The sequence below is a fragment of the Streptomyces sp. LZ34 genome (genome assembly GCF_053890475.1).
The window spans coordinates 922,747-1,153,432 of sequence record NZ_CM132680.1; the positions used below are offsets into that span (position 1 = coordinate 922,747).

The window sequence follows — 230,686 nt, forward strand, 5'->3', positions numbered from 1 at the left end:
CGAGCGCGGTCCGCAGCCGCGCGATGTCCGCCCGCGTGTGCACCGTCATCAGCGTCTCGGCGTCGACGCCGACGACCTCCTGCGGGAGCGACTTGTACGCCAGGCTGTGAGCGTCCGCCACCTCCTGGTTGACGGGTGCCACCGGACGCGGCCGGTCCCGGCCGGCGCGCGGCGCGTCCGCCGCGAACGCCGTGCCCGGGGTGCCGAACGCGGCCAGCGAGCCGACCGACCCCAGGACACTTCCCAGGGCTTTCCTCCGGCGCATGGGAGACATGCCGGTCCCTCACCTTCCTTCTCGTCGATCGCTCGTGCCACGCGGGTCCCAGCCGTCGAGCAGCGCCCCGGGATCCCGCCACCGTTCGGCCTCCGCCGCGGTGAGCTGACCGGAGCAGGCCAGTCGCCCGTTGGTGTCAACCGGCCGGCCCGCCAGGTCCTCGCTGCCGTACTCCTGGAACCGAAGCTTCTGGCCCGACGAACAGTCGAACCCGGTCAGCCCCCAGCCCACGGGCGCCACATGGGAGTCCATCCGGGTGTCGATGAAGACCGCCTGGCTGGCGGGGAAGCGACTGTCGATGCGGCTCAGCAGCACACTCCCGTCGGGCACCCCGGCGGCCCGCGTCAGCCGGGTATTGACGAACACGTTGCCGGGACCGTCCTCGCCGTTGCGGACCTGGCTGAGGTAGCCGCCGTCGAGCGCCTTGAGCTCGGAGTCCTGGATGAAGACCCCGCCGGTCCCCCAGACGAAGTCGACATCGCCCTCGACATAGCTGTCGGTCACGAAGGCCCGCCCCTGCAGGCGCAGACTGTCCTGGTAGCTGAGGACACGGACGCGGTCGAGCACGATCCGGTCGCCGTTGCCCCGGAACGCCTCGGCCTGGGAGCCGCCCTCCGGGGTGAGGTTGTGGACGGTGGTGTCCTGGAGCCGGAAGTCGTCCGCGTCCACTCCGAAGGCCGCGCGCCAGCAGTTGTGGCGGTCGGGATACGGAAGCACCCGGCGCGGACAGTAGCTCTGCTCGGGCGGCACGTCGGCCATCGCCGCGTCGCCGTTGAGGACGCTGTTGTTCGGGTAGCCGATGACGGTGCGGCGCGCCCCCGCGCCGCGCACGGTCAGGTGTGGCCTGGACTGGGCGACGTACACGATTTCCCGGTAGAACCCCGGGGCCACGTCGATCCGCACCGGACGGGTGTTGCCCTCCGGTACGAAGTCGACCGCGCCCTGCACCGTGCAGAAGTCCCCGCCGCCCCGGCCGTTCACGGTCAGCCGGGAGGAGCCGGGCGCCGGGTCGCGCCGGGTACGGAAGCGCCAGGTGCCGGGAGAGTCGATGCCCTGGTAGCCCTCGAAGAAGCCGGGCTCCACCGTCACGTAGTACTCCTGGCCGGGGGCCAGCCGCCGGTGCAGGTGGACGGAGGCGGTACGGCCGTCCACCACCACCGGTTCGTAGGTCCAGCGGTGCACCTCGCCGTAGTCGGACCGCGCGCCACCGATGGAGCGCTGGTACGTCGCCGGATCGGCGAGATCGACGACACCGGCGAGGACGCCGTCCGCCTGGTAAACACTCAGCCGCCCTTCGGCGCCCAGCCGCACGGCGGTCTCGAAGGTGAACCGCAGCGAGGTGTCCGCGCACACGGCTCGGCCCAGCCCCCGCGGTTCCAGCGCGACCGCGGGGCGCCCCTCCGCCGGGGCGCGGGCACCGGCGGACGGGGCGGCGGCGGACGGGGCGGCGGCCACCAGTGACAGCAGCAGGGCCACGAGCACCGACAGGCGTTTCCGGCGGCGGAGCGACGGGATACGGACCCGGGCTGCGAACGGACGGAACGCTCTCATGGAACCTGCTCCTCGTCTCCGGCATGCCTGTGGCATACCAGGCATGGAAGCACAACGGCCCCGCGCTGAACACCCCGGGAACCAAGGCAAGTTATCCGCCGCGGGAAGTCGTGCGCCGGGTGGGCGCGCTAGACCGACCGCGGCGGCCGGTCAGCTGACGCGGCCGCGCCCGGCGTTCGGCCCGGCCTCGACACCCAGCCGCAGGTCCGCGATGTCCACCGCGCGCCGCTCCGCGAGCGAGACATTGCCGGCGATGCCCACCGCGACGGACCGCAGCCCGTCGAGGTACCCCGCCTGATGACGGAGCGGATCCTCACCGTCCGGGCCGACGAAGATCTCCCGGAGCATCCGGACATCGCCGCCGCCATGGGCCCCCTCGCCCCGTGGGATCGTCACCTCCCGGGCGTCCTCCCAATGGCGCTGCACCACCAGCCGCTCACCGGGCGGGCGCGCCGCCGCGGTGCGCCCGCCCCGCTCGTCCACCGCGCTGGGGTCCACCGCGCCCGATACGGGACGCACCGCGGCCCGCTCGACGACAGACAGCTCGGCCCGGCCCTCCGTGCCGTTGACGCAGACGCGGTAGCCCTCCCACGGCGCATGGGCGTTGAGGGAGTAGGAGAGGGTGGGGCCGCCGGCGTAGTCGACGACGGCACACAGGTTGTCCTCGATGGAGATGCCCTCGTCGAAGACGTCACGGTCACGCAGGTAGCCGTCGCGGTGCTCCTGGTCGAGGTACAGCGACTTGAGCGCCGGGTCGCCGCGCAGGTCCAGGCACCAGGGGTCGCCCGCGGCCGCCTCCGCGCTGCCGCGCGGTGGGCGGGGCCCAAGGCCCCGGTCGCGGGCGTTGCCCGCGCCGTAGAAGAACAGCCCACCGCTGGCGTACACCCGCACCGGGGTATCGCCGAACCACCAGTTGACGAGGTCGAAGTGGTGGGAGGCCTTGTGCACCAGCAGCCCCCCGGAGCGGTCCTTCTCGCGGTGCCAGCGCCGGAAGTAGTCGGCGCCGTGCCGGGTGTCGAGCACCCACTCGAAGTGCGCCGACGTGGGTGTGCCGATGGCGCCCGAGTGTACGAGCCGCTTGAGCGCGCTGTTGCGGGGCGAGTACCGGTAGTTGTGGGTCACGGTCACGCGGCGGCCCGTGCGCTCGGCGGCGCGCGCGATGGCCCGGCATCCATCCGCGTCGATGGCCAGTGGTTTTTCGACGACGACGTCGGCGCCCGCCTCGAGAGCACCGACCACGATGTCGGCGTGGGTGTGATCGGGCGAGGTGACCACGAGGCGCTCCACCCCCTCCTCGCCGACCAGCCGGGCCAGGTTGTCGGGGTGGTACCGGGCCGGGTCACCGGCGCCGGCGGCGGCGACGCGGTCCCCGTAATGCCCCATCCGCCCTTCATTGGTGTCGCAGAGCGCGACCAGCTCGGCGACATCCCGGTGCGGGCCGGTGATGGCGTCGAGGTAGAGGCGGGCCCGCATCCCGGTGCCGACCAGGCCGTATCGTCGCTTCTTCATCCTGCCTCCCTTGTCTGCGTTGTCTGCGTTGTCTGCGTTGTCTGCGTTGTCTGCGTTGTCTGCGTCGAGTACGGGCGGCCCCCGATCAGTACGTTGCGCACGGTGACACCGGTCGCGTTCTCGATCAGCGGATCCTTCGCGGGCCGTGGGAAGGTGAGGTTGTCCAGGCTCACCGTCTCCACCGGGGCCGCGGCGACGGCGCGGATCCGGAAGGGAATTTCACAGGGGCCGCCGACGGACCAGTTCCGTGCCGACAGCCGTGACACCTCCGGGTAACGATCGCCGCCGGATCCCCCCATGTACTGAAAGGTGACCTCGAAGGGCACATAGGTCCACGCCGGGCAGGCCACATCGGTGACGTGCACGTCTTTGATGTACCCGCCGCGCGTCGAGGTCGATTTGACGGAGAGGATCCAGGCGACGCTGGGCTCGTCGAGCGCGGCGTCGTACGGGATCCGCAACCGGCGGGCGACCACGTTCTCCACTCCCCCGCTCATCTCGCTGCCGACGGCCACCGCACCGCCGCCGCCGAGGTAGCGGCAGTCCTCGATCAGAACGTTCCTGGACGGGACGCCGACGCGCCAGCCGTCCTGGTCCCGGCCGGATTTGATGGCGACGCAGTCGTCGTGCGTGGCGAAGGTGACCCGCCTGATGACCACGTTCTCGCAGGAGTCGGGGTCGCAGCCGTCGCCGTTGGGCCCCATGCTCTCCACGACGACGTCCTGCACGGTCACCTCGCGGCACAGCACGGGGTGGATGTTCCACATCGGCGAGTGGCGCAGCGTGACGCCTTCGATGAGGACGTTCCGGCAGGAGCGGGGCTGGATGAAGCTGGGACGGAGGTAGTGGCCGGCGCCGAAGATCCGCTCCTCGACCGGCACTCCTTCCACGCCCATGCGTTCCAGCGCCGCCCAGTCCGCCCGCTGGTTGGGCATCCCCGGCTGCCATCCGTACTGGCCCGAGCCCACCCAGAACCACCAGTGCTGGTTGTCGCCCTGGGCGTCGAGGACGCCCCGGCCCGTCACCGCGATGCCGTGTTGGCCGTCGGCGTGGATCAGCGGCGAGTAGTTGAACAGCTCGACGCCCTGCCATCGGGTGCGGACCACGGGCAGATAGGCGGCCGGATCGGTGCTGAAGAGCAGGGTCGCGCCGCGGGCGACATGCAGGTCGACGCCGCTGAGCAGATGGATGGCCCCGGTGGCCCACCGTCCCTCGGGCACCAGGACGTGGCCGCCGCCGGCCGCGTGGCAGTCCTTGATCGCCCGGTCGATGGCCCCGGTGCAGTCGGTCACCCCGTCGCCGACGGCCCCGTGTTCGGTGATCGGAAACCATGCGTTGGGGAAGCTCGGCGGGGTGACGCTCTCGCTGATCCTCCTGGCCCGCTCGTCCGGCTCCCGCCCGCTCGAAGCGCGGTGCCGGCCATGCGTGCGCTGTCCTTCTTCCGTCCGGTCGGCGGCCCGGCTGCTCGATGCGCTGCCCAGCAGTGGTATCCCGCTGGTCAGCAGTGCTCCGAGGCCGAGCAGCCGCCGTCTGGCCAGGTCTTCCACGGTGACCTCCCAGGGTTCGGGGCGTTCAGGTGGTGGCGGGCCGGATCGTGTAGGTGGCGCCGCGACGGGTGGCGAAGACGATGACGCCCTGCTCGGGGTGGTCGACGCGCACCGCCTTCCCGCCCGAGGCGACGGTCACCGGCGACGGCGTGCGCAGCCGGAGTTCTTGGCCGCCGGTGGACCGGATCTCGGCCCGGTGCAGGGCGTGATCGCGCCACGCGAGGTCGACCGTGAACCCGCCGCGGGCCAGCAGCCCCCGCACCTCGCCGTCGGGCCAGGCAACGGGCAGGGCTGGCAGCAGCGCGACCTCTCCCGAGTGGCTCTGCAGCAGCATCTCGGTGATCCCCGAGGTCCCGCCGAAGTTGCCGTCGATCTGGAACGGCGGGTGCAGGTCAAACATGTTGGGCGCGGTGCGGGCCGGAACCAGCAGGTTGGACAGCCGCTTGTACGCCTCGGCGGCGTCGAGCAGCCGCGCCCAGAAGTTGATCTTCCAGGCGAGCGACCATCCCGCACCGGCCTCACCGCGCAGCTCGAGCGTGCGCCGTGCCGCCGCGGCAAGTTGGGGACGAGTCCGCGGATTGATCTCCTCGCCGGGGAACAGACCCCACAGATGCGAGATGTGCCGGCTGCGCGAGAGGGCGGCGTCCCCCTCGTAGTCCTCCAGCCACTCCTGGATCTGGCCGAGGTAGCCGATCCTGGTCGGGGCGAGCCGTCCGCGGGTGGCGACGGCGGCACGGCGCATGTCCGGGTCCTCGCCCAGTGCCTCGGACGCGCCCTCGAACGCGGTGAAGAGCTGCCGCAGGATCTGCATGTCCATGGTCGGTCCGGCACACATGCTGACGTTCTCGCCGTCGACCTCGTGGTGGCCCACCTCGGGAGAGTGCGAGGGATTGGTCACCAGACAGCCGGTCTTGGGGTCTTCCTGCAGCGTGTCGAGGAAGAACTCGACAGCGCCCCTCATCAGCGGGTAGTGCCGTCGCAGCGTGTGTCTGTCGCCGGTGTAGAGGTAGCGCTCCCAGATGATGCCCGCCAGCCAGGCGCCACCCGTGGGCCACACGCCGTAGAAGGCGAAGTCGACCGGTGCGGTGCCGCGCCAGCCGTCGGTGTTGTGGTGCGCCACCCAGCCTCCGGCGCCGTACATCTCGCGCGCCGTGCGCGTCCCGGTCTCGGACAGGTCGTGGATCAGGTCGAAGAGCGGATCCCAGCACTCCACGAGGTTGGTCGGTCCGGCGGGCCAGTAGTTCATCTCGCAGTTGATGTTGAGCGTGTACTTCGACTCCCAGGCCGGGGTGAGGCTGTCGTTCCAGATGCCCTGGAGATTCGCGGCGTGCCCCGGAGCTCGCGAGCTGGAGATCAGTAGATAGCGGCCGTACTGGAAGTACAGGGCGGCCAGCTGCGGATCGGTGTCCAGCTGTTGGCGGGCGATGCGTTCGTCGGTCGGCAGGGATGCCGCCTCGGACGTGCCGAGGTCGAGGTCGACCCGGCGGAAGAGCGCCCCGTAGTCCTTGGTGTGCGCCTCGCGCAGTACGCGGTACGGCCGGGCCGAGGCGTGCTGGAGATGGCGTCCGGCGGCGCCGCCGGGATCGCCGGCCACGTCGTCGTAGCCGCGGTAACTCGTGCCCATGGAGATCAGGAGGGTCACGGCGTCGGCGTTGTCGACGATCAGCCGGCCCCCGTCGGTACGCACCGTTCCGCCGTCGGCCTCGGCCCGGGCCAGGGCCTGGAAGCGCACCTCGCCCGGACGTCCCTGCCAGGCGGCGCTGATGCCGTCGAGCCGGATCGTGGCGGCGCCCGCGGATCCCGTGGTGTTCTCCTGTGGGCTGGAGAACTCCGCCTCGAACGAGACCGAGGCCCGCCGGTCGGCGCTCAGCCGCACCACGATGACCTGGTCGGGCAGGCTGGCGAACACCTCACGGGTGTGCCGCACCCCGTCGCTGACGTAGGTCACCGACGTGATCGCCGTGGTGAGGTCCAGCTCCCGGCGGTAGTCCGTGTACTCCCCCGCACCCGGAAACTCCAGCCGCAGGTCGCCCACCGGCTGGTAGGGCGACTGCTCGCTCGGGACGCCCATGAACGCCGAGTCGGCCAGCCGCTGTGCCGCGCCCCACTCGTCGGCGAACACCAGCCGTCTGATCTCCGGCAGCGCCTCCAGCGCGCCCGACGGGTCGTAGTCGTGCGGGCCACCGCCCCACACGCTGTCCTCGTTCAACTGGAGGTGTTCGACGGTGACACCGCCGAACACCATGGCACCCAGCCGGCCGCAGCCCACCGGGAGCGCCTGTAGCCACTCCTGGGCCGGGCCGCGGTACCACAGCCGCCATGGCTCCGGCCGTGTCCCGTCCCGCCGGGTGGCGGCGGCCGCGTCGGCCGGAGCCACCGCACCGGCGGCCACCGCGCCGACGGCGACACCGGCGCCGGTCCGCAGAACACCGCGGCGGGTGTAGTCGTTCGTCTGTCGTGCGTTCGTCTGTCGTGCGAAGGACATGAGTTGCACTCCCTGGGGGTGGAAGGACACCGGGGGTACAGCACCCGGGAGCGGCGCAGCCCTCCACCGTTCACCCGGGCACCTGACGCTTCAGACGGTCCATCACGATCCATCAGACGATCGCACGGATGGCTCGCTCTGGACAGACACCGATGCCACACCGTGTGCCGCCACGCCGGGATAGGCTGCGCGGACTGGCGGACTGGTCGGGACACTCCGGATGAGAACGGGCGCGTCGTCCTGTCCGGTGCCTGAGAGGAGCGGGGAATGAGCAGACGGGCGGGATGGATAGGCATCGCCGCCGCGACCGCGGCGGTGGTCGCGGTCGCCGGGTGCGGCGGAGGGGGCGGCGGAGGGGGCGGCGGCGCATCGCGGGCCGCGGAATCGGACCGGCCGTCGGAGCCGGAGCGTAAGTCGTCGGCACCGTCGTCATCGGCACCCTCGCCTTCGGCACCGGCCGACACCCGGCTTACCCCCGCGGAGCTACAGGGACGATGGTGGACGTGGGCGGCGTCGGAAGAGACGTCAACGAATCCGGTCGCCGACGAGGACGGACGGTCGTGCCGCCGCAACCAGCCGGACGACGTGTGGTTTCTGGCCGGGACCTTCGGCGGGCAGGTCGCACGGAGCTGCACCGTGCCAACCGGCCGCCCTGTCGCCTTTCCTCTCGTCAACCTCGTGAGCGGCGCCGAGGACTGTGCCGATTTCATGGAAACGGCCACGGGTACGGCGAGCCTGGACGGCCGGGACATCCGTCCGGACCGTTATCGAGGGAATTCGATCACGGTGACGGCCGCGCCCGGGAACCCTGTGACCGATTCGAGCGGCCGCTTCATCGGGACGGGCTGCGGGCTGTGGGTTCAGTTGCCCCCGCTGAAGGCCGGAGAGCACACGCTGAAAATCCGGGGCAGGTCGGGAGAGTTCACGGTCGCGGTGGACTACGCGCTGACCGTGGCGGCGCCCGGCGCCACCTGAGTCACCCGGGTGGCGCGCCGGGCCATCGGGGCCACCGCCCGGCGCCGGAACACGCCCTGGTCAGTGCGGTTGACGTAGTCCCGCGATGAGGAGTTCGACCAGTCGACGTGCGTCGTAGTGGGGATCGTGCTCGGCGCCGATGCAGAGGTTCCCGACGCCGCGCATGAGCTCGTAGGCCGCCAGGTCGGATCGGATCTCGCCGGAGTCGGCCGCGGCGTCGAGCAGCTGGGTGCACACGGGCACGAGGCGGTCGAGGAAATAGGCGTGCAGCGTGTCGAAGCCGGCGTTGTCGGACTGCAGCACGGCGGCGAGTCCGTGCTTGGTGACCAGGAAATCAACGAAGAGGTTGATCCATTGCCCCAGCGCGGTGTGCGGAGTCGCGCTGCTCGCCAGCAGGGCCGGCCCGGCCTCGGCGCAGGCCTCGACCTGGTGCCGGTAGACGGCGATGATGAGATCCGCTCGAGTCGGGAAGTGACGGTAGATCGTGCCCACCCCGACGCCGGCCTTGGCCGCGATGTCGCGCACCGGGGCTTCCACGCCTGACGCGACGAAGACCGCGGCGGCCGCGTCGAGCAGGGTCTCCTGGTTACGCCGGGCGTCCGCCCGCTTGGACCGGGCCGCGCGCCCCGCGCCCTCGTCGCCGTCGTTCACCGCACCGCTCCTTCCACTGCCGAGCTTGCCACCACCGGGCTTGCCACTGCCGAGCTTGCCAAGCGGAACAACGTTCCGTATCGTTACCGGAACAAGGTTCCGTTTGCCCATGATGCCAGATCAGGGGCCCGGCAACCAAACCACGCATTGTCACCACGCAATGCCGCCACGCCTCACCCGCAGTGGAGGAACACGGTCATGCAGTACCGCACCTTGGGCCGCACCGGTGTACAGGTCAGCTCGCTCGCGCTCGGCGCGATGAACTTCGGCAAGATCGGGCGCACCACCCAGGAGGAGGCCACCGCCATCGTCGATGCCGCTCTCGAGGGCGGGATCAACCTCATCGACACCGCCGACATGTACAGCGGCGGCGAGTCGGAGGAGATGGTCGGCAAAGCCATCGCCGGCCGCCGCGACGACATCGTGCTGGCCACGAAGGCAGGCATGCCCATGGGCGACGAGCGCAACCATCAGGGCAGTTCGCGCCGCTGGTTGGTCACCGAGTTGGACAACAGCCTGCGCCGTCTCGGTGTCGACCACGTTGATCTCTACCAGATCCACCGGTGGGACCCGGCCACCAGTGACGAGGAGACGCTGTCGGCGTTGACCGACCTACAGCGCGCGGGAAAGATCCGTTACTTCGGCTCCTCGACTTTCCCCGCCTACCGCGTCGTGCAGGCCCAGTGGGCCGCCCGCGAGTATCGCCTGAGCCGTTACGTCACCGAACAGCCCTGCTACTCGATCCTGCAGCGCGGGATCGAGACCCACGTGCTGCCCGTGACCGAGCAGTACGGGCTTGGTGTGCTGGTGTGGAGCCCGTTGGCTTCGGGCTGGCTGTCGGGCACGATCCGCGAGGGCCGGGAAATCACCACCAGCCGCGCCACGTTCATGCCGCAACGCTTCGACACCACCATCCCCGCCAACCGGGCCAAGCTCGACGCCGTCGAGCAGCTGGCCGAAGTCGCCGACGAGGCCGGCCTGACCATGATCCAGCTCGCGCTCGGATTCGTGACCGCGCATCCCGCCGTGACCAGCGCGCTCATCGGCCCCCGCACGCTGGACCACCTGCACTCGCAACTCGCCGCCGCCGACACCGTGCTCTCGGCCGACGTACTCGACGCGATCGACGCGATTGTCGCCCCCGGTGTCGACCTGGCCGCACACGAGAAGTACGACACTCCGCCCGCGCTGCTCGACCCGTCACTGCGGCGCCGCTGACCGTTATCGAAAGGACCAACGGCTCCATGCCGCACACACCCCGGCCTCGTTTCGGAATCATGACCGCCCCCCAACAGGTCGACTACCACGACGTCCTGCGGGTCTGGCGCGAGGCGGACACCATCCCGGAGATCGAGCACGCGTGGCTGTTCGATCACCTCATGCCGATCGCCGGCGACCCGAGCGGACCGGCCTACGAAGGCTGGACGCTGCTCTCGGCCCTTGCCGCCCACACCCGACGGCTGCGGCTCGGCGTGCTGGTGACCAGTAACCGGTTCCGACCGCCCGCGATGCTGGCCAAGATCGCCACGACCGTCGACATCGTCTCGGGCGGACGGCTCGACTTCGGCATCGGCGTCGGCTCACGCCCCAGCCCTCCCCTGGCCCGGCGTGAGTACGCGGCACACGGCCTGCCCTTCCACGACACCGCCCACGCCGTGGGGAGCCTCGCCGAAGCGTGCACGGTGATCCGGCGGCTGTGGACCGAGGAGGAACCGTTCGACTTCCACGGCACCCACCACCACCTCACCGGAGCATTCGGCAACCCCAAACCCGTCCAGCGACCCCACCCGCCGATCCTCATCGGCGGACGCTCGTCCGCCACGCTGCGCGTGGTCGCCGAACACGCCGACCTGTGGAACATCCCGGGCGGCGACATCGACGACGTCGTCCGCCGCAGCGCACTGCTGGACCGCTACTGCGCCGAGATCGGTCGCGACCCCGCCTCGGTCACCCGCTCGATCCACCTGCCCGTGTCCTACGACCGGCCCGGCGTCACCCGGGACGCGATCGCCGAGGCGATCGACGCCGGCTTCCGGCACATCGTCCTCGGACTGCCGGCGCCCTACCCCGCCGACGTCGCACGGTGGGTCACCGACGAGCTCATCAGCGCGTCGGCGTAGGGCAGGCCCTTGCAGTCGCGGGTGTCGAAGCCGATCGGTCGCCCGGCGCGGGCTCCGCGCACGCGGCGCTAGGCCCTGTCTCCCCGATCTCTGCGGGCCCGCGACGCCTGGCACGCTCCCCCAGCTATCGCTGGGCGGTGCCCCCTGACGCCGCGGGCCCCCGCGGCGTCAGCCGCTGATGTCACCGTCACAGAGATCGGGGAGACAGGACCTAGCCCGTACCCGCCAGGACCTCCGCCGCGGCCACCCCGGACGCGGCAGTCGCTCCGTGCGTGGAGATGTGCACCGCGCCGGGGGCGGTGGCGCCCGGCAGGCCCATCTCCACCACGATCGCGTCCGGACGCGCCGTGACCAGGTCCGCCAGGGCGCCGCCCATCCACGTGTGCCGGGAGGCGTCCCTGACGACGACGACCAGCGGGCGTCCGGAGGCGGGCGTCAGCGCGGACGCCTCCAGGGTGGCGACCCGCGTCTGCAACTGCTGCGGGTGTATCCGGACGGAGGTCGTGCCGGGGAGCCGCTCGCTCAGCGGGGCCGCGACGCCCCAGGGGGTCTCCTTGCCGATGGCCAGGTTGGTGGCGGGCACCAGTTCCACCACGTGCGGCGGCGCGGCCAGAGGCAGCGACTCCCGCACGGAGCCGGTCATGCGGATGGCCCGGCGAGCGGCGACAAACCCGATGTCGCCGTCGACCGTACCGGCGGAGGCGCCCTGGCCCAGCTCCGTCGACCACTCGGCGAACGCCCGGACGCGGTCCGCCGCCTCCGCGAGCCGCTCCTCGGCGAGGTCCCCGGCGGCCACGGCGTCGACGAGGGCCTGGGCGAGCAGTTGGGCGGTGGCCTCCTCCGCGCTCTCCCCGCCGACGCAGATGGCGTCGGCCCCGGCGGCGAGGGCGCGCACCGCGGCCCCGTCGATCCCGTAACGGTCGGCGACGGCCCCCATCTCGATGGCGTCGGTGACGATCAGTCCGTCGAACCCGAGCTCCTGGCGCAGCAGGCCGTCGAGGATACGGCGGCTGAGGGTGGCGGGCAGCTGTGGGTCGTAGGCGGGCACCAGGAGGTGGCCGCTCATGACCGCGCGGACCCCCGCGTCCAGTGCGGCGCGGAACGGCGGCAGGGCCTGTGCGGCGATCTGGCCGAGGTCGGCGTCGTAACTGGGCAGCCCGTGGTGGGAGTCGACGGCGACGTCCCCATGGCCGGGGAAGTGTTTGGCACAGGCGGCGACCCCGGCCGACTGGAGTCCCTTGATCCACGCGGCGGCGTGCCGGGACACCGCTTTGGCGTCCGCCCCGAAGGACCTGACCCCGATGATGGGGTTGTCCGGGTTGGAGTTGACGTCCACGGTGGGCGCGTAGTTGAGGCTGACGCCCGCGGCGCGCAGCTGGCGTCCCAGGTCGGCGGCGACGGACTCGGTCAGCTCGGTGTCGTCCACCGTGCCGAGGGCGAAGTTGCCGGGACGGGTGGAGCCGGTCGCGGACTCGATCCGGGTGACGTCACCGGCCTCCTCGTCAATCGCTACGATCAACGACGGATTCCCGGCGCGGAGTTGTGCGGTCAGCCGGGCGAGCTGGTCCGGGGATTCGATGTTGCGCGCGAAGAGCACGACGGAGGCCAGGCCGTTACCGATGTCACGCAGGATCCACTCCGGCGCCTCCGTGCCCACGAACCCCGGCTGGAGGACGGAGAGCGCGAGTCGTCGCAGGTCCCTGCTGGGCTTGCTGAAGGACATCGACCACGCCTTTCGGATAGCGGCAACACATCAATGACACCGATGACACCGATGGCATCGATGATCTTTGGTCCAGACCAACGGATACTTGCCCAGTCGAATTGCCGGTGTCAAGGAGGGGGCCACGGGAGCCCGCCACACACCGCCCGCACGCCGCCCACCAGCCACCCGGCGTCGACTCGCGCCCCGGTCGGAGCCTCGGTCAACAAATCTAGGGAATTCACTTGTTGACAACGTATTTGGTCTAGTCCATTTTTGTGAAGGCGTCAGTACACCGCGGAGCGGAGGGACACTACGCTCCGGCACCTGACGCCGTCCCGTCTTCGTCATCAGCAGGCTCAGCGGACCCGTGCTGTTCGCTACCTGCGACGGAGAGTTTTCAGTTTTGGAGCACTGCATGCCAAAGCCCGACCATTACCTGCATCGGTCCCCTTCGGACGTCCCGTACTTCAGCTCGGACGGTGAGACGTACCTGGCCCGGACCCAGCTGCGGGACCTCACCAAGACACGGCGGCTGAGGGTGTTGTCCGAAGATGACTTCGCCTTCTGGCAGACCTACGGCTACGTCGTGGTGAAGCAGGCCATCCCCGCCCCGGCGGCGCGCCGGTTGCTGGACTTCACCTGGGACTTCCAGGGGCTCGACCCCGGCCGCCCGGACACCTGGTACGAGGACCGCGAATACCGGTCCGACCTGGACCGGGAGCTGCACATCTACGGGTTCGTCGAGGCGTACCACCACCAGCTCATCTGGGACAGCCGCCAGACACAGCGGGTCTACGACGCGTTCGTGGACGTGTGGGACTGCGAGGAACTCTGGGTCACCCTGGACCGGCTCAACCTCAACCCGCCCAACGTCAAGAACCGCGACCGGGCCCTGATCGCCCCCACGGAGCAGGGGTTCGACATCGAGCTCCACTGGGATGTCGACACGACACTCAGTGTGCTGCCGCAGCGGGTCCAGGGCATCATCGCCCTTCATGACACCGAGCCGGAGCTCGGCGGCTTCCAGTGCTGCCCCGAGCTGTTCCACCGGTTCGACCGGTGGCGGGTGCTCCAGCCGGCCGACCGCGATCCGATCCGGCCCAGGATCGACCGGGCCGAACTGCCCGTCGTACGGCCAGAACTCGAGGCCGGAGACCTGCTCATCTGGAACGGTCTGCTGGCCCACGGAGTGGCGCCCAACACCTCGCAGAACGGCGTGCGGGCGGTCCAGTACCTCTCGATGATGCCCGCCCTCGAATCGCATCCGGAGCTGCGGCGTTCACGGGTCGACTCATGGCGCCACCTCACCACGCCGACCTGGAACGCCACCCTTCTCGGCGACGCCGACAAGCCCGAATCCCTCAGGTACGGCACCGCCACGCTAAACGACCTGGGCGCCAAGCTGCTCGGCGGCACCTCGTGGGACGGCACGGACTTCGACCGGAGCGGCAGGGAAGTGGCGTGCGAAGCATCTGCCTGACACTTCCCACCAACCGGGCGTGCCCCGCGATGGTCACCGCCATCGGTGAGGAGGCCGCCTACGCCGCCGAACACTTCGGCGTCGAGGTGCACCTGCTCATCCTGGACTCCTCCGACGCGTTCGCGGAGCACGCGCAGGCTCTGCGCGACGCGCGCGGGGTGCCGCGCGTCGTCGTGCACCACCTCGGCGAGGCGGAGCAGCGCGACTTCCTGCGCCGAGTGATCCACCGGACCGAGCACACCAAGCCCGAGCTGCTGCTCGACCTCATGCTTCCGGCCGGGCTCTCCTACGGTGCCTGCACCAACCGCGCGTTCCTGATCGCCGTGGCGCTCGGATGCGAGTCCGTCCACCGCAGGGACTCCGACAGCCGCTACCAGGTGCTGCGCGGCGAGACCGTATTCCCCGTCCACCATGAGCTCATGTCGCTCGGCAAGCGCGCGGCCGACGCGGCGCACGGTGTCGGTGAGGCGGAGCTCGCTCCCAAGCACACCCACAAGCGGGTGGCGATGGTGGGCGGCTCCTTCGTGGGTGAGCTGTCCGTGGACATCGACGAGATCCGTCGGCTCGACCCGGACGTCTACTACGACGTGGTCAGCCTGTGGGCGCCCGGCCACTGGTCGGACGAGCAGAAGCGGGAACTCGTCGACGAGTCCTTCCAAGGGCCCGGGACCGGCCCGTTCACCGGCGACCGGACGACCTTGACCGTCGTCGACCCCATGCGGGTGGACATGTGCAACATCAGCTTCCACCAGGTGCACGAACGGGTGCCGCTGCCGCCCGCGACCGACACCATCGGCAGCGACTACTTCCTCATCCACCTGGTCCACGCCGCCGCGCTGCCCGGCGTGCTGCACAACCGCCACATCGTGAACTTCTACACCGGGGAACGCCGCACCGACCCGGGGTTCATGGCCTACCAGACGCGGTTCGCCAAGTTCTTCCTGTCGATGCTCTACTTCAACTTCCTCTACGAGGAGATGGCCGAGGCCGGCGAGTCGCTCCTCGACGACCAGGGTCGGGTACAGGCGTCCGTGATCGCCGAGCTGGCCAGGAAGAGCACCCTGCTCGACCGGTCGGAGAACGTCCAGCGCCTCGACACCATCGAGGCCGCCTACCGGAAGCTCGGCGGCAGATACGCGACGTTCGCCGCCCTCCTGGCATCGCGCCGCGAGCGTCTCCTCGACGAGGCGCAGAGCGACATCGCCGACTTCGCCCTGCTGGTCGAGGCGTGGGATCCGCTGGTGCGGGCAGCCCGCGACACCGCCCTCGCGCAGGCGCCGGGACGTCCGGGTCGAAGGCCACGATGACACACGAGAACATAGAGAACGTAGCGAACATAGAGGACATACCCTTGTCCGCCGCGCTCGCGGCCACCTCCGACGACCGGATCATCTTCGACCTCGACGGGATCGAGGAGCGCTACGCGTCCCTGCTCCGGGAGTTGCCCGGAGTCGCCGTCCGCTTCGCCATGAAGGCATGCCCGGTCGACGAGGTGCTGGCCCGTCTGGCCGCGGCGGGCGCCGGGGTCGACGCGGCGAGCGTCCCGGAGATGGAACAGGCGGTGCGGGCGGGTGTGCCGATCGGCAGAGTGCACTACGGCAACGCCGTGAAGTCCGACCGGAACATCGCCGACGCCTACCGGCTCGGCATCAGGGACTTCGCGACCGACAGCCTGGAGGACGTGGCCGCGATCGCCGTACACGCCCCCGGCGCCCGGGTGTTCTGCCGGCTCGCCACCGACACGCGGGGCGCGCTCTGGGGGCTGAGCGGCAAGTACGGGTGCTCGACCGCCGACGCGGTGACCATCCTTGGAACGGCGCGCGAGCTGGGCCTGGTGCCCTCGGGCCTCTCCGTGCACGTCGGCTCGCAACAGATGACGGCCGAAGCCTGGCACAGCGCCTTCGAACGCCTCGCGGACGTCCTGGCCGCCCTCGACCGCCGCGGGATCGCCCTGGACCACGTCAACCTCGGCGGCGGCCTCCCTGTCCTGGGGTATCTCGACAGACACGGCAGACCGCTCGATCCCCCGATCGACAAGTTGTTCGCCGTGATCCGGGAGGGAATGGAGCACCTCGGCGACATCGGCGGACGCCAACTCGGCTTCATCGTGGAGCCGGGCCGCTACCTCGTCGCCGGGCAAGGAGCCATCCGGGCCCATGTGTCCCGGCTGTCCGCGCGGCGGGGCCCTGACGGCCGGCGCCAGTACTGGCTGTACCTCAGCTGCGGGAAGTTCAACGGCCTGTACGAGATGGACGAGGTCCAGTACCCGCTCGTCTTCCCCACCCACGGCGGCGCCGGCGTCCGCCATGTGCCCGCCGTCGTGGCCGGACCCACCTGCGACAGCGACGACGCCTACTCCCACGAGCGCGGCCTGGTCCAGGTGCCCGAGGCGCTGGCGTCGGGCGATCCGGTCTGGGTGCTGTCCTGTGGCGCGTACGCGACCAGCTACATGACCCAGGGCTTCAACGGTTTCGGCCCGCTCCCGTACACCTGCGTCGAGGGCGCCGCCGCGGGCGGTTCCGGGGAGGCGTGTGGCGGATGAGCGACGAGGTGCGCATACGCCATATCGCCGAGGGCGACTGGGACGGCATCGCGGCTCTGGAGTCCCGCGCCTACACCGGCCTCGGCCTGTCCGAGGGACGAGTGGCGCTCGAGTCGCGGGCGCGCATATCGCCGGGCACCTGCCGCGCGCTGGAGGTGGGCCCCCGGCTCGTGGGCTATGTGCTGGCGCTGCCCTATCCGATGTACCGGTACCCCGACCTGGAACGGCCTGAGGAGACCGCGCTCACGTCCACCAATCTGCATCTGCACGACCTGGTCATAGCGGAGCACTTCCGGCGCAGAGGGCTGGCACGGCGCCTCCTGCGCCACCTCACCGCATCGGCCAGGGCGCACGGGTACGAGCAGATCTCGCTGGTCGCCGTCGGGGGCAGCGCGACGTACTGGTCGGCGCGTGGCTTCACCACGCACCAGGAGGTCGTCCCCCCGGACGGCTATGGCCCAGACGTCGTCTACATGTCGAGGGCGGTGCCGTCCCGCGTGTCCGCGCGTGGCTCGTCATCGCAGGAGGAATTGGGTTGAAGCACATGTTGCGGGTCCGAGATCCCTTCCACCGGAGCCAACTGGCGATCGCCGCGCTGTTCTGCTCCCTCGGCTTCCAGTACGCCACCTGGGCGTCGCGCATCCCCGCCATCAAGGCCGATCTCGGCCTGACGGCGGCGGAGGTGGGTTTCCTCCTGATGGCCGCGGGGGTCGGCGCGAGCGTGTCGTTCCCTCTCGTATCGGTGTTGATGAGGCGTCTGGGCTCACAGCGCCTCGCGCTGCTGTCGGCCCTGGGACTGACGCTGCTGCTCATCGCCCTGGCCGTGGCACCGAACTATCCCGTCGCCCTGGCGGTCGTGTGCTGCGACGGAGTGCTCGTGGGGTGTCTGAACGTCGCCATGAACGCGCAGGGAGCCGCACTCGAACTCCGGCACAGGCGCAACGCCATGGCCAAACTGCACGCGACGTTCAGCGGCGGCTCGCTGCTCGCCGCCCTCCTGGCCTCCTGCGTGAACGCGGTGACCTCGGCGGTGGCCGTGCACTTCGGCGTGGCCGCGGTCGTCCTGCTGCTCCTGTTCGCCTACGCCCGGACCGGGCTTCTGGCGGAGGACGAGGCCGCCGAGGAGAAGCGGGACGAGACGAAGAGCCGTGGCGGATGGTCCCTGCCGACCCGCATGACGCTGTGGATGTGCTGCGCCATGGTCTTCGGCACGGTCACCGAGGGCGCCATCAACGACTGGTCGGCCCTCTACATGACGGACGTCGTCAACGCCTCGGCGGAACTCGCCCCCCTGGGGATCGCCGTCGTCTCGGGCATGATGGTGCTGGCCCGGCTCTTCGCCGACGGCTGGCGCGCCCGCTGGGGCGACGGGCGCGTCGTGATCCTCGGAGGCGCCGTGGCCGGGGCGGGGCTGGCCCTCGCCCTGCTGAGCGGCGGTGTGGTCCCTGCCCTGATCGGCTTCTCCTGCGTCGGCCTCGGCATCGCGGCCGTGACCCCCTGTGTCTATGTCGCCGCGGCGAAGCAGGGTCCGGACGCCCTGGCTCTGGTCGCCGCCATGGGAACGACCGGCCTGCTGGCCGGTCCCCCGGTCATCGGCTTCGTGGCGAACTCCAGCAGTCTGGTGTGGGGCCTGGGCGTCGTGGCCGCTTCGGCGGTCGTGGTGTCCCTGTGCGGCACCCGGATCCGGTGGACGCCCGCCAACGCCTGATCACGGCACCGCCTGGCCGTTGACGAAGACCCGTCGGAAGGTGAGCTCGTCGGTGTAGGCGATGCTGTCGGGCTTGAGGATGCCGGTGAACGTGGAGCGGGAGAGGCGGACGTCCCGCAGATGGTCGGTCTCCAGGCCGACCAGTTGCAGCACGGCGGGGGCGCCGTCGATGTCCATCCGGTCCACACGGATGTTCCGCACGGACACCGGCAGTGTCCCGCCCTCGCCACCGTTGTAGTTCATGTTCACGAACACGATGTCGCGCTCCACGTCCTGCCCGGTGAAATCCCGGATGTGCACGCCGTCGATGTAGCTGCCGCGCTTCTTGCTCGCCTTGACGTACAGCGCGTGCTTGACGGGGTAGCGGCCGGGGAAGTCCGGCGGGTTGATCTCGCAGTTCTCGGCGAAGATGTCGTGCACCCCGCCGGACATCTCACTGCCGACCGTCATCCCGCCCCAGCGGCCGGAGAACTGGCAGTCGCGCACGATGATGTTCCTGCTCGGCACGCCGACGCGGTGGCCGTCCTCGTCGCGGCCGGACTTGACTGCGACGCAGTCGTCGTTGGTGTTGAAGCGACAGCCGGTGACGAGCACGTCGGAGCAGCACTCCGGGTCGCACCCGTCGGTGTTGTAGAGCGTGCTGTCCACGGTGACGTCGCGCACGGTGACGTTGGTCGACAGCACGGGGTGCACGGTCCACATCGGCGGGTCGACGATGGTCAGGCCGCTGACCAGGACGTTGCGGCAGCGGTAGAACTGCACCATCTTCGGCCGCAGGTAGTGGCCGTCGCCGAAGACCCGCTCGGCCACCGGCACACCCGTGGAGCCCATCCGGCGCAGCAGGCTCTGGTCGGGCCCCTGGAGTCCGCTGGTGCGGTACCAGCTCTCCCACGGTCCGAGCCGGGCCTGCCCGTCGAGCGTGCCGGGACCGGTGACCGCCACGTCCTGCTCGCCGTACGCGTAGATGAAGGGCGAGTAGTTGTAGCACTCGGTGCCCTCCCAGCGGGTGAACACCACCGGCAGGAAGTCGCGCGGATCGGGGCTGAAGGCGATGGTGGCGCCCGCGGTGACGTGCAGGTCCACATGGCTGCGCAGGTGGATCGCACCGGTGAGGTAGCGGCCTTCGGGGACGAGGACGTGGCCGCCACCGGCGCGGTGGCAGGCGGCGATGGCTGCCCGGAATGCCTCGGTGTTCATGGTCCGCCCGTCGCCGACCGCACCGTAGTCGGTGATCCTGAAGGTCCGGCGGGGGAAGGCGGGTGGCCTGATCCGGGCCAGGATCTTCGGTACCGGGCGCCACGCCCCGGTGTACGGGGCAGCCGCGTATGCGCGCCCCGCGGGCAGCTGGGGAAGCAGCGCGCCTGCCGCCAGCAGACCGCCGGTGCGCAGCGCGGAGCGGCGGGAAGGTCTCGGGTGCATGGCCTGACTCCTCGGCATCGTCGGTGTTCCAGGACTGTTCCGCGACCTTGGTCAGCACACGGGCTAGCCGAGGGAGATCCGGTCGAGGTCCGGGGCGGACTCGGTGTCGTTGGAGATCTTGATCGTGTTGGTGCCGGGTTTCAGGGTGACGGGGATGGAGGTCGTGCGCGGGGTGGTGTTCCCGATGTCGGTCACCGTCACCTCGGTCGGCGGGCCGCCATTGACGCTCACGTCGAACGAGCGGGTGCCGTTGACCGTGTAGTCGAGGTGGAGCGTGCGCTCCCCGCCGTCGGGGACGACGACGTCGGGGAAGAGCACGGCCGCCTGCTCGCTGCCGCCGATGTTGCGCACCTTCTCGGCCCCGGAGCAGGGTCCGCAGCCGGTGATGCCCGTGCTGCCGAGCTGGTTGGCCGAGTCCTCCGCCTCGCGCGCCCAGATCCGGCCGGCGGGCAGCGGCCGCACCCGGACGGGGTCCGAGACGGACTTCTGCCGGCCGAGCAGCGTGAAGTCCGCCGTGACGGGGATGTCCGCCGAGCCGGTGTCCTGGCCGGGTGGGGAGGTGAGGGTCCAGCTGCCCTTCAGTGTCTGGCCGAGCCGCAGCGACCGGGCCGTGACCGGGCCGCCGTCCGCGGTCCAGCCGGCCGGCAGCCGCGGGGCGAGGCCGACGTCGTCGAGTTGCTCGTCGTCGTCGAGCCGGAGCGTCGCCGTGACGGTGATCGACCGCTGGCCGGGGCCGACCCACTGCAGGCCGTGGGGCCGGACGGTGAGCGTGGTCTTGGGCGTGTACGACGCCGGGGGCAGGGGGGCGACCGCGATCCGGTCGAGGCCGGGGCCGCGGGCGGCCGTGCTGAAGACCCGTACGGTGTTGACGCCGGCCTTGAGCGGCACGGAGACCGCCGTGCTCTCCGGCGCCCCTCCTGCCCTGTCGGGGTTGTTCGCGACGACGGGGACCTCGACCGGTGCCGCGCCGTTGACGCTCACGGACAGGGAGGAGGGGGCCGCCGCGGTGTGGTCGAGCTGGAGCCGGTAGTCGCCGTCCTCGGGGGCGTGGACGTCGCGGTACGTCACGGAGTTGCGTGGCCCTGCGCCGAGGCCGTCGACGAGCCGGCCGCCGGAGCAGGCGCCGCACTCGGCGGAGCGGGCCGCGCCCGACAGCCGGTTCTCCCGTGCTTCGGCCTCCAGCGGCAGCGGAGTACGGGTGGGCTTCGGGCGGCCGTACGCCACCTGGATATCGTCGATGCGCAGCTGCTTGAAGAACTCCGGCGCCTGCGGGCCGCCCCACAGGCTGCGCACCTCCAGCTTCAGATAGCGGGCGTCGCGGTCGCCGATGTCGATGGTCTGCACCCCGCGGGCGCTGCGCAGCGCCCCCGCGCGCACCTGTGTCCAACGCTTGCCGTCGCCACTGGCGTAGACGCGGTAGTCCTTGATGCGCGCGGAGTCTTCGGGGCGGCCGAAGGACGACCGCGCGTGCGTCGGGGACCACTCGCGCTGGTTCACCGCCAGCGCCGTGGCGTGCCTGCGCGCGCCGAGGTCCAGCGTGACGGAGACGGGCAGCTCGCCGTCGCTGTCCCAGTAGGTCTCGTGGTTCCCGTCGGCGAGGTCGGCCGCCGGGTGACCGGCCCGCGCGGCCGAGGCGGTGGCGTCGACGCCGGACTGCTTGTAGTAGGGCCGGCGGCCGTCGGTCTCGACCTTGAACACGGTGTCGTACGGATCCCAGTCGCGGATGCCGAGGATCGACAGGTGGCCGCCGGACTGGCTGAAGCGCATCGTCTTGCCGGTGCGCAGGTCGGTGACGCGGCGCACGCTGTAGCCGTTGTCGCGCAGCCGCACCATGTCGGTCCGCGGCCGCGTGACCACGTGCACGTACTGGGTGCGGTCGCCGTCCTCGCCCCGGCCCACGGTGACCACGCCGTGGGCGCCGTCGTTCCAGAAGCCGGGCTGCATGCCGCCGTACATGTAGCCGCCGCCCTCGACGCCGTACACCGACTCCCGGACGGGCTCGACCCACCTGCCCATGAAGTCGTTGAACTCCTCCTGCTGCGGCGGCAGTTCGCCGTTCACCATCGGCGTCTCGGCCATGAGCGATTTGATGGAGGAGCCGGCGTTGGTGATGTAGCGGCCGGTGCTGAGCCGGGCGTCGACCTGGTGGTCGCCGCCGTCGTACCACCAGTCGCCGGTGGTCGGCAGCTTGTAGTCGGCCTCGGTCAGCCGCGGCATGGGAACGGTCACGGCGGCGGGGTAGTCGTACCCGGGGGTCATGCCGGTCTTCTGCTCATTGCTGACCGTGTCCATGACCGGCGTGTCCTCGTTGTTGTTGCTCAGCAGCCAGGACGGCCGGCGCTCGCGGATCTGCTCGTAGAGACCGCGCTCCTCCCAGTACTCGTTGTCGTTGTCGATCCAGAAGCCCGACAGGTCCGGGTAGTTCTCCATGACCTCGAAGAACAGGTCGTAGCTGAACATGCCGAACCCGCGGCGTGTGGTCAGGTCGACCTTCTGGCCCTTGTACGCGGAGTAGGCGGCCGAATCCAGCGTCTCGGTGCCCTGCTCGTTGTGCCACTGCGGGTCGTCGGTCATGTAGAGGATGATGCGCACGCCCTTGGCCTTGCCGGCGGCGACGAGTTCGCCGAGCAGGTCACGCTGGGGGGCGCAGCTGCCGGGGATCTTCGAAGGCCAGGGGCGGGCGTAGCCCAGCCTGCTGTGGAAGGTCGCCAGCACGATGTACGAAGCGCCGAGCTTGCGCGCCTCGTCCACCCAGTAGTCGGCGCTCCAGCCGCCCTCGGTGACATCGCGCTCCCATTCTGCGCAGTCGAGGTGGCGGGGGTGGGTGAACATACCCCAGTGCAGGAAGAGACCGGCGGTGGACTCGCGCAGCCACTCCTGCCGCGGGTGCTGGACCTCGGCGTCGGCCGCGGGGGCGGCGAGGAGGCCGACGGCCAGGGCGAGTACGAGTGCCGCGCACAGGGTGCGCCACCGGGAGCGCGCGGCGCGGGCGGCGCGGGCGGCAGGGTTATGGACGGGGCGGAGCGGGATCCTCAGCGTGGGCATGTCCTGTCCTCCGTGAACGTTCCCGTGAGCGTTCATGGAGCACTGTCCGGCCCACCTGGCCGCTGTGTCAATATGCGTGTGACGGCGGGATGTTACGGGCATGCCTTCCGTTGACGCCCGTCGCCGCCGGGTGATTATCAAGGCGGGAGCGTTCACGTGAGCGTTCTCGCTTGCCACGTCCGCGCCGTGGGAGAGGGGTGGGGCCGTGCCCGCGAACACCAGGACGCGCCGCATCACCATTGACGACGTGGCGCGCTCGGCCGGCGTGTCCCGGCAGACCGTCTCCCGCGCGGTCAACGACAAACCGGAGATCGACCCCGCCACGCGGCAGCGTGTGCTACAGGTCGCCCAGGCCATGGGCTACCGTCCCAGCCGGTTCGCCCGCGGCATGGTCGGCCCGGGGCTCACCACGCTGGGCCTTGTCATCGCGGACGTGCTCAACCCCTTCTTCCCCGAGGTGGTCTCCGGCGTGCTGGCGGCGGCCGACGAGCGCGGCTGGCAGGTCGCCGTCTACAGCACCGGGTCCGCCCTGGAACGCGAGACCGCCGTGGCCGAGACCGTGGTGGACCACGTGGACGCCTGTGTCGCCTTCCTGCTCGACCCCGGCGCCATCGAGCTCATCCGTCGCTCCGGCATGCCCTTCGTGCTGCTCGACAACGAGCAGCGGCCGCCGGCGGTGAGCGGGGGACGCATCGACTTCGCCACCGGCATGCGCCAGGCGGTGGGCCACCTCGTCGAGCGCGGCCACCGTCGGATCGCGATGCTCGACGACCGCGGGCGCCCGGACGCCGGCGACCGCGGCACCCGGCACTCGCTGTTCCTCCAGGCCGCCACGGAACTCGGGCTGCCCGCCGATGAGGGTTGGGTGTTCCCGGCGGTCAACTCCCTCGACGGTGGGGCGGCGGCCATGGACGACGTGCTGGACACCGCCTTCGGGGCGACGGCCGTCCTCGCGTACAACGACCTGATCGCCATCGGCGCCATGCGCCGCGCCCGCGACCGCGGCGTGAGCGTGCCGGAGGACTGCGCGTTCGTCGGCTGCGACGGGCTGACCCTCAGTCGGCTGGTGGACCCACCGCTGACCACCCTGCTGGTCGACAAGGAACTTCTCGGCCGGGCCGCGGTGCAGCAGGTCGCCGCGCAGATGACCGGCGTCGGGACGCGGGAGACGGTGATCGTGCCGCGCCTTGTGGTGCGCGCGTCTTCCTGACCTCCGCGCGCCCGTACCGCTCCACGGCCCCGGACAGTCGATCGGCATCTTGGCTAAATTTAAATCAGTCGATTGACTGATCAGGGTGCACTGGGTTGACTGCACCTCGACGGCCTCGGGGCACCTGCTTGCCCTCCCCACCGCTTCAAGAAGAAGGACGGGAACCTTGATGTCCACTCCCCCCACACCATCCGGCTTCGCCCCCGCCGATCCGGAGGAACTGGGCTTCGACCCCGAGGAGTTGCGAACCCGCTACCGCGCCGAGCGTGACCGCCGGATCCGCCCCGACGGCAAGGCCCAGTACCAGGGCGTCACCGGCGCGTTCGGCTACTTCGACGACGATCCCCACGCCGATGCGGAGTTCACCCGCGCACCCTTGCGCGACCGGGTCGAGGCGCTGGTCATCGGCGGCGGCTTCGGCGGCCTGCTCGCCGCGGCGCGGCTGCGTCAGGCCGGCGTGGAGTCGATCCGGGTGATCGAGAAGGGCGGCGACTTCGGCGGCACGTGGTACTGGAACCGCTACCCGGGCATCCACTGCGACATCGAGTCGTACATCTACCTGCCGCTGTTGGAGGAGGTCGGATACGTCCCGAAGTGGAAGTACGCACCGGGAGAGGAGATCCGGCAGCACGCCCGGGCGATCGCGCGGCGCTTCCACCTCTACGACGACGTCTGTTTCCAGACTCAGGCCACCGAACTGCGCTGGGACGATGCCGAGTCGGAGTGGATCGTCTCCACCGACCGTGGTGACGAGATGCGGGCGCGCTTTGTGACGGTCGCCAGCGGAACGCTCAGCCAGGCCAAACTTCCCGGCATACCCGGGATCGAAAGCTTTAAGGGGCACACGTTCCACACCAGCCGTTGGGACTACGCCTATACCGGAGGAAGCGCGAGCGGCGGCCTGGACAAGCTCGCCGACAAGCGCGTGGCCCTCATCGGTACCGGTGCGACCGCCATCCAGGTGGTGCCGCACCTCGGGGCCGACGCGCACCACCTCTACGTGTTCCAGCGCACGCCGTCCTCGGTGGATGTGCGCGACAACCGGCCCACCGACCCGGAGTGGGCCACGTCGCTTCAGCCGGGCTGGCAGCGGCGGCGCATGGAGAACTTCCTCAAGGTCGTCACGGGCGTGCGGGCCGACGAGGACCTGGTGAACGACGCCTGGACCAGCAGTGCCCGGCTCTACGAGAAGATGATCCCGACCAACAGCTATGCGCACATCCCGCCCGAGGAACGGGAACGCGCCTACGAGATCGCCGACTTCCAGAAGATGAACGAGTTGCGCGCCCGGGTGGACGTTCTCGTGGAAGACCCGGAAACGGCGGAGAAGCTCAAACCCTGGTACCGCTACATGTGCAAGCGGCCCACGTTCAGTGACACGTATCTCCAGACCTTCAACCGACCCAATGTCACCCTGGTCGACACGGTCGACACCCATGGCGTGGAACGGATCACCGAGAGCGCGGTCGTGGTCTGCGGGGTGGAGTACGACGTCGACTGCATCGTCTTCGCGACCGGTTTCGACGTCGGTGTCTCGGGGGTCATGTCCGGGAAGCTCCCGGTGTACGGCAGGCGCGGGGTGTCCCTCCTGGACTCCTGGAAGGAGGGGCCGAGGACGCTCCACGGGTTCTACAGCCACGGCTTCCCCAACCTCTTCCAGCTCGGACCGCTTCAGAACGCCAGCGCCGTCAACTTCGTCCACGTCCTCGACGAGCAGGCGCTCCATGTCGCCGAGGTCGTCGCCGAGGCGCGCAAGCGTCGGGCCCGGTACGTCGAGCCGACCGTCACGGCGCAGGACCAATGGGTGGCGACGATCCGCCAGAAGGCGGCGGACCTCCAGAAATTCCATGCCGAATGCACTCCTGGCTACTACAACAACGAGGGCGAACCCCGTAAGCGGAGCGAGTCCTACGGCGACGGCCCGATCGCGTTCCACGAACTGCTGCGGCGCTGGCGTACGGACAGCCGGATGAACGACGTCCTCAACGAGGCCGAGTGAAGACCGGGAGCTCCGAGAAAGTGCGTCAAGACGCGATGGTGTCACCCAGCCGGTTCGACGAGACCGGCCGCGCCCGTGCCACAAGCAGCCGTTGGGAGGTGAAGCGGCTCAACCAGCCCAACCGGCTGTGGGGTTCCAACGGTGTCGCCTTCGGCCCCGACGGGCGGCTGTACGTCGCCCAGTTCCTCGCCGGGCAGATCAGCGCCGTCGACCCGGCCACCGGGGACGTCGAGGTGATCGTGCCGATGGACAGCCCGGTCCAGTCACCGGACGACCTCGCTTTCGGGGCGGACGGTTCGATGTACATCACCGACCTGATCCCCGGCCGGGTGTGGCGCCGCAGCCCCGAGGGGGAGTACACCCTCGTCTCCGACGAGGTCACCAACCCCAACGGCATCACCTGCATCGGCGACCGGCTCTTCGTCAACGAGATGAAGCCCAACGGCCGCCTGATGGAACTCTTTCCGGGCGGCGGTGGCCCGGTGGTGCTCACCGAGGGGCTGGCCATGGGCAACGCGATGCAGCTCGGCCCGGACGGCCATCTGTACTATCCGCACATGCTCAGCGGCCAGGTCTGGCGGATTCCCCCGGACGGCGGTACGCCCGAGGTGGTCGCGGAGGAGGTGCACCAGCCGGTCGCGGTCCGCTTCGACCAGGGCGGTGTCCTGCATGTCCTGTCGCGGGGGGTGGAAGGAATCGTGACCCGGATCGACGTGCACGGTGCCGGGTCTCGGGCGCTCGTCCACAGCGGTGTGGTGGGCCTGGACAACGCGGCGTTCGACACGGAGAACAGGATGTTCGTCTCCAGCTACGCCAGCGGCGGCATCATGGAACTGCACTCCGACGGCAGGACCCGCGAGATCGTGCCGCGCGGGCTCGATGGCCCCTACGGGGTGACGGTCGATCCGGGCGGCACGGTCTACGCGGCCGACCACTACCGGCTGGCGAGCCCCGCTGCCTCCCGCGAGATCTCCCGCGAAGGCGATCCGCGCGGCTGCTCGGACGGTGCCGAGCCGGGCGGCGTGACCACATTTGCCTTCCTGTGCTTTTCCCACGGGATCACTGCCGACGGCGAGTTGCTGCACCTCACCTCGCAGTACGGCGACGTCCACACCTACGACCCGGCGCACAGGACCACGCGGACCCGGGCGACCGGGCTGAAGCAGCCCCTGGGTATCGCCGTGGGGCCGGACGGCTCGCTCGTCGTCGCCGAGGCGGGCGCCGGCCGGGTCGTGGCCATCGACGACAGCGGCACCCTCACCCCGCTCGCCGAGGGGCTCGACCACCCCGTAGACGTGGCCTTCGACGGGGAGGGACGCTGCTATGTGAGTGACGACCGGCTCGGGGTGGTGTGCCGCATCGACGACGGGGAGACGGTGACCGTCGCGGACGGGCTCGGTGCGCCGCAGGGGCTGGCGGTCCTGGGTGACGAACTGTTCACGGTGGAGACCGGCCACCGCAGGCTCCGGGCGATCTCCCTCACCACGGGGGAATGCAGGACAGACGCGGAGGACCTGCCGGTCGGACCGCCCCCAGGCGTCGTCCCCCGCACCCAACCCGCGCTGTTCGCCGGCGGTCTGCCGGGGATGGCCACGCGGTTCGCCAGCCTCGCCGTCGCCCCGGAAGGCTCCCTGCTCCTGTCGGCCAACGGCGAGGGCACCGTGCTCCGGCTGGCCCCGTCCCGAACCGGCGCCTGACAGCCGGCGCCGGCAGAAGGACGAGGCTCGCGTCGTCGTCCGGGCCTCGCAGGTCCAGACGACGACGGGCACGCCTGGCGCCGTCGTGCCGGGCGTATGTGTGAGGACGGTTCGCCCGCCCCGACGGATTGCCTCGATCAGAATCCGAAGCGCGTGCGGAAGAACTCGTCCAGGTCCGGGCGGGTGGCGGCCGGGCCGGGCAGCCGCTCCGCACTCGGGGTGCGCAGGCCGTCGAGGAGGACGGACAGCTGGCGGCCGGTCAGGTCGGCGGAGAGGCCGCCGCCGGCGCCGTCCTCGGGGATCCGCGGGGGCAGGGAGACCATCATCAGGACCAGGTCGTACGCGTTCACGTCCGCCCGAAGAGACCCCTCCCGTTGGGCCCGTGCCACCAGGCCGTCCAGGTCGGCCAGCAGCGCGTCGCGCGCGGCGACGAGGGCCGGGCCGGACTCCGTCGTGCGCCTGCGGGAGACGGGGAACATCTGGCTGCTGCGGACCTCGGCCATGTAGCGCATCACGCGAGTGAAGGCGGACCAGGTGTCCGGTTCCTCGGTCAGGGCGCGGGCGACGACCTCCGAGGTTTCCCGCATATGACCGATCGCGACCTCCTCGACGAGGGCACGTTTGTTGGGGAAGTGCCGGTAGATCGTGCCCATGCCGAGACCGGAGCGGCGGGCGACCTCCTCGATGGACACCTCGTAGCCGCGGTCGGCGAAGACGGCGCGGGCCGCCCGCAGGATCTGCCGGACGTTCTCGCGCGCGTCGGCCCGCTGCGGGCGGGCGCCGGAGGGGACGACTTCGTTCATGGCCTGGGATGTTACGCTCCCGGACCAGTACCGGAAAATCAATTTCCGGTTAGCCGCCGGAGCTGCCCGCGGACGCGGACTGCCCGACTTCAGGGAGACACGCATGAGCCCGACCGGCTCGACCCCCACATCCCCCGCATTCCCCACCCACGACGACTTCCCGGCCGACTTCCGCGGCGCCGTCCTGCGCCCCGGCGAGGACGGCTACGACCAGGCCAGGGTCGTCTTCAACGGCCGGGCCGCCGACACCGGCCCCGCACTGATCGCCCGCTGCGCCGACGAGGAGGACGTCGCCACCGCCCTGCGTTACGCATCAGCGCGCGACCTGCCCATAGCGGTGCGCGGCGGCGGCCACGGCTCCGACGGCCACGCCATGCCGGGCGGCGCCCTCGTCCTCGACCTGTCCGGCATGCGCGAGATCACCGTCGACCCGGACACCCGCACCGTGCGGGCCCAGGCCGGCGTCCTGCTCGGCGAACTGGACGCGGCCGCGCAGGAACACGGCCTGGTGGTGCCGTCCGGCACCGTCACCACCACCGGCGTCGCCGGACTGACCCTCGGCGGCGGCATCGGCCACCTCATGCGCCGCTTCGGCGCCACTGTCGACAACCTGCTCGCCTGCGAGATGATCACCGTCGACGGCCGGAAGGTCCGCGCGGACGAGAAGGAGAACCCGGACCTGTTCTGGGCGCTGCGCGGGGGCGGCGGCAACTTCGGCGTCGTCACCGCCTTCGAGTACCGCGCCCACCCCCTGGGCCCGGACGTCGTCTCCGGGCAGATCATCTTCCCCGGCGACCAGGCCGCGGCCGTCCTGGCCCAACTGCCCGCCTTCATGGCCGAGGCCCCTCGCGAACTCGGACTGGCGACCGCGCTCACCTTCGCGCCACCGCTCCCCGCACTGCCCGAGGAAGCACACGGCAAGCTGATCCTGATCCTCATTCCGGTCCACACCGGCGACTTCGCGGACGCGGAGGAGACCATCGGAAGGCTCGCCGCACTGGGCACCCCCGTCGCCGACACGGTGCGGCGCACCACCTGGCTCAAGACGAACAGCATGCTGGACGCGACCGCCCCCTACGGACGGCGCGCCGGTGCGCGCGGCGGCTATCTCGCTTCGCTCACAAAGTCCGCGATCGAGACGCTGGTCGAGCGCGTGGCCGCCGCACCGGACCTCCCGGGGACGATCACCGCGCTCAACGTCTGGTCGCTGGGCGGCGCGATCTCCGAGGACGTCGACGAGGACGCCACCGCCTTCTCCCGTGCCGGCGCGTCCTGGCTCTGGGAGACCGCCACCGTGTGGACGGAGCCGGAGCACGACGCGCCCTTCGACGCATGGGCCGACGCGACCGCGCTCGCCATGCGGCCGCACACCCTCCCCAACGCCTACATCAACCTCACGGAGGACCAGGGCGAGGCCTGGCGCCGCAGCGTGTACGGAAGTGAGGCCAAGTACCGGCGGCTCGCCGAGATCAAGGCGGTGTGGGATCCGCGGAATCTGCTCCGCCACAACAAGAACATCGCTCCCGCCCTCAGCGAGCCCCTCAGCAAGCCCCTCAGCGAGCAGGAGCCCCCACGCGCAAGCCGTCCATGACGAGGCCCAGGAGCCGGGTGGCCTGGGGCCGCCATCCTGTTGGAGGGCATCACGGTACGGTCCGACACCACCGCGGCCGTCGTCGCCCCGGTGCCGACCTCGCCGGCTACCACATCGCCGCGCACGCCGACGTACCGCACATCGAGGCGTACTGGGTGGCCGACCCGGACCCCGATGACCCGGTCGGCATCCGCGATGGACTCGACCGTCCCCTGAGGCACTGTCAAGTCGGATGCCACCGCCGCTCTGCCGCTTTGCTCTACAAAGCCATCAGCTCTGCCGCAGAGCCACCATCGGACCGAGTTTCCGGCCCGGTGCGTCCGCTTGTCTTCAGTTCTGACTGCTGCCTCTTCCGATTTGGAGACGGTTCGGTTGCCCAAAGCTCAGAATGAGTGCGCAGTGGCCGGTCATCCGTGGATCCTCTCCGGGCACACCGGAACCGCGCTGCGAGCCCAGGCGCGCCGGCTCCACGACCACGTCGCCGACCACCCTCGGCTCCGTCCGGAAGACATCGGCCACACGCTGGCGAGCAGCGGCCCGGCGCTCACACATCGCGCGGTGGTGATCGCGGCGGACCGGGAAGGGTATCTCCAGGGGCTCGACGCGGTGGCCCGGGGCGAGGACGCCCCTGGTGTCGTACGGGGCACGGCCGCCGCGGCGGGCGACGGGATCGTGTTCGTCTTCCCCGGCCAGGGCACCCAGTGGCCCGGCATGGCCGTGGACCTGCTGACGGCGTCCCCCGTGTTCCGTCGGGCCATCGACGCCTGCGCCGAGGCGTTCGAGCCGTACGTCGCCTGGTCACCGGAGGCGGTGCTGCGGGGCGCGGCGGGCGCGCCGCTCCTGGAGCGGACCGATGTGGTGCAGCCGACGCTGTTCGCCGTCATGGTGGGGCTGGCCGAACTGTGGCGAGCTCACGGGGTGAGCCCGACGACGGTCGTGGGGCACTGCATCGGGGAGATCGCGGCGGCCTGTGTCTCCGGCGCCCTGTCGCTGTCCGACGCGGCACGCGTGGTGATCGAGAGCGGCCGGGCCCAGGCGACGCTCTCCGGGTCGGGTGCGCTGATCGCGGTCGCGCGGTCCGAGGCGCAGCTGCTTCCGTTGCTGCGGCGACGGTGGCCGGGCAGGCTGACGATCGCCGCGGTCAACGGCCCCATGGCGACGGTCGTCTCCGGCGATCGGCAAGCCGCCGAGGAGCTGTTGGCGGAGCTCACTCGTGCCGGTGTCCGGGCCCGTGAGGTGGCCATCGATGTCGCCACGCACTCGCCGTCCATGGCCGCCCTCAGGGACGACCTGCTCGACTCGCTGTCATCGGTCACCGCGGGTGCGTCGCGGGTGCCGTTCCACTCCTCGGCCGACGGAGGCCCGCTGGAGACCCAGGGGCTCGACGCGGCTTACTGGCACCGGACCCTCGCCGACACGGTCCGCTTCGAAAGCGTCGTCACGGGGCTGCTGCGGCAGGGCACGCGCTGCTTCGTGGAGCTGAGCCCGCACCCGATGCTGACCATGTGTGTGCAGGCCACCGCCGAGGAGGTGGTCAGCGGCGAGCCTGTCGTCATCGTGCCGACGCTGCATCGCCGGCACGCCGCCATCGCGTCCTTTCGAACCGCGCTGGCCGAGCTGTACGTACGGGGCGCACTGGGTGATCACCACACGGCGTTCTCCGTGCCGGGCGGCCGCCGGATCAAACTGCCCATCGGGCCGCCCGCGGACACGTCCGTGGAGCTCGCCGACGCCCCGGACCTGGCGGAAGCCCGCCGGTCCCCCTTGGCGGAGCGGCTTGCCCGGCTCTCCCCCGCGGAACGGAAGCGGCGGCTGCGCGAGCTGGTGAGCATCGAGGCGGCCAAGGTCCTCGGGGATGTCGCCGAGGCAGACGCACCCGGCCACGGCATCCCGGAGCAGGAGCGCTTCGTCGCCTCGGGCTTCGACTCCGCGGCCGCGGTCGCGCTGCGCAATCGCCTGAACGACGCCGCAGGACTGCTGCTGCCCTTCACCGTGGCCTTCGACCATCCGACGCCCGCCGCCGTCGCCGACCATCTGCACTCCCTTCTCTTCGGTCACCAGGGCGGCGAGGGGCCGGGCGCCGAGGGCCACCCCGGCCCCGCGGCGGCGACCCGTCCAGCCACGGCCGGCGACGAGCCGATCGCCGTCATCGGCATGGCGGGCCGCTTCCCCGGCGGCGCGCGTACCCCGGAGGAGCTGTGGGAACTGGTCGCCACCGGCGCCGACGCCCTCTCCCCCTTCCCGGAAGGCCGAGGCTGGGATCCGCGGCAGCTCTACGACCCGGACCCCGCCCGGCCCGGCACGTACTACCAGCGCGAAGCGGGTTTCCTCCACGATGCCGACACGTTCGATGCCGAGTTCTTCGGCATCGCGCCACGCGAGGCCATGGCCATGGATCCCCAGCAGCGGCTGCTCCTCGAGACCTCGTGGGAGGCGCTCGAACGGGCGCAGATCGACCCGACCACGCTGCGCGGCAGCCGCACCGGGGTGTTCGTCGGGGTGGCCCCGCTCGACTACAGCCCCCGTATGCACCAGGCGCCGCCGGAGCTGGAGGGCCACCTGCTGACCGGCAACATCGGCGCCGCCGCCTCGGGGCGGATCTCCTACGTCCTCGGTCTGGAAGGGCCGGCGGTGTCCGTGGACACGGCGTGCTCCTCGTCCCTGGTCGCCCTGCATCTGGCGAGCCAGGCGCTGCGAGCCGGGGAGTGCTCGCTGGCCCTGGCCGGCGGGGCGACGGTCCTCTCGACTCCCGGCATGTTCATCGAGTTCTCCCGGCAGCGCGGCCTGGCTCCGGACGGCCGCTGCAAGGCGTACGCGGCCGCCGCGGACGGCACCGGCTGGTCCGAGGGCGTGGGCATGCTGCTCGTCGAGCGCCTGTCCGACGCGCGACGGCTCGGGCATCGGGTGCTGGCGGTGGTACGGGGCTCCGCCGTCAACCAGGACGGGGCGAGCAACGGCTTCACGGCGCCCAGCGGTCCGTCACAGCAACAGGTCATCCGGGCGGCCCTGGCCAACGCCGGGCTGTCGGCTCCGGAGGTCGACGCGGTGGAGGGGCACGGGACCGGCACCCGGTTGGGCGATCCGATCGAGGCGCAGGCGCTGCTGGCCGCCTACGGGCAGGGGCGGCGGGCCGACCGGCCACTGTGGCTGGGGTCGGTCAAGTCGAACATCGGACACACCCAGTGGGCCGCGGGCGTCATCGGGGTCATCAAAATGGTGCTCGCGCTCCAGCGCGGTGTGCTGCCGCGCACTCTGCATGTGGACAAGCCCTCGAATTACGTGGATTGGTCGGCGGGGGCGGTGCGGCTGTTGACGGAGCCGGTGCCCTGGCCGGAGAACGGCCACCCGCGCCGAGCGGGCGTGTCGTCCTTCGGTGTGAGTGGGACGAACGCTCATGTCATCCTCGAGCAGGCGCCCCCGGCAACGCCGCCGACCACGCAGGCCCCCGAGAGGGATCCCATCGCGGCGGAGCCCGTCCTGCCCTGGGTGCTCTCGGCAAAGACACCACAAGCACTACGCGACCAAGCCCGCCGCCTGCACACACACCTCACCACCCGACCACAACTCGACCCCGCCGACATCGGCCACACCCTCGCCACCGGCCGCGCCACCTTCAACCACCGCGCCGTCATCATCGGCTCCCACCGCGAACAACTCCTCCACAGCCTCGACGCCCTCGCCACCGGCCAACCCCACCCCACACTCCACCAAACAACCAACCCCACCACCACCCCCGGCCGCACCGTCTTCGTCTTCCCCGGACAAGGCGGCCAATGGGCCGGCATGGGACTACGACTACTCCACACCTCACCCATCTTCACCCAGCAGATGGCTGCCTGCGAACAGGCCCTCGCCCCCTATGTCGACTGGTCACTGACGGAAGTGCTGCGCCGCGGCGAGAACGACGCGATGTGGCAACGCGCCGACATCATCCAGCCCGCCCTCTTCTCGATCATGGTGTCCCTGGCCGCACTATGGCGCTCCTACGGCATCGAACCGGACGCCGTACTCGGCCACTCCCAAGGCGAAATCGCCGCCGCCCACATCTGCGGCGCCCTCACACTCCAAGACGCAGCCAAAATCATCGCCCTGCGCAGCCAAGCCCTCCACACCGTCCAAGACGCCGGAGCCATGGCCTCCGTCCCCCAACCCCCAGACCACGTCGCCGAACTCCTCCACACCCACTGGCCCAACCGACTATGGGTAGCCGCCACCAACGCCCCCACAACAACCGTCATCTCAGGCAACACCGACGCACTCCAAGAAGCACTCGACCACTACCACACCCACAACGTACGAGCCAAACGCATCCCCGTCGACTACGCCTCCCACTGCCCCCACATGGACGCCGTGGCCGAGCGGCTGGCGGACCTGCTGCACGGCATCGTCCCGCGCTCCGCCACCATCCCCTTCTACTCCACCGTCGACAACCGATGGGCCGACCCCACCGAACTCGACGCCGACTACTGGTACCGCAACCTCCGCAGCCCAGTACAGTTCGCCAACGCCATCCACACCCTCACCGAAACCGGCCACCACACCTACATCGAAGTCAGCCCACACCCCACACTCACCCCCGCCATCACAACCACCACCGAAACCCCCGAAACCACCAAAGCCACCGACCACACCACCACCGTCATCCCCTCACTCCACCGCGACCACGACGACACCCACCACATCCTCACCAACCTCGCCCACGCACACACCCACGGCCACACCATCAACTGGCAACACCACTACCAAACAACCCTCCACCCCACCCCACACCACATCGACCTCCCCACCTACCCCTTCCAACACCACCACTACTGGCTCCACGACTCGGCCCCTGCCGGTGACCTCGCCGCGGCCGGGCTCACGCGGGCCGATCACCCTCTGCTCACCGCAGCCTTGGAGCTGGCCGACGAGGACGGCTACCGGCTCACCGGTCGGCTCTCCCTGGCCACTCACCCCTGGCTCGCCGACCACACCGTCGGCGGCGGCGTCCTGCTGCCCGGTACCGCCTTTCTCGAACTCGCCCTCCACGCCGGCCGCCACACCGGGCACCCGCACGTCGAGGAGCTCACGCTCCACACCCCTCTCGTCCTCCCCTCTGGCGGTGGCACGACCACGCTGCAGATCGCCGTCGGCGCGCCGGACGAAACCGGACGCAGGGCCATCGCCGTCTACTCCCGCACGGACGCCACCTGGACCCGGCACGCCACGGGCAGCCTCACCCGTACCCAGATCACGGAGCAACCGCCCGCGACCCGCTGGCCCCCGCCCGGCGCCGAGCCCATCGACCTCAACGACCTCTACCCACGGCTGGCGGACGTCGGCTTCGACTACGGGCCGCTCTTCCGGGGACTTGGCGCCGCCTGGCGGCACGGTGACACCATCCTCGGTGAACTGCACCTGCCACCCGACAGCGCGCACGACGCCGGGAGGTACGGCCTCCATCCCGCCCTGCTCGACGCCGCGCTCCACGCCACCGCGCTCACCTCGACCGGCGGCGTGCTCCAGTCGGCCCTTCCCTTCGCGTTCTCCGGCGTCACGCTCCACACCACCGGGGTCACGGCCGCCCGCGTACGGCTGTCCCCGGCGCGGGCGGCCCAGGATCCCGATGCCGTATCGCTGGACATCACTGACCGTTCCGGCCGGCCTGTGGCCCACCTCGCATCGCTCACGCTGCGCCCGGTGTCCATGGACGAGCTGCGGGCCGCCGGTGGGGCGGGCCCGGAGGACTCGCTGTTCGGGATCGAGTGGGAGACGCTTCGGCAGCCCACGGCGCCGGTGGGCCCGTTGGGTTGCGCGGTGCTGGGCACGGCCCCCTTTGAGCCGGCTGCGGCAACCGAGGCCACCGCGGCGTACCGGGACTTCGACGCGCTGGCGGCGGCCTTGGACGCGGGCGAGCGGCTGCCCGATGTGGTGCTGCTGGCCGCGGGTGCCGCGCGGAACGCTGCGGGAGGTGGCGCGGAAGGCGCCGTCCCGGACGACAGCACGCCGCCGGACGGCACGGCCCTGCCGGAGGCGGTGCGCGTGTCCACCGGCCGAGTGCTGGGCGTGCTCCAGCGCTGGCTCGCGGATGAGCGATGCACGGCCGCCAGGCTGGTCGTCGTGACGCGCGGGGCCGCCGCCGCGGCCGCGGAGGAGGACATCCCGGATCTGGCGGGTGCGGCGGTGTGGGGACTGGTGCGGTCCGCCCAGTCCGAACACCCCGGCCGCCTCGGCCTCGTGGACTACGACGGTCACGAGGACTCGCGCGCCGTGTTCACCGCCGCCCTGGGCACGGGCGAGCCGCAGCTCGCGCTGCGGGCGGGTGAGATGCGGGCGGCACGGCTGGTGCACGCCGATGCCGGCGGTGGGGAGCGGCCCGGGAGGGACGGGCCCGGCACGGTCTCGCCGACGGCTGCGACGGCGCCCCTGGGCGAGGGACGAGTCCGTGTCGGCGTACGTGCCGCGGGTCTCGGCTTGCGTGACGTACCTCCCGCACTCGACCCGGCACAGCCAGGGCGGCGTTCGCCCGAGCCGGGCCGCGAGGGCGCGGGTGTGGTCCTGGAGGTCGGCCCCGGGGTGGCGGACCTGGCCGTCGGTGACCGGGTGCTGGGCGTGTTCCCCGAAGCCTTCGCGCCGATCGCCGTCGCCGAGCGGGACTGCCTGGCCCGCATCCCCGATGGCTGGACCTTCGCCGAGGCGGCGTCGATCCCCGTCGCCTTCACCACCGCCTACTACGGTCTCGTGGACCTGGCCGGCCTGCGCGCGGGCGAGTCGGTACTGGTGCGTGCCGACGCCGATGGAGTGGGCATGGCCGCGGTGCAGTTGGCCCGTCGCCTGGGAGCAGAGGTCTGTGCCACCGCCGAGGAGCACGGCATCGATGTCGTCGTCGACTGCCTCGCCCGGGAGCGCGCCGACGCCGCGGAGTCGGCCGAGGCGTCCTTACGCCTGTGCGCCCCGCTCGGCCGGTTCCTGAAAGTGGGCGATGCCCGCGGCATCCGGCCGGTCACGGAGGAAGACTCCGGAGTCCGCTACCAGATCTGCGACCTTGCCGAGGCCGAAGGCCGCCGCGTCAAGGAGATCCTCCATACCGTCCTGGATCTCTTCGAGCAAGGTGTCCTGGCGCCGCTGCCGGTGGCCGCGTGGGACATCCGCCGGCACCCGGACGCCGTCCACCAGCTCCAGGACGGCGCGCACATCGGTAAGAACGTCCTCGTCCTCCCCACACCGCCCCACCCCGACGGCACCACTCTGATCACCGGCGGCACCGGCACGCTCGCCTCCGCCCTCGCCCACCACCTGGTCACCCACCACGGCGTACGGCACCTGCTCCTCGTCAGTCGGCGCGGACCCGATGCCTCCGGCGCCGACCGGCTGCACGCCTCGCTCACCGAGCTGGGCGCCCAGGTCACCATCGCCGCCTGCGATGTCAGCGACCGCACCGCCCTGGCCGGCCTCCTTCGCTCCATCCCCGACTCCCGCCCCCTCACCGCCGTCATCCATACCGCCGGCGTCCTCGACGACGCGACCATCACCTCCCTCACGCCCCACCAGCTCGACACCGTCCTCACCCCCAAAGTCGACGCCGCCCTCCATCTGCACGAACTCACCCGCCATGAGGACCTGTCGGCATTCGTCCTGTTCTCCTCCGTCGCCGCCGCCGTCGGCGCCCCGGGCCAGGCCAACTACGCCGCCGCCAACGCCTTCCTCGACGCCCTGGCACACCACCGCCGCGCCCAGGGTCTGCCCGCGCTCTCCCTCGGCTGGGGGCTATGGGCGGAGACCAGCGGTATCACCGGTCACCTCACCACCGGGGATCGCCACCGCTTCCACCGGACCGGCCTCACTCCCCTCACCACGGCCACGGCGCTGGCCCTCTACGACGCCGTCCACACCACCCATCACCCCGCCCTCATCCCCACCCGTCTCAACCGCGCCGCCCTGCCCCCGTCGCCTCTCTTCGAGCGGCTCGCCCGCGCCGGCGGCCATGCACCCGCCGTCGGCGTCGCGTTCCGCGACAGCCTCACCCAGCAGGCCCCCGAGCAACGGCGCCAGGCCCTGCTCACCCTCGTCCAAAGCCACATCGCCGGCGTCCTGGGCCATGCCGACCCGGACACGATCCACCCCGAGCGCTCCTTCCGCGACCTCGGCTTCGACTCCCTCACCGGCGTCGAACTCCGCAACCACCTGAACGAAGCGACCGGCCTGCGCCTCCCCTCCACCCTGGTCTTCAACCACCCCACCCCGGCCGCCCTGGCCGACCACCTTCAAGCCCGACTCCAGAAAGACAGCGAGGAATCCACCGCCGCGCCAACCGCTCGCACCGCAGCCACCACAGCCACCACAGCCACCACCGGCGACGAGCCCATCGCCATCATCGGCATGGCCTGTCGCTATCCCGGAGAGGTCCGGACCCCGCAGGACCTCTGGCAACTCGTCGCCAGCCGAGCCGATGTCATCGGCGATTTCCCGACGGACCGCGGGTGGGATCTCGAAACGCTGTACAGCCCCGATCACGAGCAGCCCGGCAGCAGCTACACCCGGAACGGTGGCTTCCTCTACGACGCGGGGCAGTTCGACGCCTCGTTCTTCGACATCAGCCCGCGCGAAGCACTCGCGATGGACCCCCAGCAACGCCTGCTTCTGGAAATCGCCTGGGAGTCCTTCGAAAGGGCGGGCATCGACCCCGCACTGCTACGGGGCAGCCAAACCGGAGTTTTCGCGGGAGTCATGTACCACGACTACGGCCCGCACACCCGCGTGGCCCCGGAGGAGGTGGAGGGATATCTGCTGACCGGCACCTCGGGCAGCGTCGTCTCGGGCAGGGTGGCCTACACCTTCGGCTTCGAAGGCCCCGCCGTGACAGTCGACACGGCGTGCTCCTCGTCCCTGGTCGCCCTGCATCTGGCGAGCCAGGCGCTGCGGGCCGGGGAGTGCTCGCTGGCCCTGGCCGGCGGGGTGACCGTGATGTCCACGCCGGGAACCTTCGTGGAGTTCTCCCGGCAGCGGGGGCTGGCGGTGGACGGGCGCTGCAAGTCGTACGGGGCCGGGGCGGACGGCACCGGCTGGGCCGAGGGCGCGGGGATCCTGCTGCTGGAGCGGCTGTCGGACGCGCGACGGCTCGGGCACCCCGTCCTAGCCGTGGTAGGGGGCTCCGCGGTCAACCAGGACGGAGCCAGCAACGGGCTCACCGCGCCCAACGGCCCCTCACAGGAACGCGTCATCCGCCAGGCACTCGCCAACGCCGGCCTCTCCCCCTCCGACGTCGACGCCGTCGAGGGGCACGGGACCGGTACACCACTCGGCGACCCCATCGAGGTAGAGGCGCTCCTGGCGACCTACGGCCAGGAGCGCGCGGACGACCGGCCGCTGTGGCTCGGCTCGCTCAAGTCCAATATCGGACACGCCCAGGCAGCGGCCGGCGTGGGCGGGGTCATCAAGATGGTCACGGCCCTTCAGTACGAGACTCTCCCCGCCACGCTCCACGCGCACCCGCCGTCTTCGCAAGTCGACTGGTCGGGCGGTACGATCCGGCTGCTCACCGAGCCCGTGCCCTGGCCACCTGAGGGGCGCCCACGGCGGGCGGGCGTCTCCTCCTTCGGCATCAGCGGGACGAACGCTCATGTCATCCTCGAGCAGGCGCCACCGGCAACGCCATCGTCCACGCAGGCCCCCGAGAGGGATCCCGCCGCGGCGGGGTCCGTCCTGCCCTGGGCGCTCTCGGCAAAGACACCACAAGCACTACGCGACCAAGCCCGCCGCCTGCACACACACCTCACCACCCGACCACAACTCGACCCCGCCGACATCGGCCACACCCTCGCCACCGGCCGCGCCACCTTCAACCACCGCGCCGTCATCATCGGCTCCCACCGCGAACAACTCCTCCACAGCCTCGACGCCCTCGCCACCGGCCAACCCCACCCCACACTCCACCAAACAACCAACCCCACCACCACCCCCGGCCGCACCGTCTTCGTCTTCCCCGGACAAGGCGGCCAATGGGCCGGCATGGGACTACGACTACTCCACACCTCACCCGCCTTCACCCAACAGATAACCGCCTGCGAACAAGCCCTCGCCCCCTACGTCGACTGGTCACTCACCGACATCCTCCACCGACCCGCCGACGACCCCGTATGGCAACACGCCGACGTCATCCAGCCCGTTCTGTTCTCCATCATGGTGTCCCTGGCCGCACTATGGCGCTCCTACGGCATCGAACCGGACGCCGTCCTCGGCCACTCCCAAGGCGAAATCGCCGCCGCCCACATCTGCGGCGCCCTCACACTCCAAGACGCAGCCAAAATCATCGCCCTGCGCAGCCAAGCCCTCCACACCGTCCAAGGCGCCGGAGCCATGGCCTCCGTCCCCCAACCCCCAGACCACGTCGCCGAACTCCTCCACACCCACTGGCCCAACCGACTATGGGTAGCCGCCACCAACGCCCCCACAACAACCGTCATCTCAGGCGACACCGACGCACTCCAAGAAGCACTCGACCACTACCACACCCACAACGTACGAGCCAAACGCATCCCCGTCGACTACGCCTCCCACTGCCCCCACATCGACACGGTCAAAGACTCCCTCCTGACCCTCCTCGACGACATCCACCCCCAACCCGCCACCATCCCCTTCTACTCCACCGTCGACAACCGATGGGCCGACCCCACCGAACTCGACGCCGACTACTGGTACCGCAACCTCCGCAGCCCAGTACAGTTCGCCAACGCCATCCACACCCTCACCGAAACCGGCCACCACACCTACATCGAAGTCAGCCCACACCCCACACTCACCCCCGCCATCACAACCACCACCGAAACCCCCGAAACCACCAAAGCCACCGACCACACCACCACCGTCATCCCCTCACTCCACCGCGACCACGACGACACCCACCACATCCTCACCAACCTCGCCCACGCACACACCCACGGCCACACCATCAACTGGCAACACCACTACCAAACAACCCACCACCCCACCCCACACCACATCGACCTCCCCACCTACCCCTTCCAACACCACCACTACTGGCTCCACAACCCCACCGAGGACATGGAGCCACAGTCCGCCGGGGGCAAGGAGGCGGGTTCGGATCTCGCCGCGGCCCGCTTCTGGGAGGCCGTCGAAGGCGAGGACGCGAACGCCGTCGCCGCGCTCCTCGACGTCGAGCCGGGTGCCTCGCTGGACGCGCTGCTGCCGGCTCTGTCCGCCTGGCACGGTCGGCGCCGGGACCAGGCCATCACCGACACCTGGTGCTACCGCGACATCTGGAAGCCGGTCAGTCTGGCCGGCGCACGGCCCCGGCCGTCCGGCCGATGGCTTGTCGCGATCTCCTCCGGGCGGGCCGACCACCCCCACGTCAGTGCCGTCCTGAACGCTCTGGAACGTCAGGGTCTGCCCACCACCACGCTCATCCTCGACACCACCCATACCGATCTCCCACTGCTGGAGCGGCACCTCGCACAGGCGATCGCGAGCGATGCCCCAGCCGTCAGCGGCGTGCTCTCGCTGCTCGCCCTCGACGAGAAACCGCATCCGGTTCACCCGGAGGTGCCCGTCGGCACCGCCCTCACCCTCAGGCTGATCCAGGCGCTCATCGCACGCGAGGACATCGCGCCACGTCTGTGGTGTGCCACCCACGAGGCCGTCGCCACCTCGCCCGCGGACATGCTCGATCACCCCCTCCAGGCGATGGTCTGGGGGCTGGGACGCACCGCCGCCCTCGAACACCCCGATCTCTGGGGCGGGCTCGTCGACCTTCCCACGGCCCTGACCGAGCAGGTCCTCGGCAGCCTCATCACGGCGCTGACCACCTGTCACGACGAAGACGAACTCGCGCTGCGCGCCACCGGCCCACGCACCCGGCGCCTGGCCCGGACGCCCTCCACGGCCACCGCCGCACCGGAGGACGCCCGGCTGTGGACGCCCCGCGGCACCGTCCTCATCACCGGCGGCACCGGAGCCCTCGGCTCCCGCGTCGCGCACCGGATCGCCGAACATCACCCCGACTGCCATCTGCTGCTGGTGAGTCGGCAAGGACCCGACGCCCCCGGCGCCACCGCGCTCCGTGACCGGCTCACCGAACTCGGCGCCACCGCGACCCTCGCCGCGTGTGACGTGGCCGACCCCGGTGCGCTCGCAGATCTCCTCACCGGTATCCCCTCGGACCGCCCCCTCTCCGCGGTCATCCACACCGCGGCCGTGCTGGACGACAGCACCCTCACCGCACAGACCCCGGACCACCTCGCCACCGCCCTGGGGCCCAAGTCCCACGCCGCACACCACCTGCACGCCCTCGCCCAGCACCACCCCCTCGACGCGTTCGTCCTCTTCTCCTCCGCCGCGGCGCCCTTCGGCGCCGCCGGCCAGGCCAACTACGCGGCCGCCAACGCCTACCTGGACGCCCTCGCCCAGCACCGCCGGGCCCGGGGGCTCACCGCCACCTCCATCGCCTGGGGCAACTGGGACGGCGACGGGCTCGCGAACACACAGCCCGCGCAGACATACCTTCGCAACCGCGGCTTTCCTCCCATGCCGCCACACCTGGCACTGGCCGCCCTGGAGCGGGCCGTCGTCTCGCCCTACGCCCAGCTCGTCGTCGCCGATGTCGACTGGAAGAAGCTCAAGCCGGCGCCGCACACCCGCGACATCCCGGGGAGCCGCCGCCCGGCACCGGCCGCCGCCGACGGCGGAGACGAGACGGCCGACGCCTCCGCGAGCCTTCGCGCCCGCCTGGCGGGCCAGACCCCGGCCGAGCGGCACCAAACGCTCCTCGACCTCATCAGCTCCCACACGGCCGCCGTCCTCGGGCACTCCACGGCCCAGGCGATCGAGACGGACCGGGCCTTCCGCGACCTGGGATTCACATCGGTTACGGCCATCGAGTTCCGCAACCGCCTCACGGTGGCCACCGGGCTGCGCCTGCCGACCACCCTCGCCTTCGACCATCCGAGGCCGGACAGGCTCGCGGCGGACCTGCTGACGCGGTTGGCGCCGACGGGCCCGGACGGTGCCGGGGGGACGGCCGGCGCAACGGGCGCCACGGCCGTGAGCGGCCGCTCGTCCGGTGCGGCACACGGTGCGCCGGACCCCGCCGAACCCATCGCCATCGTCGGCTGGGCCTGCCGCTATCCCGGCGGGATCGGCTCCCCCGAGGACCTGTGGGAGTTCGTCACCGCGCACCGGGACGCCGTCGGAGACTTCCCGACCGACCGGGGCTGGGACCTGACGAGACTCTTCGACCCCGATCCGGACCGGCCGGGCACCTCGTACAGCCGACAGGGCGCCTTCCTGAATGACGCGGGCGACTTCGACCCGGAGTTCTTCGGGATCAGCCCGCGGGAGGCGGCTGCGACGGATCCCCAGCAGCGGCTGCTCCTGGAGACGTCCTGGGAGGCCATCGAACGAGCCGGGATCAACCCCCGCGATCTCCAAGGCAGCCCGACGGGCGTCTTCACCGGCAGCAACGCCCAGGACTTCACCGCGCATCTGCGGCAGGCGCCCGCGGAGCTGTCAGAGCTGTGGGAGGGCTACGCGCTGACGGGCAGCACCAACAGCGTGGCCTCGGGGCGCGTCTCGTACGCGCTCGGCCTGGAAGGCCCGGCGGTCAGCATCGACACCGCCTGCTCGTCCTCCCTCGTGGCGCTCCATCTGGCCTGCCAGTCGCTCCGGGCCGGCGAATGCTCGCTGGCCCTGGCGGGCGGCGTCACGGTCATGATGACCCCGTTCAACTTCGTGGAGTTCTCCCGTCAGCGGGGCCTGGCGGCGGACGGCAGGTGCAAGGCGTTCTCCGCCACGGCCGATGGCACCGGCTGGGGCGAGGGCGTGGGCGTGGTCGTGGTGGAGCGGCTGTCGGACGCGCGGCGCAACGGCCATCGTGTGCTGGCCCTCGTGCGCGGCAGCGCCATCAACCAGGACGGTGCCAGCAATGGACTGACGGCCCCGAACGGCCCCTCGCAGCAGCGGGTCATCCGGGCCGCCCTGGCCGCCGCGGGGGTCGCCGCGGCCGAGGTGGACGCGGTCGAGGCGCACGGCACGGGTACGACGCTCGGCGATCCGATCGAGGCCCAGGCCCTGCTCGCCACATACGGGCAGGGGCGGCCGGCCGACCGGGCGCTGTGGCTCGGTACGGTCAAGTCCAACATCGGGCACACCCAGTCGGCCGCCGGCATCGCCGGGGTCATCAAGATGGTGCTGGCGCTGCGGCACGGGGTGTTGCCGCGTACCTTGCATGTGTCCGGGTCCTCGCCGCATGTGGACTGGTCCTCGGGTGCGGTACGGCTGCTGACCGAGGACCAGCCGTGGCCGGACACCGGGCGCCCCCGGCGGGCGGGGGTGTCGTCCTTCGGCGTGAGCGGCACCAATGCCCATGTGATCCTGGAACAGGCGCCGCGGTCGGAGACCCCCGCGGAAGCCACCGCGGCGCCGGAGCCGGACGCGTCCCCGATCCCCTGGCCCATCTCCGCCAGGTCCGAGGACGCCCTGCGGGCCCAGGCCCGGAAGTTGCGGGCGTATGTGGCCGAGCACCCGGATGCCGACCCCGCCGACGTGGGGTACTCCCTCGCCGCCGGACGGGCGGTGTTCGAACACCGGGCCGTGCTCCTCGGCACCGGCCACGACGACTTCCGGCGCGCCCTGGACGGCCTGGCGGCGGGCGCGCCCGATGGCGCGGTCATCCAGGGCGCGGCGGTGGGGCGGCAGGGCAAGGTCGCCTTCGTGTGCTCGGGACAGGGCACCCAGCGCCCCCGCATGGGCCACGTGCTCTACCGCTCATCCGCGGCATTCGCCAGGGCGCTCGACGAGGTGTGCGCCCATCTGGACCCACATCTGGAGCGCCCCCTGATGGAGGTGATGTTCGCCGACGAGAAGAGCGAGGCGTCGGCGCTGCTGCACCGGACCGGCTACGCCCAGCCGGCCCTCTTCGCCCTCCAGACCGCGCTGCACCACATGGTCACCGAGGAGTTCGGGCTCACCCCCGACTACCTGGCCGGCCACTCCCTGGGCGAGCTGACCGCCGCCCATCTGGCGGGCATCCTCAGCCTGCCCGACGCCGCGGCGCTGGTGGCGGCTCGCGCCCGCGCCATGCGGGACCTTCCGGCCGCCGGAGCCATGGTCGCCGTCGAGGCCACCAAAGCGGAGCTGCGGCCCCGGCTCGCCGAGCTGGCCGACCGGGTCGGCATCGCCGCGGTCAACGCCCCCGCCTCCCTGGTCATCACCGGCGACCACGACGCCGTGCACCAGGTCGCCGACGGCTTCCGCACGCAGGGCAGGAAGGTCACTCCCCTCCAGGTCAGCGGCGCCTTCCACTCCCCCCACATGGAACCGCTGCTCGGCGCGATCCGGCGCACCGCCGAGACCCTCACCTACCACCGGCCGCACACTCCCCTCGTCACCGCGTCGGCGGACAGCGGCGACGACACGCCCGCGCCGCGGGCCGACGTCGACTCGCGCACGGCGCCCGCGCCGGACGAGGACCCGTGCACCGCCGCGTTCTGGCCGCTCCAGGCCCGGCGCACCGTCCACTACGGGCGGGCCGTGGAGCGGCTTCACGCCCGTGGCGTGACCACGTTCCTCGAACTCGGCCCCGACGCCACTCTCACCGCCCTCGTCCACCACAACCTCGCCGCGCACGATCCTGTGGCCGTCTCCCTGCTCCATCCGGAGCGGTGCGAGACGCGCAGCGTCCTCACCGCGCTCGCCGCGGTCCACGCCCACAGCCGCCCGGTCGCCTGGCAGCGCCACTACGCCGCACGGCCGCAGCCGACACCACGCCAGATCGACGTGCCCACCTATGCCTTCCGGCACCGGCGCTACTGGCTGCCGGCCCCGGCGGCGGTCGGCGATGTGACGGCCGCGGGGCTCGACGCGGCGGAGCACCCGCTGATCGGCGCCGCCGTGGCGCTCGCGGAGGGCGACGGCTGTCTGTTGACCGGCAGGCTGTCGCCGCGTACGCACCCCTGGCTGGCCGGCCATGTCATCGCCGGCACCGTTCTGCTGCCGGGCACCGCCTTCGTGGAACTGGCGCTGCGGGCCGGGGCACACGTGGGCTGCGATCGTGTGGCGGAGCTGACCCTGCACACACCGCTCCCCCTGCCCGCCGACGGTGAGGTGGTGCTACAGGTGGCGGTGGGGGCCGCCGACGAGTCCGGCCGCCGTGCGCTGAGCATCCACGCCCGGCCGGCGGACGGCGCCCGGAGCGAGCGGAGCGACGGGAGCTCCGCCGTGCGCGGTGCGTGGACACGGCACGCCGAAGGCACGCTGGCGGCGGTCCGCGATGTCGGGCCAGAAGAAGGCGCCGGTCGCGGTGGCCACGCCTTGGGGGGCGACGAGCCGTTCGGGTCGTGGGCCGCGGCCTGGCCGCCGGCGGGCGCGGAGCCCTTGGACATGACCGGGGTCTACGACCGGTTCGCCGAGGCGGACTTCGGGTACGGGGCAGCCTTCCAGGGGCTGGAGGCGGCATGGCGACACGGTGAGGAGACGCTGGCGGAGGTCCGCCTGCCCGACCAACTGGTCGGCGACGCCCCCCGCTTCGGACTGCACCCCGCACTGCTCGACGCGGCGCTACAGGCCATGTGGCTGGTGGAGCCCGACGGCACGCGGCCGCCGGACGGCCTGGGGGGCCCGGATCGGGGCCTGCCGTTCGCCTGGCGGGGGGTCTCCCTGCGTACGACGGGCCCGTCGGCCCTGCGGGTGCGCCTGCGACGGCTGGGACCGGACACCGTGACCGTCGCCCTGTCCGACGCGACCGGTCGGCCGGTCGCATCGGTGGACTCGCTGACGCTGCGTCCGGTGCCGCGGGACACCTTGCGCAGGGCCGAGGCGGCCGTGCGCACCGCGTTGTTCGGCCTGGACTGGACGGATGTGCCGCTGCCGGCACCGCTCCCGGCCCCACCCCGGTGTGCGCTGATCGGACCGGACGCCCTCGGCCTGGCACCCGCGTTCGAGGCCGCGGCGACCGGGTGCGAGCGCGCGGCGGACGGCGTGGGCCGCTACGCGGACCTGGAGGACCTGGTGCGCTCCGTGGCGGCGGGCGCTCCCGTCCCGGACATCGTCATCGCCGCCTGTCAGGAAACCCCTGGAGCCGGCGGCGCGAGCGAACAGCCGGAGCCCGAGACGGTGCGCACAAGGGCCCGGCAGGTGCTGGAGCTGCTCCAGCGGTGGCTCGGCGAGGAGCGGCCGGCCGACGCACACCTGGTGCTGATCACCTCCGGCGCGGTCGCCACCTGGCCGGGCGAGACGGTGCGGGACCTGGCGGGGGCGGCGGTCTGGGGACTGGTGCGCTCCGGCCAGTCGGAGCATCCGGAGTGCTTCACCGTGGTGGACGTGGACGGCTCCCAGGAGTCCCGGGCAGCGCTGCTCGGCGCGATCGGCCTCGGGGAGCCGCAACTGGCGGTCCGCGGCGGCCGGGCGCTGGTCCCGCGCCTGGTACGCCAGGGTGACGGCGCCGACGACAGCGGTCTGGCCCTGCCGCAGGGGCCGGGAGGCTGGCGGTTGGAGTGCCCCGGCTCGGGCAGCCTGGACGGGTTGACCGCCATGGCGTCCCCGGCCGCGGCAGTGCCGCTCGGCCCATGCGAGGTACGCGTCGCGGTGCGGGCCGCGGGGCTGAACTTCCGCGATGTGCTGATCGCGCTGGGCGTGGTTCCCGGACGGACGGCGCTGGGCAGTGAGGGGGCGGGGATCGTCCTCGAGGTCGGGGCAGAGGTCCGCGACCTCGCGCCCGGGGACCGGGTGATGGGGACGTTCCCCGCGGCGTTCGGCCCGGTGGCCGTGGCCGAGCGGGCGACCCTGGCGCGGATCCCCGACGGCTGGTCGTTCGCCCAGGCCGCGTCGGTCCCCGTCGCCTTCGCCACCGCCTACCACGGCCTGGTCGATCTGGCGCGCCTGCGGCCGGGGGAATCGGTGCTGATCCATGCCGCGGCCGGCGGTGTGGGCATGGCCGCCGTACAACTGGCGCGCCACCTGGGGGCCGAGGTGTACGCCACCGCAAGTCCCGGCAAGTGGCACATCCTGCGCGCGCAGGGCATCGATGAAGACCATCTGGCGTCATCGCGCACGCTGGAGTTCGAGCAGCGCTTCGCGGCGACCCGTGGCGGGCAGGGGATCGACGTCGTCCTGGACTGCCTGGCCCACGAGTTCGTCGACGCCTCGCTGCGCCTGGTGGCCCGTGACGGCGGCCGGTTCCTGGAGATGGGCAAGAGCGACATCCGTGACCCACGGCGGGTGTCGCTGGACCATCCGGGCGTGCTCTACCGGGCGTACGACCTGATGGAGGCCGGGCCGGAGCGGGTCGGGCAGATCCTGCACACCGTGCTGGAACTGTTCGAGCGGGGTGTCCTGGCGCCCCTGCCGACGACCTGTTGGGACATCCGGCAGGCGGAGCACGCCTTCCGCCACCTCCAGCAGGGCCACCACATCGGAAAGAACGTGCTCACCCTCCCGGCCGGCTGGAACCCCGAGGGCACTGTGCTGATCACCGGCGGTACGGGCACCCTGGGAGCCGCCCTCGCCCGCCACCTGGCGGGCACCGGGCGCGCCCGCCATCTGCTGCTGGCCGGCCGGCGCGGCCCCGACGCCCCGGGCGCCGGGGAGCTGCGACGGGAACTGACCGAGCTGGGCGCGCGGGTGACCATCGCCGCCTGCGATCTCGGCGACCGCGCGGCGGCCGCCCGGCTCCTGGAGGCGATCCCCGCCGAGCGCCCGCTGACCGCCGTCATCCACGCGGCGGGGGTCGTCGACGATGCCACCCTCGGGTCCCTCACGCCCCGCCATCTCGACACCGCCCTGGCCGCCAAGGCCGATGCCGCCTGGCACCTGCACACCCTGTCCCGCCACGCCGACCTGGCCGCGTTCGTCCTCTTCTCCTCGGTGGCCGGCCTTCTCGGCTCGCCCGGGCAGGGCAACTACGCCGCGGCCAACGCCTTCTTGGACGCGCTCGCCCACCACCGACGCGGCTCGGGGCTTCCGGCGGTGTCGCTGGCGTGGGGGCTATGGGAGCAGACCAGCGGCATGACCGGGCACCTGGACCAGACCGACCGCGCCCGTCTGGCCCGGCTCGGCGTCACACCCCTCGCCACCGGGCAAGCGCTCGACCTCTTCGACGCCGCCCTCGGCCACCACCGCCCCGTCCTCATCCCCGCCCGCCTCGACCCGCCCGATCCGCGTCCCGGCTCGCCGACCGTGCCGCCCCTGTACCGGGGCCTGGCCGGATCCATGGCCCGGCGGGCGCGCCCCGCGCCCGCCACCGGGCCGTCCCCCCTGCGTGCCCGCCTCAACGGTCAGGACACAGCCGAGCAGCACGAGATCCTGCTCTCGCTGGTCCGCTCTCACGCCGCTCTCGTGCTGGGCCGCGACGATCCGGGCTCGGTCCATCCCGGCGCGCACTTCCGCGGCCTGGGCTTCGACTCCCTGACCGCGGTCGAGCTCCGCAACAGGCTCAACGCCGCCACCGGTCTCCGGCTCCCCGCCACCCTCGTCTTCGACCACCCCACCCCCGACGAACTCGCCACGTACGTCCGGGAGCAGGTGCTGTGCAACGGCGGCGCGGCGCGGGTGGCTCCGGTGCTGGCGGAGCTCGACAGGCTGGAAGCGGCTCTGTCGCAGGTGGACGGGGACCATGAGGTCCGGGCGAGGGTGACGACCCGGCTGCAGGCCCTCCTCCTGAAGTGGAACGAGTCCGACGCCCCGGCGGACAACGGTGACGGCGCGGGCAGGCTGGCCTCCGCCACGGCCGCCGAGGTGCTGGATTTCATCAGGAACGACCTCGGCCTCTCCTGAATGACGGGACGGCAAACGACGGGACGGCAGACGTGCGATGCCGACGGCCGGAGGTCAGGGGCCGGCGGCCAGGGGCCGGGCGGTCGCCGTCCGGCCCCCGCCCGATCACCGCCGGGCCGTCAGCCGCATCGCCTGGGTGCGCGCCGACCTCGTGGGCAGCGCGGTGGCGCGGGCCTCGCGGGGGCAGTCCGGCACCAGGCGCCAGCGCGCCGCGATCGTGGACAGCGCGAGAACGCCCTCGGCGGTGCCGAACCGGTCGCCAATGCACTTGCGGCCCCCGCCACCGAAGGCGACGAACGCACCCCGCGGCGGCTTGTGCCGCTCGTCGAGCCACCGGTCCGGATGAAACCGGTCCGGCTGCGGATACAGGTCGGCGCGCCGGTGGATGATCTGTCCGGAGTACGCGACGACGCTCCCGGCCGGCAGGGCACGACCGGCCAGCTCGGTGTCCTCCGCGATGGCCCGGGTGACCAGCCAGTCCGAGGGGAAGTGTCGCAGCGCCTCCTTGAAAACCCTCCCGGCCAGCTTGAGGTCGGGCAGATCGTCCCACGTGGCGGACCGGCCGCCGAGCACCTCGTCCACCTCGGCGTGCAGCCGCCGCTCGATCTCGGGGTGTCGGCCCAGCATGCGGAAGGCCCAGCTCAGCGTGTGGGAGACGGTCCCGGTGCCGGCAAGGATCATCGTGACCACCTCGGCGAAGACTTCGGCGTCCGACAGCGCGCCGCCGTCCTCGTCACGCGCGGCCAGCAGCGTCGACAGCAGGTCGCCACGGTCCACCCCGTCGGAGCGGTACCGCTCCGCCATGTCGTACACCGCCGTCCGCAGGGCTTCGGTCATCCGGTCGAAGCGCCGCCTGCCCGGGGTGCGAAGGCCTGGCAGCAACTCTTCGGTCAACAGCCGGGTGGTCAGCCCCTTGGTGATCATCTCCGCGTATGGCACCACGGCGGAGACCGCGGGGCCGCAGAAGTCCGCGGTGAACATGGTCTTGGCCAGGATCCGGGTGGCGAGCGCCGCCATCTCCTCCTGTACGTCCATCACCTGGCCCTCGTGCCAGGACCGGGTCGCCTCGTCGATCTGCTCCGACATCGCCCGGGCGTAGCCAGGCAGCCGATCGGGGTGGAAGGCCGGCTGCATGAGCCTGCGCTGACGGCGATGGCGGGCGTGCGGGCAGGAGGCGAGTCCGTCGCCCACCAGTTTCCGCAGGCTGTCGAACATCGGCCCGCCCTTGTCGAAGCACCGGTCCGAGGCCAGGACCTGGTGGACCAGCTCCGGGTGACAGGCGACATGGATCGGCCAGGGCCCTAGTTTGATCCGCACCAGATCACCGTGGGTCGGGAGGGAGGCGAGGAACTCCAGCGGTCTGAAGAGCATCTGGACGGCATGGCCCAGCAGCGGAAGCGCGCCGGGCGCTGACGCCACGGAGAACACCGTGGCCGACGGATCCCCGGTGGGCTGGCGCCGGCCCGTACGAGCCTGGCTGACGTCTGCCATGGGTGGTTCCCTTCCGGCTGGTGCCACGGTCCGGCTCTGTCACTGGTTCAGAGAGGCGGCTGCGTGAGAAGGCAGTGGAGCGGGCAGCGGCGCGAAGCCCCGAGCAAGGAGAGCGTAAAAGGCCCTGCGGACACGCGGGAATCCCCTAACCACCCGAGACTGCGGCGCCGTGCGGCGGCCAGACGGCGAGGTGCCGGAACGGCGAGGTGCCGGAACGGCGCGGAGTGAGCGGGCCTTGGCCGAGAGCGCTCAGGCCGTCCCCCGCGGTGGCGGCCCGCTGGTCCCCCGCACCACGAGCTTCGGGTCCAACACCGCCTCCCGTGGCTCCAGTTCCGGATTCTCCAGCCGTTCCACGGCGAACCGCACCGCGTGCTCGGCCATCAGCACGGCGTCCTGGCGAACGGTGGTCAGGCCGATCGGCATGAGATGGGAGAGGTGGCTGTCGTCGTAGCCGACGACCGACATGTCCCGCGGGACCTCGACACCGCCCCGGGCCAGGGCCATCCACACACCCATGGCGCAACGGTCGTTGCCCGCGAGGACCGCCGTCGGAAGGGGCAGGCCCCGGTCGCGCTCCGCCAGGAGCAGACGGCCGGTCTCGATGCCGGACTGCTCGGTGTGCTCACCGGGAATCACCCGGATCTCCGACTCCAGTCCGTGTCGGCGCATCGCGGCCCGGTAGGAGCGCCGCCGCTCGGCCGACCCGGGCCCCCGGCCGCCGTCGATGTGCACGATCGCGCGGTGCCCGAGTTCGACCAGGTAGTCCATGGCCTGCCGGACTCCCTTGCCCTCGGCGCTGTGCACGAAGTCCACGCGGGCGCTCGGCACTCGGTGGCCGACCGACACGGTGACGGCGCGCTGCCGGAGTTCGTCGAGGTAGGCGGGGACCGCGTCCGGACCGAGCAGGATCAGCGCCTCGCACCGGTGGCCGAGCAGCGCCTCGACCGCCTTGGCCTCACTTCGCCCCTCGACCGCCGCGGAGAGCAGGACGTCGTATCCGAGGCGTTCGGCCTCGGGGTAGATCCCTTCGATGAGGTCGGTGTGGAAGGTCTGGTGCACGGTGAACATGACGCCGAGCGTGCGGCTGCGGCCGCGGGCCAGGAGCCGGGCCGCGCTGTCGGGGCGGTAGCCGATCTCGTCGGCGACCCGCAGCACCCGCTCGCGGGTCTCCTGGCTCGCCCCCGGCTGGTTGCGGAACACGATCGAGACCAGCGCACGGGACACTCCCGCCTTGTCGGCAACATCGGCCATCGTGGGCCGCTGCCTGCCCGCCGCATCCACCTGTGATCCCACCCTCTGTGATCCCACCCTTCGACGGAGCCCACCCTAGGGCAGCCGCGAAATCCTCCGGCAACAAGCTATTGACATGACATTTGGACAGGGGTCATCGTACTCGCACTAGAGCGCGCTAGTAGAGCGCGACAGCAACCCCTCTCCTGACCACTCCCCGGATCTCCGGAGCGAAGGGAAACCAGCGTGATGTCGTTCGAAGTGCTGACCATGGGCCGCGTCGGAGTGGATGTGTATCCGCTCCAGTCAGGCGTGGGGCTGGCGGAGGTCACCTCGTTCGGCAAGTACCTCGGCGGCAGCCCGACCAATGTCGCCGTCGCCGCCGCCCGGCACGGGCGCACCTCGGCTGTGATCACCAAGACGGGCGCGGACCCGTTCGGGGACTTCGTCCGGACAGCCCTGGACGGGTACGGCGTGGTCACCCGCTTCGTCGGCACGTCGGACGTCGCGCCGACGCCGGTGACCTTCTGCGAGATCTTCCCGCCGGACGACTTCCCGCTGTACTTCTACCGGCTGCCCAAGGCACCCGACCTCGACATCCGGCCCGAGGAGCTGAACCTCTCGGCAGTGCGTGACGCCCGGATCTTCTGGGTCACCGGCACGGGGCTGAGTGAGGAGCCGAGCCGTGCGGCCACGCTGGCCGCGCTGGCGCACCGGGCGAAGGCGGGGCCGACGGTCTTCGATCTGGACTGGCGGCCGATGTTCTGGGAGGACCCCAGCCAGGCCCGGGCGTACTACGCCGAGGCCCTGCGCCACACCACCGTCGCCGTCGGCAACCTCGACGAGTGCGAGGTGGCGACCGGCGAGCGCGAGCCGTACGCCGCCGCGAAGGCACTGCTCGCCGCCGGTGTCGAACTGGCCGTGGTCAAGCAGGGACCCAAGGGTGTCCTGGCCATGGACCGGGACGGCTCGGCCGCCGAGATCCCGCCGGTCCCGGTGGAGGTGGTCAACGGCCTGGGCGCCGGTGACGCCTTCGGCGGGGCGCTCTGCCACGGGCTGCTGTCCGGCTGGGACACCCGCCGCACGGTGTCCTTCGCCAACGCCGCCGGCGCCATCGTCGCGGGCCGCCTGGCCTGCTCCGACGCCATGCCCACCGAGGCCGAGGTGGAGACGAAGCTGCGCGAGACGACTGAAGACGACCTTGAGCGAGAGGTGTGACGACGTGCTGTCCGACAAGGTGAGCCGGATCGTGGAGGCCCGGGTCAACGACCCCGGAGCCATCGCGGCGGCGGCCGAACGGCGGGTGAAGGCTGCCTCGCTGCTGGGCGAGCACGGCAAGGCGATGGTCATCGCGGCCGACCATCCCGCGCGCGGCGCCAATCGCGTCGGCGCCGACCCGAGCGCGATGGCCGACCGCTTCGAGCTGCTGGACCGGCTGTGCACCGCGCTGGAGCGGCCGGGCGTGACCGGAGTGCTGGCCACCGCCGACATCCTGGAGGACCTGCTGCTGCTCGGCGTCCTGGACGGCAAGAGCGTCTTCGGCTCGATGAACCGGGCCGGGTTGGCGGGGTCGGTGTTCGAGATCGACGACCGCTTCACCGGCTACGACGCCGAGACGATCGCCGCGATGGGCTTCGACGGCGGCAAGATGCTCACCCGCATCGCCCTGGAGGACCCGGCGACCCCGTCCGCACTCGAGAACACCGCCCGCGCGGTCGACGCGCTGAACGACCGCCGTCTGGTGGCGATGATCGAGCCGTTCCTCTCGCACTGGCGTGACGGCAGGATCCACAACGACGTCTCGCCCGAGGCCGTCATCAAGTCGATCACCATCGCCTCGGGGCTCGGCCGGCGCACCGCCCACACCTGGCTGAAGCTGCCGGTCGTCGACGAGATGGAGCGGGTGCTCGCCTCCTCGACGCTGCCGGCGCTGCTGCTGGGCGGCGAGGTCACCGACCCCGGCGCGGCCTTCGCCTCCTGGGGCCGGACCCTGAAACTCCCGACCGTGCAGGGTCTGGTCGTGGGCCGGTCCCTGCTCTATCCCTCGGACGGCGACGTCGCCGGTGCCGTGGATCGGGCGGTGAGCCTGCTGTGACGAGCGCGACCACTGCCCTTGGGAGGGGGCAAACAGCAATGAACACCGTACGACTCACCACCGCGCAGGCCCTCGTCCGTTTCCTGGCCAACCAGTACAGCGAGCGCGACGGCCAGGAGCAGCGGCTGATCCCCGGGGTCTGGGGCATTTTCGGGCACGGCAATGTGGCCGGGGTCGGGCAGGCGCTGCTCCAGGCCGCCATCACGCACGAGGCCGACCTTCCCTACTACCTGGCCCGCAACGAGCAGGGCATGGTGCACGCGTCGGTGGCGTACGCGAAGATGCGCGACCGGCTGGCGACCTTCGCCTGCACCGCGTCCACCGGCCCCGGCTCCACGAACATGATCACCGGTGCGGCGCTGGCCACCACCAACCGGATCCCGGTCCTGCTGCTGCCCAGCGACATGTTCGCCACCCGCGTCGCCGAGCCGGTCCTCCAGCAGCTGGAGGACGCCCGGGGCGGGGACGTCACGGTCAACGACGCCTTCCGGGCCGTGTCGAAGTACTTCGACCGCGTCTCCCGGCCCGAGCAACTGATCCCGGCCGCCCTGGCCGCGATGCGGGTGCTGACCGACCCGGTGGAGACCGGCGCCGTCACACTCGCCCTGCCACAGGACGTGCAAGCCGAAGGCTTCGACTGGCCGGTGTCCTTCTTCCGGCGGCGGGTGTGGCACGTGGGCCGACCGGTGCCGGAGCCGGCCGCGGTCGAGCGGGCCGCCCGTCTGTTGCGCAACGCCAAGAGGCCACTGATCGTGGCGGGCGGCGGCACCGTCTACTCGGGTGCCGAGACCCAGCTGCGTGCCTTCGCCGAGGCCACCGGCATCCCCGTCGCCGACACCCACGCCGGCAAAGGCGCGGTCCCCTGGGACCACCCCTGCGCGGTCGGCGGCATCGGCTCGACCGGCTCCCACGCGGCCAACGAACTGGCCCGCGAGGCCGACGTGGTCCTGGGGATCGGCACCCGGTACTCCGACTTCACCACCGCCAGCCACACCGTCTTCGGCAACCCGGACGTCGCCTTCGTCAACCTCAACGTGGCCCGCCTGGACGCCGTCAAGCACTCCGCCGAGCCGCTCGTGGCCGACGCCCAGCTCGGCATCCAGGCCCTCGCGGGCGCGCTGACGGACTGGGAGGTCGACCCCGCGTACCGCGAGCGCACGCACCAACTCATCGCCCGCACACGGGAGATAGAGAACCAGTGCTTCACCCTGGGCCACGGCCCCTTGCCCGCCCAGACCGAGATCCTTGGCGCGCTCAACCAGGTGCTCGGCGACCGTGACGTGGTCATCAACGCGGCCGGGTCGATGCCCGGCGACCTGCAACAGCTGTGGCGGGCCCGGGACCCGAAGGCCTACCACGTCGAGTACGCGTACTCCTGCATGGGCTACGAGGTCGCCGCCGGGGTCGGCGCCAAGATGGCCGACCCCTCACGCGAGGTCGTCGTCCTCGTCGGAGACGGCTCGTACCTGATGATGGCCCAGGAGATCGCAACCATGGTCTCCGAAGGCCTGAAGGTCATCGTCGTCCTCGTCCAGAACCACGGCTTCGCCTCCATCGGCTCGCTGTCCGAAGCCCTCGGCTCGCAACGCTTCGGCACCAAGTACCGCTTCCGTGACGGCGATTCCGGCCTCCTCGACGGCGATGTCCTGCCTGTCGACCTGGCTGCCAACGCCTCCTCCCTGGGCGCGGACGTCCTGCACGCCACCACGGTCGAGCAGTTCCGTACGGCGATGGAGAAGGCGAAGGCCTCCGACCGCACCACCGTCGTGCATGTGGAGACCGACCTGTACGGGCCCAACCCGCCCGGGCACGGCTGGTGGGACGTGCCCGTCAGCCAGACCTCCGCCCTCGACTCCACGCGCGCCGCCTACGAGACGTACGCCGCCCACAAACTCACCCAGCGGCACTACCTGTAATCCCGTCCCCGCAAAGGAAACCCGCACTGTGAAGACCATCGAGCACTGGATCGGCGGCTCTCCCGCCGCCGGCGCCGCACCCGCTGTCACCGCCCCTGTCTTCAACCCGGCCACCGGGCAGGAGCAGGCCCGGGTCGCCCTGGGCTCGGCCACCGACGTGGACACTGCCGTCACAGCCGCCACCGCAGCCTTCGAGAGCTGGTCGGAGTCGTCGCTCACCCAGCGCACCCAGGTGATGTTCGCCTTCCGACAGCTGCTCGTCGAGCACGAGGAGGAACTGGGCCGGATCATCTCCGCCGAGCACGGCAAGACCATCGACGACGCACGCGGCGAGATCGTGCGCGGCCGGGAGGTCGTGGAGTACGCCTGCGGCCTCGGCGACATCCTCAAGGGCAACTTCTCCGACCAGGTCTCACGCGGCATCGACGTACACAACTTCCGCCAGCCCCTCGGCGTCGTCGCGGGCATCACCCCCTTCAACTTCCCCGCCATGGTGCCCCTGTGGATGCACCCCATCGCCATCGCCACCGGCAACACCTTCATCCTCAAACCCAGCGAACGCGACCCATCCGCCGCCAACTACATCGCCCAGCTGTACCAGCAGGCCGGACTGCCCAACGGCGTCTTCAACGTCATCCACGGCGGCAAAACCGCCGTCGACGCCATCCTCACCCACCCCGGCATCGAAGCCGTGTCCTTCGTCGGCTCCACCCCCATCGCCAAGTACGTCCACGAGCAGGCCACCGCGCACGGCAAGCGCGTCCAGGCGCTGGGCGGCGCCAAGAACCACGCCGTCGTCCTCCCCGACGCCGACCTCGAATTCGCCGCCAACCACATCACCGCCGGCGCCTACGGCTCCGCAGGCGAACGCTGCATGGCCCTGTCCGTGGCCGTCGCCGTCGGCGACGCCGCCGACAAGCTGGTCCAGGTGCTGGAACGCAAGGCCCGCGAGGTCAAGGTCGGCCCCGGCGACGCCCCCGACACCGACATGGGCCCCCTCGTCACCAAGACCGCCCAGGAACGCGTCGAAAACGCCGTCGCCACCGCCGCCACCCAAGGCGCCACCATCGTCGTCGACGGCCGCGGACTGAAGGTCAACGGCCACGAAAACGGCTTCTTCACCGGCCCCTCCCTCCTCGACCACGTCACCACCGAGATGAACGCCTACCAAGAAGAACTGTTCGGCCCCGTCCTCGCCATCATCCGCACCGACACCCTCGACGAGGCCATCGAACTGATCAACGCCAACCCATACGGCAACGGCACCGCCCTGTTCACCGCCTCCGGCGAAGCCGCCCGCCGCTTCCAGCGCAACATCAAGGTCGGCATGATCGGCATCAACGTGCCGGTCCCCGTCCCGATGTCCTACTACTCCTTCGGCGGCTGGAAGGACTCCCTCATCGGCGACTCCCCCATCCACGGCCCCGAAGGCATCCGCTTCTACACCCGCCCCAAGGTCGTCACCACCCGCTGGCCCCAACCCGCACAGCAGGTCGCCGCCGGGTTCACCTTCCCCACCTCCAGCTGAGATCCTCCTCTCCCTCAAAGGACACGTCATGGCAACGGCGCCATCCCCGCTCCGCATCACCGCAGGCAATCTGTGCCTCGGCTCAGCCCCCGACTCCTGGGGCGTCTGGTTCCCCGAGGACGAGCACCAGGTGTCGTACACCCGCTTCCTCGACGAACTCGCGCAAGCCGGCTACGCCTGGCTGGAGCTCGGCCCCTACGGCTACCTCCCCACCGACCCGGAGGGCCTCAAGGAGGAGCTCGACGCCCGTGGGCTCAAGGTGTCCGGCGGCACGGCCTTCGGCGCGCTGCACCGCCCCGAGGCGTGGGACGAGATGCTCGCCCACGTCCGCCAGGTCGCCACGCTGACGGCCGCCGCGGGCGCCCACCACCTGGTCCTGATCCCGCCCATGTACCGGGACGAGAAGACCGGCGCGTTCACCGAGTCCCCCGAGCTGACCGCCGAGCAGTGGGCCGGCTTCGGCCGCGCCGCCGACCGGCTGGGCAAGCTGCTCCTCGACGAGTACGACGTCCGCCTCGTCATCCACCCGCACGCCGACAGCCACATCCAGACCCAGCCGGAGATCGAGCGGCTGCTGGGCGAGTCGGACAGCCGGTACACGAATCTGTGCCTGGACACCGGTCACGTCGCGTACGGCGGCGGGGACAACCTCGACCTGATCCGCCGGTTCGGCGAGCGCGTCGGCTACGTCCACATCAAGCAGATGGACCCCGAGATCCTCGCCCAGGTCGCCGCCGAGGACCTGTCCTTCGGCGAGGCCGTCAAGCGCGGGGTGTGCGTCTCGCCGCCGGCCGGGGTGCCGAACCCGGCCGACGTGGTCGCCGAACTCTCCCAGCTGGACGCGGAGTTGTTCGTGATCGTCGAGCAGGACCTGTACCCGTGCGCTCCCGATGTGCCGCTCCCCATCGCCGTACGCACCCGTGAGCACCTGGCCGGCTGCGGCCTCACCGGAATCCGACGCCCGAATCACCACCGGTAGGAGGCGGCCATGGACCTCAGGGACGACACGACACAGGCCCCCACCCCCGCCACCGTCACCGTCACGGACGACGCCCCAAACGCGGTCTCCCGGCGGCTGCGGATCATCACCGTCATCGCCACCTTCGGCGGACTCCTCTTCGGCTACGACACCGGCGTCATCAACGGCGCCCTGCCCTACATGACCGACGACCTGGGCCTCACCCCGGTCACCGAGGGCATGGTCACCAGCTCTCTCCTGCTCGGCGCCGCGCTCGGCGCCGTCGCCGGCGGGCGGCTGTCGGACGCGCGTGGCAGACGCCGTACGATCCTCACCCTCGCCGTGCTGTTCTTCGTCGGCGCGCTCGGCGCCACTCTCGCACCGACCACCGCGGTGATGATCGTGGCACGGTTCGTGCTCGGCCTCGCCGTCGGCGGCGCGTCGGTGACCGTGCCCGTCTACCTCGCCGAGGTCTCCCCCGCGGAACGGCGCGGCGCACTGGTCACCCGCAATGAACTCATGATCGTCAGCGGCCAGCTGCTGGCCTTCACGTCCAACGCGATCATCGCGAACATCGGCGGCGAGAGCGGGGGTCTCTGGCGCTGGATGCTGGTGATCGCCACCGTCCCCGCCGTGGCCCTCTGGTTCGGCATGCTGGTGATGCCGGAGAGCCCCCGCTGGCTGGCTTCCCAGAGCCGCTTCAATGACGCCCTCGACGTCCTCAAGCAGGTGCGCACACAGCAGCGGGCCGAGGCGGAGCTCGCCGAGGTCTCCGCGCTCGCCGTCAAGGACGGGCAGGAGAAACTCGGCGGCTGGAAGGACATGAACTCGGTGCCGTGGGTGCGCAAGCTGATGTTCGTCGGCTTCGGCATCGCCATCGTGCAGCAGATCACCGGCGTCAACACGATCATGTACTACGGCACCCAGATCCTCACCGACGCCGGTTTCGCCTCCGACAGCGCGCTGACCGCGAACATCGCCAACGGGGTCATCTCGGTGCTGGCCACCTTCGTCGGCATCTGGTTGCTGGGCCGGGTCAACCGCCGGCCCATGTTGATGACGGGTCAGATCGGCACGACAGCGGCCTTGTTGCTCATCGGCGTCTTCTCCTTGGTGCTGCCCGCCGGGGACGGGAGGGCGTACGCCGTGCTCGCCATGACGGTCACCTTCCTCGCCTTCCAGCAGGGCGCGATCTCGCCGGTGACCTGGCTGATGCTCTCGGAGATCTTCCCGATGCGGATGCGCGGCTTCGGCATGGGCGTGGCGGCCGTGGTGCTGTGGCTGACCAATTTCGTGATCGGCCTGGTCTTCCCGTCCCTGGTCTCCGGCATCGGGATCTCCAACACCTTCTTCCTCTTCGTGGCAGCGGGGATCTTCTCCTTCATCTTCGTCAAGCTCTACGTCCCCGAGACCAAGGGCCACTCTCTCGAAACCCTCGAAGCCGAACTCCGGGCGCGCTTCTCCTGACCCTCTTGTCCTAAGGAACAACCATGACCGTACGTGTAGGCGTCATCGGCGCCGGAATGATCGGCCAGGACCACATAAGGCGCCTCACCGAAGTCGTCACCGGAGCCACCGTCACCGCCGTGACGGACATCGACCAGGCCCGTGCCACCGAGGTCGCGTCCCAGGTGGGCGCGGTGGCGCCGGCCACCGGTGCCGAGCTGATCGCCTCCCCCGAGGTGGACGCCGTCCTCGTCACCTCCTGGGGCCCCACCCACGCCGAGCATGTGCTGACCGCGATCGCGGCCGGCAAGCCCGTGTTCTGTGAGAAGCCCCTCGCCACCACCGCCGAGGACTGTCTGCGCATCGTCGACGCCGAACGCGCCCGCGGCCGGCGCCTCGTCCAGGTCGGCTTCATGCGCCGCTTCGACGCCGGATACCGCCAGATGAAGGAGGTCATCGCCGCCGGCTCCCTCGGCACGCCGCTGATCGTGCACTGTGCCCACCGCAACCCGACCGTGCCGGACGCCTACACCTCGGCGATGGCCGCCCAGGACACGGCCGTGCACGAGATCGACGTCCTGCGCTGGCTGCTCGACGACGAGATCGTCTCCGCCCAGGTGATCACACCGCGCGCCACGAGCAAGCGGTTCGAGCACCTCAAGGACCCTCAGCTCATGTACTTCGAGACGGCGAACGGCGTCCGCATCGACCTGGAGGTCTTCGTCAACTGCCAGTACGGCTACGACATCCAGTGCGAGGCCGTCGGCGAGGAGGGCCTCGTCCGGCTGCCCGACCCGGCCGCCGTCGGGGTCCGCACCGCCGGACGGCACGGCACGGCGGTCACCCAGGACTGGAAGGGCCGGTTCGCGGACGCCTTCGACACCGAGTTCCGCGAGTGGATCAACGGCATCGCGGCCGGCGTCGAACCCACCGGTCCCTCCGCGTGGGACGGCTACGCCGCCACCGTCATCACCGATGCCGCCGTCCGCTCGCTGGAGTCCGACGGCCAGGTCGTCACCGTCGACATGAAGCCCCGCCCGGCCTTCTACGGAGGCACCGCATGAAGATCGCCCTCGACCCGTACATGTTCCGCGCCCTGCCGATCGACGACATGGTGCGCACGGTGGCGGAACTCGGCTACGAGTACATCGAGTTGTCGCCGCGTGACGACTTCATGCCGTTCTTCCTGCACCCGCGGGCGGACGACGATCGGATCGCCGCGCTGAAGAAGTCCCTGCGCACGCACGGCGTGCGGCTGTCCTCCGTACTCCCCCTGTACAAGTGGTCCTCGCCCGACGAGACCGAACGGCAGGCCGCCGTCCGCTACTGGAAGCGCATGATCGAGATCACCGCGGACCTGGAATGCCCGCTGATGAACTCGGAGTTCAACGGCCGACCGGAGCGAGCCGCAGAGAGCGAGGCCGCCTTCTGGCGCTCCCTGGACGAACTGCTCCCGCTGTTCGAGCGGGAGGGCATCGCCCTGAACCTGGAGGCGCATCCGGACGACTTCTGCGAGGAGAACACTCCCGCGGTCGACCTCGTCCGCGCGATCAACAAATCCTGGGTGAACTACCTCTACTGCGCTCCGCACTCCTTCCACCTGTCCGGCGCCGACCCCACGGCGGACATCGCGGCGATGATGCGCTACGCCGGCGACAAGCTCCAGCACGTCCACATCGCCGACTCCTTCAACCACAAGGGATCGTCGGGCCTGCGCTACATCCTCAACCCGCCCGGCACCGCGGCCCGTATCCATCAGCACCTGGACATCGGGCAGGGCGAGGTCGACTGGGACGCCTTCTTCGGCACCCTGCGCGAGCTGAACTTCGACGGCGTCGCCACCGCATGCGTCTTCGCCTGGGAGGAGCGGGCGCGCGAGTCCTCGGCGTTCATGCTGGACCGCATCACCAAGGAACTCGCCGCGTAGGCAGCCGGCCCGCGTGGTCCTCCGGGAGAAGCGCTGGGCCCGGCCGCGCCATCCGCGGCCGGGCCCAGCCCTCCCTCAGATCGCCGTGCGCACCTCCTCCAGCCGTACGGGCCGCTTCGCGCGCAGGGACAGGGTGCATGCCTCGGCGATCAAGCTTGCCTCGATGGCGTCCGCCACCGTGCACGGCGAGGGGCGGATGCCTGCCACGACCTCGGTGAACGCGGTGAGTTCAGCGCGGTAGGCATCGGCGAAGCGGTCCATGAAGAAGTCGTGCGGCGTCCCGGCCGGGAAGGTGGCACCGGGTTCGACGGAGCGCAGCGGCAGCCGGTCCTCCAGGCCGACCGCGATGCTGTCCTTCATGCCGTGCAACTCCAGACGCACGTCGTAACCACGGGCGTTGTGGCGGGAGTTGGAGATGACGGCGATGGTGCCGTCGTCGAGTGTGAGCAGGGCCGAGGCCGTGTCGGCATCGCCCGCTTCACGGATGTAGTCCGCGCCCCGGTTGCCGCCGGTCGCGTACACCTCGACCACCTCGCGGCCCGTCACCCAGCGCACGATGTCGAAGTCGTGCACGCCACAGTCGCGGAAGATGCCGCCGGAGGTGGCCACATACGCGGCCGGCGGGGGTGCGGGGTCGAGGGTGGTGGACCGTACGGTGTGCAGCGGCCCGAGTTCGCCGCTGACGACGGCCTTGCGGGCGGCGACGCAGCCCGCGTCGAAGCGTCGGTTGTAGCCGATGTGCACCTGAACGCCGCCGCCGGCCTCCACGGCGCGCAGCACCTCCAGGCTCTCCTTGACGCCGCGGGCCACGGGCTTCTCGCAGAAGACGGGGACGCCCGCCTTGACGGCGGCGAGGATCAGCTCCGGGTGGGCGTCGGTGGCGGCGGCGATGACCACGCCGTCCACACCGGCGGCGAACACGGCCTCCGGGGAGTCCACGGCGGTGGCGGTGAACCGCTGTGCGGCGGTGGCCGCGGCCGTGGTCACCGGGTCGGTGACCACGAGGGAGTCCACCGCGTCGAGCCCGGAGAGGGTTTCCGCGTGGAAGGCGCCGATCCGGCCCAGCCCCATGATGCCTATGCGCATGTAAGTCTCGTTTCTTCAGCCCGAGGGGCGGCTCAGTCGAGCCCGCCGATGACGATCTGGTCCCAGTCGATGACCGAGCCGGTCACCACGCCGCTGCGGTCGGAGAGCAGGAAGACGACGAAGTCGGCGATCTCGTCGACCTGGCCGAGCTTGCCCATCGGCTGCGCCTCGGCGGCCTTCTCGCGCCAGTCGTCGCCCGCGCCGTGGAAGGCGCGCTGCGTGGCGTCCTCGCCCTCGGTGTCCGTCCAGCCGATGTTGAGGCCGTTGATCCGGACGCGGTCGTAGCGGTGGGCGTGCGCGGCGTTGCGGGTCAGGCCGACGAGCCCGGCCTTGGCGGCGACGTAGGGGGCCAGGTAGGGCTGTCCGCCGTGTGCCGAGGTGGTGATGATGTTGACCACCGTGCCGGGCGCCTCGCGCGCGACCATGTCGGCGACCGCGGCCTGCATCGCGAAGAACGGCGCCCGCAGATTGATCGCGATGTGGGCGTCGAACAGCTCCGGCGTGGTGTCCAGCAGCGAGCCCCGCGACGTCAGTCCGGCGGCGTTGACCAGACAGTCGACGCGCCCGTGCGCGTCCACGGTCCGTGTGACGCTGTCGCGCGCCTGGGCCGGATCCGCGAGGTCCGCGCGCAGGAAGTGCGCGCCCAACTCCGCCGCGAGCTCCTCGCCGGTCTCGGCCCGGCGCCCGGTGAACGCGACGGTCGCGCCCTCCCGTACGGCGGCCCGTACGATGCCGGCGCCGACGCCCTGGCTGCCGCCGTTGACGAGGACGACCTTGTCGTCAAGCAGTCCCATGAGTGCTGTGTCCCTTTCAGCCCTGGCGGCGCTTGGCGCCCGCGTGCAGTTCCTGGCGCAGCCGCTCGGGGGTCCAGCCCTCGGCGACGGCCCGCCAGACGGTGTCCGCCTGCGAGGGCGGCGCGAGACCGTCGACCGGCGGGTCGAGGTCCAGGTTGGTGGGGAAGGGGTAGCCCTCGGCGGTGGCGGCGACCACGCGGCGCAGCCAGTCCTCACGGGCGCCTTCGGCCTTGCGGCGCAGCAGCACCGGGAAGAGCGCGTTCGCCATCGCCTCGCGGTCGACCGTCTCCATGGCGCGGCCGAAGGCGGAGGAGACCTGCAACAGATTGGCCATGCGCTTGATGTCGGTGGAGCGGTTGTGCCCGGCGGCGTGGAAGAGCGCGGGGTTGAAGAAGGCGGCGTCCCCCTTGTCCAGAGGGAGCTGGACGTAGTGGGCCTCGAAGTACTCGGCGAACCGCGGAAGCCGCCACGCGAGGTAGCCGGGCTCGTACTTCTGCGAGTGCGGCAGGTACATCGTGGGGCCGGACTCGACGGGCATGTCGCAGTGGGCCACCGCGCCCTGGAGGGTCAGCACGGGCGACAGGCGGTGGACGTGCGCCGGGTAGGCGGCAGCCCGCTCCTGGGTGAGGAAGCCCAGGTGGTAGTCGCGGTGCACGCTCTGCGCGGCTCCGCCCGGGTTGACCACGTTGACCTGAGAGGTCACCTGGTAGGCGGGGCCGAGCCAGGCCTCGGAGACCAGCGCCAGCATGTCGTTGGCGTAGTAGTCGGCGAACGCCTCCGGGGCGCGCAGCGCCATCTTGTCCAGGGCGTTCCAGACCCGGTCATTGGCGCCCGGCCTGGCGAAGTGGTCGCCGCGGGCCCCGCCCGTGGCGCGCTCCTCCTCGATCAGCGCGTTGAACGCCTCGGACGCCCGATCCACGACGGCCGCGTCGGGGAACGCGCCCTTGAGGACCACGATGCCGGGGCCGTCCAGGAGGGCCCGGACCAGCTCGCTCTGTACGGTTCGACGCCCCTGCGGCGTGGCCGTGAGGGCGCGGAGCCGACCGCTGTCGTAGAGCAGGACGTTTCGCTCTACCCGCTCGGCCGAGGGGTAGTCGCCCGCATCGGTCCGCTGCTCGACGAGCGACCGGAAGGCGCCCAGATCGCAGTCTTCCTCGGTGAGCCAAGTCCGTGATCCCTCGGATACAGGGGACATCCCGGGTCCTTTCGCAGTCCTTGCTTCTCTGTCAGTCTTGTGAATCCGAACCCATCATTCAATCCTCAGAAGCACATCAAAAAACCATCATCATCTTTGGGGAACAGTCATGCGGCACCCCTATCCGATCAGGGAAATCGCCCGTCAGGCCGGGCTGAGCACGGCCACGGTCGACCGCGTGCTCAACGACCGCGGCGGTGTGCGGGAGAGCACGGTCAGCGAGGTGCATGAGGCGATCAAGGACCTGGACCGGCAGCGGAGCCAGATCCGCATCGGGGGCCGCACCTTCATGATCGACATCGTCATGCAGGCACCGGAGCGGTTCTCCAGCGCCGTACGTGGCGCACTCGAAGCCGAGTTGCCCTCCCTGCACCCCGCCGTCGTGCGCTCACGCTTCCACTTCCGCGAGACCGGTCCCTCCGCCGAGCTGATCGGGGCCTTGGACAAGATCGCCAAGCGGGGGACGCAAGGCGTGATCCTCAAGGCCCCGGACGTCCCGGAGATCGGTGCCGCCGTCGGCCGACTGGTCGCGGCCGGCATTCCCGTCGTCACCCTGGTGACCGACCTGCCCCACAGCGCACGCATGGCGTACGTCGGCATCGACAACCGCGCGGCCGGGGCCACCGCCGCCTACCTCCTCGGGCAGTGGCTCGGCGACCGCCCCGGCAACGTGCTCACCACCGTCAGCCGAGGCTCCTTCCGCGGCGAAGAAGAGCGGGAGATGGGCTTCCGCAGCGCCATGCGCCTCACCCAGCCCAAGCGCTCCCTGGTGGAGATCACCGACAGCGACGGCCTGGACGCCACTCAGCGCGAACTCGCCCTCGCGGCACTCGAACGCGACGAGGACATCGTCGCGGTCTACTCCATGGGCGGCGGCAACCTCGCCACCCTCGACGCCTTCCACGCCCTCGGCCGGGAGTGCGCCGTGTTCATCGCCCACGACCTGGACCACGACAACACCCGGCTGCTGCGCGAGCGCCGGCTGTCCGCGGTCCTCCACCACGACCTGCGCCAGGACATGCGCCGCGCCTGCCAGACCATCATGCGAGCCCACCAGGCGCTCCCGGGCGACGGGCCCTCCCTGCCCTCGGCGATCCAGGTGGTCACGCCGTACAACATGCCGCCCGCGGATCCGGGCCCCGAAGGACGTGTTTGACAGGGATCCGCGCGGCGGAGGGCCTGTCGCATTCCCCGGCCCACGCATACAGTGGTGCGGCTGTGTGCTGCTGTGTCCCACCATCATGTGCCGTGCCCCACCGTCAAAGGATGGCCACATGCGGACGCCTCGTCGTTTCACCCGAAGGACGTTGGTCACGGCCGCCGCCGCGGGCGTCGTCACCGCTGTCGCATCCCCCTCGCAGGCAGCCGGCGCCCGGGCCCGGTTCCACACGGTGGGCCGGGTGGAGAACACCGCCGACGGGTCGGTGCGGTACACCTGGCCCGGCATCTACTTCGAGGGCCGGTTCCGCGGTACCGGTGTCGGCATCGTCCTCGACGACTCCGACAACGACTATGACGTCCAGATCGACGGAACGACCGCCGCCACACTGGTGACCCCGGGCCGAACCACTTCCTGGATCGGCGACCTCCCCGACGCCGAGCACCGCGTGCGCCTCGTCAAACGCACCGAAAGCCCCTGGGCCGCGGGCCGGTTCGGCGGATTCGTCGCCGCTCCCGGGGGTGCGGTCCTCGCCAGACCCCGGGCCCGGAGCAGACAGATCGAGTTCATCGGTGACTCCTTCACCGCCGGCTACGGCAATGTCTCCGGCACACGCGACTGTTCAAGCAACGGCGGAGTCAACCGGAACACCAACACCGACCTCGCCTTCGGCGCCCTCACCGCCCATGGCCTCGACGCCGACTACCAGATCAACGCGTACTCCGGCCTCGGCATGGTCCGCAACTACAACGGCAGCAGCCCCGACGCCGACTTCCGCACGTACTACGACCGGGCCCTGCTGAACGTCGACGGCGACGTCTGGCAGAAGCCGGACACCTGGCGGCCGCGGGTCGTCGTGGTCGGCCTGGGTATCAACGACTTCTCGACCCCCCTCAACCCGGGCGAGCGCTGGACCACCCAGGACGGTCTGACCGCCGCCTACGAGACCGCCTACCACGGCTTCCTCGACAAGCTGCGCGCCCGGTACGGCCCCACGACGTTCATCGTGGTCAGCGCCACCTACCTCGCCAACACCACCACGTTCGCCGAGACCGCCCTACGGATCGTCCAGGGGCGCAACCGGCGGGGCGACACCCGCGTCCGCTACTGGTACTACGACGATCCCGCCCTGGATCGCCTCGGCTGCGACTGGCACCCCTCGTCCCACGACCACCGGATCATCTCCGGCCAGCTCAACGACTGCCTCGCCGCCCTTCCGCTGCGCTGGTAGCCGGGCGGAAGGCCGGCGTTCCTCATCCGGTGCGGCGCGCCGCCATCGCGCGGTCGACCAGCTCCCCTGCGGCGCCGGTGTAGCGGACCGGATCCAGCAACTCGGCGATTTCGGCCCCACTCAGGCGGCCGGCCAGCTCGGGCGACGTGGCGAGCGCCTCGCCGAGGGCCGGGCCGCCGCCCGCCGCCTCGGCGGACACCCTGTCCATCAGGGCTCGGGCCCGCGCCCGCCCCAGCAGCGGGGTGAGCACCGCCGCGAGCCGCTCGGTGACCACCAGCCCCCCGGTGAGCTCCAGGTTGGCCCGCATCCGCTCCGGGCGGACCACGAGTCCCTCCACCAGCTGTACGGCGGTGTACGCCGCTCCCCCGGTCAGCCGCAGGCTCTCCCGCAGCGGCTGCCACTCCGCGTGCCAGGCGCCGGCCGGCCGCTCGTCCTCGGCGGCCAGCGCCTGCCCGAGGACCAGGGCCAGCGGGGGGACTTGGAGCGCGGCGGACCTGATCAGGGTGGCCAGGGTGGGATTGCGCTTGTGCGGCATGGCGGAGGAGACGCCCCGGCCGGGTGCGTCGGGCTCGGCCACCTCGCCGATCTCGGTGCGGGAGAGCACCTGCACATCCACCGCGATCTTGGCCAGCACGCCGGACACCTGGACCAGGGCGTGGCCCAGCTCCACGACCGGGAAGCGCATGGTGTGCCAGGGCAACAGCGGTTCGGCGAGCCCCATTTCACCGGCGTACGCGGCGATGAGCCGGTCCGCGTAGGTGGCGAGCCCCGGCTCGTCGCGCAGCCGGGCCTGCTCGAGGTATCCGGCGAGGGTGCCCGCGGCGCCGCCGAGCTGCACCACCAGCCCGGCGGCGGCCTGGTCGAGGCGGGCCGTGGCCAGACGCACCCCCTCCAGCCAGCCCGCCGCCTTCAGCCCGAAGGTGGTCGGGACCGCGTGCAGCGCGAGCGTACGGCCTGCCATCGGGGTGTCGCGGTGACGTTCCGCCAGCTCGGCCAGGACGTCGGCGACGCGCAGCAGATCTCGGCGGATCTCGGTGCTCACGCGCCGGCCCACCAGCATCGCGGCGGTGTCCATGATGTCCTGGCTGGTGGAGCCCCGGTGGACGTACTCGGCGGCCTCGGGGTCCTCCGCCGCGACCCGATCGGTGAACGCGGCGACCACGGCCACGACCGGGTTGGCCGCACCGCGGGCCCGGACCGCGAGGTCACGCAGGTCGAGGCCATCGGCGCGGGCCAGTTCGGTGATGGTTTCGGCGATGCGCCCGGAGACCAGGCCGAGCCGGGCCTGCGCACGGACCAGGCCGGCCTCCGCGTCCAGCAGGGCCTGGAGCCAGGCGAGGTCGCTCGTCCCGGCCTCGGCGGGGGCGCCCGCCCGGACGGGGGTGAGCAGCCCGGAGTCCAGCAGCGCGGTGATGTCGTCCGGCTCGGTCACCGCGCCGCCTCCGGGAGGGCCTCGCGGGGTTCCCGGCCGCGGTGGGCGGGGCTACTGGGTGTGTGAAGATGCCGGATATCCAGGATCGACATGTTTAGGCAGCCTCCATGAAGCTGTCACAGGATGTGGAGTGGGGTCTTCATTGCGCGATTCCGCCGGCCCAGGTTCCGGCGGGCTGACGCGCCGTGCCGCGCCGGCAAGCCACTGCGGGTTGGCCGAGGCCTGTCTGTCCAAGCACCTCCAGGCCATGACACGGGCCGGGGTCCTCCAGGCGACCACCGGCCCCGAGGGGGTTTACCGGCCGACCCGGCCCGTGGACCAGATCACCGTGCTCGACGTGGTCGAGGTCATCGAGGGTACCGCGTCGCCGTTCCTCTGCCAGGAGATCCGCCGGTCCGGCACCGGCGCCGGACCAGGCCATCGCCGGGGTCCATCTCCGCGTCGCCCCGGCCGGGTGAACACGAAATCGGTCGCAGGGCGGGCCGCGCGCTGCTAGCTTGCGGCCGTGGATCTCTTCTCACGCTCTTGGACGGCGTTACGCACGGCGGTCGCCGAACTCCCGGACGAGGACTTCGCACAGCCGTCCGGCTGTACCGGCTGGCTCGTGCGGGACCTGGTGTGCCACCTGGTCATCGACGCTCAGGACGTCCTGATCACCCTCGTGACGCCCGCCGAAACGGAACCGACGCGCAACGCGCTGACCTACTGGGAGGTCGCCGATACGCCCCCGACCGGTGACGACCCGCTCGACGCGCTGACCGTCCGGCTGGCCGCCGCGTACGAGGAGCCGCGGCTGCTGAAGTTCCACCTCGACGACGTCGGGTCCGCCGCCGGGCGCGCGGCCGAACTGGCCGACCCGGTCCTCCGGGTCGGTACCCGCGACGTGGTGCTCACCGCGGGCGACTACCTCTCCGCGTACGTCCTGGAGTGGACCCTGCACCACCTCGACCTGATCGCGCACCTCCCGGGCACGGCGGAACCGCCCGCCGAGAGCCTCGCCCGGTCACGCGAGATGCTGGAGGAGATCGCCGGGACGTCGTTCCCCGCGTCGTGGTCCGACAAGGACGCGCTGCTGGTCGGCACGGGACGGCGTGCCCCGACCGGCACGGAGAAGGCCGAACTGGGCGAACTGGCCGCGAAACTCCCGCTCATCCTCGGATAGTCGCGGAATCGAGGCGGCAGAAGCAGGACTTGGTGATCGGAACGTCTGCGAGCGCGGCGGCGATGGTCAGTTGCTGGGCCACGATCCTGGCCTCCGCCGCCTTGCCGAGCCGCACCAGGCACTCGTGGTACCCATGCAGCGCCCACACGTTCCCGGGATGCTGTGAGGCCCTCGGGAGCGTGTCGTCGAGCCCGAGATCCGCCCGGTATACGGCCTCCGCCTCTTCGACACGCCCTCGCTCGAGAAGCAACGCCCCGTATGCGTGACGGGTCGGTTGCATCCAGCCCCACGGCTCGTCGTAGGGGAGATTGTCGTCGAGGTCGATCGAGTGAGCGAGCGAGGCGAAGGCCAGGTCGTACTCGCCCTTTCGGTAGTTGAGCTCGCCGTCGAACTTCGCCGATGCGACCTCGAGAATGTCCCGGCACGTGTTGTTGAACAGCATCCGGCTCTCGGGAACACGCTCGACCGCGGAGGCGAACGACTCACGTTCGGCCTCGGCCCGGCGGATCATCCCCAGGGCGGAGTAGGCCACTCCCCGGGCATAGTGCAGCATCGCTGTGGTGACGCAGTAGAGCTCGGGATCGGTCGGCAACGGCCGGGCGAGGATGTCTTCCCATCGGCCGAAACGGATGAGGACGTGCACCCGCATGGCGAGGAAGCCCTCGAGCCACTCGGCCATGGGCGGGCTGTCGACTCGCAGCAATTCCTCGGGGATCGATGCCTCCAGTTGGGCCGCGGCGTCGAGCGCTGTCCGGCACTGCCCCAGGAACATCGCACCGTAAATCTTGAAGTGATGGTTGTGGGAGCGGTAAAGCGTATAGAAGTTCATCGCGCCCGCATGGCGCAGATATTTCTCGTCGGCCGCGATGGCGTCGGTGTTGACCTCCACGACATGCCGGTAGTCGCCGCACAGCACATCGAGGTGTGACGGCATGTGATGCAGATGGCCGGCGTCAGGAACCAGCCCACGCAACCGGTCGGCGACGACGAGCGCTTTCTCAGGGGTCGGTGACATCTCCATCAGATGGATGTACATGTGGAGAACGCCGGGATGACGGGCGCCGGCCTCGCTCCGCAGCGCCCGGTCGAGGACGGTCTCGGCCTCGACCGTCCGTGCGTCCGCGGCAGGCTCCCCCGTGCGCAGGTCCCACAACTTCCACGGAGTCAGGTTCATCAGCGCGTCGGCATAGAGGGTGGCGACATCGTGGTCATCAGACGCCAGTTCGTACACCGCGCGCATGGCCTCGGCGTACGGTGTGTTCCAGATCGAGCAGTCTTCCGGCGCCTGCGGCTGCGGATAGCGGGCGCGCAGGGCTTGGATCAGAGCCCGCTCAGTCGGCGTCGCATTCGCTGACGTCGCGTGAGCCCGCTCCACCGCGGCGTGTGTCCTGCGGACCGTCCGCTCCAGGTCCACCTCGTCGAAGAAGTCCCATGGCTTGTTGTAGTTCGGTCCCAGCGCGTACGCGATTCCCCAATGAGCCATGGCGCAATCAGGGTCCGCTTCCGCAGCGGCTTCAAAGCAGGCTACGGCCTCCTCGTGGTTGAACGCATATGTCCACACCATCCCCCGGTCGAACCAGAGCTGCGCTTCAGGCGAACGTGTCGAGACGGGCCGGGTGAAGGTCCCGAGGTCGAAATAGTCCATCAGCATCTCCTGCGTCGCGCCCTACGCTACCCGTTTATGCCATGGATATACCCTTAGGGCGAAAAGTGAGCTTCACACAATCTGTGGTGTTCCTTGGGAGGCCGCGATGAGCCAGCAGCCGATTGTTCTGCCCTATGGCGACCCTGCCTTCGTGGCGGACCCCTTCCCCTTCTACCGGCAGCTGCGCGAGGACGGTCCGGTGCGGCGCGCGGTCATCGCCGGCGGCCTGGACGCATGGCTGGTCATGCCCTACGAGGACTGCCTGGCCGCCCTGTCCGACCCACGGCTGAGCAGCGATGTCTGCCAGGGGTCGGATCCCCGGCTGAGGCGGCGGATGCCGGTGGTCGAGCGGAAGTCCCTGGTGAGCAACATGCTGCGGGCCGACCCGCCCGACCACACCCGGCTGCGTCGACTGGTCTCGCAGGCGTTCACCGCGCGCAGGGTCGCCGAGCTGCGGCCCCGCGTCCAGGAGATCGCCGACGGGCTGCTGGACGTGGTCGCGTCGGCCGGTCGGGCCGACCTGATCGAGGACTTCGCGCTGCCGCTTCCGGTCACCGTCATCAGCGAACTGCTCGGCGTGCCCACGGCCGACCGGCACGAGTTCCAGCGGTGGATGGACGACCTGATCCTGCGAGGGGCGGAGCCGCCGGATCCGGCCGTGGTGGAGCGCGCGTGGCGGCAGATGCACTCGTACCTGACCGGGCTGCTGGCTGCCAAGCGGGCCCGGCCGGGGGACGACCTGCTCAGCGCGCTGATCACGGCCCGGGACGAGCAGCAGCGGCTGGCCGAGGAGGAGCTCGTCTCCATGGCGTTCCTGCTGCTGGCGGCCGGATACATCACCACGGTCAACCTGATCGGCGGCGGCATCGCCGCTCTGCTGGCCCACCCCGATCAGCTCCGGATGCTGCGGGAGGACCCGGCGCTGATGCCGGACGCGATCGAGGAGTTCCTCCGCTACGACGGGCCGGTCAGCCCCGGCATCGCCAGGTTCGCGCGCGAGGACCTCTCCATCGCGGGCGTGGCCATCCCGCGGGGCGCGACCGTGCTGGTCGCCTCAGCCATGGCCGACCGCGATGCGGCACACTTCCCCGACCCCGACCGCCTGGACATCACCCGCGGGGACAGCGCCCACCTCGCCTTCGGCCACGGCATTCACTACTGCCTCGGGGCGTCGCTGGCCCGGATGGAGGGGCAGGTCGCCATCGGAACCGTCCTGCGCCGCCTCTCCCGTCTCGCCCTGAGCGTGTCGCCCGGAGAGCTGCGGTGGCGGCCCAGCGGTCTGCGCGGCCTCGAGCGACTGCCCGTCACCTTCACCCCGCATCAGCGGGCCATCGCGTCGATGGCCCGCTGACGAGGGTGGGGTCCGGGATCGTATCGTCCGGCTACTCTCCTGAGGGTGCGGTCAGCGGGACACCGAGGGCCACCGGGGTGCCGAAGTTCGGGGTGCCGTCCGCGTTCCAGGTGAACTTCTGCGCTCTGGTGCTGCGGTTCATGTCACAGCCACCGCCGGCGGAGTTGTTGGCGTGGTAGACCATCCAGTCCTCGGTCCCGTCGGGCGACTTGAAGAAGCCGTTGTGGCCGGGGCCGTACACGCCGTTGGCGTTGGACCTCTGGAAGACCGGGTTCGGTGACTTGACCCAGGAGGAGGAGTTGAGCGGGTCGCCACCGTTGTAGGTGAGCATCCCCAGCTTGTAGTCGGGCGTGGAGCAGTGGCTGGCGGAGTAGACGATGAAGGTCTTGCCGTTGCGCTGGAGAACCTCGGCGCCCTCGTTGACCGCGCCGCCCACCGTCTCCCAGCTGTAGGTGGGGGTGGACAGCAGACGGCGGGTGCCGCTGGCGGTCCACGGGTTCGACAGCGGCCGGATGAACATGGGCTGCGAGCCGTTGTAGTACGTGCCGAGGAGGTAGAGCTTGCCGTTCAGTTGCAGGATGCTCGGATCCAGCTCCCAGGTGTTGTCCTGGGTCGGGTCGAGCAGATCGGCCTTGAAGGTGTAGGGGCCCATCGGGTCCGTACCGGCGCTCTCGAGCACATGGATCCGCTGGGTGCCCAGGTCGTACGGCTCACGCCCGGCCGTGTAGTAGAAGTACCACCGCTTCCCGTTCGGGCCGTCGAGCAGGTGGAACTCCGGGGCCCACATGGTGCCGGCCCCGTTGGGCCGGGTGAGGTTGAAGATCACCTGGTCGGTGGCGGTGGCAAGGCCCCCCAGGGTCTTGGCCTTGCGCATGGTGATCGTCGAGTTCCAGGTCGTGGTGGCGAGGTAGTAGTACCCGTCGTGGTAGGTGAGCCAGGGGTCGGGTCCGCGCTGGGAGAGCGGGTTGGTGAAGGTGCCCGCGCTCGTCCCGCCGCCGGTGAAGCCCGGCAGCCGCCACACCCGGCCATTCGCGGTACCGCACGGCAGCTGCACCAGGCCGGTGTTCGAGGCCGTCGAGCCGCCGCTCGGCGCGATGCACTTGCCGGAGGCCACAGAGACGAGGTTGAAGGTCTTGTCGGCTCCGCCGACCGACACGGGGACGAGCCGCCACTGCTGGTTCGTTTCACCGTGACAGGTCCACTGGATGATCGTGGCGTTGTCCACCGTGGACGCGCCATAGACGTCGACGCACTGGCCGGACGCGGGCGTGCTGATCGTATAGGTGTCGGTCGTCCCCGCGACCGGGGTGAAGCCGAAGGTCTGGCTCCCGCCGGTGTTGCACGTGCTGGCCCGGAGCTGGGTCCCGCTCGTCGACGAGCCGTCGGGGAGGTCCAGGCAGTTGCCGCCGTTCTGATTCACCCCCGTCGACGTGAAGGCGGCGGCAGCAGCGGGACCGGCGCCCGACGCGGATGGCGCCACCAGGAAGGCGACCACCATGGTGAGCACGCCGGTGAGCGCGGACAGACATCTGACTCGGGTCACTGGTGCACATCCTTCGTCGGTCGGAGGGAGCTGGGAACGCCGCTCCGGTTGTAGACCTTGACCTCGGTGAGGCCGGTCTTGGCTCCGGAGGCGTTGGTGGCCAGGACCCGTATGCGTTGCGCGCTGATCGACGGGAATCGCACCAGGTTGTAGTTGGCCTGCGGCGCCGCCGGGCTCTTGGTCTGACCGGGTGCGTCCACCCAGGAACTGCCGTTGTAGTACTGGATGGTGTACGCGGACGGGGCTCGGTAGGTGGTGCTGGCCGGGCGGCTGTCCTTGAAGTGCAGGCGCACCTCGTTGAGCGTGCGGGCGGTCCCGAAGTTCAGTTCGTACCAGTCCTGGGCGTTGGAGGAGCCACCGGCGCCCCAGAACGGCTCGTTGGTGGGATACCCGTCGACCGCCCCGGAGACGTTGCTGCCGGCCCCGGTGTAGGAGGCGGACACGGTCGCCCCGGAGGCCAGGTTGGTGAGGTCGGCGGTCAGGTCCACACCGGCCTTGGAGAACATGTCGACGAGCCGGGGGCTGTTCTGCACGACCTGGTTGGGGGCCTGCAGCCCGGGGACGGCGGTGTGGTACGTGACCGTGCCGTTCGTCGTCACATTGCCGGTGGCCGGGTCCCAGGTGAAGGGCACCAGCGAGTTGACGGTGGCGACCCGGTTGCCGTTGATGAAGATCGAGTACCCCTCGGGAACACCCGGATAGCGCACCACTCCGTCGGCCGGGTCGTCCCAGACGACGGACAGGTCGGCGTTGCGGTAGCGGAGGTTGTTGACGGTGAAGTGGTCCCAGCCGATGTTGATCGGGGAGAGCTCGACCTTGGCGTCGTTGCGTGGCCGCAGGCCCGCGACGTCCTCGATCACCGTCCAGTTGCTGCTGCCCAGGATGTTGTGGTGGATCCAGGAGCGGTAGTCGATCCCGGTGCCGTTCCAGTCGGCCCAGAACTCGTTGGCGTCGGGCCACTGGGTGTTGCCGCCGACGTACTGCGCCCAGGCGTTCCAGTACAGGAGCTTCTTGTAGTCGGTCGGGGTCATCCAGGAGTTGGGGTAGTTGCGCAGCACCGAGGAGTAGAGCCGGAACTGCACGGTGGAGTTGATGGTGGAGAAGTTGTTGGAGCCCGGGTTCCCGGCGTCGGCCGCCGCCTTCTTGTCGACCTGGTTGGCCGTGTAGAAGGGGAAGACGGGGTATTGGGCCGGGTCGTCGAACAGGCGCAGGGCCTGCTTGTACGTCGCGGTGTTGGGGACGGCTCCGACCGAGAACGGGTAGTAGTTGTTGATCTCCTTCCAGGGCACCCACTCGTTGGTCGACTTCAACCGGTGCTCGAACAACTGCCGGCCCGGGTTCCACAGCACGTTGACGATGGCGTCCTTGATCTGGTTCGCGAGCGTGCGCATCTCGGTGGCCTTGGCGGTGTTGCCGACCGCGTCGTAGGCCTGCGCCGCGGCCATCGCGCCGCTGTACTGGTAGGCGGACTCGGCGCGGTCCATGTTGCCGGGCTTCCAGTGGAAGGAGACCGCGTCGGCGTCGTTGCCCGTCAGGGCACCCCAGTCGTACTCGATCAGCTTGTTGTTGTCGTGGTCGTAGTAGGCGAGTTGGCCCTTGACGTCTCCCTCGGCGTAGCGGGCCAGGTTGCTGGCGATCGCCGGCTGGCCGCCGTGGATCTGGTAGCTCTTCCACGCCGCCTCGGCGATGTACTGGGTGTAGCTGTTGGACCAGTTCTCCGGGTCACCCGGGTTGTCGAGGAAGCGACCGCCCTTGGAGACCTGGCCGACGTTGAGCCAGTCCCCGTACGCGTAGGCCGGGTTGCGCAGATACTTGAGGTCGTCGATGTGCATGGGCTGGGTGAGCGCGATCGCGTTGTTGTAGCCGAGGACGCCTTCGGTCGAGGTCGGGAACTGGTAGGTCTGCCCGGGGATGTTGGCATCGAGGCTGTTGAAGCGCATCAGCCACCAGCGGTAGTAGATGCTCTTCTTGATCGCGGGTTCGGGCACATCGATGTACGGCACGTTCTGCGCCCACCACAGGTTGTAGGCCTTGACGTGGGTCGCGAAGGCGGTGGCATTGGAATAGCCCGCGTAGGCGTTGTACTCCGTGAGGGACTCGGGGATCTCGTCGGTGACGAACCCCATCACCACCTTGGCGGTCACGGTGGCTCCGGCCGCGATCGTCACGGACCGGTTCAGGCCGCCGCCGGTGGCGGTGAAACCGTCGCCGGTGAGTCGCGGTCGGATGGTGGTGAGGTTGTTGTAGGCGTTGACCTGGCCGGTCAGTTCGCTGCCGGTGCCCGCCGTCGCGTACGGGGAGGTCGCCCGTAACTGCAGCGTGGTGGAGCTCGTGCCGTTGTTCTTGATGGACAGGTTGGTCACGGCGACGTTGTTGTCGGTGATGAACTTGGTCTGGTCGACCGTGATCGAGCCGCTGGTGTGCACGCTCTTCCAGTGACTGGGCGCCTGCCTGCGCTGGGAGACCTGTTCGGTGAAGGTGCCCGGGGTGATCGCGACACTGTAGGCGTTCTTGTCGCTGATGCTCTCCCAGTAGGCGACGTGTCCGCCGAAGCCGAGCACCGCGGGGTCGTGGGTCTTCATGAAGACCGCACGCCCACGGCTCATCAGCCAGGGGCCGGCCGGATCGTTGCCGGAGCGGGCCAGCAGGCGGTCCATCCAGAAGTCGGTTCCCGAGCTCTCCGCGTCGTAGATGGACCGCATCATGTCGCCCGGTGTGTAGGCGACGGGCGGGGCCGGGATCGCGGGTCCGCTGAAGGTCGGGAACCCGATGGTCTGCGAAGCTCCGGCCGGGGTCGCGGAACAGACCGTACAGATAACGAGGATCAGTGCGACGAGGAGGCGCTTCATGACCGCGCCCGCCATGTCCAGATGTACGGTGGCGGCCCCGTACGGAGCCGTCATGCTGCGTCTTCTCATCGGGCGCTCCCTGTCCGGTTGACAGCAGGCGTTGCTCACGATGGCGCTGACGTTCTCCGACGAGGTCTCCCGGGAGCCCCGGCGGACGGGGTTGGATCAGGCGTACCGGGGTCGTGCGTGAAACTGACCTAAAAGGTTTTCGCAAGGTAAGCGCGTGCCTCCACGCTGTCAACAGAAACGGGCGATGTGGCGCCACGCTCAGGACAGCGGTGCCGTGGACCCCCTGATCACCGCGCGGCAGGACAGGGTCTCCACCCCCGAACGCCGTGCCCCGGCGATCGCGCTGAACAAGGCGCGCGCGGCCGCGCGCCCGACCTGCTCCAGATTCAGGTCGACGCTGGTCAGCGGCGGGCGGGAGGCGGAGGTCAGGACCTGCCAGTTGTCGAAGCCCATGACCGCCACGTCCTCGGGCACCCGGTGGCCGCGCTCGCGCAGTACGTCCATCACGCCACGGGCGATCTGATCGCTGCCGCACAGGACGGCGTCCACGTCCGGGTGCCGGTCGAGCAGCATCGCGGTGGCCGCCCGCCCCCAGCCCTCCGACCACACCCCGAACCGCACCTCGCCGACCAGGGCGAGACCGGCCTCGGCGAGCGCGGCCCGGGCCCCCTCGGCCCGCTCCTGCGCCGCGAGGTACCCGGGATCGCCGGTGATGTGCGCGATCCGGGTACGGCCGCAGGCGAGCAGATGATCGACGGCGATCCGGCCGGCTCCGACGCTGTCGGGAACGATGGACAGATCCTCCGGATCATCCGACGGGGCATACGCGTAGACGACGGGGACCGGCAGTTCGCGGCCCAGGGACGGACGGGGGTCGGTCCGGCTGCCCACCACGATGAGGCCGTCGACCCGGCGGCCGAGCAGCGCGCGGACATGGTGCTGCTCGCGGATCGCGTCACCGCGGGCGTCGCAGAGGAACACCGCGACCTCGCCGGCTCCGAAGGCGTCCTCGGCGCCCATGAGGATCGGGATGGAGAACCGGCCCTCCAGGTCGCTGGTGAGCAGACCGACGGTGCCCGTCCGCCCGGCGAGCAGGCCGCGGGCCAGCTGATTGGGCCGGAATGACAGCCGCTCGGCCGCTTCGATCACCCGCTGCCTCGTCTCCGCGCGCACCTGGCTGCGGCCGTTGAGGGCCTTGGACGCGGTGGCGATGGACACACCTGCCAGCCGGGCCACGTCGCTGAGGGTGACGGGATGCGAACGAGAGGGGCCGGTGGCCTGGGTCATGGGTTGTACTCCTGTCTCGCGTCGCGTGCCGGGCCGTCGAGGGTGGCACATCGCGCGTAAAACGGTACGTCAGTTGTTCAGGTCAGGGCGTACTCGAGATTTTTCCGAGGTTTCGATGACTCCCCCATGGCCATTCTCTACAAGGGGATTGACGAGTGATGAGACCAGTCCTAGTTTCTCGGAAAGCCTTTTCGGTTCGTTTCCGTCGCAGAGTTCAGTGCCACCACAGCCATCGTCCCGACCGGTCGGCCTGCCCACGGCCCGCCGCCACACAAGGGAGATCGTCATGGGGAGCACGGCCGGACCACGTGGACGCATGCGCCGACTCGCCACCGGTGTCCTCGCGCTGCTCGCCGCCGCGAGCATGGTCACGGCCTGCGGGTCGGACGGCGGTTCGGGCGGCGGAGGAAGCGGAGCGGGGGGCGTCAAAGGCCTCGACGACGGCACCAAGCTGACGATGTGGACGCGCGCGGCGACCCGGCCGCAGAGCGAGGCCCTGGTCAAGGCATACAACGCGAGCCACAAGAACAAGATCGAGCTCACCGTCATCCCCACCGACGACTACCAGGCAAAGGTCGGTGCGGCCGCCGGCTCCCGCGATCTGCCCGATCTGTTCGCCTCGGACGTGGTGTTCGTGCCGAACTACACCTCCAGCGGGCTCTTCGCCGACCTCACCGGCCGCATCGACGCCCTGCCCTTCGCCGAGGACCTGGCCCAGTCGCATATCAAGGCCGGTACGTACGAGGGCAAGAAGTACGTCGTGCCGCACACCCTCGATCTGTCGGTGCTCTTCTACAACAAGGAGCTCTACCGGCGGGCCAAGCTCGACCCCGGGAAGCCCCCCACCAGTCTGCGCGAGTGGGACCGGCAGGCGCGGGCCGTGGACGCGCTGGGCGGAGACGTCAACGGCACCTTCTTCGGCGGCAACTGCGGAGGCTGCGGCGTGTTCACCTGGTGGCCGTCCATCTGGGCCGCGGGGGACGATGTGCTGAACAAGGAGGGGACGGAGGCACAGCTGTCCTCCGAGACCGCGAAGGAGGTCTACGCGACCTACCGCGGGTGGGTGAAGGACGACATCGTGGCCCCCGGCGCGCGCGAGGAGACGGGCACGACCTGGACCGGGGTCTTCCCGAAGGGGAAGGTCGGCGTGATGCCCATGCCGTCGACCACCCTGGGGCTGATGCCCAAGGAGCTCGACCTCGGGGTCGCGGCCATCCCCGGACCCGACGGCGGCAAGTCCACCTTCGTCGGCGGTGACGCCATCGGCATCTCCGCCACCAGCAAGTCGGCGGACCAGGCCTGGAACTTCCTCGCCTGGTCACTGGGTGACAAGGCCCAGGTCGACGTGGTCGCCGCGCACAAGGACGTGGTGGCGCGCACCGACCTCGCCTCCAACAAGTACTCCGACGCCGACCCGCGGCTGGTGACCATCAACCGGCTCGTGGCGGACGGCCGCACCCCGTACGCGCTGAAGTTCGGCCAGACCTTCAACGACCCCAACGGGCCGTGGCTCACCCTGATGCGCCATGCCGTCTTCGGCGACGGAGGGTCCGTGGAGAAGGACAACAAGGCGGTCAACGCCTCGCTGGCCGACTGAGCGACACGCGGCCTGCCGGGGCCTATACCCAGCACCCCACACCCCGCGTCCGCGGCATCACCCCTCCCACACGCGCGACAGAGGAGAGCCATGCAGGTGAAGGCGCCCGACCGAGTGGCCGCCGAGCACCGGGCCCGGTCGGCACGCCCGGCCCGGCCGGCCCGCCGGCCTCGTCCCTCCGCGCACTGGTGGCGGTCCCGGAAGGTCCAGGGGATCGGCTACGCGGCCCCCACGGCCGTGTTCGTCGCGGTCTTCTTCCTGCTGCCCCTGCTGCTCGTCGGGCAGATGTCGCTCAGCGACTGGCCGCTGCTCGCGGGAGACCGGGGCGGCAACGCCCCGGAGAACTACACCGACGTCATCGACAGCACCCTGTTCTGGCCCGCGGTCCGCTTCACCCTCCTCTACACCGTGATCGTGACGGTCGTCCTCCTCGGGCTGGCGCTCCTCCTCGCCCTGCTGGTGCAGGAGTCCCGCCCCGGGGCGGGCTTCTTCCGCACGGTCTACTTCCTGCCCAGCGCCCTGGGGCTGGCCTCCGCCTCCTTGCTGTTCTGGGGCCTGTACAGCCCCACCACCGGACCGCTCAGCCGCGTCCTGGAAAAGCTCGGCCTCGTCGACGAGCCGGTGTCCTTCCTCGGCACGCCGACCTCCGCCCTGCTGTCGACGGTCTTCCTCATCGTCTGGAAGTTCGCCGGCTTCTACATGCTGATCCTCCTCGTGGGCCTCCAGCGCATTCCCCACGAGGTGTACGAGGCGGCGCGGATGGACGGCGCCGGCCGCGGCCAGATCTTCCGCAGCATCACCCTGCCGTTGCTGCGGCCGTCCCTCGCCCTTTCCCTGCTGCTCAGCGTCACCGGATCGCTGCTCGCGTTCGACCAGTTCTTCATCCTCACCAAGGGCGGACCGGACAACAGCACCGTCACCGTCGTGCAGCTGATCTATCGCGAGGCCTTCCAGCGGATGAACCTCGGCACCGCGGCGGCCCTCTCGATCACCGTGCTGGCCGCGCTCCTCCTGCTCAACGTCCTCCAGTTCCGCGGTCTGCGCCGCGCCGACGAGTCATGACCTCCACCTCATGAGAAGGGACACCACGGTGCTCACCCGCGCCCTCGGCCGGACGCCCCATTACGTCCTCGCCGGAGGACTGGCCGTCATCTTCCTCTTTCCCCTGCTGTGGAACGCCTGGGCGTCGGTCAGCGGACAACCCGGCACCGCGCAGGAATCCGGCTACGGCCTCGGCAACTACCGGACGCTGCTCGATTACGACGCGGGCCTGTGGCGGTACCTCCTCAACAGCACGGTCGTCTCGGCGCTCACCGTCGCCCTGACCCTCACGGTGTCGCTGCTCGGCGGCTACGCCTTCGCCCGCTTCGACTTCCCGGGCAAGAACCTGCTGTTCCTGCTGACGCTGGCCATTCTTATGGTCCCGTACGCCACGCTCCTCATCCCGCTCTATGTGCTGCTCGGCAGGCTCGAGCTACAGAACTCACTGATCGGGCTGAGCCTGGTGCTGGCCATGTTCCAGCTGCCCTTCGCCACCTTCATGATGCGGATCTCCTTCGAGGCGGTGCCGCGCGAACTGGAGGAGTCGGCGCTCGTCGACGGCTGCGGCACGGCGGGCGCCCTGCGCCGGGTCCTGCTCCCTGCGGTGCGACCGGGACTGATCACCGTGGGGCTCTTCGCCTTCCTCGCGGCCTGGAACGACTTCATCGCGCCACTGATCCTCATCTCGGACAGCGAGAAGGCACCACTGCCGCTGGCCGTCGCGAACCTGCGGCAGCAGAGCATGGGCGCCGTCGACTACGGCGCCACCGAGGCGGGTGTGGTGGTCCTCGCCGTGCCCTGCCTCCTCCTCTTCCTGCTGCTGCAACGGCACTACGTACGGGGCTTCATGTCGGGCGCGCTCAAGGGCTGAAGCGCCGGACCACGGAGACGGACAACCGAAGGGATGAACCGAAGGCATGAACTGGTGAGGGAGAACATGGCGCGGTCACTCGTCCTGCCGGTGGCGCCGACCCGGGGCCGGCTGCGGCCGCTCGGGCTCGACGAGGTCAGGATCACCGGGGGCTTCTGGGCCCGGCGCCGGCAGATCAACGCGACCGCCACACTCGGCCACTGCCGCGACTGGATGGCACGTGTCGGCTGGATCGGCAACTTCCGGGCCGCCGTCGAGGGCCGGATCGAGCGGGACCGGCGCGGCCGCGAGTTCGCCGACTCCGACGTCTACAAACTGCTCGAAGCCATGGCCTGGGAGGCCGCCGGACACAGCGCCGGCACCTCGCTCGACGCGGAGATCGCCGAACTCACCGAGGCCATCGCGCCCGCCCAGGAACCGGACGGCTATCTGAACACCGCCTTCGGCCGCCCCGGGCAGCAGCCCCGGTACAGCGACCTCGAATGGGGCCACGAACTGTACTGCTACGGGCACTTGATCCAGGCCGGGGTGGCCCAGGCCCGGGCCCGGGGCGAGGGTGAGCTGGCGAAGATCGCCCGGCGGGCCGCCGACCACGTCTGCGCCACCTTCGGCCCAGGCGGTATCGAGGGCGTCTGCGGCCATCCGGAGATCGAACCGGCCCTGGTGGAACTGGCCAGGCTGACGGGGGAACAGCGCTACCTCGATCAGGCGGCCCTTTTCGTCGACCGCCGCGGCCACCGCACCCTCGCCGACACCGAGTTCGGCCGCGCCTACTACCAGGACGACCTGCCCGTCCGTCAGGCCACGGTACTGCGCGGCCACGCCGTCCGCGCGCTCTACCTCGCGTCCGGCGCCGTCGACGTGGCCGTGGAGACCGGAGACGACGCCCTGCTGGCCGCGGTCGTACGGCAGTGGGAGCGGGCGGTCGCCCGGCGGACCTATCTGACGGGCGGGATGGGCTCGCACCACCGCGACGAGTCCTTCGGCGACGACTTCGTCCTGCCGCCCGACCGCGCCTACTCGGAGACCTGCGCCGGCGTCGCCTCCGTGATGCTCAGCTGGCGGCTGCTGCTGGCCACCGGCGAGCCGCGGTTCGCCGATCTGGCGGAGCGGACCCTGTTCAACGTGGTCGCGACCTCCCCGTCCGAGGACGGCCGCGCCTTCTTCTACGCCAACACCCTGCACCGGCGCCGCCGGGGCACCGTGCCCGCCGCGGACGCGGACAGCCCGCGCGCCGAGTCGAGCCTGCGCGCACCCTGGTTCGCGGTGTCCTGCTGCCCGACCAACGTGGCGCGGACCCTGGCCCAACTGCCCGCCTATCTGGCGACGGCGGACAACGACGGCGTGCAGCTGCACCAGTACGCCGACGCGGAGATCGCCACGTCCCTCGCCGGCGGCCACGCCGTCGCGCTGCGGGTCCGTACCGACTACCCGTCCGGCGGAGCCGTGACCGTGCGGATCGGCCGGTCCCCGGACCGCCCGTGGACGCTGTCGCTGCGCGTCCCCGGGTGGACGGAGGGCGCCGCCGCGTGGCTGGTCGACCCGGACGGGACACGCCGCTCCGTCCCCCCGGGCACCGCCACGGTCAACCGCCTCTTCCGGCCCGGTGACGAGATACGGCTCGAACTGCCCGTGGCGCCGCGCTGGATCGGGGCCGATCCGCGCGTCGACGCGGTCCGCGGCACGGTGGCCGTCCAGCGCGGGCCGCTGGTGTACTGCGCCGAGTCGGTGGACCTGCCGGACGGACACGAGGCCGACGCCGTACGGGTGGATCCGTCCGTGGAGCCCAAGGACGGGCAAAACCTCGAGGGCACGGCCGGCATGGACGGCACCGTCATCGTGGCCGGAGAGCTGGCCGGACACGCCGAACAGAGCGACGCGCCATGGCCGTACGCACCGCTCGACCGTCCCGCCACCGCGGCCACCGCCGACGGGCGCGCGAAGATCGTCCTGGTGCCCTACCGCTCCTGGGCGAATCGCGGGCCCTCGACGATGCGGGTGTGGCTGCCGACGACGGAAGCTGAATCAGAACCGGGCGACACCGCGACCGCCGCCCCTTCGTGACCGTACGCTCCCCGCTCCCCCTGCACGACCGCCGACGACAGACGACCGATCGATCGGAGTCATGAGCATGTCCCACCCCCCATCCCGCCGTCACGCGCTGAGACTCGCCGCCGGAGCCGCGGCCGCCGCCCCGCTCGCGACCGCCGTTCCGTCGGCGCACGCCGCCGTCCCCGCCACGGCGTCGTCCCGGGTCACCGGCGTGTCGGCACCCGTCCCGGACACCTGGTCCGTACGGCCCTTCCCGCTGGACGGGGTGACCCTCGGCGACGGCGTCTTCCGCCGCAAGCGCGACCTGATGCTCGGCTACGCCCGGTCCTACCCGGCCGACCGCATCCTGGCCGTCTTCCGGGCCAACGCCGGGCTCGACACCCGCGGCGCCCGGCCGCCCGGCGGCTGGGAGACCTCCGACGGCAATCTGCGCGGCCACTACGGCGGCCACTTCCTCACCCTCATCGCCCAGGCCTACGCCGACACCAGGGAGGCCGCGCTCAAGACCAAGCTCGACTACCTGGTCGGTGCGCTCGGCGAGTGCCAGAAGGCCCTGGCCGAACACGGCTCGCCCAAACCCAGTCACCCCGGCTATCTGGCGGCGTACCCGGAGACCCAGTTCATCCTGCTGGAGAGCTACACGACGTACCCCACCATCTGGGCGCCGTACTACACCTGCCACAAGATCATGCGCGGGCTGCTCGACGCGCACACCCTGGGCGGAAACCAGCAGGCCCTTCAGATCGCCTCGGGGATGGGCGACTGGGTGCACAGCCGGCTCGGCCACCTGCCGACGGCCCAGCTGGAGCGCATGTGGTCCATCTACATCGCCGGTGAATACGGCGGGATGAACGAGGTGCTGGCCGACCTGTACGCCCTCACCGGCCGGGCGGAACACCTCGCCGCCGCCCGCTGCTTCGACAACACCGCGCTGCTGAAGGCCTGCGCCGAGGACCGCGACATCCTGGAGGGCAGACACGCCAACCAGCACATCCCGCAGTTCACCGGCTATCTGCGGCTGTTCGACCACACCGCGAAGCAGGAATACTCCACCGCGGCCCGCAACTTCTGGGGCATGGTCACAGGCTCCCGGATGTACAGCCTGGGCGGCACGGGGCAGGGCGAGATGTTCCGCGCCCGAGGCGCCATCGCGGCCACCCTGGACGACAAGAACGCCGAGACCTGCGCGACCTACAACATGCTCAAACTGAGCCGGCAGCTGTTCTTCCATGAGCCGGACCCCGCCTACATGGACTATTACGAGCGGGGCCTGACCAACCACATCCTCGCCTCCCGCCGGGACGCCCCCGCCACCGACAGCCCGGAGGTCACCTACTTCGTCGGGATGGGCCCCGGGGTACGGCGCGAGTACGACAACACCGGCACCTGCTGCGGCGGCACCGGGATGGAGAACCACACCAAGTACCAGGACTCGGTGTACTTCCGCTCCGCCGACGGCGCCGCGCTGTACGTCAACCTCTACCTCGCCTCGACCCTGCGGTGGCCGGAGCGGGGCTTCGTCATCGAGCAGACGAGCGACTACCCGGCCGAGGGCGTCCGCACCCTGACGTTCCGCGAGGGCAGCGGGCAGCTCGACCTGAGACTCCGCGTTCCGGCCTGGGCCACGGCAGGCTTCACCGTCACGGTCAACGGGGTCCGGCAATCGGTCAAGGCCGTGCCCGGCAGCTATCTGAGCCTGAGCAGAACCTGGCGGCCCGGCGACCGGGTCGGCATCTCCGCCCCCTACCGTCTGCGCATCGAAAGGGCCCTGGACGATCCCACCGTCCAGTCGGTGTTCTACGGTCCGGTCCTGCTGACCGCCCAGAGCCAGGAGTCGGCATTCCGCGTGTTCTCCTTCTACAAGAACTTCACGCTCCGGGGCGATCTGGCCGACGCGATCGCGCCCGGGGGCCGGCCGATGTACTTCACCACGCACGGCCTGACCCTCGCACCGTTCCATGTCGGGGACGAGACGCGCTACCACGCCTACTTCAAGCGCTCGGAACCGGTCGTCGTGTTCGGCACGGAGAACTCGGGCGTACCGAACCGCGCCCGTGGCAACGGGCTCACGTTCCTGGACGTGCTCTGGGCGCAGGCACCCTTCACGTCCTCAGGCCTCTTCGTCCAGGCGGTACGCACGCTCGCCGACACATGGCTGTCCGAGGGGCTGTTCAGCCGCGCCGAACGCGACCGTGTCGTGGCCGCCGCGGTCGGGGCGGACCTCAGGCACTGACGTACCCCACCCCCAACCCCCCACCATCCCCCCACAGGAGGACCCCTCATGAGTACCTGGCGCAACAAGGCGGTCGTCGCCGCGCTGGTGGCCGCCGCGCTGGCCGGGCCCGGCGTCGCGCAGGCCGCACCGGCTGCCCCGGCAGCCGCCCAGAAGCAGGTGTCGGCGGCCACTATCACCTGGACGCTCGAACGGGTCAGCAACCCCACCCAGGACCAACAGACGGCCTACAACCTGATCACGGCGGCCATGAACGCCGCGGTGGCCCGGTACAACAACCTCAGCGACCTGGGCAAGAACATCACGGTGCGCTACGACCCCGGTGTGCCCACCGCGGACGGAAACATCAACGGAACCATCCGCTTCGGCAACCGCGCCTATATGACCGAGCGGACCGCCCTGCACGAGATCGCCCACACCATCGGCGTGGGCACCAGCTCGGGCTGGTCCTCCCTCTCCAGCGGTGGCACCTGGCACGGCGCGCAGGCCACTGCGCTCGTCAAGCGGTTCGACGGTTCGGCTGCCACGCTGTCGACCGGTGGCGGACACTTCTGGCCCTACGGCCTGAACTACGAGAACGAGTTCTCGAACACGGCCGCAGACCGCCATGTCCAGATCGTCGTCGCCATGGTGCGCGACGGTCTGTGACTCAGGACACCCCGAGCCGTGGCTCGCGGGTGAGGACGGCCGCCAGTCGGTGCAGGGCGGGGTTCGGGCTGTCCGGGCTCCAACAGGCGTGCAGGGTTACGGAGTGGGCGTCGGCCGGGGCCAGTTCGCGGTACCGGACGCCGTGCACCCCCATCGTCATGATGGAGCGCGGTACCAGCGCGCACCCGAGTCCCGCCCGCACCAGCGCCAGCATCGTCGGTACCTGTGAGGTCAGCTGACTGACCGCATAGCGGTCCACGCCGATCATGGCGGCGCAGATGTCGTGCAGATACCGGGAGCCCTCAGGGCTGTACCCGATGTAGTCGTCGGCGACGTCCGCGAGGCCGACGGGGTCCTCGGCGCGGGCCAGCGCGTGGTCGGCGGGGACGGCGAGCACCAGGTCCTCGGAGTGCACCAGGACCGACTGGTACTGCTCGGGGATCGGCGGCCGGACAAGGCCCATGTCGATCTCCAGGTCGGCCAGCGCCGCGAACTGGTCCGGGCTGACGAGTTCCGTCAGTTCCACGGAGACATCGGGGAGGTGGCGGTTCACGAGATCGAGGACGTCGGCGAGTATCGCGTACGCCCCGATCGCGGTGAACGCCAGCCGCAGGGTCCCCGTCCGGCCCTCGGCGGCGTGGCGGGCGGCGACCGGCGCGGCATCGAGCAGGGCCAGGACCCGGCGACAGTGGTCGAGGAGCGCCTGGCCCGCCGCGGTGACCCGCGTGCCCCGGCCGGTCCGCTCGAACAGCACGACGCCCAGAGTCCGCTCCAGCGCCTGGATCTGGCGGGTCAGCGGTGGCTGGGTCATGTTGAGCCGTGCGGCGGCACGGCCGAAGTGCTGCTCCTCTGCCACGGCGACGAAGCCGCGGAGCTGTTGCAGAGAAAAGTCCATGCCGCCAAGGTATCGACCAAGGGCCGCGAGGCCACAGCGCACAGCGCTGCGGCCTCGCCACGACAGACGTGCTAGACGTGGATCCCGGGGAACGTGAGGACGCCCCGCTGCTGCTCCGCGAAGGCGGCGTACGTCGTCCCGCGCAGTTGCTCGTCCCGTTCGTGCCGCTGCCGCGGGTCCTCCAGTTGCTCCTGTTCGCTCAGCGCGCGGGAGGCGTTGACCATGGCCCGGGTCCGCTCGCGGCGTTGGTCCTCATAGCTGCGCAGACCGGCGGTGAGATCGCCGGACCGGGCCAGTGTGCCGGCCAGGACGACGGCGTCCTCGATGGCCATCGCGGCTCCCTGGGCGAGGCTGGTGAGCATGGGATGCGCGGCGTCTCCGAGGAGGGTGACACGGCCGTCGCCCCAGTGCTCCAGGAACTCACGGTCGCGGGCCGGGATGGCGATGATGTCCTCTTCGGGCGTCACACGGATGGCCGCCTGGACCTCGTCCGCCCAGCCGGCGTACGCGCGCACGATCTCGTCCTTCGTGCCCTGCCAGTCGGCAGCCCGTTCGACGGACATGTTCTTGGTGCCGAACCAGTAGGTCTGTCCGTGGCCCAGGTCCAGCAGTCCGAAGCGCTGCCCGCTTCCCCAGTAGTGGAGGACCGAGCCGGTCGGAAAGTTCGGGTGGCTGAACGGGACGATGGCGAGCCAGCACACATATCCGGCCTCCTGCACCGGTTCCGGACCGGTGATCTGGCGGCGGATGGCGGAGTTGATCCCGTCGGCCCCGATGACGATGTCGCCGTGGGCCTGGCTGCCGTCGGCGAAGCGCACGGTCGCTCCGTCCGGGCGTGTCTCGTAGCCCACGGCGGCGGCGCCGAGGGTGATGGAGGTGTCTCCCACCGCTTCCAGAAGGCCCTGCTGCAAGGCGCTGCGGCTGATGACCACGGTGGGTGGCAGCCCCAGTTCGTCGCTGAGCTCCGGAATGGGAAACCAGGTGATGTGGTTGCCCTCGGCGTCGTTGATGCCGAAACGCTGGAGGACCTGCCCCCGTTTTTCGAGGCCGATGTCGATGCCGAGGGCGTCCAGCGCGGCGCCGCCGTTGCTCAGCACACCCAGGCCGGAACCAGCGGCCTTCAGTTCGGTGGCGCGCTCGTACACTTCGACGTCGATGTCGACCTGGCGCAGAGCGGCGGCCAGCGTGAGGCCGCCGATCCCCGCCCCGATGACCACTGCTTTGGGCCGGTGGGATGTCATAGAACTCAGTTTTCCCTTCGGAGATGGGTTGAGGGGTGCAGGATGTCGGCCACCGTCTTGGCCACGTGGGCGACGCCGGGCTCCTCCATCATGGAGAGGTGGTCGCCGGGAACGCCGATCACCTGGATTCGGCCGGTGGTCACCCGCCGCCAGCCGTTGGTCGGCTCGTCGTGCAGGCTGCCCGCGGCGCCGTGCATGGCCTCGAGGATCGCGGGAAGCGGTTCGTCGGCTCGCAGGAGGATGAGATCCTGGTCGACGGTGCCCGGCCGGTAGTCCATGGTGGCCAGCCAGTTCGCCCGGTAGAGGCGGAAGAGGCGCCGGATGACGGTTCCCGAACTGCCGGCGGGCAGCACGCCCAGGTCGGCGGCGCACCGTGCGATGTGCGCGAACTTCTCGTCCAGCGAGGTGGCGTGCTCGGGCATCTCCTCCAGTGGCGACGCACCGCCGCGTACGGGCCAGAGCAGTTCCCAGAAGAACCAGCCGAGCAGCGCGTCCTCGGTGTACAGCTCGCGCAGCCGGGGGTTCAAGGTGACCGTGTCCAGGATCAGCACATCGGCTTGCTCCCCCTCCGCGCGGAGTCGCAGAGCCATTTCGAAGGCGACGAACCCGCCGAAGGAGTAGCCGCTGATCTTGTACGGGCCTTCGGGCTGGATCCGTTTGACCGCGGCGATGTAGCTGCGGGCCATGTCCGCGATGGTGTCCAGCGGTTCGGTGCCGGGGTCGGCGCCGGCCGCCTGGAGGGCATACAGCGGCTGGTCGGGGTCGAGGTGTTTGGCGAAGGGCAGGAAGCACAGCACGTTGCCCCCCATCGGGTGGACCAGGAAGAGCGGGGTCCGGGTACCCGACGGGTTGAGCGGCACAATCGGGTCGAAGCGGGCCGGTGCCGCCGCGGACCGCAGTCGGTCGGCCATGGCGGCCACGGTCGGCGCGGCGATGAACTCCGACAGCGGGATGACGGTGCCGAAGCGCTGTTCCAGCGTGGCGATCAGCCGCATCGCGGTCAGTGAGGTGCCACCCAGCTCGAACATGCTGTCGTGGATGCCGACTTCGGGCAGATGCAGCAGGTCCGCGAGGATCTCGGCGAGAGCCTTCTCGAGCGGGGTGCGCGGCGGGGTGGTGTCGTGGTCGGCCGGTGCCTCGAGGGGGATGGCCCGCAGGGCGGCGTCATCCCGTTTCCCGCTGGGGGTGGACGGCATGGCGGGGAGCCACTGAACGTAGGACGGCACCATGTAGTCGGGGAGCGTTTCGCGCAGCTTGCCGCGGAGCGCACCGGTGTCCACAGTCGACGGATCGCCGGTGAGAAACGCCACCAGGACCGTGTCCGTGCCGGGGCGGGTGTGGGCGACGACGGCGGCCTCCGCGATGCCGGGGTGGCGGGGGACGAGGTCGCGGATCGCCAGTTCCACCTCGGCCGTCTCGACCCGGAATCCGCGGACCTTGACCTGGGTGTCGGCGCGGCCGGTGCAGACGATCTCGCCGCTCGGCAGGGCGAAACCGAGGTCGCCGGAGCGGTAGAAGCGGCCGGACATGCCGGGCAGCGTGACGAAGCGTTCCTTGGTCAGGTCGTCGCGGCCCAGATATCCGCGCGCGACCGAGGCGCCTCCGAGATACAACTCGCCCGTCACACCCGGCGGCACGGGGCGCAGCCGCGGGTCCGCCAGGACCACCTGGGCGCCGTCGACGGCGGTCCCCACCGGGGGGAGGTCCGGGAAGTCGGCCGGCGGTCCGGTCAGGGTGTGGCGGGTCACCACATGGGTCTCGGTGGGGCCGTATTGGTTCTCCAACACCATTCCGGGCAGGGCCGCGCACAGACGGCGGATCTCGTCGGTGATCCTCAGCTGTTCGCCACTGGAGACGATGACGCGCAGCGCGGCCGGTGTGATGCCCAGCGCCTCGGCGGCCAGCGCCAGTTGCTGGAGGGCTATGGAGGGAACGAAGACACGCTCGACCCGTTCCCGGTGCAACAGGCGCACCAGGGCCGGCATGTCCCTGCGGATTTCCTCCGGAACCAGACGGAGGGTGGCGCCCGCGCACAGGGTGGAGAAGATCTCCTGGAGGGAGACATCGAAGCTCAGCGGCGCGTACTGGAGGGTGAGGCCCTCCGCGGCGCTCTGGGCGCGATTCTGCCAGGAGACGAGGTTGGCCAGCGTGCGGTGGGGAATGTCGACCCCCTTGGGCCGTCCCGTGGAGCCCGAGGTGAACAGGACACAGGCGGTGCCGTCCAGGGCGATCTCCGGCAGGGGCGAGGCGAGGGCGTCCCCGGGGGGCGGTTCGGCGATCTCCTCGAACCGTACGGTCCGCGAGGTCCGGCCGAGGAGGGCGGTGTGCCGGCCGGCGGCGACGATGCGGCAGGGATCCGCCTCTTCGATCATGTAGGAGAGCCGTGTGGCGGGGTATCCGGTGTCCAGGGGCATGACCGCCGCTCCGGCCCGCATGATGCCCAGGATGACCGCGATCACCTCGGGCGACCGGTCGGCCGCGACACCGACGACGGCGCCGGTGCGGACCCCCAGGGCGCGCAGGTTGCGGGCCACGGCCTCGGTCGCCCGGGCGAGCCGCGCGTAGGTCCACCGCTCGTCGTGCGTCGCCAGGGCAAGGGCGTCCGGGGTGCGTACGGCCTGTTCCGCGAAACGGTCCACCACGCTCCGTGCCACGTCCGTGGCCGTGTCCGTGTTCGTGTTCGTGTCCGTGTCCGTGTCCGTGTCGGCGGGAAGCGGCTGTGGCACGGCCGTGAGGAAGTCCCAGCCGGGCTGTTCCAGGGGGTGGTGGACCATATGGTCGAGGACGCGGGTGTAGTAGTCGGCGAAGACACGGACCTGGTCCCGGGTGACCGTCTGTCCGTCGTTGTCGATGCGCAGCCAGATGTCCTGGTCGACGGGGTCCGTCACGGCGTTGACGAGGAGCGTGAAGTTGGTCTCCTCGACGGTGCGCAACTCCGTCAGTTCCAGCCCCGGCTCCTGTAGCGCGTCGGTGAGCTGCTGGAACCGTACGTAGTTGAACACCGTGTCGAACAGCGGTCCCCCGCCGTGCTCCTCCTGGATGGCGCTGATGGGGTAGTGGCGGTGGGGATACGCGCTCTGCTCGCGCCGGAACGCCTCCCGCACCGCCTCCAGCCAGCTGTCCTGGGCCGTGTTCACCCTCATGGGCAGGGTGTTGAGGAACAGTCCGACCATGCGCTCGGCGTGCGGGTGTTCCGGGCGGCTGTGCGCGATGAGACCGGTCATGATGTCGTCGCGCCCGGACAACAGCCGCAGTGTCATGCAGTGGGCGGCGAACAGCACCGACTTCACCGGCAACGCCTGAGCGCGGGCGAAGGTCCGTACGTCGTCGCCGAGCCGGGACGGCAGGGTGAAACGGTGCGACCCGCGCCCGCCCGCGGACGACGGGGGCTGGTGCGGACGGAACGAGCCGATCGACACGGGTTCGCTTCCCTCGAGCTCCCTCCGCCAGTACCGGCGGTCGGCCTCCGACGCCAGAGCTCGGCGTTCGGCCCGCAGGTGCGCGGCGGGCGAGGGCAGACGGACCTCGGGCGCCGGGGTGGGATGCAGGCCCAGGGCATGCCCGTAGTCACGCAGCAGTTCGCCGATGAGGTTGGCGACGCTCGCACCGTCGAACAGGGCGTGGTGGAAACTCAGGACCAGGTCGATCGCGGAGCGGCGGACGTGGACGCGCAGCGAGTACAGGGGGGCGGTGTCGAAGGTGTACTCGTGGTGGCGGCGCTCTTCGATGTGCCGCAGCACCTCCGTTTCCGCGTCGTCGCCGTCACGGGACCGCAGATCGACCACGTCGAGGCCGTCATCCACGGCCGGGTGCACCAGTTGCAGCGGTTCGGTGAACCCGGCCAGGCCGAAGCTGGTACGCAGCGCCGGATGACGCCGTACGAGTCCGCCGAAGGCCGCGCGGAAGTGGTCCTCGTCCCAGTCGCACCGCAGCGTGTAGCGGAACACGTCCTTGTACAGGGACGATCCTCGCTGCTGACGGCTGTGGTAGATCAGGCCGAGTTGCATCCGGGTGAGCGGGTAGGCGTCCGAGGCCGAGCCCAGCCGCGCCCGGTCGATGCCGGAGACCGTCTCGAAGGCCCGCGGTTCACCCTCGAACGAGGAGGGGTCGGGGGCGGAGGGGGATTCGTCGAGGACGGCGCGCGCGGCCAGGCCGGCGACGGTGGAGTGCCGCACGAGATCGGCCAGCGAGAAGCGCAGGCCACGCTGCTCGGCCAGGGCCCGGACCCGGAGCATCTGGAGCGAGTCACCGCCGAGCGCGTAGTAGTCGTCCTCGGCACCCACCGGACCGCACCGCAGGACCTCGGACCACACATCCGACAAGATCTGTTCGGCGGGGGTGAGCGGGCGTGAGGCCGGTGCGCCGCCGCGGGCCACCGGTTCCGGCAGCGCCCGGCGATCCGCCTTGCCGTTGGGCGTCAGCGGAATGCGGTCGAGCCGCATCAACAGTGCCGGGACCATGAACTCCGGCAGCGTGTCGGCGAGGTGACGGCGCACGTCCGCGGCGGCGATCCCGTCCTCCGCGACGTAGTAGCCGACCAGGTGGACACCCCGTTCGTCATCGGCGCGGTCCACCACCAGCGCGTCCCGGATGCCGGGCACGGCGATCAGGGCCCTGCCGACCTCGCCCGGCTCCACCCGGTTCCCGCGGATCTTCACCTGGTCGTCGAGGCGGCCGAGGTATTCGAGAGAGCCGTCGGCGAGCCACCGTACGAGGTCACCGGTGCGGTACAGACTGCCTTCGCCGGTGAACGGATCGGTGGTGAACGGATCGGTGATGAACCGCTCCGCCGTCAGGGCGGGCCGGTTCAGATATCCCGCGGCCACCCCGGCACCGCCGATCCACAGCTCGCCCGGGACACCTCTGGGCTGCGGCTGCCCGTCCTGCCCCACCACATACAGACAGGTGTTGTCGATCGGCCGTCCGATGGGCACACGGCCGACGGGGCGGCCGGGATCCCCGGGGCAGTCGTGGAAGGTCACATCGACGGTTGCCTCGGTCGGGCCGTACAGGTTCACCAGGGCCGGCGCGGCACGTTCCCCGTCGTGGAAGAGCCGGTTGAATCGGTCGACGCGAGCGGCCGGCAGCGCCTCTCCGCTACAGAACACACGGCGCAGCGTCCTTGTCCGGGCCCGCACTTCCGGGGTCTGCTCCGCGGCATCGAGGAAGGCACCGAGCATGGACGGCACGAAGTGTGCGACGGTGACGCGCCGGTCGCGGATGGTCCGGCCGAGCACACGAGGGTCCTTCTCACCGCCCGGCGGCAAAAGGGCCACGCTCGCTCCCTCGACAGCCCACCAGAACAGCTCCCACACGGACACGTCGAAGGACACGGGTGTCTTCTGCAGCAGGACGTCACCCTCGCCGATCGGGTACGCGCGCTGCATCCAGGCCAGCCGGTTGACCACCGAGTGGTGCCGGACCCGCACGCCCTTGGGCTTGCCGGTGGAGCCGGAGGTGTAGATCACATACGCGAGGTCCGAGCCGTCGGCCAGCGGCTCCAGGGGGGAGTCGGCGCCGTGCAGCAGGTCCGGGACCTGGTGCACCGGCACGCCCGCCGCTGCCGAGATCCATGGCATGCACTCGTCCGACGCCAGCACGACGGCCGGGCGGCTGTCATCGAGCAGGAAGCGGATGCGCTCGCGCGGATATCCCGGGTCCACCGGGACATAGGCACCGCCCGCCTTGCCCACGCCCATCAGCGCGACGATCAGGTCGGGGCCGCGCTCCAGCAGGACGGCGACCCGGTCGCCCGGGCCCACGCCGTCCGCTCGCAGTGCCCGGGCGACCTGGTTGGCCCGGGCGTCGAGTTCGGCGTAGGTCAGTACGTCGTCCGGGCCCGGCCCCACCACGGCGATCCGCGCCGGACCGCGGGCGGCCTGCCGCTCGAAGAGCCCGGAGAGGGTGGCGTCCCGCGGATAGGCGACGCGCTCTCCCCGACCGCGCCGGATCAGCTCTTCCCGCTCCGTGGCCGAGAGCATCGGCACCGCGGACACCGGCCCGTCCGCCCTGTCCACGCCCTCTTCGAGCAGGTACTTCAGGTGCCCCGCCATCGCTTCGACCGGGAAGTCGTCGTCGAAGACGTCCGTGGCATAGCCCAGGTCGAAGCGGATCTCCGGCGCGTTGTCGAAGTCGAGCACCACCACCGAGAGGGCATCCTGCTCATGGCAGGGCGATTCCATCGTCGTCTCGAGGTCGATGTCGGGGCCGGGGTCCGGGCGGCCGGCCCGGAGGTAGGACAAGGTGACATCGAACAACTGCCGCTTTCCGCCGTGGAGTTCGGGTAGTCCGCGCACGACGTCTCCCAGAGCCGCCCGCTCGTGCCGGCGCAGCGCACGGGTGTCGATCCGTGTCCGGTCCACGATGTCGCGCAGCGGCCTCCCGTCGTGGGCGGGCAGGTGCAGGGGCAGCGTGTTCGCGAAATGCCCGACCGTATCCATGAATCCGTCCGGCCGGTTGAGGACCGGAACCCCGAGGATCACCTCCTCGCTGCGATGCACCCGCGACAGATAGGCGCCCAGCATGGTGGCGATGTAGGGAAACAGCGGCAGCTGGGCCTTCCGGACGCGTGCCGCCCACGAACGATCCATCGTGAAGGAGAAACGCGCGCCTTCGCGGGGGGCGCTCGCCGGCTTCCTGGGGAACAGCGCGGGGACCGCGCCGGCGAGGGCGGAGCGGTGGGCCTCCAGGTCCGCGGTGTTCTCCTCGGATCCCTGGTATGCGACATCCAGCGCGGAGAACGAACGGTACGAGGGCGCGCTGCTCTCGGTGGCGGGGCCGCCCGCCATTACCGACGCGTAGTCGTCGAGAATCCGGGCGCTCACCTGGTTGAGCGACCAGCCGTCCAGCACCAGGTGGTGCGCGACCAACTGGAGGTGCGTCACGCGGGGGCTCTCCACCAGGAGCGCCGCCCGGACCATGGGCTGATCGCGCAGCGGCATCGGGCGCTGCTGGAAGGCGCGCACCCAGCGGCGGCAGGCCGCCGCCGGGTTGCTATCCCGCGACAGGTCGGTCGCTTCCACGACGGGCGTCCGGGGTTCGACCCACTGAAGAGGTGTCCCGTCCCGCTCGTCGAATCGCAGGCGCAGAGCGTCATGACGCCGCAGGGCTTGCTCGACGCACTGGCGGAGGACACCGAGATTCACGTCCCCGGTGAGCCTCTCATGAAACGAGACATTGTACTGCGGTGATTCCTCGGACTGTGCGGCGGAGACCCAGATGTCGAGTTGATATCGCGTCAAAGGGAAAGGCTCGGGCGAATTCATTGTCACGATCTCCGGGTGAGACGATGGGGGGCCGGCTACCGGTCGGGCGCAAGAACGAGAAGGACCGGACGAAAGAATGAGAAGGGCCGCGGCGAGGGCGCGCTAGTACCAGCGCACCAGTGCCGCGGCGGCGCTCATGCCGCCACCGATGGACGCCAGCAAGAGGTTTTCCCCTCGCTCCAGAGGCCGGTCCCGGTCCGCCGCACACAGCGTGACGGGAATGGAGGCGCCCGCGGTGTTCCCCAGGTGGGGAGCGGTGAGCGGCATGCGCTTCCGGTCAATTCCCGTCATGTCGGCAAAGGACTCCAACAGGCGGGTGTTGGCCTGATGAAAGATGAACCGGTCGATGTCTCCCAGGCCCAACCCGGCGTCGTCCAGGACCTGGTCCACGATCTTGGGCAGAGTCGTTTGCACATACTGCCGGATCGCACGCCCGTCCATCTTCAGAAAATGCTGCCCGGATTGGAGCGCGGCCGGGCCCGGCGGCAGAGCCGTGCCGCCGGCCGGCACCCCGACGAGATGGTGGAGCGCACCATCACTGACCATCCGCATGGCCAGCAGCCCGTACCCCTCCGGCACCGGGCCCAGCAGCACGGCTCCAGCCCCGTCCCCGAAGAGGCTCACGGTGCTCCGGTCGGTCCGGTCCATGATGGTGGAGAACATATCGGCGCCGACCACCAGGACGTGTTCGGTATCCGGCGATGCCGACCGCAGCCCGTCGGCGACGGCCATGCCGTACAGGAATCCACTGCATACCGCATTGACGTCGAACGCCGGCATGACGCGCAGCCCGAGCTTGTGCTGCACGATCGCCGCCGTCGCCGGCTGGGGCACATCGGGCGTACACGTGGCTACGATCAGAGCGTCGGTCAGCTCTGCGGCGCCGTCACACTCGGCAAAGATCTGCCGCACCGCGTGTACCGCGAGGTCCGATGTCGCTGTTCCGGTTCCCGCGTAACGTCTCTCGCGAATTCCCGTGCGTTCGTGGATCCATTCCTCGGACACGCCGGCCCATTCGGCTATCTTGTCGTTCCCGACCACGTGCTCGGGTACATGAGACCCGATGCTGATGATCCCTGTCGGCACAGGAAAGTCCAATTCGTCGATGGAAACAGGAATCGCACTGTTCCTTCAATTTTTTCTCGTCGACAGTCGGCGGACTCACACGGAAATGGGTGCCTCAGGGAAAGAAGCTTAGCCTGCACCAGAGAAAGCAGCCACTGTGACGTGCGCCACTTTATCCTTCCAATGAACGGTGGCCGATACTCCGTTTTCAGCCCCCGTCGTTTCAAACTGACATAGTTCTGCCATACATGGCTTTTGTTGGTCCGAGAGTGGAGTAAGCGAGCAGACGCCGGCCGACTGACCGTCGGCCGGCGTCGGTGACTCGGCGCTGCCCCGGCCGGTCGGGGCAGCGGCAGTGGCAGCTGGGGGCTCAGGACAGGAAGCTGCCGTACGGGCCGTTCAGGATCCCGTTCTTCTGGGCCTGGCTGAAGTGGCAGTTCGGGTAGTTGTAGAACGACGCGGACATCGGTGTGCCGTCGGTGGATGTGGAGTCGGGCAGACCCAAGGCATGGCCCAGCTCGTGCACCATGCCGCCGTACCACCGGTTCATGGCGCCGTTGGTCCCGGCTGCGCCGTCGGCGTCGTGGCCGCTGAGGATCACCCAGCCGCCGCCACCGCCACCGCCGGAGACGCCCTGGGCCTCGGCGCTGATCTCGCCGACGCACAGCCAGCGCGAGTCGGGGGCGTTGAGAGCCAACTTGCGCAGCAGCTCCTGCTGCATGTTGAAGACCACCCACCAGTACGGGTCGTCGCCGTTGCGCGTGTTCTCGTACCAGGCCCGGTTGTGGTCACCGTTGACCACCTCCACCGCCGGGGTGTTCAGCGTGAAGGTCTTGCCGAGTTCCTGACGGTAGTAGCGCTGCGCCTCCTTCATCACACTCGTGATGCCATCGGGGTACCGCTGGTCGAATGCCACATCCGTGGGCTTGAGATAGAACACCCGCACGGTCTTGGACGGCGGGGCGGCGGCCTGACGTGCCGTCGCCCCCGTCGCCCCTGTCGCCGCCTCGGCGGTCCCCGTGAACACCCCGGAACCTAACGCTGCCACCCCCGCCGTCGCGGTCAGCACCGCGCGGCGCGTCATCCTGCGACTTTCCATCGAACACCTCCTCGATGAACCAGTACATGACAAGACGAAGCTAGCACCAACTGACGAAATAGCGAATCACGTTCGATATACCGTCACTGCCCGCGCGCGTGGCCTTCGGCGAGCAGGAGATAGGCGGCCGCGGTCCAGGTGTAGGCGCGGTCGCGCAGGCCCTCGCCGGTGAGGGCGTCGAAGTTCTCGGCGAAGCCGTGAGTCTCGCAGAGGAGCCGGAAGCGGGCGCTGATCTCGTCGGCGAGGCGGGCGTGGCCGCCGCGGCGCAGGCCGTCCTCGATGAGGACGGTGGCGGGCGCCCAGATCGGGCCGCGCCAGTAGCCGTCGGGGCGGTAGTGCGGTGAGGTGGGCAGTTCGGTGGCCAGTCCGTACGGGGTCAGGTGGGCCTCGATCCGGGTGGCCAGTGTCTTGGCGACGTGCTCGGGGAGGTGCTCGCCCAGGGCGATCGGCATGAGGTCGAGGAGGCTCGAGCTGCTCCAGGTGTCGCCGCTGCCGGCACCGCGGGCGAGGAACCGCTCCCCCGTCCACAGCTCGTCGAGCATGGCCGTCTGAATCACCTCCGCGGTGCGCGTCCAGTCGCGGGCCTCGTCCGTGCGGCCGAGTTCCGTTGCCAGGGCCGCGAGTTCCCGTAGTTGCAGCAGCAGGAACGCGGCCAGGTCGGCGGTGACGACCACGCGCTCGGGGTCGAAGGTGGTGGCGTTGTCCCAGCCGCTGTCGTTGCCGTGCTGGTAGTGGGGCAGGGCGGCGCCCGGGGCGCGGCGCGCGGTGAGCCAGAAGTCCGTCCAGCGCCGCAATCTGTCGTAGGTCTCGGCGAGTTCGGCTCGGTCGAGAGGTTCGGGGAGCCGTCGGCGCAGGTGGGCCAAGGTCCAGCCGTGGATGGGTGGTTTGACGAAGTTGTAGAGCACCTCCGAGTGGGTGACCGAGTCGGGCAGCGCCCCGCTCTCGTCCTGGTGGTCGAACGGCAGCGAGAACTGGTCCCAGGCCAGCGCGGGCGCTCGGGGCGCCAGGGCGAGGGCGTTGAAGCAGTGGTCCCAGCTCCAGACCTTGTCCATCCAGTGCTTGGACATCAGTACCGCGGGCCGGGTGACGAGGCCGGCCGGGTCGACCGTCGCCGACCACAGCACGTACGCGGCGAGCTCGGCGGCCGGGGTACGGGCAGAGCGCCAGGGGGCCACGGTGTCGGCGAAGTCGGCGAAGGCCCGCTCCGCCGCGGCCACGACCTCGCCGAACGTCGTCGAGGCGCTGTAGGGGCGGCGCCCGCTGTCGAACTCCTCGACGGCGGCCTCCCAGGCTCCGCCGTGGTCCGCGGTGACCGTGAGGCCACGGTCGGCACTGCCCAGGGCCTGGCTGCCCGAGGCGTCATGTACGACCCCCGACAGCACGGTGAGCCGGTAGCGGCGCCCGGTCTCGTACGAGGTGAACACGTACGCTCCGTCCGCCGGGTCGCGGAAGAGGTACGTGCCGGTGAAGGGCGTGAGGGTCGGTGCCGCAGCGCTGACGCGCAGGGCGGCTCCTTCGCCCCGCAGACGAACGGTGTCCGGCGACTCGTAGGCGAGGTCGACTCGCCCGTGCTCGTGGTCCCAGCTGAGGAGACTGGGTGTCGCCGTGACGCGGGTATCGGCCCGGTCGCCCGTCATGAGGTCGAGGGGGACGAGGCGCAGGACGGCGTGCATACCGTTCTGGTGGGAGATCAGGTGGAGGTCTTCGGCGTACCTCTGCTCCGCCAGCACCGGGGAGATGTCGAACCAGGATCCGTACGCGCTGAATGGGATGTCATGGAGGGAGAAGGCCGGGCCGGGTCGGGCAGCGGTCATGAAGGGTTACTCGTTTCTGCAGCAGGGGTCACCGGCAGCCGGCCGGGGGCGTCCGGGAGGGAATCAGTCCTTCACGGCTCCGGCGGTCACGCCCGCGGCGACGTAACGCTGGGCGAGGACGAGGATCACCGCCGCGGGCAGCGAGGCCACGACGGCGGTGGCCATGATGGCGTTCCACTCCTGGTTGTTGTTGCCGATGTAGTGGTAGATGCCGAGGGTGATCGGCTCGTGTGCGCCGCCGCTCGCGAGGGTGCTGGCGAAGACGAAGTCGGACCAGGACCACAGGAACGCGAACAGCGACACGGTGACGACGGCGTTGCGGCTCATGGGCAGCACGATCGACCAGAACGTGCGCAGGGGTCCGGCTCCGTCGGTCTTCGCGGCCTGGAGCAGTTCGCCCGGGATCCCGGACATGAACGCGGTGAAGATCAGCACCGCGAACGGGACGGCCAGCGTGGAGTCCGCGACGATCAGGCCGGGCACCGACTGGAGCAGTCCGAGGCTGAGATAGATGGCGTAGAAGCCCATCGCCATGATGATGCCGGGGATCATCTGGGCGACCAGGAAGAGAAAGCTGAGCAGACCGCCGCCCCATGGGCGCAGTTTGGCGAGTGCGTAGCCGGCGGGAGCGGCCAGCGCCACGGTCAGTACGACCGTCCCCGCACCGATCACCACGCTGGTGCCGAGGTAGGGCAGCTGCTGGTCCAGGACGGTCCGGTAGCCCTCCAGAGTGCCCCGCGCGGGGAACAGATCCGGCGGGCTCTTGCGCATGTCCTGATCGCGGGTGAAGGACGCGTTGAGCATCCAGTAGACCGGGAAGAGCATGATCCCGGTGAGTACGAGGCCGGTGGCCGTCTTCCACCAGGTGGTGCGGCCCGGGCGGGGGCGGGGTGTGGCGGAGCTGCTCATGAGGCGTACTGCTTTCGCTGGACCCTCAGATACACCAGGCCGAAGACCAGGGCGGCGAAGACGAGCAGGTTGCCGACGGCCGCTCCGGGGCCGAAGGCGGGGAGCAGATTGCCGAAGCCGAGCTGGTAGGACCAGGTGGCGAAGGTGGTGGACGAGTCGGCCGGGCCGCCCTTGGTCATGATCCAGATGATGTCGAAGACCTTGAGCGTGTAGACCAGGCCCAGCAGCAGGGTGATGGCGGACACGGGGCGCAGCAGCGGGAAGGTGATGTGCCAGAAGCGCCGCCAGGCGCTCGCGCCGTCGAGGGCGGCCGCCTCGTACAGGCTGCCGGGGATCGACTGGAGGCCGCTGTAGAGCACGACCAGGTTGAAGGGGACTCCGATCCAGATGTTCGCGATGATCACCGAGGCCAGCGACCACGACGGTGACGTCAGCCAGTTCACCGGACCGATGCCGACGACGTGCAGGGCGGCGTTGACCACACCCGAGTCGCTGCCCAGCATCCAGGACCAGGTGGAGGCCGACACGATGAGCGGCAGCAGCCAGGGCACCAGGAACAGGGCGCGCAGGGTGGCGGAGAGCCGGAAGTGCTGGTTGAAGAAGACCGCGAGGGCCAGGCCGATGGCGTACTGGAAGAACAGGCACACGGCGGTGAACACCACGGTGTGGGTGAGCGCCGGGGCGAAGGTCGGGTCGTCGAAGACGGTCCGGTAGTTGGCCAGGCCGGTGAAGGGCGCGTCGCCCTGGACGAAGGAGCGGACGGTGTAGTTGCGCAGGCTCAGATCGAAGTTGCGGTACAGCGGATAGGCGTAGAAGAGGACGAGGTAGAGGGTGACCGGGGTGAGGAAGGCCCAGGCGGCCCACTGCTGCGAGCGGGGGCGGCGCCGTGGCGCGGTGCGGGCCGGGGGCGGGGCGGTGGGCGCCCCGTCCCGGTCGAGCGCGGGCCGACGGTCCGGGAGGTGTGCCGTGCGGTTCATCAACTCCCCTTGTTCTTCCGCTACTTGACCGTGCTCTGGGCCGTGGCGAGCGCGTCCTTGGGGGACTTGGCCCCGCTGAGGGCGGACTGCACCGCCTTCCACAGCTGCTCCGAGATCTTGGGGTACTTGGTGCCGAGGTCGTCGCTGGTGCGCCCCTTGGCCGACTTGACCGCCTCGACCCAGGGCTTCAGCTTGGCGTCGGCCGCCACCTGCCTGTCCCGCACCGCGCTGGTGGGCGCCACGTAGGACAGGGTGGTGTCCGTGGTGTAGAGGTTTTCGGCGCTGGTCAGGCAGGAGACCAGCTTCTGGGCGGTGGCGTAGCGGCCGGTGTCGCCCTGGACGGGGACGGTGACGAACTCACCGCCGGTCGGGGCCGCGGCGTTGCCGCCCGAGGCGCCGGGTATCGGGAGCACGCCGTAGTCGAAGCCGGCCTTCTCCGCGTTGGCCAGCTGCCAGGTGCCGTTCTCGGCGAACGCGTAGTCGCCGCTAGCGAACTCCTGCCAGCTGGTGGTCTGGGTGTTGTTGAGCACCGAGTTGGGGGCATAGCCCTTCTTCAGCCAGTCGGTCCACAGGGACAGCGCCGAGGCGCCCTGTGCGGAATCGAGTCGGGTCAGCTGCGCGCCCGAGCCCCAGAACCACGGCAGGAACTGGAAGCTGCCCTCCTCCGTGCCGATCGCGGAGAAGGTAATGCCCTTCTTGCCCGCCTGCTTGACCTTCGCCAGCGCCGCCGTCAGCGACTTCCAGTCCTTGATCGAGACGATGTCGACGCCCGCGGCCTTGAGGACGTCCTTGTTGTAGTAGAGGGCGAGGGTGTTGGCGCCGATGGACGTTCCGTACGTCTTCCCGCCCGCCTGGCCGGCCGCGAGCAGATTGAGGTCGACCTTCGAGGTGTCGACCTTGTTGTCCTCGGTGGTCGTGAGGACGCCGGCCTCCGCCAGGGTCGACACCACGGGGTTGTCGACGATGAGCACGTCCGGGGAGTTGTCCTGCTGCGCCGCCAGCAGCGCCTTGTTCGTCAGGTCGCTCGTGTCGAACGCGGTCCGCTTGATCTTCACGCCCGCCTTGCTGCCGCAGCCGTCCAGCAGCTTCACCCACGCCGAGCCCTTGGCGAACTGCGGGTAGGGGTCCCAGATGGTGTAGGTGCCGTCGTCGCTCTTCGCGGACGTGCTGCCACCGGACGAGCATGCGGTGGTGCCGGTGGCGAGGGCTGCGACGGTCAGGGCCACGGCGGTGAGCCGTTGTCCGGTGGTGGTGTTCATGGCGCGTTCCTTTGCGGTGTCGGCAAGGCATGCCGAAGGAGTGATCGGGCAGCGGCCGACCGAGCGGGGTCGGTGAAAGAGCGGTGGGGAACGAGGGCGGCCGGGCGCGGAGGTGGGAAGGAGCGGCTGTCAGGCGTTCGGGCCGGTGCGGGTGTCCGGACTCGGATGCGCGGGCCCGGTGCTGGCGCGCAGGGAGATGGGCGGCGCGAGCAGGTGGTGGCGCGGTGCCGCGTCGGGATGGCCGAGCCGCTCGACGAGCAGTTCCACGGCGAGGCGCCCCATCTGCTCCGCCGGTACGTCCGCTGCCGTGAGCTGCGGGGTCACCGTCTCCGCCCACGTGGCGGCCACGACCCCTGTGATGGAGAAGTCACGCGGTACATGGCGGCCCGCCACGGCCAGGCCCCGGTACAGACCGCCCAGCGCGGCCTCGTTCAGCGTGACCAGCGCCGTGGTGGCCGGGTCGTCGTGCAGGATCCGCTCCAGGCACGCCTGTCCCGAGGGGGCGTCGTCGCCGCAGCAGTACGTCCGTACGGTGAGCCCGCGCTCCGCCGCGGCCTTCGTGAAACCGTCAAGCCCTCGGTGCGCCGACTCGTACCCGGCCCGCAGGAGGTGCTCGGGCCGGTTCACGAAGGCGATCCTGCGGTGGCCCAGGTCGGCGAGGTGGTGGACGCATGCCTCGACCAGCGCGGTGTGGTCCAGGCCGACCCACCAGTCGCCCCCGGGGTGTGCGGTGCGGCCGATGCACACGGCGGGGAAGTTCTCGGCGACGAGGTGGTCGACCCGGTCGTCCTGGAGCCTGATCTCCATCAGGATCGCACCGTCGACCCGCCGCTCGGCCAGCAGCCGCTGGAACGAGCGGTCGCTGTCCACGCCGCTCGGGGAGAGCAGCACGTCGTAGTCGTAGGCCGCCGCGGCCTCCACCACGCTGCCGATGAAGTTGAGCTGCATGCCGGTGTAGTGGGTGCCGGCCGGTGGGAAGACCAGGCCGATGGTGCTGGTCCGGCCGTTGGCCAGGGCACGTGCGCTGGCGTTGGGCCGGTAGCCCAGTTCGTCGATGACCCGCTGGATCTTGCGGCGGGTCTCCTCCGACACCGAGCGCTTGCCGCTCAGCGCGTAGGACACGGTGCTCCGCGAGACACCGGCCCGCTTGGCGATCTCACCGATGTTCACGGCACTCCTTCGTCGAACCGATTCGAGAGCGAGCCGATTGTCGAACCGGTTCGCGTGAAGGGAAGTTAGGAGCGGCCGGGGCAGGTGTCAATGCCTTGCGCGCACTTCCGGGAAACTGCCGCTCAATCCGTGTCGGAGGTATTGCTGGCCCTTTTCCCGCGGTGCTAGCTTCCGGCGAACCGGTTCGACAGAGCCGCACACCACTGCCCGATCCCTGGAACCGGGCCGCACCGTTCCAGGCCCGCCCAGCTCGAAAGCCATCGAACCGGTTCGCATCAGGGACGGGCCAGATCACCCAACGGAGACCTCAGTGCGACGCAGCCGCAGCTCAAGAACCGCAAGCGCCGGTGCCACCGCCGTAACAGCCCTCGCCGCCCTCCTCGCCGTGCCCGCCGCCGGCACGGCTCGCGCGGCGGAACCCGAACAGCTCACCATCGACCTCGCCACCGACACCGGCGCCTTCCACGGCGGCGCCTCCGGCTCGCTGTACGGGATCTACGGCGACGGCGTACCCAGCCGCAACGTCCTCGAAGGCATGCACGTCCGCACGGTGTCGACAAAGGCCCAGGACGGCCCTCAGCATCCCGGTGCGGACGCCCTTGAGGTCCTGCCGCCGTTCGTGGAATCCGGCGGCAAGGACGTCTACGTCTACATGACCGACATCTACCGCGGCTTCCCCTACCAGTGGCCCGGCGCGGACGGTCCGGCGCGGCTCGCCGACTTCAAGGAGAAGATCAAGAAGCAGGTTCAGCAGGCCCTGACCATGGGCGACTACAAGGACCACATCGTCTACGTCCCCTTCAACGAACCCGAAGGGAACATGTTCGGCACCGGTGAGTGGAGCTACAACAAGATCTCCTGGCTCAGCGACCCGCAGTACTACTTCGCCGCCTGGAAGGAGGTCTACCACCTCATCAAGGGCCTCGACCCGGACGCCCGCGTCGCGGGCCCCAACACCAGCGTCCTCTACGACCAGGTCAAGGACTTCCTGCGGTACGCCAAGGCCAACGACGTGGTACCGGACGTGATGACCTGGCACGAGCTGTCCAGCCCCGCCGCGGTCCGCACGAACGTGGCGAAGTACCGGCAGATGGAGAAGGACGTCGGAGTCGGCCCGCTGCCGGTCAACGTCAACGAGTACGGCCACAACTACCACCTCTCCGTGCCCGGCCAGGTCGTCCAGTGGGTCTCCGCCATCGAGGAGTCCAAGATCGACGCCGACCTCGCGTACTGGAACATCGACGGCAACCTCAACGACTCGGCCGTCGAGGCCAACAAGGGCAACGGCCAGTGGTGGCTGTTCAACGCATATGGACAGATGTCCGGCCACACGGTGGAGGTGACCGCCCCGCACCCCAACGAGCAGTACACCCTCCAGGGCGTCGCCACCCTCGACAAGGACAAGAAGCAGTCCCGGGCGATCTTCGGCGGCAAGAGCGGCGACGCGGACGTCGTTTTCAAGAACATCGACCCCAAGCTGTTCGGGACGACGGTCCACGCCACCGTGCAGGAGATCCCCTGGACCGGGCAGGTCGGCGACTCGGCCCAGCCCCTGCGGCTCGCGGACCAGGAGCTCGCGGTGGGCCCCGACGGCACCGTCACCCTGCCGATGACCGGCATGAACGAGATGTCGGCGTACCAGGTCATCCTCTCCCCCGGCGGGAACGGCGGCGCGCCGGCCGACCCCTCGGTGAGCTGGCGCAAGACGTACGAAGCGGAGAACGCCGCCTACACCGGCGGCGGCTACTCCAAGAACGGCCCGGAGGGCTCGCCCTCCCAGGTCGGGAAGTTCGCGACGTCGGGCGGCTACAACGTCGGCGGCCTGCGCACCGGCTCCGACGGCGTCCTCGCCTTCGATGTGGAGGTCCCGCGGGACGGCACATACGACCTGAGCGTGTTCGCCAACTCCTACAACCTGTACGACCTGGTGAAGGAACAGGGCCCCACCAATGTCTTCCTGCGCGTCGACGGCAAGGACCCGCAGGAGCTGCGGCTGCCGCTCGGCTACAAGTGGGTGGTCTGGGGCCACACCGACACCACGGTGAAGCTCACCGCCGGCAAGCACCGCATCACGCTCGCCGCGAGCGACCCGGACCTGGGCGTCACCAAAGGCGACGCCATCATCGACAAGATCGACCTGTCCCTGCGCGACGAGCAGGTGACCGCGCCGGCGATCTACGAGGCGGAGTACGCCACCCTCGCCGGGACCCGGCCCGGCTACACCCACCCCGGTGCCTCGGGCCCCGGCGCGGTCCCACTGGCCAAAGGCGCGTCCGCGACCTTCTGGGTCCACTCCCCCACCGATGGCGAATCGACCATCTCCGTCGACCACTTGGGCGGCGGCCGGGCGAGTCTCTCCCTCAACGGTGAGCAGCTCGACGTGTCCGAGGTCGGGGGCGGCAAGAAGGGCACCGATCGTGTCCGGATGTTCCTGTCCGGCGGCATCAACAAGATCACCGTCACCGGAACGTCACGCGAACTGCTCCTCGACCGGCTGCGGGTCGCCCCCTCCAGCGGCACGCTGACGACCAAGGTGTACCAGGCGGAGAGCGGCGCGCCGACCGGCGCCGCGAAGGTGACCGACGCCTACGGCTTCGCTTCCGGCGGCAAGGCGGTCACCGGCATCGGCGACGGGAAGACCAACGCCCTCACCCTCGATGTCGTCGCCGAGCGGTCCGGCCGCCACGCGCTGACCATCCGCTACTCCAACGCCGAACAGGCGCCCGCCACCCACTACAACCCCGACCCGATCGCCCGGCACGCCGACCTCTCGGTGGATGACGGGCCGGCCCGCAGGATCCTCTTCCCGACGACCTTTCACTTCAACAACTTCTGGGACCTGACGGTCCCGGTCACCCTGCGAAAGGGCACCAACCGACTCACCTTCACGGCGGAGGAACTTCCCGACTTCGACGGCGACACCTACAACCAGTACGACCAGCGGTCCCCGTACGCTCCGGTCATCGACCAGATCGCCGTCACACCGCTCGCGGAGAACTAGCCCGGCGGACACCCCGGGCCACCGACCGGGCCATTAAGGGCGTGGTACTCGGCTTGCTGCCCGCGCTCTGCGCCGCCGGTGAGCCCGCCGCCGAGGGGTGTGGACAGGGCCGGGAGCTCGTCAAAAGCAGCCTTCGCCCGTCGGAGATGCCTTCTTCGAGGACTGTCCTAAGGTTGAAGGTGAAGGTGGTCCACACGCGGGAAGGAGAGGCTGAGCAATGCCTGCAGGATCCAACCGCAAGCGGGAACGACAGTACGAGCACATCAAGGAGAGCCAGGAAGAGCGTGGTACTTCCACCTCCCGGGCCAAGGAGATCGCTGCCCGTACCGTCAACAAGGAACGTGCCCGATCGGGCGAGGCCAAGACCGCCGGCAAGTCGTCCACGCGGGACCCGAAGTCCGCGCCGGAGCGAGGCGGCCAGCGGTCGCACAGCGGGGCCAAGGGCCCCACCCGTGACCAGCTGTACAACGAGGCCAAACAGCGCGGTATCGAGGGCCGCTCCCAGATGACCAAGGAGCAACTGGCGAAGGCGCTCGGCCGCTGACGCACTGGGCCCGAACCCGCGGTCGACACAAGCGGAAAGTGCCTTCCTGCCGGAATGGCGGAGGCCTTGAACGAGCCTCGTCATCCCGGTCGGGAAGGCACTTTCGCCGTCCTGTCGCTATTCGGTCACCACGGCGGGGGAAACGCGCGGTCTAGCTGTCGCGCAGCACCGTTGAGACCTTGTTCCCGGCGTAGTCCTCCAGCACCGCGACGACCTTGCTGGTAGGACTGGACATGGTCACCGTCATCGCCGATCGGGTGGTGCGGCCGCGGACGATATACGGCTTGCTGCCCGACCCGTACGTCGTGGCGAACGACTTCGGCTGCCCGCCCTCCAGGACTGTCAGCGTGTGCCAGTCGGAGAGCGTCGGGCGGGAGAAGGTAAAGGTGTTCCCCGTGATCTTCACGGCTGAGGCGGGGTAGGGGCTGACCTCGGCGTCGGCGAAGGTGCCACGCACGCCGGTGGCTGTGCCGTTCTCGGTCTTCACGGTGAGCAGGTACGCCTCTCCGTCGACGGGCACGCCGGTCAGGGTCGCGCTCGTCTGCTGCCCCGGTACCGTGACCTCCTTGGTGTAGGGCTTGGCGGTATCGAGGCTGCGCACCGCCACGGTGACGGGCTGACCGGTCTGTCTCGGGGCCCATGTCGCCTTCAGCGTGCCGTCGGAGCTCGCCTTGGCGGTCACGTCGGCCGGGGCCGTGGACAGGTCGAAGGACACGGTCGCGGGCTTGCTCCGGGATCCGTCCGGGCCGACCGCGACGAGCTTGATCTTCCCTGACGTGGCGGTGAATCGCTTGACGTAGTAGACGTCGTCGTAGATGCCACCGAGGTAGGTGTCGTCGAGGTAGACGTCGTAGCGGCGGACCGTGTCGTAGTCGCTGCGCTGCCAGGACAGGAACAGCTCATCGCTCTCGGGCAGCAACTGGTCGATGCGCAGATTCCCGGGCTTGGCCGGGGTGCGGTCGACGCCGTCGTGCAGCGCCAGGGCACCCAGGTTGACCTGGTAGTTTTCGATCGGTCGGGCACCGGCGGCAACGACGAGGCCGAGGGAGGCGATGTGCTCTCCGGCGTAGTCCGACAGGTCCGCGGAGACGGTGGTCCAGCCGTCGGTGCGCTTCCCGGAGCCGGACAGTGGCACCTGCACCACCTTGCTGGGATCGGAGGCCAGCACCAGCGCGAGCCGGAGCTCGGAGTCGTCGTCCGCCGAGGGCTTGTTGTAGGTCAGGGAAAGAGTCGACTCCGCCTTGACGCTCAGGTCGGTCTGGTAGAGGCGCGCGGTGTTGTCGCTGTCGAGCCTGCCGCTGAGTACCAGGGAGCTGCCCCCGTTGTAGGCGCCGACCTTCTGGTAGGAGAAGCGGCCGGCGGGCGTGTACTCGGGGCCGTAGTCGAAGTCGGCCTTGAGGGGCGAGCTCGCGGCGTCGATCCACCACTGCCAGGTCACCGGGATGTCCTGGAGGTTGATGTTGCCCCATTCGGCGTCGTTGGAGAGCTTGCCGTCGCTCCAGGTCGAGAGGCCGTGTCCGGTGTTGAAGGACGTCGCGAAGGTGCTGCCCTTGATGACGGAGCGCTCGGCGACGTACTTCGATATGCCCTTCCAGCTGCCCTCCGCCGTGGTGGTCCCCTGGGACGAGCCGGTCCACCAGCGGCGTTCCCGGTCGAAGACCGCCGACTGGGCCTTGTCATCGGTCTTGTTGGCGTAGTCGGAGGAGACGAAGTCGGCGCCCAGGGTGGCTATCCCGTTCATGGGAGCGCCGTCGGCACCGAGGTTGTTGTCGAGGTTGTACGGCTGGTCGAACTGGTACATGCCCGCCTCGACGCCCGCGAAGACGCTCTTGCGGGGGTTGAGACCCAGGCTTTCCGCGTAGGTCTTCGACCGGGTGAGCTTGGTCTTGTCCCACCAGTAGTTGAGGAAGACGGAGTCGGACACGTCCCCCACGGCCTTGTCACGGACGAACGGACCGTTGACCGAGTTGAACTCGTTCTGGTACGAGACCCTGCCCGTGGAGTTGTCGATGGAGTCGTACCACTGCACGTACAGGCCGCCGTCGCGCAGTTGCTTGAGGAATCGCTTGAAGGCGGGGATGTCGGCCGGCGCGACCGCGTCTTCCTGGTTGAAGAAGTAGCCGTCGAAACCGTAGTACTTGGCGACCTCGACGAGCTTCGCGGCGGCGGGGAAGTTGCCAGCGGCGTCCCGGACGAGGAGTTCGGAGTACGCCTGGTCGCCACGGTCGTTCGGAGAGAAGAAGATGCAGCCCAGCGACCGCACGCCGTTCGCGTGCGCGGCGTTGGTGTAGCCGGGGTTGGGCAGGTTGACCGCCCCGAACTCGAACCACTTCTCCTTCCAGTCGAGGTTGGGGTCGTAGTAGTTCACGGGCACGCCCTCGGTGGGCATGCCGTGCCAGGAGGCGTACACGTCGGCGTATTGCCAGTAGTTGAAGAGGTACTGGCTGAACTCGTTGGTGTACGGGTGGCTCTCGAAGAACGCGTTGCCGTAGTCGCCCGCGAGGCTCAGCAGTTGGGTGTCGGCGGGCAGCGCCGGATTGCGCTGGGTTCTGGTATTGGGGGCTATGCGGGTCTGAAGTGGCACCTTGGCGCGCAGCAGTTCGGCGTCGGTGTCGTCCGCGGGGTTCCAGCGCAGTAGGTCGGTGGAGGAGTAGCCGTGCTGGTAGGGCTGGTTGGCTCCGACGGCGCTCTCTCCCGTCCAGGGGAGGGTGTCGCTGGCCAGAGCGGTGCCGGCGCCCAGGGTCAGGGCCAGTGCCGCTGCCAGGACACCGGTGCGTGCCCGGGCTGAGGCCCGTCTTCCGGTGCGGTGTTGTCGTGCCATGCCATTTCCTCGCTTTCCCTAGTGTGGTCCGGTCTGGGTGGTGTCGGCCTGGGTGGACGGTGACCCGGCGGAAGGCGAGTAGTTCTCGTCGCCGGGGCAGGACCGTCCCTCCGATACGGTGACCGAACAGAGCCACGATGGCCTCGGCTTCGGTGGGGGCGGGGTTGGTGAGGTCCACTTCGACGTGTACCGATCGCTCGGTCACGTCCGCGGTGAGGTGGTCGAATCCGACGGTTTCGTAGCGCAGACCGAACCCGAAGGGGAACAGCACCGGGTCCGGCACGTCCCGGTAGACGTCGGCAGCCGAGTAACGGTCGTTGTACCGCACGGGCAGTACGGCCGTGACCAGGGCCGCGACCTCGGCCCGCTCCTCGGGCCGGATGCCGTCGTGCCACGAGCGGCCCGACCAGGCATCGGCGCGGAACAGCCCGTACAGGGCCCCGAGGCCGCCCCATCGGTCGATCTCGGTGCGGGCGCGATGAGTGAGCCGGAAACCGCCCCGAGGAGCGCGTTCGACGGCCTGCCAGCCGTACAGTCGCTGGTTGAGCTGACCGACCTTCTCCTCCAGGGTCAGCTGGCTGAGGACGCGTTCGACGATGGCGGGCGCGGGGGCGACCGCGTGTTCAGTGTTCGGCACGGGTGTGTGTCCGGTTGAGTACCTCCGCGTCGCTGACCGAGCTGTAGAAGGTGCGCCCGGTGGGCTCGGCGTGGACAAGGGATTCGATGCCGCGGACGCCCAGCGCATCCGGGTCGGCGGCGGAGGTGGAGGTGACCAGGGTGGGGCGAGCTCCGGCGCGGGCACGCCCCATCCACGTCTCGAACACGCCGCCACCCGGCGACAGTTCGGCACGGGAGACGGGGACGTCCTCGTCGTCGACCGGGACCACGACGGCTTCTCGCCGGGGCGAAGGGCAGGGGCGGTCACGGAGCTCATCGGCGAGTGCGGCGAAGCGCCGTCCGATCGGCTTCACCGCGCCATCGGCGCCGATCAGGCCGAGGCTGTGCTCGAGTTCCGGGAAATCCCCGAGCCGGCGTGGCACGTCGTGTGAGCACCACCAGGTGACTCCCCACAGCGCCTCGCTGTCGGCCGCCGCCTGTACCGTCTGTGCACAGAAATCGGGCGCCTGGTCCTCGGTGAGGTGGTTGAGCGGGGCTCCGACCTCCTGGAGCCACACCGGGCGGGCGGGGTCGGAGGCGAAGGCGCGGGACAGCTCGATGAGGTAGGCGGCGTGGTGGACGCTCTCGTGGGACATGGCACCGTAACCCTGCGCCGTCCCGTTGAAGATCCACGAGTGCACCACGCTCATCTGGCCGTGTCGGCTGGAGTGAGCCGGGACGAAGGCGTGGCCGTCGGCGTACCAGACGGCGTCGTATTCGGCGTTGAGACGAAAGTGGCGGGGGTCGCGCGGCCCGGTGCCGTGCAGGGCGTTGAGCCATGACGTCACCTGGGGGGTCGTGGCGGGCATCCGGTTGGGGTGCACCGCCGAGGTGAACTGGTTGACCTCGTTGCCCAGGGTCAGTCCGAGGAAGTTGGGCAGGTCGTGCAGGTGCTCGTCGAACGCCTCGACCAGCAGGGCCTGCGCGGCGATGGCGTCGGGGTCGCTGAACATGCTGCGCCGGTGCCAGTTCGCCAGCCAGCTCGGCACGAAGTCGAAGCCGGACAGATGTCCCTGGAGGACATCGACCCCGGCGTCGAGACCGGCCTCGCCGGCGATCTCCACCACCTCGCGGATGTCCTCCAGGGCACGGCGGCGGATCAGGGTCCGGTTCGGCTGCACCACGGGCCACAGCGGCAGGATGCGAACGTGGTCGATTCCCAGGCCGGCCAGGGCCTTCATGTCACGGCGGGTGGCCTCCCGGTCCGGGGCCAGCCAGGAGTAGAACCAGTCCTGAGAAGGCGTGTAGTTGACTCCAAACCTCAGCATCTCAACCTTTCAGGCCGCCGGCTTCCAGCCCGCGGAAGAAGTAGCGCTGCAAGACGGCGAAGAACGCCACGATGGGAACCAGGGCGATGATGGTGCCGGCCGCGATCAGGCGCGGGTCGTCGTAGAAGGTGCCGCGCAACCGGTTCAGGCCGACGGTGAGGGTGTAGTTCTGTTCGTCCGACAGGACGATCAGGGGCCAGAGGAAGTCGTTCCACGAGCCGACGAAGGCGAAGATCGCCACCACGGTGATCACGCCCTTGACCTGGGGCACGGAAACCCGGATGAATCGCTGCCAGGCGTTGGCGCCATCGACGATGGCGGCCTCTTCGAACTCGTTGGGAAGGTTGCGGAAGGCGTTGCGCATGAGCAGCACGTTCAGCGCCGCCACAAGGGTCGGCAGGGCGACCCCGACCAGCGTGTTCACCAGCCCGGCGGTCCTGATCGTGAGGAACTGCGCGATCAGGACGGTCTCGGACGGGACCAGCAGGGCGGCGACACAGACCGCGGTCGCCAGGCCCCTGCCACGGAAGCGCAGCTTGCCCAGCGCGTAGCCGGCGCAGGTGGCGCCGACAACGTTGCCAACCACGGCCATGGCCGCCACCGTCAGGGAGTTCAGCAGATAGCGCGGCACGGGAACGCGGTCGAGCACCGTGGCGAAGTGGTCGAGCGTGGGGTGTTCGGGGATCACCTCGGGCGGCCGGGTGTACAGCGGTTCACCGGCGCCTTTGAGAGACAGCGAGAGCTGCCACACCAGCGGTCCCGCCAGGAGCACCGCCATGAGCACGAGGATGAGGTAGCGCGCCGGCGAGCCCGGCCGGGCCCTGCGCCGCCGGGCGGCCGTGGTGCGCGAGCGGGGAGAGAGCCGAGCCATCAGGAACTCCTCTGCTTGCGCTGCACGGCGAGTTGCACCAGCAGCATCCCGCCGAGGATCACGAACATGAAGAGGCTGATCGCGCCCGCGTACCCGGTACGCGCCTGGAGCCCGGTGCCCTCGCGCTGGATCAGCATGGTCATGGTGAGATCGCCTCCGCCCACTCCCCCCGTGCCGCCGGTGAGGACATAGATCTCGCCGAACACGCGGAAGGCCGCCACGGAGGACAGCACGGCGATGAGTGTCATCGTCGAGCGCACGCCGGGGACCGTGACGTTGAGGAAGGTGCGCACCACCCCGGCGCCGTCCATCGCCGCCGCGTCGTACAGGCTCTGGTCGATGTTGGCCAGGGCCGCCAGGTAGATGACCATGTAGTAGCCCAAGCCGGTCCACACGGTGACGAACATCGCGCTGAAGAGCAGCAGCCACCGGTCGCTGAGGAAGGGCACGGGCTCGGCAACCATGTGGAGCGTGCCGAACAACGCGTTGACCAGACCTCGCTTGTCGAGCATGTTCGTCCAGATCAGCCCGACGACCACGGGCGACATGACGACGGGCAGGTACATGGTGGTGCGGAAGAAACCCGTCAGCCGTCCCGCGCCGCTCACCAACGTGGCGAGGATGAGCGGGAGCACCACCATGCAGGGCACCACGCACACGGTGTAGAGCGTGGAGTTCAGCAGGGCGGTGGTGAAGCGCTCGTCGGCGAACATCCGGTGGAAGTTCTCCCACCCGACGTACTCGCCCTGCCGCAGCAGGGTCGAGTCCGTGAAGGCCAGCCCCAGGGTGTTCGCGAACGGCACCATCACCATGAGCACGATGACGGTCAGCCCGGGCAGCAGAAACAGCCACGGGGTCAGGATCCAGCGGTGCGTTGCCAGGACGGTCCCCCTGCGGCGAGGCGGGCGGCCGCCTCGCTTCAGGGAGGTCCCACGCTGAGCGGAGAAGGTCACTTGTTCGCGTCCAGGCGCTCGTTGGAGTACCGGACGGAGTCGTCCAGGGCCTTCTTCACCGACTTCTTGCCCAGCAGTGCCTGAGCTATCTGCTCCCGCAGCGTCTGGCTGTCGGCCGCCCCGGAGAACGCCGGCGGCCACCACACCACCGCCTTCTTCACCTGGGCGGTGCTCTCCAGCCGCACCTTGGTGGCCGGGTCCCCGTCGTCCTTGGTGAAGTACTCGTCGTCCAGTGTCCCGGCCGACGAGGGGAAGACCGACGCCTTCTTGGCGAAGAGGAGCTGATTGGCGGAGTTGGTCACGTACTTGGCGAAGGCGATGGCCAGGGACTGGTTCTTGCTGCCCGCGTTGACGACCAGGGACTCGATGTACATGTTGGGGGCGCTGTTGTTGATCCGCGGCCCGATGCCCAGGTTCTTGTAGATGCCGGGCGCGGTGGCCTTCAGATCGCCCAGCGTGTAGGAGCTACCGGGCAGATAGGCCAGGCGGCCTGCCTTGAACTCCTCGACCTCCTTCGTCTGAAGGTTGTTCAGCGCTTCCTCGTCCATCCCCTTCTTGGCGTACAGCTTGCGGAACCGCTCGACGTACTCCACGCCCTTGGCGTCGTTGTAGGTGAACTTCTCGCCACGCTTGTCCATGAGCGGCACGCCGTACTCGCCGAAGGTCTCAATAGCGGGCATCCTGGCGATCATCATCGTGTCCGAGCATTTCTCGGCCATGGTTTCCGCCTGGTCGAACAGCTCGTCGTAGGTGGCGGGCAGCTTGTCGGGATCCAGCCCGCACTTCTTGAACAGGGCCTTGTTGAAGAAGGACGGCCCCGTGTTCAGGTACCACGGGTAACCGTACGTGCCGCCCTCCAGGCCGTCGAACGTCATGGCCTCCCATGCCTTGTCCAGGTACTTGCCCTTGGCCTTCGGGTCGGCCTTGTTGAGGTCGAGCAGAACGCCCGCCTGGGCCAGGGTGTAGGCGGCCTCCGGCCCCATGTCGACCACGTCGGGGAGGGATTCGGCCGCGGCGTCGGCCGACAGCTTGTCCTGGTAGCCCTCGGCGGGCTGGTCCACCCACTTGATGTCGGTGCCCGGGTGGGCCTTCTCGAACGCGGCGATGAGGTCGTTGAAGTACGAGGTGAACTTGTCGTTCTTCAGGTTCCAGGTCTGGAAGGTGATCTTGCCGGACACCTTTCCGTCCGGTGCCTTCGTCGCCGTGTCGCCGCCGCCACCGCCGGTGACGCAGGCGGACAGCAGCAACGATCCGACAGCGAGTCCCGCGGTGAGCGCGGCCCGTCTTCCCGCTGACATCATTCGTCTTCTCCTCATATGGGGTGTGTGGTGGCGCCTTCGGATCAGGGGGCGATGCGCAGGGTCGCCACCTGGAAGGGGCCGAGATCAAGGGCCGCGCCGTCGGCGGGACGGCGCGTGCCGGCCGAGGTCCGGGGCAGGGCCGTGGACAGGTCGTCCTCGACGACGTCCTCGGTCAGGAGCTCTCGTTCCAGCAGGTCGGTCTCCCAGACGACGGCGTCCGCGCCGAGTTCCGCGCAGGGACGGAGCAGGGCTCGCGCCCGGCTGCCCTGCGTCTCGTAGACCCGCACGATGAGATCCCCCGAGCCGTCGTCGGCGAGTTTGACCCAGTCGACGATCGCGTGACCGGCCAGCGGCTCGATCGCCACCAGGGGTTCCAGTGGTGGGAGCGCCGCGATGTCGGGCGCGTTGAACAAGGAGGCGGCCTCCACCGCGGCGGGCACGTCCGCACCGGGGAGCAGTGCCCAGCGAAAGTGGTGGCGGCCCACGTCGGCGTCCGGGTCGGGGAAGCGGCTGCCCCGCAGCAGCGACAGCCTGACGACCGTGGAGTCGCGTTCGGCGCGCGCGTCGGCGCCGTACATGGTGTCGTTGAGGATGGCCAGACCGTAGTCGCCGTCGGCCACCTGGATGTACCGGTGCATGGCGGCCTCGAACATCGCGTCCTGCGCCGCGGTGTTCACCAGGAGCGGGCGCTCGACGTATCCGTACTGCGTCTCGTACCGTGCCGTTCGCGCCATGACATGGACCGGCAGAGCGACCTTGAGCAGGCGCTCACGCTCCCGCCAGTCGACCGCGCACTCGGTCTCGAACCGTCCGGTGCCCGCCCTCAGCCACATCGTCAGCGTGACCGTCGATGAGCCGAACCGCCGGACGACCTCGACGCCGGCGTCGGGTCCGTCCCGGACCACCGTCCGGCTGGTGACATCGTCGACCACCTGGAAGTTCCGCAGAGCGTGCCGGTCCACGTCCCACGCGTCCCACCGCACCGGCTCGTCACGGAACAGCTGAAGTACGCCCGCGCGTCCGCCGGGCGGCACCACCTCCCGGCCACCGCGCAGGTCGAGGAGCGAGGTGACGTGGCCGCCGGTGTCGATGACGACCCGCAGCAGGCCGTCGTCCAGGACGGTGGCACCGGCTTCCCCGTCGCTGACCCGGACGGGGTCCGGCTCCCGCTCCGCGCCGGCGGTACGTGCGGATACGAACGGCGGGAGCGGCCCGGCCGGCTCCCCGCCCGTCTGCCCGGCCGTTGGAGTGCTCAGGGCCTTGGCCGCCTGGTCGATGAGCTCGTGCAGGCGGGCCTCGGTCGCCCGGTAGGTGTCACGCGCCTCGCGGTGCACCCAGCTGATCGAGGTGCCGGGCAGGATGTCGTGGAACTGGTGCAGGAGCACGCCGCGCCAGATCTCGTCCAGGCTCTCCCCCGGATAGGGCGTTCCCCGCAGCACCGCGGCCGCCGCGCTGAGGTATTCGGCCGCCCGGAGCAGCGATTCGCAGCGCCGGTTGTGCCGCTTCATCGCCACCTGGGACGTCAGGGTGCCCCGGTGCAGTTCAAGGTACAGCTCCCCGCGGTGGACGGGTGCCAGCGGCGGCGCGACCGACTCGACCTCTCGCAGCTCCGCCTCCGCGTCCTCGAAGAACTCCGCCGGAGTCCGGGACACCACGCGTGGCGCGCCTTCCAGGTCGCCGAAGCGGCGCAGCCGTTCGGCCATCTCCCGGGTGGGGCCGCCCCCGCCGTCGCCATAGCCGTAGGGCAACAGCGAGTGGGAGGCGATCGCCTTGTCCTTGAAGGTGGTGACCGCGTGGCGCAGTTCGCGGGCGGTGATCTCGGCGGCATAGGTCTCCGCCGGTGGGAAGTGGGTGAAGATCCGGGTGCCGTCGATGCCCTCCCACCAGAAGGAGTGGTGCGGGAAGGTCGTGGTGTCGTTCCAGGAGATCTTCTGCGTCAGGAACCAGCGGGCCCCGGCCCGGCGCGCCAACTGTGGCAGCACTCCCGAGTAGCCGAAGGAGTCGGGCAGCCACACCTCCCGCGCCTCGATGCCGAAACGGCTGAGGAAGTACCGCTTTCCGTAGGTCAGTTGGCGCACCATGGACTCGCCGGTGGGTATGACGCCGTCCGGCTCCACCCACATACCGCCGACGGGCACCAGCCGCCCCCGCTCGACATGGTCCCGCACCCGCGCGAAGAGATCCGGGTAGTGCTCTTCGAGCCAGGCGAAGTGCTGCGCCGCCGACATGGTGTAGACGAGATCGGGATGGGCGTCCAGCAGGGCGAGGGCGTTGGAGACGGTCCGGGCGAGTTTGCGCACCGTCTCACGCAGCGGCCACAGCCACGCCGAGTCCATGTGCGCGTGCCCCACCGCGGTGATCCGGTGGGCGGAGGAGTGTGCGGGGGCGGCCAGAAGCGGCGCCAGAACGGCGCGTGCCCGGCGGGCGCCGGCTTCGGCGTCCGCCTCGTCGTAGACGTCGAGAGCGTGCTCGATCCCGCGGAGCAGTCGCCAGTGCCGCGGCTCGTCCTCGGTGAGTTCGGCGGCCAGGCCGCCGAGCACGTCCAGGTCGGACAGGAGCGCGTACACCTCCGGCGAGAACACGGCGATCTCCGCACGCCTTAACCGGAACTGCTCGAACGGTTCCCGCGCCCCCTTCTCACCGTGCTCGGTGACGACGAAGGGCGGCAGCCCCAACAGGAGAGGGTTCGCCGCGGCCTCCACGTAGAGCACGAAGCGACCTTCCGGGTCGAGCAGCCCAGGGTCGGCGTTGCCTTCCCACTCGCTGAGTTCCTTCTCGCTGAGCCGGATCGCCGTCTGCCTCGGGTGCAGGCCCTTGACGATGGTGCCGTCCGGCGTGAACACCAGGCCCTCGCAGTGACCGCCGACGGAGTGGTCGAACCAGCCCAGGTCGAGGAGAAGGTCAATCGGTCCGGGAGTCCCGGGCTCGACCTTGCCGCGGACACGGAACCAGGTCGTGGACCACGCCGGCCCCCATGCGTCCCCCAGGGCGAAGGGGCGGTAGTCGGGACGGCCGCGATGAGGTTCCGGCATCAGCCCGAGCGCATGACGAGGGCTCACCGGCTCGCCGTCGTCTCCGACCGCCCATGCCTCGATCTCAACGCCCGCCAGGTGGCTGTGGACCTGAGGAAGGATGCGTTCCCGGCGTACGCGGTCGAGCCGCTCGAGTGTCCTGCTGAAGTGATTGTGCATGCGGGGTTCTCTCCACGGAGGAGGAGCGACAGGCCATCTAATACGTTTTAGTAGTAGCGCGAGTGGCCGCAGATTAATACGTTTCAGTTCGCCGGTCACCGCAGCGCGTCATCACGTTTGCGTAAAGTCCATGCGGGCCACGATGGAGGATCGATGCCACCGAAGAACCACGCCTCGTCAGGAGCGGGGGCGGACTCGGGCTCCCCCGGTCGCCCGCGCACCGGGGAACCGCCGCCCCGGCTGCGCAGCACCGACATCGCACGGCTCGCGGGCGTCTCCGTCGCGGCGGTGTCCATCGCGATCAACGGACGCCCCGGCCTGAGCGATGCGACCCGCAAGCGCATCCTCGATGTCGCGGATGAACTCAACTGGCGCCCACACCTGGCCGCACGGGCGCTCAAGGGCGCCACCAACGACGTCGTCGGCATCGTCATCGCCCGTCCCGCACGCACGCTCGGCGTCGAGCCCTTCTTCGCCCAGTTCCTCTCCGGCCTGCAGTCCTGCCTGTCCAATCGAGGGATCGCCACCCAGTTGCTCATCGTCGAGGACACCGAGACCCAGATGGCGGTCTATCGGCGTTGGGCAGCCGAGAACCGGGTCGACGGGCTTGTCCTGCTCGACCTCGCGGTCGACGACGTCCGGCCCCAACTCGTCGCCGATCTGGGCATCCCCGCGGTAGTACTGGGAGGCCACGGCAACCCCATGCCGCTGACCAGCGTCTGGGTGGACGACCACGCCGCGACGGTCAGCATCCTGCACCATCTGGTCAGCCTCGGACACCGGCGCATCGGCCATGTCAGCGGCACCGCGTCCTACCAGCACACGCGGCGCCGCCTGCGGGCCATCGACGAAGTACGCGACTCCGCCGGCATCGACGTGACGTCCATCGCCACCGACTACTCCGACGCCCAGGGCGCGTCAGCGACCCGCCGTCTGCTCGAAGCGGACCCCCGCTACACGGCGGTCATCTACGACAACGACGTCATGGCGGTCGCCGGACTCGGCGTGGCCACCGAGATGGGCATCCCCGTTCCCGACGAAGTCTCCGTCGTGTCCTTCGACGATTCCGTCCTCACCACCATGGCGCGTCCCACACTCACCGCACTCACGCGCGACACCTTCGCACTCGGCACGCTCACGGCCACCGAACTGCTCCGGGTGGTGGCCGAACGCGCCGAACCCCGCGCCGTGCAGGCCCCCACTCCACAGCTCGTCGTACGGCAGAGCACCGCCCCTCCCGCAGGTCAGGAGCCGGGCGCGGCCGTGTCCACCGGACGTCCAGTCCTCGTCCAGACGTACGAAGCAGTCTGGAGAGGAACACGCACCGAAGGCGACGAAACGGAAGGAGAGGAACCCTGATGAAGGTGAAGCTGGCTTACGTGGAGCCCAGTGTCGTAGTGCTGGGTACCGTCGAGGAACTGACCGGGTGGCTGACCATCGGGCAGACCTTCGACAACGTCATCACGACGCACAGACGCCTCAACTAAGGACGGCTGGGCACTACCCGCTCCGCTCCCGCCTCCCAGGAACTCCCAGGGGGGCGGGGGCGGATGCCGGCATCAGGTACCAGCCGGACCACGTAGTGAAAAAGGGGTGCTCTCATGCTGGTCGGGGAATTTCTCGGATTTTCCGGTCGGGTGGATTTCGACGTCGCCGAGGGGGATGTCGAACTCGCCCGCCTGCCGTTCGGGAGCCGGGGCATACCACCGGCACCTCACCACGCGGTGCAGCGACTGGCCACGCGCGCTGTCCGCCGGCCGGCGGAGACCGGCCCCGGGGAGTACCTGCTGCTGTCCGGGCCTGTGAACCCTCCGGTGACGGAGGGGTGGGAGCGGCGGATCGCGGATCTGGTCAGGGAGGGCCGCCATGCGGAACTCGCACGGCTGCCCGGTGAACTGTGCGGGGCGTTGGTGTCCGCGCGGAAGGTGATGCTGTTCCGGAACCTCGCCAGTACGGAGGGGCTGCTCTACCGCAGGGACGGCTCCGTGGTGCGTTGGTCCACCGACCCGGCCGACCTGCTCGACCAGGAGCGCGAGGAGTTCAACCGGCAGGCCATCTGGCGGTGCTGTCGCGGCGACGAGGTGTTCATCTACCACGGGCTCACCCCCGTACGCCCCGGCGAGTTGGTCATCGCCGACCGGAACGCCCTGTCCACCGTCCGGTTCGACACTCTCACACCGCTCGAACTGCCGCGCCGCACACCGCTGGCCCAGTACGCCGAGCTCGCGTACGACATGCTGCTGCGGGAGGCCCGCGGGTATGTGGGCGCGGGGCGGGTGGGAGTCATGGTGAGCGGCGGGCTCGACTCGGCGGCCGTGCTGTGCGCGCTGGTCGAGGCCGGGGCCGACGTGGTCGCCTACCACCATGTGGTGGACGACCCGCTGGCGGACGAGTCCGAGTACGCGCGAACGATCTGCGACCACCTGTCCGTTCCGCTGGACATGGTCAAGGCGGGCTACGACAGCGGCTTCCCACCGCGCGAGCGCTCCTTCTCGCACCCCTTCCTGAACGTGGGGTTTCCCTGGCTCGAGCAACTGGCGGAGCGGGTGCACGGCGACGGCATCTCGTTCCTGGTGTGGGGCAGGGACGGCGACCTGCGGTTCGGCCCGCTCCGTTACGGCCTGCACGACGCCCTGACGGGCGATATCCCCTTCCGCGAGAGGGCAGGGCTCTGCGCGGGGCTCCTCAGTTCCCGCTGGGAACTCCCGCGGATCGCCCGCACCGCCTCCCGGTCCCACTCACTGTTCGACGAGGCTCATTCCGGCAGTGGCGTCGCACGGGCCACGGACTTTCTCGAACCGGTGCCGGGCGTCCCGGACGACCCGTTCGCGGACATACCGGCCGAGGACGACTACTCGGTCAAGGACGCCTGCGCGAATCTGACCTCGTGGCGGCCGCGCGGAATCATGATGTGCAACCCGCTGGGCTCCCGTGACCTGCGCAGCCTGGCCGCGCGCATGCCCGACGCGTACCGGATGATCCCCTACCAGGGACAGGTGATCACGAAGCCGGTACTCCGGCTGCTGCTGTCCACTCGGCTGCCCGCGTCCGTATGGCGCCGGTACGGACGCCTGTGGATGTCCTCCGCGCACAAGAACCGTGCCCTCGGGGATGCGGGGGCATTCCATGAACTGATGGGTGGTCAGCACTCCCGGCTCGTACGCATGGGTGTGGTGAACCCGGAGCGGCTGGCCGAGGTGCTGGCCGACCCGCACCGCAGGCGCCGCAACGCCGAGACACTCGTCCACGCCGCCATGACCGAGATCTTCCTGCGCCACTACAAGGGAAGGACCCCATGACAGCCCCCGCACCCTTGCTGCGCCTCGCCGAACATGCCGTCTTCGATCCCACCGACGAGGCCGGGGTCATCCTCGACACCCGCAAGGATGTCTACCTGGCCCTGAACGCGACCGCGACCCTGATGCTCCGCGCCGCCCTGCGGTTCGACACGCTCGACGAGGTGGTCGCTCACCTCGCGGAGCTGGTGGAGGCACCCACCAGCACCCTCGAGGCCGGGGTCACCGGCCTCGCGCACCAGCTCGGACAGCACGGCCTGCTCGCACCCGCCGAGGAGGGCCGACCGTGAGGGCCGTCACCAGGCCCTTGGCGGACTGGGAGTTCTTCCTGTCGGATCCGGACGCGCCGCCGCCGGGCGTGCCGCCGCGGCTGCGGCTGTACGCGCTCCTGGCCACCGCCGGGGCGGCATGGACCTACCGCCGCCGCGGCTGGAGCAGGGCACGCCCGCTCCTCGAGGGAGCCCGGCCGGCCCCGGGCGCTTCGCGGCTCCGCGGGCTCCACCCGGAATCCGTGATCCGCCTGGCCCGGCGACAGGTGTTCTGGTGCCAGCTCGTGATGCGGGTCCTCATGCCCCGCGCGGACTGCCTGCCTCGCTCCCTCGCCTTGGCCCGCTACCTCTCGGCTCTGGGGCTGCCTGCCGAGGTCTGTGTGGCCAGGGCCCTGACCAGCACGTTCGACAAGGACAACTTCCATGCCTGGACCGAACTGCACGGCATCGTGCTCAACGACAACCAGGACGTGACCGTCGGCTACCGCGTGCTTCAGCGCATCCGCTCCGCCCGCCTGGCCGACGCTCCGGCGGCGCCCGGCCGGCGGCAAGGGCTCACCTCGTGAGGAGCGCACCGAACGCACCCCACCGCCGGCCGTCCCGGCTGTGGCCGTACCTCGCCCCTCACCGCGGCGCACTGCTGGCCGTCTCCGGGCTGTCCCTGATCGTGGCGGCCGGGTCCCTCGCCCAGCCGCTGCTCGTCCAGCGGACCCTGGACGCGGCGGACGCGGGCTCCGGTCTCGGCCTCGCCCTCGCCGTCCTCGTCACCGTGGTGGTGGCGGCCGCGGCCCTGGGGGGAGTCCAGCGCTATCTGCTCCAGCGCACCGCGGAAGGCGTGGTGCTGACCGCGCGCCGCACCCTGGTGGAGACTCTGCTGCGGCTGCCCGTCGGGGAGTTCGACCGACGGCGCACAGGAGACCTGATCTCCCGGGTGGGCGCCGACACCACCCTGCTGCGGTCCGTGGTGACCGGGGGCTTGGTGGACCTGGGGTCCGGCGTGGTGGTCGCCATCGGTGCCGTGGTCCTGATGGGCAGAATCGATCTGCCGCTGCTGGGGGTGACCCTGCTGTCGGTGGGGGTCGGCGTCGCCGCCGTGGCGGCGGTCTCGCGCCGCGTCCGGCGCCTGAGCGGCCAGGCGCAGCAGGCTGTGGGCGCCATGACGGCCTCCGTCGAGCGGGCGCTGACCGCCGTACGCACCATCCGCGCCGCCCGCGCCGAGGAGCGGGAGGCCGCGCACGTCCGGCGCAGTGCGCTGGCCGCCTACGATGCCGGGCTCGGCGTGGCCCGCCTGGAGTCGCTGGCCGCCCCCTTGAGCCAGGTCGCGATGCAGGCGGCCCTCCTGTCCGTGCTGGGCTTCGGCAGCGCCCGCGTGGCGTCGGGTGCGGTCGGGGTGGCGGACCTCGTCGCGTTCGTCCTCTATCTCATCCTGTTCGTGCAGCCAATGGCCCAGGCGCTACAGGCGTACACCACCTTCCAGGTCGGCCTCGGGGCGCTCGCCCGGATCGAGGAGGTGCGGGCCCTGCCCACCGAGCCGGAAGCCGACCCCGCGGCCCTCGGCCACCCTCTGCCCGTCGTCTGCGCGCACCGGCCGGTCCTCGCCTTCGAGGACGTCGACTTCGACTACCCCGACGGCACACCTGTGCTGCGCGGCGTCAGTCTGGACGTCCCGCAGGGTTCTCGTGTCGCGCTCGTCGGGCCCTCCGGCGCGGGCAAGAGCACCCTGCTCGCCCTTGCCGAGCGGTTCTACGAGCCCACGGCGGGCGTCGTCCGCCTTCACGGGGCGGACGCCCGTGAGCTGCCGCTCGCCTTCCTGCGCGGTCAACTCGGCTACGTCGAACAGGACGCGCCCGCGCTGGCGGGCAGCCTGCGGGACAACCTCCTGCTGGGCTCGCCCGACACCGACGACGCCACCCTGCTGCGCGTACTCGACGCCGTGAACCTGCGTGACCTCGTCCACCGCGCCCCCGCGGGCCTGGACGCCCAGGTCGGGGACGGCGGCGTGCTGCTCTCCGGCGGCGAACGCCAACGGCTCGCCATCGCCCGGGTGCTGCTGGCGGCACCACCGTTGCTCCTGCTGGACGAACCGACCGCCAGCCTGGATGCCCGCAACGAGGCCGCTCTGGCCGAGGCGATCGACTCCGTCTCCGCGAACCGTACGGTGCTCGTGGTGGCTCACCGGCTGTCCACCATTGTCCGGTCCGACCTCATCGTCGTACTCGAAGGTGGCCGGGTCGTCGCCCGCGGTACGCACGCGGAACTCGTCGACACCTCGCCGCTGTACCGGGAGCTGGCCGGACGACAGCTTCTTGTCTGAACCGAAAGGGAGCCCGGGAGGAAAGCCGGCGGATGTCTAACGGAAGGTGTGGGACGCGTCGGCGGCGTTGCCGGCCCCCCGGGCCAGCGCCGTACCGAGCTGGGCGCGCGCCTGTTCGTCCCGCTCGCCGGTGCTCGCCGCGACCGCCTCGGCCCGGACGTGGTAGACCACGGCTTCCGCGGGACGTCCGGCCACGCGCAGGGCCTCGCCGAGGCCGTTGAGCGCGGACGCCTCGCCGTAGCGCTCGCCGATCGTACGGAACAGGCGCAGGGCCTGGCGGTGGTGATCGATGGCCGCGAGAGGGAGTCCCTGCCGCAGGAACACATCCCCCAGGCCGGTCATCGCATATGCCTCTCCCCCGCGGTGACCGAATCGGCGGAAGAGCTCGAGGGCCTGAGAGTGGTGGTCGGCGGCCGACTCGTAACGGCCTTGGCTGAGGTACACGCTGCCGAGGTTGGTCAGCGTCCGGGCCCGGCCGATCTGGTCGCCCGTCGCACCGTGCAGCTCGAGCGCCCGGCGCTGGTAGGCGTCGGCCAGTTCGTGATTCCCCTGGCGCTGGTACACATTGCCGAGGTTGGTCAGCGTGCGGGCCTGGCCGACTTGGTCGCCCAGCTCCTCGTACAGCAGCAGTGCCTGCTCGTGACGGTGCGCGGCGGACGGCTGGTCGCCCGACCGCCAGTGCACATTGCCGAGGTTGGACAGGGCGCGGGCCTGGCCCGCCCGGTCGCCCGCCTCGCGATGGAGCGTCAGGGCCTGCCGCAGTTGAACGGCTGCCGATCGGTGCTTGCCGAGCCTCCAGTGGACGACACCGAGGTTCGTCAGCGCGTGGGCTTGGCCGGCTCGGTCACCGAGGTGCTCGGCCGCACGCAGCGCGTGGCTGTGGAACGAGAGTGCCTCCGTGTGGTGGCCGCCGTCGAGATGGCGGAAGAGCACGGCGGCCAGGCGCACGGCGTGGGCGGCCCCGTGCCCGTCCGCCGCCACGGCACAGACCGAGCCCATGATGGGGATCTCGGCCGACAGCCAGGCCCGGGCCGCCGCCGGGCTCTCCATCTCCGGGACGGCTGCCGCCGTGGGCACGGCTCCGGGGCGGTGGTGCCGCTCGGCCGGGTAGAGCGTGTCCATCGCCGCCGTGGCACCGGCCACGTAGTGGTCGAACAAGCGGGTGCGCGCCGCTCTGCGGTCCTCCTCCGCGTCGCGCGCGCGGGACAGGCGGCCCGCGTAGGCGCGGAGGAGGTCGTGCATGGCGAACCGCCCGGCTCCGGAGGACTGGACCAGATGGGCCCGGGTGAGCAGGGCGAGCTGCCGGCCGGCCCGGTCCACGCCCTCACCGGTGAGGGCGGCGGTGGCGTGCGCACTGAAGTCCGGCCCCGGGTGCAGGGCGAGCAGCCGGAACGTCCGGGCGCTCGCGGGCGGCAGATGACGGTAGGACCAGGAGAACACCGACCGCACGGTGGCGCGGAAGTCTCCGCCCGCGTCCAGCAACTCGAGCCGCCGTCGCTGGTCGCTCAGCTCCGCCACCAGCTCGGACAAAGTCACTCCAGGGCGGGCAGCGGCCAGTTCGGCCGCCACCCGCAGCGCCAGCGGCAGCCGCGCGCACTGGTCGGCCAGAACCACGGACGACGCGTGATCCGCCGCTGCCCGGTCACCGATGAGCAGGCGCAGCAGCGCGGTCGCCTCGGCCGGGAGCAGCGGCCCGAGCTCGAGCCGGTGGGCGCCGTGCAGCGCCACCAGGCCTGCCAGGCTGTCCCTGCTGGTCACCAGCACGGCGCAGGAGGGCGTGCCGGGCAGCAGCGGGCGCACCTGCTCGACGGACAGGGCGTTGTCCAGCACGACAAGCATCCGGCGGTCGGCTATCTCGGTGCGGTAACGGCTCGCCCGCTCGTCCGGGTCGAGAGGTACGTGCTGCCCGCTCAGCCCCAGTGCGTGCAGGAAGCGGGTAAGGGCGTCGCCGGAGGGCAGGGGCCGGTCCCGGTCGTAGCCGCGCAGGTCGACGTACAACTGCCCGTCGGGATATCGGTCGCGCGCCTGATGCGCCCAGTGGACGGCCAGCGCGGTCTTACCCACCCCGGCGGTTCCGGAGATCACCGAGATCGTCATGGTCACGGGTCCGGACGCGGGGCCGCCCGGCCGCTGGTCCCCGGCCGACGGCCGGTCGAGTGCGGACAGCTCCGCGGACCGGCCGGTGAAGCCGAAGACATCCGCCGGGAGCTGCGCGGGCGGGACGGGAGCGGGCGGCGGGACGGGCGGGGCCGGACTCGTCGGCGGATCGTCCCCGCGTGCGGGGCCGTCCGGAAGGGTGCCGGGAGCACGGGAGGAGGTTCCCGGGCATCCGGCCGGACTGGCACCCGGTGTCCCGGCCGTCTCACCCAGCAACTCGGTGTATGCCGCGGTCAGTTCGGCGCCCGGCTCAACACCCAGTTCGTCGGCGAGCCTGCGGCGGCTCTCCAGATAGATGGCGAAGGCCGTTTCCCGCTGTCCGACGGCACCGTGGGCCCGCATCAGACGAGCCTGTGCTCTCTCGTCCAGCGGGTGCGCGGCCGCGACCTCCGCCAGGACGGGCAGGGCCTCGTCGGCAGCGCCCGCGGCGATCATCGCATCGCCGTATCGCGCGACCGCGGCCCGCCGCTCCTCGGCCAAGGCGACCACAGCGGGATGAGCAACCAGGAGGGGCAGGTCGGCCATCGGCGGGGACTGCCACAACCCGAGCGCCTCACCCAGCAGCGCCGCCGCGCCGCGATGGTCACCCTCGCGCCGCCCCGCCTCGGCCCGCGTCACCAGCTGCCGAAAGCGAGCCAGGTCGACATCGTCTCCGGGGACGCGGAGGGCGTAGCCGTCGCCGACCCTGGGCAGCAGCGCGCTCGGGGTCCGTGCCGGACGGTCGGGTTCCAGCAGGCGGCGTAATCGCTTGACATAGGTCTGGATCAGATTGACGGCACTGCGCGGCGGTCGGCCTCCCCACAGGGCGTCGGCCAATTCCGCCCGCGACAGTGACCGCCCCCCTGCCAGGACCAACAGGCCGAGGAGAGCCCGCTGCTGAGGTGTGCCGAGATCGATCTCGGCCTCGCCGTGCCAGGCGCATAACGGTCCGAGCACCTGAATGCGCATGGTTCCCCCTGCCCCCGGCCCCGCCCCGGACGCGGCCCCCTGGCGCGTATGCCGCGTGAACATGCTTCCCGCAAGCGCCGGTGGTGTCCAGGAGTCTTTTCCCCTCCCCGCTGTATTCGGCCAATGAGGGGCAGCGCTCTCATGCCATATCGACAGCCATGGGATCATCGAATTTCCGGCGCATATAAGAAAGATCCCTGAGAAGATCCGCCGAAGTCAGCCGCCCGCCACCACCCCGCTGCGGGGAGCCCCCGAGCGGGAGGGACCCGGTGGAGTCCCAGCTGAGCCGGCCGTCGCTGTCGATGAAGCTCCGCGTCTCTCCCCTGTTGTCCGGGTGCAAGCAGTAGGGGATATCCAAGTACCCCTTCTTGAAGGCCAGTAGCAGCGCGTGGCCCACATCGGGGGCGAGGTTCAGCACCGCGCCGACCAGCGCCGCCGCCTCCTCGTATGTACCGGTGTCGGCGGCGTCCGCGGCGTGGGCCGCGGGGACGCGTCCGGCCGCCCAGGCCGCGTACTCCAGAGCCCGCACGTTCTCGTCGATGGTGGGGATACGCCGTGATTCGGAGGCCGTCTTGACGATCAGCCGCTGCGCACCGCCGACGACCGCGAGTTCCGCCGCCTGCCCGAGCAGACGGTAGGCGCCGTCGAGTGTCTCGGGGTAGACGCCCATGTACGTGTAGACGACGACATGCCAGTCGATGGCCGGCAGCAGCTCGCCGCACAGCCGCCGCAGCGCCGCGATGGCCTCCCGGTCCTGCGTCGGGTCGGTCTGCTGGGCGTAGCTGACGGAGACGCTGCGGAGGCCGTGCTGGACGAAGAAGAGGGCCTCGAGCACGCTGATGGCCACGAGCTGGCCGGGCGGGCACAGCTGCCCGAGCATGCAGCCGCCGAACGTCTCCAGGTGGGGCTCCAGGCCGGTGTCACGGAGCTGCGTGAAGAGTTCGCAGCTCACCTCCCAGTTGCGCACGGACTCGGCCAGCGGTGTGCGGCCGTACGGCAGGCAGTAGGAGACGGGGCCGCCCTCGGTGGCGCCCAGACGTACGGGGAGCAGCGCGCGGAAGATGTCCACCGGGTTCGCCGAGCCGTGCCGCACCTGCACGGGGAAGTCCTGGCCCTGGATGCCGGACAGCACCTGTGCGGTGGTGGCGGACGGGTGGCTGACCAACGGGTAGCCGTTGAGGTCGATTCCCTCGCGCAGGGCGGTGGTGACGGCGTCCAGGTGTCCCACCCGGGTGTGGGCATCGACGGTGATGGTGCCGACGGTACGGGCGGCGGCCCCGCGTGTCGCGGAGAGCCCGGCGCGCATCGTGGCCGGGTCGCTGAACCCCATCCGGGGTTGCAGGACGAGCTGGCCACGCGCCGCGCTGGCCCGGACGAATGCTCCGAAGTCCACGGCTTACCGCTCGCTCATCGGGCGTTGTCCGAGGCCATCGTGGTCACGACGGCGGTCAGTCTCGTATCGGTTAGCTGGTCAGTCATGTGGCCGTTCCCCCTTCTGAATAGGTCCGTATGTACTCGATGCGTGAGACGGAAAGCACCTCATCGCCCCGGACCACCGCCTCGGCCGGGGCGGGTCGGCCCAGGAACATGAGCAGGCTGGCGGTGGGGCCGTAGGCCCCGGTGTTGGGGATGGCGACCACGTCACCGGGGCGCAGCCCGGCCGGGACCTCGATCTCCCTTCCGAGGAGGTCGCCGGGGGTGCACAGCGGGCCGGCCAGGGAGGCGCGCCGCGTGGCCGCTCCGTCGGCCCCGAGCCGTACGGACACCGGCAGTATCCGCCCCAGGCCTGACAGCCCCCCGAAGGTGTTGATGCCGGCGTCGAGGATGACAAAGGTCCGGCCTCGGCTGACCTTGACGTTGCTGACGGAGGCCAGCAGGGTCCCGCAGTCGCCCACCAGATAGCGGCCCGACTCGACGGCCAGCCGGGGAGCGCCCTGCCGCCAGCGCGGGAAGCGCTCGTCGAGGGCGGCTTCCAGCTCGGAGCGCAGCTTGGGGTAGATCGTCCGCTCACCGTGCTGTCCGTACGGGGCCGAGAATCCGCCGCCGATGTCGAGCAGCCGCAGGGGTACGCCGAGTTCCTGTTCGATGCGTGCGGCCGTGTCGATGGTGTGCCGGAACTCTCCGATCAGGGCTTCCTCGTCGGCCGCGTTGCTCTGCGAGAACAGGTGCAGACCGGCGACGGCGGTGCCCGGCACCGCGCGCAGCCGGGGCGCCAGCTCGGCGATGGTCTCGCTGTCGATGCCGAACTGGGTCGGCTTGCCGGTCATCCTGACGCCGGTGGCCGCGCTGGCCGTGGTGCTGTTGATCCGCAGCAGGCAGTCGGCCACCGTGTCCTGTGCCAGCGCGGCCTCGCCGATGTGCTCCAGGTCGGTCGGCGACTCGGCGGAGAAGAGCCGGACGCCGTGCCGGATCGCCTCGCGCAGTTCGCCGGGGGTCTTGCCGGGGCCGGTGTAGAGGATGTCCTTCGGGTCGTGTCCGGCTTCCAGGGCCGCGGCCAGTTCCCCGGTGGAGCTGATCTCCGCGCGGCAGGCGGGGCCGTCGCCCTGGCGCAGCGCGCGGACGAGTTCCACGTGCGGGTTGGCCTTGAGAGAGTAGAAGATGTCGCACTCCTCGGGCAGCCAGCCGAACAGATCGCTCCGGGCGGCGTCGAGGCGGTCCACATCGTAGACGTACAGCGGAGTCCCTACGTTTTCGGCCAGTTCGCGCAGCGGGGTGGGCAGGTTCACTCGGCCTCCCCGGCGAGCAGGGCCTTCAGTTCACGGCGGGCCGCCGCTTTCCACCAGGCCGGGTTGGCTCGGTACCAGGCCACGGCATCGGCGAGGCCCTGCTCGAAGGCGACGGCCGGGGCGTAGCCGAGTTCGCTGCGGATCTTGGTGTCGTCCAGTGAATAGCGCAGGTCGTGCCCCTTGCGGTCGGTCACGTGCCGCACCATCTCCGGTGCGGCACCGCACAGTTCCAGCAGCAGATCGGTGATCTGGCGGTTGGTCCGCTCGTCGCCGCCGCCGATGTTGTAGATCTCCCCGGCCCGGCCCTTGGTGAGGACCAGTTGGATCGCCGCGCAGTGGTCGGTGACGTGCAGCCACTCCCGGATGTGGGAGCCGTCGCCGTACAGCGGCACGGTTTCGCCGTGCAGCAGTCTGGTGACGAACAGCGGGATGAGCTTCTCGGGGTGCTGGTACGGGCCGTAGTTGTTGGAACAGCGGGTGATGGACACGTCGAGGCCGTGGGTGCGCCAATAGGCGCGGGCCATCAGATCGCTGCTCGCCTTCGAGGCGGCGTAAGGGGAGTTGGGGGCCAGTGGCCAGTCCTCGGTCCATGAGCCGGACGCGATCGAGCCGTAGACCTCGTCGGTGGAGATGTGCACCACCCGCTCGACTCCCGTACGCAGGCAGGCCTCCAGCAGATTCTGGGTGCCGACGACATTCGTCCGGACGAAGAGGGACGGATCCGCTATGGAGCGGTCCACATGGGATTCCGCGGCGAGGTGCAGCACCGCGTCATGGCCGGGCAGCAGATCGCGGACGAGGTCCGGATCGCAGACGTCGCCTTCGACGAATGCGAGGCGATCGTGCCGGTCGGGCAGATTGGCCCGGTTGCCGGCGTACGTCAGCTTGTCCAGGACGGTCACGAAGGCGTCCTCGTACCCGGGGTAGTCGCCCTCGAGCAGGGTGCGCACATAACAGGAGCCGATGAACCCGGCCCCACCGGTCACCAGCAGTCTCATGCGGCCACCTCGACCCGCCCGTGGTCCCCGACGATCAGCCGGTGGGAGCCATCGGCGGCGGCCGCGGTGACGGTGGCCTCCCGGCCGATGACCGAGCCGCGTATGGACCCCACACCCTCTACGCTCGCGCGGTCCAGGATGATCGTGTCGCTCAGCTGGACCTCGCGCAGCAGGCATTCCTCGCCGATCGAGGTGTGCGGGCCGATGGAGCTGCCCTCGACCAGCGTCCCGGCGCCCACGACCGCGGGCCCGGTGATCCGGGAGCGGACGATGCGGGCGCCCTCCTCCACCACGACCGCGCCGATCAGTTCGCTCTCCGCGTCGACCACGCCGCGCACGGAGGGCTTGAGCCGGTCGAGGAGCTCGCGGTTGCAGGCCAGGACATCCTCGATCCGGCCGGCGTCCTTCCAGTAGCCCGTGTAGGCGCGGGCCTGTACGTCCGCCCCGCTCGCCACCAGCCACTGGATGGCATCGGTGATCTCCATTTCGCCCCGGGCGCCGGCCGCGATCGCGGCCACGGCCTCGTGAATGGCGGGGGTGAAGAAGTAGACACCGACCAGGGCCAGGTCGCTCACCGGATGCTCGGGCTTCTCGACGAGCCGGAGGACCCGGCCCGAGGCGTCGACCTCGGCGACCCCGAAGGCACGCGGGTCGGCCACCTTGTGCACCACCAGCTGGGCGGCCGGGCGGCGGGCGCGGAACTCCTCGGCCATGTCCGCGACCCCCTCCGTCAGGAGGTTGTCGCCCAGGTACATGACGAAGTCTTCGTCGCCCAGGAAGTCACGGGCGATGGACACACAGTGGGCCAGCCCCCGCGGCGCGTCCTGCTGGATGTAGGTGAGCCGCACACCCAGCGTGGATCCGTCGCCGAGCAGCTCGACGATCTTCCCCGGCCGGTCTCCGACCACCAGCCCGATGTCGGTCACGCCCAGCGACCGCAGTCCCTCGATGACATGGACCAGGACGGGCTTGTTGGCGAGCGGGATCAGCTGTTTGGGCATGGAGTGACTGAAGGGCCGCAGCCGCAGCCCCATGCCGCCGGACAACACCAGCGCTCTCACCGGAACTCCTTCTCAGAGGGTTGTGAGGACGTCACGCAGGACACCTGTCACGGTGGATCGCCTTGATGACGGCGGGGTTGTTGAAATGGTCGGCGGCTTTTCCGGATATCTCGCGGAATTCCAGCCCTGCCCGCTCCATCAGCACCGTGAAGTCCAGTGACGTGGCCACGACAACCTTGTGCCCGCAGCGGGGAGCGCCCGGGATCCGCCGCGTCGACGTGGTCACCGCGGTGGCCAATGACGCTCTGCCGCGGGTCCATCGCGGCTGCCTGATGCAGGGGAATTCCGAAGAAGCCCGGGCAAATTCATCTGCCAGATTGGAGGCACCCGAGAACCGACAGGAAATTCCAATAACCGCAATACAGTCATCTTGCGGCAAGGATATGCTCGACAACACGCAGAAATTCCCCCGCTCCACGCGAAAAGCGGACATTGCGCCCGCCGGCACCTCCGAGAAACACCCCCACAAGGCCCGCGTCACCCTAACCCGCGGGGCCGATCCGGAGTCAAGGTTTTGAGCCTGCCGCCGTGCTGTCCCGCCTCGGCAAGGACCAACTCCCCATGGCGCGTGCCAGGTTGCACAAGGCGATCAGCCCGCCGGAATCGGCACCTTTCCAGGGGCTACGACTTGGCCCTGACCAGCCCGGCGTCGTACGCCGTGATCACGGCCTGGATGCGGTCACGCGCCCCGATCTTGGCGAGGACCCGTCCGACGTGCTTCTTCACCGTGGACTCGGTGAGGACGAGCCGTTCGGCGATCTCCGTGTTCGTCCAGCCCTGGCCGATGGCGACCAGGACCTCGCGTTCGCGGTCGCTGAGCGTCTGCAGCCGGGGATCCTCGCGGGCGCCGGTGTCGGTCGGTGCGAGTACGCGGTGGGCAAAAGCGTCCAGCAGGCGCCGGGTCAGGCTGGGTGCCACGACGGCGTCGCCGGTGGCGACCGCGTGGATGCCGGCCACGAGTTCCTCGGGGCGGGCGTCCTTGAGCAGGAAGCCGCTGGCTCCGGCCCGCAGGCCTTCGTATGCGTATTCGTCCAGGTCGAAGGTGGTGACGATGAGTACACGGGTACGGCCGCCGGCGGCGACGATCCGGCGTGTCGCCTCGAGGCCGTCCATGCCGGGCATACGGATGTCCATGAGGACGACGTCGGGTCGCAGTTGCGCGGTCAGGCGGACGGCCTCGGCCCCGTGCTCGGCCTCGCCGATCGGGCTCAGGCCGGGGGTGCCCTCCATGAGCATGCGGAAGCCCATGCGCTGGAGGGGCTGGTCGTCGGCGATCAGCACGGTGGTCATGGCAGATGCTCTCCTGATGCCGACGAATGGGGTCTCCCCTGCTCGCGCGAAGCCGAGGACTCGGGGAAGGGTGCGGGGGGCACGTCGAGCACGACGTCCACGATCCAGCCGTGTCCGGTGTCGCGTGGGCCGATGGTGACGGAGCCGCCGTACATGGCGGCCCGCTGGCGGATGCCGACCAGGCCGTGCCCGGCGTCGTCCGAGCCGGTCCGTGGCGCCGGCTCGGCGCGCACGGGCTCTGCCGGCGGTACTCCGTTGTCGGCGACCCGTATCCGCACCTTGCCGACGTCGGCGGCCACGGTGATTTCGGCGGCGGAGCCCGTGCCCGCGTGCTTGAGCGTGTTGGTCAGGGCTTCCTGCACGATGCGATAGACGGTGAGCTGCACGCCGCTGCTCAACGAGTCGAGGTCGCCGACGGTCCGGTAGGCCACTCTCAGCCCCGCTGCGCGCACCCGCGCCAGCAGGGGGTCCAGATCGCGGACCCCCGGCTGCGGGCTGAGCATCCGTACGTCGTCCTGCGCCTCGCGCAGGACGCCGAGAACGCGGCGCAGTTCGCTCATGGCCTGGCGGCCGGTGTCGCCGAGGATGCGCAGGGCCTCGGCGGACTGCTCGTTCCTGTTGGCGGCGAGAGTCGCGGCGCCGTCGGCGACACCGACCATGACCGAGAGGTTGTGGCCGACGATGTCGTGCATCTCGCGCGCGACCCGGGAGCGCTCGGCGGCGGCGGTGAGTCGGACGCGTTGGTCGTGCTCGATCTCCAGGCGTCTGGCACGGTCCTCCAACGCCGCCAGATACATCCGGCGGATCCGGAGAGTCAGGCCCACGGCGATGGCCGCTGTCGTCGTGCCCAGCAGAAAGAAAAGGCCGAGCAGTGGATGTTCGACGGGCACCAGCACGGAAACCGCCAGCGCCGCTTCGGCGGCAGCCAGCGCGCCGGCCCAGCCGAGCAGGCGCAATGAACCGTGCCGGGCCAGGGTGTACAGGGCGATGAGTGCGCTGATGCCGGCCGACAGCCAGATGCCCAGCGACCACTGGGCCAAGGACACCAGCGCGATCACGAAGAACGTGACGGCCGGGGCCCGGCGGCGCCACCGCAGCGGAATGACAAGTGCGGCGGCGAAGGCGAACAGGACGCCGGACGGCAGCTGATCACGGGAATCCCGTCCCCCGAAGGGAGCGTCACCGCTGCCCCAGAGCAGGTCGGGCAGGCTGACGCACACGACGACCAGCACCACCGCGGTGTCGAGCAGCCATGGATGCCGGCGGTCCAGCCGCTGCCGCTCCCGCTGGCCGCGCAGCAGACGGCCCAGGAACGGGTGCCCCCAGGCGGCGTCGAGCCCGGGGGACGGCGGCAGCGACGCCCTCTGGGCGGTGTCCGCGGCGGCTGCCGCGCGTTGCGCGCTCATGGACACCATTGTCCTCCTGCCCTGTGTCCTCCTGCCCTGGTCAGGCGTCGGTCCGGCGGAGCCGGAAGGCGGCCCCGGCGAGGGTCAGCGCCGCCCAGCCGGCGAAGACCGCGAGCCCCGCCCCGGGCGAGAGAGCGTCCGAGGACTCGTGCAGGGCGTAGACGGCCGACCCCGCGTTGCTGGGGAAGTAGGGGCTGAGCGTGTCGTACCACGAGTCGGGCAGCAGCGAGGCCAGACCGGGCAGGATGAGCAGGACTCCGACCAGGGCCGCGATGGCCCCGGCGGACGAGCGGATCAGCACTCCCAGGGCCACGCCGAACACGGCTACCAGGCCGAGGTAGACGCCGGCGCCGGCCAGGCTGCGCAACACGCCGTCGTCACCCAGGGAGAGCGCGATCTTCTCGCCGTCCAGGCCCGGAGTGCCCAGCTGGTAGGCGGCCAGCGCGCCGATGGTGGTGAGGGCCAGGGCGATGGGTCCGATCACGGCGGCCTTGGACCACAGAACAGGCAGCCGCCGCGGGACCGCGGCGAGGGTGGAGCGGATCATGCCGGTGCTGTACTCGCCCGCGGACAGCAGCACCCCGAGCACGCCGATGGCCAGCTGCGCGAAGGACACGCCGGTCAGGGCCAAGCTCACCGCGTCGCTGTCACCGTCGGAGCTTCCCGGGCCGGGCGGCCCGCTGGTCGCGACGGCATCGGGACTGTAGGTGTAGGAGGCGATCGCCCCGAAGAGGATCAGCAGGACGACGGCGACACCCAGGGTGATCCAGGTGGAGCGCAGCGACCAGAACTTGGCCCACTCCGAGCGCAGCACCCGGATGCCGGTCACCTTGTAGGCCGTCTTGGCCGTCTTGGGGGTCTTGGGGGTCTTGGGGGTGGCAGGCGTCTTGGGATCGGGAGCCGCGGAAGGATTACGGCGCTTGCCCGGGCGCTGGACGCGGCGGAGTGCGGTGGTGGGCATCAGGCGGCCTTTCGTTCGGTGTCGGCAGGGGCGGTGTCGGCGGGGGCGCTCTGGTACTCGACGGCGTCGCGGGTGAGGTCCATGAAGGCCGCCTCCAGGGAGACGGACTGCGGAGTGAGTTCGTACAGCGGCACCCCGTGCTGAGCGGCGATCGCCCCGATCTCACGGGCGTCACGTCCGGTGACCAGCAGTTCCTCAGCGGAGGATGAGCTGATCGTGACGTCGGGGCCGGCCAGCAGCGGGCGCAGCCTCATGGACTCGGTGGAGGCGACCTTGACGCCGCCACCCCCGGCTTCCTGGGTGAAGTCGTCGACCGTGGTGTCCGCGAGCAGCCGGCCGCGTCCGATGATCACCAGGTGGTCGGCGATCAGCGCGGTCTCGCTCATCAGATGCGAGGAGAGCATCACGGCCCGGCCCTCGTCGGCCAGCCCGCGCAGGAGGTTGCGCACCCATAGCACGCCCTCGGGGTCGAGGCCGTTGACCGGTTCGTCGAGCATGACGATCGCCGGGTCGCCGAGGAGGGCCGAGGCGATGCCGAGCCGCTGGCCCATGCCGAGGGAGAAGGCGCCCACGCGCTTGCCGGCCACGCTCGTCAGTCCGGCCAGCTCGATGACCTCCTCCACCCGGCGGCGCGGAATGCCGTGGGTGTACGCGAGCGCCCTCAGATGGTTGAACGCGCTGCGCCCGGGGTGGACGGACTTGGCCTCCAGCAGGGTGCCGATCTCGTGCAGCGGGGCGGCGTGCTTGGCGTAGGAGCGGCCGCCCACGGTGACCGAGCCCTTGGTGGGGGCGTCCAGGCCGACGATCATGCGCATCGTCGTGGACTTGCCCGCGCCGTTGGGGCCGAGGAAGCCGGTCACCTCACCGGGCTTGACGGTGAAGCTCAAGTTGTCGACGACCGTCTTGTCGCCGTACCGCTTCGTCAGCTCACGGGCTTCGATCATGGGAGTGGGCCTTTCTCGCCTCGAACCGGCAGCCGCGAAAGCACCGCGGCATCCGCGTTCGACGTTATGAGAGCGGCCGGTCGCAACTCTGGGACCGCAGGGGAATCTTCGGCGCCCGAGTGGTACCGCGGTACCGCCCCGGCGAGCAGCAGCCCGCCCGCGCCGACGGCTCTCAGCGAGGACCCAGCGGACTCTCGGCGAATTCCCAGCTTGCTGTCGCGGGATTCCCGGCTTGGGCCGCAAGGGTTCTGCACAGCTCGGTCTCCGGTCGGCGATGCCAGGTACCGGGGCCTCCGCGCATTCGCCCTTTCTGCCGGAGGTGCCCCGTCACCGCTTGTCCCCCGCCCGCATCCCGCCGGACGACGCGACACCCCACCGTCGCCTCTCCGTACGAGGAATCCATGCCCCAGACTTCCAGCTGCACGAGCGTCGCAGGCGGCTTCCAACCCGCGGCCCGACCCGATCTCTCCGACCCGTCCGGGACGAACACCCCGACCGTCGAGATCGTCGTTCCTGTGTACAACGAGGAGCGCGCGCTGCCCGGCTGCCTGCTCACCCTGCACGCCCGGCTGCGTGAGCAGTTGCCGTTCCCGTGGCGGATCACGGTGGCGGACAACGCCAGCGTCGACCGGACCTTCGAGGTGGCGACGGCGCTGGCCGACGAGCTGCCCGGGGTAGGGGTGCTTCACCTGGACCGCAAGGGCCGCGGCCTGGCGCTGCGTACCGTGTGGGGCGCGAGCGAGGCCGACATCGTCGTGTACATGGACGTCGACCTGTCCACCGGGCTCGACGGGCTACTGCCCCTGATAGCGCCGCTGGCCAGCGGTCATTCCGACCTGGCCATCGGCAGTCGCCTCGCGCCGGGCGCGCGGACCGTGCGCGGGCCTCGCCGCGAGTTGATCTCCCGCTGCTACAACGGGTTGATCCGGCTGACCCACGGAGCCCGGTTCAGCGACGCGCAGTGCGGCTTCAAGGCGGCCCGTACCGAGGTGCTGCGGCCGCTGCTGGACAAGACACAGGACGACGCCTGGTTCTTCGACACCGAGCTCCTTCTGCTGGCCGAGCACAACGGGCTGCGCATCCACGAGGTCCCGGTCGACTGGGTGGAGGACATGGACACCCGGGTCGACGTCGTCGGCACCGCCACCGACGACCTGCGCGGTCTGTACCGGATGGCCCGTCTGAAGGCGTCCGGCGCCGCCCGGGTCGCGCTGCCGCGCCGTCCCGCTCCGGCCGCCGAACACCCGGACGCGGTGCTGGCCCCCAGCACCGGCCGTTCCCGGTTCACCTGGGAGGTCGGCTGCTTCGCCGCGATCGGCGTCGCCTCGACCATCGGACAGGGGCTGCTCTACTGGCTGCTGCGCGGCTGGTGGCCGCCCGCGCCGGCGAACCTCGTGTCGCTGCTGGTGCTCACCGTGTTCAACACCGAGGCCAACCGTCGCCTGACGTTCCGCTGGTCCGAGACCGGAGTGGGACGGGCGCACCTGGGTGCGGGCGCCCTGTTCGTCCTGGGCTATCTCATCACCACCGCCGCCGTACTCCTGTACCGCGAGAGCAGTCCGGATGCCTCGGCGGCCGCCGAAACGCTCGTGCTGACCGCTTCATCCGTGCTGGTCACCGCCGTGCGCTTCCTCGTGCTGCGGCTGGCCGTCTTCCGGCGCTCTTGAGCCCCGTCGTCGGACCGGAGCCCGGTACCCCCCTCTCTTCCAAGAACAGGAAAGCGAAGCGCACCATGACCCAGACATCACCAGGGCAATCGACCACGCCCGCGAGCGCACCACCACCCGTCGCCGCCCGTGCGCTGCCCCGCTGGGCCGCCCCGGCCGCACTCGGAGCGATCCTGCTGCTGGCCGCGGTGCTCTACGGCTGGGCCCTCGGCTCCCTCGGCTGGGGCAACAGCTACTACGCGGCCGCGGTGAAGTCGATGGGGCACAGCTGGACCAATTTCCTCTTCGGCGCGTACGACCCGGCCGGGGTGGTCACGGTCGACAAGCCGCCGGCGGCGCTGTGGCCGCAGGTGATCAGCACCAAGATCTTCGGCCTGCACGGCTGGGCGGTGATCCTGCCCCAGCTGCTGGAAGGCGTCGCGGCGGTCTTCGTCCTGCACCGGACGGTACGCCGCTGGGCGGGCGAAGGCGCCGGGCTGCTCGCCGCGCTGGTCATGACGCTCACGCCCATCACGGTGGCGATCAACCGTGACAACAACCCGGACACACTGCTGGTGCTGACCCTGGTCGCGGCGGCGTACGCGCTGACCCGGGCCCTGCAGGCGCCGGCCGGCCGGACGGCACTGTGGTGGCTGTGCGGCAGTGGCTTCCTGATCGGCGTCGGATTCCTGACGAAGATGCTGGCCGCCTGGATGGTGCTCCCGGCCCTCACGGCGGCCTGGCTGATCGGCGCGGCCGGGACCTGGCTCGTACGCGTGCGTCGGCTGCTGATCGCGGGAGCCGTGCTGGCGGTGTCCTCCCTGGGGTGGGTGGCCATGGTGGCGCTGTGGCCCGGCGACCGCCCGTACATCGGCGGCAGCGAGGACGGCTCGGCCTGGGACCTGGTGGTCGGTTACAACGGGCTCGGCCGGATCTTCGGCGAAAGCGGTGCCGGCGGCGGTATGGGCGGCGGGGTCTCCTTCGGCGGCGCCGCCGGTCTCGGCCGGCTCTTCAACGACCAGGTCGGCGGCCAGATCAGCTGGCTGCTGCCGCTCTGCGGGGTGGCACTGGGGGTGGCGGTGACCGTCGCGGTGCTGCGGCGACGCGGCGGCACGACCACGGGCGAGCCGCCGGCCACCTCCGGGTGGGTCCTGTGGGGGACCTGGCTGGTGGTGTGCGGGCTGGTGTTCTCCACTCAGGAGGGCACTTTCCACCCGTACTACACGACGCAGCTGGCCCCCGCCGTCGCCGCGCTCACCGCGGGCCTTGCGACCGCGCTGGCCCGTGCCCATCGGGCCGGTGCCCGCTGGGCCCTGCCGACGGGGACCGGGGCCGTACTGGTGACGATGGTCTGGGCAGTTGTCGTGATCGAACGACGGTCATCCTGGAACGGCTGGCTGGCGTGGCTGGTGGTGGTCGTCGGACTCGGGGCGATCGCGCTCCTGCTGCTCTCGGGTCTACAGCGCCGGCTGCTGCCGGTCGCACTGGGTGGCGCCGTTCTGGCGGTGCTGCTGGCACCCGGTGCCTGGGCGGTCAGTGTTCCCGGGTCCACGTCCGCGATGGGCGGCGCCAACCCCATGGCCGGGCCGGCCGGGGGCATGCCGTTCGGCTCGGGTTCCTTCCCCGGTGGCTTCCAGCTGCCCAAGGGCCTGGGCGGCGGCACGGGTGGCAGGCCCGGCGGAGGCTCGGGCGACATGCCAGGGGGCATGCCGTCCGGGATGCCCCCCGGCATGCCCTCGGGTGTGCCCGGCTTCGGCGGTGGCGGTGGCGGCAACAGCAGCGCGGAAGGCCTGGGTGGCCTGGGCCGGCTTTTGGGAGGCACCGGCCTCACCGCCGATCAGCGCAAGATCCTCAACTACGCGGTCGAGCACTCCGGCTCCGCCCGGATCAGCCTCGCCGTCGAAGGGGGCGCCACCGCCACGTCCGCATTCATCCTGGACAGCGACGCCACGGTCATCGGCATGGGCGGCTTCATCGGCACCGACAACGCGCCGTCCGTCGACCAGTTGGAGACATGGACCGGCCAGGGCGAGCTGCGCTACGTCCTGGGCTCCGCCCCAGGTTCGCGGGGCGGTGGCTTCGGTGCGATGGCGGGCGGCGGCGACAGCCCCGCCTCCCGGCGCTCCGAGTGGCTCAGCGACAACTGCGCCAAGGTCCCGGCCTCCGCTTACGGTGGCAGCACCAGCGGCTCCACCAGCAAGGATTCCGGACCCACCGGCATGATGGGAATCGCCACCACCCTGTACGACTGCGCCGCCAAGAAGTAAGCGACGGCAGAACGGACCACGACGCAGCATGGCCGAGCAACCCGCCACCCAGCTCACCCAACGCATCCTCGTTGTCGAGGACGACCCCGGCATCCGCTTGCTGCTGGAGTCGGCCCTGGGCCTGTCCGGATACCAGGTGAGCAGCGCCGCCACGGGGCACGACGCCCTGCTGGAGGTCGAGCGCTTCCGCCCCGACCTCCTGTTGCTCGACGTGATGCTGCCCGACCTCGACGGCTTCGAGGTCACTCGGAGCCTGCGCGCGGTCGGCGTGCGCACACCGGTCCTGTTCCTGACGGCCCGCACCGAGGTCGGCGACCGGATCGCCGGCCTCGGCGCCGGTGGCGACGACTACGTCGGCAAGCCGTTCAGCATCGAAGAGGTGCTCCTGCGCATCCGCGCCATCCTGCGTCGTACGGGGCACGATGTCCCGTACGACGCGGGCGAGGACGAGGCCGAAGTGCTGCGCTACGCGGACCTCGAACTGGACGAGCGGGCACACGAGGTCCATCGGGCGGGGCAGTACATCCCGCTGTCCCCGACCGAGTTCAAGCTGCTCGCCTTCCTGATGGAGAACCCCAACCGGGTGTTGAGCAAGAGCCAGATCCTCGACCGCGTCTGGGGCTACGACTTCTCCGGCGACGGCCGCATCGTCGAAACGTATGTGAGATACCTGCGGCGCAAGATCGACCACCTCGATCCGCCGCTGATCCACACCACGCGGGGCGTGGGGTACTGCCTGCGCCTGCCGCGCGACCACACCCCGCGGGCCGAGGGGTGATCCGCCGGATCAGGCTGCGCGCCGGACGGCCCGGATCGCTGCGCAGCCGCCTGGTGTGGGGTGCGGCGCTGCTGGCCGCCGTCGCGGTCCTCGCCGCTCAGACCATTGGATTCCTGGTGCTTCGCTCATGGCTGCTCAACCGCGTCGATCAGCAGCTCGGCGACTTCGTCCTGCCACAGCAGGCCTTCGCCCGGGACGCCTATCCCGATCAGGTGCCCCGGCCTCCGAACCCCGGCTCGGTGAACCTGCCCTCCGACTTCCGCCTCACCTTCTTTGATGCGGCAGGCCACCAGCGGGGCGTTCTCGGCGGCGGCAGGGCTCCGGGGCCGGATCTCCCCGATTCCGTCGGCCGGTCGCATCTGGCCGAGGGCAGGCCGGCCACCGTTCCGGCCGTCTCCGGTGACGGCCGCTGGCGGATCCGGAAGAAGGCGGGCCCCGATCACACCTGGTACGTCGTCGCGCTGCCCCTGGACACGTTCGACGGTGCGACCTCCAAGCTGCTGTGGCTCAATGCCATCGTGCTGGCCGCCACTCTCACCGGTCTGATCGCACTCAGCCGGTGGGTCGTCCGGATCGGCCTCCTGCCACTGACCCGCATGGAGCGATCCGCACAGGACATCACGGCCAGCGACCTGAGTCGGCGACTGCCGGACACCGACCCCCGCACCGAGACAGGCCGCCTCGGCACCGTGCTGAACACGATGCTGGACAGACTGGAACAAGCCCTCCGTGAACGTGAGTCCTCCGAGGCCCGGCTGCGCCGGTTTGTCGCCGACGCCGGACACGAACTGCGCACGCCGCTCACCTCCATCCAGGGCTTCGCCGAACTGGCCCTGCGCCATGAGGAACGGTCGAGCTCCGAACGGCGCGAGGGCGACCGGCTGATCCTCCAGAACGCGGAGCGGATCAGCCTGCTGGTCGACGATCTTCTGCTGCTGGCCAAGCTGGACAAGGAACCCGCCTACCGCAGCGAGCGGGTCGACCTGCTGTCGGTCGCCGCCGACTCGGTGAGCGCGGCGGCACACCAGAGCCACGGACACCAGATCCGGCTGGGCACCCTCGACACCGGGGCGGCCGCCGACGAGGCGGAACTGGAACTGGTCGAGACGACCGGCGATCCACACCGGCTGCGGCAGGTCGTGGGCAATCTGCTGTCCAACGCGCTGACGCACACTCCGCCGGGTACGAGGGTGGACGTACGCGTGGGAACCGGGGGGGCCGGCCCCACGACGGGCGGTACGAACCGCCCCGGCCGGACGAGTCCCTCGCCACCGCTGCGGGAAGGGGCCCCGATCTGTGTGCTGGAGGTGGCCGACCAAGGCCCTGGTCTGTCCCCGGAAGCGGCCGACCGGGTCTTCGAACGCTTCTACCGGGTCGACCCGTCGCGCTCCCACGACCACGGCGGTTCCGGCCTCGGCCTGGCCATCGCGAGCGCGATCGCCCAGGGCCACGGCGGCCGGCTGGAACTCGAGACCGCCACGGGCCGCGGCAGCCTCTTCCGGCTCGTGCTCCCTGCGGGTTCCGGGCGAACAGCTGCCTGAGGCGACCGGTACTCCCTATGCTCGCTGCATGATCGAGCTGCCGCTCTCCGCGCTGGAAGTCGCCATGGTCCAGGCCGGTACGCGAGCCGTGGACACGCTGCGTGACACCACCGCCTTCGCCCAGCGTCTCGACGCACTCGGCTACCTTCGGCTCTGGTACGCCGAGCACCATCACTCCCCCGCCATCGGCGCGTTCCCGCCCGTCGTCCTGACCGCCCATGCGGCCGCGTCGACATCGGCCATCCGCCTGGGCTCCGGAGGCGTACTCGCCCCCAACCACGCCCCCATCATGCTGGCGGAACAGTTCGGCACACTCGCCGCACTGCACCCCGACCGGATCGATCTGGGCATCGGCCGCGGCCCTGGCACGTTCGACGAGTCCACCGCCCGGGCACTGCGGCGCGGCGCCGGACCGACGACGGACGACGAGTACCGGGACGACGTGGCAGCAACGCTGCGGCTCCTGGTCGACGAGGTCGCGCTCGGTCCGCTCCCGGAGCCGTGGCTGCTGTCCTCCAGTACCGCCGGTGCCGCGCTCGCCGCGGAACTCGGCCTGCCCATCGCCTTCGCCCATCACATCCGCCCCGACAACACCCTCGCCGCACTCGACCACTACCGTGCGCACTTCTCCCCGTCGCGGTGGTGCGAACACCCTCGCGTGTTGGTGTGTGTGGAGACAGTGTGCGCCGAGACCCAGGAGGAAGCCGTACGGCTGGCCGGCCCGATGGACGTCGTCAAGGCCGGGCTCCTCAAGGGACACAGCGAAGTCCCGTTCCCCTCGCCCACACAGGCGTCCACTCACCCGTTCACCGCGGAGGAGCGGCAGGCGCTGGCGGCCTTCCGGGCCCATCAGGCGCACGGCACACCCGAGACCGTCGTGCGACGCCTGGCGGAACTCGCGGACGCGACCGGCGCGGACGAACTGATGCTGGTCACACCGGTCTACGCGTTGGCCGCCCGGCTGCGATCGTACGAACTCGTCAAACAGCACGCCGCAACGCCGTCGACGATGCCGCGGCGCTGAGCCCGGCACACACCGTCTACGGCCCTTCCGCGTCTCCGCGCGCTCGGGGGGCCACGTCCGTCTTCTCTTTGCTGACGGTGGTCAGGTGCTCCCTGAGGTATTCCGATGCCTCGGCGTGCTTTCCCGCCAGCAGGAGGTCGGCAATCCGCACATGCTCGGCGCAGCGGACGAGGGCGCGGTCGCGTTTGAGGGAGCGGCGGTACTCGATCAGGCGGCGCAGGCGGTCGATGCGGCGGAGGGCGTCGATGAAGAAGGAGTTGTGGCTGAAGCCCATGACGACTTCGTGGAAGCGGCTGTTGAGGTCGTACAGCTGAGCGTTGCCGATGGTCCAGATGTCGCCGTCGACCAGGCGCTGCTGCTGGGCGCGGACGGATTCCAGCGCGTGGCGGTCCAGGACGAAGCCGGGTTCGAGGATGGCGGCGGGTTCGATGGTCAGGCGGAAGCGGTAGCTGTCCTCGTATCGGTCCATCGAGGTGAGCATGGGCTGGAACTCCCAGCCGTAGCCGGGCAGCCGTTCGATCCAGCCTTCGACGGCGATGCGGCGCAGCAGGCGGGCCAGTTAGCCCGGTGCGAGGTCGTAGCGGCGGGCGAGGGCGTTCTCGGTGACGCGGTCGGGCAGGTGGCCGTCGAGACGGTCCGCCGCGACGCGGAGATACGTCTCCTCGATGTCGTCCTCGGCAGGCGGGACCGCGGCCGCCCGGGTCAGGGCCTCTCCGGTCAGCGCCACGGTGAAGCCGCCCCGCTCGGCCGGCGCCACCACGCCCTCGTCCGCCAGCAGCCGCAGGGCCTGGCGGACGGGCGAGCGGGAGACCTTCAGCAGTTCGGCGAGGTTGCGCTCCACCAGCCGGGTGCCCTCCGGCAGCCCGTCGGCGCCGATGTGTTCCACGATGCGGGCGGCCGTCCGGCGCGTCAGCGGCGTGGCTCCTTGCTCCGCGCCGCCACCGCAGGGGTTGGCTTCCGCGCCGTGGGCGGGTTCATGGGTCACGCCTCCGCAAGAGTGGCCGGAGCTGGCCGGGACCGGTTCGATCCCGGCCGCCGGTCATGGGGCAAGGACGGAGTATACGTGTTCGACCTGCGGCGCAGCGGCGAAGTACGGGCCGACGAGAGCCCGCCACCGGGTGAAGCCGGCGGACTGGCGGAAGGTCACGGTGTGGTGTTCGAGGGTTTCCCACCGCACCATGAGCCGGTAGCGGGACGGGTGCTCCACGCTGCGGGTGAGGTCGACTCCGTCGCAGCCGTCCGCGGCGAGGAAGATCGGTACGGCCTCGGCCACGGCCTTCTCGAACTCCTCCTCGCTGCCGGACCGGACCTCGATCTGGGCAATCTCCGTGATCATGCTCTTCTCCGTCTTCAGCAAGTGGTTCCGGCGGGCTTGGTGTGCTCGGCGTCGACGCGGGTGGTGATCCCGGTTTCCACGAGGGTACGGGTGGCGGCCACGAAGGCGTAGATCCACAGGATCCGCATCGGCTCGGTGTCCGAGGCGTTGCGGAAGCGGTGCGGGGTGCCGGCGGCCACGTAGGTGGTGTCGAAGCGGGTCACGCGGTGCTCCGTGCCGTCGATCTCGACGATCGCGTCGCCTTCGAGGATGGTGACGCTCTCGGGGCAGTTGTGGGTGTGCAGCGGGATGCCCGCGCCGCCCTCGAAGAGGGTCTGCCCGGTGAGGAACACCTCGGCGCCGACGGCCTGGGTGACCAGGGGGATGGTGCGGGCGCCGCCGCCCCGGCTGAAGGCGGTCAGTTCGGCGGGGCGCAGGACGACGGCCGGGAAGGTGCCGCAGCAGGGCTGGTCGGGGGTGGGGGTGGTGCTCATGTGCGGTGTCTCCGACTCTGGTGGGAGCGGGCTCTTGTGGGAGCGGGTGGTCGGGTGGGAGCGGGTGGTCGGGTGGGAGCGGGTGGTCGGGTGGGCTACTGTGCGGGGCCGATCCACACGGTCTTGATGTTGACGAACTCGCGAATGCCCTCGGCGCCCAGCTCGCGGCCGTAGCCGGACCTCTTGATGCCGCAGAAGGGCAGGCGTGGGTCGGAGGCGACCATGCCGTTGACGAAGACCGCTCCGGCGTCCAGGACGCGGCTGAGGTGGCGGGCGCGGTCCAGGTCGCCGGTCCACAGCGCGGCGCCGAGGCCGTATTCGGTGCGGTTGGCCAGCGCGATCGCCTCCTCGGCGTCGGCGGCGCGGGTGATGGCGGCGACGGGGCCGAAGGTTTCCTCGTCGAAGGCGGCCATGCCGGGGGTGACGCGGTCGAGGACCGTCGGTGCGTAGTAGTAGCCCGGCCCGTCCGTCGCCGCGCCGCCGAGGCGGAGTTCGGCGCCCGCGGTGAGGGTGCGGGTGACCTGGTCGTGCAGGGTGTCGCGCAGGTTGGCGCGGGCCATGGGGCCGATGGCGGTGGCCGGGTCGGTCGGGTCGCCGACGGTCAGGGCCGCCGCGGCGGCGGTGAAGGCCTCGGCGAACTCGTCCGCCACGGTGTCCTCGACGATGAACCGCTTGGCGTTGACGCAGCTCTGGCCGTTGTTGATGAACCGCGCCTTGACGGCGGTGGCGGCCGCCTGGGCGATGTCGGCGTCGGCCAGGACGACGAACGGGTCGGAGCCGCCGAGTTCGAGGACCTGCTTCTTCAGTACCGCGGCGGCCTGGGCGGCGACGATCGCGCCGACCTCGGTGGAGCCGGTGAGGGTGACGGCCGCGACACGCGGGTCGGCGATGAGGCCGGCCACCTTGTCGACCTCGACCAGCAGGGTGCGGCACAGACCGTCTGGGGCGCCGGCCTTGTGTACGACCTCCTCGACGGCGAGGGCGCACTGCGGGACGTTGTTGGCGTGCTTGAGCAGGGTGCCGTTGCCCGCCGCGAGGGCGGGGGCGGCGAATCGGAAGAACTGCCAGAAGGGGTAGTTCCACGGCATCACCGCGAGAACGACGCCCAGCGGGTCGTGGACCACGGCGCTCTCGGCCGCGTTGGAGGCGACCGGGCGGTCGGCGAGGTAGTCGGGGGCGTGGTCGGCGTAGTGCTCGCAGGTCCACGCGCACTTGTCGATCTCCGCGAGCGACTCGGTGATCGGCTTGCCCATCTCGGCGGTGATCAGGGCCGCGTAGGTGTCCCGGCCCTCGCGCAGTACGCGGGCCATCTCCCGCAGCAGCGTGGTGCGGTCGGTGATGTGCCGGCGGCGCCAGGCGGTCTGGGCCCGGGTGGCGGCGTCGAGGACGGCGTCGACCTCCTGCTCCGGCTGCGGCTGGTAGCGGGCGAGTTCGGTGCCGTTGGCGGGGTTGATGGAAACGATCATCGGGAGGTCTCTCCGGTGTGCTCGATGACACGGCAGATTTCGGCGCCGAAGTCGGCGGTGCCGAGGGCGCCGCCGATGTCGCGGGTGCGGGTGTCGGGGCTGTCGAGGACGGTGTCCACCGCGGCGGTGATCAGCGCGGCGGCGCGGACGAGCTGGTCGTTGCCGTCGCGGCGGCCGCGCCAGTCGAGCAGCATCGCGGCGGACAGGATGAGCGAGGTGGGGTTGGCGATGCCCTGACCGGCGATGTCGGGGGCGGAGCCGTGCTGGGCCTGGGCCACGCAGAGGGTGTCGCCGGCGTTGATGGAGCCGCCCAGGCCGAGGCTGCCGGAGAGTTCGGACGCTTCGTCGGAGAGGATGTCGCCGAACATGTTGGTGGTGACGATGACGTCGAACCGTTCCGGGCTGCGGATCAGCAGCGCGGCCGTGGCGTCGACGATGAGCTCCTCCAGTTCCACGTCGGGGAACTCGGCGGCCACCTTGCGTACCTCGCGCAGGAACAGTCCGTCGGACAGCTTGACCACGTTGGCCTTGTGGACGGCGGTGACCTTCTTGCGCCGTCCCCGAGCCAGCTCGAAGGCCGCGCGGGCCACGCGCCGGCTGGCCGCGGCGGTGATCTTCCGGATGGAGAACGCCTGGTCCGCGTCGGGCATGAACTCGCCGCTGCCCGCGTACATGTTGCGGTCGGAATAGAAGCCCTCGGTGTTCTCGCGGACGATGACCAGGTCCATCGGGGAGCGCAGGATGCTCAGGTCCGGGCGGGAGACGCAGGGGCGGACGTTGGCGAACAGCTGAAAGCGGGTGCGCAGTTCGGCGGACGGGTTGAAGCCGCCTTCGGAGCGGGGCGGGTACGCGTAGTGCGAGACGGGGCCGAGCAGGACGCCGTCGGCCTGTGGGACCTGCTCGAGCACCCCGTCGGGGAGGGTCGAGCCGGTCGTCGTCAGTGAGGCGAGGCCGATGTCGCGGGTGTCGTACTCCAGCCCCAGCTCGAGCTGCTTGTCCACGGTGTTCAGCACGTCGAGGGTGGCCGCGGTGATCTCGGGGCCGATGCCGTCGCCGGGCAGTACCAGGATGTTCACGGATTGCCTTCCGGGGATGTGGGGGTGTGGGGATGTGAGGGTGTGGGCGGGGGCTGTCACAGGCCTGTGGAATGTGCGGCCAGCAGGGCCAGGGTCACGGTGAGGCCGCCGCCGATGCGGGTGGCGATCTGGGCGAAGGGCATCAGGCGCATGCGGTCGGCCGCGGTGAGGATGGCGATGTCGCCGGCGCCGCCCATGCCGCTGTGAGTGCCGGTGACCAGGGCCCCCTCGATGGGGTGGAGCCCCACCCGGCGGGAGACGGCGAACCCGGTGGCGACCAGGGCGCAGACCGTCGCGACGACAGTGACCAGCGGGGCCGGGGCAAAGCCCTTGCTCAGTGTCTGCCAGGGGGTCTGGGTGGCGCCGAAGGTGAACAGCATCGGAAACGCCATGGCGGCCAGGCAGAAGTCGTAGACGAACCCGGCGCCCCGCTGGAGGCGTGGCGTGACGCCGTGGACCACCTTCAGCAGGACCGCGAGGGCCAGCATCACCACGGGCGCGGGCAGGTCGAAGAGATCCAGCGCGAGGACACCGGCCAGGTAGAGGGTGACGGCGGTGATCCCGGCCGCGGCGACCTGGTGCACGGTGACCGAGGCGCCGGACCGCTCGCTTTCCGCGGCCTCCAGCAGGTCCGGTCCCTTCGCCGCGTCCAGGCGCCCGTTGCCGGTCAGCTCGGGGCGTCGCTTGCCGAGGTGGTTCAGGATGCCGGCGAGCAGGACGGCGGTGAGGTTGCCGACGAACACCACGGGCAGCACCCGGGCGAGCAGCTCGCCCTGCGTGGCGCTCAGGATGCCGGCGTAGCCGATGGTCAGCGGGATGGCGCCCTCTCCCACGCCGCCGGCCATGATCGGTACGACGATGAAGAAAACGGTGTGCTTCCAGCCGAGGCCGGTCGCGGTGCCCACGGCGGTGCCGACCAGCAGGGCGACGACGCTGCCGGCGGCCAGCGGCGCGAAGATCTTCGCGAAGCCGCGGACCAGCACCCTGCGGTCCATGCTCATGATGCTGCCGACGATGACGAAGGCGATGAACAGGCTCAGCACCTGCCGACTGTTGCTCGAGCCGCAGTCGCGCGGCAACACCTCCCTATGGCATACCCCCGGCCAAGCCCTCGCCGCCGTCACCGCGCTCGGCGCACCGGCCGGACTGGTGCTGGACACCCACCACCTCGAGGCCGAAGGCGTCGATTGTGTCCAGTCCGTCACGGACCACGCCCTCCTGACCGGCTGTCTACAGCTCGCGGCGCCCACCACACGGGGACCGCTGGCCGTCGGCGACCACCGGCTGCCCGCCCTGCTGCAAGCCCTGCGCCAGGGCGGCTTCGCCGGGTGGCTGACCCTGGAACACACCCAGGACGGCGACAGTTTCAAAGCCGCCGCCCGGTCCTGGGCCGCCCTCGCCGATGCCGCCGCCGCCCTGAGCCGGCACCGGCTGTCGCCCTGACCCGCCGCACCCGCGACCGGTTGTTCTCCAGAGAGGAAATCGCACCATGAGCACCACCACCTACCGCCTCGGCGTCCTGGAGGGCGACGGTATCGGCCCCGAGATCGTCCCTTCCTCGGTCGAGATCGCCGCGGCCGCTGCCCGGGCCGCTGGTGTCTCCGTCGACTGGGTGCCCCTGCCTCTGGGCGCCGCCGCGATCGAGTCGCACGGCACCCCGGTTCCCGATGAGACCCAGGAGGCCCTGGCCGGTCTGGACGGCTGGTACCTCGGCCCGCACGACTCCGTCGGCTACCCCGAACCGCACAAGTCCGCCCTCAACCCCTCGGGCACCCTGCGCAAGCACTTCCAGCTGTTCGCCAACATCCGCCCCGCCAAGAGCTTCCCCGGCGCGCAGGCCGTCTGCGACAGCGCCGACCTGGTCATCGTCCGTGAGAACACCGAAGGTTTCTACGCCGACCGCAACACCTTCGCCGGCACGGGCGAGTTCATGCCCACCCCCGATACGGCGATCATGCTGGGTATCGTCACCCGCGCGGCCACCGAGCGCGTGGCCCGCGTCGCCTTCGACCTGGCTCGCTCGCGCCGCAAGAAGCTGACCATCGTCCACAAGGCCAATGTCCTCAAGCTCACCACCGGCCTGTTCCGCACCGTGTGCCAGGAAGTCGCCCAGGACTACCCCGACGTCACGGTGGACGACTTCCACATCGACGCCATGACCGTGCACCTGGTGCGCCGCGCCCAGGACTTCGACGTCATCGTCACCGAGAACATGTTCGGCGACATCCTCTCCGACCTGGCCGGCGAGATCTCCGGCTCGCTGGGCACCGCGCCGTCCATCAACGCCTCCGCCACCACCGCCATGGCCCAGGCGTCCCACGGTTCCGCCCCCGACATCGCCGGGCAGAACATCGCCAACCCGGTCGCCATGATTCTCTCTGGCGCGATGCTGTTCGAGTGGCTGGGTGCCAAGCACGGCGACAAGGCGCTGGCCGCCACCGCGAAGATCATCGAGACGGGCGTGGCCGATGTCATCGCCACCGGCACCTCCACCCGCGACCTCGGAGGCAGCGCCTCCACCACCGAGTTCACCGCCGCCGTCATCGAGGCGATCACCAGCGCCGGCCAGCACTGACCCACCTGCTCCGGGGCGGGCCCGCGCCACCCGCCCCGGACCCATGCTCCACCCGCACGTCCGAGGAGAGACCACGACCATGACCCTGCGCATCGGCTGCATAGCCGACGATTTCACCGGCGGCACCGACGTCGCCGCCGCCTTCCGGCGGGCCGGCCTGCGCACCGCTCTGGTCTTCGGCATCCCGGACGCCGCCACCGCGCTGCCCGCTGACTGCGACGCCGCCGTCGTCGCCCTCAAGTCCCGCTCCGCCCCCGCCGATGAGGCGGTCCTCGGCTCCATCGCCGCCCAGCGCTGGCTGTGGACCATGGGCGCGGCACAGATCTACGTCAAGTACTGCTCCACCTTCGACTCCACCTCCCAGGGCAACATCGGCCCGGTCACCGACGCCCTCATGCACGCCGCCGGAGCCGCCGCCACCCTGCACTGCCCGGCCTTCCCGCTGGGCGGCCGAACCGTCTACCAGGGCCACCTCTTCGTCCACGACCAACTGCTGTCCGAGTCACCCCTGCGTCACCACCCCCTCACCCCCATGACGGACTCCGCGCTGGTGCGCCTGCTGTCCGCACAGACCCGTCACCGCGTCGCCCTGATCGACTGGCCGACCGTGCGCCGCGGGGTCGACGCCGTCCGCGGCGCCCTCACCGCGCACCAGCAGGCCGGTGCCCGGCACATCATCGCTGACGCCCTCACCGACGACGACCTCGCCGTCCTGGGCGCCGCCGCCCTCGAACTCCCCGTCATCGCGGGCGCCGCCGGGCTTGCCGAAGGACTCGGCCACGCGTACCTCCCGGCCGCCGGCCCCGCCACCAGCGCCCCCGTGCCGTACGAAGGACGGGCCGCGGTGCTGGCAGGCAGCTGCTCCGCCCGCACCCTGGAACAGATCGCCCGGTTCCGCGCAGCCGGCCTGCCCTCTCTCCACCTCGACGTCCTGGCCGCCGCAGCCGGCCGCGACGTCACCGGCGAGGCCCTCACCTGGTACGCCGCCCAGGACCCCGAGCTGCCCGTCCTGATCCACGCCTCCGCCTCACCCGAAGAACTCGCAGCCGTCCAGGCCCGGCTGGGCGTCGCGGAAGCAGCCGCCCAGGCCGAGGAACTCCTCGGCGCCCTCGCTCTCCACCTTGTCGAACGCGGCGTACGACGCCTTCTGGTCGCGGGCGGGGAGACCTCCGGCGCCGTCACCGCCGCCCTGGGCATCCGCACGGTTCTGGTCGGCGAAGAAGCCGATCCCGGAGTGCCGTGGACCTACGCCACGGCGAAGACCGGCGATCTGGCGCTCATGCTCAAGTCCGGCAACTTCGGCGCCGCGGACCTGTTCATCCGCGCCCTCAGCACCACTGGCAAGGAGCAGACATGACTGCCTACAACGACGAGAAGGCCGCCCGCGCGCTGGTCGTGCGCATCGCCCGCTCTCTGTTCACACGCGGCCTGACCCACGGTTCCACCGGCAACCTCTCCATCCGTCTCGCGGGTGGCGACCTTCTGCTCACTCCCACCGGATCCAGCCTCGGCACCGTCGAAGAAGCCGACCTGTCCCGCACCGACCTCACCGGCCGCCACCTGGACGGGCCCCGGCCGACCAAGGAGGCGTTCTTGCACGCCGCCTTCTACCGGGCCCGGCCCTCCGCCCACGCGGTGGTTCACCTGCACTCCACCCACGCCACCGCCGTCTCCTGCCTCGACAGCGTCGATCCTGCCAACGCCCTGCCCCCGCTGACCGCGTACTACGCGATGCGCGTGGGCACCCTGCCGCTGCTGCCCTACCACGCCCCCGGCGACAGCAGCCTGGAGCCACTCGCCGAGCGGACCGCCCGCACCCACCACGCGATCCTCCTCGCCAACCACGGCCCCGTCGTCGCCGGCGCCACCCTGGAGACGGCCGCCGACGCGATCGAGGAACTCGAGCAAACCGCCAAACTGCACCTTCTCCTACAGGGACACGCCGCCCGGCCCCTCACCCCCGAGCAGGCCGCCGCGCTCGCGCCCACTCGATCCTGACGACGGCAGGAAGTTCAGCCGCGACTCTCCGAACCTGTCGCGAGCAGTCCGTTGACCACCAGGGTGGCCAGCAGTTTCGCCGTGGCTTCCAGCTGTTCCGGTGAGGTGGCCTCGGGCCTGCCCAGGCGCCGTGCCAGGGGCACCTCCACCATGCCGGAGATCGGACCGATGATGGCGAAGAACAGCACGTGCATCGGGAGGGGCGCCATGCGTCCGCAGGCCACGAGCCGCTCGATGCTGGGCACCAGGGTCTGCAGGGTCGGATCGATGTACTGCTCGTACAGATAGTCCAACCGATCCGTGTCCTGGGTGAGTTCCTCGACGACGAGCCGTGCCATCAGCGGTGTGTCCGCCGCGGTCCGGTAGAAGTCGCTGATGATCCGCCGCAACCGCTCGGCATCGTCGACCGAGGGGTCCACCTGCGGCAGTTGCGCCAATTGCGCCCCCAGAGCCGAGTCCACCACCGCGCGCCAGAACGCCGCCTTGGACCCGTACCGGTCGTTGATGAAGTTGTGGCTGACGCCCAGGCGACGGGCCAGCTCACGCGCGGAAGCGCGGTCGTAACCCAACTCCGCGAAGGCCTCCAGACCCCGCAGCAGAATGCTCTCCTCTTCGGGCACCGCGGGAGTGTCCGCGCCGGGACGCCCCGGCCGTCGTGCGGACTCGGTTCGTGCTCCCACCCTTACCTCCATGACTGCTTGCCGGCTCCTGCGTGGCCTGCCCCATTTTAGAGCCCACGGGCACCTTATTTGACAGCTGTCAGATTCACTATAACCTGACAGGTGTCAGAAGGGTCTCCGGCGCAAGGAGATCGTCGTGACCAACACCAAAGGCGCTCCCCCATGGCAACTCAGTCACTCCCCCCACGCCCCGCCCGGCGTGCCGTGATCGTCGGCTCCGGCATCTCCGGGCTCGCCGCGGCCCTGACTCTGCACCGTGCCGGCTGGCAGCCCCTGATCGTCGAACGGGCTCCCCAGCGCCGTACCGGCGGCTACTTCGTCCGCTTCTTCGGCCCCGGCTACGCCGCCGCCGAACGACTGGGCATCCTGGACGCGCTCCCCCAGCGCACCCTCCCCGACGGGCGCATGTACGAAATCGACCGGAGCGGCCGCGTCACCCCCGGCATCACCTTTCCGAGCCACGTCGACGGCACCCCTCTGCGGATCCTGCTGCGCAGCGATCTGGAGCGCGTCCTGTACGACGCGGTCCACGACCTGGTCGAGATCCGCTACGGCGTCGGGCCCGCCGCGATCACCCAGGACCGCCACCAGGTGACCGTCACCATGACCGACGGGTCGGTGGAGACCGCGGACCTGCTCATCGGCGCCGACGGCATCCACTCCACCGTCCGTTCCCTGGTCTTCGGCCCGGAAGACCTCTACCGCAAGGACTTCGACCACGCGGTGGCCGCCTGCGTCATCGACGGCAGGCTGCCCGACGTGCGCGACGGCGACACCCTGGTCGCCACCGCCCCCGGCCGCTCAGCCTGGATCAACACCTACGTCGACCATCCCCCGGTCGCCTTCCTGCTCTACCGCACGCCCTGGCCCGCCGCCGAGGTCCGCAGGAATCCCTCCGAGGCGCTGCGTGCGGCGTTCGGCGACTTCGGCGGCACCATCGTGCCGGCCATGCTGGACGCGATGGACCGCTCCGAGTCCGTCCTCTTCGACCAGGTCAGCCAGATCCACATCAACCGCTGGAGCCAGGGCCGGGTCGTCCTGCTCGGCGACTCCGCCTGGTGCATGACCCTCTACTCCGGACAGGGCTCCGGCATGGGCATCGCCGGCGCCGAGCTGCTGAGCCGGCTGTTGGGCGAGCACGACGGCATCCCCGCCGCCCTCGGCGCATGGGAGCGGCAACTACGCCCGCTGACCACCCGCTACCAGAAGCAGGCCCTGTTCATGCAGCACATGTTCATGCCCGTGAACCGATTCGGACACATCGCCCGCCGCACCGCCATCCGCGCGATCTCCAGCCCGGTCGGCGTCAAGATCGCCAAGGCCGTCAAGCGCTGACCCCCGAGCAACGGCGCCGGGTGCGCCAAGTGGGCCGGGCAACACGGAGAACCCGGCAGTTCACCCGCCACCACGGCCGGCCGAACCACGTGACGAGCTCCTTCGACGCAGCCGTCCCGCCCCGCACCACGGCCTTCCCCTGTCCCGTTTCCCGTCATCTCCTCCGGAGTTTCGTCATGCCTCGAACCCCGGCCGAAGCGCCTGCCGGTGCGGCCGTCATATCCCTCCCGCCCGCCGACGCACGGCCCCGCCATCGCTGGTGGATCCTCGCCGTCATCGGCGTGGCCCAGCTCATGGTCGTCCTGGACGCCACCATCGTGAACATCGCCCTGCCCTCCGCGCAGAAGGACCTGGGCTTCTCCGACGGCGACCGGCAGTGGATCGTCACCGCCTACGCCCTCGCCTTCGGCAGCCTGCTGCTGCTCGGCGGCCGCATCGCCGACCTCTTCGGCCGCAAGATGACCTTCCTCACCGGCCTGGTCGGCTTCGCCGGCGCCTCCGCCCTCGGCGGCGCCGCCACCAGCTTCGACATGCTCGTCGCCGCCCGCGCCCTCCAGGGCGTGTTCGGCGCCCTGCTCGCCCCGGCAGCCCTCTCCCTGCTCACCGTCACCTTCACCGACGCCAAGGAACGCGCCAAGGCCTTCGGCGTCTATGGCGCCATCGCCGGCTCCGGCGGCGCCATCGGCCTGCTCCTGGGCGGTGTGCTGACCGAGCACCTCGACTGGCGCTGGACCCTCTACGTCAACCTCGCCTTCGCCGTCGTCGCCGTCATCGGCGGCGTGATCCTGCTGCAGCGCTCCACCCGCGACACCAGTGTCACCATCGACATCCCCGGCGCCGTCCTCGTCGGCGGCGGCCTGTTCTGCCTGGTCTACGGCTTCTCCAACGCCGAGAGCCACGACTGGGACTCCCCCGCCACCTGGGGCTTCCTGGCCGCCGGAGCCGTCCTGCTCGCCGCCTTCACCTGGTGGCAGACTCGCTCCCGCCACCCCCTGCTGCCCCTGCGCATCCTGCTCGACCGCAACCGCGGCGCCTCCTTCGTCTCCGTCCTGATCAGCGGCGCCGGCATGTTCGGGGTCTTTCTCTTCCTCACCTACTACCTGCAGCAGAGCCTCGGCTACACCCCCATCAAGACCGGCCTGGCCTTCCTGCCCATGGTCGCCGCCCTCATGCTCACCTCCACCCTCGCCACCACCATGCTCATCCCGCGCCTCGGCCCCAAGCCCGTGGTGCCCCTCGGCATGGGTCTGGCCGCCGCCGGCATCGCCTGGCTGACCGCCCTCGACCTGGGCAGCAGCTACACGACCGACATCCTGCCCCCGCTGATCGTGGCCGGCCTCGGCCTCGGCCTGGTGATGGCCCCCGCCATGAGCCTGGCCACCTCCGGCGTGGCCGCCGAGGACTCCGGCGTCGCCTCGGCCGCCGTCAACACCATGCAGCAGGTCGGCGGCTCCCTCGGCACCGCCCTGCTCAACACCCTCTCCACCAGCGCCGTCACCAACTACCTGGACGGCAAGAACCCCAAGGACCCCACCGTCCTCGCCCAAGCCGGCCTGGAGGGCTACTCCACGGCCTACTGGTGGTCGGCCATCTTCTTCGTCGCCGGCGTGGTCATCAGCGCCATCCTCTACCGGCGCGGCGCACCCACCCAGGACCCCGCCGCGGCACCCGTCGTGCACATGTAAGGCCCCGGACCGGGTGTAAGCCGCCAGGGCCGCACCGGCATGATCACCCTGGCGGTCCCGGAACTCGACATCGCCTACTTCTCCGAGTTGGCCAAGCACGTCACCACCGAGGCCGACCGCCGGGGACGCACCATCCTGCTCCACCAGACCGGATCCATGCGCGAGCGCGAGCTGGCCGCGCTGCGCGGATTCGACGCGCGGTTCTCCGACGGCGGCATCCTCAGCCCGCTGTCCCTCCGGCCCAGCGACCTCGCCACCCGCGACCGCCGGCTCCCGGTGGTCCTGCTCGGGGAACGGCCCGCCGAGGGCGGCACCGACCGGCTGCGCACCGATGGCTACCGCGAGGCCCTGCGGGCGGCCGGCCTCCCCTTCGAGGCCGACTTGGCTTCGATGCCTCGCACGACCATGTGGCCGGGCACCGGGTCATCCTGCGGGAAAGCACGGGCGGCTGACGCACCGGCCGGGGTGGGCCGTACCGTTCCGTATCCCCTCGAACAATTCCAGCGTGATGATATGAGGAATAACCCAGGCGAGGGAACTTTCGAAACTATTAGTGACGCCCGTTCGGTCCATCGCCAGACTGGGAGGCGCCTCGGCGGTGTGGCAAATGAATTCCGCCGGGGAACCCTACCATCAGCGGAGGCGCACTATGTCCTGTTCCATCGACACCCGAAAAGCCCTGGAGTTCCTCCAGACCAGCGGACTCGTCCATCTCGAGATACCCCTCGAGCAGTTGGTCCGCGCGACCACCACACTCGACGAGGTCGCCGGCTATGTGCTGGCGTGGGAGAAATACGTGCTCGTCGTCGCGGCCGAATGCGACGAGGCGGACCCGGCCGAGTAGTCGAGACGACCTCGCAGCGCGGGGCCGACTCCATGGACGGACAGTGATCAGGGGGCAGTAGTGACACCGATGTACGCGGGGAGCGAGCTGCCCGAACCGTGGCGCGCGGTCGAACAGCAAGCAGTTTCCTGGCTGGCCGCGCACCACACCCGGTTCGACCCGGACACCGCGGAAGAGACAGGCATCCTCTTCGCCCGCAAGGCGCTTGTCGAGATGGCGCTGCTGGTGGGACTCCGCGCCCGTCTGGATCCCACCACTTTCGACGGGCACTACCAGCGGCTGTTCGACCGGATGGTCGCCGTGGCAAGCCGCCCGTCCTATCGGGAGCTCGTCGGGCGCGATGAGCGCGCGCTCCTGCTCTACGCCGGCACTCACGCGGCCCTTCGGTTGTGCGGGCATCGCGACGAAGAATTCCAGTACCTCATCGAGCAATCGGTCGCGGGCCGCTGTGCGACCTCCTTCGAGCGCATCCCCTACCGGCAGCTGGACCTCCTGCACACGATGGAACTGGCCGGAGTCGCACACGAGTTGCCCCCGGTCGAGGCGATACTTCCTTTCACGTTGTTCTGTGCGGACCCTTCCGTACTCAAGCTCGGCGACCGGGATATCTACGCGATCACCCATACGGTCTTCTACGCCACCGACTTCGGACTTCGTGTCCCGAAGTGGCCCACCGATTTCGACCTGGGCCGCGCCGTCCAACTCCTCGAGGCGCTGTGTCTTCTGTGCCGACGGCGAGGAAACGCGGACCTTGTGACGGAGCTGCTCTGCTGTCTGCTGTGCCTGGGAATCCGTGACTCGGCGGAGGCGGAGCAGGCCTGGGCCTTCCTCTCAGAGGTACAGGAACCCGACGGCCGAGTCGCCGGTCCGGAGGGGGTCGTCCACCCGGGGCTCGAAGGCGGCGACGCAGAGTACCGCTCGTGGGCCACGGCGTACCACACGACAATCGTCGCCGCGCTCGCCGGCCTGCTCGCCAGAAGCTCCTCCGTCATCCGCTGCCGACGCCCCGCGCCGCCGGAGGTGTCAGACGCGGCGCAGCTCGATTCCGCCCTGCGCCGAGCGGCTGTCTGGCTCGGCGAAGCCGCTGCCACCGCTGCCCTCGACGAGGCTGTTCCGGCAGCGGCCGCAGCCGTACGCGGAGCCCGTTCGGTCGGTGAACCCGCACTCGCCCGTCCCGCGCTCGTCTCGGTCGTCGAACGCGCCGAAGCCGAACCGGGGCCCGAGCTGTGGCGACGTGTCGGGGCCGATGTGGTTTTCGAGTGTGCGCACGGCATGAGGGCATCAAATCTGACCTGCGCAGCGCTGGACCGGTTCCTGGAGGACACCGCCTCCGCACTCTCCGGTCTCACGGCCGTTCCCGCGACCGCGGCCGGCGGAGTCGGACAGCTGACGCGGCTGGGTTGGCTCGCCGCCGAGGCCGCGCATTCCCTCATCGCCTCAGCCGACCCCACGCCACTGCTGGCGGAAGACCGCCCGCCCGCCGTGACCGCCAGGGACGTGGCCCAGTTCGCCGGGGATGATCCGAGCCGTCTGGCCCGCTGCGCTTCCTCAGCCCGTTCGGCCGGAGAGCGACTGGCCGCGGCCCTTCCGGCGGCTTGCCAGGACTACAAGCTTGAGGAAGTCGCCGTGCTGCTGCAAGGCCTGGCTCTGCTCGGCTGGGCCGACCACCGTGTCGTCCGCGACGGATCGGAGTTCCTGCTCCGTCAGCAGAGCCCTTCGGGAGCCTTCGGCCATCCGGCCGTGGACGATCCCCAGCAGCGCGCAAGCGTGCAACGGCGGTGGACCCAGAGCTGTGTGGCCGCCCTTTCCACGCTGGTGGCGCTCGGCTCCGGCCCTGCCGCTGAGCCCATGCCCTGAGCTTGCCGCCGCGCGCCCCGTCTCAGCCATGAGCCGAGCCTGACGCCGGGACCGCGTGCGGCGGACGCTCCGGGAAGAAGTGCCGCTCTGCCCGCATGACGACGTGTCCCAGGCCCGAGAGCACGCAGGCGATCGCGAGGTCGGTGGGTGGCAGCGGTTCGGTGCCCAGCAGGGCGCGCAGGGGCGGCAGATAGACGCCGGCCGCCTGTAGGGCCAGCGCTGTAGCCACGGCGGCCAGCAGGAACGGATTGGCGAGGCTGCCCGGGCGGGCGCGGGAGCCCAGGGCGACGCCGAGTTGGGTGGCGCCGAGCACCAGGAACATCAGGGACTGCCAGGGGCGGTCGGTCTCCCGTGCCCAGACCCCGGTCACCAGGGTGACGCCGGCGACGAACGCCCCCACGGCGAGGATCCGGGGCCAGAGCCCTGCGCCCAGCACGCTCTCTTCGGGCGGCCTGGGCGGGTGGCGCATGACGCCCGGGGCCACGGGTTCGGCTCCGAGGGCCACTTCGGGGAGGCCGTGGGTGAGCAGGTTGATCCACAGAATCTGCGCGGGGAGCAGGGGCAGGGGCATGCCGAGGAAGGGGCCAAGGAGCATGACCAGGATTTCCGCCGTGCCTCCGGAGAGGGCATAGAGCAGGAACCGGCGCACATTGGCGTAGACGCGGCGGCCTTCCTCGACGGCGGCGACGACGGTGGCCAGGTTGTCGTCGGCGAGCACGAGGTCGGCCGCTTGGCGGGCCACTTCGGTGCCGCGCTGCCCCATGGCCACGCCGATGTCCGCCCGGCGCAGGGCCGGGCCGTCGTTGACGCCGTCGCCGGTCATCGCCACCACATGGCCCGCGGTGCGCCACGCCTGGACGATGTCCAGCTTCTGCTCGGGCGTGGTACGGGCGTAGACGCGCAGGGCGGTGAGCGCGCCCGCGGTGCCCTGGCGGATGCGTTCGCCCGTGGTGACGTCGTCCGCCCTGGCCACGATGCCCGAACGCGCCGCCACCGCGCGTGCGGTGAGGGGGTGATCGCCGGTGATGAGGACGGAGGTGATGCCGGCGGCTTCGGCCCGGGCGGCGGCCCGGGAGAGCAGGTCTGGTGGGTCGGTGAGGACCATGGGGCGGAGCATGGTCTCGGGTGCTCCCTTGCAGACGACGCGCAGTCCGCCGCCCGGCGTGCGGTGCACGGTCGTCATGCACTTACGGGCGCTGTCGAAGGGGATCTCGTCAACTCGCGGGAGTTCGCCGTCGAGCGCGCCCCGGTCCAGGCCCAGTCTCGCTCCGGCCGCCAGCAGGGCGGCCTCGGTGGGGTCGCCCATCGCCCGCCATGGTGTGCCGTCGTCCGGTGGGGGTTCGAGCGCGGCGTCGTTGCAGAGCATCGTGGCGCGACCCAGGGCGGCCAGGTCGGGAGCGTCGCTCGCGGTCACGGTCCGGCCGTCGCGCGTGACGCGGCCTTCCGGGTCGTAGCCGATGCCGGTGACGGAGGCCTCGCCATATGGCGTCCACAGTTTTTCGGCGGCCATCCGGCCTTCGGTCAGGGTGCCGGTCTTGTCGGTGGCGAGCACCGTGACCGACCCCAGGGTCTCCACCGCGGGCAGCCGGCGGACGATGGCGTGCCGGTCCGCCATCCGCCGGGCCCCGAGCGCGAGGGCGAGGGTGACCACGGCTGGCAGAGACTCGGGTACGGCCGCGACGGCGAGGCTGATCGCGGCCACGACCATCAGCTCCACCGGCTGTCCGCGGGCCAGCCCCAGGGCGAGCACCACCGCGCACAGCGCGACGGTGACGGCCACCAGCACCCGGCCGAACCGCGCCAGTCGGCGTTGCAGCGGGGTCAGGCCGGGCGCGGTTCCCATCAGTGCGGCGATCCGGCCGAGCGCACTGTGCGCCCCGGTGCCGGTGACCTGGACGCGTCCGCGGCCGCGGACGACAACCGTGCCCGCTGACACGGTGCCGAGCGAAGCTTCCCCGACCGCGGCCTTCTCCACCGGCACGGACTCGCCCGTCAGCGCCGACTCGTCCACCAGGAGCAGAGCACCACGTCGGCAGCCGGTACGGAACACTCCGCACCGTCGCGTACCACGCGGGCGGCGGGGGCGCTCAGCGCCGAGAGGGCGGCCACAGCCCGTTCCGCCCGTACCTCCTGGACGACGCCGACCACGGTGTTCACCGTGATCACGAGCAGGATCACCGCGGCGTCGGGGAGGTCTCCGGTGGCCAGGGTCAGTGCGGCGGCCACGAGAAGCACCACGATCAGCGGGTCGCGCAGTTGCTGCAGCACGCGGCGCCACACGGGGGTGCGCCGCTCCTGGGCAACGACGTTGGCCCCGTACTCCCCCAGCCGCCGCGCCGCCTCCTCCCGCGACAGCCCCTCCGTCACCCGGGGTCGTCCGCCGCGGCCAGTCGTACCGCCGTGGCCTTGTGCTCGGGGCAGGAGGTGACCGTGTCGGCGTCGTCGGGGTGGCTGTCGAGGTGGTCGGCGGGGCGAGGGGCCGTCATGCCTTCATCGTGGAGTCGGTCCGGCCCGGGCGCATCCGCTGCACCGCCGCCTCGCGGCCCGGCCCCGCGATCCGGTGCCAGGAGCGAGGCGGCGTGGTCGGGCACATAGGTCTGCAGATGCCTGGGCGGCCGCTCGTACCCGGTGGGCGCGGGACGGGGCGGCAGCCGAAGGTCCGGCAGCTGGACGTCGCCGTACGGCACGGTGGACAACAGGTGGGCGATCATGTTGATGCGGGCCGCGCGTTTGTCGTCGGCCTCGACGACGTACCAGGGGGCCTCGGGGATGTCGGTGCGCGCGAACATCTCGTCCTTGGCCTGGGAGTACGCCTCCCAGCGCGTGATGGACTCCAGGTCCATCGCCGAGATCTTCCAGCGCCGGGTGGGATCGTTCAGCCGTCTGCGGAACCGCTCCTCCTGCTCGGCGTCGCTCACCGAGAACCAGTACTTGCGCAGCAGGATCCCGTCCTCGGCCAGCATCCGTTCGAAGACCGGGCACTGGCGCAGGAAGCGCTGGTGCTCCTCCTCGGTGCAGAAACCCATGACGCGTTCGACGCCGGCCCGGTTGTACCAGCTGCGGTCGAAGAGCACGATCTCACCCGCGGCGGGAAGCCGCTCGACATAGCGCTGGAAGTACCACTGGGTGCGTTCCCGCTCCGTCGGGATTGGAAGGGCGGCGATCCGCGCGATACGCGGGTTCAGGCACTCGGTGACCCGCTTGATCGCGCCGCCCTTGCCGGCCGCGTCGCGCCCCTCGAAGACCACCACCAGCCGCCGCCCCTCGGCCCGCACCCACTCCTGGAGCCTCACCAGCTCGATCTGCAGTCGGCGCAGCTCCTGCTCGTACCGGGCCCGGGGCAGTCGGCCAAAGCCGCGGTCGCCCATGTGGCCAGTGTCGCACCGGGCAGGCCGCCACCACGCCCCGGGCTGACACCGCGCGGGGGCGGGGGCAGGGTGGAGACACGGCAGCACACGGAAGGGCGGTGGTCGTCGTGGGGCTGCCCTTGGTCGTCGGTGTCGGGGGTGACCCATGAGCCGGACACTGCCCGGATGGACCTGGGTGTACGAGGGCTACGACCCGGCCGAGGAGCGGCTGAGGGAGTCCCTGTGCACCCTCGGCAACGGCTACTTCGCGACACGGGGCGCCCTCCCGGAGTGCGCCGCGGACACCGTGCACAGCCCCGGTACCTACGTCGCCGGCTGTTACAACAGGCTGGAGTCGGAGGTGGCGGGCCGGCAGGTGGAGAACGAGGACCTGGTCAACCTGCCCAATTGGCTGCCGCTGCGTTTCCGGCCCGGGAACGAAGACACCGCCGACGCGCTCCCGACACCGTGGTTCTCGCCGGACACCCGCCCCCCGCTCGACCACCGGCTGACCCTTGATCTGCGCGCGGGCATCCTGGAGCGCACCGCGCGGTGCGTGGACGACGCCGGCCGGCACCTGGCCGTGCGGCAGCTGCGCCTCGTCCACATGGGCGACCCGCATCTGGCGGCGCTGCGGACCGAGTTCACCGCGGAGGACTGGTCGGGGCGGCTGGAGGTGGAGTCGACGCTGGACGGCGCGGTGGCCAACACCGGCGTCGCCCGGTACCGGCAGCTGGCCAACCGGCACCTGACCCATGTGCACACGGGCACCGCGCCCAGCGGTGACGTGGTCTGGCTGCGCTGTCGCACCAGCACCTCCGACATCCGCGTCGGCATGGCCGCCCGCACCACCACCGACGGCGACACCGGCATGGCCGCCACCCACAGGCCGGAACGCGCCTGCCTCCTGCTGTGGCCGGTCATGGAGCCGGGCCGGACGGTGACCGTCGACAAGTGCGTCGCCCTGCACACCTCCCGCGACCCGGCGATCAGCGATCCGCTGCATGCCGCCGTGGACCGCGTGGGCCGTGCGCCGGGCTTTACGGCACTCGCCGACGCCCACCGCGCGGCGTGGGAGCAGCTGTGGCGCGCGTGCGAGATGGACGTGGCCGGGGAAGCGGGGCGGATCCTGCGGCTGCATCTGTTCCATCTCCTGCAGACGCTCTCCCCGCACACTGCGGACCTGGACGTCGGGGTGCCCGCGCGTGGGCTGCACGGCGAGGCGTACCGGGGCCATGTGTTCTGGGACGAGTTGTTCGTCCTGCCGTTTATGAACCTCCACCTTCCTGAGGTCTCCCGGGCGCTACTGGTCTACCGTCATCGAAGGCTGGAGCAGGCCTGCTTCGCGGCCCGCGACGCAGGGCGGGCCGGCGCGATGTACCCGTGGCAGAGCGGCAGCGACGGCCGCGAGGAGACCCAGCGGCTGCATCTCAACCCGCGCTCGGGACGCTGGCTGCCCGATCACTCCCGGCTCCAGCACCATGTCGGCTCGGCGATCGCGTACAACGTCTGGCAGTACGGCGAGGCCACCGGCGACGCGGAGTTCATGCACACCAAGGGCGCCGAGATGCTGCTGCAGATCGCCCGGTTCTGGGCCGACGCGGCCACCTGGGACAGCGCACGGGGACGATACCGGATCCTCGGCGTGGTCGGCCCCGACGAGTATCACGACGCCTACCCCGGCGCCTTGCGCCCCGGCATCGACGACAACACGTACACCAACGTCACCGCCGCGTGGGTGCTCGCCCGCGCCCTCGGCCTGCTGCGCTCCCTGCCCGAGCCGCGCCGCCGGGACCTGTTCGAACGCACCGCGCTCGCGGACACGGAGCTCGACATCTGGCAGGACGTGTCCCGGAGGCTGCTGGTGCCCTGGCACCGCGGGATCGTCAGCCCCAGGCATCCAAACAGGCCGACGTGCTGATGCTCGGCTACCTCTTCGCGCCTGCTGAACTGCACCGCCTCTTCCGCCGGCTCGGCTACGAGCTGGACGACACCGACTGGGGGCGCACCGTCGACTACTACCTGCGCCGCACCAGCCACGGCTCCACTCTCAGCAGCCTCGTCCACGCCTGGGTCCTGCCCCGGGTGCGGCGGGCGGAGGCCTGGCGGTTCTGCCAGGAGGCGCTCACCGGAGACATCGCCGATCTGCAGGGCGGCACCACCGGGGAGGGCATTCACCTCGGCGCCCTGGCCGGCACCCTCGACCTCGTACAGCGCGGCCTGACCGGACTGGAGCCCCGGGGCGGAGCGCTGCGACTGGATCCCGTGCCGCTCCCTGAGCTGTCCCTCTTCGGACTGGCGATCCGCTACCGGGGCCACTGGGGGGTGCGTCTGCGGCTGAGCACCGGACAGCTGCGGATCACCGTACCGGCCTCCGACCGCGAACCGATCGACGTGGCACTGGCCGACCACACGGTCTCCGTGGCCCCGGGCGAGACCTGCCTGCTGCCCCTGCCACGCCAGTGACCACGCAGAGCAGACCCCATGCCCGACACGCCATGATGGGAGTACGAGGGCGCCCGCACACCAGAAGGGCGAGCCCGATGCCGCCGCACATGCAGACGGAATGTCGCGGTACGAACGCGGCTTCCCACCGCCTCGTACGTCGCTCCTCAGGCGCGGAGCGCACTACAGCGCCGAGGGCCGCCCGCTTCTCGTGGGCCCTGATTGCACGGTGCGCGGTTTCACACCGCTTCTCCGTGTCTGTTGTCGCCCTCGGTGCCGTTTCCATGACACCACCGCGCGGACCGGAGCGCCAGGGCCGACCGTTCCCTGCCCGAGGGCCGATCCGCCCATCCGCGTGAGCCCGGCCGGTGCCACCGTGGACACGGGGGTATCCGAAGGGACAAGCCCCGCAGGAAGGCGGTGGGGATGATGTCGCTCTCGCTGGTCGTGGGGGTCGACGGGTCGGAGTCGAGTCTGCAGGCGGTGGACTGGGCCGTCGACGAAGCGGCGCGCCACGGGCTGCCCCTGCGTCTCGTCCACGCCTCTCGTTGGGAGCGGTACGAGGGGGGCCTCCCCTTCTTCGACGCCGGCCGCCCGCCCTCCGGGGCGATAGTGGCCGAACACATCGCCACCTCCGCCACGGAACGCGCGACGCTGCGCAACCCGGACGTCAAGGCCTGCGGTGAAGCGCTGGCCGAAGACACCGTGACGGCGCTGCTGACGGAGAGCCGTGAGGCGTTCGCCGTGGTCACGGGCTCCCGCGGCAGGGGCGAGCTCGCCGGTTCGCTCCTGGGGTCGGTCAGCCTGGCGGTGGCGGCCCGTGCCATGTGTCCGGTGGTCGTGGTCCGTGGCGGGGAGTGGAACCGCGAGGGGGCCTTCGGGCGCGTCGTCCTCGCGGTCGGCGACCCCGCGGAGGGCTCGGCGGCGGCGCGGTTCGCCTTTCGTGAGGCTCGGGCGCGGAACGCCGAAGTGCAGGCCGTACGGACCTGGCTGTGTCCGGCGGAGCGGCACGCGGGCCAGACACTGTTCGCACACGAGGCCACCACTCTGCTCTACGAGGAGCAGGCGGCGAGCATCCTCGACGAGGTGCTGGACCAGGTCGAACGCCAACATCACGAGACCACGTGCCACCGCGAACTGGTCGAGGGACGCGCGCACCGGGTTCTGCTGGACATGTCGGAGCGCGCTGATCTGCTGGTGGTCGGAGCCCTCCGCCGCCCTGACCACACCGGTCTGCAGCTCGGCCGGGTCAGCCACGCCGTATTGCACCACTGCGCGTGTCCGGTCGCCGTCGTGCCACAGCGGCTGTGAGACAGCGGAGCGGACCGCACCGCTGAGCTCGCCGCCGAGCCGGCGCCGCCGCTGTCCCTGCTGGGGGAGGCCGAGGCCGAGGCGAGGGGCATCTGCGAAGAGGCCGCCCGCACCTGGCGAAACGAGGCCGAGATGCGTTCCCGACGAACCCGCGCTGGCCGCCTCCGCCTGGGGTGATCCCCTGGAACAGGCCAAACACGAGGGGTCGGACGGGCCGCCTCGACCACGCTCCACTCCGGACGCGCGCACACCGCAGGGGCCGACATCAGCTCCTCCGCCCTCGTCCCTTCCGTCTTCGCGCGCTCCCACGCCTCCAGGTGCGGGATCGGCACCCGGCCGGATGGATCGGCCTGGCCGGAGGACTTGCGCAGCAGATCCGCCTCGGACACGACACCGATCGGGTGGCCGGAGCCGTCCACGACCGGCACGGCGGTGACATCGTTTTCGGCGAGGAGCTCCACAATCTCCTTGAACGGCATCTCGCGTGGCGCCCGGACCACATTGCGGGTCATGAGCTCCCCGACCGTCCTGTGGTGCATGTCCCGACTCCCTTCGGACACTCGCTGTTCGGCCTGCCCTGTCCGCCACGCGGCGGAGCCGCGCATGGACACTGCCAGCGTGGCAACCCGCGGCCACCCCCACATGAGCCACTCGGCCCGCCATGAGGGCCATCGAGTCCCGGCGCGAGGACCTTCCGCCCATGTCGGTGCGCGCCGACCGTGAAACCCTGAACACAGGAAGACGGGCAGAGAGGCGGAGATGCCGATGCGTGCTCATGTCGGCGACCAACTGATTGTCGAAAGCCCGACTACCGGTGCGACCCGGCGCGACGGCGAGATAGTCGGAGTCCACCACGACGATGGGACCCCTCCGTACGATGTGCGCTGGTCGGATTCCGGACAGGTGTCCCTCGTGTTCCCCGGACCGGACGCCCATATTCACCACATCGCGAACCGCGCCGAAAAGGCACCCGGGGCCCTCACCCCCGAGGCAGCCGCAGAGGCGCGCGCGAGCGCGCGGCCGCTCTCCGACATGGCGGTGGCGGCACTGGCGCGCGATGCCGCGGCCGCCCCGTCGATGCACAACGCACAGCCCTGGCGGTTCCGGTACTTCCGCGGCAAGTGCCTCTTCCACATGATCGCGGACCTCGAGAGAGCCTTGCCGCACTCCGACGCAGACCTCCGCGCACTCCACCTGGGCTGTGGGGCCGCCCTGATGAACCTGCGGGTCGCGGCCGCTCACGCGGGCCGGCACCCGACGACCGAGCTCCTGCCCGATCCCGACGACCCCACACTGCTCGCCGCCGTATCACTGACCAGCTCCCTCGGCGACGAGGACGACCCCAGCGGCTTGTACCCGGCCGTCCACGCCCGGCACACCAGCCGGTCCCCCTTCGCCGAGACCGAGATACCGGAACCCGTGCGCACCACCCTCCGGGAGGCGGCCGGGGCGGAAGGCGTCTCGCTGTCCTTCGCCTCCGGATGGCATCTGCAGACAGTGCTGGACCTGGCCCTGGAGGCCGAGGCGCGCAACCTCACCGACCGCGGCAGCACCGAGGACCTGTCCCGCTGGTCCCAGCTCTCCGCCCAGACGCCACGGTCCGCCGTCGAAGGGGTACCACCGTATGCCTTCGGCCCCCGCCGACGCGGCGGCAGAGCCCCCGTACGGGACTTCGCGGGCGGCCAACCGGTCCCCGGTCGCGAAACCGCCGATTTCGAAAGCTCTCCTCAGCTGGCGCTGCTGGCCACCCCGCGCGACGGGCCGGAGGACTGGCTGCGCGCGGGCCAGGCCATGGAACGCGTCCTGCTGACCGCCACTCTCGAGGGACTGTCCAGCTCGTTCATCGCCCAAGCCCTCGAGTGGCCCGACCTGCGCTGGCCGCTGCGCGACCCCGTGGCAGGTTCAGGACACGTACACATGGTGCTGCGGCTCGGCTACGGCCCACCAGGCCCCAGAACGCCACGTCGCCCGACCCGCCACATACTCGACATCCTGTCCTGACCACGTCCGCGCCGGGTGTTCGGGGGCCGGGGCGCCGCGCACATGCCAGCGCGCCGATCTGTGGGTCGTGCTGAGCGTGCCGCTGCTCACCGTGGTGCGCCCGCCGCGAACGCCTCCGTGAAGCCGGATCAACTATGGCCGCGGCAGTGGGTGATCACTTCAGCCATTGTGTCGCACCTCGCGCCCCCGTCATCGGTCGTCCATTGACGGTCAACCTCTCCTCTCTATGGTCCCTTCTATGGCCTCTGAGCGCGGCCCCGCCGCCGGCCGGCGGCGGGTAAACACACCCTCAGGAGTGAGAGTGGAACGTCGTACCTTCCTGCGCGGAGCAGTCATCGGCACCTCGGCCGCGGCCTTCGGCGGCACCTTGATGCGCGGCGCCGCCTACGCGGCCCCTGCCCAGAACGGCCCCAGTCCCTATGGAGCGCCGGGCGCGGCCGACGCGAACGGCATCCAACTGCCCAACGGCTTCACCAGCAGAGTCATCGCCCGTTCCGGAAAGGTCGTCTCCGGCACCTCCTACACGTGGCACAACGCCCCTGACGGCGGCGCCTGCTTCGCCGACGGCACGGGCTGGATCTACGTCTCCAACTCGGAGGTCGGCACCGGCGGGGGCGCCGGCGCCGTCAAGTTCAACTCCTCCGGCACCATCACCGGTGCCTACCGCATCCTGTCCAACACGCGGAACAACTGCGCGGGCGGCGCCACCCCCTGGCGCACCTGGCTCTCCTGTGAAGAAGTCAGCCGCGGCTACGTCTACGAGACCGACCCCTGGGGCGTGAACGCCGCCACGCGCCGCAGCGCCATGGGCCAGTTCAAGCACGAAGCGGCAGCCGCCGACCCGGTACGCAAGGTGATCTACCTGACCGAGGACGAGCCGGACGGCTGCCTCTACCGGTTCGCCCCGACCACCTGGGGCGACCTCTCCTCCGGCACGCTACAGGTGCTGGTCGCCGGCACCGGCACCTCCGGGTCGTTCAGCTGGGCAAACGTGCCCGACCCCGACGGCTCTCCCACCTACACCCGCGACCAGGTCTCGGGCGCCAAGATCTTCAACGGCGGGGAGGGCTGCCACTACGCCGGCGACACCGTCTGGTTCACCACCAAGGGCGACAACCGCGTCTGGCAGCTCAACCTGACCAGCAGCACCTACGAGCTGGCCTACGACGACTCCCTGGTCAGCCCCGGCTCCGCCCCGCTGACCGGCGTGGACAATATCACCGGCTCCTCCTTCGGAGACCTGTTCGTCGCCGAGGACGGCGGCAACATGGAGATCTGCATCATTACTCCGGACGACATCGTCGCGCCGTTCCTGCGGATCAACGGCCAGTCCGGCTCGGAGATCACCGGCCCGGCCTTCTCCCCGGACGGCACCCGGCTGTACTTCTCCAGCCAGCGCGGCACGAGCGGCAGTTCCTCGGACGGCATCACCTACGAGGTGACCGGACCCTTCCGTAGCTGACGGGAGCGGGGCGAGGAGCGGCGCAGGGTCCGGGGACCGTCCGCCGCTCCGTTTCCCGGCTGTGGCCCCGTCAGGCCGCCGCGGGTTGCGCCCGGGGAGCGGGCGCCGCAACGAGGCGGCCGGTGCGGTGCAACCCGTACAGCGCGGCGGCGCACGCCAGGCCCAGCGTCAGCAGCGCGCACCACGGCAGTGCGGACATCCCCGCCGCGCGGGCGGCGTCCAGCGCGGCGCCGGTGAGCAGGTTGCCGAGGGTGATGCCGACCCCGCAGATGGTGTTGTACAGCCCGTAGTGAGTGGCGACGAGCCGGTCCCCCGAGAGCCGGACGATGGTGTCCATCTCGAACGGGTAGGCGATCATCGTCCCCAGGGCGAGCAACAGCGCCGAGAGCGCGGGCGGAACGGCCGCGAGCAGCCAGCGGCCCACGCCACCCGCCGGCTCGGGTACGGCGCTCGCCAGCAGCAGCGGCACGAACGCCACGCCCATGGTGAACAGCCCCCAGGTCAGCGCCCGGCCCGGCGCCATCCGCGCCCTGTACCAGGCCGTGACCTTCGTCTGCCCGAGGATGGTGCTCAGGCCCGAGACGGCGAACAGCAGCGCCACCGCCGCCGTCCCGGCCTCACCCTGGCCGCCGAGGCGGCGCACCTCAAGCGGCAGGGCCAGGTAGACCTGGAACGACAGGACGTACGAGCCGATCATGGCGGCGGAGAAGAGCAGGAACGGCCGGTTGGCGACCACGTCCCGCCACTGCGACAAAACGCTCTCGCGCGCAGCGCCCCGGCCGTCCTTGGAGTCGTCGGCGCGGCGGGGCGGCAGCGCGCGGATCTGGACGACGCTGAGGAGGGCGAAGACCGCGGCGGCCGTGAGGCAGGTGACGCGGAAGTCGATGCCGGTCAGCACCATGCCCACCAGCGGACCGAGCAGGATACCGGCCTGGTAGAAGACATTGAACAGCGCGAACGCCTCCACCCGGCGCTCCCCCGCGTCCGCCGCGAGGTACGCCCGTACGGCCGGGTTGAACAGCGCCCCGGCGAGCCCGGTGGCCGCCGATGCGGCGAGCAGCGCGGGCAGGGAGTCCACGAGCCCGAGGGCCGCGAATCCGGCGGTGCGCAGCACGCATCCGGCGACGATCAGTGGTTTGTAGCCGAACCGGTCGGCCAGGGTGCCACCGACCAGGAACATGCCCTGCTGGCTGAAGTTGCGCACCCCCAGGATCAGCCCGACCAGCCACCCGGCCAGTCCGAGGGTGCCGGACAGATGGGCGGCCAGATAGGGCATGAGCATGTAGAAGCCCAGGTTGATGGTGAACTGGTTCACCATCAACAGCCGGACGCTGCGCTCGTACGAACGCACCTGCGTGAACAACGACGTCACCGGCCCTCCTCCTCGTCGGTGTCCTGGGTGGCGCCGTGCGGGGAGAGGGGGTCGACCACGGTGGCGCACCGGGTCCAGCGGAGCGCCTCCTTCTCCTCGAGGTGGCCGATCACCTCCGGTTCGGGTGCCGGGGGTGAGTCGAGCAGGCCGTGGGCGGCGCAGTAGTCGTCGTCGTAGACCGTCCCGAGGTAGCGCTGCGGGCCGTCGGGGAAGATCGCCACGATCCGGGTGTCCGCGGGGCTGGTCCGGGCGAGCCAGCCGGCCACCAGGGCGACCGCCCCGACGCTCCATCCGCCGGTGGCGTAGTGGGACGCGGCCAGCTGACGGCAGGTCCACACCGCCTCCGCCGGGGCCACCCAGTGCACTTCGGAGAACTGGTCGTAGGCCACATTGCGGGGGTAGATGCTGGATCCCAGTCCGCGCATGAGGCGGGGCCTGGCGGGCTGGCCGAAGATCGTCGAGCCGGTGGTGTCGACCCCGATGACCTTCAGCCCGGGGTGCAGCTGCCGCAGGACCCGGGAGACGCCCGCCGAGTGGCCACCGGTGCCGACACTGCACACCAGCGCGTCGATGTGGCCGAGTTCGGAGGCCAGTTCAAGCGCGAGTGGGGTGTAGGCCGCGACGTTGTCGGGGTTGTTGTACTGGTCCGGACACCATGAGCCGGGGTGCTGGTCCCGCAGGCGCTGGACGCGGTCGCGGCGGGCCTGCTGCCAGCCGCCGGTGGGGTGGGGTTCGGAGACGACATTGACCTGGGCCCCGTACGCGGTCAGCAGCCGGGTCATGGACAGCTCCAGGCCGGGGTCGGTGACCAGGGTGACCGGGTGGCCGTAGACCATGCCGGCCAGGGCGAGCCCCAGTCCCAGGGTGCCGCTGGTGGACTCGATGATCCGGCCGCCGGGCCGCAGATCGCCACGGGCCCTGGCCCGTTCGACCATGTGCAGCCCGGGGCGGTCCTTGATGCCGCCGGGGTTGAAGCCCTCCAGCTTGGCCCAGAAGCCGCGGCCGGCCGGGGCGAGGGGCTCGGACACCCGCAGCAGGGGGGTGTTGCCGACCAGCCCGGAGATGGCGGATCTGGCGGTGGGAGTACCGGTATCGGTAGTGGTCGAGGAGTGCATCTTCGCGCCTTCTTCGAGAGCGTGAAAAGGTGTCAGGTCGTCGTTGGCCGCGTCACGTCCGGGACCGCGGCGTGCCGCCCCGTTCCGGGGCTCGCTCGCGTACGGCGGAATGACGGCGGTGGCGGGCATGGCCTAAATGCGCCACCGGCAGACGACGGTGAGTCTGGAAGCCCCGGACAGCGCCCTGCTGACTCGTTCCTCCCGGCCCCGCACCGCCGCTAGGAAGGGCGCCGTGGCCGGTGTCGGAACCACGCCGGCGGTCGGGGCCAGATCGCGGGACGGCGCCGGAGACCGCGGCGTGGACAGGCCGGTGAGGCCGAGTGGAGCGCAGGAACCGGCGCCGTGCACCGTCTCAGCGGTATCCGGACGTGTGGACGTCGCGGCTGCCGCTGGTGGCCCGGAGGCGGTCTGTGCCTGGGCGCGAGGGTGGTCCGGCTCCTGGTGCGGGCCGGCGCAGTCGAGAGCGGTCAGCAGCAACCCGCATAACAGGAGGGCGATAACACGGCGATACCACGGCGAGTCCGGTGAGAGGGCACGGCGAACGTGGGGGTGGAGCGGCAACAGTTCCTCCGCGTGGGGCACCGCCCCCGCCCCGCGGGCGGAAGTGGGCAGTGAGCAGGAGTGGGCAAGGGGTGGCAGCGCCTCGGACATCCCTGGATCGGCGCTCTTGAGCGGCGCGTTACGAGAGGTCGGGGCGGTGTGAATCGGCGGCGCCGGGCCAGGTGGGCGCATACGAGGGCCCACCCCGACCGGTCGGCGGCGCGGCGGAGCCTAGATCTGCAGCACCGCGCAGACAGCGGAGTCCCTGAACGGGCACCCGGCCGAAGACGACGGGGCCGGGCCGACCGCCTCGATCGGCGCCGCCAAAGGCGTCGACTGTCGGCCGAGCGACGCCGGGCAGGGAGCCACCGCTCCGGAACCGTGCTGTGGCTGGGCGATCAGACACTCGTGTGCCGGGTGGGGAGAGCCGTGGCCGCCGTCGCGGTGGTCCCGCACCACAAGACCGCCATCAGGAGCCTTCTCGGCTGCGACCGGTGCCGTCACGGCATGGCCCTGGCCTACGGAAACACCCAGGTTCTCCATGGCGGAGGAGAGGTGCCTCGTCACGGCTTCCGGGCTCACACCGTGTGCGTACACCAGCCCGAACAGGAGCGCGGCCACCCACAGCAGGCGCAGCGCGCGCCCGGAGGGGCGGGACCGCGGCATAGCGGAGAGCGACCGAGCCGTAACCATGCCGTGACCTTAGCACCGTTGCGGGAGTGTCAGAGAAACACCCCAGAAATATCGCGCCAACTTGTCCGCGCAGCAAACGGAATCACTCAGGTGCGGCTGACGCAGACCATCCGGAGCACGCCAGAACCGCGACACGGAGGGGACGCCCTCGCTGGGCGGATCGCCGAACGAGCAAGGGAGGGGCAGGAGTTCAGGACCGCCATCCCCAGGGCGGAAAGTCCGAGCAGCAGCGCCCACAGGAACTGCGGCTCGATGCGAGCCGGACCGTCACACAGATGCGCCGGGGACTCACAACAGCCGCTGAATCCGGCGGACACGCGATGACCAGGAGGCTGAATCCCGCTCCAGGAGTCCACGGACTTCCCGGCAGCACCGAGCTGTCGGCCGGACACCGGACCGTGGTGGCCACCGGGGGCGTGAAGCGCGCAGACGAGCACATGGGCCACGGCGAACAACGCCATACCCAGAAGCAACCCCGCCGACGAGCCACGCCTTCCCGGCTCTTTCACCGCACCCCGGAACATGGTGCCGATAGTAGCCAAATGAGCAAGATACGCATGCATTACTCACTTTCGAGTGAGTCGCACACAGACTCCGATCGCCCCGGCGACCGCCACGGCCGCACACGTCCTACCCTGACGTGGTAGACAACGTTGCGGAGCCGCCCGCGTCCTGCGGCCGGGCGGATATCTGTACTTCTACGAGCACATCCGGTCGGCACGGCCCGGCCTGGTCAGGCGGCAGCGGATCGCCAACGTGGTGTGGCCACTGCTGGGTGGCGGCTGCCACCTGACCCGGAACACCGAAGCGGCCATCATCGCCGCCGGATTCACGATCGAGCGTGCGCGGCACTTCGATTTCCTCATCAACGGCCGCACCACACCAAGCTCTCCGTGCGTCATCGGCGTCGCCCGTAAGCGTCGCACGTAAGTGTCGTCCGTAGGAGCGTCGTCGGCGCTCAGGCCCGATAGGCCACCAGCGCCATCATCCCGGACTCGCCGTGGTAGGCGTTGTGGCAGTGCAGCATCCACTGACCGGGGTTGTCGGCATCGAAGACGACCGACAGCTTCTTCTTCGGCAGCACGATCGCGGTGTCCTTGCGAGGGCCGACCTTCCCGAGCTGGTAGGTGTGGCCGTGCAGATGCATCGGATGCCACATCTGCGTGCTGTTGACGAAGTCCAGCCGGACCCGCTGACCCTCCTCGACCGTGATCGGGTCGGCCGTCGGGTTGCGCATGTCGTACGCCTTGCCGTTGATGGCCCAGTTGTACTTGGCCATACCGCCGGTCAGCTCGATGCGGTGCACCCGGTCGGCCTTCTTCGAGGGCAGCCAGACATCGTCCACCGCGCGGAGCTGGGACGCCGCCACGATCATGCCGTTCAGCTCCTTCGGCCGTACGGTCGCCTTCGGCGCACGGCCGGTGCCGGTACGCACCAGGGCCATGCCGGTCGCGTTCTTGCCCTCGGCGAGCGCGACGAGTGGGAAGACGCCGTCTGCGAGCGTGACCAGAACGTCGTAGCGCTCCCCCATGCCGACCAGCAGAGCGTCGACCCGTTGATGCTCGACGGGAAAGCCGTCGGTGTGGGTGATGGTCAGCTTGTGGCCGCCGAGCGCGACACGGTAGGCGGTGTCGCCGCCCGCATTGATGATCCGGAGGCGAATTCGCTTGCCGGGCTTGCCCTCGTACACGTCCGGATCGGCCGGGACACGCCCGTTGATCAGGTGGTACGGGTACTTCACATCACCGGCGTCACCGCCGAGCAGATCGCTCTCGGCACCCATCAGCATGAACTTCATCGGCATGCCGTCACCGGAGGCGGACGGCGAGGCGCTGCCTCCCATGTCCATGCCGTCCACCCCATCCATGCCGTCCATGTCGTGGCCGCCGGAGGAGCCGGACGAGCTGCCGGAGCCGCCCATGTGCATCCCGCTCATCCCCTGCTTCACCTCGGCGAAGACCTCGTCGGGCGTGCCGGTGACACCGTCGACCCAGTCGTCCAGGACGATGACCCACTCGTCGTCGTACGCCAGCGGCTCCCTCGGGTCCTCGACGATCAGCGGGGCGTACAGGCCGCGGTCGAGCTGGACGCCGACGTGCGGGTGGAAGAAGTACGTGCCCGGGGCGTCGGCGATGAAGCGGTAGGTGAAATTGGCTCCGGCCCGCACGGCGGCCTGGGTGACCGGGGGAACGCCGTCCATGTCGTTGCGCAGGGCGATGCCGTGCCAGTGGATCGACGTCGTGGTCTTGTTCGGCAGTTGGTTGGACAGTTCGGCGGCCACGGTGTCGCCCGCCGACACCCGGAGCTCCTTGCCGGGGGTACGGCCGGAGAAGGCCCAGCTCTTAGCCGTGACGCCACCGCCGAGGTCCAGCGTGGCGGGTGCGGCGGTCAGGGTGAGCCTGTGCACCTTGCCGGTGCTCGTGCGCTTCTTCTCGACGGCGGCGACAGCCGAGCCGGACGGCCCGACCAGGGCGGGGGCGCTCCCGGAGCCGCCGCCGGAGGTGCTGCAGCCGGCGAGCGCGCCCGCACTCGCGACACCGAGCCCGGCCAGCAGGACGGATCGGCGGTTGATGCTGTGCATGGTGATGGTGTCCTCTTCTCGACACGCCTTCAGTTCGGTCGCATGCGGGCACGGCACTTCGCCCACCGGGGGGGAAGCGAAGTTGCCGCGGGAGCGGCCTACAGGAGCAGACGAGAGAGGACGGAAAGGTCGGGCGGCGCGCGGCTCACCGTCCCGGGGACGGCGCGTCCGGCCGGGGTGTCGTATGTGTCGGTATCGCGGCCGGCATGGAGTTCGGCGGGCGGGGCGATTTTGACCACGTCGACACCTGCGGCCGAGCAGTGCTGCATGGCCACGCCCGAACAAGGGCCGGTGTCACCCGCCACCGGAGCGACAGTCCGCACAGCGCTGTCGTGGTCCATCGCGTCCATCGACACCGTCATCGCGGACGCGTGGTCCATGCCCGGCATCCCACTCATGGCGGCCGTATGCACCGGGCTGGAAGCGACTGCGGCCGTCTCGTGATGGACGAGCACCACGAACACGGCGAACAGCGCGATGACGGCAGCCCGCGTCCAGCGGACGGCGCCACCGCGGGCGCATATCCGCCGGGTTCCGGCTGTTGTCATCGCTTCCATCCGTGCCGTCGGTGAGGGGCCGCCGCCAATATACCCGGTGGGGGTAAAGGATCCTACAACCTCCTAAGTCACTACGTACTAAGGGCATACGTAATTTAAGGACGGTTGGGAGGGGCGATGACGGAGATGCCGGCACTGAGCTCGTCCGTGGCGGCGGTCGCCGCCCTGGTGAGCATCGTCAGCCTGGTCCGGGTGGTGACCACCAGCGGCGAGAACCGCTTCGCGGCGGGGGCGATCTGCTGATGGGCGGGTGCATGGCCGTCATGACCCTCCCCGCGACGATGGCCTGGTAGGCGGAGTCGGCAGCGCCGGAATGAACCGGCAGCGCCCGACCGGCCGGGAGGGGGGTCGGGGCCGCAGTTGGGCCCGCTGGCTGCTCGCCATGCCGGACACGATTGTGGTGTTCCTGGCGTCGCTCACCCTCGCGCTATGGGACAGGACCCGGGTGGCGGAGCGGGGAGGCCACGGCCGTCGGCGCAGGCTCGGCGCGACGCCGGACGCGGCGCCGGCCGCTCACATCGGCATGGGCAGCACCATGTCCGCCATGTTGCTGATGATGGTGGCGTGATCCACCAAGGCCGCAGGCCCGCCCTCAGTGCACATGAGGCCTCCCGGTCAGCTGCGGCTTGCCGCGCGGCACGAGCAGCAGGGTGACCGGCAGGCTCACAGCAGCCACCGTCGCGCTGAGCGTGAAGGCATCCGTGAAACCGCCGATCGCACCGTGCTCGATGCCGGACGCGGCGACCGTGGACATCACAGCTACCCCGACCGAGCCACCCACCTCATGGAAGGTGTTGACGACCCCCGAAGCCAGCCCTGCCTCCTCGTGGGTGACCATGGCGAGCGCGGTGGTGGTGGCCGTGACGAAGACCGCGCCGATACCGAGCGAGGCGACGGCCAGGCCGGGCAGCAGCTCCGCGTACACACTGCCGTCGGCCCCCAGCCAGGTCAGCGGCAGGGTCCCGGCCGCAGCGACCGCCATGCCCGCCGTGGCCGTCACACGGCTGCCGATCCGGCCCACGAGCCGCGATCCGAGGTGGGCACCGACGCCCGCGGCCACGGCCACCGGAAGGAACACCAGCCCGGTCCGCAGCGGGCTGAATCCACGCACGTGCTGCAGGTAGACGGAGCCGAGGAAGAAGAACGCGATCAGCAGCGCGGTGGCAACGAGCATCAGGAACGACCCCGCGACCACCGGACGCCTGGTGAACATCCGCAGGTCCATCAGCGGGGCCCGGCCGACGCGTTCGACGCCGACGAAAGCCGCGTACAGGACGAGGGCCCCGAGCAGCGGCAGTACGGCGGTGGCATCGCCCCAGCCCGCGCCCCCCGCCCTCACCAAGCCGTAGATGAGCGATGCGGTGCCCGCGGTGACCAGTACGGCACCGGGCAGATCGAGCCGGACGGGCTGGGGCGACCGGCGCGGGAGCAGCGCGGGCAGGGTGGCGAGGGCGAAGACGCCGACGGGGACATTGAGGTAGAAGACCCATTCCCAGCCGGGCCCGTCGGTCAACGCACCGCCGAGCAGAACACCGACCGCCGAGCCGGTGCCACCGACCGCGGCCCACATCCCCAGGGCCTTGTTCCGCTCCTCACCCTGGAAGCTGGTGGTGACCATCGACAGGGCCGACGGAGACAGGAGCGCGGCGCCGATGCCCTGGAAGATCCGCCCGCCAAGCAGCATGGACGCTCCCGTGGCGAGTCCGGTGACCAGGGATGCGGCGGTGAACACCGCCAGCCCGGCGAGCACCGTCCGGTGGGCGCCGAGCGCGTCGGCGAGGCGACCGCCGAGCAGCATGAACCCGCCGAAGCAGAGCGTGTAGGCGGTGACGACCCAGGTGAGCGTCTCGCGACCGAGGTCGAGGTCGGCGGCCATGTCGGGGAGAGCGACGTTCACGACGGTGACGTCGAGGATGAGCATGAACTGGGCCAGGCAGAGCAGAGCCAGCATCAGCCAGCGGCGCGGCTCGGCCGCCTCGTGCTGCTGGGCGGCATGCTCCGCGTGGGCGGTGTGATGTGGATGGCTCATGACGATTCCTCCGTAGGAGCTGTGCGCGTAAAAGGCGTGCCAACCGGCCGGCAGTCCCACCCAAACGCCTGAACTGTACGGCACAGTTCAGATGTACTCAACCGTTCAGTTCACATCCCGGTAGACTCGTTCCATGAGCGACGAGACGGCCAGGGCACCCGCGAAGCAGCCGCCCAGTGGGCCACGCGCCGAAGCCAAGCGGCAGGCCATCGTGAAGACCGCCCGCGAACTGTTTCTCCGCGAGGGCTTCGACGTGAGCGTCGACCTGATCGCCGCGGAGGCAGGTGTGTCCAAGGTGACCGTCTACAACCACTTCGGCAGCAAAGAAGCCCTGTTCATCGGAGTCATCAAGGACTCCCTGGACGCGCCGCTCGGCGACGACCTGGTCACGGCGATCGACCGGCTGGCCGACTCGGACGACCTGCGGGAGGCTCTGGTCACCATGGCCCGGGCCTGGGTGAACGGCATCTCGGCCGACCCGGACATCGTCGCTCTGCGGAACATGGTCGCCCGCGAGCTGCACCGTTTCCCTGAACTCGGCACCGCATGGCATCAATCCGGCCCGGAGCGCCACCACCCCGCTGTAGCGGCAGCGCTCCGGAGACTGGACGAGGAGGGCCGACTCGACATCCCCGACATCGAGGTGGCCATCCTGCAGCTGTACTCGCTCCTGGTCTTCCCGTACCTCGTCTTCAGCGTCTACGGCGCCGACATCGACGAGGGCCTCACCGACCGCCTCATCACCAGCGGCGTCGACATGTTCCTCGGACACTACGCGCCGCACCTCATGCAGCCATAGCCCGACGCCGGTTCCGCCGAAGACTCACGATCTTCGTGATTTCAACGGATAATCACTGGCATGGGCATGCTCGTGGCCGTCTCATGCACAGCGCTGCCTCCTTACCAAAATCTCCGAAACGCCCCGAAGGGTCGATGATGAAGGATATCTTCAAAATCTTGGAGAGCCAGGTCGAAGAAAACGCCAGGAAGGCAGTCGAAAGCTATGCGACCGCACTCCCTGAATATCGGGCGGCGCGGGGAGACGGACGGCTTTACACGGCCATGCTGGATTTCGCGGTTTTCATCCGGCGCCGCGCCATCGATCTCGCCCAGGAGAATCATCCCCTCTCGGACGACGACATTTCTTTCATCACCTCGATCGGACAGCACCGCGGCGTGAAGAGGTTCTCCATGACATCGCAGCAGAACGTGCTCACCTTGCACACCAGCCTCATGTTGCGGGAGATCAGCGAAGCGCCCTCCTCCCATGACATGGAGGGGTTGCTGCGCATGGTCAACTGGTTTTCCTCGCAGGCCGGAGTGGCTCGTGGCGCCTACGTTCTGGGATACGAGGAAGGGCGCTCCCGAGTGTGGTCCGTGGTGGCACGCGTTCAGTTGTGCGCCCGGAAATTGCTGGCCGACGAGCCGGCAGCGCCCAAACTCGCCCGCGATCTGGACCTTCCCGTTCCGAACCGTTACGCCGTCACCGTACTGAGGATTCCGGTTCCCCCTCCGCTGTCGCGGAATGAATCGCGCTCCGCCACAGTCGAGTCGCTCCTGGCACGTCATCGCGTACCGATGCTCTGGCAACGGCCGGAGGAGTTCGTGGCGCTGGTCCCGGTCGACGACACCGACCCTGATGGGGCCGACCGTCGCGTGCTCTCCCTCTCCCAGGATGTCGCGGCGGCGATCGAACGGCCCTGTGCCGTCGGCACCGCCACCGGGCGCGTTTCGGCGCTGGCGAAGACGGCGGAGACGGCCCGGCTGGTCAGCGAGGCGGCGCCGGTGATGGCCGTACCGCAGCACGCCTACACAACGGCCGATGTCTTCCTCGAATTGGGACTGGCACAACAGCCGCGACTCGACGGCTGGTTACGCGATCTCACCAGACGCCTGGCGGACGGTCCCGACCTCGTCGCGACACTGGACGCCTATTACCGTGCCGACATGAACCGGCTGCGCACCGCGGCCTCGCTGCACGTCCATCCCCGGACCCTCGACTACCGCCTCCGGCGCGTAAGCGACCTGATAGGTGTGGATCCCAATACCACCCGCGGCGTACGCCTCCTCAGTACGGCTGTGGCCCGGATGCGTGCCGGTGCCTGGGATTGAGCGCGACATAGGGATCTCGCGCAAGGAAACTCCGTTGAGCGCAAGCGACGTGGAAGGTCACTCGATCCCAACGGAGCTTCGTCGCCCTGGCTACTGGCAGGTCAGGGCGGACGCCTTGTCGTTGTATTCCTTGGGCAGGCCGTCGGCGTAGAAGCCCGGGAACATATCCCAGAGTTTGTCGACGGCCCCGTAGTCGTTGAACGCGACGGCGAAGTACTTGGTGTTGTTTGCCCAGGACGAGGCCCTGTCGTTCCAGCCGCGGTCCTTCAGGTTGAATATCAGTTTTTGGCCGCAGAGGTTTTCGGGGACCGCCAGCAGCATGGCGCCACCGTACTGGTCGTGCTCCCACAGGCAGATGCTGGCGGCCGGGCATGCCTCACGTCCCGCGGCCGAAGCGCCCACCTTCAGCGTGACCCCGTCGTTCCAAGTGATGCTGCCCTTGCCGCTCTGGACGGCATCCGGCTGCTTGGCCAGGATGGAGTTGATCTGCCTTTGCGTCGCGTCCGACGTGGCGGCGTCAGCGGCACCAGTGCCGCCCATCAACATCAATCCCGCCACGGCCGTGGCAAGTAAGGCGGCCAGTCTTCGGCTCATGCCCACTCCTCAAATGATTTTGTGCGGACTTTTTCCATTCCCATTAAGCTGCACGGCACTCCGGGCACACAAGAGATCCCGGTACGGTTTACTCACTATGACAAATGCGCGATGGTTTACCCACCACGGTTTATGAGAAATGCGGAATTGGCTCGGGCGCATCGGCGACCCGCGCCCCTGCCCGCCCGTGGCCAGGGGCAACCAACCCTCTCTGCGCAGTGCGCTTCGTCCGCGGCCATGGCCACTCCGGCCACACGGACTTCCCTAACTCCCGTTACGCTGGCACGGTTTGATCACAGACTCGCACGAGCGCACAGGACGCACGGGACGCATCCGGACAACAGCACGGACGGGGGACGCACATGGGGAGTGACGCCGTATGGCCGGAATGAAGCTCTATTCACTCGAATCCAACGATCCGCGGCGGCTCGGCCCCTACCGGCTACTGCGGCGGATCGCCACCGGCGGCATGGGCCGCATCTATCTCGCCCGGCAGGAGGCCCCCGGCACCCCAGCCAGCGCCGCGGGGCCCACCGGGACCGTGATGGACCACGGGCTCGTCGCGGTCAAGACGCTCCTCGCCGAGGGGTTCGTGAGCAGGCCGGACCGGGAGCGGTTCGCCCGTGAGGTGGAGCTGGCGGGGCGAGTCAACAGCGCGTACACCGCCACGGTGCTCGACGCCAACGCGAAGGCGGAGCGCCCATGGCTCGCCATCGAGTTCATACCGGCGCCCAGCCTGGCCGAACTCGTCGTCGACGCCGGGGCGTTGCCCGTCGACGCGGTGCGCTGGGTAGCGGCCGGGGCCGCGCGGGCGCTGGTCGAGCTGCACCGCCTGGAGGTCGTCCACCGGGACATCAAACCCCTGAACATACTGCTGCCCCAGGACGGCCCCCGCCTCATCGACTTCGGCATCTCGCACGCCCACGACCACACCAGCTCGACGACGACCATCGGCACCTTCGCGTTCACATCGCCGGAGCAGGCGTGCGGTAAGAAGTCCACCGCCGCCTCCGACATGTACTCCCTGGGCGCCACGCTCTTCTTCCTCGCGGTCGGCCGCCCGCCGTACGAGCAGACCGACCACTCCATCGGGATGCTCGCCCTCGTCCAGCGCGGCGAACTCGACACGAGCGGGCTGCCGCCGGAACTGGAACCGCTGATCCTTCCCTTGCTGGAGGTCGACCCCGGGAGGCGTCCCGCCCCGTCCGACGTGCTGCGGGACGTCCTCGCCGGCCTCGGCCAGGTGACGGCGGACCGGGGCGCCGAGCGGTGGCTGCCGCAGGCGTGGACCGCGCTGATCGAGGAGTACGCGGAGCAGGGGCGCCAACTGCGCGACGGAACAGTGAACTTCGACGCGGCCGAAGCGCCGACTCAGATGAAGGCCGAGGGCGCCCCGGAGGGCCCGGACGAGGCGATCAGCGAGATGCGCGAGCAACTGGAGGCTTTGCGCAAGCAGCGGGACGCCTTGGTGCGGGCGCAGGCCGAGGAGCAGGCGGAGGCAAAGACACGGGAGCTCGCGCGCCAGGAAGAGGAGGAGCGCAGGCTCAGGGAACAGGCCCGGAAGGAAGAGGCAGAACGCAGGGAGCGGAAGCGCAAGGAACAGGAGAGGAAAGAGAAGGAACAGAAGGAGCGCGAGCGCAAGGAACGCGAACGGAAGGAACGTGAGCGGAAGGAGAGTCAGCGCAGGGAACGCGAACGCATAGCGCGCGAGAAGACCGAGACCTCCGCCAGGAACAAGAGCGCCGGCACGACATCGACGCCCAAGGCCCCGCCGAAGTCCGGGGCGGCCAAGCCACCCACCAAGGCGTCGGGTTCCTCGGAAGGTTTGGGCGGCCTGCTCGTGGTCGCGATCATCATCGGAGTCCTGATCTGGCAGCCCTGGGAAAAGAAGGACGACGACACCCCGAAGAGCAGCCCCACCTCAAGCGTCACCTTGTCCAGCAGCGGCGGCACCAGCGGCCTCGGCGGCGACAGCGACACCGACACCGACAGCGGGACCGACACCGACAGCTCCTCCAGCTCGTCGAGCGGCGGCTCCTATGACACCGAGCCCGAACCCGAACCGGAGACCAGCTCCCCCGAGCCCGAGCCCGACCCCACCGAAGAAGCTTTCAAGGCCGTCTCGTACGGGGACTGCCTGGACGTCGTCGACACCGGTTACGGCGGCCTCACCAAGTACGACTGGAGCGAGGAAGAGCCGAACACGACGTCCTGCGGCTACGGAACGCGCGTGAAAGTCACCGGCACCACCGACGACTGCGCGTCCGGCGTGGGCAAGGCCACCTGGTCGTACTACTCGACCAGCAGCGGCGAGCGGACCGCGCTCTGCCTCACCGGCCAGTACCACCAGGGTGACTGCCTGCTCGCCAAGCACGAAGGCAACAACATCAGCAGCATCGCGATGCTGTCCTCCCCGAACTGCACGGACCGGAGGGTTCCCGCCGCGTACAACGAGATCCTGGTCGTCACGGACATCTACCGGGCGACGTCGGGCGCCAGCACCGAGGCCTGCCGCCACGGGCAGTACGACGCCAACACGTACTGGTCCACGAAGGTGGACGACGGCGCGACGCTGCTGTGTCTGAAGGCGTACGACTGACCCCGGTGCGGCGACAGACCCGAAGACGTGAGGGTCTCGCAGTCGGTGAGCAGGGCGGCCTCGCTCAGCGCCCGCCACATCGTCGGCACGCGCTGAAGGGCCGTCATGCCGGGTCGGCGGACAGCCGCTCACGAAGCGGCCGTGCGGTCAGCCACCCGTCGACTCCCGGACCACCACGGAGAAGTGGCTGACGAACTCCTGCCGGTCCGCCCGGGGCTCGGCCTGGCCGATCCGACCGGCCAGGAGTGCCACCGCCCGCTCCGCCATCACGTCGTGATCGGGGTCGATGGTGGACAACGAGGGGACGAGGAACTCGCTCTCCTCGACGTTGTCGAAGCCGATCACCTTGACCTGCTCCGGCACCCGGACGCCGGCGTCGGCCAGCCCCCGCAGCACGCCCATGGCCACGGTGTCCGTCACACAGAACATGCCGTCGAAGTCGAGCCCGCTCTCCGCCATCTCCCGGGCGCGCCGCGCACCCGCGTGCATGGTGAGCGTCTCCAGGCTCTGCACCAGACCGGGGTCCACGGGCAGCCCGGCGCTCTCCAGGGCCAGCCGGTAACCCTGGTGGCGCAGGCTCGACACGTCGACGTCCTCGGCCACCGCTCCGCACAGGATCGCGACGCGCCGACACCCCCGTTCGATCAGATGGCGCGTGGCCGCCTGTGACGCGTCGACGTTGGGCATGGCGACATGGTCCACGGGGCCACCGAAGATCCGCTCGCCCAGGATGACCACCGGGTAGTCCACCTTGAGCCACTCGGCGTCGGCCGATCCCATGCCCACCGTGCTGAGGATGAGCCCGTCGTACAGCCGGTTGCGCGACAGGGACAGCGCCTCCAGTTCGTTCTCCCTCAGGGCGCCGGTCTGCTCGATGCTGACCCGGAGGCCGTGCCGCTCGGCCGCGGTGATGATGGCGGCGGCCAGCCGGCCGTAGTACGGACGGTTCACTTCGGGGACGGCGAGGCCGATGGTTCCGGTGCGGCCCTTGCGCAGATTTCGAGCGGCCACATTGACGCGGTAGTCGAGGCGGGCCATCGCCTCGAGGACCTTCTCCCGTGTCGCCTTGCGCACGTTCGGGTGATCGTTGATGACGTTGGACACGGTCATCGCCGAGACTCCGGCGGCCTTCGCCACGTCCTGGATCGTCGCCACGTTCACTCCCGGTCCGCGGTGCCACACCCCACCCGACACCATTACACCGCAGCCCTGCCTCCCCCGTGAAAGGCAGGGCTCCCCCGCCGCTCAGGCCGGGTTGTAGCCGTGGGTGCGGGCCTCACTCGGTGATCGGGTCGGCGGATCGGGTCACGGCTGATCACCCCCTGGTCGGGTGCGCAGCACGGTGAAGGAGTGGGGCGGGATGTCGCAGACCGGCCCGGGCAGCCGGTCCTCGACGGGGGCGGCCGGGGCGGGCTCGAACCGGCTGGTGGCCTCTGGGGTGACGGCGAGGGTGGTCCGCGCGAAACCGGTGTCGACGTCCGCGCCGGCCAGCCGGAAACGGACGGTGACAGGCTCAGGCGTGGAGTTGGCGACCTTGATGATCACATCACCGGCGGCGCCGTCGCGGACGGCCGAGACGGCGAAGACCTCCGGGGCCGCCGGGGTGTCCTCGATGTCGTGGATCAGTTCGCCGTCGCGGTAGCAGCGGATGCGCCGGCCGTCCACCTCGACCCGCAGGTCGTACCAGCGGCCGGTCTCGACCGGGACGGCCACGGGGTCGGTGAGGTCGTGCGGCACGCCGTCGTCCACGCGCTGGAGGCGCGTGAAGCGGTTCCGCCAGCCGCCGACCGACCACTGATACCAGTTGCCGGGCGAGGTCACGGCGAAGCCGATGACGAAGCCTTCGCCACCGCCGTTCTTCGAGGCCCGCACGGAGAAGGCGTATGACGTGCCGTCCACCGCGTCCGCCAGAAGCAGTCCGGCGCCCGTTCCGTTCGCCGTCTGCCGGATGCCGCCCGTGCCGTCCGGCTCCCAGGTGCCGGACTCGGTGTCCCAGTCGGCGAAGTCCGGGGCCGGTGCGGGCTCGGCCCCCAGGGGGCCGATACGGGCGTCGGTGAACTCGGCGCGGGTGTCCGCGCTGGTCCCGATGTGGACACCGTGCCGGGCGGTGTCCGGGACGGGCGGTGCCTGGGGTGCTCCGACGACGGTGACGGGCAGTGCGGTGTCGCCGGAGTTTACCGAGTGCATCCGCTGGACGTGGTAGTTGAGGGTGGGCCAGACGTGGGTGTTGTCGAAGTAGATCAGGTCGGGCACCCACTGGGTGTGGCCGCGTTTGGCGAGCAGCGGCGCGTAGGAGGCAAGCCGGACGACGTCGCCGTTGCGCTCCATGGCGATCATGTAGGCCGCCTCCGCGACGGCACTGCGGCCGTCGTTGCCCCAGCTCCCGTACTCGCCGATGTACAGGTGCGGGCCCTGGCGGTCCATCGTCTCGAAGCGGCGGGTGTTCTCCAGGAACCAGCGCGGGGATTTGTACGCGTGCTCATCGACGACCGGGACACCCCTCCCGCGCGCGAAGGCCCAGCCCTTCTCCCAGTCCTCGCCGGAGGGCGAAGGGCCCACGGTGCCGACGACCGTGATCTCCGGGTGGTGCTCGCTCAGGGCATCGTGGATGCGGGAGAAGCGGTCGCGGAAGGTGTCGGTGATGGTGTCCTCGTTGCCGACCCCCAGATATGCGAGGCCGAACGGCTCGGGGTGCCCGGCGGCGGCGCGCACGGCACCCCACGGGGAGTCGGCCGGGCCGTTGGCCCACTCCACCAGGGCCAGTACCTCGGCAATATAGCCGGGCAGCTCCTCCTCGGGGAGTCCGGTCTGGCCGGTCACCTCCGTGTTCTGGCAGCAGACCCCGGCCGGCACGACGGGCAGCGGCTTGGCACCGATGTCCTCGCAGAACTGGAAGTACTCGTAGTAGCCCAGGCCCATCGACTGGTGGTAGCCCCACAGGTTGGACAGCTGCCGACGCGCTTGCAGCGGTCCGATGGTGGCGGGCCAGCGGTACATGTTGGCCAGTCCCAGCCCGTGTGCGACGCAGCCGCCGGGGAAACGCACGAACTTCGGCTTCAGGTCCGCGATCGCCTGGGCCAGGTCGGCGCGCAGGCCGCCGGGCCGATCGCGGAAGGTGGCCTGTGGAAAGAGCGAGACCAGGTCCAGATGGACGGTGCCGACCCCGGACGCCACCACGGCGAGCCTGGCGTCCTGGTCGGTCCCCTCACAGGTGATCACCGCCGTGTGCCGCCGCCATGACCCGTGGAGCGGACCCAGCTCCGCCTGGCCCCGGACCCGGCTGCCGTCCCGGCTCTCGATCCGCGCCACCAGAGCGTCCGCGGCGCCGTCCGCCAGGCGGGCGAAGAGGCTGACGTCGTAGCGTTCACCCGCCCGGACGGCGATGCCGTCGAAACCCTCGTTGCGCAGCCCCGCCCCGCGGCCCGCCGCACCGGCGGCGGTGGTGCGCACCACCGCGTAGTGCGGATTGGTTTCCTCGAGCGGTGCCTCGGTGGACACGGCGACCGACCCGGTGGCGCCGTCCCTCTCCAACAGCTCCCAGGCGGTCAGGGCGTGCCATTCCGGCCGGTCGGCGGGGCTGTATGCGAAGGACCGGTTCTGCACCAGCTCGGCGTAGAGGCCGCCGTCCGCCGCGTAGTTGATGTCCTCGAAGAACACTCCGAACAGATCGGGCGAGATGGCGGTGCCCGGTGCCCTCGCGTCCACCTCGACGACCGTCTCGACGGGTCCGGTGGTTTCAGTCATCGTCATCCTCTCCTCGGGTCGGCGATGGGCGGTGGTGCGCCGGTCAGGCCAGTGGGGCCCGGACGGTGAGGAACGAGTGGGGTGGCAGCGTCAGGGTGAGGCCCCGGTCGGTGGCGGTCAGCGCGTCGAACGGGCGCGGGGCGACCGCCGTGGGGGTGTCCGGGGTGTTGTGGGCCTGAGGCCGGTCGGCCGTCAGGAGGCGGGCGGTCGGCTCGCCGACGGTGCGGCCGCGGAGGTCGAGTGTCACCTCGGCGGGTTCCTCGGCGTCCAGGTTGGACAGTGAGATGAGGACCGTGCCGTCCTTGATGCTGGCCGAGGCGGACAGGGTGTCCAGTTCGGTGTCCCCCACCCGGCGGCGGGCGTCGTCCGTACGCAGGTGGACGGCGAGCGAGGCGGCGTCCTGGTGGCCCTTGTTCATCTCGAACACGTGGTAGGTCGGGGTCAGGACCAGCGCGTCGCCGTCGGTGAGCACCATCGCCTGGAGCACGTTGACGGTCTGGGCGATGTTGGCCATGTACAGGCGCGCGGCGTGCCGGTGGAAGATGTCGAAGTGGGTGCCGGCCACCAGCGCGTCGCGCAGGGTGTTCTGCTGGTACAGAAAGCCGGGGTTGGTGCCCGGCTCGACGTCCCACCAGGTGCCCCACTCGTCCAGGACCAGGCCGACCGTCCGGCCGGGGTCGTATATGTCCATGACCGTGGAGTGGCCGGTGAGGATGCGGTCGATCTTCCGGGCGGAGAGCATCGTCCGGTAGTAGTCGTCCGCCTCGAAGACGGTGGCGCTGCCCTTCGCGTCCCAGGGGCCGGCCATCGTGTAGTAGTGGACGGAGATCCCCTGGAAGAAGTTGCGCGGGGTGGCCTCGCAGCCGAAGCAGCTGATCTGCCGCATCAGCGTCTCGGTCCACTTGTAGTCGTCGTCCGACGCCCCCGAGGCGATGCGGTAGAGCGTGTTGTCACCGTGGTCCCGGCAGTACGTGGCGTACTGCCGGGCCAGGTCCGCGGAGTACTCGGCGCGCATGTTCCCGCCGCAGCCCCAGGTCTCGTTACCGATGCCCCAGAACTTCACACCCCAGGGGGCCTCACGGCCATTCGCCTTGCGCAGCCGCACCATGGGACTGTCCCCGTCACGGGTCAGATACTCCACCCACTCGCTCATCTCCTGGACGGTGCCACTGCCCACGTTGCCGCTGATGTACGGCTCGGCACCGAGCAGTTCACACAGCGCCATGAACTCATGCGTGCCGAAGTGGTTGTTCTCCTCCACGTTGCCCCAGTGCGTGTTCACCATCCTGGGGCGCTGGTCCCTGGGGCCGATGCCGTCCTTCCAGTGGTACTCGTCGGCGAAACAGCCGCCGGGCCAGCGCAGATTGGGGATGTTCAGGGCGCGCAGGGCTTGCACGATGTCCAGGCGGATGCCGCCCTCGTTGGGTATCGGCGAGTCCTCCCCGACCCAGAAGCCGTCGTAGACGCAGCGGCCGAGGTGTTCGGCGAAGTGGCCGTACAGGTGTCGGCTGATCTTCGGGCCTTCGATGTCGAGGTTGATGACCGCGGTGGCGTTCGGCACGGATGCACTCCAGCGTGAGTATTTGTATCGATAAAAAGCTTGCGGCGCGGACGGTGGCGACAGCGGTGGCCGGCCGCCGCCACCTGTTCCGCGCGTGCCGTCGGCCGCTACCAGGCGGCCAGGGAGCCGTCGGCGTTGCGCCACACGGGGTTGCGCCAGCTGTGTCCGCGTTCGGCGGCGGCCCGGACGGCGTCCTCGTCGATGGTGATGCCGAGGCCGGGCGCGGTCAGCCGGGGAATGTAGCCGCCCTCGGCCGTGAAGGGCGAGGGGTCGAGGAGGTAGTTCAGCAGCCCGCTGCTGTCGCCGTATCCGATGCCGAGCGACTGTTCCTGGATGAGGAAGTTGGGGGCGGCGAGGTCGAGTTGCAGGCTCGCGGCCAGGGCGATGGGGCCGAGCGGGCAGTGCGGCGCGACCAGGACGTCGTGGGCTTCCGCCATGGCCGCGATCCGCCGGGTCTCGGAGATGCCTCCGGCGTGGCTGATGTCGGGCTGGGCCACGGCGATGCCGTCGGACAGCACGGAGCGGAAGTCCCAGCGGGAGTAGAGCCGCTCGCCGGTGGCGATGGGGATCGAGGTGGAGCGCACCACGGAGCCGAGGTCCTGGGTGAACTCCGGCAGGACCGGTTCCTCCACGAACATCGGCAGCAGTGGCTCGAGGAGCGGCAGCACACGGCGGGACATCGCCCCGCTGAAACGGCCGTGGAAGTCCAGCGCCACGTCGCACTCCGGCCCGACGGCCTCTCGCACCGCGGCCACCCGGGCCACCATGGCGTTGATGGTGGCCGGCGTGTCGAGCGGCTCCAGCTGACCGCAGGGGTTCATCTTGACCGCGGTCAGGCCCTTCGCGACCTGCTCGGCCGCCGAGTCGGCCAGTTCCTGCAAGGTCTCCCCGCCCACCCAGCCGTAGATCCGCACCCGGTCGCGCACATGGCCGCCGAGCAGCTGGTGAACCGGGACGCCGAGCGCCTTGCCCGCGATGTCCCACAGCGCCTGGTCGATGCCCGCCAAGGCGCTGTTGAGGACGGGGCCGCCGCGGTAGAAGCCACCCTTGGCGAGGACCTGCCAGTGTTCCTCGATGCGGGTGGGGTCCTGTCCGATGAGGTAGTCGAACATCTCCTCGACGCACTGGGCCACGGTGCGCGCCTTGCCTTCGACGATGGGTTCGCCCCAGCCGGCTATGCCCTCGTCGGTGTCGATGCGCAGGAAGAGCCAGCGCGGTTCGACGAGGAAGAGTTCGTATCCGGTGATCTTCACGTGCGGGTCTCCAGGTCCTGGTGGTGCACGGCCCGAAGGCCGGCGGCTGCTGTGCGGGAGGGAGCGGGAAGATGGGCTGGTCTTGGCGGGATGCGGGGGCGCGGGTGGGCTACTCCTGGGCGCTAATGCTGCGGCCGCCGTCCACGATCAGGCTCTGGCCGGTGACGAAGGACGAGTCGTCGGAGGCGAAGTAGGCCACCGCCGCGGCGATGTCCTCCGGCGTTCCGAGCCGTCCGGCCGGCGCCCGCGCGCCCGCCTCGGCGAGGTGCTCGGGTGGGGTGTCCGCCCACAGGGCCGTGAACACGGAGCCCGGCAGGACGGCGTTGAACCTCACCTGTCCGCCGTATTCGACGGCCAGTTGACGCACCAGGCCACCGATGCCCGCCTTGGCCGCGGCGTACGCGGGGTAGCCCTTGAAGCCCAGGGCCGCGTGGACGGACGAGGTGACCACCACCGCGCCACGGACCGCTTGGAGCTGTGGCACCGCGGCCCGGACGCCATAGAACACCGAATCCAGGCAGAGCCGCAACTGGTGATGCCAGGATTCATCGTCCAACTCGTGTGCCGCCCCGTACAGGTTTCGGCCGGCGTTGAGGTGGAGGACGTCGAGGCGGCCGGTCCAGGACCGGGCGTGCCGGATGGCCTCGTCCCACTCGCCGGGCGAGGTGACATCGAGGCGGCGGTCCTGGGTCTGCCCTCCCTTGGCGCGGATTTCCTCGGCCACGCGGTGCGCGCCCTCGCCGTCGATGTCGGTGACCAGGACAGAGGCCCCTTCGGCGGCCAGACGGTGTGCCGTGGCCGCTCCGATTCCGGAGGCCGCCGCGGTGAGCAGCGCCGTACGGCCGGCGAAGCGGGACAGTGCTGCGGAGGTCATGGCGTTGCTCCTGGTGCTGCCGTGGAACCGCGCGACACCAGACGCGGCTCGGTGGGTACGACGATGTCCCCCATCGGTGTCCCCCGGATGGCGGCGACCAGGGCTTCCACGGCCGTGGTTCCCAGGTCGTACAGGGGCATCGCCACAGTGGTCAGCGGTGGGCAGAGGTGGCCGGCGACGGGAAGGTCGTCGTTGCCGACCACGGACACGTCCTCGGGGATACGCAGCCCCAGGGACCGGATCGCCCCCATGGCGCCGATCGCCTGGGCGAGCGAGCTGGTGTAAAGGGCCGTGACGGGTGGGGGGCCGCCCTTGGCTGCACCCAACAGTCGCAGGGTCGCGGACACGCCGCCGTCTTCGGTGAAGTCTCCGGAGGCGACCGGTGCGGCATGGAGCCCCAGTTGTTCGGCGTGGAGCAGGAACGCCTCTTTGCGGGCATCGCTCGGGGTGATTCCGGGCGGGCCGGCGATGTGGCCGATCGCCCGGTGGCCGAGGTTGTGGAGGTGGTCGAGGGCGGTGACGCTGGAGCGGGCCACATCCATGGTGACGTTGCGGCCGGACCCCTCGACCGACCGGTTGAGGAACACGTGGGGGATGGAGCTGCGGCTCACCGTGTCCACCAGGGAGTGGCCGGGGCGCGCCGAGGCGATGAGCAGTCCGTCGACCCGGCCGTCCTGCACCAGGTCGCTGAAGGACTCGTCCGCCTCCTGTCCGTCGAAGTCCTCGGCGAGCAGGGAAAGGTAGCCCAGTTCACGGGCGCGTTGGTAGGCGCCGCGCGCGATGGTGACGTAGGTGGGGTTGGCCAGGGCGGGTACCAGCAGGGCGAGGGCGTGGGTGCTGGCGCCGGCCAGCGCCCGGGCCCCGGAATGGGGCCGGTAGCCGAGTGTTCGGGCGGCCTCATGGACGCGCTGCCGGGTTTCCTCCCGGACGGACAGGTCGCGGCCGTTGAGCACTTTGGACACGGTGGCTTTGGAGACCCCGGCCGCCTCGGCGACGTCCACGAGTTTGGCCCGGACCGACTGCACGGGGACGGGTGGCTCCGGCATTTCCAGCTCTCCTTCTCCGCGGCCCAACACCTCGAGATGTCCGACCAGTCGAACGGTGTTCAACCCCTTGACACCTTACGAGGCCGGAACCTAACGTTCGCCGAAGTCCCAGTCAACCGGTTTCCCTGGGTGAACTTCCGCGAAATAGCAACACGGACGTAATGAACCGGTCACTCCAACTCAGAGCCGACAGGTCGACACAGACCACCCAGCCGAGCCCCACGAGGGTTCCGATCTCTTCCTGAACCGAGCGTGCGACAACGCGTCCGTCCGCGATGACACCGCGGCGTGTGCCTCCCGTCGCATGCCCGCCGTTTCCCGTACCCGCCGTCGCGGTCCGCCCTGCTCCCTTCTCCTGCCATGGCATGCGCACGAAAGGCTGACGAACATGTCCTTCCCTGACACGGCCCCCCTCGGACGGCGCCGCTTCCTCACCGCCTCAGCCGGTGCCGCGCTGGCCGCCACCGCGCTGCCCGGCTGCGCCGCCTCCGTAGACGACGGCGGTTCCGGCGGCGGTGGCAAGACGCTCACGGTCCTGTCCGTCGAAAACGAGATGGACAAGAAGACCGTCAAGGCCGCGGAAGAGGCACTGGGCTGCAAGATCAAGGTGAGTCTCGCCGACACCACCAAGCTCAACGCCATGCTGGCCAGCAAGACCCCGCCGGATGTGGTGCGCGGTCTCGGCGCGACGGACACTCCGTACTTCGCCGCACGCGGGGTGATGACCGACCTGGACCCGTACTTCGCCAAGAGCAAGGCGCTCAAGGTCTCCGACCTGGACCCGGTCAACGACGTGTGGCGCTTCGACGGACAGAAGCAGGGCGCCGGCCCCCGCTACGGCATGGCCAAGGACTACTCACAGGACTCGATGTTCTGGTATCGCACCGACCTGCTCGAGGCGGCGAAGCTGGACCTGCCCAGCGAGACCGAGCCGCTCTCCCCCGAGGAGTGGCTGGACATGGGCAAGCGCCTGGTCAAGCGCCGACTCGGCAAGGTCAAGGTGTACGGGTTGAACGCCTCGGGGCTCAGCACCTTCTGTACGTTCATGGGGATGACGGCCTCGGCCGGGGGCAGCCTGTTCGCCGAGGACCTGACCTCGGTGGACTTCTCCTCGCCGGAGGCGCTCAAGGCGCTGACCTGGTACCTGGAGTACGCCCGGGCCGACATCGGCCCGAACGTGGCCAACCCCAACCCGGACGGCTGGGACTGGCCCACCTACCAGGCCGGGCGCATGGCGATGGCCTGCGACGGCTACTGGTTCGGCGGATCGATCGGCGGTGACGCGAAGATAGCCGCGGTGTCCCGGTTCGCGCCCGCCCCCCAGCTGGGCAGCCACCGCATCAGCCCCTGCTTCGGTGCCACCGGCTACTGGATTCCGAAGGACGCCAAGAACAAGGACCTGGCCTGGAAGTTCTTCGAGTGGTACTTCGGCGGCAAGCCGGCCCAGGACCGGGCGGCCAGCGGCTGGGGCATCCCCACCCTGAAGTCGCTGCACTCGAAGATGCCCCAGAGCACACCGTTCCAGAAGCAGGCGCTCAAGGTGCAGCAGCAGGAGCAGAAGTACTTCTCCATCCTGACCTTCTCCCCGTACGCCCAGCTCACGGCCCTGGACGCGGTCATCAACAAGGTGCTGCCGGGAGCGATCAAGTCCAAGACCACCGCGGGCAAGGTCGCCGACCAGCTCAACGCGGGCATGAACAAGCAGCTCGGCAACGGAAAGAAGGTCCTGGGGTGAGCGTCCAGGTCACCGGCGCGACCGCCGGGTCCCGCGCGCCGTCCCCGCGCGGGCGGGCGGCGGGGCGGGCGCGCCACTCCCGCTCGGTGTGGTCGCGCCGTCCTGGCTCGGTGCGGGCGCGCCGGGCCCGTGCCTTCTACCTCTTCGCCGGCCCGTGGCTGGTGGGCTTTCTGGCGCTGACGGCCTACCCGCTGGGGTACGCGCTGTGGCTCAGCCTCACCGACTCCGACGGGCTTTCCCCCCGCACCCACTTCGTGGGCCTGGCCAACTACAAAGAAGCCCTCACCGATCCGGACACGCTGAACTCGCTGGCCCGCACAGGAGTGTTCACCGCGATCACCGTGCCGCTGACCATTGTGGCGGGGCTCCTGCTGGCCGTACTGATCAATCAGCCGATCCGGGCCCGCGGCCTGTTCCGCACCCTGCTGTATCTGCCGGCGGTGGTGCCGCCGGTCGGCGCCGCCCTCACCTTCAAGCTCATTTTCGACCGCGACTCGGGAGCCGCCAACGGCCTGCTGGACGCCCTCAACATGAACGGTGTCGCCTGGCTGATGGACCCCTACGCCCGCTGGGTGCTGATCATGCTGACGTTGTGGGGAGTCGGCAATGTCATGATCATTTCGTTGGCGGGGCTTCAGGACATCCCCAAGGAGCTGCACGAGGCGGCCCGGATGGACGGGGCCAGCGCCTGGCAGTCGTTCACCCGCATCACGCTGCCGCTGCTCTCCCCCGTGCTCTTCTTCCAGGTCGTCACCGGCATCATCGCCGCCCTGCAGAGCTTCATGCCGCTGCTGATCGCGCTCGACCCCACCCCGCACGGCGTCACGGCCGTGCCCGAGAGCAACTACTTCTACATGATCAACGTCTTCGCCCAGTACTTCGCCAACGGCCGGTACGGGTACGCCTCGGCCCTGCTGTGGATCCTGTTCGCCTGCATTCTGGTGATCACCTTCCTCGTCTTCAGGCTCAGCAAGGGCGTGGTCTTCTACAACACAGCCCCGGAACCGGCAACGACCAAGCCGCGCACGCTCGGAGGCAAGCGATGACCCTGGCCAAGCGCAGTGCCGTCTACATGCTTCTGGTGGCGCTCCTCGTCCTCTTCCTCAGCCCCTTCGGCTGGCTGGCCATCACCGCGCTCAAGGACGCCGGCGAGCTGCGGGCCCTGCCCATCCACTGGTGGCCCCACAACCCCTCTCTCGGCAATTTCCGCGAGGCCCTGACCCACATCCCCTACCTCGCGTACGCCCGCAACTCCCTGACGATCGCCGCCATCTACTCGGTGCTGGTGACGCTGGCCTCGGCGTGGGCCGGCTACGGCTTCGCCCGCCTCGACGCACCGGGCAAACGCGTCATCTTCGGCCTGCTGATGTCGACGATGATGCTGCCGGCCGTCATCACCCTCATCCCCACCTACCTGGTGTTCGCCAAGCTCCATCTGCTGAACACCTATATGCCGTGGGTGCTGTGGGGCCTGTGCGGCGCCCCCTATCTGATCTTCCTGTTCCGCCAGTTCTTCTCCAACATGCCGAAGGAACTGGAAGAGGCGGCGATCGTCGACGGCTGCGGACACATCCGCATCTTCTGGCGCATCTTCCTGCCGCAGTCGTGGCCGGTCATCGCCACCAGCCTGATCCTGTCCTTCTCCTGGACCTGGGGCGACTACATCGCCCCCGCCCTGCTGCTGGACAGCGACCGCACCACCCTGGCGGTGAAGCTCGCCACCGGCTACGTGAACGAACACGGCGCGCAGCTCGGCAACCTCGTCGCCGCCGGCGCCGTGATGTACGTGGTGCCCGTGCTCGTCCTCTTCCTGATCATGCAGCGCGGCTTTGTCTCCGGCATCAGCACATCGGGCCTCAAGTGACCAGGCGTCCGGCCATCACGCCGCAGCTGCTGCACACCCGGGTCATGGCGATCCTCCGGTCGGACGACGGCTCCGGGCTGCCCGCGGTGGCCCGGGCCCTGGCGACAGGCGGCATCACCTGCCTGGAGGTCACTCTCACCACGCCCGGCGCTCTCGACACCCTGGCCCGTATCCGCGATGACCTGGGATCTGGCGTCGCGGTCGGCGCCGGCACCGTCGTCACCACCGCCCAGGCCCGGGACGCGCTGTCCGCCGGAGCCGAGTTTCTGGTGGCCCCCAACGTGGACACCGCCATCATCGGCAACGCGGCGCAAGGCGGCACTCCGTGCTATCCGGGCGCCTGGACGCCGACCGAGGTGGCCACCGCCTGGCAGGCGGGCGCGGCAGCCGTCAAGCTCTTCCCGGCCTGCACCGGCGGCCCCGCCCACCTGCGACAGCTGCGGGCGCCCCTGCCGCACATCCCGATCGTCGCCGTGGGCGGAGTCGGGATCACCCAGGCGCGGTTCTTCATGGACGCGGGCGCCCATGCCGTGGGCGTTGGTTCCCCGCTGCTGCGCGGAGCGGATCGCGATCCGACCCCGGAAGCCCTGGACCGCCTCACCGAAAGAGCACGCACGCTGCTGGAAGCGGTCAATGCCGCCGCACCGGAAGCCGCACCGGAAAAGGAGGCCGCCTCATGAAAGGTCTCACAGCGGAGCCGTATCTCGTGACGGTCGGCGAAGTACTGGCAGTCCTGTCCTCGCCGGAACCCGGTTCGCTCGCCCTGGGGACGACCATGCGCCTGGGGATAGCCGGAGCGGAGTCGAACGTCGCCATCGGAGTCAGCCGCCTCGGCGGATCCGCCACCTGGATCGGCCGCGTCAGCGACGACGAACTCGGCGAACTGATCCTGCGCGAGCTGCGCGCGGAAGGGGTCACCACCGTCGCCACCCGGGACACCGCCCCCACCTCACTCCTTCTGAAGGAACAACGAACCTCCACCCACGGTCGCACCCGCTACTACCGCACCCACACCGCGGGAGCCCGGCTCTGCCCACAGGACGTCCCCGAGCACATCGTGGCCGGCGCGGCGGTCCTGCACATCACCGGGATCACACCAGCTCTGGGCGACGCACCCGCCCGGGCCGTCCGCAGAGCGGTGGACATCGCCTCCGGCGCCGGAGTGCCGATCTCGCTGGACATCAACTTCCGCTCCCTGCTGTGGGACGAGACCGAGGCCGGGGACACCCTGCTGCCCCTGCTGCGCAAGGCCGACCTCGTCTTCGCGGGCTCGCACGAAGCCCGACTGATGGTTCCCGAAACGCCCGACAGCGACGGCCCCGAGCAACTCGCCAAGAGCATCTGTGCCCTCGGACCCGCCGGCGCCGTGATCAAGCTGGGAGACGCGGGAGCCTTCGCCCTCCTGGACGGAAAGGCGTACCGGCAACCCGTCGTACCCGTCCGCGTCCACGACACCGTGGGCGCGGGGGACGCGTTCGCCGCGGGCTATCTGGCCGAACTGCTCGCGGGTGAGCCGCCGGAGCGGCGGCTGAGGACGGCGGCCCTCCTCGGTGCCTTCGCGGTCGGCTCGACCGGCGACTGGGAGGGCCTGCCCCGCCGCGCCGAGCTGGCCCTGCTCGACCATCACGACGACATCGTTCGCTGAACACGCCCCCCGGCCCCTCAAGGACCTCTCATGCCGACACCGATCCCCTCCCCCGACGAGCTCCTCGTCCTCACGGGCTCCTACACACCGGACACCGGCGGTAACGGCGCCGGGCTGGCCGCTGTACGGTTCGCTCCGGGAACCGGCTCGCTGACGGCCGAGCCCCGTGTGTCTCCGGTGCCCGTCAGCGGCGCCTCATTCCTCGCGGCACATCCGTCCCTGGACGTCGTCTACAGCACGAACGAGGCCGACACCGGCGCCGTCAGCGCCGTCGTACGGCAGAACGACGAGGTGCTGTCCCCCCTCGGGGCCCCTGTCAGCAGCGGCGGCGCCAACCCGTGCCAGCTCACCGTCCACCCCGACGGGCACTGGCTGCTGACCGCCAACTACGGCAGCGACACCATGCCTGGCAGTGTGGCTGTGCACCGGCTCGACGCGGACGGGCGCATACGCGAACTGACCGACGTCGCCGTCCACGAAGGGACGGGCCCGGTCCGGGGCCGGCAGGACACCAGCCACGCCCATCAGGTGCTGGTCACCCCGGACGGCCGCTACCTCCTGGCCACCGATCTGGGAGCGGACGCCGTCTTCACCTACCGTCTCGACACTCGGACGGGCCGCCTTCAACGGCTCGCGGTGAACAGGACGCGCCCCGGATCCGGACCGCGCCACCTGGCGTTCGCGCCCGACGGCGCATGTGCCTGGAGCGCGGACGAACTGTCCTCGACCCTCACCTGCCACCTGTACGACCCCGGCACCGGCACCCTGACCTCGGTCTCCCGCACGCCCGCCACCTCGGTTCGCGACGTCGCCAACCAGCCCGGCGGAATCGTCGCCTCGCCCTGTGGCCGCTTCGTCTGGGTGACCAACCGCGGCGCCGACACAGTGGCCGCCTTCCGGGTGACCGGTACCGGCCTCGAGCCGATCGGCGAGGTGCCCAGCGGCGGGTTCTGGCCCCGCGGCCTCGCCCTGGTCGCCGGCCATCTGCTGGTGGCCAACCAGCACAGCGGCACACTCGCCGCACTGCGTGTCCTGCCCACCGGAGCCCTCAGCCGGCCAGCCCCGGCGGCACATGTTCCCTCGGTCGTCTGCACCCTCGCCCGGTGAGCGCGGGATGCCGGTGGATCCCCTGGCGGGTGTCAGCCGACGTGGACCGCGGCGACTCCTTCGGCGGGCAGGGTGAGGGTGAAACGGACAACGCCGGTCCCGTGGTCGGCCTTGAGTTCGAGGGGCCGGTCCTCTAGTTCGCTCGCCTTCTCGATGTCGCGCAGCTGCCGGCGGGTCGGATATTCCGGCGAGCCGAGCTCGACCCACTCCTGGTAGGGGTTGGTGTGGTCCTCGTCGAGCCGCCGGACTCGCGCCCGGGCCCCGGCCCGTACGCCGCGCAAGGTGACGGTGAGGGTCACGGGCCGCGCCGGGACGGGGGCGCTGTCGTCGCCGGTGGCGAGGGCGTGGTTGTACAGCAGCACATCGACGCCGTCGCCGTCACCACCGCGCACGCTGCCGGTGACCGCGATCCCGCCCACCGTGGCCGGGGCGTTGGACAGGGTCAGTGGCACGCGGCGCTCGCCCACCGTGTGCAGGATCTGAAGCAGGCGGTAAGCGGGCTTCTTGACGCCGTGGATGGTCTGCAGCCCGAACCCACCGTGGAACGGCTTGTCGGCCTGGCCGAGTTCCTCGAAGATGTCGGTGAACGACCAGTAGGCCAGCGCGTCGACGACCCCGGCGGTCTCGGTGATCGTGCGGAGGAAGCTCGCCGCCGCGTCCGACCGGTCCAGCGCGGGGTTTCCGAGGTCTGCGGCGACGTTGGTCTCGGAGATGTAGAGCGGAAGACCGGACGGCGTATCCGCGCGGTTCTGCTTGAAGAAAGACGCCGGGCCCTGCGGCCCCGTCCCCGTGTCGGTCTCGTAGCCGTGGGCGCTGCCGAAGTCGACCGGGACATCCTTCTCGATGGCCCACTGCATGAACTCACGGTAGTACTTCACCCCCGGCGAACGGGGCGGACCGAAGCTCATCTGTCCGGCCGAGGTGGCCGGGCCACCGACCCGCAGGCTCGCGTCGACGTTCTTGATGGCCTCCGCGGCGTACTGGTAGAGCTTGAAATACGTCTGCTGGTCCCCGTTGAAGAACGCGAACAGGTTCGGCTCGTTCCAGACCTCGAACGGCCACTTGCGGACCTCGCGGATGCCGTACCGGTCCACCATGTGCCGCGCGAAGTCGCCGACGACCTTGCCCCAGAGCGCGTAGTCCTTCGGCTCCATCTGGTTGAAGTCGTACAGGAAAACGCTGAAGGGCGGGGCGGACGCCTGGAGACTCGCCGGCATGCTGCTCAGCTCGACGAACGGGTGCATGCCGCGATCGACGAGAGCGTCGTAGACCTGGTCGACGTTGAAAAACGAGTAGTCGTCCTTCGAGAGCGCCGGATTACGCGGCCGCCCGTTCACCGTCGGGAAGTAGGTGCTCATCGAGGTGTTGAGGACACCGTGGAAGCGGAGTGACTCGATGCCCAGCTCGTCGTGGCAGTCGAACAGCTGGTCCTGGTAGTCGCGGCGCAGCGCCTGCTTGGCCCAGTCACCGCCGATGACGCGCTCCCACACATGCGGGAACGGCGAGGTCGGCCGGGTGAGGTCCACGGCGGCCTGAGCGTGGGTGGACGACGTGTCGGCCGCCGCCGCTGGGGCGGCGTCGAGCAGTTCCGAGCCCAGAGCCGTACCGGCTGCGGCGGCACCGCCGAGGAGCATCTGACGTCTCGTGGGCCCTGTGGAGCGGGCGTGGGTTTCGGTCATGTCTCTCCGTAAGTTGTCAGGCGGCCCGACGTCGCGCGAACGCGCCGCGGAAAAGTAGACGTCTCCCCAGGGCCCCGATACAACGAGTTGACCATTGCGGTTCGGCCTAATAATCGCGGATTCGGTGGTAAAAACCGTAGGCTGCGACCGTGACGGAGAATCGCGGCCCGGCGGGCCCACGCGGCGCCGAGCGGACTGTCGTCGAGCTGCTCGGCCGGCACGAGGCGCTCACCCGTTCCCAGCTCGCCCGGCTCGCGGAACTGCCGCTCTCCACGGTCACCGGCGCGACGGGCCGGCTCCTCACGCGCGGGCTGCTGGAGGAGGCGACCGGCTCCGCGGCGGAGGAGGCGCGCCGGCGGGGCCGCCCCGCCGCCAGGCTACGGCTCGCCAGGCACGCCTCCGTCGTCGGCGCCGTCGTCATCACGCACCGAGTCGCCCGCGCCGGGCTCGTCTCCACCGACGGGCGGGTGCTCGGGCGGGTCGAGACGCCGTACGACTGGCTCCAGTGTCCCGATATCGTCGCCGAGTCCGCCCGGTTGCTGGCCAGAGCGCGCGACGACGCACGCAGCACGGCGCCACTGGACGGCGTGGTACTCGGCCTGCCCGTCCCCTACCGGCAGGGGGCCGGACTCTCACTGCTCGAGCCGGCACCCGACCCGCGGCCATCGGACCGCCCGCCCATGTCCGCGTGGCTGTTCAAGGATGTGGCACCGGACCTGACCAGGGCCTTCGGCGCACCCGCGACCATCGACAACGAGTGCAACCTCGCCGCCCTCGGCGAGCTGGCGTTCGGCGCGGCACGAGGCCGTCGGCACGTGATCTACCTGAAGCTGGTCACCGGCATGGGCGCCGGGCTCATCGTCAACGGGCAGCTCGTGCGCGGAGCGAACGGCCTGGCCGGCGAGGTGTCCCATCTCCACGTCGACTCGGCCGGACCCATGTGCCGCTGCGGCGCGCGCGGATGCCTCGGCGTGGTCGCCACCACCGACCACCTCCTCGAGGCGGCCCGCCCGCTGTTCGGCCCCAACGTGAGCGTCTACGACGTCCTCGGGCTCGCCGCGCAGGGCGAGGCGACGGTCCGCCGCGTCCTTGACGACTTCGGCCGCCTCGTCGGACGCCACCTCGCCTCCGCCTGCGTCATGCTCAACCCCGAGTTGATCGTCGTGGACGGCACGCTCGGCCCCGCCGCCGCTCCCGTCATCGAGGGCCTCCACGACGGGCTGCGCAGGCACATGCCCGCCGGCGCCTACCGCGCGCTGACCCTCACCCTCGGCCGGCTCGCCGACAACGCCGAACTCCTCGGAGCCGCGCACCTCGCGCGAACCCCGGTTTAAGGCTCGAAGAAGGCCCGGTGGAGGCCGGGCTTCACGACGCCACCCGCTCACTGCGTACGTCGCCCGGGTGGGCGAGGCCGAGGTGGTCGCGCAGGGTCGGGCCCTCGTACTCCGTGCGGAAGACACCCTGTTCCTGGAGCAGCGGGACGACCTTGTCGGCGAAGACGTCGAGGCCGCCCGGGGTGATGTGCGGGACGAGGATGAAGCCGTCGGCTGCGTCCGCCTGGACGAAGTCGTCGATGCTCTTCGCGACGGTGGCCGGGGAGCCGACGAAGTTCTGCCGGTTGCCGGTCTCGATGACGAGGTCGCGGATGGACCAGTTGTTGGCGGCGGCGAGCTCCCGCCATGCGCGGGCGGTGGCCAGCGGATCGCGGTACATGCGCACCTGGGCCCGGCCGCGGGCGATGTGGTGTTCGCCGGGATCCGGGTCGATGTCGGGGAGCGGGCCGTCCGGGTCGTACGAGGACAGGTCCCGGTTCCACACGAATTCCAGGTGCTTGATGGCCGTGGCCCCGCTGACCTGTTGGCGGCGCACCTCCTTGGCCAGTTCCTCGGCCTCGGCATCGGTGTCGCCGAGCACGAAGCTCGCGGCGGGCAGGATCAGCAGCTGGTCGGGGCGGCGGCCGTAGGTGGCCAGCCGGCTCTTGACGTCCGTGTAGAAGGCCTGGCCCTCCTTCAGGGTGGCGTACCGGCTGAAGATCGCGTCGGCGCCGGCGGCGGCGAACTCGCGGCCCTCGTCGGAGTCGCCCGCCTGGAAGATGACCGGGCGGCCCTGCGGGGAGCGCGGGACGTTGAACTGGCCCCGGATGTCGAAGTGTCGGCCGGTGTGGACGAAGGCCCCGGCCTTCGCGTCGCGCAGAAAGGTACCGGTGGCCTGGTCGGCGAGGATCTCGTCGCCGTGCCAGGAGTCGAACAGCTCGCCGGCGGTGGCCAGGAACTCCTTCGCGCGCGAGTAGCGCTCGTCCTGCGGAAGGAAGCCGCCGCGGCGGAAGTTCTCGCCGGTGAAGGCGTCCCAGGAGGTGACCACGTTCCAGGCGGAGCGGCCGCCCGAGAGGTGGTCGAGGCTGGCGAACTGGCGGGCGACCTCGTAGGGCTCGTTGAAGGTGGAATTGATGGTGCCGGTCAGGCCGAGATGCTCGGTGACGGCGGCCAGCGCGGCGAGGACGGTGAAGGTGTCGGGGCGGCCGACGACGTCCAAGTCGTATATTTTTTCGTCCTGTTCACGCAGTCGCAGTCCCTCGGCGAGGAACAGGAAGTCGAACTTGGCGCGTTCGGCGGTGCGCGCGAAGTGGACGAAGGAGCTGAACTCGATGTGGCTGCCGGCCTCGGGGTCGCTCCACACGGTGGTGTTGTTGACGCCGGGGAAGTGGGCTGCCAGGTGGATCTGCTTGGGCGGCTTGCTCATGGTCGTTCGGTCTCCCTCGGCTCAGGCGGCGGCGTAGCGGTTGGCGGGGCGGGCCAGGCCCAGCAGTCCGCGCAGGGTGTCGGCCTCGTAGGCGCGGCGGAAGGCGCCCCGGCGCTGGAGTTCGGGGACCAGGCCCCGGGTGATCGCCGGGAGGTCGTGGCCGAGGACGGCGGGACGCAGCCGGAAGCCGCTCAGTCCGGCCGACCGGAACTCCTCGAGCAGATCGGCGAGTTGGGTCGGCGTGCCGGTGAAGACGCGGGCGTCGCTGGTGTACGGGGATCCGGCGAGGGCGTCGAGTCGCTCGCGTCGGGCCGTCGCGGCGGCCGGGTCGTCGTCGAGGAAGACCACCAGGTCACCGAAGATGTGCACGGGCTGGTCGGCGCGGCCGGCCGCCTCCTGCTCGGCGCGGATCTCGGCGACGATCGCGCGGGCCTGGCCGGCGTCGTGCGGGGTGACGTAGCCGATGTCGGCCTGGCGGGCCACCAGCCGGTAGGGGACGGTCCAGTGGGCGAGGGCGCTGACGACGGGCTGACCCTGCGGCGGGCGTGGGGTGATGGACGGGCCCTTCACGCTGAAGTGACTGCCCTCGAAGTCGATGTAGTGCAGTTTGTCGCGGTCGACGAAACGGCCGGTGGCGGCGTCCCGGATCTCCGCGTCGTCCTCCCAGCTGTCCCAGAGCCGGCGCACGACCTCCACGTAGTCGGCGGCCTCGTCGAAGAGGTCGGTCACCACCTCCCGCGCGGCCGGGCTCTCGTAGGAGTCGATGCGCGGGATCGTGCGGCGGCCGAAGTGGGCGGCCTCGTTCGGGCGCGCGGTGATCTGTGCCCGCAGCCCCGCCCGGCCGGTGCTGACGTAGTCGAGGGTGGCGATGGCCTTGGAGAGATGGAACGGCTCCGTGTGGGTGACCACCGTGGTCGGGACCAGGCCTATGTGCCGGGTCAACGGGGCGATGCGGGCCGCGAGGAGGACGGCGTCGAGGCGGCCACGGACCTGGTCGGTGCGGCCGTCCGGCTGGAGGAAGTGGGAGGACTGCAGGCCGAGGCCGTCCTCGAAGGTCACGAAGTCGAGCAGGCCACGCTCGGCCTCCGCGACCAGATCGGCCCAGTATCGGGCGGCGAACAGGTCCCGGGGGCGGGCCACCGGCTCGCGCCAGGAGGCGGGGTGCCAGCCGGTCCCGTCGAGGGCGACGGCGAGGTGCAGCGGAGCGGAGGGTGCTGAGGACACGAGTGGGTGCCTTCCTGGAGGTCCATGCGAGATCGGCGGCCCTCACCTGAAGAGCGGAGGGCACGGCTTGCCGGTGGGTGCCTTGCCGGGCACGCGCAGGCGCGTACGCACACGAAGGAAACCGCCGCGACGGGCGGTGGGCGTGGAAGGGCTGCGGCGTGCGGTGGAGGAGTCAGCTACACAGCGCGGTGGCGACGCGCATCAGGTCGACAGCGCGTCGCCGGGTGAACCGCGAAGAGATCCGCATGTCGGCGACGCTATCCGGGCCCCCATTCCGCGTCAACAACGGAAGTCGGGCGGGCTATGGATGTACGTTCGTACGCTCTGAGGTGTACGATCGTACGCATGCCGATGGCCTACTTCGCCGACGACCCGCGCACCAACCTGGAACGGATGCTCGCGGGCGACCTCTATATCGCCGATGATCCGGAGATCGCCAGGAGGATTCAGCGCGCCATGCGGCTCGCGGCCCGCTACCAGGCCGCCTATCTCGAGGACCCAGCCGAGGCCAGGTCGGTCCTCGGCGAGCTGCTCGGCTCCGTGGGCGAGGGTGTGGACGTGCGGCCGCCGCTCTCCGTCGACTACGGCAGCAACATCACCATCGGAGCCCGCACCTTCGTCAACTACCACCTGACCGCGCTGGACGTCGCGGCGATCAGCATCGGTGAGGACTGCCAGATCGGCCCCAACGTCCAGCTCCTCACCCCCACCCATCCCGTGGAGCCGCAGCCCAGGCGGGACAAGCTGGAAGCCGCACGCCCCATCACCATCGGTGACAACGTGTGGCTCGGCGGCGGTGTCATCGTGTGCCCGGGGGTGACGATCGGCGACAACTCGGTTATCGGCGCCGGCGCGGTGGTCACCAAGGACGTACCGCCCGGCGTCGTCGCCGTAGGCAATCCCGCCCGCACCGTGCGCACCCTCTGAGGCACCCGTCATGGCCACCGGACAGACCGACCCGCGGCGGCGCGCACGGATCCTCGCCGCCACCCTCGACCTCATCGCCGACGAAGGCGTCGCCGGCGTCTCCCACCGCAAAATCGCCACCCGCGCCGAGGTGCCCCTCGGCTCGATGACCTACCACTTCACCGGCATCGACGACCTGCTGCGCGAAGCCTTCACCCTCTTCGCCGACCACATCGCAACCGTCTTCGAGCAACACCTGGGCCGCGCCGACGGCCCCGAGCAGGCACGTGAAGCCGTCACCGACCTCATCCACACGCTCTCCGAAGGGCCTCGCCGCGATCTGATCCTCACCCAGGAGCTCTACACCCTCGCCGCCCGGCGCCCCGAATACCGGGAGCTGACCCAGGCGTGGCTGCGCCGCAGCCGCCACCTGCTGGAGCGGCACTTCGCCCCGGACACCGCCCGGCAGCTGGACGCACTGATCGAAGGGCTGACCCTGCACCGGGCCCTGGACCTCAGGCCGCACGGCCGTGAGCTGACCCGGCTGGCGGTAACCCGGATCACCGCCGTCGCGTAGTCGACGCTGTTGTCGCTGTTGTCGCTGTTGTCCTTGCGGTGTCAGACGTTGCGCCGGTACTGGCCGCCGACCTCGAAGAAAGCCTCAGTGACCTGCTGTAGCGAGCAGACCCGGGTGGCGTCCATGAGGACGGCGAAGACGTTGCGACCGCTCACCGCCGCCTCCTTGAGAGCAGCCAGGGCGGCGTGGGCCTGGTCGCGGTGACGGGTGTGGAAGTGCCGCACGCGCTCCAGCTGGGACTGCTTCTCCTCTTCGGTGGCGCGCGCCAGCTCGATGGCGCCGGGCTCGGCGGTGTCCGCGTGGGGGTTGCGGAAGGTGTTGACGCCGATGATGGGCAGGGTGCCGTCGTGCTTGCGCTGCTCGTAGAGCATCGACTCATCCTGGATGCGGCCACGCTGATAGCCGGTCTCCATGGCGCCCAGCACACCACCGCGTTCGCTGATCCGCTCGAACTCGGTGAGCACGGCCTCCTCCACCAGGTCGGTGAGTTCGTCGATGATGAACGAGCCCTGAAGCGGGTTCTCGTTCATCGCCAGGCCCCACTCCCGGTTGATGATCAGCTGGATGGCCAGGGCACGGCGCACCGACTCCTCGGTGGGGGTGGTCACGGCCTCGTCGAAGGCGTTGGTGTGCAGGCTGTTGCAGTTGTCGTAGATGGCGATGAGCGCTTGGAGCGTCGTACGAATGTCGTTGAAGTCCATCTCCTGGGCGTGCAGGGAACGGCCGGAGGTCTGGACGTGGTACTTCAGCTTCTGACTGCGCTCGTTGGCCCCGTAGCGGTCCCGCATCGCCACCGCCCAGATGCGGCGGGCCACCCGGCCGAGGACGGAGTATTCGGGGTCCATGCCGTTGGAGAAGAAGAACGACAGGTTCGGGGCGAAGTCGTCGATATGCATGCCCCGGGCCAGGTAGGCCTCGACGTATGTGAAGCCGTTGGCGAGGGTGAACGCGAGCTGGCTGAGGGGGTTGGCCCCGGCTTCGGCGATGTGGTAGCCGGAAATGGACACCGAGTAGAAGTTGCGGACCTTGTTCGCGATGAACCACTCCTGGATGTCGGCCATCATCCGCAGCGAGAACTCGGTGGAGAACAGGCAGGTGTTCTGGCCCTGGTCCTCCTTCAGGATGTCGGCCTGCACCGTGCCGCGCACGTTCGCCAGCGCGTGCGCACGCAGTTCGGCCGCCTCTTCGGGCGACGGGTCGTGGCCCTCGGCGGCGCGGAACCTTTCGATCTGCTGGTCGACGGCGGTGTTGAGGAAGAACGCCAGGACGGTCGGCGCGGGCCCGTTGATCGTCATGGAGACCGAGGCCGTCGGCGAGACCAGATCGAAGCCGTCGTAGAGCGCCTTCATGTCCTCCAGCGTGGCCACCGACACTCCGGAGGTGCCGACCTTCCCGTAGATGTCCGGGCGCTCGTCCGGGTCACGGCCGTAGAGGGTGACCGAGTCGAAGGCGGTGGACAGCCGGGTGGCCGGCTGGCCCTCGGAGAGCAGTTTGAACCGCCGGTTGGTACGGAACGGATCGCCCTCACCGGCGAACATACGCGCCGGGTCCTCACCGTCACGCTTGAACGGGAACACCCCGGCCGTGAACGGGAAGTGGCCGGGCAGGTTCTCCCGTCGCCAGAACCGCACCAGCTCCCCGTGGTCGGTGAACCCGGGCAGGGCGACGCGGGGGACCCTGCTGCCCGACAGGGACTCGCGGGTCAGCTTGGTGCGGATCTCCCTGTCCCGGACCTTCACCACCTGCTCCTCGCCGGAGTACGAGGCCACGACGGCGGGCCAGTTCCCGATCTGCTCCGCGATGTCGTGCGGGAGCTTCTTGCGGGCGTCCTCGAGCAGCGACTCTACGTTCCCCGCATCGGCGCCGGCCGTGACGAGCTCGCCCTTGACCGCCTCCAGGCGCTGCACCCGCCGGGCCTCCTCGGCCAGCAGTCCGGTCTCGGCGTGGTACCTGCGGATCGTCTCGGTGATCTCGGCGAGATAGCGCACCCGGTCCGGGGGCACCACCTGCCGGATGCCGGAGGACTGGCGCACGTCGACCGGCGGCAGCGTGCCCTCGGACAGCGGCAGCCCGCGCTCGGCCAGGATGGTCTTCAGGTGCTGGTAGAGCGCGGTGACACCGTCGTCGTTGAACGTGGCCGCCGAGGTGCCGAACACCGGCATGTCCTCGGGACTCGTGCCGAACGCTCCGCGGTTGCGGACCAGTTGGCGGCTCACGTCACGCAGCGCGTCCTTGGCGCCGCGCCGCTCGAACTTGTTGATCGCCACCACGTCGGCGAAGTCGAGCATGTCGATCTTCTCCAGCTGCGAGGCGGCGCCGAACTCCGGCGTCATCACGTACATCGAGGTGTCGACGAACGGCACGATCGCGGCGTCGCCCTGGCCGATGCCCGGTGTCTCCACGATCACCAGGTCGAACCCGGCGCCCTTGACCACGTCGATCACCTCGGAGAGATGCTCGGGCAGCTCGTGGCTGCCACGGGTGGCCAGGCTCCGGAAGAAGACCCGATTCCCGTCCAGGGAGTTCATTCGGATGCGATCGCCGAGCAGCGCACCGCCACCACGACGGCGGGTCGGGTCGACGGCGATCACCGCTATGCGAAGGTCCTGCTGGTCGACAAGGAACCGGCGTACCAGCTCGTCGGTCAGTGACGACTTCCCCGAGCCGCCGGTGCCGGTGATGCCCAGCACCGGCGTGGCCCGGGCCGCCGCGGCGGCACGCAGCTGCCCCAGGAGATCCGGGGGCAGCTTGCCGAGCTCCGCACCGGTGATGGCACGGGCGATAGCGAACCGATCGCCGGCGAGTACGGCGGCGGCGTCGGCGGGTTTGCCGTCCCAGAGGTCGAAGTCGCAGTCCCGCACCACCGTGTTGACCATCCCGACGAGGCCCATCCGCTGGCCGTCCTCAGGGGAGAAGATGGTCACTCCGCTCTTGCGCAGCCGGGCGATCTCCTCCGGCACGATGACGCCGCCTCCGCCGCCCACCACACGAACGTGCTCCGCCCCTCGTTGGCGCAGCGACTCGACCAGGTACTCGAAGTACTCCACGTGCCCGCCCTGGTAGGAGGAGACCGCCACACCATGGGCGTCCTCCTCGAGCGCCGCGTCCACGACCTCCCGCACCGAGCGGTTGTGTCCGAGGTGGATCACCTCGGCGCCCTGGGACTGGAAGATCCGCCGCATGATGTTGATCGAGGCGTCGTGCCCGTCGAACAGGGCCGAAGCGGTGACCAGTCGGATGGGACGCGCGGGACGATGCAGATCATTCATGGGGGGCCTTCCCGGGCGGGCAGGGGAACGCTTACCAAAGAGATACTAGGACGTCCTAGTAAATTACTGAAGGTGACGACGGTGTGAGCAGAAGCACAGATCGTGATCCGCGGGTGCTGTCACCCCACACGCGTGTACTGGCTCACACCGTCGGCCGACGTCACCGTCGCCCGCCCCCGCAGCACCAGAACATCCAGGTGCGCCGCCGTCTCATTGACCGCGAGCATCTGGTTGAAGGCGCTCAGCTCGCCGAACGGCACTGCCCGGCGGGTCCATGCGAGCTTGCGCGCCACCGCATGGGCGTCGAGCGTGTCCTCGCCCAGCGCCGTCAGACTCCTGTCCAGCCGCTCGCCATGGTGGTCGAGCAGCTCGGCGACCCGGGTGTGGGCGCTGTCGGCGACCGGTCCGTGCGCGGGCAGCAGGCGGGCGTCGGCGTAGCGGGTCATCAGCCGCAGCGAATCCAGGTAGTCGGCGAGCGGACGGCCACCGGGCTCGGCCAGCTCGAAGCCGATGGACGGGGTGATATGAGGCAGCACATGGTCCCCGGAGAACAGCAGCCCCCGCTGCTCGTCCAGGTAGACCACATGGCCCTTGGTGTGTCCGGGCGTGGGTATGACGCGCAGCTCGCGGTCGCCGAAGCGGAGGGTCTCGGCGCCGAGCCAGCGATCGGGCGTCTCCCACACACTCGGGTCGTAGCCACCGTGGTCCATCGCCTCGATGCGGTCGGCGAGTTCCCCGGCTCCCGCCGCGCGCAGGGTCCGCAGTGAGCCGACGGGCTGGTCGCTGCGCAGGCGGTCGAGCATCTCCAGGCCTGGACGTTCCCCTGCCCCGAGATAGACGCGGGAGCCCAGCGACCGGCGCAGTTCCACCGCATGCGTGTAGTGGTCGCGGTGGATGTGGGTGACCAGGATGTGGCTGATGTCGCCGGGGTCGCGGTCGATGGCGGCCAGGGCCTCCTCGAGCGCCTTGCGCGCCTCGGGGATCGCCCAGCCGCCATCGATCATGACGATGCCGCCGTCGTCGGCCAGGTCCTCCAGGAGGTAGACGTTGACGGCGTGCAGACCGTCGCCCGGAAGCGGCAGAGGCACGCGGTGCACCCCGGGCCGTACGGTCTGGATTCCGGCCGCTGCCCACGGGCCCTGGCCGAACCGCTGCGTCATGGTCCTCCTTGTCGATCTTGTCGATCTTGTTCGATCTTGTCGGTCTTGTTCGATCTTGTCGGTCTTGTTCGATGTGTTGTCCCGGATCACGCCGGATGGCATGTTCCGTCAGGGCCGGCCGGCCCCACGGGTGTGCAGCCTGACGGCCAAGTCCCGGGCCCCGCCCCGGTCGAGCTTGCCGACCTTCGTCTGAGGAAGCTCCTCGATGCCGTACACGTACTCGGGCCACTTGGTCTTGGACAGACCGGCGCTCTCCAGATGACCGGTCACCTCGGCCAGGTCGAGACCGCCGCCGTCCTCGGTGACGACGAGCAGCGCCACACGTTCGCCGAGAACGTCGTCGGGGACCGGCACGACACAGACCCTGGCCACGCGTGGGTGGCTGGCGACCGCGCGCTCTATCTCGGTGATGTCGATATTGCGGCCGCCTCGGATGATGATGTCCTTCTCGCGGCCCATGATGCTGATGGTTCCGTCCTCGTGGGCCATCAGCAGGTCGCCCGTGGGCAGATAGCCGTCCTGCGTCAGGGTCGGCGGATCGGCCTTCCCCTCGCGGGCGTAGCCGAGGAAGAGGGAAGGGCCGCGCACCTGCGCCCGGCCCAGCACACCGGGGCCGGCCACCTGACCGTCGGGGGTGAGCGCGCGCACGTCCGTGCCCGGGAATGGGCGGCCGTCCCTGCCCAGCCGGATCTCCTCGGGGTCGTCGGGGCCGGGCGAGGTGTGGCCCAGACACTCGGACATGCCGAAGACACGCAGGATCTTCGTGCCGAGGGACTGTTCGGCGCGGGCCAGGGCCCCGCGGTCCATGGGACCGCCGCCGACGGTGATCGACCGGACGCCGCGGAGGATGCCGGAGCCGGCCGCCTCGGCGCCCATCTGCAACACCATGGTCGGCACGCACATGCTCCATCTGACACCGGCCTCGGCCATCCGCCGCAGTGCGACCGCCCTGTCCCACTTCCTCGTCATGACGAGCGGCCCGCGCAGCAGGAGGGAGAGGTAGACGCCGAAGCAGTACGCCGCCGTCGACGACAGCGGTACGAGCGCGGCGACGGCGTCGCCCCGCGACAGTCCGTTGACGGTGATGGTGCTCGTGGCGGCATAGCGCAGGGCCTGCTCGGACTGCACGACGCCTTTGGGCCGCCCCGTCGACCCGGAGGTCAGGCCGATCAGGACGCCGCCCGACCACCGCGACACCTCATGCCTGTGGGATGCGGACCGGCACATCCAGCCGTCGAGCACCGTCCGCGCCGCGCCCGGCAGCCGTTCTGCCACCGTCCACTGCTCCATGGCCGAGGCCTCGGCGACGACGGCGTCCGGACGGATGTCCTCCCAGGCGGCGGTGAACTCGGCGTATGTGGTGTGCCGATTGACCACCGCGAGGACGCCGCCCCTCAGACCCACGGCAAGGGTGGCGGCGACGGTACGCCATGAGTTGTCCGCCTGGACCAGGACGGTGCCGACCGCTCCGTCGGCCGTGCCGGCGGACAGCGCTCCGGCCAGCCGCGTGGCCTCGTCGAGGAGCTTTCGGGCCGTATGGCTTCCGGTGTCGTCCATCACGGCGACGAAGTCGGCCTCGTCCGCCTGTTGCTGGAACTCCCGCACTACCTGTCGCATGCTGCCCCCATCCTCACGCGGTGAACATCTCCGCCTCATGCCCCATGACCGCGATGCGGCGGCCCTTCATGTCACCGACCTGCGCGACGGCATCCGCCCACTCTGGGCTCGCGAGGGCCTTCTTCAGGTCCTCCGGGGAGTCGAAGCCGAGCACGGAAATCCCGTCCCAGCCTTCGGAGCGCGGCTCCAAAGCGGCGTCGATCTCGGTGTGCCGCCAAGCGCGCAGCCCGGGCAGGCGGCAGGTCAGCTCCGCGTGGTCGCCGCGCCACCACGTGATGAACTGCTCGTGCGTCCACTCCGGGGGCCGAGCCGCCAACAGGACGAGGTTGTACATGACAGCACTCCGCACAGGGTCGCTGGAACGTAGGCAGTGGAACGTAGGCGGTGGAACGTGGTCGGTGGGTCGGGCGGACAGCGGTCAGGTGAAGCGGACCTCGGACGAGCGCCCGATCAGCAGGCGCTCCAACCGGCCTTCGCCGTTCACCCGCCCGGCGGCGACGAAGCTGGCCTCGGGGACACCCGCGCGCCGTACCTCACCCAGGAACAGTTCGTCCTGGCCGAGCGTGGTCGCCGACAGCCGATGATGGGTGCGGGTGCCCTTCTCGCGCTGTTCGAGGTAGCCCACCAGGGCGGCGCGGCCCCCGGCGAAGTCGGTGGCGTTGCCGCCGCCGGTGGAGAACAGGATGGACAGCGAGAAGTCGTCGCTGATCAGGTCGAGGATCCGGGACGGCTCGTCCCCGTCGAGAATCTCGAACCACGCGGTGAGGAAGGGCGCCGCGGCCGAAGTGTCCGTCATACCCGGCTCCGCTCTTCCGCGGCCCGCCGCGAGGGGGACGCGGGCTGCGCGCCCTGCCGGGCCCAGTCGACCAGCTCGAACGAGGTGGAGAAGAAGGCCTGGTAGCGCGCTATGAGCCCGCCGGGTGAGAGCACGGCGGCCGAGAGGAAGGAGCCGATGTACCGTCCGCCCTCCGTCACCACTCCGTACACGGTCTCGAGGTCGCCGTCCCGGCTGTAGCGCAGGATCTCATGCGCCCGCTCCACGGGATTGCGGCCGGCGATGTACGCGGCGAAGTCTTCGCTGGATGTGCCGATGACCTCTTTGCCCGGCAGGGCGATGAGGAACCGGAAGTCGGGTTCGAGCAGGTCCAGCGTCCGTTCCGGATGGAGACTGTCCATGCTGGCCAGATACGCGCGCAACGCCATGAATGCGCCCCTTTCAGTCGGCGGCCGCGGGGCGGGCCTGGTGGAGTCGGGTACCTCCGCGCTGCCGCCGGGACCCCAGATCAACCTGAGCCAAGTTCAATTCAGTTTGGATGGTAATCCCGGAGAAACACGCCTGACAAGAGTCCGTACGACAGTGTCCGCGCCATCGGCGAGGCTCGAACGCGGACACGGCGAAGCCCCCGGCGGATGTCCACCGGGGGCCGGAAGCGGCAGGGGCGCTCAGGGCGTCATGTGGCGACCATCCGCACACAGGCGCCCTCGATCAGTTCGCTGACCTCCGACAGCGGCGTCGGCCCCGACGGCCGGTACCACCGCCAGACGCTGACGATCAGACCGAGCACACCCGCGCCCAGCAAGTGTGCGTCCCGGAGCGGGAACGCGCCCATGGACATGCCCCGTACCAGCAGGTTCGTCCAGTCCCGCTCGACGAGCTGGACCAGTTGGCGGGCCTCGACGCGCTCGGCCTCCTCCCGCTTGGACTTGCGCGGGCCGGAGAGCAGGTCCATGTGGTTGTGCAGAATGCGCATCTGCAGGACCTCGTGGTCGGAGACGTCGTACGCCACGCGGACGGCCGCCCGGAGCGCCTCGGTCGGCTCGGTGACGTCCGCGGTCGCCTCCGTGAACTTCTCATGGGACCGCTGGAGCTCCAGCCGCATGATGGTGAGCAGGCAGTGGGTCTTGGACTCGAAGTAGTGGTACAGCGCCGTCTGTCCGATGCCGACCCGCTCCGCCACCGTGGACCACTTCGTGGCCTCGAAGCCCGTCTCGCCGAAGCAGGCGACGGCGGCCTCCAGGATGGCGGCACGCTTGGACCTCGGTCCCGCTTCCGGTTCAACGCTCCTCGTAGCCATGGCCTGTCTCCCGGCTTGCCGCCCACCTCGTCGATACCCGAGAGTAGCCCCAAGTTGAACTCGGTTGCCAATCGGCTCGGGTCAAAGGCGCTCCAGTACGGTCGCGTTCGCCATGCCGCCGCCCTCGCACATCGTCTGGAGGCCATAGCGTCCGCCGGTCCTGCGCAGCTGGTGGACGAGCGTGGTCATGAGCCGGGCGCCGGTGGCGCCGAGCGGATGTCCGAGCGCGATGGCGCCGCCGAAGGCGTTGACCCGGTCGGGGGCCGCGCCGATCTCCTTCTGCCAGGCGAGGACGACCGAGGCGAAGGCCTCATTGATCTCGACCAGATCGATGTCGCCGATCGACAGCCCGGCCTTGTCCAGGACCTTCTCGGTGGCGGGGATCGGACCGGTCAGCATGTGGATCGGATCGGAGCCGACGACGGCCATGGTGTGCACACGTGCGAGCGGGGTCAGACCGTGGCGGCGCGCCGCCTCCTCCGAGGCGATCAGCAGGGCGGCGGCGCCGTCGGAGATCTGGCTGGAGACGGCGGCGGTCAGCCGGCCGTCCTCGGCGAGGGTCTTCAGGCCGGCCATCTTCTCCAGGGTGGTGTCGGCGCGCGGGCCCTCGTCGGCGGTGAGGCCGAAGGCCGGGGTGATCTCGTCGTCGACGGCGCCGTCGGCCCGGGCGGCGACGGCCCGCTGGTGGCTGGTGAGCGCGAACCGCTCCATGTCCGCGCGGGAGATGCCCCATTTCTCGGCGATCAGCTCGGCTCCGCGGAACTGTGAGACCTCCTGGTCCCCGAAGCGCTCGCGCCAGCCGTTCCCCGCGTACGGGCTGCCCATGCCGGCCTGTTCGCCGACGGTCATGGGGCCGGCGATGGGCACCAGGCTCATCACCTCCACCCCGCCGGCGACCACCAGGTCGGCGGTGCCGGAGCCGACCGCCTGGGCGGCGAAGTGCACGGCCTGCTGGGAGGAACCGCACTGGCGGTCGATGGTGGTGCCGGGGACGTGCTGCGGCAGCCCCGCCGACAGCCATGCGGTGCGTGCGACGTTGCCGGTCTGCGCGCCGATCTGGCTGACGCACCCGAAGTACACATCGTCGACCGCCCCCGGATCGGCACCGGTGCGCTCCAGCAGGGCGCGCAGCACATGGGCGCCGAGGTCGGCGGGGTGCACCCCGCTGAGCGCGCCCTTGCGGCGGCCGACGGGGGTGCGGACGGCTCCGACGATGAATGCTTCCGACATGGTGATGCTCCCTGGATTTCGGGTACGGGTTCAGGTCCTGGGCGCGGTGCGCGTGAAGTCGGGCGCCCGCTTGCCCAGGAAGGCGGCGACACCCTCCCGGCCCGCGTCGGAGGCGGCCGCGGCGGCGATCGCACGGGCCTCGCGGTCCAGGTGCGAGCCGAGATCCGAGGTCAGCCCGGCGGCGACGAGCCGGCGGGTGGCGCCGAAGGCGGCGGTGGGGCCGTGCCGCAGGGCCTCGGCCGTGCGCACGGCCTCGGCGGCCAGCCGGTCGGGGGCGACGACCCGGCTCACCAGTCCGATGTCCGCCGCCTCCGGCGCCGCGACGCGGCGGTTGGTCAGCAGCAGGTCCAGGGCCCGCTTGGGGCCGACGAGACGGGGCAGGAACCAGCTGACCCCGGCGTCCGGTGAGTAACCGATGCCGGTGTACGCGACGGTGAACGAGGCGTCGGCGGCGGCGAGGGTCACATCGGCGGACGCGGCCAGGCCGATGCCCGCACCGGCGACGGCCCCCTGCACGGCGGCCACCACGGGCGCGTCGCTTTCCGCGAACGTACGCAGGGCCTCGTGGAGCGCGTCGGTCACCGTGATGAGATGCTGGCGCAGCGCCTCGCCGGAGAGCCGGGAGAACTCCCTGAGGTCGCCGCCGACGCAGAAGGACTTCCCCTCCCCGGTCAGCAGCACGGCCCGGACGGCCTCGGCGGCGCAGACCCGCGCCGCGTCCAGCAGCCCGCGCGCCATGCCCAGGTCGATGGCGTTGCCCGCCTCGCCCCGGCGCAGAGTGACGCGGGCCAGGCCGTCGTCGATCTCGATGCCGACCCTCATCGCGCGGTCCATCCGCCGTCCACGGTCAGGACCTGCCCGGTGCAGTACGAGGAGGCGTCCGAGGCGAGGAACAGCAGCGCGCCGTCGAGTTCATGCTCCCCGCCGCCGCGCCGCAGCAGCGTGTTGCGCTCGACCCATCGGCTGGAGCGCTCGTCGCCGAAGAGGTCCGCGGTCATCTCGGTGCGGAACCAGCCCGGAGCGAGCGCGTTGACGCGGGTTCCGCTTCGGCCCCACTGTCCGGCCAGCTCCCGGGTCAGCCCGATCAGACCGGCCTTGGACGCCGAGTAGCTCGCGCCGCCGAGCGGGGCGGCGGTCACCAGGCCGAGGATGGAGGAGACGTTGATGACGCTCCGGGGCGGCGCGCCTTCCCCGGCGGGTGCCTCCGCCACGAGACGTGCCAGGTGGAAGGGCGCGGTGAGGTTGACGCCGAGGACGTCGGCGAAAGCGTCCGGGGATTCGTCCTCGGCGCGGGTCTCGCCGGAGGTGGCCGCGTTGTTGACCAGGATGTCGATGTGGCCGGTGGTGGCCAGCGCGGTCTCGGCCAGCCGTGTGCGGTCGGCGGCGAGCGAGACGTCGCAGGCGACGGGGTGGATGCGCGCATCGGCGTCGGCGAGCTCCTTCAGCCGGTCGATGCGCCGGGCTGCGGCGAACACGGTGGCGCCGGCCTGCGCGAGGACGGCGGCGAAGCGTGCGCCGAGCCCGGCGGAGGCACCGGTGACCAGGGCCGTCCTGCCCTGGAGCGAGAACAGCTCCGCGGCGGGGCGCGGCGCGGTCATCCCTCCACCCCGATCGGCAGGGCGGTCGCGCCGCCGTCGAGCACCAGGGTCTGGCCGGTCATCCAGGACGAGGCGTCGGAGGCCAGGAACAGCGCCGCGTGTGCCACGTCCGCCACCGTGCCGAGGCGCCGCAGCGGCAGCTTGGCGGTGAGGATCGGCTCGCGGACCTCCCACACCGCCCGCGCCAGCTCGGTCTTGATCAGTCCGGGGGCGATGGCGTTGACGCGGGCGCGCGGCCCGAGTTCGTAGGCGAGCTGCCGGGTCAGGTGCAGCATGGCGGCCTTGGTGGCGTTGTAGTAGCCGATGTGCGGATCGACGACGAGCCCGCCCACGGAGGCGATGTTGACCACCGCTCCCCCGTGCTCGGCCATCCAGGCCTGCCAGGCGTACCGGGTCCAGGCGATCATGCCGTACTGGTTGACGCGGACGGTCTTCTCCGCACGCGGCAGGTCCAGGTCGAGCAGATCGCCGTGGTACGGGTTGGTAGCCGCGTTGTTCACGAGGACGTCGACCCGGCCGAAGCGGGACATCGTCTCCTCGACGCATGCCTCGGCCTGTTCCGGTTCACCGGCGTTCGCCACCACCGTATGGACATCGCCGTCGCCCTTGAGGCGCAGCAACTCCTCGCGCGCCTCGGCGAGCCCGGCCGGCTTGCGGGCCGCGATCACCACGTGCGCGCCGGCCGCCCGGTAGGCGGTGGCGATGCCGAGGCCGATGCCGCGGGATCCGCCGGTGATGACGGCGACCCTGCCGTCGAGGCTGTTGGCACTCACGCCGTCCCCGCCTTCGTCTCGGTCTTCTTGCCGGCCTTCTCGCCGGCCTGTTCGTATGGCGCGAGTTCCTGGCGGGCCACCGTCCGCAGATGCACCTCGTCGGGGCCGTCGGCGATGCGCAGCGCCCGCGTGATGGCGTACAGCCGGGCCAGTACGGTGTCGTCGCTCACCCCCGCCGCGCCGTGTGCCTGTACCGCCCGGTCGACCACCTTGTGTGCCACCTCCAGCGCCGCGACCTTGATCGCGGCGACCTCCATGCGGGCGGCGGCGTTGCCGACGGTGTCCATCAGCCAGGCCGACTTGAGGACGAGGAGACGCAGCTGCTCGATCTCGATGCGGCTGCGGGCGATCCACTCCCGGACCACCCCCTGTTCGGCGAGCGGCCCGCCGAAGGCGGTGCGTTCGGTGACGCGCTCGCACATCAGCTGTAGGGCGCGCTCGGCGAAGCCCACGGCGCGCATCGCGTAGTGCATGCGCCCCGGACCGAGCCGTCCCTGGGCGAGCGCGAAGCCCTCGCCCTCACCGCCGAGGATGTTCTCCACCGGCACGCGGACGTTCTCGAAGAGCACGTCTCCGTGTCCGAGCCGGTCGGTGTAGCCGAACATGGGCAGGTCGCGCAGCACCGTGACGCCCGGGGTGTCCCGGGGGATGAGCAGCATGCTCTGTTGCCGGTAGGTGGGCGCTTCCGGGTCGGTCTTGCCCATCAGGATGATCAGCTTGCAGTCGGGGTCGAGGATCCCGGAGGTGTACCACTTGCGGCCGTTGACCACGTACGTGTCGCCGTCGCGGGTGATGCGGGTGCGGATGTTGCGGGCGTCGGAGCTGGCGACCTCCGGTTCGGTCATGGCGAAGCACGAGCGGATTTCCGCGTCCAGCAGGGGACGCAGCCAGCGCTCCTGCTGCTCGGCTGTGCCGTACAGCGCGAGCAGCTCCATGTTGCCGGTGTCGGGCGCCGAGCAGTTGAACACCTCGGGGCCGATGATGGAGCGGCCCGCCAGCTCGGCGAGCGGCGCGTACTCGAGGTTGCTGAGCCCCGCGCCCCAGTCGCCGTGCGCCATGAAGAGGTTCCACAGGCCCTCGGCACGCGCCTTCTCCTTCAGCTCGGCCATCACCGGGGGCAGGGCATGCGGGTCGTCCGCCTGGGCCAGCTGTCGGTCGTAAACGCCTTCCGCCGGAAGGACGTGCTGCTCCATGAACGACCGCATGCGGTCCTGGAGTTCACTCGCCCGGGGCGAGAATCCGAAATCCACGATTGCTCCTGTTCGGTGGGGCGGGATCAGCCGAGGATGTCGCGGGCCGTGCGGATCATCGCGGCGATGGTGGGCGGCAGGCGCTCCTGGTCCGGGTCGTGGTGCTTGCCCTCGCGGTGCCGGCGCAGGTTGTGGCCCATGATCGCGGCCATCTTCATGCGGCCGAGCGCCCGGAACCAGTCCATCGCGGGCAGCGCGGGCCGGCCGGCACCGTAGGTGTCCAGCAGTTCGGCCTCGCTGGGCAGACCGGGCACGGCGTGCCCCAGCTGGGGGAAGTTGCGGTGGTCGGCGAAGAGCAGGAACCAGCCGAGGTCGATGCGCGGGTCGCCGACGCTCCAGATCTCCCAGTCGACGACGGCCACCGCCCGCTCGCCGGCGCAGAGCACATTGCCGAGCCGGAAGTCCCCGTGCAGGAGCACCGGCGGAATGGCGCGGGGCACGTCGTCGGCGAGGCGGGCCAGCAACTCCTCGCCACCGGGCCGCAGTTCGGCGGGGACGGCGTGCAGGGTGCGGCTCCATCGCCGCAACTCGCCGACCGGGTCGAGCGGTTCGGGCGGGTCGAGCCCGGGCGTGTCGACATCGGTGTCGTGCAGCCGCCGCAGGACGGATGCGATCTCCAGCATCCGGGCGCGGGCCGTCGCGGCGGGCACCTCGTCGTCGTCGAGCACCGGCTCGACGGCCTCCCCGGCCGCGAAGTCCATGGCGAACCACGCGGGCGGGGTCTCGTCGACGGCCACGACGCCCGGAACCGGCACCGCGGACCCGGCCAGCGCGCGCAGCACCCGTGCCTGGCGCAGTATGTCGTTGCGCCCTACGGGCCGCTGCCCCGCAGGCACCGCCTTGACGACGTACCTGGCTTCCCCCGCCGCGACCGAGTACGTCAGCCCCGAGTGGCCGCCGGGCAGCACCGTCAACTCGCCGATCGCCGCACCCGGGTGGCGGCGGGCGAGCCGGTCGCGCACCCGGGCGGCCGGCTCCGGCGCCTGGGTGGCCGTGTTCATCGGACGGGCTCCTTGGGCAGGCCGAGCACGCGTTCGGCGAGGATGTTGTGCTGGATCTCGTCGGTGCCGCCCGCGATGCTGTAGCCGGGGGCGCCGAGCAGGTGCTCCGTCCAGGCGTAGGTGCCCCACGCCCCGGTGTCCGCCACGAGGCTCGGCCCCAGCAGCTCGGACACCAGGTCGCCGGTGCGCCGCATGGTCTCGGTGGCGTACAGCTTGCCGACCGAGGCCTCCGCGCCGGGCTCGCGCCCGGCGGCGAGGGCGGCGGTCACCCGCAGTCCGATGAGCCGCTGGACGAGGGCGCGGATGTGCAGGTCGGCGGCGCGCTGCTGCTCGCTGCCGGTGAGGGGGCGCGGCAGATGCCCGGCCAGTTCCAGCGCCCGGTCGGCGTTGTCCAGGCCGAGGCCGCCGGAGTCGAGCCGCTCGGCGGCCAGCACGCTGAGCGTGACCCGCCAGCCCTCGCCGACCGGCCCCAGCCGGTCGGTGTCGGGCACCCGCACGCCGTCGAGGTAGACCTCGTTGAAGCTGGTGCCACCGGTCATCTGCCGGATGGGCCGGACGGTGACGCCGGGCGCGTCCATGCGCACCAGGAAGACGGTGATGCCGGTGTGCTTGGCGGCGGCCGGATCGGTGCGGCACACCGCGACGCCCCAGGTCGCGACGCGGGCCCCGGAGGTCCACACCTTGTGCCCGGTCAGCACCCAGTGGTCGCTCTCGCGCACCGCCCTGGTCCGCACCGCGGCGAGGTCGGAGCCGGCCTCGGTCTCCGAGAACAGCTGACAGGCGAGCTCGTCGGTGCGCAGCATGGGCCGCAGCCAGCGCCGCTTCTGCTCCTCGGTGCCCCAGATGCCGATCGCGGGGGCGACGAGCGCCTGCGTCACGGGGAAGATCTCGGTGCGGCGCGGCACGTCGAAGGCCGCCTCCTCGCCTCGGTAGAGCTGCTCGTAGTACGCGGGCAGGCCCCGCCCGCCGTACGTCTCCTCCCAGTTGAGCGCCCCCCAGCCCTGGTCGTAGCGGGTGCGTTCCCACTCCTGGACGCGGGCGGTGTGCTCGAGTTCCTGCTCCTCGGTCCAGTTCTCGAACACGGCGACGGAGTCGGAGCCGCTGCCCCACTCCCCTTCGGCGGCGCGGGGCCGGGCGACCGTGCCGAGCCACTGCCGGGACTGGGCGCGGAACTCCTCGGGCCGCGGGATGTCTCTCATCTCTTCTTCCACCTCCGATCGGCGGGACATTCAGCGGGACAGCACGGTGCAGGCGCTCACGCCGGGGGCGCCGTACACATGGGTGAAGCCGACCCTGGGTTCGCCCGGGACCTGGCGTTCGCCCGCCCGCCCGCGCAGTTGCTGCACGACCTCGTAGACCTGGCGCAGTCCCGAGGCTCCAATGGGTTCGCCGTTGGCGATGCAGCCGCCGTCGGTGTTGACCGGCAGCGTCCCGCCGATCCCGGTGGCGCCGGAGGCGACCAGCCGCTCCTGCTCGCCGTCCGCGCAGAACCCGCACTCGGCCATGTGCATGACCTCGGCGCCGCTCTCGGTGTCCTGCAACTGGCAGACGTCGACGTCCCCGGGGCCGAGCCCCGCCTCCTCGAAGGCGGCGGCCGAGGCGTCACGGCTGACACTGGTCAGTTCGCCCCCGGGGATGCAGGGGCTGAACACCTCGAAGGAGCCGAAGCGCCGGGTGCGCACGGCCGCCGAGCGCAAGGTGACCGGCGAGCCGTCCATGGTGCGGGCGGCCTCGGGCGAACAGAGCACCAGGGCCGCCGCGCCGGCTCCCGGGGAACAGAACATGTAACGGGTCAGCGGATCGCTGACCATGCCGGAGCCGAGGATCTCCTCGGTGGACAGCGGCTTGCGGCGCCACGCCTCGGGGGTCAGGCCACCGTTGCGGTACGCCTTCTCGGCCACCAGGGCGAGGGTCCGCGGGGTGATCCCGTGGTCGTACATGTAGCGCTGAATCTTCATCCCGAAGAACTGGGTGGTCACCATCAGCCCGTCGCTGCCGTACTCCGTTCCCAGCCCCCAGTCCTCCGGCCTCGGGTCGAAGGCGCCGCGCGGGTGTTTGTCGAAGCCGACGGCAAGGACGACGTCGGCCATGCCGGAGCGGATCGCGTTCACGGCGGAGACCAGCGCGCTGCCGCCGGTGGCGCAGCCGTTCTTGACGTTGACGAACGGCAGCCCGGTCAGCCCGAGTCGGGCCACCAGGGTGTCGGCGAGGCCCGCGCTGTCGCTGCCGCCGAACGCGGCCCGCACCCGCGACCACTCGATCCCGGCGTCCGCCAGCGCCGCGTTCACCGCGCCGACGGCCAGCTGCCGGCCGGTCGCCTCCGACCGGCCGAACGGGGTGCGCCCGGCGCCGCAGATCAGGACGTCGGCGCTCATGAACCCTCCTCGCCCAGGGCCGTGGGCCTGGCCCGCGGGACCCCGTGGCCCGCCGTCACGGTGAGGGACATGCCGATGTGGAGGTCCTCGAGGTCGTCGACGTCCAGGACGGCGGCCACCCGCACGTCCTCTGCCAGCTCGACGTAGCCGAGCGCGAACGGCGCGAAGCCTCCGGGCGGGATCCGGTAGGGCGGCGACTTGGGGGCGTAGCGCTGCACCGTCCAGGTCCACAGCGTGCCCACGCCGTGAAGGGCCGCCGGATCGGCCGGCCCTCCGCAGCGCGGGCACGCGTCATCCGCGGGGTAGACCGTCACCGAGCAGCCACGGCAGCGTGAGCCCTGGAGCCCGGCGGCCGGACTCCGCGGATCCATGACCATGCGGATCAGCGCCCCTGCCACTTGGGTTCACGCTTCTCCAGGAACGCCGACACGCCCTCGTTCGCGTCCTCGGAGTTGAGCGCCACGCCCACCGCGAGGTGCTCCATCACCATCAGCGACTGGGTGTCGGCATCCAGACTGCGGTCGATCGTCATCTTCGTGAGCCACATCGTGAAGGGGCTCTTGTCGGTGAGGTCGCCGATGAAGTCCTCGACCGTCTCGTCCAGCTTGTCGGCCGGGGCCGACTTGTTGATCAGCCCGAACTCGGCGGCCTCGACACCGGAGAGCAGCTTGCCGGTGAGCATCAGCTCCTTGGTCTTGCGAATGCCGATCATGCGCGGCACCCGGTAGATCGGACCGGCGCCGCCGAACAGCGCGCGGCGGATGTGGAAGTCGCCGATCTTGGCGTCATCCGCCGAGATGGCGAAGTCGCAGGAGATCATGATCTCGAAGCCGCCGGCGGTGACATGGCCCTCCAGGACCGCGACCGAGGGGGTCTTCATCGAGTACAGGCGGTCGCACACCTTCGCGGACTTCACCGCGACGTCGATCGCGTTCGACTTGCCGACGTAGTCGGCCTTCAGGCTGTCGAGGTCGAAGCCCGAACAGAAGGTGCCACCGCGGCCGCGGACCACCAGGACCCGCAGCTCGGGGTCCTCGTCCACCTCGGTGACGATCTCGTCGAGCCGGTCCAGGATCGGCACCGTGACGCAGTTCTTCTTCCACGGGCGGTTGAGCCACACACGGGCGACGTGGCCGTCCCGCTCGAACTGGATCTCGTCTTCCACTGCCATCTGCCTCACCCCTCCAAACTGAACTGAATTCACTACAACTTTGAGAGCATGGAGATCCCCTGTCAACCCCTTGATCGAGACAGAGTGGGAGGATCGCTCGCCCACCTCCTGGGCTTCCCTAGTTCGGTTCAGCCACCATGGCGGGGCGGGTGGCGAGACCGACGAGTTCGGCGAGCCGGGCCCGGTGCCGGTCCGCCGTGCCGAACAACACCTCACTGCCGCGTGCGCGGCGCACATACAGATGGGCCGGGTGCTCCCAGGTGAAGCCGATGCCGCCGTGCAGCTGGACGTACTCGGCGGTCGCCAGACGGAAGGTCTCGGAGCAGACCACGGCGGCCGCACAGGCGGCCACCGGCAGGTGCGCCGGAGAGGCGGCGGCGCAGGCGGTCGCGTACGCGGATGCCGAACGCGCCGTTTCCAGCGCGACCAGCACGTCGGCCAGCCGGTGCTTGACGGCCTGGAAGGAACCGATCGGGCGCCCGAACTGGTGGCGCTCCAGGGCGAACGCGACCGTGGCGTCCAGCGCGTGCCCGCTGCCGCCGACCTGTTCGGCCGCCAGCGCGGCCCGCCCGGCGTCCAGGGTCGCCGAGACCGTGTCCTCGGCGCCCTCCGCCACGCCCACGGCCGCGGCCGGGGCGCCCCGGAACTCCACCAGCGCCTGGCGCCGCGTCTCGTCCAGGACACGGCGCGGAGTCCGCCGACAGGCATCCGAGGCCGGCTCACAGGCGAACAGCCCGGGGCCGGCGGACGTTCCGGCCCGCACCAGGATCAGATCCGCGCCGGCCCCGTCGAGTACGAAGTCCGCCCGCCCCCGCAGCACCCAGCCCGATGCCCCCCGCTCCGCGGCGACTCCGGGCTCGTCGGCGCCGAACCCGGCCACGGTCGCGGTGAGCGTGCCGTCGGCGATCCGGGGCAGGTAGCGCTCGCACGCCGCCCGGTCACCGCTGTGCAGCAGGGCGTGCGCGGCCAGGACCACCGTGGGCAGCAGCGGTGCGCAATACAGGGCGCGCCCGGATTCCTCCAGGACCACGGCCAGTTCGGCGAACGTGAAGCCCGACCCGCCGTACTCCTCCGGAACGGCCAGTCCGTGGACCCCGATCTCGTTCGCGAGCCGCGCCCAGAGCGCTTCGTCGTACCCGCGCGGGGTGGCCAGATGGATCCGTACGTCCTCGGCGCCGCTCGCCTCGGTGTAGAGGTCGCGCAGGACGGTGCGCAACTGCCGCTGTTCGTCCGTTTCGGACAGCAACTGGGGTGCGATCTCGGGGTGGCGACGGTACATGGGGTCTCCATCGTTCTCGTACGGCAGTAGGGCGCAGTATGCTAATTGAACTCAATTCAAGATAGACAGAGATCGGATTCCGCACGAGCAAGGCCTCCACGCGACCTATTGAACCAACTTCACCTCTGTTACCGTGGCGGCCGCGGGCCTGACAAGACCTGGGACGGTGAAGATGAGGGCACTGCGGATGACGGCGTGGGGCGAGCCGCCGACACCGGCCGAGATCGAGCGGCCCGTGCCCCGCGGCGCCGAGGTGCTGGTGCGGGTCGAAGCCACCGGGCTGTGCCGTTCCGACCTGCACGTCATCGACGGGCCCGGGGGGACGCTCCCCTACCGTCTGCCGTTCACCCTCGGCCACGAGGTCGCCGGGCGGGCCGCGGCCCTGGGGCCCGACGCCCACGGGGTGGCGGTCGGTGAACGCGTGGTGCTCCACGGACCGTGGGGCTGTGGCACCTGCGGCCGTTGCGCCATGGGCTGGGACAACTACTGCGACCGGCGTGACACTCTCGCCTGGCACGGGGCAGGACTCGGCCGGGACGGCGGAATGGCCGATTACCTGCTCGTTCCGTCCGCCCGCCACCTGGTCCCGATCGGCGACTTGCCCGCCGATCAGGCGGCCCCGCTCTCCGACGCGGGCCTGACGTCCTACCACGCCGTGGCCGGCCTCCGGCACACCCTCGGCGAGGGTGCCACCGCCGTCACCATCGGTGTCGGCGGACTCGGCCACCTGGCTGTCCAGATCCTCCGCGCGACCACTGCGAGCCGCGTGCTGGCGGTCGATGTACGGGAGGACGCGCTGGCTCTCGCGGCGCGCTCCGGCGCCGAGTTCGGCACCCTGCTGCGGTCGGACACCGCCCGCGTGCTGAGGGCGCGGAGCGGTGACGCGGGAGCGGACGCCGTGCTCGACTTCGTCGGCACCGCGGAGACACTCGAACTCGCGACGAGCGTCCTGCGCCCCGGCGGTGAACTCGCCGTCGTCGGAAGCGGAGGCGGCAGCCTGACGGTCTCCAAACCGGGCGTTCTCCCACCCGGCTTCCGGCTCTCGCTGCCGTTCTGGGGTACCCGCCCCGAACTCGCCGAGGTCGTCACGCTGGCCCGCTCGGGGGCGCTCCAGGTCGAGACGGAGCGGTTTCCGCTGTCCGCCGCGCCGGAGGCGATCGACCGGCTTCGCCGAGGCCAGGTGCGGGGCCGGGCCGTGCTCGTCCCCTGACTGAGGGCGCGTACCGGCGCCTCGATGACCTCTGACCACTCATACGGAAGGGAAGCTCGGGATGCGCTTCGACGGAAAGGTTGCGATCGTCACGGGAGGGGCCCGGGGCATGGGCGCCTCGCACATACGCGGGCTGGCCGCGGAAGGTGCCCGGGTCGCCGTCTGCGACCTGCTGGACGACGCGGGAGAGGCCCTGGCCGGTGAACTCCCCCACGCGCGGTACTGTCACCTCGACGTCACCGACGAAGCAGGGTGGCGGTCCGTCGTCCGCACGGTCGAGGACACCTTCGGTCCCGTGGACATCCTGGTCAACAACGCGGGGATCATGCACTTCGGCGGCGTGGTGGAGCAGTCGCCCGAGCACTTCCGCCAGATCCTCGACGTCAACCTGGTGGGCGCCTTCCTCGGCATGCACACCGTCCTCCCCGGCATGCGCGACCGGGGCCGCGGTGCGGTCGTCAACGTCTCCTCGGCCGCGGGTCTCGTGGGTTTCGCCGGCGGCATCGGCTATGTGGCGAGCAAGTGGGGGGTGCGAGGGATGACCAAGGCCGCCGCCCTGGACATGGCGGGCACCGGGGTGCGTATCAACTCCGTACACCCGGGTGTCATCCGTACGCCCATGAGTGAGGGTGCCTCACCCGAACTCTTCGCCCATCAGCCGGTACCGCGCATCGGGGAGCCCGAGGAGGTCACCCGCATGGTGCTGTTCCTCGCCTGCGACGACGCCTCCTACACCACGGGCGGGGAGTTCCTCGTCGACGGCGGTCAGACCATCGGCCACGTCGGTCATCCCGGCGGGACAGCGGACTGACGCTCCACACCGACCGGCGGTCGCCACAGCCGACGCCCCCTACACATCCTTGCGGACGGTGAACAGGACACCGATCCCGATGAGGCAGACCAGCATGACGAAGAACGCCGGGGAGAGCAGGTTCCCGGTCCGCTGGACCAGGAAGGCCGCGATGTACGGAGCCGTACCGCCCGCGAGGACGGTGCCGACGTTGTACCCGATCGCCATACCGGTGTAGCGGACCCGGCGTTCGAACAGATGCGGCCACAGACTGGCCGCCGGGACCTGTACGAAGGCGCTGCTCAGCATGAAGAGCAGATAGGCCAGGCCGGCCAGGGCCAGGCTGTGCCGGCCCATGAGCATCATCGCGGGATAGGCGGTCACCAGGAAGCCCAGCAACCCGCCCATCAGGACGCGACGGCAGCCGAAACGGGCGGCGAGCCAGCCGGCCGGCACCATGAGCAGCACGGTGACGAACACGACACCCGCGCTCAGCCAGAACACCAGCGTGGAGTCGTACCCCAGGTCGGTGGACAGGTAGATGCCGATGTAGGTCAGCCCGAGGAAGATGGCGCCGCCCTGGGCCATGGCCAGGCCGATGGACTGCAGCAGCGCCACACGGTGGGTGGACAGGACCTCCCGGATGGGAGCCGCGGGGATGTCGGCGCGCCGTGCCGCCTCCTCGAATTCCGGGGTGTCCTCGATCCGCAGCCGGGCCCACAGGCAGAACACGGTGAGCGGCACAGCCATCAGGAAGGGAAGCCGCCAGCCCCAGGTGGCCATCTGATCCTCGGTGGTCAGGGCGGAGATCGCCGCGGCCGTCACGGCCGCGAACATGAACCCGAGGTTGGAACCGATGGGCGTGACGGCACCGAGGAAGGCCCTGCGCCCGGGCGGCGCCGACTCGTAGATGTAGGTGTAGGCGCCCACGGACTCGCCGCCCGAGGAGATGCCCTGCACCAGCCGGGTGAGGAACAGGAGCACGGTGGCGACCACGCCGATCTGGCTGTAGGTCGGCAGCAGTCCTGTGATGCTGCTGGCCACTCCCATACACAGCACGGAGGAGACCAGCGCCTTGCGACGGCCCCATCGGTCGCCGAGCCACCCGAAGAAGACACCGCCGAGCGGCCGCACCACGAGGCCGGTGGCGAACACAGCGAGCGCCGCCAGCACCGAGGCCGCCGGATCGTCGCCCGGGAAGAACTGCGGTGCGATCACGACGGCGAGATAGCCGTAGACGCTGAAGTCGTAGTACTCGATCAGGGTGCCGATGCTTCCGGCGAGCATCGCGCGGCGCACGGTACGTGGAGAGTGCGGCGCCGACTCCGCCCCCGGAAGGGCGGGCTGTTGAGTGGTGCTCATGATCCGGATCTCCTTCCGAACGGCACGGTCCGGTACCCTGCCGACGCCCGGGACGGTACAGAACTGAACTCAGTACAGCTAGCCTTTGGGCAGCGGATTTCTCGGAGAGTGCGGTGGAGGCCGAGGAGAAGAGCAGGCGTGCTGGCCTGAAACGGCATCACGCAGGCGGCAATCCGAGCCGCACCTCAGCCCGATCGCTTGAGTATTTGAATCGGATTCGGTTTACTCAGGAGAGGCTGGGCGCACCGCGCCTGCCACCTGGAAAGTCATCGCCGCGCGATCGCGCGCCCACGATGCGGAGCGCGATGTCGCCGTACTGGTAGGCGAGTTGATCGACGGTGAACTCGGCGCCCTCACGAAACCAGCTGGAGACGCCGATACCCATGTCGAGGATCGAGTACGAGGCGATCCTGGCCGACTGCACACGGAAGGCCCCCTCGGCGGCGCCCCGCTCGATGAGTTCACGGAAGCGGCGCTCGTAGTCGCTGCGGCGGCCGAGGACCCGGTCCTGGTCCGGCTGTTCCAGGCTGCCGATCTCGCGGTTGCCGATGAAGGCCTCCAAGCGGTGGCGGGCGTGGTAGCGGATATGCGCCTCCACGGAGCGGCGGAGCTGCTCCTGTACGTCATCCGCGCCGGCGACGGCCGCGATGTTGTCGGCGATGAGCTGCTCCATCGTGCCGATCATGATCTCGGCCAGCAACTCATGCTTGGAAG

167 protein-coding genes and 4 pseudogenes (2 of these 171 running past the window's edge) are annotated in these 230,686 nt (G+C 70.4%); 76 read left to right on the plus strand and 95 right to left on the minus strand.

All coding sequences use genetic code 11. The features are described from left to right. From ACWY4P_RS02960 to ACWY4P_RS02980, 5 genes are all read right to left on the minus strand, one after another. Positions 1 to 274, minus strand: partial view of a hypothetical protein gene (locus ACWY4P_RS02960; protein ID WP_456208514.1) — the start only. It extends 932 nt beyond the left edge of the window; 274 of the gene's 1,206 nt are visible here — the first part of the coding sequence; it begins with the start codon at positions 272 to 274; the stop codon falls past the left edge of the window. 9 nt (positions 275 to 283) lie between these two features. After that, on the minus strand, positions 284 to 1,825 hold the full coding sequence (locus ACWY4P_RS02965; RefSeq protein ID WP_456208515.1) for a pectinesterase family protein: 1,542 nt from the start codon (positions 1,823 to 1,825) through the stop codon (positions 284 to 286). 150 nt (positions 1,826 to 1,975) lie between these two features. Further along, positions 1,976 to 3,334: a Gfo/Idh/MocA family protein gene (locus ACWY4P_RS02970; protein WP_456208516.1), complete on the minus strand. Its 1,359-nt coding sequence runs from the start codon at positions 3,332 to 3,334 to the stop codon at positions 1,976 to 1,978. Beyond that, on the minus strand, positions 3,331 to 4,881 hold the full coding sequence (locus ACWY4P_RS02975; protein ID WP_456208517.1) for a glycoside hydrolase family 28 protein: 1,551 nt from the start codon (positions 4,879 to 4,881) through the stop codon (positions 3,331 to 3,333). Before ACWY4P_RS02975 ends, ACWY4P_RS02970 begins: the two co-directional genes overlap by 4 nt. Positions 4,882 to 4,906: 25 nt before the next feature. Further along, positions 4,907 to 7,366 (minus strand): glycoside hydrolase family 95 protein, encoded by a 2,460-nt coding sequence (locus ACWY4P_RS02980; RefSeq protein WP_456208518.1) that lies wholly within the window; start codon positions 7,364 to 7,366, stop codon positions 4,907 to 4,909. Positions 7,367 to 8,044: 678 nt separating this feature from the next. On the opposite strand from ACWY4P_RS02980, the gene ACWY4P_RS02985 reads away from it, so the two are divergent. Continuing rightward, entirely contained in the window at positions 8,045 to 8,341 is a 297-nt protein-coding gene (locus tag ACWY4P_RS02985) for a hypothetical protein (RefSeq protein ID WP_456208519.1), read from the plus strand. Positions 8,342 to 8,401: 60 nt separating this feature from the next. Here ACWY4P_RS02985 and ACWY4P_RS02990 read toward each other — a convergent pair whose 3' ends face one another. Continuing rightward, entirely contained in the window at positions 8,402 to 8,992 is a 591-nt protein-coding gene (locus ACWY4P_RS02990) for a TetR/AcrR family transcriptional regulator (protein ID WP_456208520.1), read from the minus strand. Positions 8,993 to 9,190: 198 nt separating this feature from the next. Between ACWY4P_RS02990 and ACWY4P_RS02995 the strand changes: the two genes are divergently transcribed. Beyond that, complete coding sequence (locus tag ACWY4P_RS02995) at positions 9,191 to 10,210, plus strand: aldo/keto reductase (protein ID WP_456208521.1); 1,020 nt, start codon at positions 9,191 to 9,193, stop codon at positions 10,208 to 10,210. A gap of 26 nt (positions 10,211 to 10,236) precedes the next feature. Beyond that, a complete protein-coding gene (locus tag ACWY4P_RS03000; protein ID WP_456208522.1) occupies positions 10,237 to 11,112 on the plus strand; it encodes an LLM class flavin-dependent oxidoreductase in 876 nt (291 codons plus the stop codon). A 211-nt stretch (positions 11,113 to 11,323) separates the two neighbouring features. Here ACWY4P_RS03000 and ACWY4P_RS03005 read toward each other — a convergent pair whose 3' ends face one another. Beyond that, positions 11,324 to 12,835 carry a glycoside hydrolase family 3 protein gene (locus tag ACWY4P_RS03005; RefSeq protein ID WP_456208523.1) on the minus strand — a complete coding sequence of 504 codons (1,512 nt, stop codon included), beginning with the start codon at positions 12,833 to 12,835 and terminating at the stop codon, positions 11,324 to 11,326. Positions 12,836 to 13,232: 397 nt separating this feature from the next. Between ACWY4P_RS03005 and ACWY4P_RS03010 the strand changes: the two genes are divergently transcribed. The 5 genes from ACWY4P_RS03010 to ACWY4P_RS03030 are packed head-to-tail and all read left to right on the plus strand — an operon-like array spanning position 13,233 to position 18,547. After that, complete coding sequence (locus ACWY4P_RS03010) at positions 13,233 to 14,297, plus strand: phytanoyl-CoA dioxygenase family protein (protein ID WP_456208524.1); 1,065 nt, start codon at positions 13,233 to 13,235, stop codon at positions 14,295 to 14,297. Continuing rightward, the gene (locus tag ACWY4P_RS03015; RefSeq protein WP_456208525.1) at positions 14,279 to 15,604 is read left to right on the plus strand and encodes a DUF6271 family protein; all 1,326 of its coding nucleotides are present in this window, start codon (positions 14,279 to 14,281) and stop codon (positions 15,602 to 15,604) included. The genes ACWY4P_RS03010 and ACWY4P_RS03015 overlap by 19 nt, the downstream gene beginning before the upstream one ends. Further along, a complete protein-coding gene (locus tag ACWY4P_RS03020) occupies positions 15,601 to 16,839 on the plus strand; it encodes a type III PLP-dependent enzyme (protein ID WP_456208526.1) in 1,239 nt (412 codons plus the stop codon). Before ACWY4P_RS03015 ends, ACWY4P_RS03020 begins: the two co-directional genes overlap by 4 nt. Beyond that, entirely contained in the window at positions 16,836 to 17,378 is a 543-nt protein-coding gene (locus tag ACWY4P_RS03025; RefSeq protein WP_456208527.1) for a GNAT family N-acetyltransferase, read from the plus strand. Before ACWY4P_RS03020 ends, ACWY4P_RS03025 begins: the two co-directional genes overlap by 4 nt. Before the next feature lie 5 nt (positions 17,379 to 17,383). Continuing rightward, positions 17,384 to 18,547: an MFS transporter gene (locus tag ACWY4P_RS03030; protein WP_456212789.1), complete on the plus strand. Its 1,164-nt coding sequence runs from the start codon at positions 17,384 to 17,386 to the stop codon at positions 18,545 to 18,547. Here ACWY4P_RS03030 and ACWY4P_RS03035 read toward each other — a convergent pair whose 3' ends face one another. Then, the gene (locus tag ACWY4P_RS03035; RefSeq protein WP_456208528.1) at positions 18,548 to 19,966 is read right to left on the minus strand and encodes a glycoside hydrolase family 28 protein; all 1,419 of its coding nucleotides are present in this window, start codon (positions 19,964 to 19,966) and stop codon (positions 18,548 to 18,550) included. A 63-nt stretch (positions 19,967 to 20,029) separates the two neighbouring features. After that, a complete protein-coding gene (locus ACWY4P_RS03040) occupies positions 20,030 to 23,011 on the minus strand; it encodes an alpha-L-fucosidase (RefSeq protein ID WP_456208529.1) in 2,982 nt (993 codons plus the stop codon). 205 nt (positions 23,012 to 23,216) lie between these two features. On the opposite strand from ACWY4P_RS03040, the gene ACWY4P_RS03045 reads away from it, so the two are divergent. From ACWY4P_RS03045 to ACWY4P_RS03055, 3 genes are all read left to right on the plus strand, one after another. Then, positions 23,217 to 24,221, plus strand: coding sequence for a LacI family DNA-binding transcriptional regulator (locus ACWY4P_RS03045; protein WP_456208530.1), 1,005 nt, complete (start codon positions 23,217 to 23,219; stop codon positions 24,219 to 24,221). A gap of 169 nt (positions 24,222 to 24,390) precedes the next feature. Continuing rightward, positions 24,391 to 26,220, plus strand: coding sequence for a flavin-containing monooxygenase (locus ACWY4P_RS03050; RefSeq protein ID WP_456208531.1), 1,830 nt, complete (start codon positions 24,391 to 24,393; stop codon positions 26,218 to 26,220). A 35-nt stretch (positions 26,221 to 26,255) separates the two neighbouring features. Continuing rightward, positions 26,256 to 27,917, plus strand: a complete 1,662-nt coding sequence (locus ACWY4P_RS03055) for a hypothetical protein (RefSeq protein ID WP_456212790.1) — start codon at positions 26,256 to 26,258, stop codon at positions 27,915 to 27,917. Between the two features lie 137 nt (positions 27,918 to 28,054). On the opposite strand, the gene ACWY4P_RS03060 is transcribed toward ACWY4P_RS03055, so the two are convergent. After that, positions 28,055 to 28,720 (minus strand): TetR/AcrR family transcriptional regulator, encoded by a 666-nt coding sequence (locus ACWY4P_RS03060; RefSeq protein WP_456208532.1) that lies wholly within the window; start codon positions 28,718 to 28,720, stop codon positions 28,055 to 28,057. Positions 28,721 to 28,823: 103 nt separating this feature from the next. Here ACWY4P_RS03060 and ACWY4P_RS03065 point away from each other — a divergent pair, with 103 nt between their 5' ends. Both ACWY4P_RS03065 and ACWY4P_RS03070 read left to right on the plus strand, forming a co-directional pair. Then, on the plus strand, positions 28,824 to 30,311 hold the full coding sequence (locus tag ACWY4P_RS03065; protein WP_456208533.1) for an FAD-binding oxidoreductase: 1,488 nt from the start codon (positions 28,824 to 28,826) through the stop codon (positions 30,309 to 30,311). Between the two features lie 399 nt (positions 30,312 to 30,710). After that, entirely contained in the window at positions 30,711 to 50,072 is a 19,362-nt protein-coding gene (locus ACWY4P_RS03070; RefSeq protein ID WP_456208534.1) for a type I polyketide synthase, read from the plus strand. A 105-nt stretch (positions 50,073 to 50,177) separates the two neighbouring features. Here the strand turns inward: ACWY4P_RS03070 and ACWY4P_RS03075 are convergent, their stop codons facing one another. After that, the gene (locus tag ACWY4P_RS03075) at positions 50,178 to 51,563 is read right to left on the minus strand and encodes a cytochrome P450 (RefSeq protein WP_456208535.1); all 1,386 of its coding nucleotides are present in this window, start codon (positions 51,561 to 51,563) and stop codon (positions 50,178 to 50,180) included. A 249-nt stretch (positions 51,564 to 51,812) separates the two neighbouring features. Then, a complete protein-coding gene (locus ACWY4P_RS03080; RefSeq protein WP_456208536.1) occupies positions 51,813 to 52,814 on the minus strand; it encodes a LacI family DNA-binding transcriptional regulator in 1,002 nt (333 codons plus the stop codon). Between the two features lie 228 nt (positions 52,815 to 53,042). Between ACWY4P_RS03080 and iolC the strand changes: the two genes are divergently transcribed. The 8 genes from iolC to ACWY4P_RS03120 are packed head-to-tail and all read left to right on the plus strand — an operon-like array spanning position 53,043 to position 62,663. Next, positions 53,043 to 54,011, plus strand: coding sequence for a 5-dehydro-2-deoxygluconokinase (gene iolC / locus ACWY4P_RS03085; RefSeq protein WP_456208537.1), 969 nt, complete (start codon positions 53,043 to 53,045; stop codon positions 54,009 to 54,011). A gap of 4 nt (positions 54,012 to 54,015) precedes the next feature. Beyond that, positions 54,016 to 54,888, plus strand: a complete 873-nt coding sequence (locus ACWY4P_RS03090; RefSeq protein WP_456208538.1) for a Cgl0159 family (beta/alpha)8-fold protein — start codon at positions 54,016 to 54,018, stop codon at positions 54,886 to 54,888. A 38-nt stretch (positions 54,889 to 54,926) separates the two neighbouring features. After that, the gene (gene iolD, locus ACWY4P_RS03095; protein WP_456208539.1) at positions 54,927 to 56,804 is read left to right on the plus strand and encodes a 3D-(3,5/4)-trihydroxycyclohexane-1,2-dione acylhydrolase (decyclizing); all 1,878 of its coding nucleotides are present in this window, start codon (positions 54,927 to 54,929) and stop codon (positions 56,802 to 56,804) included. 28 nt (positions 56,805 to 56,832) lie between these two features. Then, positions 56,833 to 58,332 carry a CoA-acylating methylmalonate-semialdehyde dehydrogenase gene (locus ACWY4P_RS03100; RefSeq protein ID WP_456208540.1) on the plus strand — a complete coding sequence of 500 codons (1,500 nt, stop codon included), beginning with the start codon at positions 56,833 to 56,835 and terminating at the stop codon, positions 58,330 to 58,332. A gap of 28 nt (positions 58,333 to 58,360) precedes the next feature. Beyond that, positions 58,361 to 59,311: a TIM barrel protein gene (locus tag ACWY4P_RS03105; protein WP_456208541.1), complete on the plus strand. Its 951-nt coding sequence runs from the start codon at positions 58,361 to 58,363 to the stop codon at positions 59,309 to 59,311. Between the two features lie 9 nt (positions 59,312 to 59,320). Then, a complete protein-coding gene (locus ACWY4P_RS03110) occupies positions 59,321 to 60,757 on the plus strand; it encodes a sugar porter family MFS transporter (protein ID WP_456208542.1) in 1,437 nt (478 codons plus the stop codon). Between the two features lie 23 nt (positions 60,758 to 60,780). Next, positions 60,781 to 61,800 carry a Gfo/Idh/MocA family protein gene (locus tag ACWY4P_RS03115; RefSeq protein WP_456208543.1) on the plus strand — a complete coding sequence of 340 codons (1,020 nt, stop codon included), beginning with the start codon at positions 60,781 to 60,783 and terminating at the stop codon, positions 61,798 to 61,800. Continuing rightward, positions 61,797 to 62,663 carry a sugar phosphate isomerase/epimerase family protein gene (locus ACWY4P_RS03120; protein WP_456208544.1) on the plus strand — a complete coding sequence of 289 codons (867 nt, stop codon included), beginning with the start codon at positions 61,797 to 61,799 and terminating at the stop codon, positions 62,661 to 62,663. Before ACWY4P_RS03115 ends, ACWY4P_RS03120 begins: the two co-directional genes overlap by 4 nt. A 75-nt stretch (positions 62,664 to 62,738) precedes the next feature. On the opposite strand, the gene ACWY4P_RS03125 is transcribed toward ACWY4P_RS03120, so the two are convergent. The 3 genes from ACWY4P_RS03125 to ACWY4P_RS03135 are packed head-to-tail and all read right to left on the minus strand — an operon-like array spanning position 62,739 to position 65,738. Beyond that, entirely contained in the window at positions 62,739 to 63,749 is a 1,011-nt protein-coding gene (locus ACWY4P_RS03125; RefSeq protein ID WP_456208545.1) for a Gfo/Idh/MocA family protein, read from the minus strand. A 32-nt stretch (positions 63,750 to 63,781) separates the two neighbouring features. Continuing rightward, the gene (locus tag ACWY4P_RS03130) at positions 63,782 to 64,543 is read right to left on the minus strand and encodes an SDR family oxidoreductase (RefSeq protein ID WP_456208546.1); all 762 of its coding nucleotides are present in this window, start codon (positions 64,541 to 64,543) and stop codon (positions 63,782 to 63,784) included. Between the two features lie 16 nt (positions 64,544 to 64,559). Continuing rightward, positions 64,560 to 65,738 carry a phytanoyl-CoA dioxygenase family protein gene (locus tag ACWY4P_RS03135; RefSeq protein WP_456208547.1) on the minus strand — a complete coding sequence of 393 codons (1,179 nt, stop codon included), beginning with the start codon at positions 65,736 to 65,738 and terminating at the stop codon, positions 64,560 to 64,562. Positions 65,739 to 65,847: 109 nt separating this feature from the next. Between ACWY4P_RS03135 and ACWY4P_RS03140 the strand changes: the two genes are divergently transcribed. Both ACWY4P_RS03140 and ACWY4P_RS03145 read left to right on the plus strand, forming a co-directional pair. Further along, the gene (locus tag ACWY4P_RS03140; protein WP_456208548.1) at positions 65,848 to 66,894 is read left to right on the plus strand and encodes a LacI family DNA-binding transcriptional regulator; all 1,047 of its coding nucleotides are present in this window, start codon (positions 65,848 to 65,850) and stop codon (positions 66,892 to 66,894) included. 118 nt (positions 66,895 to 67,012) lie between these two features. Beyond that, positions 67,013 to 68,128 carry an SGNH/GDSL hydrolase family protein gene (locus ACWY4P_RS03145; RefSeq protein WP_456208549.1) on the plus strand — a complete coding sequence of 372 codons (1,116 nt, stop codon included), beginning with the start codon at positions 67,013 to 67,015 and terminating at the stop codon, positions 68,126 to 68,128. Between the two features lie 22 nt (positions 68,129 to 68,150). Here the strand turns inward: ACWY4P_RS03145 and ACWY4P_RS03150 are convergent, their stop codons facing one another. Further along, positions 68,151 to 69,560, minus strand: coding sequence for a class-II fumarase/aspartase family protein (locus tag ACWY4P_RS03150; RefSeq protein WP_456208550.1), 1,410 nt, complete (start codon positions 69,558 to 69,560; stop codon positions 68,151 to 68,153). Positions 69,561 to 69,807: 247 nt separating this feature from the next. On the opposite strand from ACWY4P_RS03150, the gene ACWY4P_RS03155 reads away from it, so the two are divergent. Next, positions 69,808 to 70,056, plus strand: coding sequence for an Rrf2 family transcriptional regulator (locus ACWY4P_RS03155; RefSeq protein WP_456212791.1), 249 nt, complete (start codon positions 69,808 to 69,810; stop codon positions 70,054 to 70,056). A 9-nt stretch (positions 70,057 to 70,065) separates the two neighbouring features. Continuing rightward, positions 70,066 to 70,722 carry a maleylpyruvate isomerase N-terminal domain-containing protein gene (locus ACWY4P_RS03160; RefSeq protein ID WP_456208551.1) on the plus strand — a complete coding sequence of 219 codons (657 nt, stop codon included), beginning with the start codon at positions 70,066 to 70,068 and terminating at the stop codon, positions 70,720 to 70,722. Here ACWY4P_RS03160 and ACWY4P_RS03165 read toward each other — a convergent pair. Beyond that, a complete protein-coding gene (locus ACWY4P_RS03165) occupies positions 70,709 to 72,367 on the minus strand; it encodes a hypothetical protein (protein ID WP_456208552.1) in 1,659 nt (552 codons plus the stop codon). The two genes, ACWY4P_RS03160 and ACWY4P_RS03165, sit on opposite strands and share 14 nt — an antisense overlap. 106 nt (positions 72,368 to 72,473) lie before the next feature. Between ACWY4P_RS03165 and ACWY4P_RS03170 the strand changes: the two genes are divergently transcribed. Further along, on the plus strand, positions 72,474 to 73,718 hold the full coding sequence (locus ACWY4P_RS03170) for a cytochrome P450 family protein (protein WP_456208553.1): 1,245 nt from the start codon (positions 72,474 to 72,476) through the stop codon (positions 73,716 to 73,718). Positions 73,719 to 73,749: 31 nt separating this feature from the next. Here ACWY4P_RS03170 and ACWY4P_RS03175 read toward each other — a convergent pair whose 3' ends face one another. The 3 genes from ACWY4P_RS03175 to ACWY4P_RS03185 form a co-directional block, all read right to left on the minus strand. Beyond that, positions 73,750 to 75,261, minus strand: a complete 1,512-nt coding sequence (locus ACWY4P_RS03175) for a family 43 glycosylhydrolase (RefSeq protein ID WP_456208554.1) — start codon at positions 75,259 to 75,261, stop codon at positions 73,750 to 73,752. Continuing rightward, entirely contained in the window at positions 75,258 to 78,110 is a 2,853-nt protein-coding gene (locus tag ACWY4P_RS03180) for a discoidin domain-containing protein (RefSeq protein WP_456212792.1), read from the minus strand. The genes ACWY4P_RS03175 and ACWY4P_RS03180 overlap by 4 nt, the downstream gene beginning before the upstream one ends. A gap of 267 nt (positions 78,111 to 78,377) precedes the next feature. Next, positions 78,378 to 79,406, minus strand: coding sequence for a LacI family DNA-binding transcriptional regulator (locus ACWY4P_RS03185; protein WP_456208555.1), 1,029 nt, complete (start codon positions 79,404 to 79,406; stop codon positions 78,378 to 78,380). A 286-nt stretch (positions 79,407 to 79,692) separates the two neighbouring features. On the opposite strand from ACWY4P_RS03185, the gene ACWY4P_RS03190 reads away from it, so the two are divergent. The 6 genes from ACWY4P_RS03190 (at position 79,693) to ACWY4P_RS03215 (ending at position 87,848) form a co-directional block, all read left to right on the plus strand. Beyond that, positions 79,693 to 81,003: an ABC transporter substrate-binding protein gene (locus ACWY4P_RS03190; protein WP_456208556.1), complete on the plus strand. Its 1,311-nt coding sequence runs from the start codon at positions 79,693 to 79,695 to the stop codon at positions 81,001 to 81,003. Between the two features lie 90 nt (positions 81,004 to 81,093). Continuing rightward, on the plus strand, positions 81,094 to 82,065 hold the full coding sequence (locus ACWY4P_RS03195) for a carbohydrate ABC transporter permease (RefSeq protein WP_456208557.1): 972 nt from the start codon (positions 81,094 to 81,096) through the stop codon (positions 82,063 to 82,065). A 28-nt stretch (positions 82,066 to 82,093) separates the two neighbouring features. Next, complete coding sequence (locus ACWY4P_RS03200; RefSeq protein WP_456212793.1) at positions 82,094 to 82,915, plus strand: carbohydrate ABC transporter permease; 822 nt, start codon at positions 82,094 to 82,096, stop codon at positions 82,913 to 82,915. Between the two features lie 33 nt (positions 82,916 to 82,948). Then, complete coding sequence (locus tag ACWY4P_RS03205; RefSeq protein WP_456208558.1) at positions 82,949 to 84,979, plus strand: glycoside hydrolase family 127 protein; 2,031 nt, start codon at positions 82,949 to 82,951, stop codon at positions 84,977 to 84,979. A gap of 67 nt (positions 84,980 to 85,046) precedes the next feature. Further along, positions 85,047 to 87,200 carry a glycoside hydrolase family 127 protein gene (locus tag ACWY4P_RS03210; protein ID WP_456208559.1) on the plus strand — a complete coding sequence of 718 codons (2,154 nt, stop codon included), beginning with the start codon at positions 85,047 to 85,049 and terminating at the stop codon, positions 87,198 to 87,200. Positions 87,201 to 87,248: 48 nt separating this feature from the next. Continuing rightward, the gene (locus ACWY4P_RS03215; protein ID WP_456208560.1) at positions 87,249 to 87,848 is read left to right on the plus strand and encodes a hypothetical protein; all 600 of its coding nucleotides are present in this window, start codon (positions 87,249 to 87,251) and stop codon (positions 87,846 to 87,848) included. A 1-nt stretch (position 87,849) separates the two neighbouring features. Here ACWY4P_RS03215 and ACWY4P_RS03220 read toward each other — a convergent pair whose 3' ends face one another. The 10 genes from ACWY4P_RS03220 to ACWY4P_RS03265 form a co-directional block, all read right to left on the minus strand. Then, entirely contained in the window at positions 87,850 to 88,743 is an 894-nt protein-coding gene (locus ACWY4P_RS03220; RefSeq protein WP_456208561.1) for a LysR substrate-binding domain-containing protein, read from the minus strand. A gap of 71 nt (positions 88,744 to 88,814) precedes the next feature. Next, positions 88,815 to 89,984: an FAD-dependent monooxygenase gene (locus tag ACWY4P_RS03225; RefSeq protein WP_456208562.1), complete on the minus strand. Its 1,170-nt coding sequence runs from the start codon at positions 89,982 to 89,984 to the stop codon at positions 88,815 to 88,817. Between the two features lie 5 nt (positions 89,985 to 89,989). Next, positions 89,990 to 97,249, minus strand: a complete 7,260-nt coding sequence (locus ACWY4P_RS03230) for an amino acid adenylation domain-containing protein (RefSeq protein WP_456208563.1) — start codon at positions 97,247 to 97,249, stop codon at positions 89,990 to 89,992. A 102-nt stretch (positions 97,250 to 97,351) separates the two neighbouring features. After that, the gene (locus ACWY4P_RS03235; RefSeq protein ID WP_456208564.1) at positions 97,352 to 98,347 is read right to left on the minus strand and encodes a 3-oxoacyl-ACP synthase III family protein; all 996 of its coding nucleotides are present in this window, start codon (positions 98,345 to 98,347) and stop codon (positions 97,352 to 97,354) included. A 337-nt stretch (positions 98,348 to 98,684) separates the two neighbouring features. Continuing rightward, a complete protein-coding gene (locus ACWY4P_RS03240) occupies positions 98,685 to 99,341 on the minus strand; it encodes a hypothetical protein (RefSeq protein ID WP_456208565.1) in 657 nt (218 codons plus the stop codon). A gap of 155 nt (positions 99,342 to 99,496) precedes the next feature. After that, the gene (locus ACWY4P_RS03245; RefSeq protein ID WP_456208566.1) at positions 99,497 to 101,227 is read right to left on the minus strand and encodes an amylo-alpha-1,6-glucosidase; all 1,731 of its coding nucleotides are present in this window, start codon (positions 101,225 to 101,227) and stop codon (positions 99,497 to 99,499) included. A gap of 63 nt (positions 101,228 to 101,290) precedes the next feature. Beyond that, positions 101,291 to 102,136, minus strand: coding sequence for a carbohydrate ABC transporter permease (locus ACWY4P_RS03250; protein WP_456208567.1), 846 nt, complete (start codon positions 102,134 to 102,136; stop codon positions 101,291 to 101,293). Continuing rightward, positions 102,133 to 103,113: a carbohydrate ABC transporter permease gene (locus tag ACWY4P_RS03255; RefSeq protein ID WP_456208568.1), complete on the minus strand. Its 981-nt coding sequence runs from the start codon at positions 103,111 to 103,113 to the stop codon at positions 102,133 to 102,135. The genes ACWY4P_RS03250 and ACWY4P_RS03255 overlap by 4 nt, the downstream gene beginning before the upstream one ends. 20 nt (positions 103,114 to 103,133) lie before the next feature. After that, the gene (locus ACWY4P_RS03260; RefSeq protein ID WP_456208569.1) at positions 103,134 to 104,372 is read right to left on the minus strand and encodes a sugar ABC transporter substrate-binding protein; all 1,239 of its coding nucleotides are present in this window, start codon (positions 104,370 to 104,372) and stop codon (positions 103,134 to 103,136) included. A gap of 129 nt (positions 104,373 to 104,501) precedes the next feature. Continuing rightward, complete coding sequence (locus ACWY4P_RS03265) at positions 104,502 to 105,542, minus strand: LacI family DNA-binding transcriptional regulator (RefSeq protein WP_456208570.1); 1,041 nt, start codon at positions 105,540 to 105,542, stop codon at positions 104,502 to 104,504. Positions 105,543 to 105,852: 310 nt separating this feature from the next. Between ACWY4P_RS03265 and ACWY4P_RS03270 the strand changes: the two genes are divergently transcribed. Together ACWY4P_RS03270 and ACWY4P_RS03275 are read left to right on the plus strand one after the other, a co-directional pair. Then, entirely contained in the window at positions 105,853 to 108,543 is a 2,691-nt protein-coding gene (locus ACWY4P_RS03270; RefSeq protein WP_456208571.1) for a cellulosome protein, read from the plus strand. A 217-nt stretch (positions 108,544 to 108,760) separates the two neighbouring features. Then, complete coding sequence (locus ACWY4P_RS03275) at positions 108,761 to 109,087, plus strand: plasmid stabilization protein (protein ID WP_456208572.1); 327 nt, start codon at positions 108,761 to 108,763, stop codon at positions 109,085 to 109,087. Positions 109,088 to 109,238: 151 nt separating this feature from the next. Here the strand turns inward: ACWY4P_RS03275 and ACWY4P_RS03280 are convergent, their stop codons facing one another. Next, the gene (locus ACWY4P_RS03280) at positions 109,239 to 111,908 is read right to left on the minus strand and encodes an endo-beta-N-acetylglucosaminidase (RefSeq protein WP_456208573.1); all 2,670 of its coding nucleotides are present in this window, start codon (positions 111,906 to 111,908) and stop codon (positions 109,239 to 109,241) included. A gap of 118 nt (positions 111,909 to 112,026) precedes the next feature. Between ACWY4P_RS03280 and ACWY4P_RS03285 the strand changes: the two genes are divergently transcribed. Beyond that, the gene (locus ACWY4P_RS03285) at positions 112,027 to 112,563 is read left to right on the plus strand and encodes a hypothetical protein (RefSeq protein ID WP_456208574.1); all 537 of its coding nucleotides are present in this window, start codon (positions 112,027 to 112,029) and stop codon (positions 112,561 to 112,563) included. On the opposite strand, the gene ACWY4P_RS03290 is transcribed toward ACWY4P_RS03285, so the two are convergent. The 5 genes from ACWY4P_RS03290 to ACWY4P_RS03310 are packed head-to-tail and all read right to left on the minus strand — an operon-like array spanning position 112,532 to position 119,540. Continuing rightward, positions 112,532 to 113,833 carry a glycoside hydrolase 5 family protein gene (locus ACWY4P_RS03290; RefSeq protein WP_456208575.1) on the minus strand — a complete coding sequence of 434 codons (1,302 nt, stop codon included), beginning with the start codon at positions 113,831 to 113,833 and terminating at the stop codon, positions 112,532 to 112,534. The genes ACWY4P_RS03285 and ACWY4P_RS03290 overlap by 32 nt on opposite strands. A 1-nt stretch (position 113,834) precedes the next feature. Further along, positions 113,835 to 114,704: a carbohydrate ABC transporter permease gene (locus ACWY4P_RS03295; RefSeq protein WP_456208576.1), complete on the minus strand. Its 870-nt coding sequence runs from the start codon at positions 114,702 to 114,704 to the stop codon at positions 113,835 to 113,837. Continuing rightward, complete coding sequence (locus ACWY4P_RS03300; protein WP_456208577.1) at positions 114,704 to 115,657, minus strand: carbohydrate ABC transporter permease; 954 nt, start codon at positions 115,655 to 115,657, stop codon at positions 114,704 to 114,706. Before ACWY4P_RS03300 ends, ACWY4P_RS03295 begins: the two co-directional genes overlap by 1 nt. Beyond that, positions 115,654 to 116,958, minus strand: a complete 1,305-nt coding sequence (locus ACWY4P_RS03305) for an ABC transporter substrate-binding protein (RefSeq protein WP_456208578.1) — start codon at positions 116,956 to 116,958, stop codon at positions 115,654 to 115,656. The genes ACWY4P_RS03300 and ACWY4P_RS03305 overlap by 4 nt, the downstream gene beginning before the upstream one ends. A 41-nt stretch (positions 116,959 to 116,999) precedes the next feature. Continuing rightward, positions 117,000 to 119,540, minus strand: a complete 2,541-nt coding sequence (locus ACWY4P_RS03310) for an alpha-mannosidase (RefSeq protein WP_456208579.1) — start codon at positions 119,538 to 119,540, stop codon at positions 117,000 to 117,002. Positions 119,541 to 120,302: 762 nt separating this feature from the next. On the opposite strand from ACWY4P_RS03310, the gene ACWY4P_RS03315 reads away from it, so the two are divergent. The 6 genes from ACWY4P_RS03315 to ACWY4P_RS03340 all read left to right on the plus strand — a co-directional run bounded on the left by ACWY4P_RS03315 (position 120,303) and on the right by ACWY4P_RS03340 (position 126,028). Further along, positions 120,303 to 121,508, plus strand: coding sequence for a LacI family DNA-binding transcriptional regulator (locus tag ACWY4P_RS03315; protein WP_456208580.1), 1,206 nt, complete (start codon positions 120,303 to 120,305; stop codon positions 121,506 to 121,508). Continuing rightward, a complete protein-coding gene (locus ACWY4P_RS03320; RefSeq protein WP_456208581.1) occupies positions 121,508 to 121,636 on the plus strand; it encodes a hypothetical protein in 129 nt (42 codons plus the stop codon). Before ACWY4P_RS03315 ends, ACWY4P_RS03320 begins: the two co-directional genes overlap by 1 nt. A 114-nt stretch (positions 121,637 to 121,750) precedes the next feature. Next, on the plus strand, positions 121,751 to 123,448 hold the full coding sequence (locus ACWY4P_RS03325) for an asparagine synthase-related protein (RefSeq protein WP_456208582.1): 1,698 nt from the start codon (positions 121,751 to 121,753) through the stop codon (positions 123,446 to 123,448). After that, on the plus strand, positions 123,445 to 123,735 hold the full coding sequence (locus ACWY4P_RS03330; RefSeq protein ID WP_456208583.1) for a PqqD family protein: 291 nt from the start codon (positions 123,445 to 123,447) through the stop codon (positions 123,733 to 123,735). Before ACWY4P_RS03325 ends, ACWY4P_RS03330 begins: the two co-directional genes overlap by 4 nt. Beyond that, positions 123,732 to 124,280, plus strand: a complete 549-nt coding sequence (locus tag ACWY4P_RS03335; RefSeq protein ID WP_456208584.1) for a lasso peptide biosynthesis B2 protein — start codon at positions 123,732 to 123,734, stop codon at positions 124,278 to 124,280. Before ACWY4P_RS03330 ends, ACWY4P_RS03335 begins: the two co-directional genes overlap by 4 nt. Then, complete coding sequence (locus ACWY4P_RS03340; protein ID WP_456208585.1) at positions 124,277 to 126,028, plus strand: ABC transporter ATP-binding protein; 1,752 nt, start codon at positions 124,277 to 124,279, stop codon at positions 126,026 to 126,028. Before ACWY4P_RS03335 ends, ACWY4P_RS03340 begins: the two co-directional genes overlap by 4 nt. 36 nt (positions 126,029 to 126,064) lie before the next feature. Here the strand turns inward: ACWY4P_RS03340 and ACWY4P_RS03345 are convergent, their stop codons facing one another. The 10 genes from ACWY4P_RS03345 to ACWY4P_RS03390 form a co-directional block, all read right to left on the minus strand. Beyond that, positions 126,065 to 129,121: an AfsR/SARP family transcriptional regulator gene (locus ACWY4P_RS03345; protein WP_456208586.1), complete on the minus strand. Its 3,057-nt coding sequence runs from the start codon at positions 129,119 to 129,121 to the stop codon at positions 126,065 to 126,067. 151 nt (positions 129,122 to 129,272) lie between these two features. Then, complete coding sequence (locus tag ACWY4P_RS03350) at positions 129,273 to 130,526, minus strand: methylaspartate mutase (RefSeq protein WP_456208587.1); 1,254 nt, start codon at positions 130,524 to 130,526, stop codon at positions 129,273 to 129,275. An 82-nt stretch (positions 130,527 to 130,608) separates the two neighbouring features. Further along, entirely contained in the window at positions 130,609 to 131,859 is a 1,251-nt protein-coding gene (locus tag ACWY4P_RS03355) for a type III PLP-dependent enzyme (RefSeq protein WP_456208588.1), read from the minus strand. Then, positions 131,856 to 132,857 carry a dTDP-glucose 4,6-dehydratase gene (rfbB, locus tag ACWY4P_RS03360; protein ID WP_456208589.1) on the minus strand — a complete coding sequence of 334 codons (1,002 nt, stop codon included), beginning with the start codon at positions 132,855 to 132,857 and terminating at the stop codon, positions 131,856 to 131,858. The genes ACWY4P_RS03355 and rfbB overlap by 4 nt, the downstream gene beginning before the upstream one ends. After that, positions 132,854 to 133,918 (minus strand): glucose-1-phosphate thymidylyltransferase, encoded by a 1,065-nt coding sequence (locus ACWY4P_RS03365; protein WP_456208590.1) that lies wholly within the window; start codon positions 133,916 to 133,918, stop codon positions 132,854 to 132,856. Before ACWY4P_RS03365 ends, rfbB begins: the two co-directional genes overlap by 4 nt. A gap of 31 nt (positions 133,919 to 133,949) precedes the next feature. Next, positions 133,950 to 134,087 (minus strand): hypothetical protein, encoded by a 138-nt coding sequence (locus tag ACWY4P_RS03370; RefSeq protein ID WP_456208591.1) that lies wholly within the window; start codon positions 134,085 to 134,087, stop codon positions 133,950 to 133,952. Positions 134,088 to 134,539: 452 nt separating this feature from the next. After that, a complete protein-coding gene (locus ACWY4P_RS03375) occupies positions 134,540 to 135,208 on the minus strand; it encodes a response regulator (RefSeq protein WP_456208592.1) in 669 nt (222 codons plus the stop codon). Further along, positions 135,205 to 136,614 carry a sensor histidine kinase gene (locus ACWY4P_RS03380; RefSeq protein ID WP_456208593.1) on the minus strand — a complete coding sequence of 470 codons (1,410 nt, stop codon included), beginning with the start codon at positions 136,612 to 136,614 and terminating at the stop codon, positions 135,205 to 135,207. The genes ACWY4P_RS03375 and ACWY4P_RS03380 overlap by 4 nt, the downstream gene beginning before the upstream one ends. Positions 136,615 to 136,654: 40 nt before the next feature. Further along, entirely contained in the window at positions 136,655 to 137,575 is a 921-nt protein-coding gene (locus ACWY4P_RS03385) for an ABC transporter permease (protein WP_456208594.1), read from the minus strand. Beyond that, positions 137,575 to 138,519, minus strand: coding sequence for an ABC transporter ATP-binding protein (locus ACWY4P_RS03390; protein WP_456208595.1), 945 nt, complete (start codon positions 138,517 to 138,519; stop codon positions 137,575 to 137,577). The genes ACWY4P_RS03385 and ACWY4P_RS03390 overlap by 1 nt, the downstream gene beginning before the upstream one ends. Before the next feature lie 401 nt (positions 138,520 to 138,920). Here ACWY4P_RS03390 and ACWY4P_RS03395 point away from each other — a divergent pair, with 401 nt between their 5' ends. From ACWY4P_RS03395 to ACWY4P_RS03415, 5 genes are all read left to right on the plus strand, one after another. Then, a complete protein-coding gene (locus ACWY4P_RS03395) occupies positions 138,921 to 140,186 on the plus strand; it encodes a glycosyltransferase (protein ID WP_456208596.1) in 1,266 nt (421 codons plus the stop codon). A 65-nt stretch (positions 140,187 to 140,251) separates the two neighbouring features. Beyond that, a complete protein-coding gene (locus tag ACWY4P_RS03400; RefSeq protein WP_456208597.1) occupies positions 140,252 to 142,432 on the plus strand; it encodes an ArnT family glycosyltransferase in 2,181 nt (726 codons plus the stop codon). Between the two features lie 28 nt (positions 142,433 to 142,460). Further along, positions 142,461 to 143,210 carry a response regulator transcription factor gene (locus tag ACWY4P_RS03405; protein ID WP_456208598.1) on the plus strand — a complete coding sequence of 250 codons (750 nt, stop codon included), beginning with the start codon at positions 142,461 to 142,463 and terminating at the stop codon, positions 143,208 to 143,210. Beyond that, positions 143,207 to 144,751: a sensor histidine kinase gene (locus ACWY4P_RS03410; RefSeq protein ID WP_456208599.1), complete on the plus strand. Its 1,545-nt coding sequence runs from the start codon at positions 143,207 to 143,209 to the stop codon at positions 144,749 to 144,751. Before ACWY4P_RS03405 ends, ACWY4P_RS03410 begins: the two co-directional genes overlap by 4 nt. A 28-nt stretch (positions 144,752 to 144,779) precedes the next feature. Then, entirely contained in the window at positions 144,780 to 145,775 is a 996-nt protein-coding gene (locus tag ACWY4P_RS03415) for an MsnO8 family LLM class oxidoreductase (protein WP_456208600.1), read from the plus strand. Between the two features lie 16 nt (positions 145,776 to 145,791). Here the strand turns inward: ACWY4P_RS03415 and ACWY4P_RS03420 are convergent, their stop codons facing one another. From ACWY4P_RS03420 to ACWY4P_RS03450, 7 genes are all read right to left on the minus strand, one after another. After that, complete coding sequence (locus tag ACWY4P_RS03420) at positions 145,792 to 146,244, minus strand: FCD domain-containing protein (RefSeq protein ID WP_456208601.1); 453 nt, start codon at positions 146,242 to 146,244, stop codon at positions 145,792 to 145,794. A 90-nt stretch (positions 146,245 to 146,334) separates the two neighbouring features. Continuing rightward, positions 146,335 to 146,760: a GntR family transcriptional regulator gene (locus tag ACWY4P_RS03425; RefSeq protein WP_456208602.1), complete on the minus strand. Its 426-nt coding sequence runs from the start codon at positions 146,758 to 146,760 to the stop codon at positions 146,335 to 146,337. Between the two features lie 54 nt (positions 146,761 to 146,814). Beyond that, complete coding sequence (locus ACWY4P_RS03430) at positions 146,815 to 147,111, minus strand: antibiotic biosynthesis monooxygenase family protein (RefSeq protein ID WP_456208603.1); 297 nt, start codon at positions 147,109 to 147,111, stop codon at positions 146,815 to 146,817. A gap of 14 nt (positions 147,112 to 147,125) precedes the next feature. Further along, complete coding sequence (locus ACWY4P_RS03435; RefSeq protein ID WP_456208604.1) at positions 147,126 to 147,584, minus strand: cupin domain-containing protein; 459 nt, start codon at positions 147,582 to 147,584, stop codon at positions 147,126 to 147,128. A gap of 95 nt (positions 147,585 to 147,679) precedes the next feature. After that, a complete protein-coding gene (locus ACWY4P_RS03440) occupies positions 147,680 to 149,050 on the minus strand; it encodes an NAD-dependent succinate-semialdehyde dehydrogenase (RefSeq protein ID WP_456208605.1) in 1,371 nt (456 codons plus the stop codon). Next, positions 149,047 to 150,126 (minus strand): isocitrate/isopropylmalate dehydrogenase family protein, encoded by a 1,080-nt coding sequence (locus ACWY4P_RS03445; protein WP_456208606.1) that lies wholly within the window; start codon positions 150,124 to 150,126, stop codon positions 149,047 to 149,049. Before ACWY4P_RS03445 ends, ACWY4P_RS03440 begins: the two co-directional genes overlap by 4 nt. Before the next feature lie 56 nt (positions 150,127 to 150,182). After that, entirely contained in the window at positions 150,183 to 151,169 is a 987-nt protein-coding gene (locus ACWY4P_RS03450; RefSeq protein ID WP_456208607.1) for a 2-hydroxycarboxylate transporter family protein, read from the minus strand. On the opposite strand from ACWY4P_RS03450, the gene ACWY4P_RS03455 reads away from it, so the two are divergent. The 4 genes from ACWY4P_RS03455 to otnC all read left to right on the plus strand — a co-directional run bounded on the left by ACWY4P_RS03455 (position 151,153) and on the right by otnC (position 154,699). After that, complete coding sequence (locus ACWY4P_RS03455; protein WP_456208608.1) at positions 151,153 to 151,569, plus strand: hypothetical protein; 417 nt, start codon at positions 151,153 to 151,155, stop codon at positions 151,567 to 151,569. The genes ACWY4P_RS03450 and ACWY4P_RS03455 overlap by 17 nt on opposite strands. A 46-nt stretch (positions 151,570 to 151,615) precedes the next feature. Next, a complete protein-coding gene (locus tag ACWY4P_RS03460) occupies positions 151,616 to 152,701 on the plus strand; it encodes an isocitrate/isopropylmalate dehydrogenase family protein (protein ID WP_456208609.1) in 1,086 nt (361 codons plus the stop codon). A gap of 79 nt (positions 152,702 to 152,780) precedes the next feature. After that, entirely contained in the window at positions 152,781 to 154,058 is a 1,278-nt protein-coding gene (otnK, locus tag ACWY4P_RS03465) for a 3-oxo-tetronate kinase (protein WP_456208610.1), read from the plus strand. Beyond that, a complete protein-coding gene (gene otnC / locus ACWY4P_RS03470) occupies positions 154,055 to 154,699 on the plus strand; it encodes a 3-oxo-tetronate 4-phosphate decarboxylase (protein ID WP_456208611.1) in 645 nt (214 codons plus the stop codon). The genes otnK and otnC overlap by 4 nt, the downstream gene beginning before the upstream one ends. Positions 154,700 to 154,713: 14 nt before the next feature. On the opposite strand, the gene ACWY4P_RS03475 is transcribed toward otnC, so the two are convergent. Continuing rightward, complete coding sequence (locus ACWY4P_RS03475) at positions 154,714 to 155,319, minus strand: TetR/AcrR family transcriptional regulator (RefSeq protein WP_456212794.1); 606 nt, start codon at positions 155,317 to 155,319, stop codon at positions 154,714 to 154,716. A 222-nt stretch (positions 155,320 to 155,541) separates the two neighbouring features. Between ACWY4P_RS03475 and ACWY4P_RS03480 the strand changes: the two genes are divergently transcribed. From ACWY4P_RS03480 to ACWY4P_RS03495, 4 genes are all read left to right on the plus strand, one after another. Further along, positions 155,542 to 156,714 (plus strand): FAD-dependent monooxygenase, encoded by a 1,173-nt coding sequence (locus ACWY4P_RS03480; RefSeq protein ID WP_456208612.1) that lies wholly within the window; start codon positions 155,542 to 155,544, stop codon positions 156,712 to 156,714. Positions 156,715 to 156,890: 176 nt separating this feature from the next. Beyond that, complete coding sequence (locus tag ACWY4P_RS03485) at positions 156,891 to 158,399, plus strand: MFS transporter (protein ID WP_456208613.1); 1,509 nt, start codon at positions 156,891 to 156,893, stop codon at positions 158,397 to 158,399. Positions 158,400 to 159,048: 649 nt separating this feature from the next. Beyond that, positions 159,049 to 159,243 (plus strand): hypothetical protein, encoded by a 195-nt coding sequence (locus ACWY4P_RS03490; protein WP_456208614.1) that lies wholly within the window; start codon positions 159,049 to 159,051, stop codon positions 159,241 to 159,243. A 69-nt stretch (positions 159,244 to 159,312) separates the two neighbouring features. Continuing rightward, entirely contained in the window at positions 159,313 to 161,100 is a 1,788-nt protein-coding gene (locus tag ACWY4P_RS03495) for a DUF6895 family protein (protein ID WP_456212795.1), read from the plus strand. A 22-nt stretch (positions 161,101 to 161,122) separates the two neighbouring features. On the opposite strand, the gene ACWY4P_RS03500 is transcribed toward ACWY4P_RS03495, so the two are convergent. From ACWY4P_RS03500 to ppk2, 3 genes and pseudogenes are all read right to left on the minus strand, one after another. Continuing rightward, a complete protein-coding gene (locus ACWY4P_RS03500; RefSeq protein WP_456208615.1) occupies positions 161,123 to 163,111 on the minus strand; it encodes a cation-translocating P-type ATPase in 1,989 nt (662 codons plus the stop codon). Beyond that, positions 163,093 to 163,467: a cation-transporting P-type ATPase gene (locus ACWY4P_RS03505; RefSeq protein ID WP_456208616.1), complete on the minus strand. Its 375-nt coding sequence runs from the start codon at positions 163,465 to 163,467 to the stop codon at positions 163,093 to 163,095. Before ACWY4P_RS03505 ends, ACWY4P_RS03500 begins: the two co-directional genes overlap by 19 nt. A 200-nt stretch (positions 163,468 to 163,667) precedes the next feature. After that, positions 163,668 to 164,468: pseudogene (gene ppk2, locus ACWY4P_RS03510) on the minus strand (polyphosphate kinase 2); the annotation flags it as partial. Positions 164,469 to 164,613: 145 nt separating this feature from the next. On the opposite strand from ppk2, the pseudogene ACWY4P_RS03515 reads away from it, so the two are divergent. Further along, positions 164,614 to 166,913: pseudogene (locus ACWY4P_RS03515) on the plus strand (glycoside hydrolase family 65 protein). Between the two features lie 408 nt (positions 166,914 to 167,321). Beyond that, complete coding sequence (locus ACWY4P_RS03520; protein WP_456212796.1) at positions 167,322 to 168,203, plus strand: universal stress protein; 882 nt, start codon at positions 167,322 to 167,324, stop codon at positions 168,201 to 168,203. A gap of 209 nt (positions 168,204 to 168,412) precedes the next feature. Here ACWY4P_RS03520 and ACWY4P_RS03525 read toward each other — a convergent pair. After that, a pseudogene (locus tag ACWY4P_RS03525) lies at positions 168,413 to 168,742 on the minus strand (CBS domain-containing protein); the annotation flags it as partial. Between the two features lie 226 nt (positions 168,743 to 168,968). On the opposite strand from ACWY4P_RS03525, the pseudogene ACWY4P_RS03530 reads away from it, so the two are divergent. The 3 genes and pseudogenes from ACWY4P_RS03530 to ACWY4P_RS03540 form a co-directional block, all read left to right on the plus strand. Then, a pseudogene (locus ACWY4P_RS03530) lies at positions 168,969 to 169,082 on the plus strand (DUF1918 domain-containing protein); the annotation flags it as partial. 153 nt (positions 169,083 to 169,235) lie between these two features. Beyond that, positions 169,236 to 170,204 carry an Acg family FMN-binding oxidoreductase gene (locus ACWY4P_RS03535; RefSeq protein ID WP_456212797.1) on the plus strand — a complete coding sequence of 323 codons (969 nt, stop codon included), beginning with the start codon at positions 169,236 to 169,238 and terminating at the stop codon, positions 170,202 to 170,204. A gap of 301 nt (positions 170,205 to 170,505) precedes the next feature. Continuing rightward, positions 170,506 to 171,666: an alkaline phosphatase PhoX gene (locus ACWY4P_RS03540; protein ID WP_456208617.1), complete on the plus strand. Its 1,161-nt coding sequence runs from the start codon at positions 170,506 to 170,508 to the stop codon at positions 171,664 to 171,666. Between the two features lie 70 nt (positions 171,667 to 171,736). Here ACWY4P_RS03540 and ACWY4P_RS03545 read toward each other — a convergent pair whose 3' ends face one another. From ACWY4P_RS03545 to ACWY4P_RS03555, 3 genes are all read right to left on the minus strand, one after another. Further along, a complete protein-coding gene (locus ACWY4P_RS03545) occupies positions 171,737 to 173,038 on the minus strand; it encodes an MFS transporter (protein WP_456208618.1) in 1,302 nt (433 codons plus the stop codon). Further along, the gene (locus tag ACWY4P_RS03550) at positions 173,035 to 174,153 is read right to left on the minus strand and encodes a PLP-dependent cysteine synthase family protein (protein ID WP_456208619.1); all 1,119 of its coding nucleotides are present in this window, start codon (positions 174,151 to 174,153) and stop codon (positions 173,035 to 173,037) included. Before ACWY4P_RS03550 ends, ACWY4P_RS03545 begins: the two co-directional genes overlap by 4 nt. Before the next feature lie 771 nt (positions 174,154 to 174,924). Continuing rightward, positions 174,925 to 175,386, minus strand: a complete 462-nt coding sequence (locus ACWY4P_RS03555; RefSeq protein ID WP_456208620.1) for a hypothetical protein — start codon at positions 175,384 to 175,386, stop codon at positions 174,925 to 174,927. A gap of 756 nt (positions 175,387 to 176,142) precedes the next feature. On the opposite strand from ACWY4P_RS03555, the gene ACWY4P_RS03560 reads away from it, so the two are divergent. After that, positions 176,143 to 176,316 (plus strand): hypothetical protein, encoded by a 174-nt coding sequence (locus ACWY4P_RS03560; RefSeq protein WP_456208621.1) that lies wholly within the window; start codon positions 176,143 to 176,145, stop codon positions 176,314 to 176,316. Between the two features lie 28 nt (positions 176,317 to 176,344). Here ACWY4P_RS03560 and ACWY4P_RS03565 read toward each other — a convergent pair whose 3' ends face one another. Both ACWY4P_RS03565 and ACWY4P_RS03570 read right to left on the minus strand, forming a co-directional pair. After that, positions 176,345 to 177,967 carry a multicopper oxidase family protein gene (locus tag ACWY4P_RS03565; RefSeq protein ID WP_456208622.1) on the minus strand — a complete coding sequence of 541 codons (1,623 nt, stop codon included), beginning with the start codon at positions 177,965 to 177,967 and terminating at the stop codon, positions 176,345 to 176,347. A gap of 98 nt (positions 177,968 to 178,065) precedes the next feature. Next, positions 178,066 to 178,515 carry a hypothetical protein gene (locus ACWY4P_RS03570; protein WP_456208623.1) on the minus strand — a complete coding sequence of 150 codons (450 nt, stop codon included), beginning with the start codon at positions 178,513 to 178,515 and terminating at the stop codon, positions 178,066 to 178,068. 126 nt (positions 178,516 to 178,641) lie between these two features. Between ACWY4P_RS03570 and ACWY4P_RS03575 the strand changes: the two genes are divergently transcribed. Beyond that, on the plus strand, positions 178,642 to 178,767 hold the full coding sequence (locus ACWY4P_RS03575) for a hypothetical protein (RefSeq protein WP_456208624.1): 126 nt from the start codon (positions 178,642 to 178,644) through the stop codon (positions 178,765 to 178,767). A gap of 139 nt (positions 178,768 to 178,906) precedes the next feature. Further along, entirely contained in the window at positions 178,907 to 179,092 is a 186-nt protein-coding gene (locus ACWY4P_RS03580; RefSeq protein ID WP_456208625.1) for a hypothetical protein, read from the plus strand. A gap of 24 nt (positions 179,093 to 179,116) precedes the next feature. Here the strand turns inward: ACWY4P_RS03580 and ACWY4P_RS03585 are convergent, their stop codons facing one another. Next, complete coding sequence (locus ACWY4P_RS03585) at positions 179,117 to 180,553, minus strand: MFS transporter (RefSeq protein ID WP_456208626.1); 1,437 nt, start codon at positions 180,551 to 180,553, stop codon at positions 179,117 to 179,119. 133 nt (positions 180,554 to 180,686) lie between these two features. Between ACWY4P_RS03585 and ACWY4P_RS03590 the strand changes: the two genes are divergently transcribed. Beyond that, positions 180,687 to 181,352, plus strand: coding sequence for a TetR/AcrR family transcriptional regulator (locus tag ACWY4P_RS03590; RefSeq protein WP_456208627.1), 666 nt, complete (start codon positions 180,687 to 180,689; stop codon positions 181,350 to 181,352). Positions 181,353 to 181,486: 134 nt separating this feature from the next. Continuing rightward, a complete protein-coding gene (locus ACWY4P_RS03595; protein WP_456208628.1) occupies positions 181,487 to 182,665 on the plus strand; it encodes a PucR family transcriptional regulator in 1,179 nt (392 codons plus the stop codon). A 90-nt stretch (positions 182,666 to 182,755) separates the two neighbouring features. On the opposite strand, the gene ACWY4P_RS03600 is transcribed toward ACWY4P_RS03595, so the two are convergent. Then, on the minus strand, positions 182,756 to 183,259 hold the full coding sequence (locus tag ACWY4P_RS03600) for a peptidase inhibitor family I36 protein (protein ID WP_456208629.1): 504 nt from the start codon (positions 183,257 to 183,259) through the stop codon (positions 182,756 to 182,758). A 379-nt stretch (positions 183,260 to 183,638) separates the two neighbouring features. Between ACWY4P_RS03600 and ACWY4P_RS03605 the strand changes: the two genes are divergently transcribed. After that, on the plus strand, positions 183,639 to 185,858 hold the full coding sequence (locus ACWY4P_RS03605; RefSeq protein WP_456208630.1) for a protein kinase domain-containing protein: 2,220 nt from the start codon (positions 183,639 to 183,641) through the stop codon (positions 185,856 to 185,858). A 147-nt stretch (positions 185,859 to 186,005) separates the two neighbouring features. Here the strand turns inward: ACWY4P_RS03605 and ACWY4P_RS03610 are convergent, their stop codons facing one another. From ACWY4P_RS03610 to ACWY4P_RS03635, 6 genes are all read right to left on the minus strand, one after another. After that, a complete protein-coding gene (locus tag ACWY4P_RS03610; protein ID WP_456208631.1) occupies positions 186,006 to 187,013 on the minus strand; it encodes a LacI family DNA-binding transcriptional regulator in 1,008 nt (335 codons plus the stop codon). A gap of 150 nt (positions 187,014 to 187,163) precedes the next feature. Then, a complete protein-coding gene (locus ACWY4P_RS03615; RefSeq protein ID WP_456208632.1) occupies positions 187,164 to 189,602 on the minus strand; it encodes an alpha-L-arabinofuranosidase C-terminal domain-containing protein in 2,439 nt (812 codons plus the stop codon). Positions 189,603 to 189,645: 43 nt separating this feature from the next. Continuing rightward, positions 189,646 to 191,163: an alpha-N-arabinofuranosidase gene (locus tag ACWY4P_RS03620; protein WP_456208633.1), complete on the minus strand. Its 1,518-nt coding sequence runs from the start codon at positions 191,161 to 191,163 to the stop codon at positions 189,646 to 189,648. 107 nt (positions 191,164 to 191,270) lie between these two features. Then, positions 191,271 to 192,416, minus strand: a complete 1,146-nt coding sequence (gene dgoD / locus ACWY4P_RS03625) for a galactonate dehydratase (protein WP_456208634.1) — start codon at positions 192,414 to 192,416, stop codon at positions 191,271 to 191,273. Positions 192,417 to 192,525: 109 nt separating this feature from the next. Then, positions 192,526 to 193,290 (minus strand): SDR family NAD(P)-dependent oxidoreductase, encoded by a 765-nt coding sequence (locus ACWY4P_RS03630; RefSeq protein WP_456208635.1) that lies wholly within the window; start codon positions 193,288 to 193,290, stop codon positions 192,526 to 192,528. Next, entirely contained in the window at positions 193,287 to 194,336 is a 1,050-nt protein-coding gene (locus ACWY4P_RS03635) for a LacI family DNA-binding transcriptional regulator (RefSeq protein WP_456208636.1), read from the minus strand. Before ACWY4P_RS03635 ends, ACWY4P_RS03630 begins: the two co-directional genes overlap by 4 nt. Positions 194,337 to 194,724: 388 nt before the next feature. Between ACWY4P_RS03635 and ACWY4P_RS03640 the strand changes: the two genes are divergently transcribed. Genes ACWY4P_RS03640 through ACWY4P_RS03665 form a run of 6 tightly spaced genes read left to right on the plus strand, consistent with a single transcriptional unit; the run spans position 194,725 to position 200,687 of the window. Further along, the gene (locus ACWY4P_RS03640; RefSeq protein ID WP_456208637.1) at positions 194,725 to 196,071 is read left to right on the plus strand and encodes an extracellular solute-binding protein; all 1,347 of its coding nucleotides are present in this window, start codon (positions 194,725 to 194,727) and stop codon (positions 196,069 to 196,071) included. Continuing rightward, complete coding sequence (locus ACWY4P_RS03645) at positions 196,068 to 197,117, plus strand: carbohydrate ABC transporter permease (RefSeq protein WP_456208638.1); 1,050 nt, start codon at positions 196,068 to 196,070, stop codon at positions 197,115 to 197,117. The genes ACWY4P_RS03640 and ACWY4P_RS03645 overlap by 4 nt, the downstream gene beginning before the upstream one ends. Beyond that, positions 197,114 to 197,935 carry a carbohydrate ABC transporter permease gene (locus ACWY4P_RS03650; RefSeq protein WP_456208639.1) on the plus strand — a complete coding sequence of 274 codons (822 nt, stop codon included), beginning with the start codon at positions 197,114 to 197,116 and terminating at the stop codon, positions 197,933 to 197,935. Before ACWY4P_RS03645 ends, ACWY4P_RS03650 begins: the two co-directional genes overlap by 4 nt. After that, positions 197,932 to 198,615: a bifunctional 4-hydroxy-2-oxoglutarate aldolase/2-dehydro-3-deoxy-phosphogluconate aldolase gene (locus tag ACWY4P_RS03655; RefSeq protein WP_456208640.1), complete on the plus strand. Its 684-nt coding sequence runs from the start codon at positions 197,932 to 197,934 to the stop codon at positions 198,613 to 198,615. Before ACWY4P_RS03650 ends, ACWY4P_RS03655 begins: the two co-directional genes overlap by 4 nt. Continuing rightward, on the plus strand, positions 198,612 to 199,580 hold the full coding sequence (locus ACWY4P_RS03660; RefSeq protein WP_456208641.1) for a sugar kinase: 969 nt from the start codon (positions 198,612 to 198,614) through the stop codon (positions 199,578 to 199,580). The genes ACWY4P_RS03655 and ACWY4P_RS03660 overlap by 4 nt, the downstream gene beginning before the upstream one ends. 30 nt (positions 199,581 to 199,610) lie before the next feature. After that, positions 199,611 to 200,687, plus strand: coding sequence for a lactonase family protein (locus ACWY4P_RS03665; RefSeq protein WP_456208642.1), 1,077 nt, complete (start codon positions 199,611 to 199,613; stop codon positions 200,685 to 200,687). Positions 200,688 to 200,719: 32 nt separating this feature from the next. Here the strand turns inward: ACWY4P_RS03665 and ACWY4P_RS03670 are convergent, their stop codons facing one another. After that, positions 200,720 to 202,366, minus strand: a complete 1,647-nt coding sequence (locus ACWY4P_RS03670; RefSeq protein ID WP_456208643.1) for a GH39 family glycosyl hydrolase — start codon at positions 202,364 to 202,366, stop codon at positions 200,720 to 200,722. A gap of 149 nt (positions 202,367 to 202,515) precedes the next feature. On the opposite strand from ACWY4P_RS03670, the gene ACWY4P_RS03675 reads away from it, so the two are divergent. Further along, entirely contained in the window at positions 202,516 to 203,700 is a 1,185-nt protein-coding gene (locus ACWY4P_RS03675) for an ROK family transcriptional regulator (protein ID WP_456208644.1), read from the plus strand. 31 nt (positions 203,701 to 203,731) lie between these two features. Here ACWY4P_RS03675 and ACWY4P_RS03680 read toward each other — a convergent pair whose 3' ends face one another. The 3 genes from ACWY4P_RS03680 to ACWY4P_RS03690 form a co-directional block, all read right to left on the minus strand. Next, on the minus strand, positions 203,732 to 205,105 hold the full coding sequence (locus ACWY4P_RS03680; protein ID WP_456208645.1) for an NtaA/DmoA family FMN-dependent monooxygenase: 1,374 nt from the start codon (positions 205,103 to 205,105) through the stop codon (positions 203,732 to 203,734). Positions 205,106 to 205,126: 21 nt separating this feature from the next. Next, positions 205,127 to 206,329: an LLM class flavin-dependent oxidoreductase gene (locus ACWY4P_RS03685; RefSeq protein WP_456208646.1), complete on the minus strand. Its 1,203-nt coding sequence runs from the start codon at positions 206,327 to 206,329 to the stop codon at positions 205,127 to 205,129. 172 nt (positions 206,330 to 206,501) lie between these two features. Then, the gene (locus ACWY4P_RS03690) at positions 206,502 to 206,576 is read right to left on the minus strand and encodes a putative leader peptide (protein WP_358701799.1); all 75 of its coding nucleotides are present in this window, start codon (positions 206,574 to 206,576) and stop codon (positions 206,502 to 206,504) included. A 98-nt stretch (positions 206,577 to 206,674) separates the two neighbouring features. Between ACWY4P_RS03690 and ACWY4P_RS03695 the strand changes: the two genes are divergently transcribed. Next, positions 206,675 to 207,256, plus strand: coding sequence for a sugar O-acetyltransferase (locus ACWY4P_RS03695; RefSeq protein WP_456208647.1), 582 nt, complete (start codon positions 206,675 to 206,677; stop codon positions 207,254 to 207,256). Positions 207,257 to 207,266: 10 nt separating this feature from the next. After that, positions 207,267 to 207,812, plus strand: coding sequence for a TetR/AcrR family transcriptional regulator (locus tag ACWY4P_RS03700; RefSeq protein WP_456208648.1), 546 nt, complete (start codon positions 207,267 to 207,269; stop codon positions 207,810 to 207,812). 41 nt (positions 207,813 to 207,853) lie between these two features. On the opposite strand, the gene icmF is transcribed toward ACWY4P_RS03700, so the two are convergent. The 18 genes from icmF to ACWY4P_RS03790 all read right to left on the minus strand — a co-directional run bounded on the left by icmF (position 207,854) and on the right by ACWY4P_RS03790 (position 226,610). Then, positions 207,854 to 211,081, minus strand: coding sequence for a fused isobutyryl-CoA mutase/GTPase IcmF (gene icmF, locus ACWY4P_RS03705; protein ID WP_456208649.1), 3,228 nt, complete (start codon positions 211,079 to 211,081; stop codon positions 207,854 to 207,856). Positions 211,082 to 211,200: 119 nt separating this feature from the next. After that, positions 211,201 to 212,241, minus strand: coding sequence for an MBL fold metallo-hydrolase (locus ACWY4P_RS03710; protein ID WP_456208650.1), 1,041 nt, complete (start codon positions 212,239 to 212,241; stop codon positions 211,201 to 211,203). A gap of 108 nt (positions 212,242 to 212,349) precedes the next feature. After that, on the minus strand, positions 212,350 to 213,858 hold the full coding sequence (locus ACWY4P_RS03715; protein WP_456208651.1) for a class I adenylate-forming enzyme family protein: 1,509 nt from the start codon (positions 213,856 to 213,858) through the stop codon (positions 212,350 to 212,352). A gap of 13 nt (positions 213,859 to 213,871) precedes the next feature. Next, on the minus strand, positions 213,872 to 214,192 hold the full coding sequence (locus tag ACWY4P_RS03720) for an EthD domain-containing protein (RefSeq protein ID WP_456208652.1): 321 nt from the start codon (positions 214,190 to 214,192) through the stop codon (positions 213,872 to 213,874). An 84-nt stretch (positions 214,193 to 214,276) separates the two neighbouring features. Then, positions 214,277 to 214,654 (minus strand): hypothetical protein, encoded by a 378-nt coding sequence (locus tag ACWY4P_RS03725; protein ID WP_456208653.1) that lies wholly within the window; start codon positions 214,652 to 214,654, stop codon positions 214,277 to 214,279. Next, positions 214,651 to 215,061 (minus strand): nuclear transport factor 2 family protein, encoded by a 411-nt coding sequence (locus ACWY4P_RS03730; RefSeq protein ID WP_456208654.1) that lies wholly within the window; start codon positions 215,059 to 215,061, stop codon positions 214,651 to 214,653. Before ACWY4P_RS03730 ends, ACWY4P_RS03725 begins: the two co-directional genes overlap by 4 nt. Positions 215,062 to 215,309: 248 nt before the next feature. Then, on the minus strand, positions 215,310 to 215,933 hold the full coding sequence (locus ACWY4P_RS03735; RefSeq protein ID WP_456208655.1) for a TetR/AcrR family transcriptional regulator: 624 nt from the start codon (positions 215,931 to 215,933) through the stop codon (positions 215,310 to 215,312). Between the two features lie 81 nt (positions 215,934 to 216,014). Then, positions 216,015 to 217,163 carry an acetyl-CoA C-acetyltransferase gene (locus tag ACWY4P_RS03740; protein WP_456208656.1) on the minus strand — a complete coding sequence of 383 codons (1,149 nt, stop codon included), beginning with the start codon at positions 217,161 to 217,163 and terminating at the stop codon, positions 216,015 to 216,017. Positions 217,164 to 217,193: 30 nt separating this feature from the next. Then, the gene (locus ACWY4P_RS03745) at positions 217,194 to 217,985 is read right to left on the minus strand and encodes an enoyl-CoA hydratase/isomerase family protein (protein ID WP_456208657.1); all 792 of its coding nucleotides are present in this window, start codon (positions 217,983 to 217,985) and stop codon (positions 217,194 to 217,196) included. Continuing rightward, entirely contained in the window at positions 217,982 to 218,761 is a 780-nt protein-coding gene (locus tag ACWY4P_RS03750; protein WP_456208658.1) for an SDR family NAD(P)-dependent oxidoreductase, read from the minus strand. Before ACWY4P_RS03750 ends, ACWY4P_RS03745 begins: the two co-directional genes overlap by 4 nt. Continuing rightward, positions 218,758 to 219,534 (minus strand): SDR family oxidoreductase, encoded by a 777-nt coding sequence (locus ACWY4P_RS03755; RefSeq protein WP_456208659.1) that lies wholly within the window; start codon positions 219,532 to 219,534, stop codon positions 218,758 to 218,760. The genes ACWY4P_RS03750 and ACWY4P_RS03755 overlap by 4 nt, the downstream gene beginning before the upstream one ends. Next, complete coding sequence (locus ACWY4P_RS03760) at positions 219,531 to 220,784, minus strand: acyl-CoA dehydrogenase family protein (RefSeq protein WP_456208660.1); 1,254 nt, start codon at positions 220,782 to 220,784, stop codon at positions 219,531 to 219,533. The genes ACWY4P_RS03755 and ACWY4P_RS03760 overlap by 4 nt, the downstream gene beginning before the upstream one ends. A gap of 26 nt (positions 220,785 to 220,810) precedes the next feature. Then, positions 220,811 to 221,785: a phosphotransferase family protein gene (locus ACWY4P_RS03765; RefSeq protein ID WP_456208661.1), complete on the minus strand. Its 975-nt coding sequence runs from the start codon at positions 221,783 to 221,785 to the stop codon at positions 220,811 to 220,813. Further along, the gene (locus ACWY4P_RS03770) at positions 221,782 to 222,984 is read right to left on the minus strand and encodes an acyl-CoA dehydrogenase family protein (RefSeq protein WP_456208662.1); all 1,203 of its coding nucleotides are present in this window, start codon (positions 222,982 to 222,984) and stop codon (positions 221,782 to 221,784) included. Before ACWY4P_RS03770 ends, ACWY4P_RS03765 begins: the two co-directional genes overlap by 4 nt. A 30-nt stretch (positions 222,985 to 223,014) precedes the next feature. After that, the gene (locus tag ACWY4P_RS03775) at positions 223,015 to 224,160 is read right to left on the minus strand and encodes a thiolase family protein (protein WP_456208663.1); all 1,146 of its coding nucleotides are present in this window, start codon (positions 224,158 to 224,160) and stop codon (positions 223,015 to 223,017) included. Next, the gene (locus ACWY4P_RS03780; RefSeq protein WP_456208664.1) at positions 224,157 to 224,402 is read right to left on the minus strand and encodes a Zn-ribbon domain-containing OB-fold protein; all 246 of its coding nucleotides are present in this window, start codon (positions 224,400 to 224,402) and stop codon (positions 224,157 to 224,159) included. Before ACWY4P_RS03780 ends, ACWY4P_RS03775 begins: the two co-directional genes overlap by 4 nt. A gap of 140 nt (positions 224,403 to 224,542) precedes the next feature. After that, on the minus strand, positions 224,543 to 225,331 hold the full coding sequence (locus tag ACWY4P_RS03785; RefSeq protein ID WP_456208665.1) for an enoyl-CoA hydratase/isomerase family protein: 789 nt from the start codon (positions 225,329 to 225,331) through the stop codon (positions 224,543 to 224,545). A gap of 118 nt (positions 225,332 to 225,449) precedes the next feature. Further along, a complete protein-coding gene (locus ACWY4P_RS03790; protein ID WP_456208666.1) occupies positions 225,450 to 226,610 on the minus strand; it encodes an acyl-CoA dehydrogenase family protein in 1,161 nt (386 codons plus the stop codon). 172 nt (positions 226,611 to 226,782) lie between these two features. Between ACWY4P_RS03790 and ACWY4P_RS03795 the strand changes: the two genes are divergently transcribed. Continuing rightward, the gene (locus ACWY4P_RS03795; RefSeq protein WP_456208667.1) at positions 226,783 to 227,820 is read left to right on the plus strand and encodes an NAD(P)-dependent alcohol dehydrogenase; all 1,038 of its coding nucleotides are present in this window, start codon (positions 226,783 to 226,785) and stop codon (positions 227,818 to 227,820) included. Between the two features lie 61 nt (positions 227,821 to 227,881). Continuing rightward, a complete protein-coding gene (locus ACWY4P_RS03800) occupies positions 227,882 to 228,631 on the plus strand; it encodes an SDR family oxidoreductase (RefSeq protein WP_456208668.1) in 750 nt (249 codons plus the stop codon). A 39-nt stretch (positions 228,632 to 228,670) separates the two neighbouring features. Here ACWY4P_RS03800 and ACWY4P_RS03805 read toward each other — a convergent pair whose 3' ends face one another. Together ACWY4P_RS03805 and ACWY4P_RS03810 are read right to left on the minus strand one after the other, a co-directional pair. After that, complete coding sequence (locus tag ACWY4P_RS03805) at positions 228,671 to 229,972, minus strand: MFS transporter (protein ID WP_456208669.1); 1,302 nt, start codon at positions 229,970 to 229,972, stop codon at positions 228,671 to 228,673. Positions 229,973 to 230,198: 226 nt separating this feature from the next. Beyond that, positions 230,199 to 230,686, minus strand: the 3' portion of a protein-coding gene (locus tag ACWY4P_RS03810) for a TetR/AcrR family transcriptional regulator (protein WP_456208670.1). 199 nt of this gene lie beyond the right edge of the window; only the last 488 of its 687 coding nucleotides appear in the window; the start codon falls outside the window, past its right edge; the stop codon is at positions 230,199 to 230,201.

What these genes read in the sequence shown, in the direction of transcription:
- ACWY4P_RS02965 (WP_456208515.1), bottom strand. Translation starts at nt 1,825, where the DNA reads ATGAGAGCGTTCCGTCCGTTCGCAGCCCGGGTCCGTATCCCGTCGCTC.
- ACWY4P_RS02970 (WP_456208516.1), bottom strand. Translation starts at nt 3,334, where the DNA reads ATGAAGAAGCGACGATACGGCCTGGTCGGCACCGGGATGCGGGCCCGC.
- ACWY4P_RS02980 (WP_456208518.1), bottom strand. Translation starts at nt 7,366, where the DNA reads ATGTCCTTCGCACGACAGACGAACGCACGACAGACGAACGACTACACC.
- ACWY4P_RS02995 (WP_456208521.1), top strand. Translation starts at nt 9,191, where the DNA reads ATGCAGTACCGCACCTTGGGCCGCACCGGTGTACAGGTCAGCTCGCTC.
- ACWY4P_RS03000 (WP_456208522.1), top strand. Translation starts at nt 10,237, where the DNA reads ATGCCGCACACACCCCGGCCTCGTTTCGGAATCATGACCGCCCCCCAA.
- ACWY4P_RS03005 (WP_456208523.1), bottom strand. Translation starts at nt 12,835, where the DNA reads ATGTCCTTCAGCAAGCCCAGCAGGGACCTGCGACGACTCGCGCTCTCC.
- ACWY4P_RS03010 (WP_456208524.1), top strand. Translation starts at nt 13,233, where the DNA reads ATGCCAAAGCCCGACCATTACCTGCATCGGTCCCCTTCGGACGTCCCG.
- ACWY4P_RS03020 (WP_456208526.1), top strand. Translation starts at nt 15,601, where the DNA reads ATGACACACGAGAACATAGAGAACGTAGCGAACATAGAGGACATACCC.
- ACWY4P_RS03025 (WP_456208527.1), top strand. Translation starts at nt 16,836, where the DNA reads ATGAGCGACGAGGTGCGCATACGCCATATCGCCGAGGGCGACTGGGAC.
- ACWY4P_RS03030 (WP_456212789.1), top strand. Translation starts at nt 17,384, where the DNA reads ATGTTGCGGGTCCGAGATCCCTTCCACCGGAGCCAACTGGCGATCGCC.
- ACWY4P_RS03035 (WP_456208528.1), bottom strand. Translation starts at nt 19,966, where the DNA reads ATGCACCCGAGACCTTCCCGCCGCTCCGCGCTGCGCACCGGCGGTCTG.
- ACWY4P_RS03040 (WP_456208529.1), bottom strand. Translation starts at nt 23,011, where the DNA reads ATGCCCACGCTGAGGATCCCGCTCCGCCCCGTCCATAACCCTGCCGCC.
- ACWY4P_RS03050 (WP_456208531.1), top strand. Translation starts at nt 24,391, where the DNA reads ATGTCCACTCCCCCCACACCATCCGGCTTCGCCCCCGCCGATCCGGAG.
- ACWY4P_RS03055 (WP_456212790.1), top strand. Translation starts at nt 26,256, where the DNA reads ATGGTGTCACCCAGCCGGTTCGACGAGACCGGCCGCGCCCGTGCCACA.
- ACWY4P_RS03060 (WP_456208532.1), bottom strand. Translation starts at nt 28,720, where the DNA reads ATGAACGAAGTCGTCCCCTCCGGCGCCCGCCCGCAGCGGGCCGACGCG.
- ACWY4P_RS03065 (WP_456208533.1), top strand. Translation starts at nt 28,824, where the DNA reads ATGAGCCCGACCGGCTCGACCCCCACATCCCCCGCATTCCCCACCCAC.
- ACWY4P_RS03075 (WP_456208535.1), bottom strand. Translation starts at nt 51,563, where the DNA reads ATGGCAGACGTCAGCCAGGCTCGTACGGGCCGGCGCCAGCCCACCGGG.
- ACWY4P_RS03080 (WP_456208536.1), bottom strand. Translation starts at nt 52,814, where the DNA reads ATGGCCGATGTTGCCGACAAGGCGGGAGTGTCCCGTGCGCTGGTCTCG.
- iolC (WP_456208537.1), top strand. Translation starts at nt 53,043, where the DNA reads ATGTCGTTCGAAGTGCTGACCATGGGCCGCGTCGGAGTGGATGTGTAT.
- iolD (WP_456208539.1), top strand. Translation starts at nt 54,927, where the DNA reads ATGAACACCGTACGACTCACCACCGCGCAGGCCCTCGTCCGTTTCCTG.
- ACWY4P_RS03105 (WP_456208541.1), top strand. Translation starts at nt 58,361, where the DNA reads ATGGCAACGGCGCCATCCCCGCTCCGCATCACCGCAGGCAATCTGTGC.
- ACWY4P_RS03110 (WP_456208542.1), top strand. Translation starts at nt 59,321, where the DNA reads ATGGACCTCAGGGACGACACGACACAGGCCCCCACCCCCGCCACCGTC.
- ACWY4P_RS03115 (WP_456208543.1), top strand. Translation starts at nt 60,781, where the DNA reads ATGACCGTACGTGTAGGCGTCATCGGCGCCGGAATGATCGGCCAGGAC.
- ACWY4P_RS03120 (WP_456208544.1), top strand. Translation starts at nt 61,797, where the DNA reads ATGAAGATCGCCCTCGACCCGTACATGTTCCGCGCCCTGCCGATCGAC.
- ACWY4P_RS03125 (WP_456208545.1), bottom strand. Translation starts at nt 63,749, where the DNA reads ATGCGCATAGGCATCATGGGGCTGGGCCGGATCGGCGCCTTCCACGCG.
- ACWY4P_RS03130 (WP_456208546.1), bottom strand. Translation starts at nt 64,543, where the DNA reads ATGGGACTGCTTGACGACAAGGTCGTCCTCGTCAACGGCGGCAGCCAG.
- ACWY4P_RS03135 (WP_456208547.1), bottom strand. Translation starts at nt 65,738, where the DNA reads ATGTCCCCTGTATCCGAGGGATCACGGACTTGGCTCACCGAGGAAGAC.
- ACWY4P_RS03140 (WP_456208548.1), top strand. Translation starts at nt 65,848, where the DNA reads ATGCGGCACCCCTATCCGATCAGGGAAATCGCCCGTCAGGCCGGGCTG.
- ACWY4P_RS03145 (WP_456208549.1), top strand. Translation starts at nt 67,013, where the DNA reads ATGCGGACGCCTCGTCGTTTCACCCGAAGGACGTTGGTCACGGCCGCC.
- ACWY4P_RS03155 (WP_456212791.1), top strand. Translation starts at nt 69,808, where the DNA reads ATGACACGGGCCGGGGTCCTCCAGGCGACCACCGGCCCCGAGGGGGTT.
- ACWY4P_RS03165 (WP_456208552.1), bottom strand. Translation starts at nt 72,367, where the DNA reads ATGGACTATTTCGACCTCGGGACCTTCACCCGGCCCGTCTCGACACGT.
- ACWY4P_RS03170 (WP_456208553.1), top strand. Translation starts at nt 72,474, where the DNA reads ATGAGCCAGCAGCCGATTGTTCTGCCCTATGGCGACCCTGCCTTCGTG.
- ACWY4P_RS03180 (WP_456212792.1), bottom strand. Translation starts at nt 78,110, where the DNA reads ATGAAGCGCCTCCTCGTCGCACTGATCCTCGTTATCTGTACGGTCTGT.
- ACWY4P_RS03185 (WP_456208555.1), bottom strand. Translation starts at nt 79,406, where the DNA reads ATGACCCAGGCCACCGGCCCCTCTCGTTCGCATCCCGTCACCCTCAGC.
- ACWY4P_RS03190 (WP_456208556.1), top strand. Translation starts at nt 79,693, where the DNA reads ATGGGGAGCACGGCCGGACCACGTGGACGCATGCGCCGACTCGCCACC.
- ACWY4P_RS03195 (WP_456208557.1), top strand. Translation starts at nt 81,094, where the DNA reads ATGCAGGTGAAGGCGCCCGACCGAGTGGCCGCCGAGCACCGGGCCCGG.
- ACWY4P_RS03205 (WP_456208558.1), top strand. Translation starts at nt 82,949, where the DNA reads ATGAACCGAAGGCATGAACTGGTGAGGGAGAACATGGCGCGGTCACTC.
- ACWY4P_RS03210 (WP_456208559.1), top strand. Translation starts at nt 85,047, where the DNA reads ATGTCCCACCCCCCATCCCGCCGTCACGCGCTGAGACTCGCCGCCGGA.
- ACWY4P_RS03215 (WP_456208560.1), top strand. Translation starts at nt 87,249, where the DNA reads ATGAGTACCTGGCGCAACAAGGCGGTCGTCGCCGCGCTGGTGGCCGCC.
- ACWY4P_RS03220 (WP_456208561.1), bottom strand. Translation starts at nt 88,743, where the DNA reads ATGGACTTTTCTCTGCAACAGCTCCGCGGCTTCGTCGCCGTGGCAGAG.
- ACWY4P_RS03225 (WP_456208562.1), bottom strand. Translation starts at nt 89,984, where the DNA reads ATGACATCCCACCGGCCCAAAGCAGTGGTCATCGGGGCGGGGATCGGC.
- ACWY4P_RS03230 (WP_456208563.1), bottom strand. Translation starts at nt 97,249, where the DNA reads ATGAATTCGCCCGAGCCTTTCCCTTTGACGCGATATCAACTCGACATC.
- ACWY4P_RS03245 (WP_456208566.1), bottom strand. Translation starts at nt 101,227, where the DNA reads ATGACCGCTGCCCGACCCGGCCCGGCCTTCTCCCTCCATGACATCCCA.
- ACWY4P_RS03250 (WP_456208567.1), bottom strand. Translation starts at nt 102,136, where the DNA reads ATGAGCAGCTCCGCCACACCCCGCCCCCGCCCGGGCCGCACCACCTGG.
- ACWY4P_RS03255 (WP_456208568.1), bottom strand. Translation starts at nt 103,113, where the DNA reads ATGAACCGCACGGCACACCTCCCGGACCGTCGGCCCGCGCTCGACCGG.
- ACWY4P_RS03260 (WP_456208569.1), bottom strand. Translation starts at nt 104,372, where the DNA reads ATGAACACCACCACCGGACAACGGCTCACCGCCGTGGCCCTGACCGTC.
- ACWY4P_RS03275 (WP_456208572.1), top strand. Translation starts at nt 108,761, where the DNA reads ATGCCTGCAGGATCCAACCGCAAGCGGGAACGACAGTACGAGCACATC.
- ACWY4P_RS03280 (WP_456208573.1), bottom strand. Translation starts at nt 111,908, where the DNA reads ATGGCACGACAACACCGCACCGGAAGACGGGCCTCAGCCCGGGCACGC.
- ACWY4P_RS03290 (WP_456208575.1), bottom strand. Translation starts at nt 113,833, where the DNA reads ATGCTGAGGTTTGGAGTCAACTACACGCCTTCTCAGGACTGGTTCTAC.
- ACWY4P_RS03295 (WP_456208576.1), bottom strand. Translation starts at nt 114,704, where the DNA reads ATGGCTCGGCTCTCTCCCCGCTCGCGCACCACGGCCGCCCGGCGGCGC.
- ACWY4P_RS03305 (WP_456208578.1), bottom strand. Translation starts at nt 116,958, where the DNA reads ATGATGTCAGCGGGAAGACGGGCCGCGCTCACCGCGGGACTCGCTGTC.
- ACWY4P_RS03315 (WP_456208580.1), top strand. Translation starts at nt 120,303, where the DNA reads ATGCCACCGAAGAACCACGCCTCGTCAGGAGCGGGGGCGGACTCGGGC.
- ACWY4P_RS03320 (WP_456208581.1), top strand. Translation starts at nt 121,508, where the DNA reads ATGAAGGTGAAGCTGGCTTACGTGGAGCCCAGTGTCGTAGTGCTGGGT.
- ACWY4P_RS03325 (WP_456208582.1), top strand. Translation starts at nt 121,751, where the DNA reads ATGCTGGTCGGGGAATTTCTCGGATTTTCCGGTCGGGTGGATTTCGAC.
- ACWY4P_RS03330 (WP_456208583.1), top strand. Translation starts at nt 123,445, where the DNA reads ATGACAGCCCCCGCACCCTTGCTGCGCCTCGCCGAACATGCCGTCTTC.
- rfbB (WP_456208589.1), bottom strand. Translation starts at nt 132,857, where the DNA reads ATGAGACTGCTGGTGACCGGTGGGGCCGGGTTCATCGGCTCCTGTTAT.
- ACWY4P_RS03375 (WP_456208592.1), bottom strand. Translation starts at nt 135,208, where the DNA reads ATGACCACCGTGCTGATCGCCGACGACCAGCCCCTCCAGCGCATGGGC.
- ACWY4P_RS03380 (WP_456208593.1), bottom strand. Translation starts at nt 136,614, where the DNA reads ATGAGCGCGCAACGCGCGGCAGCCGCCGCGGACACCGCCCAGAGGGCG.
- ACWY4P_RS03385 (WP_456208594.1), bottom strand. Translation starts at nt 137,575, where the DNA reads ATGCCCACCACCGCACTCCGCCGCGTCCAGCGCCCGGGCAAGCGCCGT.
- ACWY4P_RS03390 (WP_456208595.1), bottom strand. Translation starts at nt 138,519, where the DNA reads ATGATCGAAGCCCGTGAGCTGACGAAGCGGTACGGCGACAAGACGGTC.
- ACWY4P_RS03395 (WP_456208596.1), top strand. Translation starts at nt 138,921, where the DNA reads ATGCCCCAGACTTCCAGCTGCACGAGCGTCGCAGGCGGCTTCCAACCC.
- ACWY4P_RS03400 (WP_456208597.1), top strand. Translation starts at nt 140,252, where the DNA reads ATGACCCAGACATCACCAGGGCAATCGACCACGCCCGCGAGCGCACCA.
- ACWY4P_RS03405 (WP_456208598.1), top strand. Translation starts at nt 142,461, where the DNA reads ATGGCCGAGCAACCCGCCACCCAGCTCACCCAACGCATCCTCGTTGTC.
- ACWY4P_RS03415 (WP_456208600.1), top strand. Translation starts at nt 144,780, where the DNA reads ATGATCGAGCTGCCGCTCTCCGCGCTGGAAGTCGCCATGGTCCAGGCC.
- ACWY4P_RS03420 (WP_456208601.1), bottom strand. Translation starts at nt 146,244, where the DNA reads ATGGACCGATACGAGGACAGCTACCGCTTCCGCCTGACCATCGAACCC.
- ACWY4P_RS03430 (WP_456208603.1), bottom strand. Translation starts at nt 147,111, where the DNA reads ATGATCACGGAGATTGCCCAGATCGAGGTCCGGTCCGGCAGCGAGGAG.
- ACWY4P_RS03435 (WP_456208604.1), bottom strand. Translation starts at nt 147,584, where the DNA reads ATGAGCACCACCCCCACCCCCGACCAGCCCTGCTGCGGCACCTTCCCG.
- ACWY4P_RS03440 (WP_456208605.1), bottom strand. Translation starts at nt 149,050, where the DNA reads ATGATCGTTTCCATCAACCCCGCCAACGGCACCGAACTCGCCCGCTAC.
- ACWY4P_RS03455 (WP_456208608.1), top strand. Translation starts at nt 151,153, where the DNA reads ATGAACAGGCTCAGCACCTGCCGACTGTTGCTCGAGCCGCAGTCGCGC.
- ACWY4P_RS03460 (WP_456208609.1), top strand. Translation starts at nt 151,616, where the DNA reads ATGAGCACCACCACCTACCGCCTCGGCGTCCTGGAGGGCGACGGTATC.
- otnK (WP_456208610.1), top strand. Translation starts at nt 152,781, where the DNA reads ATGACCCTGCGCATCGGCTGCATAGCCGACGATTTCACCGGCGGCACC.
- otnC (WP_456208611.1), top strand. Translation starts at nt 154,055, where the DNA reads ATGACTGCCTACAACGACGAGAAGGCCGCCCGCGCGCTGGTCGTGCGC.
- ACWY4P_RS03480 (WP_456208612.1), top strand. Translation starts at nt 155,542, where the DNA reads ATGGCAACTCAGTCACTCCCCCCACGCCCCGCCCGGCGTGCCGTGATC.
- ACWY4P_RS03485 (WP_456208613.1), top strand. Translation starts at nt 156,891, where the DNA reads ATGCCTCGAACCCCGGCCGAAGCGCCTGCCGGTGCGGCCGTCATATCC.
- ACWY4P_RS03490 (WP_456208614.1), top strand. Translation starts at nt 159,049, where the DNA reads ATGTCCTGTTCCATCGACACCCGAAAAGCCCTGGAGTTCCTCCAGACC.
- ACWY4P_RS03495 (WP_456212795.1), top strand. Translation starts at nt 159,313, where the DNA reads ATGTACGCGGGGAGCGAGCTGCCCGAACCGTGGCGCGCGGTCGAACAG.
- ACWY4P_RS03520 (WP_456212796.1), top strand. Translation starts at nt 167,322, where the DNA reads ATGTCGCTCTCGCTGGTCGTGGGGGTCGACGGGTCGGAGTCGAGTCTG.
- ACWY4P_RS03535 (WP_456212797.1), top strand. Translation starts at nt 169,236, where the DNA reads ATGGCGGTGGCGGCACTGGCGCGCGATGCCGCGGCCGCCCCGTCGATG.
- ACWY4P_RS03550 (WP_456208619.1), bottom strand. Translation starts at nt 174,153, where the DNA reads ATGCACTCCTCGACCACTACCGATACCGGTACTCCCACCGCCAGATCC.
- ACWY4P_RS03555 (WP_456208620.1), bottom strand. Translation starts at nt 175,386, where the DNA reads ATGGTTACGGCTCGGTCGCTCTCCGCTATGCCGCGGTCCCGCCCCTCC.
- ACWY4P_RS03565 (WP_456208622.1), bottom strand. Translation starts at nt 177,967, where the DNA reads ATGCACAGCATCAACCGCCGATCCGTCCTGCTGGCCGGGCTCGGTGTC.
- ACWY4P_RS03570 (WP_456208623.1), bottom strand. Translation starts at nt 178,515, where the DNA reads ATGACAACAGCCGGAACCCGGCGGATATGCGCCCGCGGTGGCGCCGTC.
- ACWY4P_RS03575 (WP_456208624.1), top strand. Translation starts at nt 178,642, where the DNA reads ATGACGGAGATGCCGGCACTGAGCTCGTCCGTGGCGGCGGTCGCCGCC.
- ACWY4P_RS03580 (WP_456208625.1), top strand. Translation starts at nt 178,907, where the DNA reads ATGCCGGACACGATTGTGGTGTTCCTGGCGTCGCTCACCCTCGCGCTA.
- ACWY4P_RS03585 (WP_456208626.1), bottom strand. Translation starts at nt 180,553, where the DNA reads ATGAGCCATCCACATCACACCGCCCACGCGGAGCATGCCGCCCAGCAG.
- ACWY4P_RS03590 (WP_456208627.1), top strand. Translation starts at nt 180,687, where the DNA reads ATGAGCGACGAGACGGCCAGGGCACCCGCGAAGCAGCCGCCCAGTGGG.
- ACWY4P_RS03595 (WP_456208628.1), top strand. Translation starts at nt 181,487, where the DNA reads ATGATGAAGGATATCTTCAAAATCTTGGAGAGCCAGGTCGAAGAAAAC.
- ACWY4P_RS03600 (WP_456208629.1), bottom strand. Translation starts at nt 183,259, where the DNA reads ATGAGCCGAAGACTGGCCGCCTTACTTGCCACGGCCGTGGCGGGATTG.
- ACWY4P_RS03605 (WP_456208630.1), top strand. Translation starts at nt 183,639, where the DNA reads ATGGCCGGAATGAAGCTCTATTCACTCGAATCCAACGATCCGCGGCGG.
- ACWY4P_RS03615 (WP_456208632.1), bottom strand. Translation starts at nt 189,602, where the DNA reads ATGACTGAAACCACCGGACCCGTCGAGACGGTCGTCGAGGTGGACGCG.
- ACWY4P_RS03630 (WP_456208635.1), bottom strand. Translation starts at nt 193,290, where the DNA reads ATGACCTCCGCAGCACTGTCCCGCTTCGCCGGCCGTACGGCGCTGCTC.
- ACWY4P_RS03635 (WP_456208636.1), bottom strand. Translation starts at nt 194,336, where the DNA reads ATGCCGGAGCCACCCGTCCCCGTGCAGTCGGTCCGGGCCAAACTCGTG.
- ACWY4P_RS03640 (WP_456208637.1), top strand. Translation starts at nt 194,725, where the DNA reads ATGTCCTTCCCTGACACGGCCCCCCTCGGACGGCGCCGCTTCCTCACC.
- ACWY4P_RS03650 (WP_456208639.1), top strand. Translation starts at nt 197,114, where the DNA reads ATGACCCTGGCCAAGCGCAGTGCCGTCTACATGCTTCTGGTGGCGCTC.
- ACWY4P_RS03660 (WP_456208641.1), top strand. Translation starts at nt 198,612, where the DNA reads ATGAAAGGTCTCACAGCGGAGCCGTATCTCGTGACGGTCGGCGAAGTA.
- ACWY4P_RS03665 (WP_456208642.1), top strand. Translation starts at nt 199,611, where the DNA reads ATGCCGACACCGATCCCCTCCCCCGACGAGCTCCTCGTCCTCACGGGC.
- ACWY4P_RS03670 (WP_456208643.1), bottom strand. Translation starts at nt 202,366, where the DNA reads ATGACCGAAACCCACGCCCGCTCCACAGGGCCCACGAGACGTCAGATG.
- ACWY4P_RS03680 (WP_456208645.1), bottom strand. Translation starts at nt 205,105, where the DNA reads ATGAGCAAGCCGCCCAAGCAGATCCACCTGGCAGCCCACTTCCCCGGC.
- ACWY4P_RS03695 (WP_456208647.1), top strand. Translation starts at nt 206,675, where the DNA reads ATGCCGATGGCCTACTTCGCCGACGACCCGCGCACCAACCTGGAACGG.
- ACWY4P_RS03700 (WP_456208648.1), top strand. Translation starts at nt 207,267, where the DNA reads ATGGCCACCGGACAGACCGACCCGCGGCGGCGCGCACGGATCCTCGCC.
- icmF (WP_456208649.1), bottom strand. Translation starts at nt 211,081, where the DNA reads ATGAATGATCTGCATCGTCCCGCGCGTCCCATCCGACTGGTCACCGCT.
- ACWY4P_RS03710 (WP_456208650.1), bottom strand. Translation starts at nt 212,241, where the DNA reads ATGACGCAGCGGTTCGGCCAGGGCCCGTGGGCAGCGGCCGGAATCCAG.
- ACWY4P_RS03715 (WP_456208651.1), bottom strand. Translation starts at nt 213,858, where the DNA reads ATGCGACAGGTAGTGCGGGAGTTCCAGCAACAGGCGGACGAGGCCGAC.
- ACWY4P_RS03720 (WP_456208652.1), bottom strand. Translation starts at nt 214,192, where the DNA reads ATGTACAACCTCGTCCTGTTGGCGGCTCGGCCCCCGGAGTGGACGCAC.
- ACWY4P_RS03725 (WP_456208653.1), bottom strand. Translation starts at nt 214,654, where the DNA reads ATGACGGACACTTCGGCCGCGGCGCCCTTCCTCACCGCGTGGTTCGAG.
- ACWY4P_RS03730 (WP_456208654.1), bottom strand. Translation starts at nt 215,061, where the DNA reads ATGGCGTTGCGCGCGTATCTGGCCAGCATGGACAGTCTCCATCCGGAA.
- ACWY4P_RS03735 (WP_456208655.1), bottom strand. Translation starts at nt 215,933, where the DNA reads ATGGCTACGAGGAGCGTTGAACCGGAAGCGGGACCGAGGTCCAAGCGT.
- ACWY4P_RS03740 (WP_456208656.1), bottom strand. Translation starts at nt 217,163, where the DNA reads ATGTCGGAAGCATTCATCGTCGGAGCCGTCCGCACCCCCGTCGGCCGC.
- ACWY4P_RS03745 (WP_456208657.1), bottom strand. Translation starts at nt 217,985, where the DNA reads ATGAGGGTCGGCATCGAGATCGACGACGGCCTGGCCCGCGTCACTCTG.
- ACWY4P_RS03750 (WP_456208658.1), bottom strand. Translation starts at nt 218,761, where the DNA reads ATGACCGCGCCGCGCCCCGCCGCGGAGCTGTTCTCGCTCCAGGGCAGG.
- ACWY4P_RS03765 (WP_456208661.1), bottom strand. Translation starts at nt 221,785, where the DNA reads ATGAACACGGCCACCCAGGCGCCGGAGCCGGCCGCCCGGGTGCGCGAC.
- ACWY4P_RS03770 (WP_456208662.1), bottom strand. Translation starts at nt 222,984, where the DNA reads ATGAGAGACATCCCGCGGCCCGAGGAGTTCCGCGCCCAGTCCCGGCAG.
- ACWY4P_RS03775 (WP_456208663.1), bottom strand. Translation starts at nt 224,160, where the DNA reads ATGAGCGCCGACGTCCTGATCTGCGGCGCCGGGCGCACCCCGTTCGGC.
- ACWY4P_RS03785 (WP_456208665.1), bottom strand. Translation starts at nt 225,331, where the DNA reads ATGGCAGTGGAAGACGAGATCCAGTTCGAGCGGGACGGCCACGTCGCC.
- ACWY4P_RS03790 (WP_456208666.1), bottom strand. Translation starts at nt 226,610, where the DNA reads ATGTACCGTCGCCACCCCGAGATCGCACCCCAGTTGCTGTCCGAAACG.
- ACWY4P_RS03795 (WP_456208667.1), top strand. Translation starts at nt 226,783, where the DNA reads ATGAGGGCACTGCGGATGACGGCGTGGGGCGAGCCGCCGACACCGGCC.
- ACWY4P_RS03800 (WP_456208668.1), top strand. Translation starts at nt 227,882, where the DNA reads ATGCGCTTCGACGGAAAGGTTGCGATCGTCACGGGAGGGGCCCGGGGC.
- ACWY4P_RS03805 (WP_456208669.1), bottom strand. Translation starts at nt 229,972, where the DNA reads ATGAGCACCACTCAACAGCCCGCCCTTCCGGGGGCGGAGTCGGCGCCG.